At 66.2% G+C, this 186,366-nt stretch carries 186 protein-coding genes, 2 tRNA genes, 2 other RNA genes and 2 pseudogenes; 86 read left to right on the forward strand and 106 right to left on the reverse strand.

What is annotated here, in order from left to right; all coding sequences use genetic code 11:
- The 4 genes and pseudogenes from AC3WJI_RS00970 to AC3WJI_RS00985 form a co-directional block, all read left to right on the forward strand.
- A pseudogene (locus AC3WJI_RS00970) lies at positions 1-373 on the forward strand (tRNA (N(6)-L-threonylcarbamoyladenosine(37)-C(2))-methylthiotransferase MtaB); the annotation flags it as partial.
- Positions 370-1,308, forward strand: coding sequence for a signal recognition particle-docking protein FtsY (gene ftsY, locus AC3WJI_RS00975; RefSeq protein WP_492755362.1), 939 nt, complete (start codon positions 370-372; stop codon positions 1,306-1,308). The pseudogene AC3WJI_RS00970 and the gene ftsY, both read left to right, overlap by 4 nt.
- Before the next feature lie 31 nt (positions 1,309-1,339).
- On the forward strand, positions 1,340-1,918 hold the full coding sequence (ispZ, locus tag AC3WJI_RS00980; RefSeq protein WP_492755540.1) for a septation protein IspZ: 579 nt from the start codon (positions 1,340-1,342) through the stop codon (positions 1,916-1,918).
- Between the two features lie 79 nt (positions 1,919-1,997).
- Positions 1,998-2,606, forward strand: a complete 609-nt coding sequence (locus tag AC3WJI_RS00985) for a hypothetical protein (RefSeq protein ID WP_492755363.1) — start codon at positions 1,998-2,000, stop codon at positions 2,604-2,606.
- Between the two features lie 46 nt (positions 2,607-2,652).
- Here AC3WJI_RS00985 and AC3WJI_RS00990 read toward each other — a convergent pair whose 3' ends face one another.
- Both AC3WJI_RS00990 and pspF read right to left on the reverse strand, forming a co-directional pair.
- On the reverse strand, positions 2,653-3,273 hold the full coding sequence (locus tag AC3WJI_RS00990) for a superoxide dismutase (RefSeq protein WP_492755364.1): 621 nt from the start codon (positions 3,271-3,273) through the stop codon (positions 2,653-2,655).
- A gap of 142 nt (positions 3,274-3,415) precedes the next feature.
- A complete protein-coding gene (gene pspF, locus AC3WJI_RS00995) occupies positions 3,416-4,450 on the reverse strand; it encodes a phage shock protein operon transcriptional activator (protein WP_492755365.1) in 1,035 nt (344 codons plus the stop codon).
- Positions 4,451-4,524: 74 nt separating this feature from the next.
- Between pspF and AC3WJI_RS01000 the strand changes: the two genes are divergently transcribed.
- The 10 genes from AC3WJI_RS01000 to AC3WJI_RS01045 all read left to right on the forward strand — a co-directional run bounded on the left by AC3WJI_RS01000 (position 4,525) and on the right by AC3WJI_RS01045 (position 8,038).
- Positions 4,525-4,734: a hypothetical protein gene (locus AC3WJI_RS01000; protein WP_492755366.1), complete on the forward strand. Its 210-nt coding sequence runs from the start codon at positions 4,525-4,527 to the stop codon at positions 4,732-4,734.
- A gap of 107 nt (positions 4,735-4,841) precedes the next feature.
- Positions 4,842-5,510 (forward strand): phage shock protein PspA, encoded by a 669-nt coding sequence (gene pspA / locus AC3WJI_RS01005; protein WP_492755367.1) that lies wholly within the window; start codon positions 4,842-4,844, stop codon positions 5,508-5,510.
- Between the two features lie 3 nt (positions 5,511-5,513).
- Positions 5,514-5,786 carry an envelope stress response membrane protein PspB gene (gene pspB / locus AC3WJI_RS01010; protein WP_492755368.1) on the forward strand — a complete coding sequence of 91 codons (273 nt, stop codon included), beginning with the start codon at positions 5,514-5,516 and terminating at the stop codon, positions 5,784-5,786.
- 1 nt (position 5,787) lies between these two features.
- Positions 5,788-6,162, forward strand: coding sequence for an envelope stress response membrane protein PspC (pspC, locus tag AC3WJI_RS01015; RefSeq protein WP_492755369.1), 375 nt, complete (start codon positions 5,788-5,790; stop codon positions 6,160-6,162).
- A 26-nt stretch (positions 6,163-6,188) separates the two neighbouring features.
- Positions 6,189-6,485, forward strand: coding sequence for a hypothetical protein (locus AC3WJI_RS01020; RefSeq protein ID WP_492755370.1), 297 nt, complete (start codon positions 6,189-6,191; stop codon positions 6,483-6,485).
- 17 nt (positions 6,486-6,502) lie between these two features.
- Entirely contained in the window at positions 6,503-6,832 is a 330-nt protein-coding gene (locus AC3WJI_RS01025) for a hypothetical protein (protein WP_492755371.1), read from the forward strand.
- An 11-nt stretch (positions 6,833-6,843) separates the two neighbouring features.
- The gene (locus AC3WJI_RS01030) at positions 6,844-7,110 is read left to right on the forward strand and encodes a hypothetical protein (protein ID WP_492755372.1); all 267 of its coding nucleotides are present in this window, start codon (positions 6,844-6,846) and stop codon (positions 7,108-7,110) included.
- A 37-nt stretch (positions 7,111-7,147) separates the two neighbouring features.
- Positions 7,148-7,273 (forward strand): hypothetical protein, encoded by a 126-nt coding sequence (locus tag AC3WJI_RS01035; RefSeq protein WP_492755373.1) that lies wholly within the window; start codon positions 7,148-7,150, stop codon positions 7,271-7,273.
- 32 nt (positions 7,274-7,305) lie between these two features.
- Positions 7,306-7,557, forward strand: a complete 252-nt coding sequence (locus AC3WJI_RS01040; RefSeq protein ID WP_492755374.1) for a hypothetical protein — start codon at positions 7,306-7,308, stop codon at positions 7,555-7,557.
- A gap of 70 nt (positions 7,558-7,627) precedes the next feature.
- The gene (locus tag AC3WJI_RS01045; RefSeq protein ID WP_492755375.1) at positions 7,628-8,038 is read left to right on the forward strand and encodes a SufE family protein; all 411 of its coding nucleotides are present in this window, start codon (positions 7,628-7,630) and stop codon (positions 8,036-8,038) included.
- Positions 8,039-8,147: 109 nt separating this feature from the next.
- On the opposite strand, the gene AC3WJI_RS01050 is transcribed toward AC3WJI_RS01045, so the two are convergent.
- From AC3WJI_RS01050 to AC3WJI_RS01100, 11 genes are all read right to left on the reverse strand, one after another.
- Positions 8,148-8,450, reverse strand: a complete 303-nt coding sequence (locus AC3WJI_RS01050; protein WP_492755376.1) for a (2Fe-2S) ferredoxin domain-containing protein — start codon at positions 8,448-8,450, stop codon at positions 8,148-8,150.
- A complete protein-coding gene (locus AC3WJI_RS01055) occupies positions 8,447-8,983 on the reverse strand; it encodes a J domain-containing protein (protein WP_492755377.1) in 537 nt (178 codons plus the stop codon). Before AC3WJI_RS01055 ends, AC3WJI_RS01050 begins: the two co-directional genes overlap by 4 nt.
- Before the next feature lie 131 nt (positions 8,984-9,114).
- An RNA gene (rnpB, locus tag AC3WJI_RS01060) (RNase P RNA component class A) lies at positions 9,115-9,493 on the reverse strand.
- 38 nt (positions 9,494-9,531) lie between these two features.
- Positions 9,532-9,861, reverse strand: a complete 330-nt coding sequence (locus tag AC3WJI_RS01065) for a hypothetical protein (protein ID WP_492755378.1) — start codon at positions 9,859-9,861, stop codon at positions 9,532-9,534.
- A gap of 99 nt (positions 9,862-9,960) precedes the next feature.
- A complete protein-coding gene (locus AC3WJI_RS01070) occupies positions 9,961-10,662 on the reverse strand; it encodes an N-acetylmuramoyl-L-alanine amidase (RefSeq protein WP_492755379.1) in 702 nt (233 codons plus the stop codon).
- Between the two features lie 45 nt (positions 10,663-10,707).
- A complete protein-coding gene (locus AC3WJI_RS01075; RefSeq protein ID WP_492755541.1) occupies positions 10,708-11,571 on the reverse strand; it encodes a CheR family methyltransferase in 864 nt (287 codons plus the stop codon).
- Positions 11,571-12,638 (reverse strand): chemotaxis-specific protein-glutamate methyltransferase CheB, encoded by a 1,068-nt coding sequence (cheB, locus tag AC3WJI_RS01080; RefSeq protein ID WP_492755380.1) that lies wholly within the window; start codon positions 12,636-12,638, stop codon positions 11,571-11,573. Before cheB ends, AC3WJI_RS01075 begins: the two co-directional genes overlap by 1 nt.
- A 14-nt stretch (positions 12,639-12,652) precedes the next feature.
- Positions 12,653-13,018: a response regulator gene (locus AC3WJI_RS01085; protein WP_306093930.1), complete on the reverse strand. Its 366-nt coding sequence runs from the start codon at positions 13,016-13,018 to the stop codon at positions 12,653-12,655.
- Between the two features lie 80 nt (positions 13,019-13,098).
- A complete protein-coding gene (locus AC3WJI_RS01090) occupies positions 13,099-13,527 on the reverse strand; it encodes a chemotaxis protein CheW (RefSeq protein WP_492755381.1) in 429 nt (142 codons plus the stop codon).
- Positions 13,527-15,845: a chemotaxis protein CheA gene (locus tag AC3WJI_RS01095; RefSeq protein WP_492755382.1), complete on the reverse strand. Its 2,319-nt coding sequence runs from the start codon at positions 15,843-15,845 to the stop codon at positions 13,527-13,529. The genes AC3WJI_RS01090 and AC3WJI_RS01095 overlap by 1 nt, the downstream gene beginning before the upstream one ends.
- A gap of 57 nt (positions 15,846-15,902) precedes the next feature.
- Complete coding sequence (locus tag AC3WJI_RS01100) at positions 15,903-16,472, reverse strand: DUF308 domain-containing protein (RefSeq protein ID WP_492755383.1); 570 nt, start codon at positions 16,470-16,472, stop codon at positions 15,903-15,905.
- Between the two features lie 95 nt (positions 16,473-16,567).
- On the opposite strand from AC3WJI_RS01100, the gene AC3WJI_RS01105 reads away from it, so the two are divergent.
- Entirely contained in the window at positions 16,568-17,152 is a 585-nt protein-coding gene (locus tag AC3WJI_RS01105; RefSeq protein WP_492755384.1) for a TetR/AcrR family transcriptional regulator, read from the forward strand.
- On the opposite strand, the gene AC3WJI_RS01110 is transcribed toward AC3WJI_RS01105, so the two are convergent.
- Complete coding sequence (locus AC3WJI_RS01110; protein ID WP_492755385.1) at positions 17,149-17,793, reverse strand: histidine phosphotransferase family protein; 645 nt, start codon at positions 17,791-17,793, stop codon at positions 17,149-17,151. The two genes, AC3WJI_RS01105 and AC3WJI_RS01110, sit on opposite strands and share 4 nt — an antisense overlap.
- Positions 17,794-17,868: 75 nt before the next feature.
- Positions 17,869-18,015 (reverse strand): lmo0937 family membrane protein, encoded by a 147-nt coding sequence (locus AC3WJI_RS01115; RefSeq protein WP_492755386.1) that lies wholly within the window; start codon positions 18,013-18,015, stop codon positions 17,869-17,871.
- A 171-nt stretch (positions 18,016-18,186) separates the two neighbouring features.
- Between AC3WJI_RS01115 and AC3WJI_RS01120 the strand changes: the two genes are divergently transcribed.
- Positions 18,187-19,215 carry a substrate-binding domain-containing protein gene (locus AC3WJI_RS01120; RefSeq protein WP_492755387.1) on the forward strand — a complete coding sequence of 343 codons (1,029 nt, stop codon included), beginning with the start codon at positions 18,187-18,189 and terminating at the stop codon, positions 19,213-19,215.
- A gap of 3 nt (positions 19,216-19,218) precedes the next feature.
- On the opposite strand, the gene AC3WJI_RS01125 is transcribed toward AC3WJI_RS01120, so the two are convergent.
- The 3 genes from AC3WJI_RS01125 to AC3WJI_RS01135 form a co-directional block, all read right to left on the reverse strand.
- Entirely contained in the window at positions 19,219-20,754 is a 1,536-nt protein-coding gene (locus AC3WJI_RS01125) for a chemotaxis protein CheW (protein WP_492755388.1), read from the reverse strand.
- A complete protein-coding gene (locus AC3WJI_RS01130) occupies positions 20,751-23,213 on the reverse strand; it encodes a methyl-accepting chemotaxis protein (protein WP_492755389.1) in 2,463 nt (820 codons plus the stop codon). Before AC3WJI_RS01130 ends, AC3WJI_RS01125 begins: the two co-directional genes overlap by 4 nt.
- A 152-nt stretch (positions 23,214-23,365) precedes the next feature.
- On the reverse strand, positions 23,366-23,776 hold the full coding sequence (locus tag AC3WJI_RS01135) for a M67 family metallopeptidase (RefSeq protein ID WP_492755390.1): 411 nt from the start codon (positions 23,774-23,776) through the stop codon (positions 23,366-23,368).
- A 13-nt stretch (positions 23,777-23,789) separates the two neighbouring features.
- On the opposite strand from AC3WJI_RS01135, the gene AC3WJI_RS01140 reads away from it, so the two are divergent.
- From AC3WJI_RS01140 to mtgA, 3 genes are read left to right on the forward strand one after another with little or no spacing between them, the layout of a single operon-like run.
- Positions 23,790-24,776, forward strand: a complete 987-nt coding sequence (locus AC3WJI_RS01140; protein WP_492755391.1) for an RluA family pseudouridine synthase — start codon at positions 23,790-23,792, stop codon at positions 24,774-24,776.
- 51 nt (positions 24,777-24,827) lie between these two features.
- The gene (gene rpoH / locus AC3WJI_RS01145; protein ID WP_492755392.1) at positions 24,828-25,733 is read left to right on the forward strand and encodes an RNA polymerase sigma factor RpoH; all 906 of its coding nucleotides are present in this window, start codon (positions 24,828-24,830) and stop codon (positions 25,731-25,733) included.
- Positions 25,734-25,779: 46 nt separating this feature from the next.
- Positions 25,780-26,553, forward strand: coding sequence for a monofunctional biosynthetic peptidoglycan transglycosylase (gene mtgA, locus AC3WJI_RS01150; protein WP_492755393.1), 774 nt, complete (start codon positions 25,780-25,782; stop codon positions 26,551-26,553).
- Here the strand turns inward: mtgA and AC3WJI_RS01155 are convergent, their stop codons facing one another.
- From AC3WJI_RS01155 to AC3WJI_RS01195, 9 genes are all read right to left on the reverse strand, one after another.
- On the reverse strand, positions 26,554-26,844 hold the full coding sequence (locus AC3WJI_RS01155) for a hypothetical protein (RefSeq protein WP_492755394.1): 291 nt from the start codon (positions 26,842-26,844) through the stop codon (positions 26,554-26,556). It lies immediately after the preceding gene.
- A 74-nt stretch (positions 26,845-26,918) separates the two neighbouring features.
- On the reverse strand, positions 26,919-27,242 hold the full coding sequence (locus AC3WJI_RS01160) for a YbaB/EbfC family nucleoid-associated protein (RefSeq protein ID WP_492755395.1): 324 nt from the start codon (positions 27,240-27,242) through the stop codon (positions 26,919-26,921).
- The gene (locus AC3WJI_RS01165; RefSeq protein WP_492755396.1) at positions 27,239-28,864 is read right to left on the reverse strand and encodes a DNA polymerase III subunit gamma/tau; all 1,626 of its coding nucleotides are present in this window, start codon (positions 28,862-28,864) and stop codon (positions 27,239-27,241) included. Before AC3WJI_RS01165 ends, AC3WJI_RS01160 begins: the two co-directional genes overlap by 4 nt.
- Before the next feature lie 99 nt (positions 28,865-28,963).
- Positions 28,964-29,061, reverse strand: an RNA gene (gene ffs / locus AC3WJI_RS01170) — signal recognition particle sRNA small type.
- Positions 29,062-29,127: 66 nt separating this feature from the next.
- Positions 29,128-29,412, reverse strand: a complete 285-nt coding sequence (locus AC3WJI_RS01175; protein WP_492755397.1) for a hypothetical protein — start codon at positions 29,410-29,412, stop codon at positions 29,128-29,130.
- Positions 29,413-29,486: 74 nt separating this feature from the next.
- A complete protein-coding gene (locus AC3WJI_RS01180; protein ID WP_492755398.1) occupies positions 29,487-29,930 on the reverse strand; it encodes a low affinity iron permease family protein in 444 nt (147 codons plus the stop codon).
- 25 nt (positions 29,931-29,955) lie between these two features.
- Entirely contained in the window at positions 29,956-30,291 is a 336-nt protein-coding gene (locus AC3WJI_RS01185; RefSeq protein ID WP_492755399.1) for a 2Fe-2S iron-sulfur cluster-binding protein, read from the reverse strand.
- On the reverse strand, positions 30,288-31,379 hold the full coding sequence (locus tag AC3WJI_RS01190) for a cysteine desulfurase family protein (RefSeq protein WP_492755400.1): 1,092 nt from the start codon (positions 31,377-31,379) through the stop codon (positions 30,288-30,290). Before AC3WJI_RS01190 ends, AC3WJI_RS01185 begins: the two co-directional genes overlap by 4 nt.
- Positions 31,376-32,452 carry a cysteine desulfurase family protein gene (locus AC3WJI_RS01195; protein ID WP_492755401.1) on the reverse strand — a complete coding sequence of 359 codons (1,077 nt, stop codon included), beginning with the start codon at positions 32,450-32,452 and terminating at the stop codon, positions 31,376-31,378. Before AC3WJI_RS01195 ends, AC3WJI_RS01190 begins: the two co-directional genes overlap by 4 nt.
- A 92-nt stretch (positions 32,453-32,544) precedes the next feature.
- Between AC3WJI_RS01195 and AC3WJI_RS01200 the strand changes: the two genes are divergently transcribed.
- Positions 32,545-33,201 (forward strand): alpha/beta hydrolase, encoded by a 657-nt coding sequence (locus AC3WJI_RS01200; RefSeq protein ID WP_492755402.1) that lies wholly within the window; start codon positions 32,545-32,547, stop codon positions 33,199-33,201.
- 321 nt (positions 33,202-33,522) lie between these two features.
- Positions 33,523-36,546, forward strand: a complete 3,024-nt coding sequence (locus AC3WJI_RS01205; protein ID WP_492755403.1) for a TonB-dependent receptor plug domain-containing protein — start codon at positions 33,523-33,525, stop codon at positions 36,544-36,546.
- A 66-nt stretch (positions 36,547-36,612) separates the two neighbouring features.
- Here the strand turns inward: AC3WJI_RS01205 and AC3WJI_RS01210 are convergent, their stop codons facing one another.
- The 3 genes from AC3WJI_RS01210 to AC3WJI_RS01220 are packed head-to-tail and all read right to left on the reverse strand — an operon-like array spanning position 36,613 to position 37,927.
- A complete protein-coding gene (locus AC3WJI_RS01210; protein WP_492755404.1) occupies positions 36,613-36,783 on the reverse strand; it encodes a hypothetical protein in 171 nt (56 codons plus the stop codon).
- Positions 36,780-36,959 carry a hypothetical protein gene (locus AC3WJI_RS01215; protein ID WP_492755405.1) on the reverse strand — a complete coding sequence of 60 codons (180 nt, stop codon included), beginning with the start codon at positions 36,957-36,959 and terminating at the stop codon, positions 36,780-36,782. The genes AC3WJI_RS01210 and AC3WJI_RS01215 overlap by 4 nt, the downstream gene beginning before the upstream one ends.
- On the reverse strand, positions 36,956-37,927 hold the full coding sequence (locus AC3WJI_RS01220) for a threonine ammonia-lyase (RefSeq protein ID WP_492755406.1): 972 nt from the start codon (positions 37,925-37,927) through the stop codon (positions 36,956-36,958). Before AC3WJI_RS01220 ends, AC3WJI_RS01215 begins: the two co-directional genes overlap by 4 nt.
- A 152-nt stretch (positions 37,928-38,079) precedes the next feature.
- Here AC3WJI_RS01220 and AC3WJI_RS01225 point away from each other — a divergent pair, with 152 nt between their 5' ends.
- The 3 genes from AC3WJI_RS01225 (at position 38,080) to AC3WJI_RS01235 (ending at position 41,355) form a co-directional block, all read left to right on the forward strand.
- Complete coding sequence (locus tag AC3WJI_RS01225; protein ID WP_492755407.1) at positions 38,080-39,321, forward strand: type III PLP-dependent enzyme; 1,242 nt, start codon at positions 38,080-38,082, stop codon at positions 39,319-39,321.
- A gap of 181 nt (positions 39,322-39,502) precedes the next feature.
- Positions 39,503-40,582: a 1,9-bis(guanidino)-5-aza-nonane synthase gene (locus AC3WJI_RS01230; protein ID WP_492755408.1), complete on the forward strand. Its 1,080-nt coding sequence runs from the start codon at positions 39,503-39,505 to the stop codon at positions 40,580-40,582.
- 416 nt (positions 40,583-40,998) lie between these two features.
- Positions 40,999-41,355 carry an endonuclease domain-containing protein gene (locus AC3WJI_RS01235; protein WP_492755409.1) on the forward strand — a complete coding sequence of 119 codons (357 nt, stop codon included), beginning with the start codon at positions 40,999-41,001 and terminating at the stop codon, positions 41,353-41,355.
- 117 nt (positions 41,356-41,472) lie between these two features.
- Here the strand turns inward: AC3WJI_RS01235 and AC3WJI_RS01240 are convergent, their stop codons facing one another.
- Positions 41,473-41,685 (reverse strand): tautomerase family protein, encoded by a 213-nt coding sequence (locus AC3WJI_RS01240; RefSeq protein WP_492755410.1) that lies wholly within the window; start codon positions 41,683-41,685, stop codon positions 41,473-41,475.
- A gap of 14 nt (positions 41,686-41,699) precedes the next feature.
- Positions 41,700-42,464: an SDR family oxidoreductase gene (locus AC3WJI_RS01245; RefSeq protein WP_492755411.1), complete on the reverse strand. Its 765-nt coding sequence runs from the start codon at positions 42,462-42,464 to the stop codon at positions 41,700-41,702.
- Between the two features lie 95 nt (positions 42,465-42,559).
- Between AC3WJI_RS01245 and AC3WJI_RS01250 the strand changes: the two genes are divergently transcribed.
- The 3 genes from AC3WJI_RS01250 to AC3WJI_RS01260 all read left to right on the forward strand — a co-directional run bounded on the left by AC3WJI_RS01250 (position 42,560) and on the right by AC3WJI_RS01260 (position 44,645).
- Positions 42,560-42,961 (forward strand): winged helix-turn-helix transcriptional regulator, encoded by a 402-nt coding sequence (locus AC3WJI_RS01250; protein WP_492755412.1) that lies wholly within the window; start codon positions 42,560-42,562, stop codon positions 42,959-42,961.
- Positions 42,962-43,191: 230 nt separating this feature from the next.
- The gene (locus AC3WJI_RS01255) at positions 43,192-44,178 is read left to right on the forward strand and encodes an alpha/beta hydrolase (RefSeq protein ID WP_492755413.1); all 987 of its coding nucleotides are present in this window, start codon (positions 43,192-43,194) and stop codon (positions 44,176-44,178) included.
- Positions 44,179-44,216: 38 nt separating this feature from the next.
- The gene (locus AC3WJI_RS01260; RefSeq protein WP_492755414.1) at positions 44,217-44,645 is read left to right on the forward strand and encodes an MAPEG family protein; all 429 of its coding nucleotides are present in this window, start codon (positions 44,217-44,219) and stop codon (positions 44,643-44,645) included.
- Between the two features lie 7 nt (positions 44,646-44,652).
- Here AC3WJI_RS01260 and AC3WJI_RS01265 read toward each other — a convergent pair whose 3' ends face one another.
- From AC3WJI_RS01265 to AC3WJI_RS01330, 14 genes are all read right to left on the reverse strand, one after another.
- Complete coding sequence (locus AC3WJI_RS01265) at positions 44,653-45,051, reverse strand: hypothetical protein (protein ID WP_492755415.1); 399 nt, start codon at positions 45,049-45,051, stop codon at positions 44,653-44,655.
- 10 nt (positions 45,052-45,061) lie between these two features.
- Positions 45,062-45,895 carry a TIGR02587 family membrane protein gene (locus AC3WJI_RS01270; RefSeq protein WP_492755416.1) on the reverse strand — a complete coding sequence of 278 codons (834 nt, stop codon included), beginning with the start codon at positions 45,893-45,895 and terminating at the stop codon, positions 45,062-45,064.
- 166 nt (positions 45,896-46,061) lie between these two features.
- A complete protein-coding gene (locus tag AC3WJI_RS01275) occupies positions 46,062-47,954 on the reverse strand; it encodes an XrtA/PEP-CTERM system amidotransferase (protein WP_492755417.1) in 1,893 nt (630 codons plus the stop codon).
- Positions 47,954-49,486 carry an exosortase A gene (xrtA, locus tag AC3WJI_RS01280; RefSeq protein ID WP_492755418.1) on the reverse strand — a complete coding sequence of 511 codons (1,533 nt, stop codon included), beginning with the start codon at positions 49,484-49,486 and terminating at the stop codon, positions 47,954-47,956. Before xrtA ends, AC3WJI_RS01275 begins: the two co-directional genes overlap by 1 nt.
- Entirely contained in the window at positions 49,483-50,682 is a 1,200-nt protein-coding gene (locus tag AC3WJI_RS01285) for a TIGR03087 family PEP-CTERM/XrtA system glycosyltransferase (RefSeq protein WP_492755419.1), read from the reverse strand. Before AC3WJI_RS01285 ends, xrtA begins: the two co-directional genes overlap by 4 nt.
- On the reverse strand, positions 50,682-51,749 hold the full coding sequence (locus AC3WJI_RS01290; protein WP_492755420.1) for a FemAB family XrtA/PEP-CTERM system-associated protein: 1,068 nt from the start codon (positions 51,747-51,749) through the stop codon (positions 50,682-50,684). The genes AC3WJI_RS01285 and AC3WJI_RS01290 overlap by 1 nt, the downstream gene beginning before the upstream one ends.
- Positions 51,746-52,639 carry an XrtA system polysaccharide deacetylase gene (locus AC3WJI_RS01295; RefSeq protein WP_492755421.1) on the reverse strand — a complete coding sequence of 298 codons (894 nt, stop codon included), beginning with the start codon at positions 52,637-52,639 and terminating at the stop codon, positions 51,746-51,748. The genes AC3WJI_RS01290 and AC3WJI_RS01295 overlap by 4 nt, the downstream gene beginning before the upstream one ends.
- The gene (locus AC3WJI_RS01300) at positions 52,593-53,726 is read right to left on the reverse strand and encodes an AAA family ATPase (RefSeq protein WP_492755422.1); all 1,134 of its coding nucleotides are present in this window, start codon (positions 53,724-53,726) and stop codon (positions 52,593-52,595) included. The genes AC3WJI_RS01295 and AC3WJI_RS01300 overlap by 47 nt, the downstream gene beginning before the upstream one ends.
- Before the next feature lie 10 nt (positions 53,727-53,736).
- Entirely contained in the window at positions 53,737-55,338 is a 1,602-nt protein-coding gene (locus AC3WJI_RS01305) for a hypothetical protein (protein WP_492755423.1), read from the reverse strand.
- Entirely contained in the window at positions 55,335-56,315 is a 981-nt protein-coding gene (locus AC3WJI_RS01310; RefSeq protein WP_492755424.1) for an AAA family ATPase, read from the reverse strand. The genes AC3WJI_RS01305 and AC3WJI_RS01310 overlap by 4 nt, the downstream gene beginning before the upstream one ends.
- A gap of 1 nt (position 56,316) precedes the next feature.
- A complete protein-coding gene (locus AC3WJI_RS01315; protein WP_492755425.1) occupies positions 56,317-57,819 on the reverse strand; it encodes an XrtA system polysaccharide chain length determinant in 1,503 nt (500 codons plus the stop codon).
- Between the two features lie 12 nt (positions 57,820-57,831).
- Positions 57,832-58,473, reverse strand: coding sequence for an XrtA/PEP-CTERM system exopolysaccharide export protein (locus tag AC3WJI_RS01320; RefSeq protein ID WP_492755426.1), 642 nt, complete (start codon positions 58,471-58,473; stop codon positions 57,832-57,834).
- A gap of 100 nt (positions 58,474-58,573) precedes the next feature.
- A complete protein-coding gene (locus tag AC3WJI_RS01325; RefSeq protein ID WP_492755427.1) occupies positions 58,574-59,782 on the reverse strand; it encodes a pyridoxal-dependent decarboxylase, exosortase A system-associated in 1,209 nt (402 codons plus the stop codon).
- Entirely contained in the window at positions 59,779-61,380 is a 1,602-nt protein-coding gene (locus tag AC3WJI_RS01330; RefSeq protein ID WP_492755428.1) for an acyl-CoA ligase (AMP-forming), exosortase A system-associated, read from the reverse strand. Before AC3WJI_RS01330 ends, AC3WJI_RS01325 begins: the two co-directional genes overlap by 4 nt.
- 448 nt (positions 61,381-61,828) lie before the next feature.
- Here AC3WJI_RS01330 and AC3WJI_RS01335 point away from each other — a divergent pair, with 448 nt between their 5' ends.
- Genes AC3WJI_RS01335 through AC3WJI_RS01345 form a run of 3 tightly spaced genes read left to right on the forward strand, consistent with a single transcriptional unit; the run spans position 61,829 to position 63,464 of the window.
- Positions 61,829-62,056 (forward strand): phosphopantetheine-binding protein, encoded by a 228-nt coding sequence (locus AC3WJI_RS01335; protein WP_492755429.1) that lies wholly within the window; start codon positions 61,829-61,831, stop codon positions 62,054-62,056.
- Positions 62,053-62,688: a hypothetical protein gene (locus AC3WJI_RS01340; protein WP_492755430.1), complete on the forward strand. Its 636-nt coding sequence runs from the start codon at positions 62,053-62,055 to the stop codon at positions 62,686-62,688. The genes AC3WJI_RS01335 and AC3WJI_RS01340 overlap by 4 nt, the downstream gene beginning before the upstream one ends.
- On the forward strand, positions 62,676-63,464 hold the full coding sequence (locus AC3WJI_RS01345; RefSeq protein WP_492755431.1) for a hydrolase 1, exosortase A system-associated: 789 nt from the start codon (positions 62,676-62,678) through the stop codon (positions 63,462-63,464). Before AC3WJI_RS01340 ends, AC3WJI_RS01345 begins: the two co-directional genes overlap by 13 nt.
- Positions 63,465-63,487: 23 nt before the next feature.
- Here the strand turns inward: AC3WJI_RS01345 and trxB are convergent, their stop codons facing one another.
- The 7 genes from trxB to AC3WJI_RS01380 form a co-directional block, all read right to left on the reverse strand.
- Positions 63,488-64,459: a thioredoxin-disulfide reductase gene (trxB, locus tag AC3WJI_RS01350; RefSeq protein ID WP_492755432.1), complete on the reverse strand. Its 972-nt coding sequence runs from the start codon at positions 64,457-64,459 to the stop codon at positions 63,488-63,490.
- 122 nt (positions 64,460-64,581) lie between these two features.
- On the reverse strand, positions 64,582-65,829 hold the full coding sequence (locus tag AC3WJI_RS01355) for an adenosylmethionine--8-amino-7-oxononanoate transaminase (RefSeq protein WP_492755433.1): 1,248 nt from the start codon (positions 65,827-65,829) through the stop codon (positions 64,582-64,584).
- Positions 65,826-66,455, reverse strand: coding sequence for a dethiobiotin synthase (gene bioD, locus AC3WJI_RS01360; protein ID WP_492755434.1), 630 nt, complete (start codon positions 66,453-66,455; stop codon positions 65,826-65,828). Before bioD ends, AC3WJI_RS01355 begins: the two co-directional genes overlap by 4 nt.
- Complete coding sequence (locus AC3WJI_RS01365; protein ID WP_492755542.1) at positions 66,452-67,573, reverse strand: 8-amino-7-oxononanoate synthase; 1,122 nt, start codon at positions 67,571-67,573, stop codon at positions 66,452-66,454. Before AC3WJI_RS01365 ends, bioD begins: the two co-directional genes overlap by 4 nt.
- Complete coding sequence (locus AC3WJI_RS01370) at positions 67,570-69,351, reverse strand: DUF885 domain-containing protein (protein WP_492755435.1); 1,782 nt, start codon at positions 69,349-69,351, stop codon at positions 67,570-67,572. Before AC3WJI_RS01370 ends, AC3WJI_RS01365 begins: the two co-directional genes overlap by 4 nt.
- A 175-nt stretch (positions 69,352-69,526) precedes the next feature.
- Entirely contained in the window at positions 69,527-70,315 is a 789-nt protein-coding gene (locus tag AC3WJI_RS01375; RefSeq protein WP_492755436.1) for a 3-keto-disaccharide hydrolase, read from the reverse strand.
- The gene (locus AC3WJI_RS01380; RefSeq protein ID WP_492755437.1) at positions 70,303-71,718 is read right to left on the reverse strand and encodes a Gfo/Idh/MocA family oxidoreductase; all 1,416 of its coding nucleotides are present in this window, start codon (positions 71,716-71,718) and stop codon (positions 70,303-70,305) included. The genes AC3WJI_RS01375 and AC3WJI_RS01380 overlap by 13 nt, the downstream gene beginning before the upstream one ends.
- A gap of 244 nt (positions 71,719-71,962) precedes the next feature.
- Here AC3WJI_RS01380 and AC3WJI_RS01385 point away from each other — a divergent pair, with 244 nt between their 5' ends.
- On the forward strand, positions 71,963-74,695 hold the full coding sequence (locus AC3WJI_RS01385) for a TonB-dependent receptor (RefSeq protein ID WP_492755438.1): 2,733 nt from the start codon (positions 71,963-71,965) through the stop codon (positions 74,693-74,695).
- Positions 74,695-75,840: a glycoside hydrolase family 76 protein gene (locus AC3WJI_RS01390; RefSeq protein ID WP_492755439.1), complete on the forward strand. Its 1,146-nt coding sequence runs from the start codon at positions 74,695-74,697 to the stop codon at positions 75,838-75,840. Before AC3WJI_RS01385 ends, AC3WJI_RS01390 begins: the two co-directional genes overlap by 1 nt.
- 47 nt (positions 75,841-75,887) lie before the next feature.
- Here the strand turns inward: AC3WJI_RS01390 and AC3WJI_RS01395 are convergent, their stop codons facing one another.
- Positions 75,888-76,730: a helix-turn-helix transcriptional regulator gene (locus AC3WJI_RS01395; RefSeq protein ID WP_492755543.1), complete on the reverse strand. Its 843-nt coding sequence runs from the start codon at positions 76,728-76,730 to the stop codon at positions 75,888-75,890.
- 96 nt (positions 76,731-76,826) lie between these two features.
- On the opposite strand from AC3WJI_RS01395, the gene AC3WJI_RS01400 reads away from it, so the two are divergent.
- From AC3WJI_RS01400 to AC3WJI_RS01450, 11 genes are all read left to right on the forward strand, one after another.
- Positions 76,827-77,732: an SDR family oxidoreductase gene (locus AC3WJI_RS01400; RefSeq protein ID WP_492755440.1), complete on the forward strand. Its 906-nt coding sequence runs from the start codon at positions 76,827-76,829 to the stop codon at positions 77,730-77,732.
- A gap of 48 nt (positions 77,733-77,780) precedes the next feature.
- Positions 77,781-78,959: a winged helix-turn-helix domain-containing protein gene (locus AC3WJI_RS01405; protein ID WP_492755441.1), complete on the forward strand. Its 1,179-nt coding sequence runs from the start codon at positions 77,781-77,783 to the stop codon at positions 78,957-78,959.
- Between the two features lie 240 nt (positions 78,960-79,199).
- On the forward strand, positions 79,200-79,580 hold the full coding sequence (locus AC3WJI_RS01410; protein WP_492755442.1) for a hypothetical protein: 381 nt from the start codon (positions 79,200-79,202) through the stop codon (positions 79,578-79,580).
- A gap of 163 nt (positions 79,581-79,743) precedes the next feature.
- Positions 79,744-82,485: a TonB-dependent receptor gene (locus tag AC3WJI_RS01415; RefSeq protein ID WP_492755443.1), complete on the forward strand. Its 2,742-nt coding sequence runs from the start codon at positions 79,744-79,746 to the stop codon at positions 82,483-82,485.
- The gene (locus AC3WJI_RS01420) at positions 82,485-83,534 is read left to right on the forward strand and encodes a phytase (protein WP_492755444.1); all 1,050 of its coding nucleotides are present in this window, start codon (positions 82,485-82,487) and stop codon (positions 83,532-83,534) included. The genes AC3WJI_RS01415 and AC3WJI_RS01420 overlap by 1 nt, the downstream gene beginning before the upstream one ends.
- Positions 83,535-83,764: 230 nt before the next feature.
- Positions 83,765-86,092, forward strand: coding sequence for a TonB-dependent receptor (locus AC3WJI_RS01425; RefSeq protein WP_492755445.1), 2,328 nt, complete (start codon positions 83,765-83,767; stop codon positions 86,090-86,092).
- Positions 86,093-86,095: 3 nt separating this feature from the next.
- Positions 86,096-87,403, forward strand: a complete 1,308-nt coding sequence (locus tag AC3WJI_RS01430; protein WP_492755446.1) for a spinster family MFS transporter — start codon at positions 86,096-86,098, stop codon at positions 87,401-87,403.
- Complete coding sequence (locus AC3WJI_RS01435) at positions 87,400-89,022, forward strand: carboxylesterase/lipase family protein (RefSeq protein WP_492755447.1); 1,623 nt, start codon at positions 87,400-87,402, stop codon at positions 89,020-89,022. Before AC3WJI_RS01430 ends, AC3WJI_RS01435 begins: the two co-directional genes overlap by 4 nt.
- Positions 89,019-90,605, forward strand: a complete 1,587-nt coding sequence (locus tag AC3WJI_RS01440) for an AMP-binding protein (RefSeq protein ID WP_492755448.1) — start codon at positions 89,019-89,021, stop codon at positions 90,603-90,605. Before AC3WJI_RS01435 ends, AC3WJI_RS01440 begins: the two co-directional genes overlap by 4 nt.
- A 56-nt stretch (positions 90,606-90,661) precedes the next feature.
- Positions 90,662-91,336 carry a TetR/AcrR family transcriptional regulator gene (locus AC3WJI_RS01445; RefSeq protein ID WP_492755449.1) on the forward strand — a complete coding sequence of 225 codons (675 nt, stop codon included), beginning with the start codon at positions 90,662-90,664 and terminating at the stop codon, positions 91,334-91,336.
- A gap of 81 nt (positions 91,337-91,417) precedes the next feature.
- The gene (locus tag AC3WJI_RS01450; protein WP_492755450.1) at positions 91,418-92,311 is read left to right on the forward strand and encodes an SDR family NAD(P)-dependent oxidoreductase; all 894 of its coding nucleotides are present in this window, start codon (positions 91,418-91,420) and stop codon (positions 92,309-92,311) included.
- 61 nt (positions 92,312-92,372) lie between these two features.
- On the opposite strand, the gene mprF is transcribed toward AC3WJI_RS01450, so the two are convergent.
- Genes mprF through AC3WJI_RS01465 form a run of 3 tightly spaced genes read right to left on the reverse strand, consistent with a single transcriptional unit; the run spans position 92,373 to position 96,128 of the window.
- The gene (gene mprF, locus AC3WJI_RS01455) at positions 92,373-94,919 is read right to left on the reverse strand and encodes a bifunctional lysylphosphatidylglycerol flippase/synthetase MprF (RefSeq protein ID WP_492755451.1); all 2,547 of its coding nucleotides are present in this window, start codon (positions 94,917-94,919) and stop codon (positions 92,373-92,375) included.
- Positions 94,920-94,927: 8 nt separating this feature from the next.
- Positions 94,928-95,365 carry a DUF2147 domain-containing protein gene (locus AC3WJI_RS01460; protein WP_492755452.1) on the reverse strand — a complete coding sequence of 146 codons (438 nt, stop codon included), beginning with the start codon at positions 95,363-95,365 and terminating at the stop codon, positions 94,928-94,930.
- Positions 95,366-95,375: 10 nt separating this feature from the next.
- Entirely contained in the window at positions 95,376-96,128 is a 753-nt protein-coding gene (locus AC3WJI_RS01465) for an AcvB/VirJ family lysyl-phosphatidylglycerol hydrolase (RefSeq protein WP_492755453.1), read from the reverse strand.
- An 89-nt stretch (positions 96,129-96,217) separates the two neighbouring features.
- Here AC3WJI_RS01465 and AC3WJI_RS01470 point away from each other — a divergent pair, with 89 nt between their 5' ends.
- The 8 genes from AC3WJI_RS01470 (at position 96,218) to AC3WJI_RS01505 (ending at position 104,189) form a co-directional block, all read left to right on the forward strand.
- Positions 96,218-96,424 carry a TOBE domain-containing protein gene (locus tag AC3WJI_RS01470; RefSeq protein WP_492755454.1) on the forward strand — a complete coding sequence of 69 codons (207 nt, stop codon included), beginning with the start codon at positions 96,218-96,220 and terminating at the stop codon, positions 96,422-96,424.
- Positions 96,425-96,428: 4 nt separating this feature from the next.
- Positions 96,429-96,830 carry a winged helix-turn-helix domain-containing protein gene (locus AC3WJI_RS01475; protein ID WP_492755455.1) on the forward strand — a complete coding sequence of 134 codons (402 nt, stop codon included), beginning with the start codon at positions 96,429-96,431 and terminating at the stop codon, positions 96,828-96,830.
- A gap of 284 nt (positions 96,831-97,114) precedes the next feature.
- Positions 97,115-99,217: a TonB-dependent receptor plug domain-containing protein gene (locus AC3WJI_RS01480; protein WP_492755456.1), complete on the forward strand. Its 2,103-nt coding sequence runs from the start codon at positions 97,115-97,117 to the stop codon at positions 99,215-99,217.
- Between the two features lie 76 nt (positions 99,218-99,293).
- Positions 99,294-99,554 carry a catalase gene (locus AC3WJI_RS01485; RefSeq protein ID WP_492755457.1) on the forward strand — a complete coding sequence of 87 codons (261 nt, stop codon included), beginning with the start codon at positions 99,294-99,296 and terminating at the stop codon, positions 99,552-99,554.
- 81 nt (positions 99,555-99,635) lie between these two features.
- On the forward strand, positions 99,636-100,316 hold the full coding sequence (locus AC3WJI_RS01490; protein WP_492755458.1) for a catalase-related domain-containing protein: 681 nt from the start codon (positions 99,636-99,638) through the stop codon (positions 100,314-100,316).
- Positions 100,301-100,453 (forward strand): hypothetical protein, encoded by a 153-nt coding sequence (locus AC3WJI_RS01495; protein ID WP_492755459.1) that lies wholly within the window; start codon positions 100,301-100,303, stop codon positions 100,451-100,453. Before AC3WJI_RS01490 ends, AC3WJI_RS01495 begins: the two co-directional genes overlap by 16 nt.
- Positions 100,454-100,702: 249 nt before the next feature.
- Entirely contained in the window at positions 100,703-102,769 is a 2,067-nt protein-coding gene (locus AC3WJI_RS01500; protein WP_492755460.1) for a phosphocholine-specific phospholipase C, read from the forward strand.
- 103 nt (positions 102,770-102,872) lie between these two features.
- Positions 102,873-104,189: a POT-type proton-dependent oligopeptide transporter gene (locus tag AC3WJI_RS01505; protein WP_492755461.1), complete on the forward strand. Its 1,317-nt coding sequence runs from the start codon at positions 102,873-102,875 to the stop codon at positions 104,187-104,189.
- Here AC3WJI_RS01505 and AC3WJI_RS01510 read toward each other — a convergent pair.
- The 5 genes from AC3WJI_RS01510 to AC3WJI_RS01530 all read right to left on the reverse strand — a co-directional run bounded on the left by AC3WJI_RS01510 (position 104,165) and on the right by AC3WJI_RS01530 (position 113,311).
- A complete protein-coding gene (locus AC3WJI_RS01510; protein WP_492755462.1) occupies positions 104,165-104,932 on the reverse strand; it encodes a DeoR/GlpR family DNA-binding transcription regulator in 768 nt (255 codons plus the stop codon). The two genes, AC3WJI_RS01505 and AC3WJI_RS01510, sit on opposite strands and share 25 nt — an antisense overlap.
- Before the next feature lie 96 nt (positions 104,933-105,028).
- Positions 105,029-108,037, reverse strand: coding sequence for a TonB-dependent receptor (locus AC3WJI_RS01515; protein ID WP_492755463.1), 3,009 nt, complete (start codon positions 108,035-108,037; stop codon positions 105,029-105,031).
- Between the two features lie 290 nt (positions 108,038-108,327).
- The gene (locus AC3WJI_RS01520; RefSeq protein ID WP_492755464.1) at positions 108,328-111,021 is read right to left on the reverse strand and encodes a TonB-dependent receptor; all 2,694 of its coding nucleotides are present in this window, start codon (positions 111,019-111,021) and stop codon (positions 108,328-108,330) included.
- Between the two features lie 128 nt (positions 111,022-111,149).
- Positions 111,150-112,241, reverse strand: a complete 1,092-nt coding sequence (locus AC3WJI_RS01525) for an ABC transporter ATP-binding protein (protein WP_492755465.1) — start codon at positions 112,239-112,241, stop codon at positions 111,150-111,152.
- Entirely contained in the window at positions 112,238-113,311 is a 1,074-nt protein-coding gene (locus AC3WJI_RS01530; protein ID WP_492755466.1) for a LacI family DNA-binding transcriptional regulator, read from the reverse strand. The genes AC3WJI_RS01525 and AC3WJI_RS01530 overlap by 4 nt, the downstream gene beginning before the upstream one ends.
- 123 nt (positions 113,312-113,434) lie before the next feature.
- Between AC3WJI_RS01530 and AC3WJI_RS01535 the strand changes: the two genes are divergently transcribed.
- The 4 genes from AC3WJI_RS01535 to AC3WJI_RS01550 are packed head-to-tail and all read left to right on the forward strand — an operon-like array spanning position 113,435 to position 117,712.
- Positions 113,435-114,703, forward strand: coding sequence for a hypothetical protein (locus AC3WJI_RS01535; protein WP_492755467.1), 1,269 nt, complete (start codon positions 113,435-113,437; stop codon positions 114,701-114,703).
- Positions 114,700-115,986 carry an ABC transporter substrate-binding protein gene (locus tag AC3WJI_RS01540; RefSeq protein ID WP_492755468.1) on the forward strand — a complete coding sequence of 429 codons (1,287 nt, stop codon included), beginning with the start codon at positions 114,700-114,702 and terminating at the stop codon, positions 115,984-115,986. The genes AC3WJI_RS01535 and AC3WJI_RS01540 overlap by 4 nt, the downstream gene beginning before the upstream one ends.
- Positions 115,983-116,864, forward strand: a complete 882-nt coding sequence (locus AC3WJI_RS01545; RefSeq protein ID WP_492755469.1) for a carbohydrate ABC transporter permease — start codon at positions 115,983-115,985, stop codon at positions 116,862-116,864. Before AC3WJI_RS01540 ends, AC3WJI_RS01545 begins: the two co-directional genes overlap by 4 nt.
- Positions 116,861-117,712, forward strand: a complete 852-nt coding sequence (locus AC3WJI_RS01550) for a carbohydrate ABC transporter permease (RefSeq protein ID WP_492755470.1) — start codon at positions 116,861-116,863, stop codon at positions 117,710-117,712. Before AC3WJI_RS01545 ends, AC3WJI_RS01550 begins: the two co-directional genes overlap by 4 nt.
- A 34-nt stretch (positions 117,713-117,746) precedes the next feature.
- On the opposite strand, the gene AC3WJI_RS01555 is transcribed toward AC3WJI_RS01550, so the two are convergent.
- The 8 genes from AC3WJI_RS01555 to AC3WJI_RS01590 all read right to left on the reverse strand — a co-directional run bounded on the left by AC3WJI_RS01555 (position 117,747) and on the right by AC3WJI_RS01590 (position 126,938).
- Positions 117,747-118,043 carry a hypothetical protein gene (locus tag AC3WJI_RS01555; protein ID WP_492755471.1) on the reverse strand — a complete coding sequence of 99 codons (297 nt, stop codon included), beginning with the start codon at positions 118,041-118,043 and terminating at the stop codon, positions 117,747-117,749.
- Between the two features lie 112 nt (positions 118,044-118,155).
- Complete coding sequence (locus tag AC3WJI_RS01560; protein WP_492755472.1) at positions 118,156-118,851, reverse strand: response regulator; 696 nt, start codon at positions 118,849-118,851, stop codon at positions 118,156-118,158.
- Positions 118,848-121,526: a DUF4118 domain-containing protein gene (locus AC3WJI_RS01565; RefSeq protein WP_492755473.1), complete on the reverse strand. Its 2,679-nt coding sequence runs from the start codon at positions 121,524-121,526 to the stop codon at positions 118,848-118,850. Before AC3WJI_RS01565 ends, AC3WJI_RS01560 begins: the two co-directional genes overlap by 4 nt.
- Positions 121,523-122,110 carry a potassium-transporting ATPase subunit KdpC gene (kdpC, locus tag AC3WJI_RS01570; protein ID WP_492755474.1) on the reverse strand — a complete coding sequence of 196 codons (588 nt, stop codon included), beginning with the start codon at positions 122,108-122,110 and terminating at the stop codon, positions 121,523-121,525. Before kdpC ends, AC3WJI_RS01565 begins: the two co-directional genes overlap by 4 nt.
- An 11-nt stretch (positions 122,111-122,121) precedes the next feature.
- A complete protein-coding gene (kdpB, locus tag AC3WJI_RS01575; protein ID WP_492755475.1) occupies positions 122,122-124,152 on the reverse strand; it encodes a potassium-transporting ATPase subunit KdpB in 2,031 nt (676 codons plus the stop codon).
- Between the two features lie 13 nt (positions 124,153-124,165).
- A complete protein-coding gene (gene kdpA, locus AC3WJI_RS01580; protein ID WP_492755476.1) occupies positions 124,166-125,869 on the reverse strand; it encodes a potassium-transporting ATPase subunit KdpA in 1,704 nt (567 codons plus the stop codon).
- Between the two features lie 14 nt (positions 125,870-125,883).
- Positions 125,884-125,973, reverse strand: a complete 90-nt coding sequence (locus AC3WJI_RS01585) for a potassium-transporting ATPase subunit F (RefSeq protein ID WP_492755477.1) — start codon at positions 125,971-125,973, stop codon at positions 125,884-125,886.
- Between the two features lie 107 nt (positions 125,974-126,080).
- Complete coding sequence (locus AC3WJI_RS01590) at positions 126,081-126,938, reverse strand: TorF family putative porin (RefSeq protein WP_492755478.1); 858 nt, start codon at positions 126,936-126,938, stop codon at positions 126,081-126,083.
- Positions 126,939-127,033: 95 nt separating this feature from the next.
- Between AC3WJI_RS01590 and AC3WJI_RS01595 the strand changes: the two genes are divergently transcribed.
- Together AC3WJI_RS01595 and AC3WJI_RS01600 are read left to right on the forward strand one after the other, a co-directional pair.
- Positions 127,034-127,261 carry a hypothetical protein gene (locus AC3WJI_RS01595; RefSeq protein ID WP_492755479.1) on the forward strand — a complete coding sequence of 76 codons (228 nt, stop codon included), beginning with the start codon at positions 127,034-127,036 and terminating at the stop codon, positions 127,259-127,261.
- A gap of 53 nt (positions 127,262-127,314) precedes the next feature.
- On the forward strand, positions 127,315-127,740 hold the full coding sequence (locus tag AC3WJI_RS01600; RefSeq protein WP_492755480.1) for a MucR family transcriptional regulator: 426 nt from the start codon (positions 127,315-127,317) through the stop codon (positions 127,738-127,740).
- A 52-nt stretch (positions 127,741-127,792) separates the two neighbouring features.
- Here the strand turns inward: AC3WJI_RS01600 and AC3WJI_RS01605 are convergent, their stop codons facing one another.
- Positions 127,793-128,164 carry a response regulator gene (locus AC3WJI_RS01605; RefSeq protein ID WP_492755481.1) on the reverse strand — a complete coding sequence of 124 codons (372 nt, stop codon included), beginning with the start codon at positions 128,162-128,164 and terminating at the stop codon, positions 127,793-127,795.
- Complete coding sequence (locus AC3WJI_RS01610) at positions 128,157-129,935, reverse strand: sensor histidine kinase (RefSeq protein ID WP_492755482.1); 1,779 nt, start codon at positions 129,933-129,935, stop codon at positions 128,157-128,159. Before AC3WJI_RS01610 ends, AC3WJI_RS01605 begins: the two co-directional genes overlap by 8 nt.
- Before the next feature lie 120 nt (positions 129,936-130,055).
- On the opposite strand from AC3WJI_RS01610, the gene AC3WJI_RS01615 reads away from it, so the two are divergent.
- A complete protein-coding gene (locus tag AC3WJI_RS01615) occupies positions 130,056-131,063 on the forward strand; it encodes a chemotaxis protein CheB (protein WP_492755483.1) in 1,008 nt (335 codons plus the stop codon).
- Positions 131,064-131,074: 11 nt separating this feature from the next.
- Here AC3WJI_RS01615 and AC3WJI_RS01620 read toward each other — a convergent pair whose 3' ends face one another.
- Both AC3WJI_RS01620 and AC3WJI_RS01625 read right to left on the reverse strand, forming a co-directional pair.
- Complete coding sequence (locus AC3WJI_RS01620; protein WP_492755484.1) at positions 131,075-131,221, reverse strand: hypothetical protein; 147 nt, start codon at positions 131,219-131,221, stop codon at positions 131,075-131,077.
- Positions 131,222-131,453: 232 nt separating this feature from the next.
- Positions 131,454-133,298, reverse strand: a pseudogene (locus AC3WJI_RS01625) (CheR family methyltransferase); the annotation flags it as partial.
- 261 nt (positions 133,299-133,559) lie between these two features.
- Between AC3WJI_RS01625 and AC3WJI_RS01630 the strand changes: the two are divergent.
- Together AC3WJI_RS01630 and AC3WJI_RS01635 are read left to right on the forward strand one after the other, a co-directional pair.
- Entirely contained in the window at positions 133,560-134,276 is a 717-nt protein-coding gene (locus tag AC3WJI_RS01630) for a sensor histidine kinase (RefSeq protein ID WP_492755485.1), read from the forward strand.
- A 13-nt stretch (positions 134,277-134,289) separates the two neighbouring features.
- Complete coding sequence (locus AC3WJI_RS01635) at positions 134,290-135,009, forward strand: Crp/Fnr family transcriptional regulator (protein ID WP_492755486.1); 720 nt, start codon at positions 134,290-134,292, stop codon at positions 135,007-135,009.
- Positions 135,010-135,493: 484 nt separating this feature from the next.
- On the opposite strand, the gene AC3WJI_RS01640 is transcribed toward AC3WJI_RS01635, so the two are convergent.
- Complete coding sequence (locus AC3WJI_RS01640; RefSeq protein ID WP_492755487.1) at positions 135,494-136,399, reverse strand: LysR substrate-binding domain-containing protein; 906 nt, start codon at positions 136,397-136,399, stop codon at positions 135,494-135,496.
- Between the two features lie 87 nt (positions 136,400-136,486).
- On the opposite strand from AC3WJI_RS01640, the gene AC3WJI_RS01645 reads away from it, so the two are divergent.
- From AC3WJI_RS01645 to speD, 10 genes are all read left to right on the forward strand, one after another.
- Positions 136,487-137,521: an aldo/keto reductase gene (locus AC3WJI_RS01645; RefSeq protein WP_492755488.1), complete on the forward strand. Its 1,035-nt coding sequence runs from the start codon at positions 136,487-136,489 to the stop codon at positions 137,519-137,521.
- Between the two features lie 12 nt (positions 137,522-137,533).
- On the forward strand, positions 137,534-138,715 hold the full coding sequence (locus tag AC3WJI_RS01650; RefSeq protein WP_492755489.1) for an MFS transporter: 1,182 nt from the start codon (positions 137,534-137,536) through the stop codon (positions 138,713-138,715).
- Positions 138,716-139,117: 402 nt separating this feature from the next.
- On the forward strand, positions 139,118-140,110 hold the full coding sequence (locus AC3WJI_RS01655; RefSeq protein ID WP_492755490.1) for an SPFH domain-containing protein: 993 nt from the start codon (positions 139,118-139,120) through the stop codon (positions 140,108-140,110).
- Positions 140,111-140,114: 4 nt separating this feature from the next.
- Complete coding sequence (locus AC3WJI_RS01660) at positions 140,115-140,789, forward strand: DUF4178 domain-containing protein (protein ID WP_492755491.1); 675 nt, start codon at positions 140,115-140,117, stop codon at positions 140,787-140,789.
- A complete protein-coding gene (locus AC3WJI_RS01665) occupies positions 140,779-142,107 on the forward strand; it encodes a DUF4178 domain-containing protein (protein ID WP_492755492.1) in 1,329 nt (442 codons plus the stop codon). Before AC3WJI_RS01660 ends, AC3WJI_RS01665 begins: the two co-directional genes overlap by 11 nt.
- The gene (locus tag AC3WJI_RS01670) at positions 142,104-142,250 is read left to right on the forward strand and encodes a hypothetical protein (protein ID WP_492755493.1); all 147 of its coding nucleotides are present in this window, start codon (positions 142,104-142,106) and stop codon (positions 142,248-142,250) included. Before AC3WJI_RS01665 ends, AC3WJI_RS01670 begins: the two co-directional genes overlap by 4 nt.
- Positions 142,251-142,260: 10 nt before the next feature.
- A complete protein-coding gene (locus AC3WJI_RS01675; protein WP_492755494.1) occupies positions 142,261-142,473 on the forward strand; it encodes a DUF350 domain-containing protein in 213 nt (70 codons plus the stop codon).
- Positions 142,466-144,013, forward strand: a complete 1,548-nt coding sequence (locus tag AC3WJI_RS01680; RefSeq protein WP_492755495.1) for a polyamine aminopropyltransferase — start codon at positions 142,466-142,468, stop codon at positions 144,011-144,013. The genes AC3WJI_RS01675 and AC3WJI_RS01680 overlap by 8 nt, the downstream gene beginning before the upstream one ends.
- Positions 144,003-145,613 (forward strand): FAD-dependent oxidoreductase, encoded by a 1,611-nt coding sequence (locus AC3WJI_RS01685; protein WP_492755496.1) that lies wholly within the window; start codon positions 144,003-144,005, stop codon positions 145,611-145,613. The genes AC3WJI_RS01680 and AC3WJI_RS01685 overlap by 11 nt, the downstream gene beginning before the upstream one ends.
- Complete coding sequence (speD, locus tag AC3WJI_RS01690) at positions 145,610-145,978, forward strand: adenosylmethionine decarboxylase (protein ID WP_492755497.1); 369 nt, start codon at positions 145,610-145,612, stop codon at positions 145,976-145,978. The genes AC3WJI_RS01685 and speD overlap by 4 nt, the downstream gene beginning before the upstream one ends.
- Before the next feature lie 278 nt (positions 145,979-146,256).
- On the opposite strand, the gene AC3WJI_RS01695 is transcribed toward speD, so the two are convergent.
- The 10 genes from AC3WJI_RS01695 to AC3WJI_RS01740 all read right to left on the reverse strand — a co-directional run bounded on the left by AC3WJI_RS01695 (position 146,257) and on the right by AC3WJI_RS01740 (position 155,673).
- The gene (locus AC3WJI_RS01695; RefSeq protein WP_492755498.1) at positions 146,257-146,529 is read right to left on the reverse strand and encodes a hypothetical protein; all 273 of its coding nucleotides are present in this window, start codon (positions 146,527-146,529) and stop codon (positions 146,257-146,259) included.
- A gap of 10 nt (positions 146,530-146,539) precedes the next feature.
- Complete coding sequence (locus AC3WJI_RS01700) at positions 146,540-147,883, reverse strand: HlyD family type I secretion periplasmic adaptor subunit (RefSeq protein WP_492755499.1); 1,344 nt, start codon at positions 147,881-147,883, stop codon at positions 146,540-146,542.
- Positions 147,880-149,709, reverse strand: a complete 1,830-nt coding sequence (locus tag AC3WJI_RS01705) for a type I secretion system permease/ATPase (RefSeq protein WP_492755500.1) — start codon at positions 149,707-149,709, stop codon at positions 147,880-147,882. Before AC3WJI_RS01705 ends, AC3WJI_RS01700 begins: the two co-directional genes overlap by 4 nt.
- The gene (locus tag AC3WJI_RS01710; RefSeq protein ID WP_492755501.1) at positions 149,706-150,716 is read right to left on the reverse strand and encodes a hypothetical protein; all 1,011 of its coding nucleotides are present in this window, start codon (positions 150,714-150,716) and stop codon (positions 149,706-149,708) included. The genes AC3WJI_RS01705 and AC3WJI_RS01710 overlap by 4 nt, the downstream gene beginning before the upstream one ends.
- A gap of 62 nt (positions 150,717-150,778) precedes the next feature.
- Positions 150,779-151,048 carry a hypothetical protein gene (locus tag AC3WJI_RS01715; protein WP_492755502.1) on the reverse strand — a complete coding sequence of 90 codons (270 nt, stop codon included), beginning with the start codon at positions 151,046-151,048 and terminating at the stop codon, positions 150,779-150,781.
- A gap of 267 nt (positions 151,049-151,315) precedes the next feature.
- On the reverse strand, positions 151,316-152,203 hold the full coding sequence (locus AC3WJI_RS01720; RefSeq protein WP_492755503.1) for a helix-turn-helix domain-containing protein: 888 nt from the start codon (positions 152,201-152,203) through the stop codon (positions 151,316-151,318).
- 254 nt (positions 152,204-152,457) lie between these two features.
- Positions 152,458-152,534: transfer RNA gene (locus AC3WJI_RS01725), tRNA-Met, on the reverse strand.
- Positions 152,535-152,589: 55 nt separating this feature from the next.
- Positions 152,590-153,093, reverse strand: a complete 504-nt coding sequence (locus tag AC3WJI_RS01730) for a 2'-5' RNA ligase family protein (protein ID WP_492755544.1) — start codon at positions 153,091-153,093, stop codon at positions 152,590-152,592.
- 14 nt (positions 153,094-153,107) lie between these two features.
- The gene (locus AC3WJI_RS01735; RefSeq protein ID WP_492755504.1) at positions 153,108-155,039 is read right to left on the reverse strand and encodes a potassium transporter Kup; all 1,932 of its coding nucleotides are present in this window, start codon (positions 155,037-155,039) and stop codon (positions 153,108-153,110) included.
- A gap of 166 nt (positions 155,040-155,205) precedes the next feature.
- Complete coding sequence (locus AC3WJI_RS01740) at positions 155,206-155,673, reverse strand: Lrp/AsnC family transcriptional regulator (RefSeq protein ID WP_492755505.1); 468 nt, start codon at positions 155,671-155,673, stop codon at positions 155,206-155,208.
- A 138-nt stretch (positions 155,674-155,811) separates the two neighbouring features.
- On the opposite strand from AC3WJI_RS01740, the gene ald reads away from it, so the two are divergent.
- On the forward strand, positions 155,812-156,918 hold the full coding sequence (gene ald / locus AC3WJI_RS01745) for an alanine dehydrogenase (protein ID WP_492755506.1): 1,107 nt from the start codon (positions 155,812-155,814) through the stop codon (positions 156,916-156,918).
- A gap of 56 nt (positions 156,919-156,974) precedes the next feature.
- A complete protein-coding gene (locus AC3WJI_RS01750; protein WP_492755507.1) occupies positions 156,975-157,193 on the forward strand; it encodes a DUF3072 domain-containing protein in 219 nt (72 codons plus the stop codon).
- Positions 157,194-157,341: 148 nt separating this feature from the next.
- Here the strand turns inward: AC3WJI_RS01750 and AC3WJI_RS01755 are convergent, their stop codons facing one another.
- The 7 genes from AC3WJI_RS01755 to ccmC all read right to left on the reverse strand — a co-directional run bounded on the left by AC3WJI_RS01755 (position 157,342) and on the right by ccmC (position 162,234).
- Positions 157,342-157,977, reverse strand: coding sequence for a tetratricopeptide repeat protein (locus tag AC3WJI_RS01755; protein ID WP_492755508.1), 636 nt, complete (start codon positions 157,975-157,977; stop codon positions 157,342-157,344).
- On the reverse strand, positions 157,977-158,375 hold the full coding sequence (locus AC3WJI_RS01760) for a cytochrome c-type biogenesis protein (protein WP_492755545.1): 399 nt from the start codon (positions 158,373-158,375) through the stop codon (positions 157,977-157,979). Before AC3WJI_RS01760 ends, AC3WJI_RS01755 begins: the two co-directional genes overlap by 1 nt.
- 128 nt (positions 158,376-158,503) lie before the next feature.
- Positions 158,504-159,028, reverse strand: a complete 525-nt coding sequence (locus AC3WJI_RS01765) for a redoxin family protein (RefSeq protein WP_492755509.1) — start codon at positions 159,026-159,028, stop codon at positions 158,504-158,506.
- A complete protein-coding gene (locus tag AC3WJI_RS01770) occupies positions 159,025-160,959 on the reverse strand; it encodes a heme lyase CcmF/NrfE family subunit (RefSeq protein WP_492755510.1) in 1,935 nt (644 codons plus the stop codon). The genes AC3WJI_RS01765 and AC3WJI_RS01770 overlap by 4 nt, the downstream gene beginning before the upstream one ends.
- Positions 160,956-161,390: a cytochrome c maturation protein CcmE gene (gene ccmE, locus AC3WJI_RS01775; RefSeq protein ID WP_492755511.1), complete on the reverse strand. Its 435-nt coding sequence runs from the start codon at positions 161,388-161,390 to the stop codon at positions 160,956-160,958. The genes AC3WJI_RS01770 and ccmE overlap by 4 nt, the downstream gene beginning before the upstream one ends.
- Entirely contained in the window at positions 161,387-161,518 is a 132-nt protein-coding gene (ccmD, locus tag AC3WJI_RS01780) for a heme exporter protein CcmD (protein ID WP_492755512.1), read from the reverse strand. The genes ccmE and ccmD overlap by 4 nt, the downstream gene beginning before the upstream one ends.
- Entirely contained in the window at positions 161,515-162,234 is a 720-nt protein-coding gene (ccmC, locus tag AC3WJI_RS01785; RefSeq protein WP_492755513.1) for a heme ABC transporter permease CcmC, read from the reverse strand. The genes ccmD and ccmC overlap by 4 nt, the downstream gene beginning before the upstream one ends.
- A gap of 221 nt (positions 162,235-162,455) precedes the next feature.
- Here ccmC and AC3WJI_RS01790 point away from each other — a divergent pair, with 221 nt between their 5' ends.
- Positions 162,456-163,286, forward strand: coding sequence for an alpha/beta fold hydrolase (locus AC3WJI_RS01790; RefSeq protein ID WP_492755514.1), 831 nt, complete (start codon positions 162,456-162,458; stop codon positions 163,284-163,286).
- Positions 163,287-163,328: 42 nt separating this feature from the next.
- Here AC3WJI_RS01790 and AC3WJI_RS01795 read toward each other — a convergent pair whose 3' ends face one another.
- Genes AC3WJI_RS01795 through AC3WJI_RS01815 form a run of 5 tightly spaced genes read right to left on the reverse strand, consistent with a single transcriptional unit; the run spans position 163,329 to position 165,098 of the window.
- A complete protein-coding gene (locus AC3WJI_RS01795) occupies positions 163,329-163,706 on the reverse strand; it encodes a DUF1801 domain-containing protein (RefSeq protein ID WP_492755515.1) in 378 nt (125 codons plus the stop codon).
- Positions 163,707-163,720: 14 nt separating this feature from the next.
- Positions 163,721-164,137: a DUF1801 domain-containing protein gene (locus AC3WJI_RS01800; RefSeq protein ID WP_492755516.1), complete on the reverse strand. Its 417-nt coding sequence runs from the start codon at positions 164,135-164,137 to the stop codon at positions 163,721-163,723.
- Positions 164,134-164,340 carry a hypothetical protein gene (locus tag AC3WJI_RS01805; RefSeq protein ID WP_492755517.1) on the reverse strand — a complete coding sequence of 69 codons (207 nt, stop codon included), beginning with the start codon at positions 164,338-164,340 and terminating at the stop codon, positions 164,134-164,136. The genes AC3WJI_RS01800 and AC3WJI_RS01805 overlap by 4 nt, the downstream gene beginning before the upstream one ends.
- A 12-nt stretch (positions 164,341-164,352) precedes the next feature.
- Positions 164,353-164,775 carry an SRPBCC family protein gene (locus AC3WJI_RS01810; RefSeq protein ID WP_492755518.1) on the reverse strand — a complete coding sequence of 141 codons (423 nt, stop codon included), beginning with the start codon at positions 164,773-164,775 and terminating at the stop codon, positions 164,353-164,355.
- Positions 164,772-165,098, reverse strand: coding sequence for an ArsR/SmtB family transcription factor (locus tag AC3WJI_RS01815; protein WP_492755519.1), 327 nt, complete (start codon positions 165,096-165,098; stop codon positions 164,772-164,774). The genes AC3WJI_RS01810 and AC3WJI_RS01815 overlap by 4 nt, the downstream gene beginning before the upstream one ends.
- Before the next feature lie 162 nt (positions 165,099-165,260).
- On the opposite strand from AC3WJI_RS01815, the gene AC3WJI_RS01820 reads away from it, so the two are divergent.
- Positions 165,261-165,434 carry a hypothetical protein gene (locus AC3WJI_RS01820; RefSeq protein WP_492755520.1) on the forward strand — a complete coding sequence of 58 codons (174 nt, stop codon included), beginning with the start codon at positions 165,261-165,263 and terminating at the stop codon, positions 165,432-165,434.
- A gap of 50 nt (positions 165,435-165,484) precedes the next feature.
- Here AC3WJI_RS01820 and AC3WJI_RS01825 read toward each other — a convergent pair whose 3' ends face one another.
- From AC3WJI_RS01825 to AC3WJI_RS01845, 5 genes are all read right to left on the reverse strand, one after another.
- Complete coding sequence (locus AC3WJI_RS01825) at positions 165,485-166,342, reverse strand: sigma-70 family RNA polymerase sigma factor (protein WP_492755521.1); 858 nt, start codon at positions 166,340-166,342, stop codon at positions 165,485-165,487.
- Positions 166,339-166,797, reverse strand: a complete 459-nt coding sequence (locus AC3WJI_RS01830; protein WP_492755522.1) for a carboxymuconolactone decarboxylase family protein — start codon at positions 166,795-166,797, stop codon at positions 166,339-166,341. The genes AC3WJI_RS01825 and AC3WJI_RS01830 overlap by 4 nt, the downstream gene beginning before the upstream one ends.
- A 123-nt stretch (positions 166,798-166,920) precedes the next feature.
- The gene (locus AC3WJI_RS01835; protein ID WP_492755523.1) at positions 166,921-167,973 is read right to left on the reverse strand and encodes a Glu/Leu/Phe/Val family dehydrogenase; all 1,053 of its coding nucleotides are present in this window, start codon (positions 167,971-167,973) and stop codon (positions 166,921-166,923) included.
- Positions 167,974-167,997: 24 nt separating this feature from the next.
- Positions 167,998-168,074: transfer RNA gene (locus tag AC3WJI_RS01840), tRNA-His, on the reverse strand.
- 16 nt (positions 168,075-168,090) lie between these two features.
- Complete coding sequence (locus tag AC3WJI_RS01845; protein ID WP_492755524.1) at positions 168,091-168,822, reverse strand: ATPase, T2SS/T4P/T4SS family; 732 nt, start codon at positions 168,820-168,822, stop codon at positions 168,091-168,093.
- A 109-nt stretch (positions 168,823-168,931) separates the two neighbouring features.
- Between AC3WJI_RS01845 and AC3WJI_RS01850 the strand changes: the two genes are divergently transcribed.
- On the forward strand, positions 168,932-169,612 hold the full coding sequence (locus AC3WJI_RS01850) for a prolyl hydroxylase family protein (protein WP_492755525.1): 681 nt from the start codon (positions 168,932-168,934) through the stop codon (positions 169,610-169,612).
- A 58-nt stretch (positions 169,613-169,670) separates the two neighbouring features.
- On the opposite strand, the gene AC3WJI_RS01855 is transcribed toward AC3WJI_RS01850, so the two are convergent.
- The 3 genes from AC3WJI_RS01855 to AC3WJI_RS01865 form a co-directional block, all read right to left on the reverse strand.
- Entirely contained in the window at positions 169,671-172,448 is a 2,778-nt protein-coding gene (locus tag AC3WJI_RS01855) for a TonB-dependent receptor domain-containing protein (protein ID WP_492755526.1), read from the reverse strand.
- Between the two features lie 88 nt (positions 172,449-172,536).
- Positions 172,537-174,138, reverse strand: a complete 1,602-nt coding sequence (locus tag AC3WJI_RS01860; protein WP_492755527.1) for a beta-helix domain-containing protein — start codon at positions 174,136-174,138, stop codon at positions 172,537-172,539.
- 273 nt (positions 174,139-174,411) lie between these two features.
- On the reverse strand, positions 174,412-175,362 hold the full coding sequence (locus tag AC3WJI_RS01865; protein WP_492755528.1) for a helix-turn-helix domain-containing protein: 951 nt from the start codon (positions 175,360-175,362) through the stop codon (positions 174,412-174,414).
- 251 nt (positions 175,363-175,613) lie between these two features.
- On the opposite strand from AC3WJI_RS01865, the gene AC3WJI_RS01870 reads away from it, so the two are divergent.
- The 9 genes from AC3WJI_RS01870 (at position 175,614) to mobA (ending at position 185,062) form a co-directional block, all read left to right on the forward strand.
- Positions 175,614-175,889, forward strand: coding sequence for a DUF4242 domain-containing protein (locus AC3WJI_RS01870; protein ID WP_492755529.1), 276 nt, complete (start codon positions 175,614-175,616; stop codon positions 175,887-175,889).
- Between the two features lie 2 nt (positions 175,890-175,891).
- On the forward strand, positions 175,892-176,965 hold the full coding sequence (locus AC3WJI_RS01875) for a GlxA family transcriptional regulator (protein WP_492755530.1): 1,074 nt from the start codon (positions 175,892-175,894) through the stop codon (positions 176,963-176,965).
- 91 nt (positions 176,966-177,056) lie between these two features.
- Positions 177,057-177,374 carry a UrcA family protein gene (locus tag AC3WJI_RS01880; RefSeq protein WP_492755531.1) on the forward strand — a complete coding sequence of 106 codons (318 nt, stop codon included), beginning with the start codon at positions 177,057-177,059 and terminating at the stop codon, positions 177,372-177,374.
- Between the two features lie 398 nt (positions 177,375-177,772).
- Positions 177,773-180,535, forward strand: a complete 2,763-nt coding sequence (locus AC3WJI_RS01885) for a TonB-dependent receptor (protein ID WP_492755546.1) — start codon at positions 177,773-177,775, stop codon at positions 180,533-180,535.
- A 51-nt stretch (positions 180,536-180,586) separates the two neighbouring features.
- Positions 180,587-181,042, forward strand: coding sequence for a hypothetical protein (locus AC3WJI_RS01890; protein WP_492755532.1), 456 nt, complete (start codon positions 180,587-180,589; stop codon positions 181,040-181,042).
- A gap of 11 nt (positions 181,043-181,053) precedes the next feature.
- The gene (locus AC3WJI_RS01895; protein ID WP_492755533.1) at positions 181,054-181,356 is read left to right on the forward strand and encodes a UBP-type zinc finger domain-containing protein; all 303 of its coding nucleotides are present in this window, start codon (positions 181,054-181,056) and stop codon (positions 181,354-181,356) included.
- Between the two features lie 114 nt (positions 181,357-181,470).
- On the forward strand, positions 181,471-183,759 hold the full coding sequence (locus AC3WJI_RS01900) for an FdhF/YdeP family oxidoreductase (protein ID WP_492755534.1): 2,289 nt from the start codon (positions 181,471-181,473) through the stop codon (positions 183,757-183,759).
- 56 nt (positions 183,760-183,815) lie between these two features.
- Positions 183,816-184,535 (forward strand): formate dehydrogenase accessory sulfurtransferase FdhD, encoded by a 720-nt coding sequence (gene fdhD, locus AC3WJI_RS01905; protein ID WP_492755535.1) that lies wholly within the window; start codon positions 183,816-183,818, stop codon positions 184,533-184,535.
- The gene (gene mobA, locus AC3WJI_RS01910) at positions 184,532-185,062 is read left to right on the forward strand and encodes a molybdenum cofactor guanylyltransferase (RefSeq protein WP_492755536.1); all 531 of its coding nucleotides are present in this window, start codon (positions 184,532-184,534) and stop codon (positions 185,060-185,062) included. The genes fdhD and mobA overlap by 4 nt, the downstream gene beginning before the upstream one ends.
- A gap of 7 nt (positions 185,063-185,069) precedes the next feature.
- Here mobA and AC3WJI_RS01915 read toward each other — a convergent pair whose 3' ends face one another.
- Positions 185,070-185,255 carry a hypothetical protein gene (locus AC3WJI_RS01915; RefSeq protein WP_492755537.1) on the reverse strand — a complete coding sequence of 62 codons (186 nt, stop codon included), beginning with the start codon at positions 185,253-185,255 and terminating at the stop codon, positions 185,070-185,072.
- A 240-nt stretch (positions 185,256-185,495) separates the two neighbouring features.
- Here AC3WJI_RS01915 and AC3WJI_RS01920 point away from each other — a divergent pair, with 240 nt between their 5' ends.
- Together AC3WJI_RS01920 and AC3WJI_RS01925 are read left to right on the forward strand one after the other, a co-directional pair.
- The gene (locus AC3WJI_RS01920; RefSeq protein ID WP_492755538.1) at positions 185,496-186,041 is read left to right on the forward strand and encodes an RNA polymerase sigma factor; all 546 of its coding nucleotides are present in this window, start codon (positions 185,496-185,498) and stop codon (positions 186,039-186,041) included.
- Positions 186,042-186,154: 113 nt separating this feature from the next.
- A partial coding sequence (locus AC3WJI_RS01925) for a hypothetical protein (RefSeq protein ID WP_492755539.1) occupies positions 186,155-186,366 on the forward strand: 212 nt, incomplete at its 3' end.

A 186,366-nucleotide genomic window follows, 5' to 3' on the forward strand; every position in this document is an offset into this window, starting at 1 on the left:
CTACAGCCCCCGCGCCGGCACCCCCGCCGCGCGGATGCCCCAGGTCGCCCCGGCGGTGATCAAGGCCCGCGCCGCCCGGCTGCGCGAGGCGGCGACAGCACGGCGTTCGCGTTGGCTAGAAACGCTGGTCGGAACCGAGCAAGCCATTCTCATCGAACGCCCCGGCGACCGTGGGCACGCGCCCGACTTCGCCGAAGTCAGGCTGTCCCCCGCCCCGTTCGCCCTGAGCTTGTTGAAGGGCTGTACTTCTTCCTCCCCCGGAGAGAAGGAGCAGGACGGCGCTTCGACGGGCTCAGCGCGAACGGTTGGAGAGATTGTGGCTGTTACGATTACCGGCGTGGAAGACGGCAAGCTCATCGGAGTCGCGGCATGAGCAGCAATCCCTCATGGCACAACAAGCTGCTCGGCGGCTTCAAGAAGACCTCCGATCGCCTGCTCGGTAACCTCGCCGGGCTTTCCGGCGCGCGGCTCGACGATGCGACCCTCGACGACATCGAGGAAGCGCTGATCGCCTCGGACCTCGGCCCCGGCACCGCCGCCAAGGTCCGCGCGCGCCTCGCAGAGGGCCAGTATGAGCGCAACATGGAAGAGCTCGGCATCCGCCTCGTCGTCGCCGAGGAGATCGAGAAGGCGCTGGCGCCCGTCGCCCGGCATCTCGAGATCGAGGCATTTCCGCGCCCGCAGGTGATCCTCGTCATCGGCGTCAACGGCAGCGGCAAGACCACCACCATCGCCAAGCTCGCCAATTTGCTGGTCGAGCAGGACTATGGCGTCATGCTCGCCGCGGGCGACACGTTCCGTGCTGCGGCGATCGGCCAGCTCAAGACCTGGGCCGAGCGCATCGGCGTCCCGATCGTCACCGGCCCCGAGGGCGGCGACGCCGCCGGCATCGTCTTCGAGGCGGTCAAGCAGGCCACCGCAACCGGGATCGACGTGCTGATCGTCGACACCGCCGGCCGGCTCCAGAACAAGCGCGAGCTGATGGACGAGCTCGCCAAGATCCGCCGCGTGCTCGGCCGGCTCAATCCCGCCGCACCGCACGACGTCGTCCTCGTGCTCGACGCGACCACCGGCCAGAACGCCTTGAGCCAGATCGAGGTGTTCAAGGAAGTCGCCGGCGTCACCGGCCTCGTCATGACCAAGCTCGACGGCACTGCGCGCGGCGGCGTCCTCGTCGCCGCGGCCGAGAAATACGGCCTTCCTATTCACGCGATCGGCGTTGGCGAGAAGGTCGACGACCTCCGCCCGTTCGACGCCAACGAAGTCGCCCGCATCATCGCCGGCGTGGAAAACCCGACCCATGGCTGAGCCTCGCAAACCCCTTGCCCCGGGCATGCGCATGCTGATCGATTTCGGTCCGCTCGCGATCTTCTTCCTCGTCAACAGCTACGCGCCGGGCCTGCAGATCCAACGCATCCTCGCCGCCACCGCAGCATTTATGGTCGCCATGGTCGCCGCGATGCTGCTGTCGTGGTGGAAGGCGCGGCACGTCTCGCCGATGCTGTGGATCACCGCCGCGCTCGTCCTGCCCTTCGGCGCGCTCACGCTCTATTATCACGACCAGACCTTCATCCAGATCAAGCCGACGATCGTCTATACGATGTTCGCGGTGATCCTAGGCTATGGCCTGGTCACCAAGAAGCCGCTGCTCCAGGCGCTGCTCGAGACCGCCTATCCAGGGCTGTCGGCCAAGGGCTGGCGGCTGCTGACGATCAATTGGACGGGCTTCTTCGTCGCGATGGCGGTGCTCAACGAGATCATGCGCCACGCGCTCAACTGGGACCAATGGGTCACCTTCAAGACCTGGGCGGTGATCCCGATGACCCTGGTGTTCGCGATGCTCAACATCCCGATGCTGCTCAAGCACGGTCTGCAGCTCGAAAAGCCCGAAGACGCCCCGCTTCCTCCCGAAGGCTGATTACCCGTCGCGCATTGGCGCGCGCGTTGATCGAGCATAGCTTCGCACCGTCGAATCGCGATGTGAAGGGGCAGCGGACGTGGGCAAGCTGGACGTACCGAAGGTGATCGAGGCAGCTGCGAGAAGCAATCTCGGCGTGCTTTCGCTGATCGTCCTCGTGCTCGCCTTCCTGGCTTGGCGATTCTTCCAGGCCTCTGGGGACAAGGTAAAGCTCGCCGCGTTCGGGCTGATGTTCCTCGGCGCGCTTGGCTTCGGCGCTTCGGTGATGATGGCTGGACCTGCTACGGCACCAGACCCCGTTGCGAGCCCCATAGCTGGTGCGACTAATAGTGCGCCGTTACCCACGCCAGAACCGGAAGCAGATCGGACGCGCGCAGCTGCGAGCACAAGCGATGTGGCGGGCGGCTGGCACGATTCAGAGGGTTATCGCTACACCTTCGAGCAGACCGGCACCGCGTTCCGCTACACGTCAACCCGCGATGGCGAGCGGATGAGCGTGGGCGAAGGCAGGATCACCGACACCCAGCTCGCATACAAATATCGCAATGAAGCTACTGCGGACGCCGGATCCTGCACGGGCCGTATCGTCGAGGATGGCAAGGCGATCGAGGGTAAATGCGGCAACGGCACCGACGAATGGGGCTTCCGCATCGAACGCGACGTGAAACAGGGCGGTGCCAAGGATTGATTGAGACGAACCCCTCTCCTCGGCCCGAGGAGAGGGGAAGAGCAGTTCAGCCCTGATCCGCCCGGCTGACGCCCTGGCCGTCGAGGTTCTGCGCGACAAAGTCCCAGTTGATCAGGTTCGCCGAGACGGCGTCGAGATAGGCCGGCCGCGCATTGCGGTAATCGACATAATAAGCGTGCTCCCAAACGTCGATCGTCAGCAGCGGCTGCATGCCTTCATAGACGACCGGCGTGTCGGCGTCGTGCAGCGACGTCACCTTGAGCTTGCCGCCGTCGAGCACCAGCCAGCCCCAGCCGCTGGCGAAGTGGTTGGTCGACTCGGTCACCAGCTGCTTGACCAGCGCATCGGCCGAACCGAAGCCCTCGGTAATCAGGTCGGCCAGCTTGCCGCTCGGAGTCTGCTTCTCGGGGCTCAGGCACTGCCAGAAGAAGCTGTGGTTCCACACCTGGGCCGAGTTGTTGAACAGGCCCTTGTCGCCGGTTTCCTTGGCCTTGGCGATGACCTCGGAGAGCTTGAGCCCGTCCAGGCCCTTTTCGACAACGAAGCCATTGGTCTTGTCGACATAGGCCTTGTGGTGCTTGCCATGATGGAATTCGAGCGTTTCCGCCGACATGTGCGGGGCGAGTGCGTCCTTGTCGTAAGGCAGCGCGGGAAGTTCGAAAGCCATGGGGAATCTCCGTCGGCGAAAAGGATTCGACCCGCCCAACGATCGGTAGCGGGTTGCGGTCCTTCCCTAGCCCCGAAAAACCCCCGCTGTCCCGCAAATTTCATTGCGCGCGACAAACGAAAAAAGCGATCTGGGACCCAGCCTAGCCCCCCGCCCCCAGCAGCTCGTGCCGCTTGAGCGCGTGGCGCAGCTGGTCGTAGGTCAGCCCCAGCGCCTCCGCGGTCGAGCGCTGGTTGTAGCGATGCTCGGCGAGCGCGCGCGACAGCACTTGCCGCTCGAACGCATTGACTCGCGACTTGAAGTCCGTCCCGCCGTCGAACGCCGCCAACGGCGCGGTCTCGCCCGCCGGCGCGGGCGCCGCCTCTACAGGCGCCGCAGCCGGCGCGGCGGCCGCGGTCCGCGGGCGGAACGGCGACTTGAACGGATCGATCTCGATCGAATCGACCGGCCCCTCGCGCTCCCAGCGATACACTGCGCGCTCTACGACGTTGCGCAGCTCGCGGACATTGCCCGGCCAGTCATAGGTCAGCAACGCGTCGAGCGCGTTCGGCCCCCAGCCCGGCCAGTCGGCGAGCCCGATCTCCGATGCCATCCGCCGCCCGAAGAATTCGGCGAGCACTTCGATGTCGCCCCGTCGCGCACGCAGCGGCGGCAGGGTAACCACCTCGAAGCTCAGCCGGTCGAGCAAGTCGGCGCGGAACGTGCCCTTCTCGACCTTGTCGGGCAGATGCTCGTTGGTCGCCGCGACGATGCGCACGTCGACGTTGAGCGGCCGCGATGCGCCGATCCGCGTCACCTCGCCATATTCGACCGCACGGAGCAGCCGCTCCTGCGCCGCCATCGACAGCGTTCCCAACTCGTCGAGAAATAGCGTCCCGCGATGCGCCTCCTCGAAGCGCCCTGCACGCGCTTTGGTAGCGCCGGTAAACGCGCCGGACTCATGCCCGAACAATTCGGCCTCGATCAGCGTCTCGGGCAGCGCCGCGCAATTCATTACGATCAGCGGCTGGTCCCAGCGCGGGCTCAGCCGGTGGAGGCGCTCGGCGACCAGCTCCTTGCCGGTGCCGCGCTCGCCGATGACCAGGACCGGGCGGTCGAGCGCAGCGGCGCGGCTGGCGCGCTCCAACGCGTCGAGAAAAGCTCCGGATTGTCCGATGACCTGGGTTGCGCGCTCCATGCCGAAGCTTTGGCGAATTTTCCTAAACCTTGGCAAGCCCTATCTAGCCGCCGAATGCGGGATGAAGGGAAAGAATGGCGGATTTCAGCCATTCTCGTGAATTGGCACGCCTCCTGCAAAGCTGTCGACAAGCCCGCAACGGGCGCATCGAAACACAGGTTCAGGGAAACGAGATCATGACGTACGAAGCCAAGAATGTCCGCAACGCCTTTTTCGCCATCACCGTCGCCTTCTTCGCCAGCGCCATCCTGATGGCCGGCGCCGTCGGCCCCGCGATCGTCTAAGGCAAACCAGGTCGCTCCGCTCGCCGCCCCGCGAGCGGAAACCCGCCGGGAGGGGCACCCCCTAGTCACTCCCGGCGGACCCCGAAAAAAACGAAGGAGCTGTTAGAATGGGTATCTTCTCGCGAACCCGCGATATCATCGCCGCCAACGTCACCGACCTTCTCGACAAGGCCGAGGATCCGGCCAAGATGATCCGCATGATCATCCTCGAGATGGAGGAGACCCTGGTCGAGGTTCGCGCCTCCGCTGCGCGCACGATCGCCGATCAGAAGGAAATGCGCCGCCACATCGCCAAGCTCGAAAAGCTCCAGGAGAGCTGGACCGAGAAGGCCGAGCTGGCGCTCTCCAAGGGCCGCGAGGATCTCGCCAAGGCCGCGCTGGTCGAAAAGCAGAAGGCCGCCGACATGTGCGAGCAGCTCTCGACCGAGATCAACGTGCTCGACGAAGCGCTCAAGGCTTCGGAAGAGGACATCAACAAGCTGCAGAACAAGCTGCGCGAGGCGCGGGTCCGTCAGAACTCGATCGTCGCTCGGCTGGAGAGCGCGAACAACCGCACCCGCCTGCGCGAGATGACCAACGGCTCGAAGATGCAGGATGCCTTTTCGCGCTTCGACGTCCTCGAACGCCGGGTCGATTTCGCCGAGGGGCGCGCCGATGCAGCCGGCCTAGGCGCCGCGCCCAAGACGCTCGAGGAAGAGATTGCCGAACTACGCTCGTCCGAGAAGGTCGATGCCGAGCTCGAAGCGCTCAAGGCACGTCTGAACAAGGGGGCGTAAGCGATGGAAGAGGTTTTCCTGCCCATCGTCATCGTCGGAATCCTGTTCGTCGGCCTTCCCTGGGTGATCATGCACTACATCACTCGGTGGAAGACCGCCGCAACGATCACCGGCGAGGACGAGAAGCTTCTCGATGAGCTCTATTACACCGCCAAGCAGCTCGAGGAGCGCCTGCTCACCGTCGAACGCATCATCGCCGCCGACAACCCCGATTTCCGGCCGCTCTCCGCCTCGCGCCAGGAGCCGAGCCCCTTCGACATCTCGAGGAGGAACTGAAATGTCCGTCCGCACCAAATTCTATCTCGACAAGCAGAATGCCAAGGTTCTCGGGGTCTGCTCGGGCCTCGCCGATTACACCGGGATCGAGGCGATCTGGCTCCGGGTAGGAATGGTTTTCCTCGCCTTCGCGACCAGCTTCACCTCGGTGTTCTTCTACTTCCTCGTCGCCTGGCTCGCGCCGAACAAGCCGGCCGGGCTCTACCAGGGCCCTGAGGAAGAGAAGTTCTGGCAGGGCGTCCGCTCGAACCCGAGCCGCTCGACCGCGCAGGTCCGCTCGACCTTCCGCGACATCGATCGCCGCCTCGCCGACATCGAGATGTACTATACGAGCCGCAACACGCGGCTCGCCGACGAGATCGACAGCCTGCGCTGAGCGCGGCCGTCAACAGGGAGGAAGAAATGAGGGAGTTGAGTTGGCTGGTACCGGTGCTGATCGTCGCGGCGGTCATGGCATCCAAGGCCTTCCAGACCTGGGTCCGTGCCAAGCACGGCTATCCGATGGAAGAGCGCCGCAGCCGCCGTCGTGGCGAGCCCGCCGGCGACCTGGAGGCCGACCGCAAGATCGCGCTGCTCTCCACCGAGAACGAGCGGCTGACCGGTCAGATCTCGCGGCTCGAGGAGCGGATCGCGGTGCTCGAACGGATCGCCACCGATCCCGCCGAGCGGGTCGCCCGCGAAATCGACAGCCTGCGTTGAACGAAGGAGCCCATCCGATGAACGACGCGGCGATCATGAACAACCTCCCCTGGATCCTCGGCGGCGGCATGCTGCTCGGCTTCTTCGGGATCATCGGGTGGATCTTCACCACCTGGCTCCGGATCAAGAACGGCTATCCGCTCGAGAACAGCTGGGGCAAGGCGATCTACCCGCAGAAGAATGACGAGGCGATCGAGCGCATCCGGCTGCTGAGCCAGGAAAATGCGCAGCTTCGCGCCGAGCTCGGCTCGGTCAAGGACCGCCTCGCCAATGTCGAACGCATCGTCACCGACAGCGCCCACAGCCTCGATCGCGAGATCGAGCAGCTGCGCGGCAAGACCAACTGAGGAGCCGAACGATGATCAACCCGCTGCTTATCCCGATCCTCGGCATCTCCTGCGGCCTGCTCGCCATCTTCGGCGGCGTGTTCGTCCGGCCCTGGTTCAAGCTCAAGGAGCGCCAGATGGAGATCGAATCCCAGATGGTCGCCGAAAAGGCCGCGCAATACGCCGCGCAGACCGAGCGTCTCGAGCAAAGGGTCCGGGTGCTCGAACGGATCGTCACCGACCGCGGCATCGCCGTCGCGGATGAAATCGAACAGCTGCGCGACGCGCCGCTCAACTGATCCCGCTGCCTGGCGCAGCAAACACAAGGAAATTCAAATGATCATCGTCGTGTTCGCAGTGCTTACGGCACTGTGCGGGGGAGCCATTGCCCTTGCCGAAAGCCGGGACCGCCCCGTTCGCCGCGCGGAAAAGCTCGCCCGGCAGCAGCAACTGGGCGCCTGAGGCGCCGAAACTCCGGATCAGGGAGGCATGCAATGACCATCGATCCCAATCTCTACATCACGCTTTCGGTCTCGGGCCTCGCCGGCCTCGCTATGGTCACCGCGGCGGGCCTCTCCGGCTGGCGCGGCTGGCTCGCATTCAAGCAGCAGGAGCTCGCCGAGCACCGCAATCCGGCATTCGACGCTGAGCCGGCAATGCCCTCCGCTGCATCGCGCATCGAGATCGCCGACCTCAAGGAACGCATCCGCAAATTAGAGGCGATCGCCGCCGGGGTGGATCTCTGACCCTTCTTAAGCCTCTCCCCTCCAGGGGGAGGGGCTATGCGAGCGGCAACCGCACGCTATAGCGCCCGGCATGACCAGCCTCGCCGACCTCCAGGACGAATATGAATTCCTCGACGCCGACGACCGCTATCGCCTGCTGATCGATCTCGGCCGCGGCCTCGAGCCGATGCCCGAGCCGCTCAAGACCGACGCCACGCTCGTCCGCGGCTGCTCGGCATCGGTATGGGTCTACCCTACGCGCAAGGATGACGGCGCGCTCCACTTCCTCGCCGATTCGAATGCGGCGATCACCAAGGGTATCATCGCGCTCGTGCTGCTCACCGTCCAGGACCGCAGCCCGGCCGAGATCCTCGCCACCGACATCGAGGCCGCGCTCGCTCCGTTCGACCTGCGCAATCAGCTCAGCTCGAACCGCACCCAGGGCATCCCCAACATGATCGCGTTGATCCGCGAGACTGCGACGCGGTACGCGGAGGCATAGAGCGACGCCGCTCCCCGTTCGTGCTGAGCTTGTCGAAGCACCGTTCTTCTCTTGCGAGCTGACGGCAGAAGAAGGCCCGCCCTTCGACAAGCTCAGGGTGAGCGGGACGTTAGGGAGCTAACCCCAGCTCCGCCGCCACCACATCCAGATCCGCCCCCTCGGGCACCAGCAGCCATTCGCGCGCCGCGACGCCGTTGACCACGGTCACCGCGCCGCGCGGGCACACCCCTAGGCATTTGACCTCGACGATTCCCGCCGCGCTCTTGCGGCCCTTGCCGAGCCCGAGGTGCTTCCGCAGCGCCTTGGCGAGCGGCGTCCTGCCCTTGGGCCCGAACCCGCCGTCGAGCTTCTTTGAGCATTTCGAACAGACCAGCACGGCATTGGACCAGTTCGATCGGACCGAAGGCTTCAATCGGGCTTCCAAGTCCGGCGCTCTTCGGCGGTCTTGAGCACTTCATACGCCGCCTGGATCGCCTGGAAGCGCTTCGACGCCTCGGCGTCGCCCGGCTTGACGTCGGGGTGATTCGACTTGGCGAGCCGCCGCCACGCCAGTCGCACCGTCTCGAAATCGGCATCGACTTCGAGGTCGAGCACTTCGAGCGCGCGCATCTCGTCGCGCGAGCGGCTGCCGTCGCCGGGGCCGGCCCAGCTATTGTGCTTCGATTCGGCAAAGCCCGACGCGTCGCGCCGCTCCTCGGCCTCGCGCTGCGCGGCCTCTTCGGCGGTCAGCCCTTCGAAATAGTTCCAGTTGCGGTTGTACTCGCCGGCGTGCGTCTCGCAGAAATACCAGCGATCGGGGCTGTTGGGCGATTTGGGCGCCGGGCGGTCGCCGGGCTCCTCGCAGCCGTGCCGGTCGCACAGCCGCACCTTCACGGCCTCGCGCTCGGCGCCATATTCGCGCCAGCGAGGGAAGCCCCAGTCGGAAGATCGTGTCGCACGTGGCATGGGGGCCAGATAGGGGCGCGAATGCCTGAACGCCACCCGTCAAAACACCGCAGTGCCCCTACGAAAGCGAGACCCCAGTACTATTGAGCACCTCGCTCGCGACCCTGGGCTCCTGCTTTCGCAGGAGCACGATTGCCAGAGGGTCTATAAGCCGGGTTCTGTCCTCGCGCCGAGACGCGATGTGCGACCATTCCTCTAGGCGGCGGATTGCTCCGCCGCTCCAGCAACCAACCCGGGCGACGGGCCGGAACCAGGCCCATGTGCCGCCCCTATTCGGTCTTGCTCCCGGTGGGGTTTGCCGTGCCGCTTCGGTTGCCCGTCGCGCGGTGCGCTCTTGCCGCACCCTTTCACCCTTGCCCTCAATCCCGAAGAATCAGCGGGCGGTCTGCTCTCTGTGGCACTTTCCCTAAGCCAGCAAGCTGGCCCGCCGGGCGTTACCCGGCACCGTGGTTCCGTGGAGCCCGGACTTTCCTCGCGTGCTTGCGCACCCGCGGCCGCCCAACCCTCTGGCCGAACCGCTCTAGCGCCGCGCGAGCGCCGCGCAAGGCCTATGCCGCGTCGGGGGTGTCCTGTTCGGGCGCTTCCTGCTTCTCGGCGATCTCGGCTTCCTTGACTGCCGTACCCCAGGCCTGCACCGCCACCAGGGTCTGCGTCGACAGCGGCCCGCGCCCGATCGCGATGCGGCGATAGTCCGAACCCACCTCGATCACGCCATCGGCGCCGTTCACGCGCGCGCTGCGGTCGAGCAACGCCGTCGCCTCGGCGACCGTCGGGGTGTTGACCGCGGGGACTTCCTTGTCGTCCGCATCGACCTTGATCACGCCGCTGAGCCGTACCTGCACCGGACCCATCCGAGTCATTCCGCTACCATTGAGCATTTTGCTGCCTCCAGCGGTCGACGGTAGGCGCCCCGGCGCTGCCACGGAATTGCCGAAAACGGTGAATCAGCCGCACACCTTCTTTTTCGTGCAGCTATCTCAATCGTCGCCCTGGGGCTTGGGCAGCAGCAAGGCGAGCAGGATGCAGCGGCATTCCATGTCGATCTCGCCGTCGATCAGTTCTGGGCGGAAGCGCCGCTGGAACGCCGTCACCGCGGCCTCGGGCTCGGTCACGTCGTAGCCGAACCGCTCGAGCGCAAGCATGAACCCTGCATCGGGCCAGCCCGGATCGACGAGATTCTTGGTCGGTCGCGGCAATGCCAGCCGCAGCCGCGCCAGCGCGTGCCAGTTGAACAATTCGCCTGGATCCTGCTTGCGCGCCGGCGCCACGTCCGAATGGCCGACGACGTTACCGCGGGTGATGCCGTGGCGTTCCTTGATCTCCGCGACCAAAGGGATCAGCGATCCCATCTGCGCATCGGGGAAAGGGCGATAGCCGAATTCGTGCCCGGGATTGACGATCTCGATCCCGATCGACGCCGAATTGACGTCGGTCACGCCGCGCCAGTGCGAGCGCCCGGCGTGCCAGGCGCGGTGCCGCTCGTCGACCAGCCGCAGGATGCTGCCGTCCTCGTCGACAAGATAATGCGCCGACACTTTGGCCTCGGGATCGCGCAGCCGGTCGATCGCCGCCTGCGCGCTTTCCATGCCGGTATAGTGCAGCACCAGCATCGAGATCGGCAGTTCGCGCGCGTCGAAATTGGGCGATGGCGCGTCTATGATCGGGAGGCCCTGGGTCATCGCGGCGACGTTACGAGCGCGAACCGGCCTCCGGCAAGAGCGCGATCAGCCGAAGACTGCGCGCTTCGCCGGTACGCCCTCGACGGCGCGATAGAAACCGCGATACTGGTCGCACGGCTTGAACTGGTCGGTCAGCCCGATGACCGTCTCGCCGGCGCCGAGGACGAGCAGCCCGCCCGGCCGGATCGATGCGGCTAGGATCGCGAACACGTCGCGGCGCACGTCCTGCGAAAAATAGAGCATGACATTGCGACAGAGTACCACGTCGAACTTGCCAGGCGGCGGCGCGTCGGCAGTGAGGTTGTGCTGGCGGAACGTGATGCGGCGCAGCAGATCGGGCTTGGCCGCCCAATCGCCCCCGGCGCTGTCGAACCACGTCATCATCCGCCGCACCGGAAGCCCGCGCTGGATCTCGAACTGCGAATAATGCCCGGCGCGCGCACGATTGAGCGCGGCGGGCGAGACATCGGTCGCGACGATCTCGGGCGCAGTCGCGCCCTGCCCCATGCCGCGCTCGTCGAACAGCATCGCGAGGCTGAGCGGTTCCTGACCGGTCGAGCAGCCCGACGACCAGATCCGCACCTTGCGCCCGCCGAGCTCGGCCTGCATCGCCTTGGTGGCGTCAGCGACCATGTCGAGCACCGCGGCGTCGCGGAAGAAGCTCGTTTCCTGGTTCAGCAGTGCATCCACGACCTGATCCCCCAAATCCCCCGTCCGCGTCGCGACGAGCTGAGCGACCAGCTGATCGAGCGAGGCAAGTCCCTTTTCGCGCAGCAGCGGCTTGAGCGCGGTCTCGATGCGCCACGCCCGGTTCGCGGCGATCTGCTGCCCGGTGCGCTGTTCGAGCAGCGCCGAGATGATGTTCATCGCGCCCGACGAGGTGGCGGGCGTAGTGACGGGAAAGTGCATCATGCCCTCCCCTGCCAGGCGATCAGCCGGCCGATCTCATCGGGGGGGAGCACCGCGCTGGCATGGCCGGCATTGGCCACTGCGCCGGGCATTCCCCAGATCGTCGAGCTATCGCGGTCCTGCACGAGGATGCGCCCGCCGGCCTCGACCAGGTGCCGCGCACCATCGGCGCCGTCGCGGCCCATGCCGCTCAGCACGACGCCGAGCGCACGCTTGCCGAACACTTCCGCGATCGATTCGAACATCGGATCGACCGAAGGCATGCATCCGCTCAACGAGCGTTCGTCGCTCAGCCGGATCGACCAGCCGTCGGACATCTTGACCACGCGCATGTGCGCATCGCCGGGGGCAACGATGATCCGGCCCGGCCGCACTCGCATGCGATCGGTGGCGACTTCGCACGGCCGCCCGCCGAGCACGGCAAGCTGTGCCGCGAAATAGCTCATGAACGAGATCGGCAGGTGCTGCGTGACGAAAATCGGGATCTGGAAGCTGGCGGGGATCGCCCGCAACAACTGGCTCAGCGCATGAATGCCCCCGGTCGATGCGCCGATCGCGACCACATCGAAGTCGTGCAGCGCCGTCTCCGGGCTCTGGCGCGAAGCCGCCTGATGGTGGTGCTCGGAAGCTTCGACCAGCCGCGAAAGGCGTTCTTCGAGCACCTCGGCGAAGCGTCCGCCGAACGTGCCGATCCCCGGCTTGACCAAAGTGTCGGCGGCGCCGAGCGCGAGCGCCTGCACCGTCACCGCGGCGCCTTCGTCGGCGGAAGAGGAAACGATCAGCACCTTGGCGCCCTTGCCCGCGGCAAGCACGTCGGGCAGCGCGGTCAGTCCGTCGATCCCGGGCATGTCGATATCGAGCAGCACCACGTCGACGTGATGGCTCTGGAGATAGTCGAGCGCGCCGCGCACATCGCTCAACGCTGCGGCGACGCGGAACCGCCGCGTGCCGTCGACCATCCGGCCGAGCACCGATCGCGCGACGACCGAATCGTCGACGATCAGGACCTGCGCCGGCGGCAGGGCGCCGCGCGACTCCGGAAGAACAGAGGAAAGTGCGACGGCCATGCGGCGTTCGGCGCTCAGGCGACGCCGACGATCTGCAGCTTGCTCTCGAGCGTCTCGCGATCGAACGGCTTCATGACATATTCGTCGGCCCCGGCTTCGATCGCGGCGCGGATATAGGCCATGCCATTCTCGGTGGTGCAGAACACCACTTTGGGGCGCTGCGGAAGACCCGAATCCTTGAGCGCGCGCAGAAAATCCATTCCGCTCATTACCGGCATGTTCCAGTCGAGCAGGATAACGTCCGGCGCCGCTGCCATGCACGAATCGAGCGCCTCGCGGCCGTCGCCGGCCTCGCGCACTTCAAAGTCGAGCGTCTCGAGGATGTGCCGCGCGACTTTGCGGATCACCTTGGAGTCGTCGACGACGAGACAAGTCTTCATGTTTCCCTGTTCCCCGATAGTCAGGCGTCTGTTCCATCATAGTGCGGCAGAGATGTGAGGACCGGGTTAACCGGCCAAAATCAGTTCAGCGTCGCGGAATAGCCGGGCACCAAGGCCGCGAGGTCGATGGCCAGGATCGGCTCGCCGTCGCGCTCGACGATGCCGCGCCCAGCGCGCTGCCACGCGCTGCCCAGCGCGACGCCCCCGGCGAGCGGCAGCAGCTCGAACGGCGCGACGTCGTCCAGCGCATCGACCAGCAATGCGTAATGATGCCCGTCGACATGCGTGATCACGGCGCGGCGCGCATCACGCGAGCTGTCGAGCCCGAGTGCGCTGTGCGTGTCGACCACGGTCACTACGCGACTGCGCAGCGCGGCGAGCCCGCGGACATGCTGCGAGGCGAGCGGCACCTGCGTAACCTCGCCTATATCGACCACCGATTCGACCTGGTTCGAGTCGATCGCTACGGCGCGCCCGGCCAATTGGGCGATGAGATAGAGGTGCGTCATCAGCGGCCCTCCCCGGCCATGCGGGCCTGGAGCGCGGAGAGCAGCCCCGCGCGGTCATAGCGGTAGACGCTGTCATCGCCCACACCCGCCGCCGCCCGGCGGCTGCGCAGGCGGACCACGGGCGCCTTAGGCGCCAGCGCGACCGGCGCCTCGTCGGCCGAGAGCACCACGGCCGGCGCTTCGCCGGGCGAAAGCTGCGTCGCGACGCGGTAGCCTGCGGTCTCGAGCAAGGGCCGCACGAACGAGGCCATCCAGCCGTCCTTGTCGCCCGCGATCAGGCAGAGCGGCGCATGCGCCTCGCTCTCGCGGTCGGCATGCTCGTCGAACACCCACAGGATATCGAGCAGTTCGACCTGCTCGCCGTCGATCAATGCCACGCCCGCGATCGGTCCCGGCTCGCGCGCTGGCACTATCTCCTCGGGCAGGCTGATGATGTCGAGCGCCTCGTCGATGGCATAGCTGACTTCGTTGGCGCCGTCCTTCAGACGCAACACGCTGATCTGCGCGCGGCCTTCGATCTCGCCCTGCGCCGCGAGCGGCAGGATGCGCCCGTCGATCGTCACGCGGTGACGGCCCGCGGCGAAGCGCACGCTGTCGCCGTCGACTTGCTCGACGCGGTCGACCGCCGCCAGCGGCACCGCGCGGCGCGCACCATCGAGATCGATGAACAGCAAGGCCGGAATGCCGGCATCGGCCTCGGCGATCGCGACATCGTCCTCGACCTGGTCGTCGTCGCGATTGAAGTCGAGCCCAGCGACATGCGCGATCCCGGCGCAGTCGAGCAGCAGCATCGGCAGTCCGGAATCGGGCAAGGTCTGCCCGGCATAGACCCCGGTCGACATCACCGCGGGCGATGCCGGCTTGATCACCAGTTCCTCATTGTCGAGCACCATATCGGCAGCGAGCGCGTAGCTGCCTTCGCCGATATTGACGATCGAGATCATCCGCGGGCCATTATGAACGGCGCGCGGGATACCGAGCACTTCGCATAGGTTGAGCAAGGGCATCCGTCGGCCGCGCACGCTGAGAACGCGCGCGCCGCCGATCGTGTCGATCCGGATCGCCTCGCCCTGATCGGTAACGATCTCCTCGATCGCCTGGCGCGAGATCGCGAAGCGCTGTCCGCCCGCGCCGACGACGATCGCCGAAATGATCGACAGAGTCAGCGGAACGTGGATCGCGAGCCTGAGCCCCTTGCCCGGCGTGCTGTCGAGGTCGACGCGACCGCCGATCTGCTCGATCGACGCGCGGACGATGTCCATTCCCACGCCGCGGCCCGAGACCTCGCTGACTTCGTCCTTGCTCGACAGGCCGGGCTCGAACACCAGGTCGAGCTTCGCCCGCTCTGGCAAGGCGCGGAGCTTGGCCTCGTCCCTGCCATTGGCGACGAGCTTGCGGATCAGCTTCTCGGTATCGATTCCGCGGCCGTCATCGGCGATCTCAATGATGATCTGGTTGCCGGACTGGCGCGCCGAAACGGTGAGCCGGCCATTTTCACGCTTGCCCGCGGCGCGGCGCTCGATCGGGGACTCAATCCCGTGATCGATGGAATTGCGGACGATGTGGACCAGAGGATCGCGCATCATCTCGATCATCTCGCGGTCGAGCTCGACGTCCGATCCCTCGACCTGGAGCAACACCGACTTGCCCAGTCCGGCCGCCGTATCGCGCACCATCCGCGGCAATGCCGAGAACAAGGCGTCGATCTTCTGCATCCGCGTGCGCGTCACCGTGTCGCGCATCTCACCGACGGTGAGCGAAAGCCGTTCGAGGGCAGCCTCAATCGTAGGATCGATATCCCCGCCGCGCAGCCGACGCGCCAGTTCGTTGCGCGCCAGCACCATGTCGGACATCCCCGACATCATCCGGTCGAGCAGGTCGACATTCAGCCGCACGCTGCGCGCCGGCGCCCGGTGCAGCCCGGGAAGATTGGCCTGCGCCACTTCCTCGGCGCCTTCCGCCAGCGCAGTGATCAGCAACTCATCGCCCTGATCGGGCAGGCTCGTCCCCGAATCGATCGCCTCGACCAGCTCGCCGATCCGGTCGACGATCGCCAGCACGGCGTTGACCAGCGGCCGATCTGGGGCGCGGACGCCTTCGCGGACCTGCGCGAGCACGTCCTCGGCGGCGTGGCTCAGCCGTCCGAGGCGCGGCAGGTCCAGAAAGCCGCAGCTTCCCTTCACGGTGTGCACGAAGCGGAAGATCGCATCCAGCCGTGCGCGATCCGCGGGCTGCGCCTCCCAAGCGACGATCTCGCCCGAGAGCGCTTCAAGCGTCTCGCGCGTCTCGGCGATGAATTCCTGAATCAGGTCGTCCATGGGGCCCCGGAGCAAATTTGCGAGGCCGTTGTGGCGCAGCGGTGGTTAAGAGCGGGTTTAGCGATTGCGCCGAAACCGCAGCCACAGCGCCGAAACGAGGAAATAGAACGCGCCGAACCCGGCATAGCCGATGACGTCGCCAATGCCGGGCATCGCCGCCCCAGTCGATCGGCTGATGAAGAATCCGCCTGCCAGTGCCGACTGCGCGCCGCTCAGGATCATCGCCCATTGCGCCCCATAGGTCTTCCAGCGCCGCACCCCGGTCGCGAGTTGCAACAGCCCGGCGAGGGTCGCCCACAGGCCGAAAATCCCGATTACGGTCCGGATGTCGCCGCTTGCCGCCGCGATCGCGATCGCCGTCGCGCCGCTCACCACGGCATTGAGTGCCTGGGTCCGATTGGCGCGCAGCCCGCCATTGCGTTCGCCGTCGACCAAATTGGCGAGCGCGTCCCAAGCCGGATAGGCGATCAGCAGCGCAATGGCAGCAACCGGCTCGGCCCTGCCGAGCGTGGCCGCCGTGCCGACCCACGCGGCTGCGACCCCGGCGCGGAGGAAATAATAGTTCCGCAACTTCGCGGATGCAGCGGCGGGCGTCGTCGCGGTGCTCGGTTCTGCAAAATCACGCACGGCATTTCTCCGAATCTATCTACCAGTAGGTAGATGCCGCTATGCGATTGCCGGCCACTGCGCAACGACCTATCTACCAATTGGAAGGTAGAAATATGCAAGTCACGCGACCCACTGCTCAGCAGATTCTCGACGAAGCCCGGCGGCTGATCATGAGCCGCGGCTATAACGGGTTCAGCTATGCCGACATCGCCGCCGCCGTCGGCATCCGCAAGGCGAGCATCCATCACCATTTCGCCGGCAAGAGCGATCTCGCCATCGCCGTGGTCGAAGGATCGCGCGCGATCATCGAGGAACAGGTGCGCATGCTGGCCGAAGCGGAACCCGAGGCAAGCACGCAGCTCCGCGCCTATGCGTCCTATTGGGAGCGCTGCATCGCCGACGACAGCGCCCCGTTCTGCGTCGCCGCGATGCTGGCGGCGGAACTGCCCAGCCTGCCCGAGGACCTCGCTCTATCGGTGAGGGGGCATTTCGCCGCGCTGACGGATTGGCTTGCACGGCTCCTCGCGCTTGGCGTCCGTCAGGGGAGCGTGAAGCTGGTCGGCTCGCCTGCCGAAGAGGCCGACGCCTTCATGTCGGCAATCTACGGCGCGATGCTGTCGGCGCGCGCCTTTGGCGAGCCCGCGCGGTTCGCGACGATTGCCGAGACTTTGCTGTCGCGGGTCGTGCGCCTGCGTTAGGCGACGCGGAAGCTCGCGCCGAACAGCAGTACCGCCGAATCCGGCGGCGAGACCTGCAACGTCCCCCCACCCTGCGCCACCAGCGCATGCGCTAGGAACGCCGCCGCCGCGCGCGGCGTGACCGGCATGTCGTCCTGCCCGCCCGCCAGCGCGCCGCGCAGCTCGGAATCGAGCACGATCCGCGGACCGTCGGCGCGCACGACGATCTCGATCGATCCGTCGACGATCTCGGCGCCGATATCGAGCTGGCCGCCGCGGATCAGCGCGTCGCCGCCGATCAGGGCGAGGTTGAGCAGGACCTTGATCGCATGCTTGGGCAGCACCGGATCCTCGACCATCCAGCCGATCTTGACGCGATGATTGTCGCCGAACAGTCCCTCGAGCGCGGCCTGCGCCTCGCGGGTGTCGACGGTCTCGCCGAACCCCCCCGCCGCGCCGAAGGCGAGACGGAAGAACTTGAGCTTGTTGGCGCTCGCCTTGGCGCTTTCGCTGAGCAGTTCGAGGACGCGCACGCGCATCTCCGGATCATGCTCGTCGGCGAGCAGCTCCAGTCCGTTGTTGAGCGCGCCAACCGGGCTCAACAGATCGTGGCACAGCCTTGAACACAAAAGGCTCGCGAAGTCGGTCGGGCTGATGTTCAAGAAGTTGGCTCCGGTTTCCCCAGCGCCTCTTTGGCGCAGCTACGAACTTGCCGCAAGCTGCGCCCTGCGCCGCGGCTAGACGACGCGCCGGCCCGAGAACAGCTGGATCAGTCCGACGATCAGCGCGACGACCAGCAGGATATGGATCAGGCCCGCGCCGACATGGAAGGTGAACCCGAGCAGCCACAGGATGACGAGGATGACGACGATGGTCCAAAGCATGGGGACTCTCCCTTTCGTTGTGGAGGTGCAACGTAGCGAAGGCGCCAACGTTCCCGACCGCTCGTCGCAGGCGCCGGCTGTCATACGCGGGTAACCGAGCAGGCGGACAAGGCCGTCCGACGGACGCGTGTGCTCTGCGCCCCAACAGTACGCACTGGGGGAGGAACGGCGATGACGGGTCGGCTTGCTATCCTGATGGTCGCGGCGCTGGCACTTGCGTCGTGCGACGGCGGCGGGCGCCCGATCCAGGCGGTCGGATCGTCGACCGTCTATCCCTTCACCAAGGCGGTTGCCGACGCCTTCGTCCAGGCCAAGGCCGGCCGCAAGCCGCCGGCGATCGAATCGACCGGCACCACTGCCGGGATTCGCCGCTTCTGCGAAGGCGCGGGCTACGACCATGCCGATATCCTCAACGCCTCGCGCCGGCTGCATCGCGCCGAATTCGACAAATGCCAGGCCAACGGAACCGGCGACATTATCGAGATCCCGATCGGGCTCGACGGCATCGCGCTCGCCGAATCGAATGCCGGGCCCAAGCTACAGCTGACCCGCAAGGACCTCTATCTTGCGCTCGCCGCCACTCCGCTCGGCAAGCCCAATGCCGCAAAGACTTGGAAAGACGTCAACCCGAAGCTCCCCGCGATCCCCATCCAGGTGCTCGGTCCGCCTTCGACCAGTGGGACGCGCGACGCCTTTGTCGAGCTGATCGTCGAGCCCGGCTGTCTCGAGGCGATGCCGGCGGCTAAGCAGCTCAAGGCCGCGGCGGACCCGGCGCTGTTCGACAATGCCTGCCGCCGCCTGCGCGCCGACGGCGCGTTCGTGGAAAAGGGCGAGGACGACAATCGCATCGTGGACGGGCTCAAGGCGAACCCCGACGCCCTCGGCGTCTTCGGCTATTCATGGCTCGAGGAGAATCTCGACCGGCTCCACGGCGTGCCGATCGACGGCGTCACGCCGGCCTATGACGCAATCGCCAGCGGCAAATATCCGGGCGTCCGCACCCTCTATCTCTACGTCAAGAAGCGCCACTTGAAGGCGGTGTCGGGCCTGACCGACTTCCTCACGCTCTATACGACGATGTGGTCGCCCCAGGGCCCGCTCGCCAAGCACGGGCTGATCGCGCTGCCGCAAAAGGTCCGCGACCGCTCGGCCGAGGCGATCCAGCTCGCGCTGCCGCTCGACAAGTCTGCGCTGCCCTAACCGTCAGGCCAGGCGGATCGCCTCTTCGGCGAGATCGCACAAGGTCACCGCCTCCAGCTTGCCGCCGAGCGTCGCGTCGATGAAGAAACACGCCGCATTGTCGCCATTCATCCCCGGCCGGCGATGGACCACCGAGCGCGCCAGCGTCTCGAGCCGGTCGACGACGAGGCCGTTGAACCCGCCGTCCTTCTCGACCACTAGCACCACCGCGTCGTCGCGCTGGTCGGGCGCATCGGCATTCGAGCCGGCGAGATCGAGCAGCGGCAGCGGCGCGCCATTATAGCTGGCGATGCCCTGCAGCCCCGAGCCTTCGCGGTTGAGCCCGGTGCGCGCCTCAGGAAACGGAATGATCTGCTTGACCGAGGCCAGCGCAGTCGCGCGGCGGCGGTCGCCCGCGGCGAAGACGAGGAACGGCTGGCGCTCTTCCTTGGACGCAGGTCCGACGGTGGCGCTCCGCGACGTCTCGCCCTTTTCGCGGCTGAGCGCGCCGATCATCCGCAGCGCGTCGCTCCGGACCAAGGCCGCGCCGTCGAGCAGCAAATTCTGCCGCCCTTCGTGATCGACGATCGCGCCGCGGAACAGCGTCAATTGCTCGGCCAGCGCCTGGGGCAGCGGCCGGATCGACTGCTCGGTAATCGGCAGGATGCGCTGGATCCGGTCGATCTTGAGGCCGAGCAGGCGCTTCTCGTGGAGGCGCAGCAAGATCACCGCCCCGCCCGGCCCGTCCGACGCGCGGCCCGACAGGCCGAACAGGGCAAGGTCGTCGACCACCGGCACTTCGTTACCGAGATACTGGACGACGCTCACCCATTTGCTCGACGGCGCCGGGCTCGGGCGGAGCTGGTTGCTCGGCACCGTGGCGACGACGAGCCCGGCATCGAGCGCGATATTGGCGCCCGCGACGGTGACCAGCACCACCGCGCTGCGATCGCCGCCATGGCTCGCCTCGGCGGTGCCGCGCTGCTCGCGCGCATGCGGCACCCCCGGCAAGGCCAGCACCGCTGCGGGATCGAGCAACCCGACCAGCGAATCGCCGTGCGGGAAACTGCTCGAGACGATGCGCCGATCCTCGGCAATGTTGACCGAGAAGGGCTGGATCGAGTCGCGCGCGACCCGGGCGAGCCCCGAGACCGAATCCATGATGATGCCGATCAGCGCGCCTTCGTGGCGCAGGATCAGCACGACCCCGCCGGTGTCGTCGCGCGTGCAGCCGAGCTGCCCGGCGATGTCGAGCACAGGGATCACGCGCCCGCGGATCACGATCGACCCGGCCGAAATGTCGACGCCCGAGAAGCTCGGCTGCAATGTCGCGGGCAGCGGCACCACTTCGCGGACGCTGTCGGCGGGGACCGCGAGGTCGCGCCCGCACAGCCGCATCAGCCCGACGTCGATCTGGCCCGCGCACCTCTCGCCTGCCGTCGTGACGGCATCCGCCGCATCGAGCGCCGTCATCGTCGCTTCGACCCCGAAGCCGGGCATTGCATCCGCATCGAACGCAAGAATGGCATCGGCCGCGCTGAGCGCGGCGGGCGCGTTCATCCGTGCGCCTGCGTCGAGGAGGCGAGTTCGCCGATCATGTCGACGACTTTGAGCGTGACGTCTTCCTGGGTGTTGGCCGATTCGGCGATCTGGTTGATCGAGCGCGCCGTCTTCTCGACGCTCTGGACGATGCCTTCGAACGCATTGCGCGCCGCCTGCGAGCGCTCGGTGCCGTGCGCGACGCGCTCGCTCGATTCCTCGATCAGGCGCGAGATTTCGGTCGCGGCCTCGGCGCTGCGCTCGGCGAGCTTGCGCACTTCCTCGGCGACCACCGAGAAGCCGACGCCGTGCTCGCCGGCACGCGCAGCTTCGATCGCGGCGTTGAACGCGAGCAGGTTGGTCTGACTGGCGAGCTCGCCGATCACGCCGACGATCTTGGCGATCTGGCTCGACGACTTGCTGATCAGCTCGATCGATTCGATTGCGTTGTTGATCGCGGCGCTGCCCTGGGTCGCGGCACTGTCGGTCTCGCCGGCGAGCGCCGATGCCCCCTGCGCGCCTTCGGTGATGCTCGAGATCGACTTGGTCAGCTGGTTGACCATGCCATGCATTTCCTGGCTCTTGGTTGCGATCTTGCGCTCGAGCTCAACCTGCGCCGAGATGTCATAGGCGTGCTTGATCACGCGGACGACCTTGCCCGACAGATCATAGACGGGGCTGTAGCTCGCCTGGATATGGACGTCGCGGCCATATTTGCCGAGGCGGTGGAAGCGCCCGGTATGCGTCTCGCCGGCGTTGAGGCGGCGCCAGAAGTCGCCATATTCCTTCGACTTCAGATATTCCGGCATGCAGAACATGCTGTGATGCTGGCCGATGATCTCGCGCAGCGAATAGCCCATCACCGCGAGGAAGTTGCCGTTGGCGGTGAGCACGTTGCCGTCCAGGTCGAACTCGATCGTCGCCTGGCTGCGCTCGATCGCATCGAGGCGGTTCTCCACTTCGATCGAGCGGAGCTTGTCCTCGGTGACGTCCATTGCGTAGGTGACGAGCTTGTAGGGCTTGCCGCAGGTGTCGAAGATCGGATTCACCGTCGCGCGGGTCCACACTTCGCGCCCGCCCTTGGCGATGCGCTTGAATTCGCCGGACAGGAACTCGCCCTGCGACAGCCCCTCGGCGCGCTGGCGATAGGCCTCGCTCTGCGCGACCTCGGGCACGACCAACATGCGCTGGTCCTTGCCGCGAAGCTCCTCGATCGAGTAGCCGACCATCTTCAGGTAGTTTTCGTTGGCATAGAGGATCGTGCCGTCGAGCGCGGTCTCGAGCACGCATTCGGCGCGGCTGATCGCGTCCACCTTGCCCTGGAACTCGAGGTTCTTGAGCTTCGCCTCGGTCATGTCGGTGGTATATTCGACGACCTTCCACGGCTTGCCGTCGAGGTCGAAGATCGGGTTGAAGCTCGAATAGACCCAGAGCTCGCGGCCGTCCTTGGTCACGCGGCGGAAATCGGCGACTTCCGCCTCGCCGCGGCCCATCTTGTACCAGAATTGGCGATAGTCCTGGTGGATGTGGCAGCCGGGATGCGTGGTCTCTTCGTGGTGAAGACCTTCCAACTCCTCGCGGCGATAGCCGAACATCGTGCAGAACAATTCGTTGCCGCCGAGCAGCTTTCCCGACAGGTCATATTCGGCGACGCCGTGCTGGCGGCCGACCGCCTCTACCTTGCCCTCGGCCTCGGCGGCGGCGAGCCGCTGCGCGGTAACGTCCATCGCATATTTGACGATCTTCATCGGACGGCCGCGCAGGTCGAGGATCGGATTGTAGGTCGCCTGGATCCAGATCTCCTTGCCGCCCTTGGCGAGCCGCTTGAACGCGCCGCTATGATATTCGCCGCGGCCGAGCTTCTCCCAGAACCGGGCATATTCGGCCGAACGGGCATGTTCAGCGGTGCAGAACATCCGGTGATGCTGTCCCTCGATCTCGTTCAGCTTATACCCGGTGACGGCGAGGAAGTTGTCGTTGGCGGTCAATACATTGCCGTCCAAGTCAAATTCGATCACCGCCTGTGCGCGGCTGATCGCCGAGAGCAGGCCCTCGTGGAGAATGCTTTCCTGCTTGGTCTCGGTGACGTCCATCGCGATCTTGATGATGCGGACAACTGTTTCGTCTTCGAGCACCGGATAATATTTGGCGCGGATCCAGACGTCGCGCCCGCCCTTGGCGACGCGCTTGAACTCGCCGTCCTTGGCCTTGCCGCTACGCAGGCCGAGCCAGAACAGCTCATATTCGGAACTGCCGGCGAACGCCGCATCGCAGAACAGGCTGTGATGCTGGCCGATCACTTCCTCGGGCGCATAGCCCATGAAGCTGAGGAACAGGTCATTGGCGCGCAGCACCGTGCCGTCGGGCGAGAACTCGATCACCGCCTGGGACTGGTCGAGCATCAGCCCGAGCTGGCGAAGCATCGCCTCGGAGGTCTGGGCGGTAGACTTCTCGGCTGCCTTGGGCGTGTGCGCGGTCATTGCGGGCCTATCCTGTGGATCGTCGGTCCGCATTCACGCGAACAACCCGAGGGTTCGCAGGCATTTGGACCATTCCTGCCATTATAGGCGGCAAGCGGTAGTCGCATTGACGCATAGGTAGAGCTACGGAGAGAGGGACGCGCGGCTGCCCCTCAGATCGCCTCGATCGCCACTGGATCGAAGCGCCCGTGCACCGCCCCGCACTCTCCGGCTCGCCACAGGGTCGCGACCTTCCCGGCGACGATCAGCCAGAGCTTGCCATCGGGCGCCGCCATCGCCGCGTCGGTCGTCGAAGGCGTCGCGCCGCCGCTCGGATGCGAGTGCCAATAACCGACGAGCCGGAGCCCCCCCGCCCGCTCCGCGCGCAGCGCCGCGAACAACGCCGCCGGGTCGATCTCGAACCGCCGCTCGGGATGTTCGGCCACATTTTCAACCGCTTGCATCGAAGTGACCGCATCATGCGTTCCGAACAGCAATCCGCACGCCTCATGCGGCGCGCAATCGGCGGAAATCTGCCGCGTACCGATCAGTACAGATCTTGAAACCCGTATCGCCATCCCCATCTAGGACTACAGAATGGACCGGGGGGTTACTACACTCGAAGCGCGGATTGCTGAGGCCGCGGACGGATGGCGGCTCGATCGCGCGCTTGCCGACGCCTTTCCCACGCTCTCGCGCGAACGCGTAAAATCGCTGATTTCGAGCGGCGCGGTCACCGGCCCCGCCGGCCTGATCCGGGATCCGGCCAAGAAAGCCCCCGGCGGCGCGCTGTTCAGCATCGCGGTGCCCGTCCCTGCGCCGGCGCACAACGAGGCGCAGGACATCGCGCTCAACGTGGTGTTCGAAGATGAGCATCTGATCGTGATCGACAAGCAGGCGGGGCTCGTCGTCCATCCTGCCGCCGGCAACCTCGACGGCACCCTGGTCAATGCGCTGCTCCACCATTGCGGCGGCAGCCTGTCGGGGATCGGCGGCGTCGCGCGGCCCGGGATCGTCCACCGGATCGACAAGGACACGTCCGGATTGATGGTCGCCGCCAAGACCGATCGCGCGCATGTCGGACTGGCCAAGCAGTTCAAGGACCATTCGATCGACCGGCGGTACAAGGCGATCGTCAACGGGCATCTGCGTACCTTGCAGGGCACCGTCGACGCCCCGCTCGCGCGCTCGCCGGCGAACCGCAAGAAGATGGCGATCCAGCCGCACGGCAAGCGCGCCGTCACGCATTGGCGGCAGCTGGCGACATCGTCTCAAGCGAACGAAAAAAGCCGCGATCCGTGTCAACTAGTCGACGCTTCGTTCGTTGAATGCCGGCTGGAAACGGGGCGTACCCACCAGGTGCGCGTACATATGGCCTCGATCGGGCATCCGCTCGTCGGCGACCCGGTCTATGGCAGCGCCAAGAAGGCGCACCGAGAGATTTTGGCAACGCTGGATTTCCGGCGACAGGCCTTGCATGCGGCCCATCTGGGGTTCATTCACCCCGTGAAAAGCCACGCTTTGGCATTCGATAGCGAAATGCCTGCGGATATGCAGGAACTGTTCAATAAGCTCATCGTATGAAGTTCGTGGCGCAACCCAAGCGGTGCCGCGCCCAGTGAAGGGAGATTGATCATGGCAAATGGCAGCAACGTCCCCGCGACGATTCCTGCGCTTGGCGGCGAGGCGAGCCTCAACCGCTATCTGTCGGAGATCAAGAAGTTTCCGATCCTCGCGCCCGAGCAGGAATATATGCTCGCGAAGCGCTTTGAGGAGCATGGCGACGCAGATGCGGCGGCGCAGCTGGTCACGTCGCATTTGCGGCTCGTCGCCAAGATCGCGATGGGCTATCGCGGTTATGGCCTGCCCGTCTCCGAGCTGATCTCGGAGGGCAATATCGGCCTAATGCAGGGCGTGAAGAAGTTCGAGGCCGATCGTGGCTTCCGCCTCGCGACCTATGCGATGTGGTGGATCCGCGCGTCGATCCAGGAATTCATCCTGCGCTCGTGGAGCCTCGTGAAGATGGGCACCACCGCGGCGCAGAAGAAGCTGTTCTTCAATCTGCGCCGGATGAAAGCCAAGCTCGACGCGTTCGAGGATGGCGACCTCAGCCCCGAGCATCTCGCCAAGATCGCCACCGATCTCGGCGTGACCGAGGAAGAAGTCACTTCGATGAACCGCCGCATGGCGATGGGCGGGGACACTTCGCTCAACGTGCCGATGCGCGAGGATGGCGACGGCCAGTGGCAGGATTGGCTCCAGGACGACAGCCAGCTCCAGGACGAGGTGGTCGCCGAGGCCCAGGAGGCCGATGTCCGTCACGAGATGCTCGTCGACGCGATGGAAGACCTGAACGAGCGTGAGAAGCACATCCTCACCGAGCGTCGTCTGACCGACGATCCCAAGACGCTCGAGGAGCTTTCGCAGGTCTATGGCGTGTCGCGCGAGCGCGTCCGCCAGATCGAGGTCCGCGCCTTCGAGAAGCTCCAAAAGGCGATGATGCGTCTCGCGGGCGAGAGGCGGCTGCTCGCGGCCTATTGAGACGAAGCGGTTGCGTTGACGGACAAGCGCCGCCAAGCGTCGCTCTATGGGCGATGATCGTCATGTTCCGACGGGTGAACCGGCACCGCAGCTGACGCCGCGCGTCGACGCGGCGGAGCCGGCGCGCCCGCGCAAGTCGCTCAAGCGCCGCATCTTCGGCTGGATCGCCATGGCGATCCTGGTCGTCTTCCTCGGCTCGCTGCTCTGGGTTGCGGCGCTCCGCTTCATCAATCCGCCGATCACCTTCACGATGATCGGCGACGTGGTCGGCGGTCACGGCGTCACCAAGCATTGGATGGCGCTGGACCGCATCGACCCCAGCATGGCCCGCGCCGCGATCGCCGCCGAGGACAGCCGCTTCTGCGAGCATAACGGCTTCGACTACAAGGCGATCGCTGCCGCCGCCGCCCGCAACGCCGCCGGTAAGGGCCACATCCGCGGCGGCTCGACGATCAGCCAGCAGACCGCGAAGAACGTCTTCCTGTGGCAAGGCGGTGGCTTCTTTCGCAAAGGGCTAGAAGCCTATTTCACGCTGCTCATCGAGAATATCTGGGGCAAGCGGCGGATCATGGAAGTCTATCTGAACGTCGCCGAGACTGGGATCGGCACCTACGGCGTCAATGCCGGCGCGATGCGCTATTTCAAGCACGACGCCTCTCGCCTGTCGCAGCGTGAGGCGGCGTTGATCGCCGCAGTGCTACCGCTGCCCAAGAAGCGCGCCGCGATCGACCCCAGGGGCTTCACGCGGCGCTATGGAAATTCGATCAATCGACGGATCACCGTCGTGCGCGGCAACGGGCTCGATGCCTGCCTGCGCTGATTAGTCGGCCTTTTTCGCCGCATCCTTCGCCGCACCGCCGACATCCTTAGCGGCATCGCCGACGTCCTTCGCGACGCTGGTGATCGCGTCGGTCTTGGCATTCTCGCGGCTGTTCTGATTGACCAGATAGAGCGCGCCGACCACGACGAGGATCAACACCGCCAGCCCGATCAGCAGGCCCGCGCCGCTGCCGCGCCGTTCGATGACGGTGGTGCCGGCGGGCGCGCTCGACGTCTCGGTAACGCGCTCGGACGTCACGCCGTCGGTGCGTTCAACAACTCGATCGACCATGGATCAACTCCTCCTGTAGACCCGGCAGCAACCGGCAAGAGCGCGAGATTGTTCCGCGTTAACCCTGATGCAGATTAGAACGGCAGCTTGAACCCCGGCGGGAGCGGCAGGCCGCTGCTCATCTTCGACATTTCTGCCTGCGAAGCCGCATCCGCCTTGGCGCGGGCATCGTTGAACGCCGCGGCGACGAGGTCCTCGACCATGCCCTTCTCCGACGGCGCGAGCAGCGATTCGTCGATGTCGACGCTGATGATCCGGCCCTTGGCGCTCGCCTTGACCTTGACCAGCCCGCCGCCCGACGCACCCTCGACTTCGATCGTGTCGAGGCTGGCCTGCGCCTTGGTGAGCTCGGCCTGGACGTTCTGCGCCATTGCCATGATGTCTTCGAGGCTCTTCATGCCTGGTTACTCCGTGAATGAGTCCAGCCGATCAATTCGGCTTCGGGAAAGGCTTGGATCGCAGCGGCGACCACCGGCGACGCAAGCACTGCCTCGCGCTCAGCGGCCACGTTCGCGGCGGCCACCTCGCGCAACGTCGGCGTCGCTGCAGCTTCAACGTATTTGAGGCGCCAATTGACCCCGGTCGATTCGCGCAGCGCCGCACCGAGGTCGCGAATAAAGTCCTGCGGCAATTCGCGCGCGGCGCCGAACTCGAACTCCGAGCCGTCGAACCGCACCGGGCGCAAATAGTCGCGCACCTGCTGCGCGAGCTGGAAGCGCTTATTGTGTTCGAGATGGGCGACCAATGCGCCCATGTCGCTCGGCATTCCCGGCTCGGCCGGCTTGCTCGCCGGTGCAGGTGCGGGTCCCGAAACGCTGAGGCTGCCGCTCGCCAACTGCCTTGCAAGCTCTCCCGGATCGGGAAGCTGAGACGCGTGGATCACGCGCAGCAGCGCCATCTCGCACGCCTCGATCGGCAGCGCTGCCTTGGCGACCTCGTCATGCCCGCGCAGCAGCAACTGCCAGAGCCGATGCAGCGCCGAGAAGGACAGCCCCGCCGCCCAATCCGCCAGCGCCTTGGCTTCCTCGGCCGATTGGCCCGCCGTCGTGTCGGTCCCGAGCTTGGCGAGCGTCACCCCATGCACGGTCTCGAGCAGAGTGCGCAGCACCGCCTGCGGATCGACCCCCAGGTCATATTGCCCCCGGAGCGCCGCCAGCGCCGCCAGCGCGTCACCGGTGAGGAGCAGCCCGAACAGCGCACGGATCGCGCCCCGGTCCGACAGCCCGAGCATTTGGCGCACCGCCTCGGCGCGCACCCCGCCGCCTTCGAGCCCGGCATGCGCGATCGCCTGGTCGAGGATCGACAGCCCGTCGCGCGCCGACCCTTCCGCCGCGCGCGCGATCAGCGCCAGCGCCTCGGGCTCCGCCTCGACATGCTCGGCCTCCGCCACCCGCGCGAAATGCCCGGCGAGCAGCTCCGCCGGGATCCGCCGCAGGTCGAAGCGCTGACAGCGCGACAGCACCGTCACCGGCACCTTGTTGACCTCGGTGGTGGCGAACAGGAACTTCACATGCGCCGGCGGCTCTTCGAGCGTCTTGAGCAGGCCGTTGAACGCGGCCTTGGACAGCATGTGGACTTCGTCGATGATGTAGATCTTGTAGCGCGCCGACACCGCCGAATAGCGCGACGCCTCGATGATCTCGCGGATATCGTCGATGCCGGTATGGCTCGCCGCGTCCATTTCGATCACGTCGATATGGCGCCCCTCGGCGATCGCGCGGCACGGCTCGCACACCCCGCACGGATCGATCGTCGGACCGCCCTGCCCGTCCGGCCCGACACAGTTGAGCGCCTTGGCGATCAGCCGCGCGGTCGAGGTCTTGCCGACGCCGCGCACCCCGGTGAGCAAAAACGCATGCGCCAGCCGGTCGCGCTTGATCGCATTGCCCAGCGTCTGGACCATCGCATCCTGCCCGATCAGCTCGGAAAAGGTCTGCGGCCGATATTTGCGCGCGAGGACGCGATACGCCTCGCTCTTGGGCTGGGGCGGTTCGTCGAGGCCAAGGAGGGAATCGGACATTATGGGGATATCTAGGCGCGCCGGCGGCCTTTGTCGAAGCCGCAGGTAACGGTTCGCCGCTGGATCAATGCGGCGGCTTCGGCGCACTTCGAAATGAGAAGAGGTGGGAGCCGGAACGACCCGATACGAAATCGTTGCGGCTGCTTCCTTCCGGATCTGACCGGGTTGGCGACGGCATCGTCCGCCCGACTCCCGCGGCGCATATGGGCGAAGTGCCGCGGCTAGGCAAGGGGAGCGCCGGATTTGGCGCTCCCCTCTCGATATCAGCGGTAGTAGCGCACCTTGCGGCAGGTGCGGACGCGGTGGCCGTGGCGCACCTTGCGCGTGCACACCGTGCGCCAATAGCTGCGGCGATGCCCGCGCCGATAATGGCGCTCGGTGCGGCGCTCGGTGCGCTCCCACCGGCGCCCGTCCTGCGGAAGCGCCGTGGCGCTCGCGGCGAAGGCTGCGGCAGTGATGGCAGTCGGCGCAGCGACTGTCGCTGCAGACGCGGCCGGCACCGCCAGCATCGTCGCTGCGGCGGCTGCTACAAGCGTGAGAATCTTCATAGCTCTGAACTCCGATTTCAGGATGACCCCTGCGTCCGTTGCAATCCCGAAACGGCAGCATTGTTCCCGAGGACTCAGACTGACTCGTTGGTCTGACCAGCGGTGAGCGCCGGCTTGGCCCGACGCTTCGCAAGTACTTCCTCAGCCTTGTCGCCGGTGATGCGCAACGCCTCGAGCTCGGCCTCGCTCTTGCTCTCGATCCCCATCACTTCGTCGCGCGCGCCCTTGATCGCGTGGATCAGTTCGTCGATCTTGAAGTGCAGTGCCGCCTCATGCCGCTTCTGCTGGTTGAGCACCATTTGGGTCAGCGTGATCGCCAGCACCGAAAGGACCAGCGTCAGATCTTCGGTTGCGCTGTTGCCCAGCGGCAGCAGGAACCAGGCGAGACAGAACAGCACCAGCGCGATCTGTGCCAGCGGATGTCCGGCGACGTTGGCGCCGGCATCGGAGACACGGCAGCCAACCCCATAGAGTCGCTGATAGATTGTCGGCTTCGGCACGGCGCTGAAACGGCCCATCGCCACGCACGTTCCACCAGGCGGATCAGCGCCCCTGCATATCGCGATGCTCCGGGGGCATGCGCACCGTCAACCCGTCGAGCCCTGCGTCTAGGACGATTTGGCAAGCCAGCCGGCTGGTGCGCACCGCGCCGACTGCGAGATCGAGCATGTCCTCCTCTTCTTCGCTTGCGCGCGGCAACCGGGCGAAGTCCGCCGCATCGACGATCACGTGGCAGGTCGAGCAGGACATCTGTCCTTCGCAGGTGCCTTCGAGCGGCTGGCCGGCATTCTGCGCCACGTCGAGAAGGAGCGTCCCTTCGGCGGTCTCGACCTCGCGCGTCTCGCTCTGGTCCGCACTGACGAAGCGGACGCGGATCACGCCGCCACCTTCTGCGTGCGCGCCGCGGCGGTGATCCGGTCGAGCGCCTCGATAAGCTCCTCTTCGCTGGTGTAGCGCCCGAACCCGATGCGGAGGCTCGACCGCGCGTCCGCGTCGCTCAGGCCGATCCCACGCAGGACATGGCTTGGCCGCCCCGATCCGCTCGCGCAGGCCGATCCGGCCGAAAAGGCGATGTCGCGCAGGTCCGAGATCAGCCGCGCGACGTCGAGCCCGGCGCGGCGGATGTTGAAATTGCCGTGATAGCGCTCGTCCTGCGAGCCGTTGAGCGTCCAGTCCGAGCCGATATGCGCCACTGCCGCACGGAACAGCTGCTCGACATGGGCGTGATCGGCACCGAAGCGCTGCTTGGCCAGCTTCGCCGCCGCGCCGAACCCGGCGCACAATGCTGGCGACAGGGTCCCCGACCGGCCCCCAGGCTCCTGCCCGCCCCCATGCAGCAGCGGTTCGAGCGCCACGCCGTCGCGAATCCACAGGGCGCCGACGCCCTTCGGCCCATGGATCTTGTGCGCCGACACCGCGACCAGGTCGCAGCCGTCCGGGATGAGCACGCGTCCGAAACCCTGCACCGCGTCGCATAGGAACAGCGCGCCGGCCGCTTTTGCCAATGCGGCCAGTTGCTCGATCGGCTGGATCACGCCGATCTCGTTATTGACCAGCATCGCCGCGACGAGACCAGTCCCGGGTTTGATTGCTGCGCGCGCCGCGGCGAGATCGACCAGGCCATCGTTGCCCACCGGCAACACAGTCACGTCGCGCCCTTTGCGCGCCTCGGCTTCGACCGTATCGAGCACCGCGGCATGCTCGGTCGCCAGGGTGACGATGCCGCCGCGCGTTCCCTTGATCGCCCAGTTGAGCGCCTCGGTCGCGCCGCTGGTGAAGCTCACCATCCCGCCCTCGGGCATCAGCCCTGCGACGGCGTCGCGCGCCACTTCCACCGCCGCTTTCGCCGCGCGCCCCGGCGCATGCGCCGAATGCGGATTGGCATGCTGGCTTTCCAGCCAGGGCAGCATCGCGGCGAGCGCCTCGGGCGCCAGCGGCGTCGTTGCCTGATAATCGAGATAGGTCATGCCGCGCGCGCCCGGGCTTCGTCGGCGACGCCTCGCCAGACCTCGACAAAGCGTGCCACGTCGGCCTGCGTCGTCGTCCGTCCGAAACTCACGCGCACCACTTCACGCAAGGCGGGCTCCTGCCAGCCCATCGCGCCCAGCACATGGCTCGGCCGCATGCTCCCGGATGAACAGGCGCTGCCCGCCGATACCGAAATTCCACCCAGATCGAAGCGGATCAGTTGTGCCGCCGCCGATACGCCCGGCATGCGATAGGCGCCGATCAGCGGACTGCGCGGGCTGGACTCACCGACCACCTCGCCGCCTGCCGCGCGGATCTCCGCTTCCAGGCCCACGCGCAACTGCATCATCCGCCCCAGATCCTCGGGTTCGCCGATCGCGGCGGCATAGCCGAGCGCGCCCGGCAAATTCTCGGTGCCTGCGCGGTAGCCCTTTTCTTGCCCGCCCATCGGCAGCAGCGCGCCGAAGTCGCGCACCAGCAGCGCGCCGATCCCCGGCGGACCGCCGCGCTTGTGCGCCGAGACCGCGACCAGATCGGCGTGCCGCAGCACCCCCTCGTCCGCTCGCGCCGGCATCTGCGCCGCGTCGATCAGCAGGACCCCGCTCGCCGCGCGGACGATCGCAGCGATCTCCGCGATCGGCTGGCGCACGCCAGTCTCGCTGTTCGCCCATTGCACGCAGAGCAGGGTTCGTGGCCGCCCGTCGAGCGCAACGCGCAGCGCCTCGAGATCGAGGATCCCGTTGGCATCGACCCGCAACACGGTCGCGCCTTCGGAATGCCGCAGCACCGAATCATGCTCGACCGCGGTGATCAGCCGCCGCTCGGCCATCGACCGCGTCAGCGCGAGGTGCAGCGACTCGCTCGCGCCCGAGGTCAGCACCAGCTCGTGCGCCCAGCCATAAGCCGCCGCGATTCGCGCCCGCGCGCCCTCCAGCGCCGCCCGCGCCCCGCGCCCTTCGGCATGCGGCGAAGAAGGGTTGGCCCAAGTTGCCATCCCTTCGATCACCGCGGCCCTGGCGCCCTCGGTCATGGTCGTTGTCGCGGCATGGTCCAGATAGATACGGTCGGCCAAGTGGGTTCCAATTGCGTGAAGGGCGGCGCTGCCTATATAGCGCCCAACTCCCCGCGCTCCACAGCGCGCTCCATTTTCAAGGCAGGCTTACATTGCCCGAAGTCATTTTCCCCGGTCCCGAAGGCCGCCTCGAAGGGCGTTTCGCCCCCGCTCCCAAGCCGCGCGCGCCGGTGGCGATGATCCTGCATCCGCATCCCAATGCCGGCGGCACGATGAACAACCGCATCGTTCAGGAGCTCTACAAGACCTTCCAGCGTCGCGGCTTCGCGACTCTGCGCTTCAATTTCCGCGGCGTCGGCAAGAGTCAGGGCACTTTCGACAACGGCATCGGCGAGCTTAGCGATGCCGCCTCGGCGCTCGATTGGGTGCAGAGCTTCCATCCCGAAGCCTCGACAACGTGGATCGCCGGGGTCAGCTTCGGCGCGTGGATCGGCATGCAGTTGCTGATGCGCCGCCCCGAGATCCGCGGCTTCATCTCGGTCGCGCCGCCGGCCAACATGTACGATTTCAGCTTCCTGGCGCCCTGCCCCAGCTCGGGCATCATCATCCAGGGCGAGGGTGACGAAGTCGCCACGCCAGCGGCGACGCAGAAACTGGTCGACAAGCTGCGCACCCAGAAGCACATCACGATCCATCACGACACGATCCCGGGCGCCAACCATTTCTTCCAGGACGAGATGGAGCAGCTGATGGGCTCGGTGGACCGCTATCTCGACATGCGGTTGGATCCCAACTCGCCGATCCGTTGAAAATCTCGGAGCGGGACAGTCCCCGCGCGCGATCAGTAGATATCTTCAGCGGGCGCCGGCCATTTGCCCCCTCCGTTGAGACGGCGACCATTGGCATTGGCCTGAGCGGCATCCTTACGAATCAGCGATTCATTAAGGCGAGATCGTCACAGTTGTGACTTTCTGGTTACGCCTATCGTGCAATCGTGCGGGAGGATGGGTAAGTCCGAAACGGGCACTTTCCTAAAAAATGTTTCCCTTCTATTTCCGTGTAACCGAGCAGCAACAAAGCGCTCGGCGGGGATGCCGCGCTCCGCGGCAGAGAATGGGGATGAAAAAATAATGAGGTTGATTCGCTCGACGCCGAAGCTGCGTCTGCTCGCGACGGTCGCGCCGCTGGGGATGATATTCTGGGCACCGGCCGCATTGGCGCAAGATGTGTCCGCCGAAACCGCGGCCCAGACCTCGGCACAGTCTGGCCAACCGGCCGACGACTCGCAGGACATCGTCGTGACCGGCACGATCTTCCGCCAGTCCGATACCCACACCGCCTTGCCGGTGACCGTCGTGACTGCCGAGAACCTGGAACGTGCCGGCATCACCAACGTCACCGATGCGATCCGTTCGGTCTCCGCCGATGGCGCGGGCTCGATCGGCAATGGCTTCACCAGCGGTTTCTCGGCCGGCGGCGCTGCCGTTTCGCTGCGCAACCTCGGCGTGTCATCGACCCTTGTGCTGGTCGACGGGCTGCGCTCTACGAATTTCCCGCTGAACGACGATGGCCACAACGCCTATGTCGATCTGAACAGCATTCCGCTGGTCAACGTCCAGCAAGTACAGGTGCTCAAGGACGGCGCATCGTCGCTGTACGGCGCGGACGCGATCGGCGGCGTCGTCAACATCATCACCCGCAAGCAGATGACCGGTCTCGAAGCCGGCGTCGAAGGCGGCGCATCGGAAAAGGGCGACGGCTCCAAGTATCGCGCCAAGCTGCTCGTCGGCTTCGGCGATTATGACAGCCAGGGCTTCAACTTCTATGTGGGCGGCGACTATGAGCATGACGGCCGCATTTCCGCAGCCTCGCGCGGCTTCCCGTTCAACACGCTCGACCTGCGGGGGATCGGCGGCAATGACAACAATCGCGCCGACGACACGCTGACCACGGCGACGACCGACGCGATCGTCACCCGGGTCACGCAGACCGATCTCAACAACCCGCTCGCCGGCTCCGTGACCAACGCGACTTCGCCGGCGGTTTTCACTTCGCTCACGCCGCTCGCCAATTGCCGGTTCGGCACCTATTCAGAGAATACGAGCGCGCGCGTCGGCACGGCCTGCAAGCATGATCTTACGCAGGAATATGCCCAGGTACTGCCGCTGCAGGAGCGCTACGACGCTGTCGCCCGTGCCAGCTTCCGCCTCGGCGACAATGTCGAGGGCTATATCGCCGGCAGCTACGCCCATGACCGTGTCGACATCATCTCGACGCCGCGTGCGATCCGCCAGACCCAGGCATTCGGTGGCGCGCCGTCGACTGCCACCAGCAATCCCGGCATCGTGCTGCCGGTCTATATCTGCTCGGCGGGCGTCAACTGCGCCACTGCGGCAGATCGCCGGCTCAACCCGAACAATCCCTACGCGGCCGCCTTCGCGGGCAACCCGGCGGCCGGCGCTGCACGCATCTACTATCTGTTCGGCGACGTGAGGTCCGGCACCACGCGCACCAACGAAGTGTTCCGAGTATCCGGCGGCCTGAACGGCCATTTCGGCGACAGCTGGCACTGGAATGTCGAAGCCGCCTATTCGCGCGACAATCTGGACAACACGATCTACGGCTACGCCAATCTCGGCGCGCTTACCCGGGCGATCAACACCGGTTCGTACAATTTCGTGAATCCCGGCGCCAACACGGCCGAAGTGCGCAATACCGTGCTTCCGCCGATCACCGCGCTGTCGAATTCGAGCGAATTGACGGTCGATGCGTCGCTCAGCCGGAGCCTGTTCGCCCTTCCGGGCGGCGACGTGATGTTCGCCGTCGGCGGGCAATACCGCAAGGAGAAGCTGACCAACAACAGCGCGAACCCGAACCTGGACGTGCCCGGCCTCTCGACCGCGCAGGCCTATGGAGACCGTTCGGTTTGGGCGGCCTATTTCGAAGCGGACATCCCGATCGTCGACGAGTTGAATGTCGACGTGTCCGGCCGTTACGATCACTACTCGACCGGGATCGGGCATTTCTCGCCCAAGGTGACTGCAAAGTTCCAGCCAATCCCGCAGGTCGCCCTGCGCGGCACCTATTCGGAAGGGTTCCGTGCACCGACCTTCGCCGAGTCCGACGCGCGCAGCTCTTATTCGGGCTTCGTCGGCTACACGCCCGACGCTGCGTTCCGCGCCGCGCACCCGAGCAACGCATCGTACACCGTCGCATACAGCCTTGGCCGCGGCTATGTCGGCAATGAGGATATCGAGCCGGAGACGTCGCGCAGCTTCACCCTGGGCGGCATTTTCGAGCCGACGCCCTGGCTGAGCTTCACGGCGGACTATTTCAACGTCAAGAAGTCGAATTTGATCGTCACCGGGCCGCAGACCTCGGACGCGATCAACGCCTATTACTCGGTCGCAAACCAGACCTTCGCTTCCGCTGCGGCCGCTGCTGCCGCGGGCTGCGCCAAGGTCGCGGCCGTCGGCACCGGCTATTCGTGCAACGTGGTCGATGGGGCAGATCCCTTCTCGCCCAACGCACTGCCGCGCCTGCTGGTGGTCAACGCGCCCTATGTGAACACTGCCTATGAAGTAATCGCCGGCCTGGAATTCACGGCTGACGCGCGGATCAAGTTCAGCGAGGACTTCCGGTGGGAGAGCCGGCTCGATGTGCAGGAAACGCTGAAGTACGACCTGCATCCCGGGACCGGCGCAGTGCAGCGTTACGCCGGGACAGTGGGTCCGGAGGATCTCTCCTCGGGCGGCGGCACGCCGCGCTGGCGCGGCAATTGGCAGAACACCTTCACGCTGGGGCAGTTCTCGCTCACGGGCACGACCTATCTCGTCGGCGCCATCCGGGCGGTCGCCGCGGACCAGGCGACTTCGGTGAACGGCGATATCTCGTGTGCTTCCGCCATCTACAAGCCGACGACGGGCAATGCGAGTTTCTGCCGCATCAACAGCTTCGTCTACACCGACCTGAACCTGTCGGTGCGCGTGAACGACCAGTTCACTTTCTTCGGCCTGGTCGGCAACGTGACGAATGCACATGCGCCGCTATTCGCCAATACGGCCTATCCGAGCCAGGTGAACACGCTGACCTCGTGGCACGCGGCGGGCTTGATCGGCCGGACCTTCCGGGCAGGCGCGAACTTCAAGTTCTGATCCGCGTCTGACAGAGACTCTTCGGGGCGGCACCTTCGGGTGCCGCCCTTTCTTTCGTCCCTACCGCTAGATCGACCAGATCAGCAGATTGCCCAGCAGCACCAGCGCGCAGATCAGCATCAGCACGCCCTTGAAGCGATCGCCGCCGCGCCAGGTCCGCACACCGCCCCAGACGAGTGCGAACATCGCCAACACCGCAATGCTCAGCATGATGGGATTGAGCGCCGGATCCATCATCGCACGATCAGCCAGACCAGCAGCGCGACCGCCAGCCCTACGCCGACAAAGCCCGCGATCACTTTGGGTTCGCCGCGATAGATCAGCCGCAGGAAATACCAGAGGAAGAGCCCGAGCCCGCGCGTCGCGACGCTGAGCACGTTGGCGAGCACCGCGCCAAACTGCGTTTCCTTCATCCGTCCCTCGATCCGAGCACCGCCGCATAGGCTTCTGGATCGGCATTGCCGCCCGAGAGGAGGATGAGCAATCCCGGCGTCACATCGACTTTGCCCGCGAGCAACGCCGCGAGCGCGACCGCGCCGCCGGGCTCGAGCACCAGCCGCAGCTTCGCCGCTGCCCAGCGCTGGGCAGCGCGGATCTCGCGCTCGCTCACCGCGAGCCCCTTGGCGTCGCGCCGGCTGAGCACGTCGAAGGTCAGCGGTGACACTTCCCTGGTCTGCAGCGCGTCGCATGCCGTCGGCGGCGGATTGTCGCCCACCGACTCGATCCAGCCGGCCTCGAGGCTGCGGCGCATATCGTCCCATCCTTCGGGCTCGACCACCGTGATTTCGGTCTCGGGCAGCGCCAGCGCCAGCCCCGCCGCCAGCCCGCCGCCGCCGCACGGCACCACGACGTTCGAGGGATCGGGGAGCTTCGCCTCGATCATCTGGGTCATCGCCTCGATCCCGGCGCTGCCCTGCCCCTCGATGATCCAGGGATCGTCGAAGCTCGGCACCAGGGCCGCGCCGCGGGCATGCGCGAGATGGGCGGCGATCTTTTCGCGGCTCTCGGTCGCGCGGTCGTACTTCACGATCTCCGCGCCCATCGCCAGAGTGGCATCCAGTTTCACCTTCGGCGCGTCGGCCGGCATGACGATCACTGCCGGAATGCCGAGTCGCTTCGCCGCCCAGGCGATTCCCTGCGCATGGTTCCCCGAAGAGAAAGCGACGACCCCGCGTTCGCGCGCTTCGGCGTCCAATGCGGTGAGCCGATGCCAGGCTCCCCGGATCTTGAAGGCCCCGATCGGCTGCAGTGATTCTGCCTTGAACGATACCGGCACACCGCGAATTTCCACTGTGAAAAGAGGCGTTTGCGGCAGGATGGCTGCGATCTTCGCGGCAGCGTCGCGGACCCCCGCGCGGGTCGGTTGTCGCACAATTGTCACACTTCACCCCGCCGTAAAAATCCCTAGCCCCGAATCACTTTACAGGGGGGGACCACATCCCTAAATGCCGCCTTCCGCTGCCCCATGGGACTTCCAACCGCAAGGCAGCTTTTCGTCAATGATTGCCGCAAGGCATTTGGAGGTCCCTTGAATTGCACAAGCATCCTCGCGCGCTGGGGTTAGCGCCCCTCTCGACCGCCCAGTCCACCGTTTCCGGTGCGGGCATCGACATCGCCAAGCGACGTCCGGTGGATCCGGTCACGATCGTTCGTCCCCACGCCGCGGCGCGGGCCGCCCGCTTCTTTGTCGAGAAGTTTCCGGGCCGCTCGATGTATGCGGTGAAGGCGAACCCGTCGCCTGACCTGCTCCGCGTCCTCTGGGACATCGGCATCACGCATTACGACACCGCCTCGATCGCCGAGGTGCGGCTCGTCAAGGCGACTCTGCCCGAGGCGACCTGTTGCTTCATGCACCCGGTCAAGTCGGTAGAAGCGATCGCCGAGGCCTATTTCCAGCACGGCGTGCGGACCTTCTCGCTAGACAGCCTGGAAGAGCTCGACAAGATCGTGCGCGCCACCGACGGCGCGACCGACCTGACCTTGTGCGTGCGCCTGCGCGTCTCGTCCGAGTTCGCCAAGCTCAGCCTGGGCTCGAAGTTCGGCGTGGGGCACACCGAGGCCAAGGAACTGCTGGTCGCGACGCGCCAGGTCGCCGATGCGCTCGGCATCTGCTTCCATGTCGGCAGCCAGACCATGTCGCCGGACGCCTATGCCAATGCGATGGAGCGTGTCCGCGCGGCGATCGTCGACGCGGCGGTCACCGTCGACGTGATCGACGTCGGCGGCGGTTTCCCCTCGGCGTATCCGGGCATGACCCCGCCGCCGCTGGAGCGGTTCTTCGAGACGATCCATCGTGCGTTCGAGAGCCTGCCGATCAGCTATTCGGCCGAGCTCTGGGCCGAGCCGGGCCGGTCGCTGTGCGCCGAATATTCGTCGGTCGTGGTGCGCGTCGAGCGCCGCCGCGGCAACGAGCTGTACATCAACGACGGCGCCTATGGCACGCTGTTCGATGCCGCGCATATCGGCTGGAAGTACCCGGTGCAGCTGCTGCGCGAGCCGGATTCCGAAGCGCGCGACATGGACTTCAGCTTCTGGGGTCCGACCTGCGACGACCTCGACTTCATGAAGGGTCCGTTCCCGCTTCCCGCGGATACGAACACCGGCGACTATTTCGAGATCGGCATGCTCGGCGCCTATGGTGTGGCGATGCGCACCGGCTTCAACGGCTTCGGCACGGGTGAAACCGTAGTCGCGGACGACGAGCCGATGCTGTCGGTGTACCGCGACCAGGAAGACCTGCACGAGCGCCGCTCGGGCAACGTCGTAAAGCTGTAATAACGGCCACTTACCGCTCTTTCGCTCCCCTCCCGCTTGCGGGAGGGGCCGGGGGAGGGCATGGCGTTCGCTCGCTAGGTTGGGGCCAGGCCCCTCCCCTAACCCCTCCCGCATGCGAGAGGGAAACAGAACGGGTTTCCGCGTCCCCTAATGACGGCGGCCATGAAGAATGGGAGTTCCCATGACCGACACCCTCAACAAGACCGCCGCGGCGAACGCGCCGATCAACGACACCCGCAAGCAGGAACTGCTCTCGAAGCAGGTCAAGCATATCGATATCACGTCGTTCGACGCGCGTCCGATCGTCGACGCGATGGCCGATATGAGCTTCACCAGCCGTGATCTCGGCCGTGCGACCAACATCTACAACCAGATGCTGGCCGACAAGGACTGCACGATCTTCCTCGTGATCGCGGGCTCGACCAGCGCCGGCGGCTGCATGGACCTCTATGCCGAGTTGGTGCGCAACAACATGGTCGACGGCATCGTCGCTACCGGCGCGACCATCGTCGACATGGATTTCTTCGAGGGCCTCGGCCATAAGCACTATCAGGCGCTCGAGATCCCCGACGACGACACGCTGCGCTCGCTCTACATCGACCGTATCTATGACACGTACATCGACGAGGAAGCGCTCCAGAACGTCGACCACACGATCTTCGAGATTGCCGAGAGCCTCGAGCCCAAGGCGTACAGCAGCCGTGCGTTCATCCGCGAGATGGGCAAGTATCTCGTCGAGCATGGCAAAAAGGAGAACAGCCTCGTCAAGCTCGCCTACGAGCATGACGTGCCGATCTTCTGCCCGGCGTTCGTCGACTCGTCGGCCGGCTTCGGCCTCGTCAAGCATCAGGTCGATGCGGCCAAGGAAGGCCGTCCGTACCTGATGATCGACGCGGTCGCCGACTTCCGCGAGCTTACTCAGATCAAGATCGAGGCCGGCACCACTGGCCTGCTCATGATCGGCGGCGGCGTGCCCAAGAACTTCATCCAGGACACCGTGGTGTGCGCGGAAATCCTCGGCCATGACGATGTCGCCGTGCACAAGTACGCGGTCCAGATCACCGTCGCCGACGTGCGCGACGGCGCCTGCTCGTCCTCGACGCTGCAGGAGGCCGCGTCGTGGGGCAAGGTCAACACCGGCATCGAGCAGATGGTGTTCGCCGAAGCGGGCTCGGTCATGCCGCTGCTGGCCTCGGACGCCTATCACCGCGGCCATTGGAAGGAGCGCGCCAAGCGCGGCTGGGCGAAGCTGTTCGCCTGATTCTCCAGCATTGATAACGAAGCGGCCGGGGAGCGATCCCCGGCCGTTTCCTTTTGCTTGTTCGCGGTCGGACCTCTCGCGGCCGCCCTTCGTTATCGGTGCGAGGAGAATGTCATGACCCACGATCCCGAGGACCAGCCGGAAGCGCAGACCGAGGCCGATGCGCTCGAAGAAGCACAGGAAGAAGCTGCCGAGGAACGCGAAGAAGGCGGCTATCAATAGGCTTATCCTCTCGTCATCCCCGCCTCCGCGGGGGATGACGAAGCCCTGGGACGCTAGGTCGTGAACCCATAAACGGCCGCTTTCAGCGCGAGGACCGAACGTTCGAGATCGGGGTGGTTGGCTGCCTTCCAGCCCTCTCCCGCTTTCGCGGGAGAGGGTTGGGTGAGGGTCTTCTTTCTTTTACTTCATGTAACATGCGCACTCCCGTCCGCAGGCAGACGAGTCGTCATGCGTCGCAGCTCCGCAAGGACGCGAGCGATGCGGAGCGCCTGCTCTGGGGCTCGCTGCGCAACCGGCGACTCCTCGGATACAAGTTCCGCTTCCAAGCCACGATCGAGCCTTTCGTCGTCGACTTCCTATGTGTGGAGGCGCAGCTCATCGTTGAGGTGGACGGCAGCCAGCATGATGTCGATGTCGATGCCCGACGTACCCAGTTTCTGGAGAGCCGAGGCTATCGGGTCCTGCGCTTCTGGAACAATGAGGTTCTGGAGAATCTCGACGGCGTGCTGGAAGCGGTCATGGCAGCGCTAAACGCGGATCGGCTAGGCTGACGAGGCAAAAGAAGAAGACCCTCACCCAACCCTCTCCCGCGAAAGCGGGAGAGGGCTTGAAGAAGGCGTCGGCAATCGGGGCGATTCCTGCCGGTCTGCAATTTATGAGTCTACGGCCTAGTCCTTCGCGCGCCATTCCGCGGGCACGACGAACACCTCGTCCGCCCGCGCATAGCCGCCGTCGGGCACGTCTTCGATCAGCACCATCGTGTGCGCCCGCGCGCCCTCGCCGAAATAGTCGACGAGCATGGCGGTGGTGCGGTGGGCCAGCTCTTCTTTCTGCGCGCGCGAGAGCGCGGCTTGCGGAAGTTTGAAATTGGCGAATGGCATAATCCGGTCCTCCGTTAGCCGTGACGCGCCTGGCGCGCGAAGTCGTTGAGCTGTTTGACCGTGGCATCGAAGCGGCCTTCCGCCTCGGCATTGCGCAGGAACTTCACGCGCTCGACCAGGATCTCAGGCGGCGTCGGCTGCTGGTTGAACAAGGCGAGCACTTCATCGGCGAATTCGTCGAGCGGCTGGTAGCCCGGACGGTTCTCCTGCCCCGGGGTCAGCCCGGTCTGGACCGCAGGCGGCGCCAGCTCGATCACTTCGACCCTGCCCTTCAGCACCTCGCGCAGCGACACGGTGTAGCTGTGGATCGCCGCCTTGGTCGCATTGTAGGTCGGCGTGGTGAGCAGCGGCACGAAGGCAAGTCCCGACGTCACCGTGACGATCGCCGCGCCGTCCTGCTGCACCAAATGGTCGATCAGCGCGTCGGTAAGCCGGATCGGGCCGAGCAGGTTGGTCGCGATCGTCGCCTCGGCGTCGGTCAGGTCGCGCTCGCGATCGATTTCCTCGAAGCGCATGATGCCGGCGCTGTGGATCACGACGTTGAGGGCGGGATATGCCGCGATCGCGCGCGCGGCGAAGTCCTTCACGTCTTCGGCGCTGTCGATGTCGAGCGTCAGGCCATGCAGGTTCGCGCGACCCGCGCACGCCTTGTCGAGCGCGTCCTGCCGCCGTCCGGCGACGATCACTGTATTGCCCTGGTCGTGGAAGCGGTGCGCGAGCGCCTCGCCGATCCCCGATCCGCCGCCGGTGATCAAGATCGTGTTGCCGCTGGTCTTCATCGGATGCTCCTTGATTGCTTCGGTTGATTTACATCGACACTCTCAAATCGTAAGAAGGCACCGAAAAGATTTATACGCACCTTTTGGAGAGTGACTTGGCCAAGCCCGCGCCGCTCGCGCCCACGCGGAAGAAACCCTGGCCCGACACAGTCGATCCCCGCGTCGACGCGCTGGTCACCGACGTGATCGGCCGGGTCGCCGACAAATGGACGATGCTAATCCTCGAAGTGCTCGCCGAGCATGAGCACCTGCGCTTCACCCAGGTCGGCAAATTGGTACCGGGGATCAGCCAGAAGATGCTCACCCAGACGCTGCGCCAGATGGAGCGCGACGGATTGGTCGATCGCACGGTGCATCCGGTGATCCCCCCGCGCGTCGACTATCGCCTCACCGATCTCGGCGAGAGCCTCGGCGCGGCGTTCTGCAGCGTATGGCTATGGGCGGAAGCCAATATCGAGCGGATCGAAGCTGCGCGCGGCGCCTTTGACGAACGCTAGCTGCCTGACCGCGCTGGCGCCGCTTCAAGCCGGCTGTCCTACACGACCGTAATTCGCTAGGCTCGGTCGGCATTTTGAGAGGATTGTTGGAAGCTGTTCGGCCTCATGACGACATAAAGTTTCCGAAACCGGAAACGGAATTTCACGATTCACGTGCAAAATGCGAAGTTAGCGGAAGCGAATCCTATCGAGTTGTAGGTCAATCGCGCGGGGAATGAGGAGGGGATTAGATGCCGATGCCGATCGACCGCCGGACGCTGATCGGAGGCGCGGCTGCAAGCCTCGCGCTCGTGCCCGCCGCACGCGCGCAAGACGCTCGCCCCTATGTTCTCGGCACCGGCACTGCCGCCTGGCCGCCAAAGGAGCATTTCAAGCTGTGGCCTGGTTCGCCCCCCGGCGCGCCCTCCCCACTTCCCGCCAACAACTTCACCGTCAACGGCAGCTTCCAGGAGCTCTGGCTGCGCGGCGTGTCCGAGCCGATGGTCGGGGTCTATCGGCCTGCCAAGCCCGATGGCCGCGCCGTGCTCTCGATCCCCGGCGGCGGCTACGGCTTCGTGTCGGTCGAGAATGAGGGCGTCGACGTCGCCAAGGCGCTGACTCCGCAGGGCATCACCGTCTTCGTCCTCGCCTATCGCCTGCCCGGCGAGGGCTGGGCCAACCGCGCCGACGTGCCGCTCCAGGACGCCCAGCGCGCGATGCGCCTGATCCGCGCCAATGCGGCAAAATACCGCATCGATCCCGCGAAGCTCGGACTGGTCGGCTTCTCCGCCGGCGGCCATCTCGGCGGATCGCTCGCCGTGGGTCACGACGACAAGGTCTACGCCCCGCTCGACGCCGCCGACGCGCTGCCGGCGCGGCCGAGCTATGCCGGGCTCGTCTATCCCGCCGTCTCGTTCCACTCGGCGGGGTTCGAGGCTCGCAAGAGCAACGGGCTGTGGGGCGAATCTGCCGATGCCGAGACCATTGCACGCTATACGCCGCTGACGCGCGTCACCCCGCAGACGCCGCCGATTTTTCTCGTCCACGCGATCGACGATGGCACCGTCCCGATCCAGCAGAGCCTCGCGATGATCGACGCGTGCCGCACGCACAACGTACCGGTCGAGGCGCATCTTTTCGAAAAGGGCGGGCACGGCTTCGGCGCGCTGCATCTGCCCAAGGATTCGCCCGGCCGTCTGTGGCCCGACGTCTTCGCGCGCTGGACGGCAAAACATTGAGAGCATAGCCTTCGCGGAACATTCGGAGGGGAGCCGAAATGCACAGCCAGATCCTCGCGCCCGTCGTCGCGCTCGTCGCCTGGTCGCTGGTCATGCTGTTATGGGTGCTGGTGACTCGCTTGCCTGCGATGCGAGCGGCGGACGTCGATCTTTCCAAGCTGGTCGGGACCAAGGCCAGCGACGCCGACAAGGTGCTGCCGCCGCAGGTGCAGTGGAAAGCGCACAACTATATGCACCTGATGGAACAGCCGACGCTGTTCTATGCGATCTGCCTTGCGCTCGCACTGCTCGGCCAGGGCAACGGGATCAACGCGTGGATCGCCTGGGTCTATGTCGGCCTTCGCATCCTCCACAGCCTGGTCCAGGCGACGTTCAACAGGGTCGCGGTGCGCTTCGGCCTGTTCGTGCTGTCGACCTTCGCGTTGGTCGCGCTGACGCTCCACGCCGGAATCGCGCTGCTGCACTGAGGGTTGCTCAGGGCGTCTGGAACCCCAGCGCCCTGAGTTCGAGAGTGGCGCCGCGCGGGTCGTGGCGGAAGAACAGGCCGCCTTTGGTGCGCGCATTGCCGGCGACATAATCGAGCGTCGCATTGCTCGTCTCGCTGGGGCTCGCCCCGGCGCGGAGCGTGCCCTCGATCTCGACCGCGGCGGCGGTGCCGCTTGCGTGGTTGACCACTTCGAACTCGACGACGAACCCCGCGGCATTGGGGACGACGCGCGTCGCATGGACTTCGAGCGACGGCAATTGCTTGGTCTCGCCGGCCAGCCCCTCGCGCCCGATCACCGCCGCAACGAACAGCATCGCGGCCAGTCCCAGCCCGGCCGCGATCCATTCGAGCGCCGGCATCTCGGCGCGCTTCTTGTCCGATGCCATGGCCCCTCCCCTACACCACCAGCCGCGCGATCGCGGCGCCGATCGCCGCGGGAAAGCCCAGCACCACCAGGGTCTCCGCCACGGCCGAGATCGAATTCCCGTCGGTCCGGCCGAAGGTCCACAGCACGTAGAAGCTCACAGCCAGCGCGATGGCGTAGCCGGGCACGGTGAAGACCAGGAAGCGCCGTACAAGGCCATAGCCTTCGGGCTCCTCCTGTCCCGCAAATCCGACCTGGAACACCAGCACGTGAAGCAGAAGCAGCGATGCGAGCATCAGCGCGAGACTGTGCCACGCGCTCATCTTGTAGCCGATCAGCACCATCTCCTCGGTCGGCGCGACGTTGAAGGCGAGGAACAGCGCGCCGGCCAGCATCAGGAAGAGCTGCCCGACATAGCCCGCCGAGCGGGCCGCCTTCTCCTCGTCATCGTCTTCCTCGGGATCGCCTCCGGTTAGCTGCTTGCGTGCGATCATCGCGCCGAAGCTAGCCGGGACCGCCTGGATCGCCACCATCCCCGTCAATTCGTCGAGCGGCATGTCCGCCGGGAGCAGGCCGAACAGCGCGAGGATCGCCGTCGACGCGGCCATGCCGACGGCATAAGCGGCGAGCGCGTCGAAAAAGTCCTCGCGCACGGTCGCGGTCCGTTCGAACCCGCCGAAGCGCGACAGAATGACCAGCACCACGAAATTCGCCGCTATGAACAGCAGCAGCCGAAGCGGATCGACATAGAGCCCGATCGACCACATCTCCATCGTCATCAGCAGCGGCAAGGCGAAGATGATCGCCCCGCCGAACGCACGCGCGAGACCAAAGGCATAGTCGCGATTGGGGCTGGCGGCAGGCATGGCCTCATCCATCCCATGCCCAACTCTTACCCGCAACACTTCCGTTACCCCGGCCTCGTTCCGGGGGTCCACCGCGCCGTTCGGGCAGCAACGGTTCGAGCTGCTCGCCAGCCGCCTGTGGACCCCGCCACGAGGTCGAGGTGACGACTGGGGCGCGATCGCAGCCCTAGCCGAACAGCCGCTCCAGGCTGCGCTCGAGCATCAGCAATTGCCACAACGTCCGGCCATGCTCGCCCCGCCTGGATTTGTGTTCGGCGGCGAGCGTCTCGATCGCTGACGGCTCGAACCAGCCGGTCCCGGCCAGCACACGCGAGCGCGCCAGTGCCGCGGCCTCGTCGGCGAGCGCAGCGCGGAACCAGGCGCTGATGGGCGTGACGAATCCCATCTTCGGCCGGTACAGGATCTCCTTCGGCAGATAAGGCTCGAGCGCCTTCTTCATCAGCCATTTGCCCTGCCCCGCCTTGATCCTGAGCGCCGGAGGCAAGGTCGCGGCGAATTCGACGAGCTTGTAGTCGAGCAGAGGCTCGCGCGCCTCGAGGCTCACCGCCATGCTGGTCCGGTCGACCTTGGTGAGGATATCTCCGGGCAGCCAGTGCTGGATATCGGCATATTGGGCACGGTCGAGCCCGTCGCGCGCCGGCGCCCGCCGCATCGCCTCGACATAGCGCTGCTCGGCGCTGTGCCCGGCGAGCGTATGTTTCGCCGCGCTGGTGTACAGCCGGTCGCGCAGTTCGGGCGGCGTCACGCCCACCGCCTTGGGATAGGCGAACTCGCCATTCTCGGCGAGCGCGAGCAGGGTCGTCTTGGCGCGGAACGCCCGCGGCGCCCAATCGGCCTTCGGGTAGATCCGCCCGAGCGTGCCGAACAGATTGGCGCGGGCCTTTTCGGGCAGCAGCCCGCGCACCCGCTCTTCGGCCGCAAAGAACTTGTAGCGCCGATATCCCGCCAGCGTCTCGTCCGCGCCATCGCCCGACAAAGCGACGGTCACGCTCTCCCGCGCCAGCTCGCATACCCGGTAGGTGGGAAGCGCCGACGCGTCGGCGAACGGCTCGTCGAAGGCGGCCACCAGCGTATCGATCAACACGAAATCGTCGGCGCTCACCCGCCGCGTGCTGTGCGCCGTCGCGAAGCGCTCGGCAACCAAGGCCGCATGGCCGGTCTCGTCATGCCCTGCTTCGTCGAAGCCAATCGTGCAGGTCTTGACCGCGGCCTTGCTTGCCTCGGCCATCAGGGCGACCACCGCGCTGCTGTCGACTCCGCCCGAGAGGAACGCCCCCAGCGGCACATCGGCGATCATCCGCGCGCGCACCGCCCCGCGCATCCGCTCGATCAGCTCCGCCTCGAGGTCGCGGGTCTTGCCGCTCGCCCGGTTCGAGAAGTCGAGGTCCCACCAGCGCACCGGCTGCGGCATGCGCTTGCCGCGCTGGAGCAGAAGATAATGTCCGGCAGGGAGCTTCTTGACCCCCACCAGCAGCGAGGCATCGTCGGGGACGTAGCCGAGTCCCATATAATCCTCGACCGCGCGGAAATCGGGCCGCCGCCGGAACATCGGATGCGCGAGCAGGCCCTTTAGCTCGGAAGCGAACGCCACGCCGCCATCGGCAAGCTTGGTATAGACCAGGGGCTTCACTCCGAAACGGTCGCGCGCGAGAAACAGGCTCTGCTTCTCGGCGTCGTAAAGCGCGAATGCGAACATGCCGTTGAGCTTGGCGAGCATCGCCGGCCCCCAGGCGCGCCAGCCGTGGAGCAACACTTCGGTGTCGCTCTCGGTCCGGAATCGCGCGCCCTTTAGTTCCAGCTCGGCACGCACCTCGCGGAAATTGTAGATCTCGCCGTTGAAGGTGACCACAACACTCTGGTCTGACGTCGCCATCGGCTGGACGCCGCCTTCGAGATCGATGATCGACAGCCGGCGATGGCCGAGCCCGACCCCCGGCGCGGTCCACACGCCTGCTCCGTCCGGCCCGCGATGCGCCAGCGCGTCGCGCATCTGGACGATACGTGCCGGATCGACGGGTTTCGCGATGGCGGGATAATAGAGCCCCGCAATGCCGCACATTAGCGGCCGGCCAGGCGGTCGGCGAACGTGTCCACGGGACCGAGCGCGCCGAGGAAGTCCGTGATCGCCACCTCGGCGGCCTGGTCCTGCCCCTGCTCGGCCGACAGCAGCACCGCGACGGCGGCCTGGTTCCCACCCAGCAGCTTGGTCTTCAACGTCTCGAACTTCACGCGTCTGTCGCTCCCGGTCAGCGTATCGCCGACCCGGTACCAACTAACCGTCACACGTTCCACCCGCCCGGGACCGGTCATGCGCAGCGCGTGCCCGCCCGATAGATCGGGAAGGTCGGCGATGCGCACCCAGCGGTCGTTCTCGCGAACCGCGCCAATCCCAAAGCCGACCAGCTCCTTTCCCTCGCGCTGGCTGGCATAGACCGCCACGGCAAGGTCGACACGCCTGCCTTGCGCGTCGGCATAATGCTCGATCGCGAGATGGTCGGCCCCCGGGAAATTGGGCGACCAGGCGATCCGGCTCGCGCCGATGCGATGCCAGCCGGGAACCTCCGGCAGCGCGACTTCGGCCGGAAGTACCTCCGCGAGCGCCGCGACATGATTCGCCCAGCCGAGGAACAGGCTCGCGATCGTCAGGGCGAGCAAGGCGATGACTCCCGCCGCGCCGCCCGCGCGCACCGGCGCTCGCAGCTGCAGCGGGTCGAACCAAGCGGCATCGGGATCGCGGTCGAACCATTTCCAGCCGATCGCCAGCACCGCCGCCATCACCAGTGCGAAGAACACCCAGCCATAGACGATATGGTCCATGCCGGTGGCGGCCTCGACCGAGGTCCACCACGCCGCATAGATCGTCCCGAACGCGCGCACACCGTTGGCGAACACGGGGACGATCGCTGCCATCGCGAGGAATGCCGCACGGCGTGTCCACGAGACGTAACACACGTTGGCAACGAGCACCCCGAACGCGATCATCGCAATCACGAACTTGGCGCCCGAACATGCCTCGGCGACTTCGAAATACCCGTTCGATGTGGTGATCAGCACCCCGTCGACCCAGGCGGGCACGCCGAACAGATGGAGCAGGGGCATCACCATCGCGACGGTGATCGTCTGCAGCGGCCCTTCGAGGAAGTCGCCGAACGGCACGAGGAACGCCATATAGGCGATCGGGAACAGCAAGGCCCGGCTCACATTCGGGCCGAGCACGCTCACCGTCATGCCCTGGAGCATCAGCACCAGCCCGGCGTGGCGGAACAACGCCACTCCCGCCGCATCGCCGAGCAGCCAGCCGAGCCCGCCCGCCGCAACCAAGGCGAGCCCCGGCCACCAGCCCTGCGGCCGCACCAGCGCCAGTCCCTGCCGCCGCTGCCAGACCAGCCAGCCGATCACCGGCGCGATGAACAGGCAATGCCCGAAAGTGGTGTTGGTCCAGTAGATTGCCGCGAGGTCGAGCGCATCTCTACGAAACAGCACCAGCAATGCCGCCCAGCCCGCCGCGAGGATCGCCGCATGCTGCTGCCAGCGTGCATCGATGCCCGTTCTGGCCGGAGCGAAATCGTCGTGCGGCACCGCGACGGTCATGCCGCCTGCCCCAGCATCGCCGGCTGCCCCAGCAGCGCACCGAGCGGCGCGAGCCGGGCATCCCAGCCATAACGCGCGAGCACCTGCGCACGCGCGAGACGGCCAAGCTCCGCGGCATGTGCGCGGTCGGCTAGCATCCGCGTCACAGCCTCTACCATGTCCGCCGCGGTCGCCCCGATTGCGATCGTCTTATTATGCTCGACGCCCTCCGCCGCGGCGCTCGACGCGACCACAGGCCGGGCCATCGCCATTGCTTCGAGCACCTTGTTCTGCACCCCCCGCGCGAGCTTGAGCGGCGCCACCACCACCGCCGCCGCCGCCAGCCAGCCGCGGACATCGGCGACCTCGCCGGTGACGGTCACCCCCGGTTGCCGCGCGAGCGCCCTTACCGCCTCGCCCGGATTGCGCCCGACGATCGCGAAACGCGCCTCGGGATGTGCCGCGCGCACCCGCGGCAGGATATCCTCGGCGAACCAAGTCACCGCGTCCACATTTGGTCGATAGTCCATCTGCCCGGTGAACACGATCGCGGTAGGCCCGGCGTCGACCGATGCGAACGCCGCCGCCGGATCGAAGAGCGTCGTGTCGATGCCGTTCTCGATCGCGTGGACACGCGCGGCGCCAGTCCTGGTGCGAAAAAGCCCTGCCTCGGCCTCGCTGACGAATAGGCTGGCGTCGACGCGCGCTGCGACCTCACGTTCAAACGCTTCGAGCAACCGCGCCTCGCGCCGCATCACCCAGCGCATCGGCGCGCTCGCCGTCTCGGCATAGGCAGTGAACTTGGCCGAATCCATGTCGACAAAGTCCATGATCACCCGGGCGCGGGGCGCAGCCGGCAGATATTGCGCCATCTGGCCGGAGAAGACGAAGATCGTGTCGATATCCTCGCGCGCCAGCACGTCCTCGACCGCGCGGCGCATTCGGGCGTCGTCGAAGGCGGCCAGCGAAAGCGGCCTGCCTGAAGCCAGCGCCTGCAATCCGGCGACAGCCTGCGATTTGGAGCGCCGGACGATCGCGCAGCTGCCGGTCAGCGCGGCCAGCTCGGGCCGGTCCAAGTCGCGCGGATCGTCGGCAAACGCCGCCAAATGCACGCGTCCCCGCGCCGCGAGATGCCGCAGCAGATGATAGCTGCGGATCTTGTCGCCGCGGTCGGGCGGATAGGGCACGCGGTGTGCGAGGAAGAGAAGGTCGCCCATCAGCCCAGTCCGCGCGCAATCCACGGGCCGAGCCGGTTCGCCGCCCATAAAGGCATGCGCTTCCAGGCGCGTACCTGCAGGCTGAATTTGGGATCGAGCGGATTGATCTTGCGCGCCGCCACGCCCTCGGGTGCGCGCGTGAAATAGCGGAGCGGCCGCGGCTCGAATCCCCAATTCTTCTTGAACGCCGCCGCACCGGTCCCCGCCTTGGACCGACCGAAATCAAACCGCGTGCAGCCGCGCGCGCGCGCATGCCGCATCAGCGCAAAGTACATCGCGTCATTGGCGCGCAGCCCGCGCGCAACCTCGGTCCCGCCGCCCCAATAGGGATAGACGGTGCCGCGCCAGTACAGGCTGAGCACGCTCGCCACGGCGTCTGCGCGGTGCCGCACGGTGAGGAGGTCCGCCGCGTCGCCGAACTCGCGCGACACCTCAGCGAACAAGGCGCGCGGAAACACCGGCGTGCCGAGATTGCGCACCGATTCGGCATAAACGGCGTAGTGCGCCGCCGCGTCGGCGCTGCCCGCATCGATCTCCAGATCGTTACCGAGCGCGCGCCGCACCTCGGCGCGCTGCTTGCGTGGGATCGCGAGCAATTCGGCCTCGTCATCAGCCGCCAGGTCGCGCGCGAAGCCCAGATACGTCGTATCGTCGGTTTGCCACCCTGCCCCCGGATCGGCCCCGCCGCGCAGCTCGACCGTCGGGCAGCTCAGCCGTCCCGCCAGCGTCCACGCCGCCTCGCCCAGAACCGCGGCGGCGCCTGCAGTCTCGGCGAGGATCCCGCCGCCGACGCCGAACCCGGCGGAGACCAGCGCCCGCCCGAACAGCGGCGAATGCACCTCGGTCAGCGGCAGCACGCCGGCAATGTCACCGGTGCCGCGCTCGGCGAGCAGATAATGGCTCTTCTGTCGACACCCGCGCGCCACCGCCAAGCTCCACGCGGGCAGGTGGAACGGCGTTCCTTCAGGGTGGGCATCGACCCAGCCGGCGATCCGCGCCCGCTCATTCGCATCGCCGAGATCGGCGACGCGCAAGGCCAAGGGCCGCGCAAGCAGCGGCGCGTTCACTGCAGCCGCTCCGCCTCGCGCGCGGCGATCGCGTCGACCCGCCCCCAGGCATGGCGCGCGATCAGCCGTTCTAGTTTGCCCGCCATCGCGCCCAATCGGGTATAATGGCGAAGCTTCGACTTGAGCGGCGCGCCTACAACCCGCGGCTGGCCGGGATCGACTTCCCAGGGGTGGAAATAGAACATCGCCGGCGTTCCCGCGGCATTGGCACCCTGCACCGCGCGATCGGTCACCCCGTTTGGCAGCAGCCGGAAGAACCCGCCCCCTGCGGTGATCTCGCGCCCCGCCACCCTAGCGATCGTGATCGGCAGTTCGATCAGTGCGGAATCGGCGATCGGCCGGAACGGCGCGCGCGGCGCGTCGGGCCAGCCATAATGGTCGTGCCGGATCGGTGCGATGCTCGACGAGTAGGTATATCCTGCCTCAGCCAATTCGGCATGCGCCCAGGGCGTGCGGGCGTCGATCGAGAAGCTCGGTGCGCGATAGCCGGTCACGGGCGCGCCACAGGCGTCTTCCAGCGCCGCACGCGCGTTGGCGAGATCGGCGCGGAATGCCTTGGCGTCCATCGTGAATACGCGCTGGTGTGCCCAGCCGTGACTGGCGACTTCGTGCCCCGCCGCGGCGATCCGGCGGATCAGCGCGGGATAGCGCTTCGCTACCCAGCCGAGCGTGAAGAAGGTCGCGTGGACCCCAGCGCCGGCGAACAGCGCCAGCACGCGATCGGTATTGGCCTCGACGCGGTGCTCGAGCCGGTCCCAATCGTCGCGCGCTATCGTGTTCTCGAACGCGCCGACCTGGAACCAGTCTTCGACATCTACCGAAAGGCCATTGACGAGCATCGCCTCAGGCCGCGTGCCCGCGCAGGCTCGAAAGGTCTGGCCGGCGGTCATTGTCGCCGCTCTCGACCCAGTCGACGAGCAGGGTCAGCACTCGGCGCAGCGCCGCATCCTGCTCCTGGATCTGCTGCTCGAGCGCGGCGATGCGAATGTCGATCGCCGCATCCGTGACAGGCGCAGCCGCCTCGGCCACATTCTCCGAACGAAGCGGCAGTGCCTCGATCGGCGCAGACGGCGTCGGCGTGCCCATCGACATCGGCGCGATGTCGCGCAACTCCAGCGGCTCGATCGTCTCGACCGGCGTGAGGCTGCGCTTGGCCGGGATCGGCCCCGAATCGTTTTCGAGATCGGCGATCACCGTCGCGAGCTCGGGCGCGCCGAACGTATCGAGATGCTCGATCGAACCGTACAGCAGCACGCGCCCCGCAAGCTGGTTGACCCGGCGCGGGATCCCGCCCGACCAGCGGTGCATCGCGGTCAGCGCATCGTTGGTGAAGCGCGGCTTGCCGCGCCAGCCGACCAGCGACAGGCGGTGGAGCAGATAGGGTTCGAGCTCATTGGCATCCATCGGTGCGAGATGGTGCATCGCGATCACGCGTTGGCGCAATTGCTCGAGCTTGCCGTCCTGCAAGGTCAGCCGGAACTCGGGCTGGCCGAGCAGGAAGATCTGGAGCAGCGGATAGCCGCCCGCCTGGAAATTGGAGAGCATGCGCAACTCTTCCAGGCTCTCCGCCGGCAGCGCCTGCGCCTCGTCGATGATCAGCAGCGTGCGGCGCCCGTCGCGCGCGACCGCGTGCAGGCCGTGCTCGATCGCGGCGAGCATCGCCGACTTGCTCGCCCCGGTCGCGTCGATCTCGAGCCCGGCGCAGACGGTCTGGAGCAGGTCCTCGGGCCGCAGCTGAGTCGAGACGATCTTGATGACGTTGAGCCGCTGCTCGTCGATCTCGCCGAGCAAATGCCCCATCAGCGTGGTCTTGCCGACGCCGGGATCGCCGGTGATCACCACGAAGCCCTCGCCCTGGCTCAGGCCATAGCCGAGATAGGCCATTGCCTTGCGATGCGTCGCCGTGTCGAACCAGAAGCGCGGGTCCGGCGTGAGCTGGAACGGCCGGCCGGTCAGGCCGTAATGATCGTCGTGCATTGTCTCGGTCCTAGAAGCCGTAACGGAGGCCCACCAATGCCTGCGCCTGCGCGGAAGCATTGTTGTCGCCTTCCCTGTCGAAACCGAACAGCCCGAGCGACGCAGTCGCGCTGAGCGGTCCGAACATATGCGTGTATGCGGTGTTGGCGCCATAGCCGAAGACGCCCTGCCCCTCGGCGAGGTCGCTGTCGCTATAGCTGCCGAACACGCTGGTGCTGATCGATCCGTTGCGGCCGACGCCGCTCGCCGCGAACATTTGCGCATAGACGCTCTCGTCCGACGTGCCGTCGATGCTCACCCCGCCGACGCTCTGCGGCGTCAGGAAAGTGCGGCGCGCATAGCCGCCGCCCACGCCGATCTGCGTGCCGTTGCGATTGAGCACCGCCACGCCGGCGACGCCGCGCGCACGATAGGCCGAGGTGACGGTCGACGAGAACACCTGATTGAGGCAGCCGCCCGCCGCGGCGCCGGTGGTGCCGTAGATGCAGCCGCCGAACTGGTTCCCGAACGGATCGGTGGTAGTGAGGAACGCCGTCGGCAGCTTGGTGAGCTGGCCGTTGAGTTCCTGCCCGAAGGTCTCGACGCTGTCATATACACCGATCTGCACGCCGCTGCCCGGGCCGATCTGATAGCTCGCCGAACCGGTATAGCTCATCGAGCCGTAGCGGCGTCCAGCGCGTGCCTCGAGGAAGGTGCGGCGGCTCGGGCGCCAGATCACGCCTGCATCCCAGAAAGTGCCGTCGAAATTATATGCGATCCGGCGCGGCGAGGCGGGATCGGTGACGAAGCGGCCATTGCGGTCGATCACCGGCACGCCGTTGCTCAGCAGCGCGTCGCGCTGGCTGATCTCGATCTTCTCGTAACCGACGCCGGCAGTCAACGCGACGGTGCGGCCGACGGGGAGCACAACGTCGCCGCGGCCGAACTTGCCTTCGAAGCTCTGGTCGAGTTGGCCGGCGTCCTCTCGGGTGAACGATCCGCTCGCGGTGACGCCGACCGGCAGCCCCTGGCCCGATTTCACCCCGACGCTGGCAGTCGCAACATGCACGGTCGAATCGTCATAGCGGTCGAGCGGCGGCTGGCCGGGAGCGACGCCGGTGCCAGCGTTCGGCGCCTCGACCTTGGTATAGCCGAAGCGATAGGCGGCGTTGGCGAACACCGCGCCGACATGGGTCGCGAGATTGGGACCGGCATAGGCCGAGAAGACCTGGCTGCTGTTGCGGACGTTGCCCTGCGACGTCGCGAGCGAATCGCCGCGAATGTCCGAACGGCTGCGCGCGGCGATCGCCCCGCCCTCGAGCGTCAGCTCCGGGGTGATCCGGGCGCGGACCTGGGCGAGGCCGCTATGCGTCGAATCGTCGGCAAGGTCGCGGTCGTAGGAGAAGCGACGCTCGTAGCGGTAGCTGACCTGCACCTCGACACGGCGGCTGGTTGCCTGCGCGTCGATCCCGGCGCCGAGCGTCGAATAGGTGAGCAGGTCGCCGCCATTGTTGAGGTCGGAGATGAGCACCTGGCTCGCTTCGATATAGGGCGACACCCGCGTGCGTTGGGCATGCGCCGGCAGCGCCGTGCACACCAGAGCAGCCGTCGCGATCAGAACAAGCCGGGTCATTCACCCGCCTCCCCATAATAGTTCCCGAACCGGCGTCCGCCGGGCTGGAACGAAACCGAGTTGAGCAGCAACTGGATGTGCTCGCAGCCGTCGAGCGTGTTGACCGCTTCGCGCAGGTCGCTCTCGCTGGTGCGGTCAGCGCGGACGACGAGCATCGCCTGCCCGGCATGCGTGGCGAGCACCGAGGCGGGCGAGGCGGCAAGCGCGGGCGGCGAATCGAAGATCACGATGCGGCGCGGATTGGCCTTGGCCAGCCCGTCAAGGAGCCGGCGGGCGCGTTCGCTCGCCAGCAATTCGGTATCGCCGTTGGTGCGCGTGCCCGCGGGCAACACCGAAAGCTGCGGCACGTCGGTCTCGATGATGCAGTCCTCGACGTCGACCGCGCCAGCAAGCGCGTCGAGCAGGCCGGGCCCGTCGGGCAGGCCGAGGCGGTCGAGGACGTCGGGTTTGCCGAAATCGGCATCGACGAGGAGGATCTCGACGTCCTTCTCGGCGGCCATCGAAAGCGCGAGGTTGATCGCGCAGAAGGTCTTGCCCTCGTCGGGCTGCGCCGAACAGACCAGGATCATCCGCGCGCGGTCGGCTGCCTTGGCGCCGTCCTGCGCGGCCACGGTCCGTGCGGTGAGCAGCAGCTGGCGCTTCACCATGCGGAATTCCTCCGCCATCGCGGTGACGCGGTCGCCGGGAACGAGCATCCCGCCTTCGCGCAGCGCGATACGGTCGATCGCTGCCTGCTGGCGACCGGCGCCCGCGGGCTGTGGCTCGGGACGGCGCACCGGCTCCGGCGCAGGCGCCTCGACAGCGATCGGCTCGGGCGCCGGCTCGGCGGGCGCGAGTTCGCTGAGCGTCAGCGGCTCTTCGTCTTCGACCGTGGTGAGCGGCGCGGCCGGCGGCGTGAGCGGACGCAGATAGCCATATTGCTCGGCTGCCCGTTCGAGCAGCGAGCCGCGCAGGCGCCGGGGAGTCTCGTCGTTCATCTCAGGCCCCCATGCCGCGCTGCGCGAACTCGAGCCCGAGCAGCCCGACGAAAGCCACCGCCAAGGCCGCCGAGGCGCCCGCGAACAGCAACAGCTTGCGACGGCGGATTTCGATCTGCGCCGCGCTCAGCACCTCGGAGATCGAGCCGATCACCGGCATACCGCTGACCTTTTCGAGCCGGGACGCGGTCGGGAAGGTCGTGGTCAATTTGTCGAGCCCGAACGCAGTGGCGACACCGGCGCCGAGACCGGCGATCAGCACCGCCGCAAGCAGCAACGGCCGATTGGGCTTGGTCGGCGCGCGCGGCAGCGTCGGCGGGTCGACGACATTGAACTTGACCGCATCCATCTCGCTCTGCGCCTGGCTGCTGATGCGTATCTGCTCGCGATCCGAGAGCAGTTTGTCATATTGGTCCTTGAGGACCTGATATTCGCGGTCGATCTCGCCCTGCTCGGCGGCGACGCCGGGCGCCTGGGCCATCTTGCCCTCGAACTGGGCGATGTCGCTTTCGATCTGATCCTTGCGCTGGGTGAGCGCGGCGACGGTCGCCGCCTTGTCGGCGCGCATCGACTGGAGGCTCAGATAGAGCGGGTTCGAAGCGCCCGCGGCCCCGCTGACCACCGGCTCGGCCCGCGCGGCGGCCTGTGCCTGGGCGAGCTGGCTGCGCAGCGCGATCATGTCGGGATGGCTGTCGGTCCAGCCGCGGCTGCGGCCCTCGGCCAGCTGGCCCTGAATCGCCGCGAGCCGCGCGCGCGCGGGGCCGGTGACCGCGCCCTGCCCTGCGGTGTTCATCGGCGTCCCGGCCATCTGACCGCTAACGGCGTTCAATCCGCCCTGTGCCGCGGCGAGGTCCGACTGGACCTGCGCCAGCTGGGTGCGCGCCGCGCTCATCCGGTCGTTGAGCGAACCGGTGCCGGGCAGCGACCCCAGATAGCGCGCCTGGAAATCGGCTTTCTTGGCCTCGGCCTCCTGCAGCGCCTTCTGGCGCACTTCGAGCTGCTGGTCGAGGAAGCGCAGCGACTGCCCGTTCGCGTCGCGGCCATCGGCGAGGTTCTCCTCGACGAAGATGTCGATCACTTTCTGGGCGATCTGCTGCGCGAGCTTGCCGCTCGAGGCGGTCACGACGATCTCGAACAAATTGTCCTGCTGCGCGGTCAGCTTGATCGCGGTGCGCAGCCCTGCCGCGCGCTCCGAGATCTCACGGTCGCTCGACGCGGTCTTCGAGAGATCGGTGCCGCGCACCACCTTTTCCAAGTTGACCGTCGAGGTCAGCGTCTGGCGGATGCGATCGATGTCGCGCTGCTGCTGTGCCGCCGCGCTGCCATCGGGCAGGATCTGGCGGAGCTGGACGAAGACCCGCGCATGCGATTCGTAGCTGTTCGGCATGCGCGACACGACGAACCAGCCTGCGAGACACAATGCCCAAGCGACGGCGAGCGCGATCCAACGCCGCATCCAGATCGCGTGGAGCGCCGCGCGCACTTCGTCGAAAAGGCTATTCATCTGCCGTCGACCTCAGAACATGCTCTCGGGGACGATCAGCACATCGCCGGGCTCGAGCCGGACGTTCGCCGAAATGTCGCCATTCTTGAGCAGGTCGCCGAGGCGCACCTTGTACTCGCGCTGCTTGCCGGTCGCCTTGTCGTAGCGGACCAGCCGCGCGCGATTGCCCGAGGCGAATTCGCCGAGCCCGCCGACCGCGATCATCGCGTCGAGCGCGGTCATGTTGGCGCGGTACGGGATCGACGCCGGCTTGCCGGTGGCGCCGACCACGCGGATCTGCTGGCTGTAGGTGCCCGAGAAATTCTCGACGATCACCGAGACGATCGGATCCTTGATATATTCGCCGAGCGCGTATTTCAGATCGTCCGCGAGCATCGCCGGGGTCTTGCCGACCGCGGGCATGTCACTGATCAGCGGCGTGGTGATCCGGCCGTCTGGGCGCACCTGCACCTTCGCCGACAGCTCGGGATTGCGCCACACGAAGATGTTGAGCTGGTCCATCGGGCCGATGACATATTCGTCGCTCGGCAACTCGCGCGTCGCGACGCTGCCTGCGGGCGGCAGTTCGGGGCGGCTCCCCCCGGAGCATCCCGAAAGCGCGGCGGCAATGACGCCAACTCCCGCCAAAACCCTGCCAAACGACTTGAAAACCATGTTCGAGCTCCCTCCCCGGCGGGGTCGGGCGCGGCCAACGTCTCGGCCGCTCCCCCGCCTGGATCAGGGCCAGCTATGGTCTTGAGAGGTAAAGATAGCGTTAGGCGTTGCCCGAACCGGCCGGCGTGCCGACCAGCAGCTCGCGCGCCGGCGGGTGGCCGAGGAACGCCGCCGGGCTCGCGCTGGCGCCGTACGCGCCGGAAGCGAAAATCGCGATGACGTCACCCACATCGGCTCGGGGCAGCGACACGCGGTCGGCGAGCCGGTCTAGCGGCGTGCAGAGCGGTCCGACGATCGTCACAACCTCCTCCGCGGGATCCTGCATCCGGTGCGCGACCGCAAGTGGATAGTTGCGGCGAACCACCGTCCCGAAATTGCCGGTAGCGGCAAGATGATGGTTGAGCCCCCCGTCGACGACCAGGAAAGTCTCCCCCTGGCTTACCTTGCGATCGACGACCCGGGCGAGATACACGCCCGCCTCGCCTACCAGCCAACGCCCAAGCTCGATCGCATATTGGGTGTCGAACTTGTCGAGCTCCCCCGCCAAAGCCGCGCCGATCGCCTCGACGTCGAGCGGCGTATCTCCGGGAAAATAGGGAATCCCGAACCCGCCGCCGAGATTGACGAGCGGCGGCGCGCGGCGCGCTTCCTCGGCGATCCGCGCCGCGAGCATCACTGTCGCCGCCTGAGTCTCGATCACCGCCTGGGTGTCGAGCGACTGCGAGCCGGCATAGATATGCAGCCCGCGCCACTCCGCACCGCCGAGGATCAGCCGCTTGACCAAGCCAGCGACATGCGCCGCCTCGACACCGAAGGGCGAGGCGCGCCCGCCCATCTTCATCCCTGATCCGCGCAGCTCGAAATCCGGGTTGACCCGCACCGCTAGCCGCGGCAGCATCCCCAGCATCCCGCCGATCGCCAGTGCGCGCTGCCCCTCCGCTTCGGACTCGATATTGAGGGTGACCCCGGCGCGTATCGCGAGTTCGATCTCTGCGTCGCGCTTGCCCGGCCCGGCGAAGCTGATCGCGTCTGCCGCCATGACGTCGAGCGCCTTGTCCATCTCACCTGCCGAGGCGACGTCAAGGCCGTCGACCAAAGGCGCGATCGCCGTGAGCAAGGCCGGCAAGGGGTTAGCCTTGATTGCATAATGCACCGCCACCTGGCGTGGCAGCGCCGCCCGCAACCGCGCGATCCGCGCTGCCACGATGCTGAGATCATAGACGTAAGCAGGCGTGGCCTCGTTTCGCCAGGGCAGCGCATCGAGGTCGCGAAATTCAGGCGGGATAGGGCCAAAAGGCTTGGGGGTCACAACCCGCCTCCGCCCGTTCGGCCTGAGCCTGTCGAAGGCCCGCTCGTCTCTTGTCCACCGCTCACGGGGAAGGGCGGCGCTTCGACAGGCTCAGCGCGAACGGATGTTAGGGAAGCCTTCAAAGCCGCTCGATCCAGCTTGCCGTTCGCATTTCGCGGCAACGCCCCTCGCCACTCATAGCACGCCGGCTGCATGAAGCTCGGCAGCTCGCGCCGAAGCCGCGCGCGCAGATCTTCCTCGCGGCTGCCGTCGCCGCGCGCCACCACCACGATGGCCTGCCCTAGCCGCTCGTCCGTCACCCCGAATGCGGCCGCCTCGACCACTTCGCCGCCGCTCAGCACCGCATCCTCGATTTCGGTCGGGCTGATCCGGTTGCCAGCGCTCTTGATCATCTCGTCGTCGCGCCCGACGAAACGCAGTAGGCCATCGGCATCCTCGACCACCGTATCTCCCGACCACACCGCCATGCTGCCGCTTGTGGCGAATTCGGGCGCCGGACGAAAGCGCTGCGCGGTGCGCTCGGCATCGTGCCAATAGCCCTGCGCCACCAGCGGCCCCGCATGGACCAGTTCGCCCGCCTCGCCCGCCGCCGCACGGCTGCCGTCCGGCCGCACCACGAGGATCTCGGCAAACGGTATCGCCCGTCCAATCGATTCGGGATGCGCATCGACCAGCGCGGGTTCGAGGAAGGTCGAGCGAAATGCCTCGGTAAGTCCGTACATCGGATAGAGATCGGCCTGCGGAAACTGCACACGGAGCCCACGCACCATCCGGGGCGTCAGCGCCCCACCCGAGTTGGTCAGCCGCTTCAGCCGTGCCGCGGTCTCCGCCGGCCAATCGGCTTCGAGAAGCTGTACCCAGAGCGGCGGCACGCCGGCCAGGCTGGTGACGTCATGACGCTCGACCGCCTTCACCACGTCGCGTGCGGTGAGGTAATCGAGCGGGACCACGCGCCCCCCCGCAGCCCAGGTCGAGAACAATTGATTCTGCCCGTAGTCGAAACTGAGCGGTAACACGCCGAGCACGCCATCTTCAGAACCAATATGAAGGTAATGCGCTACGCTGATGGCACCCAGCCACAAATTGGCGTGGCTGAGCATCACGCCTTTCGGCCGCCCGGTCGAGCCTGAGGTATAGAGGATCGCCGCAAGCATATCCGGATCGACGGCCGAAGGCTGCAGCGCATCGCCCGAGACCAGCTCTTCTTCGACGACGATCCGGCAATCCGCGGGCACGTCCCCGGGTTCGAGCGCCGCGATCCGGGCGACCTGGGTTACCAGCACGCGCGCACCACTATCGGCCAGGATGTGCGCGACCTGCGCACGCTTGAGCACAGGGTTGATCGGCACATGCACCACTCCTGCGCGCGGCGCCGCCAGCGGCATCAGGCACGCCGTGCGCGTTTTGGGTAGCCAGGTCGCGACGCGATCGCCTGGGGCCAGCTCCTGCCTGGTCAGCCAGTGTGCGATCGTGCCGACGCGCACCTCCAACTCGGCGTAGGTCAGCGTTCCCGCACGATCTTCGAGCGCCACCGCATCGGCTGCGCCTCGCGCGGGCAGGGTGTCGATGGGTCTAGGAACGGGATCGAGCGCAATCATCGCGGTTGACCTTAGGGTCCGTGCTGAATGCCCACAACGGCCGTGATCGCCCGGAGACGGGCGCTGGCAAGGAAGCTCGCGCAGCGCGGGCTGATGGCCCGTGCAAGTGAGCTGACGCAGTCCAGCGTTCGTCTCCGGGCGACCGCGAAGCGGCGGGATGAGCAGGTCGTCGTGCCTCCCAGGCACGACTGAAACTGCCGGGGGCAGTTTCACCTGCTCATTTTGGCGCACAGCCACGTTACTCGTCGGTCACGATGACATCGCATCGCTCCCTCCTCGTTCCTCCCTGTGCACCAAAATCGGCTCCGTCCCGGCCATTGCGGGTATTCAGCACGGACCCTGGCCTTGGCAGCGCACCCGCCAAGCCTTAGGGCAACGAAAAATCGCTGGCAGGGGATAGGCATTGCAGCGCGAAGGGTTCGCAGAGGTTGAAGCAGCAGTTCGCGGCGTGCTCCGCGACGTGCTGGGATTGAGCGAGGAACGCGCCACAGCGTTTCACGAGGATACGCCGCTGTTCGGTGCATTGCCCGAACTGGATTCGCTTGCGGTGGCGGGCGTGCTCACCGAGATCGAGGACCGGCTTGGCATCCTGATCGAAGACGACGAAGTCGATGGCGAAATGCTCGAAAGCTTCGGCGCGCTCACCCGCTTCGCGGCCGACAAGGCGCTCGGTTGATCGATCGATATGATTGGGCCGGCGGGCGCGAGGCGATGCTTCGCTTCGGTCCCGCCACCGGTTCGGTCGTCGTCGCGGCGCTTCCCTTGTTCGAGGAGGCCAATCGCACCCGCGCCTTCGTGGTGGCCATCTTGCGTGCGCTGGCCGAGCGGGGGATCGCAGGCGCGCTTCCCGATCTACCCGGCCAGGGCGAAAGCCTCGTCCCCACCGATGCGGTCCGCCTTGCCACGCTGCGCGATGCCTTTGCCGCCGCAGTGCGCCATATCGGCAGACCCGCCACCGCCATCGGCATCCGCAGCGGTGCGCTGCTCGACGCTACCGCAATGCTGGTTGGCCGCTGGCATCTGGCGCCGAGCACCGGCCCCGAACTGCTCCGCGAACTCGAACGGCTGCGCCGGGCGAGCGGCGACTATGCCGGCAATCCGGTCTCGCCGGTCCTGCTCGGCGAGTTGCAGACCGCCGGTATCGCCGCGCAACGCCGCACCGTCCGCCTCGAAAGCGACACCCGCCCCGCCGACCGCCATGTGCCCGGCGCTCCACTCTGGCGGCGCTCGGAGCCCGCCAATGATCGCCTCCTCGCAAAGCGCCTCGCCGACGACATCGCCGCCTGGGTCCGCACATGCGAAGGCTGATCGAATTCCCCTGTGCCGACGAAACCTTGCTCGGTACGCTCGACGAAGCACCGGGTACCACCGGCCTGCTGATCGTCTCGGGCGGCAACGAGATCCGCGTCGGCGCGCATCGCGGTATGGCCTTGCTCGCTCAGCGCGTCGCCGAAGCCGGCCGCCCCGTATTCCGCTTCGATCGCCGCGGCATCGGCGATTCGACCGGTGACAATCGCGGGTTCGAGAGCAGCGCCGAAGACATCGCCGCCGCCGCCGCAATCTTCCGCGCTGAAACCGGCGTCACTCGGATCACAGCCTACGGCAATTGCGACGCCGCCACCGCGCTCGCTTTCTTCCACGCCCCGGCCGACATCGACGCCCTGGTCCTCGCCAACCCCTGGCTGATCGAGCCGACCGACGATCTGCCTCCCGCCGCCGCCATCCGCGCGCACTATGCCGAGCGCCTGCGCGACCCCGCAGTATGGTTGCGCCTCGCGCGCGGCGGCGTGGATATTCGTAAGTTATTCAGTGGTTTGATGAAAGTCTTTCGCACAAAATATGAACGACCGACAGACCTCCCCGCCCGCCTCTCCGCGGCATTAGGCCAGGCGCAGATCCCGATCACGATCCTGCTCGCGAAGCGCGACAACACCGCGATCACCTTCGCCCATGCTTATGCCGGCCAATCGTTCGCCGAGGCCCGCGCCCGGGCCAGCCTCGTCGAGCGCGACAGCGCCAGCCACAGCTTCGCGTCGCAGTCGGACAAGGACTGGCTGTTCGAGGAAGTCTGCGCCCGCCTGTAGGCGATGTTCGCCACGTTCCGGCGCTACTCCGCCGCTTCGGCGACCTGCTCGAAATCCGCCTCGGCGAGGAAGCGCTCGGCGTCCAGCGCGGCCATGCAGCCGGTGCCCGCCGCGGTGATCGCCTGGCGATAATGCTTGTCCATCACGTCGCCGCAGGCGAACACGCCGGGCACGTTGGTGCGCGTGGTGCCTTTCTCGACGGCGATATAGCCGTCTTCGTCGAGGGCGATGTGCCCGCGGAACAATTCGGTCGCGGGATGATGGCCGATTGCGACGAATCCGCCATCGACGTCGATCGTCGAAAGCTCGCCGGTCACGGTGTCCTTGAGTTCGATCCCGACCAGCCCGGTCACGCCGCCGCCGTCGATGAAGCGCTCGACCTTCTTGTTCCACAAAGTCGAGATCCGCTCATTGGCGAACAGCCGCTGCTGAAGGATCTTTTCGGCGCGCAGCCCGTCGCGGCGGTGGATCAGGGTCACGTCGTGGCTGTGATTGGTGAGGTACAAGGCCTCCTCGACCGCGGTATTGCCGCCGCCGATCACCGCGACCTTCTTGCCGCGGAAGAAGAAGCCGTCGCAGGTCGCGCAGGCGCTGACGCCCTTGCCCTTGAGCAGTTCCTCCGAATCGAGCCCGAGCCAGCGCGCCTGCGCACCCGTCGCGATCACCAGCGTGTCGCCGACATAGACGGTGCCGCTATCGCCGACCATGCGGAATGGCCGCTGGCTGACATCGACCTCGACGATCGTGTCCCACAGCATCTGCGCGCCGACATGCTCGGCCTGCGCCTGCATCTCCTGCATCAGCCACGGACCCTGGATCACCTCGCGGAAGCCGGGATAATTCTCGACATCGGTGGTGGTCATCAGCTGCCCGCCGGGCTGGATGCCCTGCACTACGATCGGCGCGAGCCCGGCTCGCGCGCCATAGATGGCGGCCGAGAGCCCGGCCGGCCCCGAACCGAGGATCAGCATGCGGGTTGAGTGGGTGGCGGTCATTCGTATCTTCCGGTTGCGAGCGGCCATCTAGTGGGTCGCGCGTCTCGGAGGCAACATGGGTAGTGGCCGAGGCACCGCAATGGCTGTGGAAAACAGCAAGGCTTCGCCGCGCCCAAGACCGGTTATCCGTCGCTCTCCAGATAGGCGTGGAGGACCGCATAGACAGTGTCGAGGTCATCGCCGATGCAATAAGGCGGCATGACGTAGACGGTGTTGCCCAATGGGCGGATCAGCACGCCGCGCTCGCGGCTGAACGCGGTCAGCCGCGGCGCGACCGAGGAGAGATAGCCGCCCGTCGGCGCCTCGACCTCGAAGGCGGTGATCGTCCCCAATTGCCGCGCATCGGCAACCTTGGGATGCTCCGCGATCGCACCGAGCAGTTGCCGCTGACGCGCCGCCAGCGCGGCGATCCGCTCCGCCACCGGCTCGTCGCGCCAGATCGCGAGGTTGCCGTTCGCCGCAGCGCAGGCGATCGGATTGGCGGTGTAGCTCGACGAATGGAAGAACATCCGCGCGCGGTCGCTCGAAACATGCGCGTCGAAGATCTCGCCGGTGGCCAGCGTCACCGCGAGCGGCACCGCGCCGCCGGTCAGGCCCTTCGACAGGCACAGGATATCGGGCACAATCCCCGCCTGCTCGCAGGCCAGCAGGGTGCCGGTCCGTCCCCAGCCGGTCATCACTTCGTCGGCGATGAATAGCACATTGTGCCGGGCGCAGATCGCGCGCATCTCGGCGAGCACGGCAGGCGCATAGATCTTCATGCCGCCCGCCCCCAGGATCAGCGGCTCGACGATCAGCGCCGCCGGTGCCGCGCGACACTGCGCCTCGAGCGCGTCGAGCGTCGCCTGTTCGGCGCCGGCTGCGGGGAACGGAATGGTCGCGACGTCGAACAGCAGCGGCGCATAAGGCTGGTTGAACACGCCGCGCGCGCCGACCGACATCGCACCGATCGTGTCGCCGTGATAGCTATGCTCCATCACGACGATGCCGTGCCGCGCCGCGCCGCGATTGGCCCAGAGGCCGAGCGCCATCTTGAGCGCCACCTCGACGCTGGTCGAGCCGCTGTCGGAGAAGAACACATGCGCCAGCGGATCGGGCATCATCGCGACCAGCGCAGCGGCGAGCGTCTCGGCGGGCGCGTGGGTGTAGCCGGCGAAGATGATCTGATCGAGCGTGGCGGCCTGTTCGGCGATCGCCGCCGCGATGCGCGGATGGGCGTGACCGTGCGTCGTCACCCACCAGGACGAGATCGCATCGATGATGCGCGCGCCGTCCTGCGTATAGAGCGCCGCACCCTCGGTCCGCGCGATCAGCGGGATCGGCTCGCTTAGTCCATGCTGAGTGAACGGATGCCAGACCGGGGAACTCACGCGGCGAAATCCGCGATCCGGAGCCCCGCGGCGAATGCCTGTGCCAGGCTCGCGTGGTCGAGCGGGTCGAGCCGCGGCAGACGCCCGAGACGGCGCACCCCGCCGATCTGGGCGATCACCGACTCGCTGTCCTCGTTCGCGTCGCCGACAAAGGCGATGCCGAGGATCGCGATGCCGCGCGCGCGCAACGCCTCGATCGACATCAGGCTGTGGTTGATCGTGCCGAGCGCGGTTCGCGCGACGAGCACCACCGGCAATTGCCAGCGCGCGAACAGGTCGGCGTAAAGCAGCTCGCGCGTGATGGGAACGAGCACGCCCCCTGCCCCTTCGATCACCAGCGGCCGGTCGCACGCTGGCGGCATCAGCTTCGCCGCGTCGATCGCCACGCCATCGATCTCGGCAGCGCGGTGCGGCGAGCAGGGCGTACGTAGCCGATAGGCCTCGGGCAGGATGCGATCGAAGGGAAGCCCCGACAGGGCCGCGACAGTCCCACTGTCCGAGCCGTCGTCCAGCCCCGCCTGGATCGGCTTCCAATAGGCGCCGTCCAATGCTCCGGCGAGGCCCGCGGCGAACACGGTCTTGCCAATATCGGTATCGGTGCCGGTCACGACGATCGCGCGGCTCATGCCAGCGCCTCGGCAAGCGCGTGGATGTCACGGGCCTCGATATTGAGGGTCAGCGATATCCGCAGCCGCGCCGTCCCCGCCGGGACGGTCGGCGGCCGGATCCCCCGCACGTCGAACCCCGCGGCCTGGAGCGCGGCGGCGCGGCGCATCGTCGCGGAGTCGTCGCCGATCACCAGGGGCAGGATCTGCGAACCCGTCGCCGCCACGCCATGCGGCGCCAGCACCTCCTCTGCCGTCCGGATCAGCGCGTGCAGCCGCGCGCGGCGCTCGGGCTCGTCAGCGAGGATGCGTAGCGCCTCGCGCACTGCCGCAGCGATCAGCGGCGATGGCGCAGTGGAGAAGATGAACGCTCGCCCCCGGTTGACGAGGAAGTCGCGCATCACCTGCGGTCCGCACAGTAATGCGCCTTCGCAGCCGAGCGCCTTGCCACAGGTGTGAAGCGTGATCACCGCCTCGCGCTCCGCGAGCGCCGCTGCCAGCCCGCGGCCATCGGGTCCGAATACCCCGGTAGCGTGCGCTTCGTCGATCAGCAGGACGGCGTCATACTGCTCGGCGAGCGCCGCTAGGGCGTCCAGCGGCGCCTGGTCTCCGTCCATGCTGTACAGGCTCTCGACCGCAATCCAGACCCGGCCCGTGCCCCCTGCGCGCCGCCACGCGGCGATGGCCTCGGCAAAGGCAGCGACGTCATTGTGCCGGGCCATGCGTACTTCGGCGCGGCCGAGCCGCATCCCCTCATGCGCGCTTGCATGGATCAGCGCGTCGTGGACGACGAGGTCGCCACGCTGGGGCAGGGTCGACAGCAATGCCGCGTTCGCGGCGTAGCCGCTCGAGAAGAACAATGCCGCCTCGCTGCCGAAGAAGTGCGCCGCCTCGGCCTCGAGCGCTTCGTGCTCGGCATGGTTGCCGCGCAGCAGGCGCGATCCACCCGACCCGATCGGCACGCCCCGCGCGATCGCCTCGGTGATCGAAGCAGCCAGGCGCGGCGACCCGGTGAGCGCGAGATAATCGTTAGAGGCAAAGTCGCGCCCCGCGCGTGCGACCAGCCCGCGCGCGCGTCCCTGCGCGACGAGGCTCGACAGATCCTGGTGATGCGCGGCGAAGCGGGCGGACAAGGTCAGGTTCGCTTGGAGGCTATCCAGCGATCGATCTTCTGCTCGAGGATGTTCATCGGCAGCGAACCCGTCATCAGCACCTGCGCGTGGAATTCCTTGAGGTCGAACTTGCTGCCCAGTGCCTTCTCCGCCTTGGCGCGCAGTTCGAGGATCTTGAGCTGGCCGATCTTGTAGGCGAGCGCCTGCCCGGGCATCGCGATATAGCGCTCGACTTCGCTGGTCGCGTCGGTCTTTCCCATCGAGCTGTTGTCGAGCATGTATTTGATCGCCTGGTCGCGGGTCCAGCCCTTGGCGTGGATTCCCGAATCGACCACCAGCCGCATCGCGCGCAGCATCTCGTCGTTGAGCCCGCCGAAGCGCTGGTACGGATCGGTCTCCATGCCGAGCTCGTCCCACAAGGTCTCGGCGTAGAGCGCCCAGCCCTCGACATAAGCGGTGTTGCCGCCGAAGCGCATGAAGTTGGGCAGCGCCTCGTTTTCCTGCGCGAGGCTGATCTGGAAATGGTGTCCCGGCGCGGCCTCGTGTAAATACAGCGTCTCCGCGCCCCAGGTCGATCGCGACGGCAGGTCGTAGGTGTTGTAATAGAACACCCCGGGGCGCGAGCCGTCCGGCGCGCCCGGGTTGTACGAGCCTGCCGCATCGGTCTTCTCGCGATAATCGGGTACCGGACGGATCTCGAGCGGGGTCTTGGGCAGGGTGGAGAAGATCTCCCCGACCCGCGCGTCGACGCGCTTGCCGATCGCATAATATTCGTCGCGCAGCGCTTCCTTGCTCGCCGGGCGGAACTTGGCGTCGGTGCGCAGATATTCGAAGAATTCGGGAAGCGTGCCCTTGAACCCGGCCTGGTCCTTGACCGTCTCCATCTCGCGGTGGATCCGCGCGACTTCGCTGAGGCCGAGGCGGTGGACATCGTCGGCGGAGAGCGGCAGAGTCGTGTTCTGCTCGATCAGATAGCTATAGAGCTTGGCCCCGCCCTTCATATGGACCAGGCCGACTCCGTCGCGCGCCGCGGGCAGATATTCCTTGGCGAGGAAGTCGCGAAGCCGCTGATAGGCCGGGCGGATCTCGTCACGGATGACCGCGGCGGTCTCGGAGCGCAACTTCGCCTGCTCGGCCGCGGGGACATCGGCCGGAAACGCCTTGAGCGGCGCATAGAAGGTCGATCCCTCGACACCCTGCGCCAGCTGAAGGTCGAGCTGGTCGATCACGTTGCGGACGACGAGCTTGGGCTGGACGATGCCTGCTGCCATTCCCTGGCGGAATCGCAGGATCGCCTGGTCGATATACCATGCATAACGATGATGACGGCTAATGCTGTCGCGATAATCCTTCGCCGTCTTGAATGGCGCCACGCCTTGGCCCGATGCGAGATCGGGATAGAAAGTGTGAATGCCGGTGAAATGGTCGATCGGCCGCACCGCCGTCAGCGACAGCAACTCGGGCTTCAGGGCGCGAAGCGCGAGTTGGGTCTGCCACTTGAAGATATCATAGGCGAGCTGATCGGTGGTCGAGAGCGCGGCGCGATCGATCCGCGCGAGCGCCGCCAGATCCTTTTTGCCCGCCGCACGCTCGCCATTGAAATAGGCGTCGGTGATATTGTCGCCGAGCTGGTCGGCATAGCGCATGTCGCCTCGGAACAGCGCGTTGATCGGATTGCGGCGAAGATTGTCCTCGTCGCTTTGCTTGAATAGCGCCTGCAGCGCCGCCGAGGCCTTGGCCTGTGCATCGGCGGAAGGAGCGGTCGTGGGACGCGCGGCCGGCGAAACCGGGCTCGCGACGGCCATGCCGCCGGAAAGAAGCGCCGCTACCGCGGCAAGCAGAAATGGAGCGCGCAAGACGATACCTCGCAAGACAACAGTGCGCACCGATGCGACGCCCGGCGACCGCTGGCAAGCCCTGCGCGGATAGCTTTTCTCCCGCCACAGGATTTGCCAACTTCAACCGTGGATGCGGATCAACTCACTTCAGTTCGCGCAACCAGATCGAGCGGAAGCTGATCGCCGGGCTGGGATCGCCATGGTCCTGGAGCTTGATCGGCGCCGGGCCGTGCGCGGTGTAGCGCGGCGTGCCGATATAGACGGTCTCGCCCTTGAGCGCGACATGGTCCTGGACGAGCACGCCGTTCACCAGCACGGTCGCATAAGCCGGGCTGGTCAGCGAGCCGTCGGCGGCGAAGACCGGCGCGGTCCACAGCACGTCGTAGCTCTGCCACTCGCCGGGCGCGCGAACCGGGTTCGCCAGCGGCGCGAACTGCTTGTAGATCGCGCCCGCCTGGCCGTTGACATAGGTCTTGTTGCGAAAGCTATCCATGATCTGCAGCTCGTAACCGGCGTCGCCGTCGCCGGTCGATGCGAGGAACAGCCCGCTATTGCCGCGCGCCTGGCCCTCGCCGGTGATGTTGGCCGGGACCCGCCATTCGAGGTGCAGCTGATAGTTGCGGAACTTGCGCCGCGTCTCGATGTTGCCAGTGCCCTTGCGCACCGTCAGCACGCCGTCGGCCACCGTCCAGCGCGCCTGAGACTTGTCCTTGGTCGAGACCCATTCGCTAAGGTTCTTGCCGTCGAACAGCACCACGGCATCGGACGGCGGCGCGACCGTAACGGCCGGCCCCGGAGTGACGACGGGAACTTCGGGCGCCCAGACTTCGGTGTCCTGCGGACGGGCCTGGGGCGTGGTCTGGACGACGGAGGCACCATTGGTGCCGAGCAGAGCCACGGCGGCGGCGGCGGCGAAGATCATATTGCCCATCCCTTGCGATACTCCCGGTCCAGAAAGCGGTTGGCGTCAGGCACGTTGGTGACTCGCCCCGCATTGCCGTCATACTCTATCGGCTGATCCGCACGCATCGCAACCATGCCGAGGATCATCGTCTCGTTGAGAGGCACCGCGGTGGCAAAGGGCGACGAAATCCTCTCCTCGCCGCGGATCGCCCGGATCCAGTTCATCTCGTGCCCCTCGCGTCCGCCCTGGATCCGCGGCAGCGACACCGGCAGCGCCGCGGCACGCGCCTCGGTACCGGCGCCGATCAGCACCGGCTTCTCGCCATAGGTGTCGTGCATCAGCATGCCGCGCTCGCCGATATAGAGCACGCCGCCATCGGGGTTCATTCGCGCGGTAGCCGGCATCGCCACCGGCGTCGGCGGCATCAGCCCACCGTCATACCAGGTCATCGTGATCGGTCCGCCCTTGGCATGGCCGAACTGATAGGTGGTGATGTTGGCGAGCGGATAGCTGCCGAGATCGGCGGGCGGCTTGCCGTCCCAGATGTCGTCATCGCCGCCCCAGCGGCTGTGCCGCGTCTCGATCCGCGTCGGCAGGCCAGGCTCGAGCGCCCAGACCGGGAAGTCGATCAGGTGCGCGCCCATGTCGCCCAGCGAGCCGATCCCGAACGGCACCCAGCCCCGCCAGTTGAAATGGGCATAATCGGGATGATAGCCCCAATCCACCGCCGCCGGCCCGCGCCACAGATCCCAATCGAGGGTCGCCGGCTTCGCCACCGCGGCGGGACGCGCCTCGCCCTGCGGCCAGACAGGCCGGTTGGTCCAGGCATGGACCTCGCGCACCCGGCCGATGACGCCGCCGCGGATCAGCTCGACCACCCGCCGGCCGTCGTCGCCCGAATGGCCCTGATTGCCCATCTGGGTGACCAGCTTGGGATTGCGGCGCGCGAGATCGAGCAGCACCCGGCCTTCGCGTACCGTATAGGTCAGCGGCTTCTGCACATAGACGTGGAGCCCGCGCTCCATCGCGGTCTTGGCGGCGATCGCGTGGTGGTGGTCGGGAGTCGCGATCAGGACCGCGTCGATGTCCTTGCGGCTGTCGAGCATGCGGCGATAGTCGGCGAACCTGGCGGCGCGATCATAAGCCTGCTTGAGCGGCAGCCGGTCGGCGCGCGCCGCGCCCTTGCCGTCAACGAACGCCTTGGCGACATGCGCGAAGTCGACATCGGCGAGCGCGACGATGTTCTGGCTGGTGAGCTTGGTCATGTTCTGCGCGCCCATGCCGCCCGCGCCGATCACCGCGAGGTTGACCCGGTCGCTCGGCGCGATGCGGCGTGCCGAGGCCTGGCCCGGCAGTGCGAGAACGCCGACAGTAGCCGCCGCGCCGCGCATCCAATCGCGCCGGGTGAGGTCGAGTCGCTTGTCCGTCATCTAATCATCCTCCCTATTCGGGTCGCCTGAGGCGACCGTTGGACCTTGCTTTTTCCCGGCGATGTCGGACTTCCAAGAAGCCTCGAACGATCACCTTTGCCAGCGATAGTTTTCGATCCATGGCCGACTTCAAACGGTCCGCCGCAAATAATAAACGAAGTTGTTTTACTTTTCCATCGTCCAGCTAGACCTCTGCACAACGCGCCTGCCGAAACGAGCAAGGCGCGAGGCGAGGAGAGAGAGTATGCGTACCCCGAGGGGCATCTGGCTGTCGGCTGCGTCGAGCCTGACGATCGTCTTCGCGCCACCCGCGCTGAGTCAGACAACACCACCCGACCCGCAGCCCGCCGAAGCCGCCCCAGCGAATCAAGATGACATCGTCGTCACCGGTTTTCGCCGCAGCCTGCAGAGCGCGCAGGCGCTCAAGCGCGATTCGGACCAGATCGTCGATGCGGTGGTGGCGGAGGACATCGGCAAACTGCCCGACAACAATGCCTCGGAAGCGCTGGCGCGCATCACCGGCGTCCAGGTCAATCGCAGCAGCGACGAGGCCGGCGGCGTCCAGGTGCGCGGCCTGCCCAACCTGACCACCACCTATAATGGCCGCGAGGTATTCACCGCCGAGTTACGCAACGTCGCGCTCCAGGACTTCCCCGCCGGTGCGCTGGCCGGGTTGGAGGTCTACAAGTCGACCACTGCCGATCTGATCGAGGGCGGCATCGCCGGTCTGATCAACGTCCGCTCGCGCCGCCCGTTCGATTTCCAGGGTTTCCAGATCGCCGGCGCCGTCCGCGCCACTTATGCGGACCAGGCGCAGACGGTGGATCCCAACGTCAACCTGCTGGTTACCGATCGCTGGGAAACCGGGATCGGCGATATCGGCGCTTTGATCAATTTCTCCTACACCCAGATCCACTATCTGACCTCGTCGCGCTTTATCAACGGCAACATAGTCGCGCCGCGCGCCGAGCAAGCGGTGGCCGGCGCGCGTGACTTCGTCTTGCCCGAATCGGCGGGGGTCTATTACGATCGCGGCAAGCGCTGGCGCCCCTCGATCAACGGCGCGCTGCAGTGGCGCCCGGCCCCCAACCTCGAATTCTACGTCGAGGGGCTGTGGCAGGCAGCGCGCACCAATGTCGAGAACGACTTTGTCGGCGTCGACACGGTCAACGGCAATCCCGCGCTCAGCAACATCGTCCGCGATCCCGATGCGCCGGGCCAGCTCGCCAGCCTGACCGTCACGCCCAATTTCGCCGCCGGCGAGGATATCGACTTCTCGCGCAGCACCCGCGCCGGGCGCACCAACACCTATCAGGCGGCCATCGGCGGGCGTTGGGAGATCGACGATCGCGCCACCCTGACCACCGACCTCGCCTATACGGATACCAACGCGGTCTATACCGATCATAATATCGACTTCGCGCCGGCGACCGGCCAGTCGGCGGACATCGTGTTCGACGTCCCCGGCGGCGATGGCGGACCGCAGCTCTCGATCCCCGGCTTCGACGCGCTCAAACCCGACAATTTCATCCTGCGGGGCCTCTGGGACCGCCGCTCTTACGCCGGCGGCAGGGGCGTACAGTGGCGCACCGATCTCAAGCTCAAGACCGAGCTGCCGGTCATCACCCAATTCGACTTCGGCTTCCGCTTCACCGATCGTGATGCGCGGCTGCGCAGCGGCGGCCGCTATGCGACGCTTCGCCCGCTCGGCATTCCGCTCTCGGCCATCCCAGGTGACGGCGGGCCGATCGATCCGGGCTTCCGCGGCAGCGGCGATGCGCAGCCTTTCCGTCAATGGTATGCGCCGACGCGCGACGCGATCTTCGACAATATCAACGCGATCCGCGACTTGGCGCGCGCCGGTTTGGCGCAAATCGGTACGCCGGACGCGCTGTCGCAGCTCGCCGCTTATGGTACAGAGATCCCGGCCTATATCGCCAACGAGCAATTCGACGCGACCGAGCGCTCCTATGCCGTCTACGGCCAGGTCCATTACGACACGCGGATCGGATCGCTGCCGATCGACGGCGTGATTGGGGCACGCATCGTCAACACCGCAACCGAGGCGACGGGCACCGGGCTGGTCAATGGCGTGCCGACCCCGGCGACGTCGCACCAGAATTACGTAGACATATTGCCTAGCGCCACCTTCCGCGCACATCTTACCGACAAGCTTCAGCTGCGCCTGTCGGCCACCGAGACGCGCACCCGGCCCGAGTTCAACCAGCTCAGCCCGGCGCTGACGATCAATCTCAATTCGACGCCGCTGACCGGCAGCAGCGGCAATATCGGGCTGCAGCCGATCCAGTCGTCCAACTACGATCTGTCGCTCGAATGGTATTTCACGCGAACCGGTTCACTAACCGGCGCGCTCTTCCGCCGCGACGTGCGGGGCTTCATCACCAACCTCAACGTGCCGGTGAACGATCCGGTCTATGGGCAGGTGCTGGTCAACCGGCCCGAGAATGGCGGGCGCGGGAGGTTGCAGGGCGCCGAGGTGGCATTCCAGACCTTCTTCGACTTCCTGCCCGGCTGGCTCAGCGGCTTCGGCACCCAGCTCAACGCCACCTATATCGACGCATCGCAGTCGCTGCCGGCGGCGTTCGGCGAGGCCGGCCAGGACACCGACATCCCGGGCGTCTCCAAATGGAGCTTCAACGCGGTCGGCATCTACGAGAAGGGACCGGTATCGGCACGCCTGGCGTATAACTGGCGGTCGAAGGTCACCAATTTCTTCGCTACCGACTCGCAAGGCCAGCTGATCGGGGCCGAGTTCAACCGGCCGATCGAGCGGCTCGATTTCTCGTTGGCGGTCACGCCGATCGAGGCAGTGACGCTGACCTTCGATGTAAGCAACATCACCGGCTCGCCGTTCCGCGCGCTGCGTGAATCGCCCGACCAGGCCGGGCCGGGCTATCCCCGCGACGTCCGCTACGACAGCCGAGTCTTCGCGCTCGGCGCGCGGTTCCGCTTCTGATGCACGCGCTGTCGCGGCGCAGCTTCGCCACGGGAGCGGCGCTTGCCACTTTGCTCCCCGCCGCCTGCCGCGCCGCGGCGCCCGTCTCCCGCGCCGAAAGCTGGCGCGCGGCGATGGAGCGCGGCTTCGCGCTGGGTGACGGTACCGGCCTCTATCGCGAATATGCGCCAGCCCGCGCGGAAGACGCCAAATACGCGACCGAATGGCCGTTCTCGCAAGCGCATATCGCCTATCTCGACCTGGTCATGGCCGACGCCGCGGGTGCGCGCCGTTACGCCGCGGCGCTCGCCAAGGTCCGCGCGGCGCAGCAGCTTTACTGGGCGAACACGAGCACCACCGGGCGGCCAGGCTATCTGGCTCGGGTCGTCCCGCCGCTCGGCAAGGGCGACGATCTTTATTATGACGACAATCTCTGGGTCGCGCTCGCTGACGTGCAGCACCACCGTTTCCGCGGCGACCTGGCCTCGCTCGAACGCGCCAAGGCGGTGTTTGAACTGATCCGCTCGGGCTGGTCGACCGATGCCGCCCTGCCCTCTCCCGGCGGCGTGCGCTGGACGCAAAAGGCGGACAATGGCGACCGCAACACCGTCTCCAACATGCCTGCCGCGCAATTGGGCCTGCGGCTGCATCAGATCACCGGCGAACGCGCCTATCTCGACGACGCGCTCCGCTTTTACCGCTGGACCAACGCCGTGCTCCAGCGGCCCGACGGGCTCTATCACGATCATCTCAAGACCGACGGCACCGTTGAGAAGACCGTCTGGACCTATAATCAGGGCGTGCCGATCGGCGTGAATGTCTTACTCTGGCGCGCGACACGCGAGGCGGGCTACCTTGGCGAGGCCAAGAGGATCGCCGCGGCGAGCAGCGCGCGCTTCAGGGTCGAGCAGCTGGACGGACAGCCGCCCCCGTTCAACGCGATCTATTTCAAGAACCTGTTGCTGCTCGACGACGCAACCGGCGAGCGGCGCCATCTCGCGGCGATGCGGGCCTATGCCGATCATATGTGGCAGCACCGTCGCGACGCATCGAGCGGGCTGTGCATGCCCCGCGAAGGCAGGGCCGAACTGATCGACACCGCAGCGATGGTGCAGATCGAGGCCGTCCTGAACTGGGCTCCATCGCAATGGGGAACGCTCTACTAGAGCAAGAAATCTTCTTCGCCTCAAGTGAGCCTACAAGCGGCGGTAGCCTATTCCGCGAGACCCGTATCCCTCGACGCCACGAGCAGTTCGATCCGGCGCGCCGTTTCCGTCGAGGCCGGGTTGTAGACGATCATGCCCAGATCAGGCCGGCCTTCGACCGCGAAGGACGAGAATTCGAGTTCGATCAGGCCATGCTCCGGATGCTGGAGCCGCTTGAGTCCGTCCGCCTTGCCGGCGACGTCGTTATCGCGCCACAAGGCCTCGAACTCCGGGCTCAGCCGCGACAATTCCTCGACCAGCCGCGTGATTTCCGCCGCGGCGCCGGCGCGTACCGCATCGGCCCGGAATGCGCCCACGACATAGCGCGCGACGTTCAGCCAATCCGCCTGCGCCGCCTTGACCCGCGAGTTGGTGAACATCAGGCGCAGGATGTTGCGCTGCGCGCGCGGGAGCTTGCCATAGTCGGTCAGCACCGCCGCCGCCGCGGCATTCCAGGCAATTACGTCCCAGGTCGCCGTCTTGATGATCGCCGGACTGATCGGCAGCGCATCCAGCACCCGCTGGAGCCGCGGCGTGACTTCGTCTGAGCCGCGATATTTGGCTTGCGGCGGTCGCCCGAGACCGAGCACGAAGAGATGCTCGCGCTCCGGTTCGGTCAGCATCAATCCGGTGGCGATGCGATCGAGAACGTCGGAGGACGGCGCGCCGCCCCTGCCCTGCTCCAGCCAGGTATACCAAGTGGGCGAGATATTGGCGCGCTGGGCGACCTCCTCGCGGCGCAAGCCCGGGGTGCGGCGGCGGCCGGCGCTCAGGCCGAGCGCAGACGGATCCAGGCGCGACCGCCGATCGCGCAGGAAGGTCCCAAGTGCATTCGCCTGCGTGTCCACCAGCGCGGTCCTGTTGATGATTATACCATGATAAAGTCACTACTTTAACAGGATCACATCTAGGCCGTAATGCGCTTGCGGACAATCTCGGAGACACCCATGCGCGTATTCCTGACAGGTGCGACCGGCTTTATCGGCTCGCGCATCCTTCCCGAGCTTCTGGCGGCCGGCCATCAAGTAGTGGGGCTGACCCGTTCCGACTCCGGTGCGCGTGCCCTGGCGGCGGCAGGTGCCGCACCGCATCGCGGAACGCTGGAGGATCTCGACAGCCTGCGCGCCGGCGCCGAACGCGCCGATGCCGTGATCCACACTGCCTTCGATCACGACTTCACCAATTTCGTCGCGAATTGCGAGAAGGACCGGCGCGTCGTCACCGCTTTGGGATCGGTGCTGCGAGGCTCTCACCGGCCACTTCTGATCACCTCCGGCGTGGCGATCGGCGACCCGGGCGATGGCGGGCCGGCGCTCGAATCGGTGTTCAACACCGATCACCCGATCCCACGCATCGCCTCCGAACAGGCCGGCAATGCGCTGCTCGACGCGGGCGTCGACGTGCGCGTGGTGCGCCTGCCGCAGGTGCACGACCCGGTCAAGCAGGGCCTCATCTCGCCCCTCATCGAGAATGCCCGCGCGAAGGGATCGGTGGCCTATATTGGTGACGGCGCCAACCGCTGGTCGGCGGGGCATGTGCGCGACGTCGCCAAGTTCTACGTCCTGGCGTTAGACCGCGGAAGCAAGGGCGCACGCTATCATGCCGTTGCCGAACCGGGGGTACCTACGCGCGAGATCGCCGAGGTGGTTGCCGCCGGCCTGGGACTGCCGGCCATATCGTTGTCCGCGGCCGAGGCGCCTGCTTATTTCGGATGGCTGGCGATCTTCGCCGGTCTCGACATGATCGCCTCCAGCGATTGGACCCGGGCGCAGCTCGGCTGGGAGCCGACCGGCCCCGGACTGATCGCCGACCTGCAGGCGATGGACTATTCGGCGGCTGCCACCGCTGGTTAGGGCGTCCAGGGTTGACGCTCCCCTCCCGCAACCGCCAAGCAGCAGCCGGTGTCGACGTCCCTGTCCCTCAAAGACGCGCGAAAGATCGCGCTCGCAGCCCAGGGCTTTGGCGTCCGCCACCCCCAACGGCCGACCAGCGCGCATCTGCGGAAGACGCTCGATCGCCTGGGGCTCTTTCAGATCGACAGCGTCAACGTCCTGACGCGCGCGCACTATCTGCCCGCTTTCTCGCGGCTGGGCGCCTATGATCGCGGCTTGCTCGAGCGCGACGCCTGGGGCCCGGCGCGCCAGCGGCGAATGTTCGAATATTGGGCGCACGAAGCATCGTTGCTGCCGCTCGACGCCCATCCGTTGCTGCGTTGGCGGATGGCCCGCGCCGAACGCGGCGAGATCGGATATCAGGCCCTGCGGCGATTTGCCGGGGAAGGCCGGGCCGAAGCGCAGGCGATACTCGATCGGATCACGGCGGAGGGTCCGATGGCGGCCGCGGATTTCGAGAACGGGTCGAGCAAGAGCGGCTGGTGGGATTGGAGTCAGGCCAAGCACGCGCTCGAATGGCTGTTCTGGTCGGGCAAGATCACCACCGCTACCCGCCGCAACAGCTTCGCGCGGGTCTATGACCTGCCCGAGCGGGTGCTGCCCGGCGCCATCCTCGACCTGCCGACGCCCGATCCGTCGAGCGCGCAACGCGGGTTGATCGAACGGAGCGCCCAAGCGCTCGGGGTGGCGACCGCCAGTGACTTGCGCGACTATTATCGGCTGAAGCCGGACGAAGCGGATCACGCGATCACTGCCGAGGCGGAATCGGGCACCCTGGTCCCCGTCCGCGTCGAAGGCTGGAGCATGAAGGCCTGGATGCATCGCGACGCGCACCTGCCGCGCCGCATCCACGGCGCGGCACTGCTCGCCCCGTTCGATCCGCTCGTCTGGGAGCGCAGCCGCACCGAACGCCTGTTCGGGTTCCGCTACCGCATCGAGATCTATGTACCGCAGGAGAAGCGCGCCCACGGCTATTACGTCCTCCCCTTCCTGATGGACGGCGCGCTGGTCGCCCGGGTTGATCTCAAGGCCGACCGCCAGGCGGGTCTTCTCCTCGCGCACCGCGTAACGCTCGAGCGCGGCGCCCCCACTGAGACCGTGGAGCGTCTGACGATCGAGCTCGACCGAATGGCGGCTTGGCTGGGGCTGGACGGCGTTCGGGTCGGCGAGATCGTCGCGCCCTCCTGACGGCGCGTTCTGGCAGGGCGCGGAACGTAAATCGGCGCACCGAGGTTCAGGTCCCAGCTGCAGTACGCTGGAGACGATCATGCAAACGGGACCCGCTTTTCCTTCCCTGTCGAAACGGAACGAGCGCCGTCGATTGGCCGCGCAAGCCAAGCGGCTGGAAGCCCGGTCCTGCCCGTGCTGCCAAGCAAAGGCAGGCGGCGAGAACGATGCCGAAGCGGAGCCCGGTCACCGCGCCCGACAATGACGGCACGCGTAGCTGAGCCGCGCCGTGTCGGCGGTCATCCCGCCACACCCGACGGACGCTATTTCGTCGTGCGCGGCCGCCTGTGGCGCCTGGCGAACCCGGCGCTGCCGCCCGCCGAGCGCGAAAGACTCACCAAGGAGTTGATGGCGGCGCGGCGGGCGGTCGGGGACGCCTCGCGCCGCCAGGACCGAGGCGCGGAAGCGCTCGCCAGGGCAGCCGTGGACCAGACGAAGCGTGCGTTGGGGGAACGCGGGCCGGTGTGGTGGGACGACGGCACGCCGGATCTCAATCGGCATATGGTCCGCAACACGCCTTATGCCGATTGGTTCGCCCTGCTGGAACCTGCCCGAGACGCGCCGGCGGCCGACAAGGGCTAATCGTTTCCTCCACGCAATAAAATCGACGCATATCTGAAGGCGGAGTGTCGCAAATCCCGACTAGCGGGACCCCCAACAGCATCCGCTGCCAAGGGGGATTTCAAAAATGCCAATTCGTTCCGGACGGCCGCGCGCGGCCCTGTCTTCGCACAAGCGCGCCATTTTGACGGGCATTGCCCTCACTGCGCTCACGATCGGCCAGGCGGCGGCCCAGGACGCGCCTGCCGAAGCTCCCGGCGAGGACGTCGTGGTCACCGGTTCGCGTCCGATCGCCGAGTCCGAAGCTTCCGCGCTCACCGTGCAGAAGAATTCGGATTCGCTGGTGACCGTCGCCGCGGCGGACGGCGTCGGCCGCCTGCCCGACCAGAACATCGCCCAGGCGACCGGCCGCCTGCCCGGCGTCGCAGTCGAGCGCGACCAGGGCCAGGCGCGCTACATCTCGTTGCGCGGCGCGCCGAATTATTGGACTACCCTGTCGTTCGACGGGATCAACGTCGTCAGTCCCGAAGGCCGCGACGCGCGCTTCGATTCGATACCCTCGGCGATCGCGTCGCAGATCATCGTATCGAAGGCAGTGACTCCGGAAATGCCGGGCGAGACCGTCGCCGGCAACGTCAACGTCATCACGCGCTCGGCGTTCGACTATAGCGGGCTTCATTTCGCCGGTAAGGCCGGTATCGGCGTGGCCGAGCTCGGCGACCGCAAGCAATATGAAGCTTCGGCGGTGCTGTCCAACCGCTTCAATGTCGGCGGCGGCGAGATCGGCGTGCTCGTCTCGGGCAGCTATTATCAGCGCGCGATGGTCACCGACAATTTCGAGACCGATTACGAGCGCGTCGCGCAGGACCAGCGCCCCGGCAACGCCACGCGCTTCTGGGCGCACGAGGCCGAGAACAAGCTCTATCGCCTGACCCGCCGCAACTGGTCGGTCTCGGGCCGGCTCGATTGGAAGCCCGACGCCGACAACACGATCTCGCTGCGCTCGATCTACACGATCTTCACCGACGACGAGGCGCGCGACAATTACCGCTTCGACCTGGACGACCGCCAGAGCGACCTGTCGAACAGCAGCGCCGCCTGCGCGACGACGGTGAACCCGACGCCGACGACCAGCGGCTATGCCGATGTCTGCATCGGCAACACGCCGCAGGTCGGCACCATCTACGGCATCGACATCCGCCAGCGCTCGACCCTGCGCGCCTTCCGCCAGTCGATCTTCACCAACACGCTGGCCGGCGATCATGACTTCGCCGACGGCTGGAACCTCAACTGGGTCGCCAATTACACCGAATCGAAGGACGATCGCTCGGTGGTCGGCGAGGTATCGTGGGACAGCCCGAGCACCCGCACGCTGCGCCCGACGGTCCATTACGATTTCAGCGACCCCAATTATTCGCGGCTGCAGCTGTTCACCACGACGCAGCTCAGCGGCCCGACGCGCTACCAGGCCGGCACGGCAGTGACCGCGATCGACACCTTCACCAAGCCGCCTTCGTCCTTCACCGTGCTTGACGCCGTCGACACCACCAAAGCCTATACCGGCAAGCTCGTCCTCGCCCGCGAGACTGGCTTTGCTGGTGGCGATGCGGTGTTCAAGCTTGGCTTCCAGTTCGACCAGCGCACCAAGATCGCCGACGAGGACCAAATCAGCCTCAGCACAGCAGCGCAGTTCGCCACGATCGGCCTGCCCACCGACTTCAACCAATTCGCGCTGAACGACTCGTTCCTCGGCAAGATCCCGATGGGCTATACCTTCCGCTATTTCGACACCGACAAGATGCGCGCGATCTCCGACGCGGCGCGGGCCAATTTCGCTTTCGCGCCAGTCGCCAAAGGCGATAACGACTACAACGTGCGCGAGCAGGTCCTTGCCGGGTTCGTGATGGGTACGGTGAAGTATGACTGGGGTTCGATTCTCGGTGGAGTCCGCGTCGAGCATCTCAAGAATCGCGGGACTGGCAGCGCCTCCGGCATTCGGAGCACAGCCGAAGCGAGTCAGACGCTCTTCTTCCCCAGCGCGCACATCAACTATAATGTCGACGATACCAAGAAGCTACGCCTGTCATTCAATTCGGGCGCAGCCCGCGCCGACTACGACCAACTTCGTCCGAATGTCCTAATCAGCGACACCGACGGGTCGATCTCCGGCGGCAATCCCGCGGTCAAGCCTGAGCGCGCCTACGGCGTCGATGGCTATTTCGAATGGTATGTGCGTCCGCAGGGCTATCTGATGGCGGGGCTGTTCTACAAGAAGGTCAAGGACGTGCTGTACCGCCAGACGCGCATCTTCGGCTCGGACGCGCTCGACAGCGACGGCTTCGACCGCTCGGGCTATAAATTCACCGGGATCACCAATGGCGGCGACGGGCGCGTGTTCGGCGCCGAGGCGGCGGCACAGTTTCAGCTCGAGCCATGGACCGGCGATCTCGGCCTGCCCGGCTGGATGGGCGGCTTCGGCGTCTCGGCCAATATCACGCTCAACGACAGCGAAGTGACCAAGCCGGCGGTCGGCACGGTCCCCGCGCGCAAGGTGCGGCTGCCGGGCACGTCGGACGTGGTCTACAATCTCGGCGGCTATTACGAGAAATACGGCCTGTCGCTGCGCGTCCAGTATCAGCGCCGCAGCACCTGGCTCGACGGCATCGCCGACGACCTGACCGATGCCGGCGACACCTATTGGGCCGCGGACGACGAGATGGACGTTTCGGGCCGCTACGCGATCACGCCCAATTTCGAAGTCTATGTCGATGTGTCGAACGTGCTCGACAAGCCGGGCCGCCGCTATTCGGAGCCGGGCAATCTGCTGACCGCGACCGGCGTGCCGAGCCCGACCAGCACCGGCCAGACGATCGAATGGGAGCGCTTCGGCCGCCGCTATTCGGGCGGAATCCGGGTGAACTTCTGATGCGGCGTTCGCCCCTCATCGCCCTGTGCGGCCTGCTGTCCTTCGGGGGGGCAGGCTGCACCGCCACCGCGAGGCGCCCCGCCGTGTCGTCGGCAACGACGGTCTCGGTCCAGGCGCGCGGCGAGACCGAGGCGGTCGGCACCGCCAATGCCGACGCCGCCGACGATCCCGCGATCTGGCGCAATCCCGCCAATCCTGCGGCGAGCCTGATCGTCGGGACCGACAAGAAAGCCGGGCTCTATGTCTACGATCTCGCCGGCAAACAGAAGTCGTTCCTCGATGCGGGCCGCGTCAACAATGTCGACCTGCGCGACATGGGGGCCGCCGGCATCATCGTCGCAGCGAGCGACCGCAACGATCCGCGCAACGCCAAGCTCGCGCTGTTCCGCCTTGATCCGGTCCGCGCCACGCTCATCCCTCTCGCGGCGCTGCCCGCCGGCGCGGGCGAGGCCTATGGTGTTTGTCTCTACCGCGAGGGCAAGGCGCTCTACGCGTTCAACGTGATCAAGGACGGCACGATCCGCCAGCTCGCGCTCGATCTGGGTCCCGTCCCTGCCGCGCGATTGGTCCGCACGATGAAGCTCGGCACGCAGTCCGAGGGCTGCGCCACCGACGAGCGCACCCACCGGCTGTACGTCGCCGAGGAAGATGTCGGCCTCTGGCGCTTCGACGCGCGTCCCGGCGGCGACGTCGCCCCCGTCCGGCTGGCTTCGGCCGACGGCACCACCCTCGTGGCCGATGCCGAGGGCGTCGCGGTGGCGGCCGAGGGGCGGGGCAAAGGCGGCTATCTGCTCGTCTCGAGCCAGGGCGACAGCGCCTATGCGGTCTACCGGCTATCCGACGAACGCTATGTCGGCCGCTTCCGCGTCGCCGCAGGCGCATTGGGCGCGACCGAGGAAACCGACGGCATCGACATCGTCACGGGCGATTTCGGCGCAGCCTATCCCGGCGGCCTCTTCATCGCCCAGGACGGTGCCAACGCCCCGCGCGCGCAGAATTTCAAGCTCGTCGCCTGGCGCGACATCAAGCGCTCGCTCGGCTTGCGATAGCGTCGCAGCCGGGCGGTTGGCGCCCAAGCCCAACGATCGTTATCCACAGATGCCATGATAGTCGGAGACGCTCCTCACAGGGGCGCCTCCGACTTCGTTTTCCCGCGCACAAGCTTGCATCCACTCGACATTCACAAGCATGATAGTGAACGTTGACAAGTGCGGTCCGGCGCTGCACTCTCCCCTGCAATGCCGGCGGTCCGACGATCGGCAAATATGGGAGAGAGAGCATGCGGGCATTTCTTCGCGCGTCGGCCTGCGCCGTCGCAATCGCCGCCGGGAGCGCGCAGGCGCAGACCGCCCCCGAGGCGGCGCCCTCGGCAGAACAGCGCGGCCCGGGCGACCAGGATCAGGCTCGGCCGGCCGGGGAAAACGACATCGTCGTCACCGCCACACGCCGCGCGGAGCGCGTCCAGGACGTGCCGCTCAGCGTCACCGCCTTCTCTCAGGAGCAATTGACCGAGAAGGGCATCGTCGGCTTCGAAGGCATCGCACGCGAGACGCCGGGCGTGGTGCTCAACCGCCCCACCCAGAATTTCAACAATTTCACCGCGCGTGGCATCGCCACCAACGGCTACAATGCCAATCTGCAGAGCTCGGTCGCGGTCTATATCGACGAGCTGCCGGTCTCGACGATCGGCAACACCACCGTGGTCGATCCCAATCTGTTCGACGTCGAGCGCGTCGAGTTCCTGCGGGGGCCGCAGGGCACGTTGTTTGGTTCGGGTTCGCTGTCGGGAGCGATGCGCATCCTCACCAAGGCGCCGGACCTCAACGATTTCGACGTCTCGGCGCTCGCCGATATCGGGCTCACCGGATCGGACAGTCTGCGCCAGCGCTACAATCTGATGGTCAATGTGCCGCTGGCGACCGACAAGCTCGCGTTGCGCGGCGTCGGCTTCTACCGCAACGAAGACGGTTACCTCGACAATGTCGGCACCGGCGTCCACAATTCCAACAAGCTGGTAGATTGGGGCGGACGCCTCGTCGCTTTGTGGCGACCGAGCGACCGGCTGTCGATCAAGCTGCTCGGCTCCTATGAAGACAGCGATCCCAAGGATTCGTCGCTGACCAGCCCATCGCTGGGTCGCGAGAAACGCATCTCGGACCAGCCCGACCGCTTCACCGGCAAGCAGACCGTGCTCAACGCCACGCTCGACTATGAATTCGACTTCGCCAAACTGACGAGCTCGTCGACCTATTCGGATTTCGACCAGCGCTTCTGGGTCGATCTCGCCGGCACCTTCCCCGCCCAGCCAGGCTTTCCGGGCGCGCCGATCGCATTCGGCCTCGACGCCAACGCCTATGACAAGGTGTTCGTCCAGGAGACGCGGCTGGTCTCCTCGCTGGACGGCCCGCTCCAGTTCGTCCTTGGCGGCTTCTATCTCCACCGCCGCCGCGACGTCGACTATTTCTATCGCTCGAGCCTTGCGTTTCTGCAGGCGCGTGGCCTGACTGGGCTGCCGGATCAATATTATCAGAAGCAATATACCCATCAGATCAGCGAGGAGCTCGCGGGCTTCGGCGAGCTGACCTATCGCTTCTCGAACAAGTTTTGGGTGACCGGCGGCATGCGCTACGGACGCACCACCGCGCAGGGCTTCACCGAGGCGGGCGGGTATCTCGCCAGCGCGTTCGGCCAGAACTACTTCACCTATGCGCTGCTGCGCATCCCGGTGAACTTCAACACGCTCACGCCCTATGCTGCCGTAGAGGGCGTCAAGGCGAGCGGCTCCAAGCCGTCCTGGAAGGCAAGCGCGAGCTTCAAGCCGAGCGAGGCGCTGACCACCTATGCGACCTTCTCGACCGGCTTCCGCGCACCGATCGTCAATGCGTTCGCGGGGCGCCCGAGCCTGGTCAATCCGAACGACATCGTCATTCCCAACGGTGCGTCGTCGGACGATCTGAAGAGTTACGAAGTCGGCGCCAAGGCGCGGTTCCTGAACGGGTTGGTGATGATCAACGCCGCCGCTTATCTGATTGACTGGACCAACATCCAGGCCCAGGCCAATCGCGTGTCGGATTCGGTGCAGTTCGCAACCAATATCGGCGGCGCGCGCAGCAAGGGCTTCGAAGTCGAGATGGGCATCGTGCCCGCGCGCGAGGTGTTCATTGGCTTCAACGCAGCGTATAACGACGCCAAGATCACCAAGCTCAGCGCCACCGAGGCAGCAATCTCGGGCGCGGTGCTCGGCCACCGGCTATCGGCGCCGCGGCTCCAGGGGGCGCTGTTCACTTCCTACGGCTTCGACCTCGGCAACGACACCAAGGCGAACATCGCCGTGAATGCGCAATATGTCGGCTCGTACAACAGCTCGTTCCCGAATACCCCGGGGGCCCCTAACGTGCGTCTCGTGACGTTCGGCGAGACCGACGAATATGTGAACACCAACCTGACCTTCGGGCTGAAGCGCGGCGCCTATTCGGCGCAGCTCTATGTCGAGAATGTCTTCGACGATCACTCGGTAACCTATATCCACCCCGAGGCTTTCCTGGTCAGCCGGTTCGGCACGCTGCGGCCGCGCACGATCGGCATCCGCCTGGGTTACGGGCTCTAGGCGATGGCCGCCGCGCGCCCGATCGATGTCGCCAAGCGGACCGGCGGGGCGCCGCCGTGGGTGATGCTCGTCACCCTTACCTTCGTATACGTGCTCAATTTCCTCGATCGGCAGCTGATCGGCATTCTCGCCAAGCCGATCCAGGACTCGCTTCAGGTCTCGGACGGCCAACTCGGACTGATCGGCGGGTTGTACTTCGCGATGTTCTACTGCTTCATCGCAATTCCCGTCGGCTGGCTCGCCGACCGGACCAACCGCGTCAGCGTGCTCGCGCTCGCCTGCGCGATCTGGAGCGGCGCCACGATCGCGTGCGGCATGGCGGGAAACTACGCGCAGCTCGTGATCGCGCGGATGGTCGTCGGCTTCGGTGAGGCCGGCGGCGTGCCGCCGTCCTACGCGATCATCACCGACAGCTATCCGCCGGGCAAGCGCGCCGCGGCGCTCGGGATCTTCAACCTGGGGCCGGCGATCGGCGCGGCGATCGGAGTCGCGTTCGGGGCGGCGATCGCCGCGCGTTACGACTGGCGGATGCCGTTCCTCGTCATCGGGATTGTAGGCATCGTCACCGCGCTGCTGGTCAAGCTGCTGCTGCGCGAACCCGAGCGCGGCGCGACCGATGCAGTGCGCGCGGCAGGCGAAGGCGAAGCCAAAGCCGCCTTCTGGCCGACCTTGAGAATGTTCTTCTCGCGTCCGGTGTTGATGCTCGCGGCATTGGGAAGCGGCGCGACGCAGTTCGTCACCTACGGTCTCGGTAATTTCGCGGTGCTGTTCCTGATGCGCGACAAGGGCATGGCGCTGGGGGACGTCGCGGTCTGGTACGCGCTGGTGCTGGTCTTCGGCATGGGTGGCGGGATGGTGATCTCGGGGCGCGTGATCGATCGCATGACGCGCAAGTCGCGCGCGGGCTACGCCATCGCGCCCGCGCTTTCGTTGGCCGTCGCGATGCCCTTCTACCTCGCCTTCATCTGGGCGCCGAGCTGGCCTCTGGCGCTCGTGCTGCTCGCGATCGTGATGATGTTCAACTATTTTTACCTCTCGGCCTCGGTCGCTCTGGTGCAGGACGAAGTGCGGCCCGACCAGCGCGTGCTTTCGGGCGCGCTGCTGCTCTTGGTGATGAACTTCATCGGACTCGGGCTCGGGCCGACCTGGGTCGGCCAGGCCAGCGACTGGTTCAAGGCGCATGGCCACGCCCAGTATCTGCAATCGGCGCTGTACACGCTGGCGCCCTTCTACCTGATTGCGATCACGCTCTTCCTCTGGCTCGCGCGCATCCTGCGCCGCGAGACCCGCAACGCAGAGATTTCCGCATGAGAATGATATGCCGCGCGGCGCTGGCGGCCCTGCTGGTCTACGCCGGCCCCGCGCTCGCGCAGACAATAGCCGCTCCTGCCGGCAGCCTTCAGGGCAGCACGCAGGGCGATGTCCGGGTCTTCAAGGGCATTCCCTATGCCCAGCCGCCGGTCGGCCCGATGCGCTGGAGGGCGCCAGCCGCGCTCCCGGCCTGGCAAGGCGTGCGCAAGGCCATCGCGTTCGGACCGGCCTGCGTCCAGCCGCATGCGCGCGGCGCAGGCATCTACACCAACCCGCCCGATAGGATGAGTGAGGACTGCCTGACGCTCAACGTCTGGGCGCCCAGGGACGCGAAGAACCTGCCAGTGTTCGTCTGGATTCATGGCGGCGCGTTGGTCGGCGGCTACAGCCACGAAGCAACTTATGACGGCACGCGCATGGCGGAGAGGGGCGTCATCGTCGTCTCGATCAACTATCGGCTCGGCATCCTCGGCTATCTCGCGCATCCGGAACTGAGCGCGGGATCGGCTGAAGGTATTTCCGGCAATTACGGCCTGCTCGATCAGATTGCGGCGCTGCAATGGGTCAAGCGCAACATCGCCGCGTTCGGCGGCGATGCCGGCAACGTCACGGTGGCGGGCGAATCCGCGGGCGCGCTCAGCGTGATGTACCTGATGGCCTCGCCGCAAGCGCGCGGGCTGTTCCACAAGGCGATCGCCGAGAGCGCCTATATGATCTCGACCCCCGAGTTGAAGCGCGCGGCGCACGGCACGCCTTCGGCCGAGACCGCGGGGACCCAGATCATGACCGCGCTCGGCGCCGCCGACCTTCCCGCGCTCCGCGCGATGGATGCAGAAAAATTGACCGACGGTGCCGCAGCGAAAGGCTTCGGTCCCTGGGCGTCGATCGACGGCAAGGTATTGACCCGCCAGCTCGTCGACACCTGGGACCGCGGCGAGCAGGCGCGGGTGCCGATCCTCGCCGGCTTCAACAGCGGCGAGATCCGCTCGCTTCCGATCCTGTTGCCCCCCGCTCCTGCCAGTGCCGCCGCGTACGAGCAGGCGATCCGCAGCCGCTATGGCGATCTCGCGGACTATTATCTGGCGCTCTATCCCTCGAACGCGATCGGCGAGAGCATGCTCGCGAACACCCGCGATGCGCTCTATGGCTGGACCTCGACGCGCCTCGCGATCGGCCAGACCGCGATCGGCCAGCGCGGCTATCTCTATCTGTTCGATCACGGCTATCCCGCCGCCGACGAGAACGGCCTGCACGCCTTCCACGCCGCCGAGCTTCCCTATGTGTTCGGCACCGCCGGCAGCACCCCACCTTATTGGCCCAAGATCCCCGACACGCTCGCGGAGCGCCGGCTGGCTGAGGCGATGATCGGCTATTGGACGTCGTTCGCGAAGACCGGCACTCCGGTCGCGGCCGGCCAGCCGGCATGGGCGGCTTATGGCAAGGACGCCAATTACATGGCCTTCGTCCAAAAGCCGCAGCCTGGCAGGAAGCTCTTCCCCGGAATGTTCGCATTGCACGAGGCCGCAGTTTGCCGACGCCGCGCCGCGGGCGACCAACCGTGGAACTGGGACACCGGCATAATCTCGCCGACGCTAGCAAAGACCGCAGGGTGCCGATGATCGACGGAGACATGCAGTCGTTCGCGTTGACGCTTAACAAGTTCCTCGAACATGCGGCGAGATGGCATCCCGATGCAGAAGTGGTGACCGCGGGCGACGGGCGCATCGACCGGATCGGTTATCGCGACCTGCATGTACGCAGCCGCAAGATATCGGCAGTGCTGCAAGGCTTCGGCACGGAGCTTGGCGACCGCGTCGCCACGCTCGCGTGGAACAGCCAGGCGCATGTCGAGGCGTGGTATGCGATCATGGGGATGGGTGCGGTCTGCCACACCCTCAACCCGCGCCTAACCGCAGCGCAGCTCGGCGCGATGCTGGTCCAATCGGAGGCGGCGATCCTGATAGTCAGCGGCGACCTCTTGCCGCTGGCGCTCGACATCGCCCGCGTCGCTCCGGTGATAACGCGCATACTGGTGATCGACCCGGTCGCGGGGATGCGCCTGCCTGACGAGGGGCTGGCCGTCGCCGCGCTCGAACCGCTGATCGAGCCTGCAGCGACCGATATCGTCTGGGGCGCGTTCGACGAGACTGCGCCGTCGGGCCTGTGCTTCACCTCGGGAACCACGGGCGCGCCGAAGGGCGTCACCTACACTCACCGCTCGAGCTACCTCCACACGCTGCGGCTGCTGCAGACCGACGTGATGGCCATATCGGTCCGCGACACCGTCCTCGCGGTCGTCCCCATGTTCCATGCCAATGCCTGGGGTCTTCCCTTCGCGGTCCCCGCGGCGGGCGGCAAGCTCGTGCTGCCCGGCCGCCAGTCCGACGGCGCTAGCCTCGCCCGGCTCATCGCGAGCGAAGGGGTCACCGTCGGCGTCGGCGTGCCGACGGTCTGGCTTGGCCTGGTCGAGCATCTCGAGGCGACCGGCACCACCCTCCCCCCACTCGAGCGAGTCATCATGGGCGGCGCACCGCTGGCACCGGCGCTGATGGAACGCGTTGAGCGCGTCCTCGGCGTCACCGTCCAGACCAGTTGGGGCATGACCGAGCTTTCGCCGAGCGGCACGGTATCCCCCCCGCACGACACGGCGCGCGCCGCCGCGCTCTCGGGACGTCCGGCGATCGGCGTCGACCTGCTGCTTACCGACGCTGCCGGCCGCGCGCTACCCGAGCAACGCGGGGCGGAAGGACATTTGCGCGTGCGCGGCGCGGCGGTTGTCGCGCGTTATTTCGGCCATTCCGAGGATGCGACCGATGCCGATGGCTGGTTCCCGACCGGCGATCTCGCGCGGATCGACGGCCAGGGAAACCTGGCGATCACCGGCCGCGCCAAGGACCTGATCAAGTCCGGCGGCGAATGGATCAATCCCGCCGAGATCGAGGCCGTGATCGGCGCGATCCCCGAAGTATCGCTCGCCGCGGTTATCGGCCGATCCGACCCGCGCTGGGGAGAACGCCCGGTCCTGCTGGTCGAGATGCGGGAGCGCCAGTCGCTCAGCGACGAAGCGCTGCTCGCGCCGCTGAAGGGCCGCGTCGCCTCCTGGTGGGTGCCCGACACCGTGGTGCGCCTCGCCGCGATGCCGCTCGCCGCCACCGGCAAGATCGACAAGACGCGCCTCCGCGCCGAATATGGCGGACCCTGAGCAAGCAGCATGCGATCGACTTGACGCTCGATCTTGCAGGCGCGAAGGACATTCGCGTGCAAGAGAATGAAAAGCCCCGGCGGACCAAGAAGGCGGAGCAGCGCGCCGAGACGATCGAGCAGATTCTCGATACCGCCGAATATCTTTTTTCGAAGCACGGGCTGCATGGCGTCACGTTGATGCAGGTCGCCAAGCGCGCCGGCGTCCATCACACGCTGCTCAATTATTATTTCGAGGATAAGAGCAAGCTCTTCCACGCAGTCTTCGCGCGGCGCGCGGTCGTCTCGAGCGAGCGGCGGATGAAAGCGCTCGAGGCCTATGCCACGGCCTGCAACGGCGCCCCGACCGTCGAGGGCGCGCTGCGCGCTTTCCTCGATACCGACCTCGATCTGTACATCGAGGGCGGTGAGGCCTGGAAGAACTATGCCGCGCTCGGCGCGCAGGTGGCGAACACGCCCGAATGGGGCGCCGAGCTGATGGACGAGCATTTCGATCCGGTCGTGCTGCGCCTCATCGAGTTGCTGAAGCAGGCGCTGCCCGATTGTGCCGAGCAGGACATCTTTTGGGGATACCACTTCGTCACCGGCGCATTGATGCTCACGCTTGCCCGCACGGGGCGCATCGACAAGCTTTCGGGCGGACTTTGCCAGTCCGACGATTTTGTCGCCGTGAAGGACCGCATGGCGTCGTTCATGGCTGCGGGCTTCTTGGCGATCTGCGCGCGGCGCTGAAATCAGCCGATTTTTCATTCATTATCTTGTTAGTGAACGTACCTCGCGATAGACCCTCTTCAACAAAAACGGGAGGGACATATGGCATTGTCGGGACGCGTGGCGATCGTAACGGGTGCCGGTGCAGGATTGGGACGAGCGCACGCACTCTACCTCGCTGGCAAGGGCGCAAGGGTCCTCGTCAACGACGTGTCGGAAGCCGATGCCCTGCAGATCGCCGCCGAGATCGACGCGGCTGGTGGCGAGGCCATGGCATTCGCCGCCTCTGTGACCGACGAGGCTGCAGTCGAGGCGATGGTTGCGGCAGTGATGGCGCGCTGGGGCCGGGTCGACATCCTGATAAACAACGCCGGTATCCTGCGCGACAAGAGCTTCGCGAAGATGACGATGGACGATTTCCGTCTGGTGCTGGATGTCCATGTCATGGGCGCCGCGATCTGCTCGAAGGCGGTGTGGGAAATCATGCGCGTACAGCGTCACGGCCGCATCGTGATGACGACCTCGTCCTCGGGCCTGTACGGCAATTTCGGCCAGGCCAATTACAGCGCGGCCAAGATGGCGGTCGTCGGGCTGATGCAGACTCTCGCGATCGAGGGAGAGAAATACGGCATCCGCGTCAACGCGCTTGCTCCCACGGCCGCGACCCAGATGACGCAGGAGGTGCTTTCCGAAACGAGCTTGGCGCTGCTCGGCCCGGCGGCGGTGAGCCCGGGGCTATTGGCGCTGGTGGGAGACGAGGCGCCGAACCGCGCGATCCTTTGCGCCGGCGCCGGCCATTTCGCGCGTGCCAACGTGACCCTCACCCATGGGGTCCAAATCGGCGCTGCCGAGGACGCCGGCGAGCAACTTATCGCGGCCTGGTCCGAAGTGTCCGACCGCGATGGCGAGATGGTACCGGGCTACGGCTTTTTTCAGGCCGAGCGCGAGCTTGCCGCGGCCGGCCTCGTCAACGAGCAGGTCGCGCTACACGGCTGATCGCAGCAGTCGGATCGTGCTTCTCGAACGGTTGTGATCGTTAAAGCAAGGAACGATCGCATCAACCGCCGACGAGTTGCGCGAGGTCGATCAACGCGCGCGGCACCGAGATGCCGGGCGAAAGGCCGATGTAGCGCGGCACCCAATCGGGCTGGAACTTGTCCTTGAACGCGCGCAGCCCCGAAAAGCCGTAGAGGCGCTCGCCATGGCCGTAGATCGCGGCGCCGAGCCGCGACCAGATGGGCGCGAGCGGTCCGCCCCGTAGCCCCGAAAGCGGCGCCATGCCCAGGTTGAAGCGCTCGAATCCGCGCTCCGCTCCTAGCTGCATCAACCGGACGAACAGCAGGTCCATTGTGCCATAGGGTGTGTCGGGCAGATGCCGCATCAGATCGACCGACATCTCCTCGCGGTTCGACGTCTCCCAGAGATTGGCGAAGGCGACGATCTCCCCGCCAAGCCGCAGCACGGCGCAGTCGAACCGGGCGAGATAGTCGAGGTCGAAGCGCCCTAGGCTGAAGCGCTTCTCCGCCCCCGCCTTCCCCGCCAGCCAGGCGTCCGAGACGCGGCGGAGCGCCGTGCCATTGGCGAGGACCTGGTGGCGCGGCAGGAGATCGAACTCCAGCCCCGCCGCCACCGCCTTGTTGGTCGAATGGCGCAGTGACTTGTAGGCCCCGCCGGCCAGCGCGAAGCCTTGCGTCAGGTCGATCCGTGCCTCTTCGCCATATTTCATCGGCTGGAGCCCCAGTTCGACCATCAGCGGCAGCAACTCGGCGCTCGCCTGGAACAGGCAGAGCCGCCCGCGCATCGCATCGCAGCGGCGCCGGAGTGCCCATAACAGCTCCGGCCATGCCGCCGCTGGGCCGACCGGATCCCCCATCATCACCCAGGTGCGCCCCTGGATGCAGTACATTAGGAACGCATCGCCGGCCGCGGAGACGAGGAACTGCTTGTCGCCAGTGAAGGCGAGCATCGCGTCGGTCCGGCGCGCGCGGCGCAACGCGGTCTCCCCGACCTCGGGCGGCAGCGCGGTGGGCGGGCTGGATACCGGCGCTGCGGCGAGAATGCGCCAGAATGCCCAGCCGGCGACGAGCACGCTCGCACCCAGCGTCGCGCGCAGGAACCGGGGGGCGTTGCCACGCCAGGCGAAATCCCACCACAGCTCGTCCGAATAGGGAACATGCTTGTACGCGAAGAAGCCCGCCCAGGCGCTCAGCGCCACCGCGATCAGCGCGGCGGCCCACCACCAGCGCTCGATCGGCGCGGCGCCGACCCCCGCGCGGCGATAGAAGCCCGACCGACCATATTGGAGCAGCAATGCGAGCGCGAGCAGCACGCCCGCCTCTTCATAGTCGATGCCCTTCATCAGCGAGAATAGCGCGCCGGCGATCAGCAGCATCCGCGCCATGTGGAACCCGCTCCGCAGGCGTGCCTGGACCGCCGGCGCGACCAGCAGCAGCGCGGTCCCGACCAGGCTCGCGGCGAAGTGCGTCGCCTCCACGAAGGGCAGCGGCACCAAGTCCCGCAGCGCCGACATCCGCCCGTGGAGCCCGGGCAAGGCCCCCGACACGAGCAGCACCAACCCACCCGCGAACACCAGCAGCGCGAGCAGCGGCGGCGCGAGCGATTGGCCGATCCGGTCGAGCACGTTCAGCCCCGCGCTGATCGGCCCATGGAACCGTCGCCCCTCAAACCAGACCAATATCGCCCCGGATAGTGCGAGCGGGAGCAGATAATAGACGAGGCGGTAGAGCAACAGCGCCGCGAACAGCTCGGCATGGTCGATGGGCACGAGCGCGAGGATCGTCGCCTCGAACACGCCGAGGCCGCCGGGCACGTGGCTGACCAGCCCGAGTAGGATCGCCAGCAGATAGGCGAGGAAGAAGGTCCCGAACAATGCGGGCGGCGCATCGGGCACGAGCAGGTAGAGCGCGCCCGACGCGCAGGCCAGGTCGAAGGCCGAGATGCCAACCTGCCCCAGCAGCAGCGCCAAAGGGGGGATCGGCACGGTCGCGCCGCCCAGCCGCCATTCGCGCGCGCCGCGGCCGCGGAGCAAAAGTGCCGCCCCCGCCACTAGCAGCACGGCGAGGCCGAGCGCATGCTGCACGCCCAGGCCGAACACGAACGCGCCGAACGACAGCGGCCGGGTCGCGGCTACCAGCGCCACGGCCGCCATCACGACCACCCCGCTCCAGAAGGTGGCCGACGCTATCACCGTGATCCGCGCCACCTCGGCGAAGTCGAGCCCGGCGGCACCATAAGCGCGCAGCCGCGCCGACCCGCCGGTGAGCAGCGCGAAGCCCAGGCTGTTGCTCAGCGTGTAGCTGGTAAACGATGCGAGCGCGGCGGTCCGCCAGGGCAGGCGTCGACCGATCGTGCGCACCGCGAACCAGTCGTAGAACGTGAGCGCGACATAGCTCGCCGCAGTCAGTGCCAGAGCAAGCAGGATGCGACCCGCCCCGACCGACGCGATCGCGGTGCGAACGTCGTGATAGTGCACTTCGGCAAGGATGCCGCGCATCGCTTCGAAGCCGAGCAGCCCGATCGCCAGGACCGCGACCAGCAGGAGCGGCCGCCGCAACGCCTCGAGGCGTGTCCGCGCAGCCGCCATGCGGCGGTTCAGAGCCGGGTCCAGTCCTGCGATTTGCAAATCATGCCCCCCAGGATGCAGCCGCTGATCCGCAGCACGTTCGGCGACAATTGGACGATGTGCGACGAGAAGCTGCGCCCCATATCAGGGACGAACACCGTGCCTGACCAGCGATCGCTGCCGGTCTTGCGATACTGCCGCAGCAATTGCGTGCCGATCAGCTGGGAGACGCCGGCGTCGCGGGCGTCCTGTTGCGCCTTGGCGGTGGCTTCGACGATCGATCCGCAAAGCTCCTTGCCGCACGGCGCGGTCCTGACGGCGATCGTCCGCTTGGGATTGGCCCAGATGCCAAGCACCGGCTGCACTGCCGCAAGCGCCGCGGGCGTGGCGGCGGCGCCCTGCCCATGCGCGGCGGCAGGCGTCGCCATCAGCGCGAGATTGATGATCAGGAGAGGGAGAAGTCGCATCCTGGTTCCTTCAGTGCGGAAGTGCGGGGCCGAGCGATTGCAGGATCGTGCGGACGAGCAGCGCGTGGTCGTTGCGCAGGTAATGACCGCCGGGCAGCGTCAGTCGCCGGACATTGGGCATATTGAGCGCAGGGCACAGGCTGTCGGTCTCCGCCTGGCCGCGGATGCAAGTGAGCGGCAGCCAGCTGACCTGCACGGCTTCGGCCGGGCCGGCATCGGGCGTGCCGTGATAACTGAGCCCCGAAGGATCGGCGCGGAAATAGGCGGTCTCGCCGGGCACGACGAGCACCGCGGCCTTGACCTTGCCGCGCAAATCCTCGGGAAGATGCGCCAGTCCGACGCGAACGATGTCCGCGCCGAAGGATTGCCCGAGCACGACGACCCGGCTCGCGCCGGTGCGCCACAGCGTGTCGCGGATCGCGGCCGCAACGATCGCGTCGGTCTCCGCGCGGCTATGGTGCGTGGCGAACGCCGTCGAAGACGACACGCCGAGCACCGGCACGTCAATTCCGGCGAGGCCGTTCGCGACGTATGGCCCCATGCCGAATCGCAGCCCCATGTCGCCGGAGAAGAACACTGCGGCCACTTTCTTCTGACCGCCGTCGGTCCCGAAGAGCCGGATCGGGTCGCGATCGAAGAACCCCGCCGCCGCGGCGACGCCGAGCAATGCGAGCGCGGCGGCCAGGCCCAGCCATGCGGCAATCCCGCGCCAGCTGCGCGGCAGCAACGGCAATCTTGAGCGAGTGGCGGATCCAAACGTCATTGACGCAGATTGCCATATCGCTCCTGTCACCCCGATGGCGCACCGATGAAGCTTATGTCATCTTCGTGAGCATGGGACGGGAGCCGAACATGAAGATAAGTGCACGCAACCAGATCCGGGGAACCATCGTCTCGATCACACCCGGCGCAGTGAACGGAACCGTCAAGGTCGATATCGGCGGGGGCAACGTCGTGACCTCGAGCATCACCGAGGAGGCGATCGCGGATCTGGCGTTGGCGCCGGGCGATCAAGTTACCGTGATCGTCAAGTCGAGCGACGTGCTGATCGGTAAGTGAACGCATGCAGGTCGGCCCCCTGAAGCTGAAAGCGCAGATCTATTGCGGCGACGAGATCGCGATGGGACCCGGCAAGGCGGACCTGCTCGAAGCGATCGCCCGCGAAGGGTCGATCTCGGCGGCGGGGCGCGCGTTGCGGATGAGTTACCGACGCACGTGGATGCTCGTCGATGCGATGAATCGCTGCTGGGCGGACCGGTTGGTTGAAGCCGTCCCGGGCGGCGCCAGCAACCGCGGTGCGCGGCTCACCGATACCGGCGTCCGGGTGCTGCGGCTCTATCGCGCGATCGAGGCGGAGCTCGACGGCGCGCTCGTGAACGGATCGCTTACGGAACTTGAGACGCTTCTACGCGCCCTTCCCATCGCTCAGGGTGCAACCGAGCACGCACTTTCCGACAGCACATAGCGGGCGGCTGTCTCGACCCGCGCAGCCTTTATGGGCTTGCAGTGTAACATTTCGCCTGCTTGGCTACCTTGGGCCGTAAAGCCCGTATCCATTTGAAATACCAAGAACTTCCTAGTATTGGAGAACTTGCGGATAGTGTGACCTCCCACGCTCGATCCTAGCCGACCGCGCGCGTGCAGCTGTCCCTACCCCCCATCCGGTTTCGACACTGTACAGTGCGCTATATCCGATCATATACAGCATGCATGCCGGTCGGTGACGGCGGGTGATCAGAGGGGGTTCCGATGCGTTCTGTGCTTCTCGCCACGGCCTGTGCCGCGGCGCTTTCCGCCTTGCCCGCCTGGGCGCAGGATACGGCCGCGCCGTCAACGGACATCGAGGATACTAGCTTCCAACTCGGGCAGATCATCGTCACCGGACAGCGCCGCAAGGGTGTCGCGATCGGCAGCGACTCGGTCGGCCAGGAGGCCATTGCGACCTTCAACCGCAACACGCTCGACGATGCCGCGAGCCTGATCCCCGGAGTCGTCGCCGGCAATAGCGGCGGCTCGCGCAACGAGCGCCTGCTGTTCGTGCGCGGATTCGACCGGTTTCAGGTGCCACTGTCGATCGACGGTATCCGAGTCTATCTCCCCGCCGACAATCGGCTCGATTACGGCCGCTTCCTCACTCCCGACGTGGCCGAGATCCAGGTCGCCAAGGGCTATGCCTCGGTGCTCGACGGGCCCGGTGCAATGGGCGGCGCGGTCAACCTCGTCACGCGCAAGCCGACCAAGGAACTCGAGGTCGAGGCACGCGGCGTGGTCAACCTAGGCCGCGAGGCCGACTATAACGGCTACACCGCCTTCGGCCTGATCGGGACGCGGCAGGACAAATGGTATGCGCAGGCGAGCTACGCCCGCAATTTCCAGGACCATTGGGACTTGCCAGGCGGCTTCGCGCCGACGGCCAATGAGGATGGCGGCGAACGCGATTTCAGCCGCACGCAGGACTGGCGAGTCAATCTCAAGGCCGGCTTCACTCCAAACGCCACCGACGAATATTCGCTCAGCTACACGCGGCAGGAAGGCTCGAAGAACGCACCGCTCCACGTCAGCGACACTAGCAACGTGTCCCTGCGCAATTGGGCATGGCCCTATTGGAACATCGAGAGCGTCTATTTCCTGTCGACTACCGCGCTGGGCGATCAGGCAACCTTCAAGACCCGCGCGTACTACAACAAGCTCGACAACCTGCTTCGCTCGTTCGACAACCGCAGCCAGACGACGCAGACGCTGCCGCGCGCGTTCGACAGTCCTTATGACGACAATGCCTATGGCGGCTCCGCGGAGCTGGCGGTGGCCCTTGCCCCCGCCGACACGCTAAGCATCGCGTTCCACTATCGCCGCGACGAGCACCATGAATCGCAGACCAGCCGTCCCGGGCTCGCCACCAGCGTGCCCGAGCCGACGCAGACCAGCGTCGAACGGACTTGGAGCGGCGCCATCGAAAACCGCTTTGCCCTTTCCGAGACGCTCAGCCTGACCCTGGGCGCGAGCTATGACTGGCGCGACCTAGACGCCGCGCAGGAATATGGCGTGCCGCCGGGCGGCAGCGGCGCGGCGCGGCTGTTCAGCTTCCCGCTCAAGAACGCCGATGCGTGGAACGCGCAGGGGCGGCTCGACTGGACGGGCACCGACGGCACGGCGGCGCATGCCAGCGTCTCGTCGCGCGCGCGCTTCCCGACCCTGTTCGAACGGTTCAGCAGCCAGTTCGGCACCGCCGAACCCAATCCCGGGCTCGATCCCGAGCGTGCGACCAATTTCGAGATCGGCGTCAGCCACGGCTTCGGCGCGATCAAGCTGGGCGGCGCGCTGTTCTACAGCCACCTCACCGATGCGCTGGTCTCGGTGCGGACCCCGACCAACCTCAACCGTCGCGAGAATTACGGCTCGGCGGACTATTATGGCGGCGAACTTTCGATCGACGCCGATCTCGGCCCGACGCTCCAGATCGGGGCCAATTACAGTTATATCCACCGGAGCTTCGACGTCGGTGCACCGCCGGCGGGCGGTCTGATCCGCCCCTTCGCGCTCACCGACGTGCCCGATCACAAGGGCTTCGTGTTCGTCTCATGGCGTCCGGTTCCCGCGCTCGAGATCGTCCCCAATGTCGAGTTCGCGTCCGATCGCACGACGGTTACACCGGCATCGGCGACGGGGCTGGTCCCGGCCTATTACGGGACCGGCAGCTATGTGACCGCGGGTTTGCGGATCGACTATGCTGTCCTGCCGCAGGTCACGTTGGGCATCGGCGGCCGCAACTTGTTCGACGCCGATTACGTGCTGACGGACGGCTTCCCAGAACCGGGCAGAACCGTGTTCGCCAGCATCCGCGCGCGATACTGACGATCTGGCGCGCGACGTGCCTGGCTTTGCGTGTCATCCCCGAGAAAGAGGTTCGGAAAAGATCATCGGCAGCTTCGTGCTCGACGGTCTGGTGGACAATTTCTTCGCCGAGACCGAGCAGGTGGCCTTCTGCACGCAGAATGTCGGGCCGGGCATCGGCTTCTCCAACGATCCGCTGCTCCAGGACCGCAATTTCTTCTATCTCGACACGAGCCCAAGCGGCTGGGTTCGCTCAATTTCACTCACGTCCCGATCAACCAGCCGCGGCTGCCCGATCCATAATTTCCAGCAGGACGGCCATATGGCGATGCGCAATCCCAAGGGACGCGCGAACTAAGAGCCGCCCAGCTGCAGCGGGCCGCGCGAGAATCCGGCGACCGGCTATCGCCATCTCTCGGCGGAAGAGGCGGGGACCGAGGTGCAGCTCCGCCCCGAAAGCTTCGCCGATCATTATAGCCAGACACGCCAATTCTTCGTCAGCCAGACACCGATCGAGCAAAAGCATATCGGCGACGCATTGGTGTTCGAGCTCTCCAAATGTGCGCGGGTCGACATTTGTGAAAGGATGGTCGGGCACCTCCGCAACATCGACGCCAAGCTCGCGAGCCTCGTAGCGACTGGGCTGGGCCTGGCGGAAATGCCGCCCGCGGCAGAGCCCGCCGTGCCGCCCGTCACTGACCTGCCGCCCTCCGATGCGCTCAGCATCGTCAAGCGCGGCCCCGACAGCTTCGGGGGGCGCAAGCTGGGCATCCTGCTCAGCGACGGAGCCCCCGCAGCGGTCGTCAATGCCCTAATTGCCGCGGTCGAGGCGCTTCCCGCGACCTACGAGTTTGTCACCCCCAAAATCGGCGGCGTTACGCTCGATGACGGAACGCTCGCCGAAGGCAAACAGAAGATCGATGGCGGGCCGTCTGTGCTCTACGATGCGGTGGCGCTGGTCGTCTCAAAAGAGGGCGCGTCGTTGCTCTCGCGCGATGCCGCAACCCGCGATTTCGTTGCCGACGCGTTCGGGCACTGCAAGTTTATCGGCTACACTGCCGACGCTCCCCACTGTTGCGCAAGGCGGGTATTGAGGAAGCAGATGTGGACGGCGACATGATGTCGCTGAAGATCGAAGCCGATGGCGCGGCCTTCCTCGAACGGTGCGCGCCGCAGCGCTACTGGGACCGCGAATTGGAGGTCGATCTCGACGCAGCGGCGGCGCGAAACGCCCTTAACGAGGACCACAGCTTATAGGGCCGCCATTGGCTCGATGCGGTAGATCCGTGTCTTGACCTTAGAGCACGCGGGCATTGAGCGATACGATCGAGGGCCGACGTCCCGACTTTGCGCGCCGCTTGGCCGAGGCTCATTGTTGATATGATGCGGCTACACATCAAAAATCGAACAATGATCGCGCACCGTCACACCATGTGCATAATCCGCCCCTACCGCGCCCGCTATTCTAGGCGTTAGGACGAGAGTCCGGTTGGACTGGGAAACGGGATGACGATCGATCGCAGGACCTTCCTGGCAAGCACCGCGGGTGTCGCAGCTGTCAACGGTGGGGCGGCAAAAGCGCTGGGCCACCCTGGAGGGAAGGGCTCGATCATGGACATCGAGCATGTCGTCATCCTGATGCAGGAGAACCGGTCGTTCGATCACTATTTCGGCATGCTGCGCGGCGTACGCGGGTTCGGCGATCCGCGCCCGGTCACGCTGCCCAGCGGCAAGCCGGTCTGGGCGCAGCGCCGCGCCGATCGCGACGGCGGACAGATCGCCTGGCCATTCCGGCTCGACTATAACAGCAGCAATGCCCGCTGCTTCACCGGCCTCGATCACAGCTGGAAGGACAGCCAGGCGCGGTGGCGCAATTGGGACGCCTGGGCAGAGCAGAAAGGCCCGCTCGCCATGGCGCACCTGACCCGCGCCGACATCCCCTATTACTACGCGCTCGCCGACCAGTTCACGATCTGCGACAGCTACCACTGCTCGCTGCAAGGCCCCACCGGCCCCAACCGGCTCTACCATTTCACCGGGACCAACGGCCTCAGCGTCGGTCAGGAAGGCGTGTACTGCGTCACCAACGGCGGCAGCGACCCCAATCCCGGCGCCGACATGGCCAAGGACGACGACACCTCCGGCCTCCCCTGGCGCACCTATGCGGGTCGGCTCGAGGAAGCCGGCATATCCTGGCGCGTCTATCAGGAGGTCGCCAATTATTCGGACAACCCGCTCGGCTATTTCAGCGAATTCCGAAAGCTCGACCGGGCATCGTCGCACTATCGGCGCGGACGCGCATATGTCGATTGGATCGACGGCACGCCGCCCGAGGATCCGGAGAAGACCCAGGCGCGACACCTGATCGCCGCGTTCGCCGCCGATGTCGCCGCCGATCGACTGCCGGCGGTCTCGTGGATCGTCCCTATGATGCAGATGAGCGAGCATCCCGATGCGCCGGTGCCGTTCGGCGAGGTGCTGATCGGCAGCCTGATTGCCGCGCTCGCCGCCAACCCGAAGGTCTGGGCCAAGACCGCATTCATCCTCAATTATGACGAGAATGATGGTTTCTTCGATCACGTCCCCGCCCCGATCCCGGCGATCGCGCCGCGCTACGGCGCGAGCAACGTCGACGTCCGAAGCGAAACCTATCAGGGAGAGCCGGTCGGGCTTGGGCCGCGCGTGCCGATGTTGGTCATTTCCCCCTGGACGCGCGGCGGATGGGTCAATTCGCAGCTGTTCGACCATACCTCCGTGCTGCGTTTCCTCGAGAAGCGGTTCGGCGTCGCCGAGCCGAACATCTCGCCCTGGCGGCGTGCGGTGTGCGGCGATCTCACCTCGATCTTCGACTTCGACGTGCCGTACCGCGCGCGCCTCGACACGAAGTGGCTCGGCGCGCTGCCCTCCGTTGCGACGTACGTGGAGGAAACCGAGCAGCTGTGCCGCAACGCGCCTGCGCCCGCGATCGCCGCGGGCATCGGGGTTCCCGTACAGGAGGCGGGGACCCGTCCGGCCCGCGCGCTGCCCTATCGCTTCGCAGTCGAGCCGGTCTGGTCCGACTCCGAGTTTACGCTACGCTTCACCAACGAAGGGCCCACCGGCGTGGTGTTCGGCGTTCAGGATGCAGTCGATTTCACCGGCTGGCGCTACTTCACCGTAGCGGCCAATTCGCGGCTCGAGGAACAATGGCCGCTACCGAAGGACAGGCAGTACGCCTTGGTGGTGCGAGGGCCCAACGGCTTCCAGCGTGAATTCCATGGCGCGGGCGGCACGGCACGGATCGAAGCGACAATTGCGTGGCGCGAAGACGGAAAGGCGGGGGTGCTGCGAATGCGCAATCCGAGCGCAACGGCGGTCGAGGCGACCACCCACTGCGCCCATTCCGGCGTGCAGGAAGCGATCACGCTCGCACCCGGCGGCGACGCACAGCTGCCAATCGCGCTGGGCGACCATCGCTGGTACGATCTGCTGCTGCGCGAGCCCGGAGGCGCGCGCCTGCGCCTCGCCGGGCATGTCGAAACCGGAGAAGCCGGTGTCAGCGAGCCCGCCCCGACCTGGCCGCACCCCGCTTAAACTCCGCCCGCGTTGTCATCGTCCTGTTGCGAACCCTGCCTAGGTGCCGCGTTCGGCAAGGGCGGGCGAGATGGAACGGGACGTCGCAACGGCAGGAAACCCTTTGCTTCGCCGGCCCTTCCTGGCGCTGGCGGCGATGGAGTTCTGGGAGCGATTCGCGCTGTCGGGCATCAAGTCGCTGCTCATCCTGATCCTCGTCGACCGCGTGTTGGCGGGCGACACCTCCCGCATCCTCGGCGCGGATGCCGTGCGCGCGGCGAGCACGGCGCTGTTCGGCCCCGTCTCCACGACCGGCCTCGCATCCCAGCTCTATGGCTATGCCAATGCATTGGTTTATCTCGCCATTCCGTTGGGCGGATTGGCGGGGGACCTGATCGGAAGCCGACGCAAGATGGTTGCAGGCGGCGCGGCCGGCATGCTGCTCGGGCTGGCGCTGATGCTGGGCGACCGCTGCTTTCTGCTCGGTCTCGTTCCCTTCGCCGTCGGCGCCGGCCTGCTCAAGGGCAATCTGTCGGCACAGGTCGGGATACTGTTCACTGACGAGGCGCAGCGACGGCGTGGGTACGCCCTCTACCTCGGTTTTCTCAACGCCGGGATGATCTGCGGTCCGCTCGTCTGCGGCACGCTCGCCGCCTTTTTCGGACCCGTATACGCGATCGGTGCAGCCGGTGCGGCCGTCCTGCTGGGGCTCGCATTTTACGCACCGGCGGGCCGCCCGTCCGTCGATGCGCCTGCTCCCGCGCCGATCGCGCGGCCGCTTCCAGTGCCGGGCAATGCGACCGCATTGCTCCTGACCGCCCTGACGGCGGTCTATCTCTGCTATGCGGCGTACGATCAGCTGGGAAATATCTTCCTCTTATGGGCGCGGACCCGCGTCGATCTCCACATCGCCGGCCACGCGATCCCGGTGGCCTGGTTCCTTTCGCTCGATGGCGCCTTCACCCTGGCGCTGATCGCCATTTCGCAGACCGCCTTCGCTGCGCTCGAAAGGCGCGGCATTCGAATTACCGCGATGACCCAGATCCTGCTCGGCGGGCTGAGCTGCGCGGCCGGCTATCTTGTCCTGGCCGTCGCCGACGCAACCGGCAGCGGCGCCCCGCTCGCTTTGCCCTGGACGATCCTGTATCTGCTCCTGATCGACGCCGCCGTCGTTCTGATCTGGCCCTCGGCCTTGAGCCTGATCGTCGGCATTGCCCCGCCGCGGCGAACCGGCTTCTGGATGGGCCTCTTCTACCTGCACGGCTTCTTTTCCAGCCTGTGGGTGGGGTTCGGCGGCGTGCTTTACGAACGAATCGGGAGCACGCAATTCTGGTTGTTGCACGCGGCGATATCCTGCGCCGGGGCGTTGCTCGTTCTGCTGATCGGCCTCCCTCTTCTGCACGCCCTCCGCGCCCGTCAGGCGACGATCACCTCGGCGTGAGCGAATGCGCGCGCAAAGTCTTTCCCGAGCGGCTTGTCGGTCACCAGGAGGTCGACATCGGTGAGCGCAGCGGTCTGAATCAGGGCATGCCGTCCGAACTTGGATGAATCGGCGCAGAGCAGCACGCGCTTGGACGTGGCATAAGCGATCCGGCTCATCGCCGCCTCGCCGGGATGAAAGTCCATCAGTCCCTGCTCGATACTGATCCCGCCGACCGACAGGATGGCAAGGTGCGGCGTGAAACCGCGAACATAGTCCTGCGCAACATGGTCGGAAAAGGCGCGATAATCATAGTCCATCTGCCCGCCGGCAAGGAACAGCCGGTTGTTGTTGATCCCGCCGAGATCGTTCGCGACGCGCAGCGAATTGGTGATCACGGTCAGCGACCGCCGCTCCGAGAGCTGATGCGCGATGAAGCAGCTCGTCGTGCCCGAATCGATGAACAGGATGGCGCCGTCTTCGACCAGCTCCGCGGCGGCGCGGGCAATGCGCAGCTTGGCGTCGGCATTCTCTTCCATCCGCTGGTGCAGCGGCCCCTCATGCACCGGCGCCGTCATGCGTGCGCCGCCATGCTCGCGGACGAGGACGCCATGGTCCTCGAGCGCGCGCAATTCGCGGCGGATCGTCTCGTCGGACACGCCGAGGTCGGCGGCGAGCGCCATCACCGACACGGCCCGGCCGCCGCGCAGCCGCGACATGATCTCGCGCTGCCGCTGTGATCGTTTTTCTATCGCCCCCTCCATCGCTTGTTTCACCGCCGCGATCGCTCGTCGTGCGGCAGCTATCAAAGCCGCTTGTGCCGGAGCCGGTCCTAGGGAGCCGGCTCCGGCGTGCAAGCCTTAGAAGCCGATGCGCGCGGTCAGGCGCACGAAACGCGGCGTCTGATAGTTCACCGGCAAGCGGTAATCCGGATTGGCGGAGCCGTCGCCCAGTTCACCGAAATTATTGTACGAAGTCACGGCCGAGCTGTTGAAGACGTTGAACACGTCGAGCCGGATCGACGCGTCGACATAAGGCAGCGGCAGGTGCGCCGCGGCGCTGAGGTCGACCTGGGTCAGCCAGTCGCCGTTGAACGCGGTACCACGCGGCACCAGTTCCCCCCGGCAATAATAGCCATAGCCGTGATAGGTGTTGGCATAGGCGTCGACGCTCACCGGCACCGCGCCGATACAGCTATAATGCGGGGCCGACTGGACGAGAAGGTTCGCGCCCAGGTCGAGTTCTTTGAACAGGCGGTAGCTGCCATAAGCCTTGAAGCTGTGGCGGCGATCGTTGGGCAGATAGCCATAGGCGCCGTTCACGAATCCCGGCGAGTCGAAGTCGGCAGTGCGATTGATCGCCAGCTGTCCGTTCTCGGAGCGGACGCCGCCCTCGTAATTGCCCTTGTCGAACGCAAGTGTGTAGGCGGCGGCCAGGCTCCATTTCTGGTCGAAGCTGCGGTCGAAGGTAAGAGTCAGCGCGTTGTAGTTCCGGCTGGGTGCGGGATAGCCGAGGTCGGATGCTTTGAGCGTCACAGTCGGCGTCGAACCGTCGGGCAGCTTGTTGATCTGCACCGTCACGTCCCGGCCCGGGTTCGCGATGACGAACTGGCTGCCGCCCGGATAGGCGGTCTGGCATGCGGCCGCACTGAAGCCCTTGCCCACGCAATAGGCACGCGCCCCCGCGTCGATCGAAATGTCCTCGATCACGTCCTTGAGCTCGCGGTGCGTGAAATAGGCGCCGATCCGGATTCGGTCGCTGAACTGATGTTCCGCGCCGAAGATGAATTCGTTGTCCGATTGCGGCTTGATGTTGGTGGCGATCGCGCCGGCCGGGTTGAATGCCGATCCGTCGGCCGAGACCTCGCAGTTGCGCACGCCGGTGTCGGGGCAGGCAGTGGTGTTCACGACGCTGAGGATCGGTGCGCCCTCGGTCGGGATGCTGCCCGCGCCGCTCACGCCGTTGAACAGATTGTAGCGCGTGTACGTCACCAGGCTGCCCGCGACGTTCAGGTTGATGTCGCCGGCCATCGGCAGATAATATTTCGAATAGGAGCCGAAGATGCGGGTGCGGCCGTCGCCGACCGGATCGAACGAAGCGCCGAGCCGTGGCGCCCATTGGTTGCCCGATTCGAAGAACGAGTCGCCGTTCACGCCCTGGTTGCTGAAGCGGTCGTTGCGCACGCCGAGGTCGAGGCGCAGGCGATTGTCCAGCATCAACCATTGATCCTGCAGATAAAAGGCCTCGTTGCGCACGTGCGCGACGCCGTTCTGCGCATAGACCCGCGTCGTATAATATTGCGTGCCGACCGGCAGGCCGATCCGCGCGGCCGAATCCGCGGTCACGTTGAAAATCTTGTACGCGCCGCCGCCGATCGTCTCGAAGGTCTGCGACTGGGTGTTCTTCTCGTGATCGTAGCCGCCGCGCACATGGTGCGCGCCGAGCAGATGGAACTGCACGTCGGCATCCACGCGGTAGAATTCGCGCTTGTCGTCGGTGCTGCTATAGGCGTCCGTCACCTTGTTCAGGCCGATCTGGATGCCGGCCGGATCGGTGCGATAGTCGGTCACCTGCGGATTGGTGATGTCGAGCGGGACGTTCCCCGAGCGCAGCTTGTTGACGCCGTAGGCGCCGGAGAGGGTGAGCCAGGGCGTGAAGGTGCCGGTATAGCGCCCGACATAGTTCACGCCGCCCGCGCGGGCGTTAGTGCCGCCGGTCTTGTCGCCGAGCGTATGGCTCGTGCGATCCCAATTGTAGCTGCGGTTACGCGTTTCGTTGGTCGTGTCGAAATAAGTGAATTCAAAATGATGGTCGCCGGTGATGTAGCCATCGACCTTGCCGCCCCAGAACGGGCTGGTGTTCGCGACGCCGGTGGCGTTGTTCTGGTTGGCCTGCGGCGTCAGCGAGCGGATCTCGCGCAGATTGTAAAGGCCGTAGACGAACAGATGGTCCTTGATGACCGGCCCGCTCGCCTGGAGCACGAGCTCTTTCCGGCTCGCGGTTGCGTGGTCGTAATCGACCGTGCGCGTCGAGGGCGCGCTGCCGCGCAGATCGTCGGGCTCCCAGATGCCGGTGACGCTGGCGTGATAGTCGTTCGAGCCCGACTTGGTGGTCGCGACCACATAGCCGCCCGTCGCCCGGCCGAACTCGGCCGGGGCGCCGCCGGTCTTCACTTCTACGCTCTGGTAGAAGTCGAAGGGTACTTCGGTCGGCTGCCCGCCCGAGACGAAATCGGTGACGTTCAGTCCGTTGATGTAGAAGGCGTTCTCGGTGAACGCCGCGCCCGCGATCGAGACTTGGTTGGCGAAGCCGCCATTCGAGGGCGACGAACCCTGCACCGTCCCCGGCGTCAGCAGCATGACGTCGCGCAGGGTGCGGCCGATCGGCACACGCTGGTTCAGCGATCCGACGTCGATCGTGCTGCCCACGGTCGTATCCTGGAAGTCCGCGACACGCTGGCGCGAGCCAGTGATGACGATCTCGCCGCCTTGGGCTGCCGGGACGAGCCGGAAGCTGTTGGCACCGCCGGTCTCGCGGGTCAGCGGGATGCCGCGCTCTTCATAAGGGGCAAAGTCGTCGGCCGTGACGGTGAAGTCGTAATTGCCGGGGGTAAGCTGCGGAATGGTGTAGCCGCCGCTCTGATCGGTGACGACCGTGCGGCTGACGCCCTTGTCGGACGACGTGATCTTCACCTCGGCGCCGGCGACGGGCGTCCCGTCCTGCGCCGTCACGCGGCCCGAGCCAGCGATGTTAGTGTAATCCTGCGCATGAGCGAGGCTGGCCCCCGCCAGTACGGCCAAGGGCGTGGAGCCGAGCAGGAACAGCACGCGCAAGGCTGCGCGCGACGAACGTCGCGTTGAGCGGAACATGGGAAACCCCCTTTAGAGCCAGAAACGCGGCGGACCCCGCGTCTCGAGGGCGCGCCTAATCGGCTCGTGTGGAAATTCTGTGACAGCTCGCCAAAAATAACACAGACCAGCGGCAGCAGCATTGCGCTTTGACCGCGAGCGCCAGCCTGCCCGCCCGTGCGCAGCGCGTACGCAGCAATGCACTACGTCGGAAAGATGCCCGTCGCATACGGTCGGCCCGCCCGCGGGGAAGATGTCGCCGCGCCCGGCCGACGGCGGCGCGGCACCTCTCAGAGCGCGTTATTCTATGCTCAGAAGTTCACCCGCACGCCGAGTGCGTAGCGCGGGCCGTAGGTTTCGTACGAGATCACCCGCTCCTTGAAGACCGAATAGAGGAAGGTCTTCTCATTGAACAAATTGAGGCCCTGCGCGAACAGGGTGACCCGATCGTTCAGCGCGAAATTGATGCTGGCGTCCCAGATCCCGTAGGCCGCGACGTCGACCGGCTGGCCGCGATTGCCCTGCGCGGTCTGCTCGTACGATTCGCGGTGGTTATAGGCGAGCCTCATCTGCAGCGGGCCTTTTTCGTAGAAGCCGACGACATTGTACGTATTGCCCTCGTCGCCGACGAAGCTGACATTCCCCTGGACGCCCAAGCCGTCGAACGGCGCCGGCAGGCCGCTGAAGGTATATTGGCCGGAGAGTTCGAGGCCGCGGATCCGGTCATCGCCGACATTTTCCGGGCGGGTGCGGCGAAAATCGAGGCCGAGAACCTGAATCGTGGTGGTGACCGATTCGCTGAGGTTCTTCAGGTCCTTCTGGAACACCGCAACGCTCAGATAGCTCGACCGGTCGATGTACCAGGTCAGCGCCGCATCGTAGTTCCACCCTACCATCGGCTGGAGATCGGGATTGCCGTCGGTGATCGCGCGCTCGCGCGGCCGCGGGTTGATGTTGCGGATGAGCAGCAGGTCGCTCAGCGTCGCGCGCGTAAGCGTCTTGGCGACCGCCGCCTGGAATACCAAGTCCTTGACCACGTCGACCTTGAAATTGGCGCTCGGCAGCCACTCGCTGTACCGGCCCTTCTCGGTCAGCGCCTGCGGTGCGGACAGGTTGACGATCGGGTCCAATCCCGGCGGCGTTGTGATGCTGAGGATTTCCTGTCCGAACCCGCGCGAGGTGACGTTAGTCCGCGTGTAGCGCAGGCCGATATTGCCCGACCATTTGCGCGAGCCGAAGTCGCCACCGAACGACGCCTGGACGAAGCCGCCGATCGTGCGTTCCTGCGCCGAGCCGCTGTTGCTGGGGAGCAGCACGACGTCCAGGCTGTTGCCGTTCGCCGCCAGCGCCGCGCGGGTGGCAGCGGGGTTGGCCGTCGCGGCGATCGCGGCATCGGTCAGCAGATAGGCCGCGATCTCCCGCGCATCATATGTCGGGAAACCGCTGGGGAACATGTCGATGCCAAGGAAATCGCTCGCATCCGCCGGCTCGCCGAACACGCTCTGCGGCACCGGAATGCCTCCGAAGACGCTCTGCAGCGCATCGGGCGTCTTGTAGGAAAAGCGCTGCTTCTTGCGGTCGGAATAGTTGAATCCCGCCGTAATCCGCCGCAGCGGCCCGGCCTCGGCCTCATATTTGAGCTCGGAGTTGATCTGGTAGATCTCGTCCGAGATGCTGACCCCCTCGAACGTGATGTAGCCGAGCCGCGCGTTCGAGGTGTCGAGGAAATTGCCGAGCCCGGAATAGACGGGCAGCCCGTTCTGGAGCTGCATCTGCACGCCGGCTGCCGAATAGCCCGGCGCGGCCAGGTTGCTTTCGAACCACGCCTGGTTGCCGCCGGTGTCGTCGGTTGCCTTGGACCAGGACACGTCGAGGAACCCCGACAGCGGACCATCGGGCTTCCATTCCAGATTGCCGCCGACCTGATAGGTCTTGGCGAGACGCGGGCGGATCTGGTTGGTGATCATCGGCCCGGAGGCGATGCCGGTATAGCTGGTCAGCGTGTTGTTCGCATCGACCGTGCCGGCGCGGACGTCGCCGGGCCCGCCATAAACGAAGAACACCTTGTTATCGTCGTTGACGTCCAGCTTCGAATAGAGCCCGTCGACCGTGAACGTCAGCGCATCGGACAGCTTGGCCTGCGCCGTCAGGAGCCCCGAGATGCGTTTGCGGTTGGTCGCGTTGACGCCGTATTCGACATAGGTCGGAAGCGAGATGCCGGTATATTCGGGGGTGCCGTCGCGATTGAAGTCGAGGCTCTGATTGGCTTCCCAGCCATCGGTGAAGATGCGGCGGCCCTCGATCTTGCGATCGATATACGAGACCGCGGCGAGGATGCCGAGATTGCCGTCCGCGAAGGTGGTGCTGAACAGCCCCGACGCCTGGGGCGAGACCTTGCCGCGCAGCTTGTCGTAATTGCCCTGCGCCGAAAGCACGAGCTTGGTTCCGAGGTCGAACGGGCGCGCGGTGTACATGTCGACCGTGGAGGCGATGCCGCCCTCGACCTGCGCCGCGGTCGGCGTCTTGGACACATCGACGCGGTTGATCAGCTCGGCAGGCAGGATGTCGAAGCTGAACTCGCGGCCCTGATTCTCGGTCGCGAGGATGCGGCCGTTGTAGAGCGCAGTGCTGAACGCGGGGCCGAGGCCGCGCACGGTGATGAACTGGCCCTCGCCATTGTCGCGCGAGATGGTGACGCCCGGGATGCGCTGGATCGCCTCGGCGATGTTCTGGTCGGGCAGCTTGCCGATATCGTCGGCGACGATCGAATCGACGATATTGTCCGCCGAGCGCTTGATGTCGGTCGCGCGGCGCAGGCTCTCGCGCAGCCCGGTGACGATGACTTCGCTCTCCGCCGCGTCCTGACTCGCCATATCGCCGGTCTGGGCAGTCGTGTCGCTGCTCTGGCTGTCCTGCAGCGCCTGGGCGCCGGCAGGTGCCGCGGCGACGAGGATCGTCACCATTGCAGTCATGCCGATCAGGCGGAATGGTTCCGTGGCCTTCATGGGGCGCATCCTCCTCTGCTCCAGTGGCGATGCCCATCTGTGCGAGCATTCGAGCCACGGAATACGTTACGTTTAACGATCAACCTAGATCGCGCAAGTTGCGAAATCCGGCAGTTGGCGGCTCTCGATCAGGTGTCGCGCGCTGCGATAGCCCGGCCGTCCGCGTCGAACAGCAGCAGCCGCGCGGGATCGGCGTGGAGCGTCAGCCGGCCCGGCGCGCGGACGACCTGATGGCCCTCGAGCCGCGCGCGGAACTCGCCGCCGTGATCGAGATGACCGTACACGAAGGTCGAGTGGCCGAGCGCCTCGATTGCCTCCACCGAGAGTTCGAGCGCGAAGCCGCCCGCGACGGGCTCGCTGCGGACATGTTCGGGCCGCAGCCCGACCGTCACGCGGTCGCCCGCGCGCAGCCCGCCGCACGGCTTTGTGAACCGTGCGCCGCCGGCCAGCTCGAACACCCCTTCCCCGCCCCGCTGCTCGATCAATGTCGCATCGAGCAAGTTGATGCGCGGGCTGCCGATAAAGCCTGCGGTGAATAAATTCGCCGGCCGCTCGTAGATTTCGAGCGGCGTGCCGACCTGCGAGATGCGGCCTTTGTCGAGCACGACCAGCCGGTCGGCCAGGGTCATCGCCTCGACCTGGTCGTGGGTGACGTAGATCATCGTGCTGCCCAGCCGCTTGTGCAGCCGCGCGAGCTCGTGGCGCATCCGCACCCGCAGGTCGGCGTCGAGGTTCGACAGCGGCTCGTCGAACAGGAACAGCGTGGGGTCGCGGACGATCGCGCGGCCGATCGCCACCCGCTGCCGCTGCCCGCCCGAAAGCTGGTGCGGCAGCCGGTCGAGCAGGTCGTCGAGCTCGAGGATCGCCGCCCCGCGCGCGACCTGCGCTGCGATCGCGGCGCGCGGCGCCTTCATGTTGCGCAGGCCGAAGCTCAGATTCTCGCGGACGGTCATATGCGGGTAGAGCGCATAGGACTGGAACACCATCGCCACGCCACGCGCCGCGGCCGGCGCGTGCGTGACGTCGCGGTCGCCGATCCGGATCGTGCCCGCCGACACGTCCTCCAGCCCCGCGATCATCCGCAGCACCGTCGACTTGCCGCAGCCCGACGAGCCGACGAGCACGACGAACTCGCCCGCCGCGACTTCCAGGTCGATCCCGCGGATCGTCTCGACGCCGTCATAGCTCTTGCCGAGCCCGGCCAGTACCAATGCCGTCATTCGCCGCGCGGCTCCCAGGCCCGGGCGCTGCTCTCGCCGATCACGAACTCGGCGCGGATGCAGGCCTTCACCGCCCCTGCCCCGCCTTCGCGCATCAGCAGCTCGGCGGCCTTGCGGCCCTTCTCATAGGCGTTCTGCCGCACCGTGGTGAGGCGGAGCGCCTCGGGCTGATGCCCGGGCGGATCGAGGCCGTCGAACCCGGTCACCGAGATGCGCTGCGGGACGGCAAGGCCCGCCGCCTGGCTATGCGCGATGGCGCCGCGCGCCAGCCGGTCAGAGAAGCAGATCAATGCAGTCAGGTCCGGGCGGCGGCGCAGCAGCCGGGCCGCCGCCTGCTTGCCGCCCTCCTCGCTGTTCGGCATCTCGCAGACCAATATCCCGTCCAGCGGCACCTGCTCGGCGTCGAAAGCCTCGCGGCAGCCGGCGATGCGTTCGTGCACGACATAATTCTCCTGCGAGAAATCGTGGTCGAGCGAGACGATCTCGCCATCGCCTTCCGAATGGGGAAAGGTGATCACGGCAACCCGGCGGTGGCCGAGTGCGAGCAGATGGGCGGTCACCGCGCGCGTCATCTCGCGATCGTTGGTCTGCACGCTGGCGAATTCGGGCGCGTCGAAGTCGACGACCACGGTCGGCAGCCCGCGCACCAGCGCCGCACGGATCGTCGGATGGCTCTTGTACGGCGCGTTGAGGATATAGCCGTCGACCATCGCGGTCAGCGTGTCGCGCTGGTCGGGACGCCGGTTCTTGAGCGGGATGAGAACGATGTTCGCGCCCTTCTCCTCGCATACCGAGGAAATGCCGCGCAGGAAGGTGATGTCGTGCGCGTCGGTGAAGGCGTAGCTCAGGGAATCGTTGAACAGCACGCCGATCGCGCCGCAGCGCCCGGTGCGCAGCGAGCGCGCGGTCGGATGGGGACCGTCATAATTGACCGAGCGCGCATGCGCGATGATGCGCTCGCGCAGCTCCTTGGAGACCTTGGCGGGATTGTTATAGGCGTTGGACACCGAAGTGGGCGTCACGCCGAGCGCCGAGGCGATCGACTTGAGGGTAGCCCGCTTCGCCCGCACCTTTCTCTCCCATATCCCTTGCTTTCGCCGAGCCTAGCCCGCCCGATTGACACGCACAACCGCGGCTGTTTATCGTTTAACAGTCACGCGTTAGTCGGGGGTTGGAGGGGCTATCTGCACCTGATGGTCGGCACGTCCCGCGCCCTTTCCGCGATGCTCTTGCTGCTCGGCGCAATTCCCGCGCCTCAGGCCGCAGCGCAGGCCGCCCGCGCGACCGAGCGCGCCGACGCGCGGATCACCCTCGACCATTTCGACCATCTCTTCGCCGAGGCCGAGGTCGGCGGCGAGCGCGTGGGCGTACTCAACATTTACAGCGTCGCGCCCGACTATCGCTTCGCGATCGAGCCCAGGGAAGGCTATGCCTGCGTCGACGACGTAGCGCGCGCTATGGTGCTGCTGGCCGCTGCGCCGCCCGGCGAGCCGCTTCGCCTGGACCAGCTCGATCTGATGGCCCGGTTCGTGCTGCAGATGCAGGCCGGCAACGGCTATTTCCACAACTTCATCTGGGCGGACGGGCGGATCAACCGCGAATATCGGACCTCGCGGGCCGAACTCAATTGGTGGTCGCTGCGCGCACTCTGGGGGCTCGAAGCCGCGCTCCAGCGCTTGCCTGCCGGTGCGCCGACGGCCGAGCGGGCCCGACGCGCCGCGAACCGGCTGGTCGCCAATCTCAAACGCGACTTGCCCGTGGATACCCACGCGCTGGTTGACGCCGAGGGCATCGCCATCCCGACCTGGCTGCCCTTCGGTGCGGGCGCCGATGCCGCCTCGACTGCCCTGCTCGGCCTGGTTCCGCATTACCGGCGCACGCGCGACACGGGCACCCGCGCGCTGATCGAACGGCTCGGCGAGGGACTGGTGGCAATGCAGGCCGGCGACGCCCGGACCTTCCCCTATGGCGCGCATCTCAGCTGGCGCAACCAATGGCACGGCTGGGGCAATGCCCAGGCCTATGCGCTGCTTCGCGCCGGGGAACTGATCGGCCGGCCCGACTTCACCGCGAGCGCGCTCCGCGAAATCGATGCTTTCTATCCGTTCCTGCTCGAGCACGGAATGCTGGCCAGCTTCTCGTTGCGCAGGGTGAAGGGTCGTGCCGAAGCCTTCGACATCCAGCGCTTCCCGCAGATCGCCTACGGCATCAGCCCGATGGTGCTCGCCGCCATGGAGGCGTATCGCCAGACCGGCCGCACCCGCTACCGCGACACCGCGCGCCGCCTGGGGACGTGGCTGTCGGGCAACAACGACGCGCGCCGCGCGATGGTCGATCCGGCGACCGGCCGCGTGCTCGACGGGATCAATGGCCCCCTCTCCGCCAATCTTGATTCAGGCGCGGAGTCGACGGTCGAGGGACTGCTCGCGCTGCGTGCGCTTCAGGGAACCCGATTGCCATGACCGCCCGGCGCGACCTGCTGCGGCTGGCGCTCGGCGGCGGCGCGGCTTTGCTCGCCGGCTGTTCGCCGCAGCATGCCGAGAAGCGGACCGACAGGATCCGCTTCTGGGTGGCGCCGAACGACGCGGAAGAAGGGTTCTGGAAGCTTGCCGTCGCGCGGTGGAACGCGTCGGGGCTGGGCCTGCCGGTGCACTTCACCACGATCCCCACCGCCGGCAGCTCGGAGGATACGGTGCTGTCCGCGCTGGTCGCCGGTACCGAGCCCGATTTGTCGACCAACATCTTCTCGGGCTTCGCGGTCCAGCTTGCCGCACTCGGCCAGGTCGAGGATCTCGCGGCGATGCCGGGCTATGGCGAGTTGATCGCCAGGCGCCACATGCAGGCGATCACCCCAGGCTGGACCCAGGACGCCAAGGTCTGCGCGCTGCCGATCTATTCGAGCCCGACCCTGCTCTGGTGGCGCGCGGACCTGCTCGAGGCGCACGGTTTCGGCGCCCCGCCGCGTACCTATGACGAGGTGTATCGCTTCTGCCAGAGCTATGCCCGCTCGCGATCGCGCTACGGTATGCAGGTCGTTGCCGGGCGGACCTGGGCGGATCGCTGGTTCGACTTCATTTCTTTCTATTATGCCGCCTCGGGCGGGCGCCCCTATCTGGAGGGCGCGCACGCGCTGTACGACAACCCGCCAGGGCTCGAGGCGGCGACGTTCATCGACACCATGTACCGCCGCGGCTGGACGGCCCTGGACTTCGACGCGGAGGAGCCGCTGGTCTCCGGTCTCGCCGCCGGCGCGGTGCGCGGCCCCTGGGACGTCGAGCGTTTCGCCAAGCTCTATCCGCAGACGCTGGCACGCATCCAGGTCGGGCCGATGGTGGCGCGCGCCGCGGCGAACGGGCCGGGCTCGACCTTCTCCGACAGCAAGGGCGTGGTGATCTTCAAGAGCAGCCGGGTGGCGCGCGAAGCGTTTGCCTTTCTCGCCTGGGTGTTGGGCGAGGAGGATCTCAACCTGCTCTGGCTGCGGCGGACCGGCCTGTCGCCGGCGCGCGGCGACCTGCTGGAGAACCCGCGCTTCGCCGATTACTACCGCACCAGCCCGATCGCACGTGCCTATGCCGAACATGTGGCGAGCGCGCGGCCGCCTGCCCTGTCGGAGCACACCATCGACATCCAGAAGATCATGACCGCCAAGCTTGTCGAACCGCTGATGACCGGGCAGCAGCGCCCCGCCGCCGCGCTGGCCCAGGCGGTCGCGCAGACCGACCAGATGCTCGCGGTGCGAATGTGAGCGGGCGGCCGCGCTTCCGGCGCGAGGCCGCGGTGGGGCTGGCGCTCGCGGGCATCTACCTCGCATTCGCAGCGATCTTCTGGGCCTATCCGTTCTTCTGGCTGGCCAAGCTGTCGGTCACGCAGTGGCGTTTCTTCGACGAGCCGGTGTTCACCGGCGCGCACAATCTCGTGACGAGCGTCCAGGATCCGCAATTCCTCCAGGCGCTGTGGAACGTGCTGCGATTCCTGGCGATGTACGTGCCGATCGCGCTCGGCGGCGCGCTGCTCGTCGCCTTCGGCCTCCAGCATGTCGGCCGCGGCAAGGCGTTCATCGCTTTGTGCTTCCTGCTCTCGAACGTCTCGTCGGGCGTCGCGCTCTCGCTGGTCTTCACCAAGATCTTCAGCTCCACCGGCCCGCTCAACAGCCTGATCTTCGATTGGACCGGCGTGCGCATTCCCTGGACCAATCACCCGACCTTGGCGATGCTCGCCATAGCGCTGGTCGTCGCGTGGAAGTTCGTCGGCTATTACGGGCTGATCCTCTATTCGGGGCTGCTCGCGGTGCCGAAGGAAATCTACGACGCGGCGCGGCTCGATCATGCCTCGCCGCTCACCCGGCTGGTGCGCATCACCCTGCCGATGATCAACCCGCAGTTGATGATGGTGCTGGTCTTCGCGATCCTGGTCTCGTTCGGGTTGTTCACCGAGCCTTTCCTGATCACCGGCGGCGGCCCTGCCGACAGCACCGTCACGCCGCAGATGATGATCTACGAGACGGCGTTCCGGCGGCTCCAGCCCAGCCACGCCGCGATGATGAGCATCCTCGTGTCGCTGATCAGCTATCTGCTCGTCGTGCTCGCCCGGCGGCTGTTCGAGAGAAAGGTGGTGCTCGCATGATCGAACGGTTGCAGACGATCGCCGCCAAGCGAAGCATCGGCGGCTGGGCCATGACGCTCGCCATCTATGCGCTGGCGCTGACCTGGCTCTACCCCTTCGCCTGGATGGTCGCGGCATCGCTCAAGCCCACCGCGCAGATCTACACGACCGGCCTGTTCGAGGGCGACTTCACGCTGGAGAATTTCCGGTTCCTCTTCGCGACAGCCGACAAGCTCGATCGGCCGTTCCTGCAGGCACTCGCGATCTCGGCGGTCGTCACGCTCAGCGTCACGGCTTCTGTGCTGCTCTCCTCGGCATTCATCGCCTTCGCGCTCGCCCGGCTGCGCTTCCCAGGCCGCGGGCTGTTCGGCAGCTTCCTGCTGCTCCAGATGGTCGTCCCCACGACGATGTTCATCCTGCCGCTGTTCGTGCTCGTCAAGCAACTGGGCCTGCTCAACTCGCTGGCCGCGCTGATCCTGCCTTCGGCGATGTCGGGCTGGGGCATCTACATGATGTCGCAATCGTTCAAGTCGATGCCCGAGGATTATTTCGACGCCGCCCGGCTCGACCGAGCGAGCCTGTGGCAAACGGTGATGAAGGTCGTGGTGCCGCTCAACAAATCGATCATCGCGATCGTCGCGTTGTTCACCTTCACCGGCACCTGGGACAATTTCCTCTGGCCGCTGATCGTCATTTCGGACGTCGAGCGCATGCCGCTGTCGGTGCTGCTCGCGACCTTCAGCAAGCAATATGGCGGCTATCCCGGCCCGGTGATGGCCGGCGCCGTCCTGCAGACGCTGCCGCTGATACTGCTCTTCGTGCTGTTCCGCCGCCACTTCCTGCAGGGCATGTCGCTGACGCTGAAGTGAACCTTGCGATAATGGGTATCGGGCATGCTCAGAGCTATTGGATTCGCTGCCAGCGCTCCCCCTCCATCGGATCGTAGCGGGGCACCCAGCGCATGGACACCACCACGTGGTCGAGAAGGTGTCCGCCGTGTGCAAGCAGCGCCGAACCAAGGCTGAGGCTGAGAAAGCCCGCGATCGCCAGGGCTCCCTCGATCGCCGTCGCTTCATGCGGCCCGCCCGTATGCGCCAGTTGAAACAGCGAGTGGATGGCAAGCACTCCGGCGGTAACAAGCAACAAGCCTCCCAACCGAATCTGGAGGTCCTGCATTCGGGGAGAAAATTGAACGAACACGCCGCACTCCGTGGATTGCGGCCATTCATTTATCTTTCAGCACATATGGAAACGAGCACTGGGGGCGCGTCTCCTCATAGTATTTGCGTAGTATTTGCGTCCCTATGGCCGTCTACCGGTCGCCGTCAGACATCAGCCGGTACCCAACCCCCAGCTCGTTGACGATGATCGACGGCCGTGAGGGATCGACTTCGAGCTTCTGTCGCATGTTGCGCACCACGATCCGCAGATAGTCGATCCGTCGATCATGATCGTAGGGCCAAGCGGCTTCGAGAATGCGCTGGTGCGTGACGACGCGTCCGGGAGCGAGGGCAAGCTGGCGCAGCACTTCGAACTCCTTGCGGGTCAGGTGGATCTCCGCCCCGTCGCGCGACACCAGCCGGTGGGTAAGGTCGATGATCAGGCCCTGCGCCTGTACGATCGGGGATGCGGTCTGCGCGGCAAGCTGGTGCCGCAGCGATGCGCGCAGGCGCGCGAGCACTTCCTCGCTGTCGAAGGGCTTGGTGACGTAATCGTCGGCGCCGAGGTCGAGCGCCGCAACCTTCTGGTCGGTTGCGTCGCGCGCCGACACGACGAGGATCGGCGCCTGGCTGTGCTGCTTGAGCAACGGCACGATTTCGAGCCCGTCGCGGTCGGGCAGCCCGAGGTCGAGCAGGATCGCGTCCGGATTTGCCGACCGCGCCTGTTCGAGGGCCTCGGCCGCGGTCGTCGCTTCGATCGGCCGATAGCCGCTGCGCTCGAGCGTACTCTGCAAGAGCCGGCGGATATGAAGGTCGTCGTCGACCACGAGGATGCGCAACCCGGTCATATCGACAGTTCCTGTTCGGAGCCGAGCACCAGTAGACGCTCGGGAAAGTGAATGCTGAATCGCGCGCCGGCGCCATCGTCGCGATTTGCCGCTTCTACGGTCATGCCCATCGCCTCCGCGAACGCCTTGATGATCGCCAGCCCCAGCCCTGTGCCGCTGACCGAGCGGTCCGAGCCTTCGAGCCGCTTGAACGTCTCGAACACTTCGGCTTCGCGCCCGGTCGGCAATCCCGACCCCTGGTCGATCACCGAAAGAATCAAGGACCCTGGGCGACGCTCTGCCCGGACGATGATTGGCGTTCCCGGATCGCCGTAGCGCCCGGCATTGTCGAGCAGATTGAGCAGGCAATGGTGGAAGAGCTGCGGATCGACTCTGACCAGCGGTAGGTCGGGCAGCACCTGAAGGTCGATCGCATGGCCTTCAAGGGCATTTCGGGCATCGTGCACCGCGGCGGCCACGGCATCGGTTAGATCGACCGGTTCGAGGTTGAGGCGGAGGGCGCCGGCCTCCACCCGCGCCATGTCGAGCAGGTTGGCGACGAACCGATTGAGCCGCATCGCCTCGCTTTCGATGGTGGCGAGCAGCGGGTTGTCGTCACTGCGGCGCAGCTCGCTCGCAGCGGCGAGCACCGAGGTCAAAGGCGTACGCAGATCGTGGCTGACGGACGAGAGCAGGGCCGCGCGAAGCCGATCGCGCTCGCGCACCGCGTCGAGGTCGCGCATCTCGGCTTCCAGCTGAAGCCGCTGAAGCGCGAGCGACGTCTGGTCGAGCAGGCTGGTGAGCAACGCGAGCTGATCGGAGCGCACCGGATCGCTGCCATCGTCGCGCGCGATCCCGAGTATCGCCAACACGCGTTCGCCGGCCTGCAGCGGCTGGAACTGCCAGTCCGATGCGGCCAATGTGCCGGTTCCCCGCCCGGCGGGCTGGCCGGTGTCCCACACCCATTGCGCCGCGGCGAGCTCCATCGTCTCGAGCCGCGTGCCCGGCTCGCTGGCGGCAAGCGCGGATAGGCCGGTGTCGGTCTTGTCTAGCAGCAGGACGCGGACTTTGAGAAGGTCTGCGATCTCGCTGCAGGCCGCGCGCGCCACTTCGATCGGATCGCTGAGCCGGGTGAGCTGTCGCAGGTAGCCGGCGAGCGCGGCGTTGGTCCGCGCGCTGATTGCGGCAAGATCGGCCTGGGCACGAACCCGCGCGGTCAACTGGCTCGTCGCTGCCGCCACGCCGAGCAGGACGAAGATCGACAGAACATTCTCCGGATTGCTCACGGTAAGCGTGCCGGTGGGCGGCAGGAAGAAGAAATTGTAGCAGAGGCTGGACAGGATCCCGGCGAATATGCCGGTGCGCAGGCCGAAGAAGCTCGCCGCAGTCATCACCGGCAGCAGATAAAGCAGCGCCACGTTGCCGAGATTGAGTACATGCGACAAGGTGAGGCCGATACCGGTCACGACAGCCGCCATCAGCGTGCTCAGGGCATAGCCGAGCGGCGATCCCCAACCACCCTCCCGGACCGAACGGCGGCGCGTCGCGGCAGGGGCAGCCCCGAGCGGCAGGACATGAACCGCCACCCCGGGGGTCTCGCGCACCAGGCGATCGACGATAGATCCATGGCGAAACTCGAACCAGCGCGAGCGCGCCGACTTGCCCACCACGATCTGGGTCGTTCGCGCATCGGCAGCGTAGCTCTTGAGGCCTTCGAGAACCGTCGCGGCGGGAAGCGAAGCCACCGCGCCGCCTAGGCGAGCGGCAAGGTTAAGCGCCGCAGCGATCCGGCGAAGCGCCGCCTCGTCGAGGGTGCGGCTTCGCGCGGTCTCGACATGGATGGCCGTCCAGCTCGCGCGGGAGGCATCGGCGATACGCTTGGCGGCCCGCACGAGTTCTTCCGAGCCGGGCAGCTCACTGACGGCAACGAGAATGCGCTCCCCCCCTGCCCAGGTCCCTCCAAGCGCGTGAGCCCGAAGATGATCGAGCATCTGCACATCGACCGCCTGGGCGGCGCGGCGCAACGCCAATTCGCGCAGCGCGGACAGGTTCGACTTGGAGAAGAAGTGCGAAAGCGCGCGGGTCGCCTCCTGCGGCAGATAGACCTTGCCCTCCTTCAGGCGTTCGATCAGCTCGTCGGGCGGGATGTCGACCACCTCGACTTCGGCACTTTCGAGAATGCTGTCGGGCACGGTCTCGCGCACCCGCACCCGGGTGAACGACGCGACGACATCATTGAGGCTTTCGACATGCTGGATGTTGATCGTCGAATAAACATGGATGCCTGCATCGAGCAGTTCCTCGACATCCTGATAGCGTTTCGGATGCCGGCTCCCCGGCGCATTGGTGTGCGCAAGCTCATCGACCAGGGCCAGAGCGGGACGGCGTTCGAGCAGGCCGTCCAGATCCATCTCCGTGAGTTGGCGTCCCTCATAATCGATCGCGCGCCGCGGCAAGATTTCCAGCCCCTGCGTGAGCGCCTCTGTCTCCGCACGCCCGTGCGTCTCGACCACGCCGACCACCACGTCGATGCCAGCGCGCTGGCGCGCCGCCCCCTCGGTGAGCATCTCGAAGGTCTTGCCGACGCCCGGCGCGGCGCCGAGGAATATTTTGAGGCGCCCGCGGCCTTCCTGCGCCGCTGCGCGCAGAAAGGCCTCGGGCGCCGGTCGTCCGTCGCTGGCGGGACGTTCGGTCAACGTGCCCCGCCGCTCCTATCCAGCGCTTGGTTGAGCGCGAGCACGTTGATGCGCGGCTCTCCCAGAATCCCGAGCAGCGGGCGCTCGATGCTCCGATCAACCAGCGCCGCGACCCGCTCCGGCGCGAGGCCGCGCGCGCGTGCGACACGGGCAATCTGTGCCCGTGCGGCTGCCGGCGAGAGGTCGGGATCGAGCCCGGAGCCGCTGGCCGTGACGAGATCCGCGGGCACCGGACCGCTGACCCCTTCGGCACGGCGTTTTGCGACGTCGGGGGTGACGCGATCGACCAGCGCCTGCGATGCGGGGCCGAGGTTCGAACCGGACGAAGCGAGACCGTCATAGCCCTTGCCCGCCGCGGAGGGACGGGTCTGGAAATACCGCTCGTTCGTAAACGCCTGGCCGACCACCGTCGAGCCGATCACTCGGCCGGCGGCGTCGCGGACGAGACTGCCATTGGCCTGGGAGGGAAAGATCGCCTGTCCGATGCCGGTCATCGCGAACGGGTATACCAGCCCCAGCAGGATTGCGAACAGGATCGTGAACGCGGCTGCCGGCCGCAGTGACGTGATAAAGTCCTTGCCCATCGGGAGTCTCCTCAGGCGAGACCGAGGCCGTTGACGGCCAGGTCGATCAGTTTGATGCCGATGAACGGCGCGACGAGACCACCGAGCCCATAGACCGCGAGGTTGCGCGCGAGCAGCGGCCCCGCCGCCATCGGCTTGTAGGTGACGCCCTTGAGCGCCAGCGGCACCAGCAGCGGGATGATCAGCGCGTTGAAGATGATCGCCGAGAGGATCGCGCTTTCGGGTGTTCCCAGCCCCATCACGTTCAGCACGCCGAGCCCCGGATAGAGCGCAACGAACATCGCCGGGATGATCGCGAAATACTTTGCCACGTCGTTGGCGACCGAAAAGGTGGTCAGCGCCCCGCGCGTCATCAGCAGTTGCTTGCCGAGCCCCACCACTTCGATGAGCTTGGTCGGATCGCTGTCGAGGTCGACCATGTTGCCCGCCTCGCGCGCTGCCTGGGTGCCGGTGTTCATCGCCACCCCGACATCGGCCTGCGCCAGCGCCGGCGCGTCGTTGGTGCCGTCGCCGCACATCGCCACCAGCCGGCCGCCCTGCTGTTCCTTGCGGATCAGCGCGAGCTTATCCTCCGGAGTCGCCTGGGCGAGGAAGTCGTCGACGCCGGCCTCTGCCGCGATCGCCGCGGCAGTAAGCGGATTGTCGCCGGTGATCATCACCGTGCGAATGCCCATCGCGCGCAGCTCGCCGAAACGCTCGCGGATGCCCGCCTTGACCACGTCCTTGAGGAAGATAGCGCCGAGCAGCTTGCCGTCCTGCGCCACTGCCAGCGGCGTGCCGCCGGCGCGGGCGATCTCATCGGTGATCCGGCGAAGCTCGGTAGCTGCCGCCGTCTGTCCGAGGCCGGGATTGGCTTTCAGGATCGAATCGACGGCCCCCTTCTGGATTGTGCTGCCCTGGATGATCACGCCGGAAATGCGGGTTTGCGCAGTGAACGGGATCACTTCCGCCCCTTGGGGAAGGCTGGCGAGCGCCAGGCCATGCTTTTCGCGACCGAGCACCACGATCGATCGCCCCTCGGGCGTCTCGTCGGCCAGGCTGGCGAGCACCGCAGCCTCGGCAAGCTGCGCGTCCGGGGTGCCCCCCACGGCGCGAAACTCGCTAGCCTGCCGGTCGCCGATCGTGATCGTGCCGGTCTTGTCGAGCAGTAGCACGTCGACGTCGCCCGCGGCCTCGACCGCGCGGCCCGACTTGGCGAGCACGTTGAAGCGCACCAGCCGGTCCATCCCCGCAATACCGATCGCCGAGAGCAAAGCCGCGATCGTCGTCGGGATCAGGGTGATCAGCAGCGCGGCGAGTATCGCGACCGGGATGCTGCCGCCGGCGTAACTGGCGAAGCCCGGGATCGTCGCGACGGCGATCAAGAAGATGATCGTCAGTCCGACCAGCAACAGGGTCAGGGCGATCTCATTGGGTGTCTTCTGACGCTCGGCGCCTTCGACCAAGGCGATCATGCGATCGAGGAAGCCCTGGCCCGGGTCGGCGGTCACCTGCACCTTGACCCAGTCGGAAATCACGCGGGTCCCTGCGGTCACCGCCGAGCGGTCGCCGCCCGCCTCGCGGATCACGGGGGCGCTCTCACCGGTGATCGCCGCTTCGTTGACCGAGGCGACGCCCTCGATCACCTCGCCATCGGCGGGGATGAGGTCGCCGGTCTCGACGAGGACGATGTCGCCGGCGCGGAGCTGGCTGGCAGCGACATTCTGGATGCCACCGTTATTGAGCTTCTTGGCGGTCAACTCGGCCTTGGTGGCGCGCAGGCTCGCCGCCTGCGCCTTGCCGCGGCCTTCCGCCAGCGCCTCGGCGAAGGTGCCGAAGAGCACCGTCAGCCACAGCCAGACGATGAGCTGGGCCTTGAAGAGAAGCGACAGTCCGTCGCCGCCCACGTTGATCAGAACGGTGAGGAGCAGCGCCACGCAGGCGGTGACGAACATCACCGGGTTGCGGACGAGTTCCCTCGGGTTGAGCTTTCGAAAGGCGTCCTTGATCGCGGGAAGGATCAGGTCTGCCGTAAACAGCGATTTGGTTGCGGTGCGAGCCATAGTGGCGCTCCCGTCAAAACAGTTGGCCGCGGATCATCGCGAGATGATCGGCGATGGGACCGAGCGCGAGGCTCGGCAGGAAAGTGAGACCGCCCAGGATCAGGATGATCCCGACGAGCAGGCCGACCCAGAGGCCCCCCGTGGTCGGGAACGAGCCTGCGCTCTCGGGCGTGTATTTCTTCGCTGCGAGACTACCGGCAATCGCCAGCATCGGCACGATGATGAAGAAGCGGCCGAGCCACATCGCCACCCCGAGCAGGCCGTTGTACCAGGGCGTGTTGGCGGTCAGCCCGGCAAAGGCCGAACCGTTGTTCGCGACGCCGCTGGTGAAGGCGTAGAGGATCTCCGAAAAGCCGTGCGGCCCCTTATTGAGCGGCCCGGCCAGCCCGGCTTGGGCCACCGAGGACAGCGCCGTGAAGCCGAGGATGATCAGCGGAAGGATGGCGATCGCGAGCACTGCCAGCTTGACCTCGCGGCTCTCGATCTTCTTGCCGACATATTCGGGGGTGCGCCCGACCATCAGCCCAGCGACGAACACCGCAAGGATCGCGAAGAGCAGGAAGCCGTAGATGCCCGCGCCGACCCCGCCGATCACCACTTCGCCGAGCTGCATGTTGAACAACGGGATCATGCCGCCAAGCGCGGTGAAGCTGTCATGCATCGCGTTGACCGCGCCGCACGAGGCCGCGGTGGTGACCACGGAGAACAGCGCGCTCGCCGCAATGCCGAAGCGGACTTCCTTGCCCTCCATATTGCCTCCGGCAACGCCCAGATCGTGGAGCACCGGATTGCCCGCCGCTTCCTGCCAATAGGTCACGCTGGTGCCGGCAAGGAAGAGGATCATCATCGCGGCGAGGATCGCCCAGCCCTGTCGGGTGTTGCCCACCGCCTTGCCGAAGCACCAAGTCAGGCCGACGCCGATCATAAAGATCGACAGCATCTGGATCAGGTTGGTCAGCGCCGTAGGGTTCTCGAAAGGGTGCGCCGAATTGGCATTGAAGAAGCCGCCGCCGTTGGTGCCGAGCATCTTGATCGCTTCCTGCGACGCCACCGGACCGAGCAGGATCGACTGCTTGGCGCCCTCTAGCGTGCTGACTTCGACCGCGCCCGACATAGTCTGGGGTACGCCGCTGGCGATGTAGAAAAGCGTAACCACAACGCAGAGCGGGAGCAGCAGGTATAGGGTGACGCGCGTGCAATCCGCCCAGAAATTTCCGATCGTCGCCGCGCCGCGCCGGGCGAAGCCGCGGAACAATGCGAAGGCTAGCGCGATGCCGGTCGCGGCCGACAGGAAATTGTGGATGGTCAGGCCGAGCATCTGGCTGAGGTTCGACATCGTCGATTCGCCACCATAACTCTGCCAGTTGGTATTGGCGGTGAAGCTGATCGCGGTGTTGAACGACAGATGCTCGCCGACTCCGGCCAGTCCCTGCGGGTTGCCGGGTAGCGCGCCTTGCAGGCGCAGCACCGCGTATGTGAACAGCATCAGCGCGGCATTGAAGATCAGCATGTCGACCGCGTAACGGCGCCAGCTCTGCTCGGCGTCGGGATCGATGCCCGCGACCTTGTAGAAACCGCGCTCGACCGGGCCGAGCACCAGGTGCAGCGGCGTGCGTCGCCCTTCGTAAAGCGCGAAGAGCCAGGCGCCCATTGGTTTGGCGAGCGCCAGCAATATGCCGGTAAAGGCAAGGATGAGAATCCAGCCCTGGATGGTCATGATGTCCGCTCCCTTCAGAAGCGTTCGGGGCGGAGCAGCACCGCCACCAGATAGAAAAGGAGGCCGAGCGCGGCGAACGCCGCTAGCCAGAGGTCGAGGGTCATCCTGGCCTCCTATGCCTTGTCACACAGGCGAACATAGGCCAGCGTCAGCGCCAGCAGCCCTCCCATGATCGCGATCCACAACAGGTCCTGCATGGTGCGCTCCCTCGTCAGAATGATGCGGTCAGCGAGACCAGGCCGGTGCCCTTGGCGATGCTGCCGGTGCCGTCCTGTCCGTTGCTGAAGCTGGGTTGGAGATAAGCGGCGTCGCGGTCGCTGATGTCGGTGCCGACATAGGCAAGGCCGAGCGTCAGATTGCGCCAGCTCGTGTCGACGCCGAGCGACCAGTCCCAATATTTCCCGGTGGGTGCGACGCTGGTCGCGTTGGGGCCGAGCCCCGGATTGCCGTCCGAATGGCCGATATGCGCCTTGGCGGTAAAAGGCGTGCCGCTGATGCCGACCGCGGCATCGCCCCAGAGATAGAGATTGTCGTCCTTCGCCCCGGGATTGTTGTAGATGCCCGCCGCGGCATCGGCTCCCGTATTGTACCAGCGGCCGAGCGCTTGCTGCTTAGGCGCATAGGCGACGCCCGCGGTGAGCGTGGCCGGCCCCGCCGTGCCGGTCAGCTTGACATAGGGCTCGACGAAGTCGGTCTTGTCCGCGCCGCCGGGATAAACGTACCAAGTGAGACCGACGTCCAGCGTCGCGCTGTCCGAGAGCTTAGCCTTGTAGCCCGCGATCAGGTCGAGCTCCATATTGGCGCCGCCGAAGGTGCCCCAGCCTGCAAGGTTCGAGGCCCACATGCCGGCGTAGAGGCCGCTTTCGTGCGAAACGGTGATCCCGCCCTGCACCGCCATCTCGTTGTTGGTCTGCGAGACGCCGCGAAAGCGGTAATCCGAGACGATCGCGGCCGAACCGTTCACGGTCACGGCGCGAGTGGGCTCGGTATCCGCGCCGTCTTGCGCCAAAGCCGGCGCGGCGGTTGCGGACACGAGCAACGCGGCCACGAGGGCCGTTACGGACTTCATCTTGACTATCCCCCATGATGATTGGGCCGAGCAGAAGGGCCAGGCCGGGATCGTGAGGGATGCCTATTAGGGACAGGCCGCATTTATTATCGAGATTGGAAGCGGGCGATTCCCATAGTATTTGCATAGTGTTTGGCCGTCGGCAGATCGCCGCAGCGATCGCAAGCGACATCCGCTCGTGCCACCACACCGGCGAATTGATCCACTATGATGTTTCGTCGCTGCACGGCGGTGCGCGGACTTTTTCGGGACATCGAGTTGCCATGTCGGACGACAACAAGCTGAATGCGGTCGAACTCGCTACGGAGATCACGGTCGCCTAGCTTGGGAATCAAAGCAACCGCGCGTACCGAAGGGGTACCCGCGTTCCTGCGCCATGTACGCGACGCTGACTGAACTCGCGCAAGAAATCTCGGCACCGAGCGAAGTAAGTGCCGCAACGGAGACTGCGGATCTCACTCCGGCGGTCTCCGTTCGTAAATCTCTCGGCTCGAATGATCACATCCTTTCGATGATCGACGGCAAGCCCTATCGTACCGTGCGCAGACTAGCGGCTATCGGAGCGATAAGTGCGATAGCTGCTGTTGGTAGCCACGTGCGGATGGGCGCTCCTGCATCCCTGACGATCGTTTGTGAGCATGACAGCGACCTGGGATGCCGCTCCGACGGTGGCGCGTTTGAGGTCGACGCGATCCTCAATCATAGCGTGATGATTCCGCGTCGGGGTGCCGTCGTCACCGCATCGATGCGGTCAATTACGTCGTGCTTTGCGAAAATGCTGCGCAAGGGGGCTTCACCGTAGCGGCGTTTAAGCCTTGGTCAGCCGCCTCGACACGCCAACGACGCGACCGGCCTCAGCACCCGACCAGGGGCAGCAAGGTGCTGGCCAGCTGCTGAACTTTGAACGGCTTTTCGAAGCGGGGCAGCTTTGCGAAGCGCTCGGGAAGCGCCCATTGATCGTATCCGGTAGTGAAGGCGAACGGGATCCCCCGATCGAGAAGCGCGTCGGCTACCGGGAAGACCATTTCTCCGCGCAAATTGACATCGAGCACTGCCGCATCGATTTCCGCCTCTGAAGCGATCAGCGTCATCGCATCCTCGATGCTGCCTGCCGGCCCGATGACATCGGCACCTGCGTCGGTCAGCGCGAAGCACAGATCGCTGGCGAGGAGATATTCGTCCTCGACAATGAGAATCCGCCGGCCGCGCAATATTTGTTCAGGCATGAGACTTCTCCAGGGGGGCATCGTCCTTCGGTACTTTGACGTCGATGGTGCAATGGACGCCGTCGGGCTCGATCGCGAAGCTGGTCTTGGCGCCGAGCTGATAGGGCAACGCGCGTTCGATCAGTTCGCGGCCGTAACCACCGCCGCGCGGTTGCGCGTCGGCGGCGGGCAAGTCGGTCACGCCGGTCTCGCGCCAATCGATATGGAGCAATTGTTCGGCGGTATCGAGTTCGGCGACGTCCCACTGAACACGGAGATGTCCCGCAGGCGACGAAAGCGCACCATATTTGACCGCGTTGGTGACCAGCTCGTGCAGCGCCAGCGCCAAGGTCTGCACCAGCGCCGAGCGCAGCGGGACCCCCGCCGGTCCCTGCACGCTCACCTGCGCGGCGCGCCCCTCGGAACAAAGCTCGACATGCGCGCCCAGTTCCTCGCGGATCAGTGTGTCAAAAGTCACGCGCTGGCCGGCTTCGCGACGCGAGAGCAGCCCCTGCACCCGGGCGAGCGCCGATAGGCGATCGTCGATGCATTCGCGGAACTGTTCGAGCGAGCTGCTGCCCCGGATCGTCCGGACGGTGATCGACTGGACCACCGCCATCAGATTGCGCGTGCGGTGCTGAAGCTCGGCGACGAGCACTTCCTGCTGCTGCTGGAGCCGCAGGATATCGTCGACATCGGTCGAGGTGCCGAGCCATTCGAGCACCCTGCCCGCATCGTCGCGTACCGGAAGCGCGCGCGAGCGAAAGTGCCGATAGCGCTGCTCGCCGACGTGCATAACGCGACCTTCCAGCGCGAGAGACCCGGTCTCCTGCGCCATCGCCCAGGCCATGCGCGCCGCCTCGCGATCGTCGGCATGGAAGGCATCGAGCCAGCCGAGCGCATGCGCGTCCTCCGCGCTTTGCCCCGTATAAGCGCGCCATTGCGGGCTGGACCAGGTCCATTGCCCGCCGTCGATCGCCCGCCAGACCAATTGGGGCATGCCTTCGATCAGGGTTCGGAAGCGCAGCTCGCTCTGTTGCAGCGCCTCGAGCGCGCAGCGTTGATCGTGAATGTCGGTGCCCGCCGCGAACCAGCGCTCGACCAGGCCGTGCCGCCCCTGAAGCGGCTCGGCGCGAACGAGGAACCAACGATATTCGCCCGCCTCGCCGCGAATGCGGATCTCCTGCTGATAGGCCCGGCGCTCGGCGATCGCCTCGCCCCAGCTCTCGCGCGCCGCCTCTCGGTCGACCGGGTGCACCGCGTCGAGCCAGCCGCGCCCGAGCGGTTCGCGCGAATCGTGCCCGGTATATTCGAACCAGCGCTGATTGAACCAATCGGCCGCGCCATCGGAACTGGTGCGCCACAATAGGTCCGGGACGAGATCGGCGATCGTTCGCAACGAAGTCTCGGCCGCGTGCAGCGCGGCGTTGATCTCGCGAATCTGGCGGGTCCGCTCCTCGACGCGCGCATCGAGTTCCAAATTGGTCTGGTGCAGGCTGGTATTGGCGACTTCGAGCTCTTCGGTGAGCACCTGCAGCTCCTCGAAAGCGACGCGCAGTTCCTCTTCGGCCTGGCTCGGCTGGACTGGCGGCGGCGGAGGTGCAGGCGGAACCGGCGGCGAGACCCGCACCGCGCGCAGCTCGGCGGCGAGCAGCTTGAGCCGCCGTTCCAGGCGATCGCGATCGTCGGCGAGCCGGGCATTGTCGTCGAGCGCGGATTCGAGCGCGGTCCGCAATTGCTCGTTCTCGTCGAGCAACTTGCGCCAATCCTCTCTTTTTGTCGCGCTTTCCATCATTGGCGTCCCTGTCCGACCCGAGACTAACGCGCGAAACGGACGAGCGCCGCCTAATTAAATTAGTTCGATGCACCCGAACCCGCCACGCTTCGTTACACCGGAGGAAGGAAACGGCGAATGCCGACCAAGGACATCATCGTGATCGGATCTTCGGCAGGCGGAGTCGAAGCGCTCCAGCGGCTTTGCGCCGCGCTGCCCGCCGATCTGCCGGCCGCCATTTTCGTGGCGCAGCATCTCTCGCCCTCGGCACGCAGCGTGCTCCCGCAGCTGCTCGACAAGGTCGGGCCGCTCCATGCGATGTCGCCGGTGGACGGGCAGGAGATCGAGCACGGCCATATCTATGTGGCCACGCCCGACCACCATATCCTGCTGCGGCCGGGCCGGATCCTGATGCGGCGCGGTCCCTATGAGAACCGGACGCGGCCGGCGGTGAATGCGCTGTTCCGCTCCGCCGCGATCCACTGCGCCGCCCGCGTGATCGGCGTGGTGCTCACCGGGCTGCTCGACGACGGCACCGACGGCCTGATCGCGATCAAGGCGACCGGTGGTACCTCGCTGGTTCAGCACCCCGACGACGCCGAATGGCCGTCGATGCCGCGCAATGCACTCAAGCGCGACCATGTCGATCATGCCCTTGCGCTCGACGCCATTCCCGCGATGCTCACCCGGCTGGTGACCGAAGAGGTCGGCCCGAGCATCCCCTTACCCCAGGAATATCTCATCGAGGACCAGATCGCCGCGCAGGAATTCGCCGTCATGGAACCTGACATCATCACGCCGGGCCAGCCCAGCCACCTGTCGTGCCCCGATTGCGGGGGCGTGCTCAACCATATCGAGACGCAGGACGAGATCCGCTTCCGCTGTCAGGTAGGCCACGCCTTCACGCCGCTGGGGCTCGCCGAAGCGCAGAACAGCGAGCTCGAGCGTGCCCTCGGCGTGGCGGTGCGCACGCACCGCGACCGGCTCCGCCTCTTTGGCCAGATGAAGGACAATGCCGTCGCGCGCGGGCTCGGGATGGCGGAAAAGCGCTGGACCGAGGCCGAGAGCGAGTCCGAGCAACTGATCGAAGTGCTCGAAGAGGCGATGGCCAACTTGCGCGGGTCGCTGAGCTACGAGGAGGGATAAGCCCTCAAGGCTCAACCTCCGTCGAGTTGCTGGCGCTCGCTGATGTCATGCACCATCGCCAGCAAGACGGGCGGCGCCTCGTCGCCGAGATATTGCAGGCACAGCTCGGCGGGATAATCGCCGCCATCGGCCGAGCGGATCCGCGTCTCGAACACCACTTCGCGATCCGTGCCGGCGACCAGCCGTGCGACCAGCGCGCGGAGATCGTCCGGGCAGCACGTCGGGCAGCGTCATCTGCGCGAGTTGCTGGGCGGCATAGCCGAGCTTCTGTTGCGCCCCTTCGTTGGTTAGCGTGAACCGAAGGCTCTCGGGATCGAGGACATAGATCTCGTTGAGCGCTCGCCCGACCAGCCGGCCGAGATAGCGCGTATAATCCTCGCGCGCACGCTCCTCGGTGATGTCCTGGAAGAGCAGGACAAGGCCGTGGCGGCTGCCATCCTCGTCGAGCAGGCTCGAAATGCGGACGCGGCAGACGATGCGGCGGCCACGGCGATCGACGCCCTCCAGCTGCCGCTCGACCTGCTCGAGCTGATCATGCTGCACCTGCGCCATGCTGTCGCGCAGCTGGTGGACGGGAAGCCCGATGTCGAGCGTCTCGAAGGTGGCGCCGGCGACTTCCTCGGCGCGCAGGCCCCAGGTATTCTCGCTCCAGCGGTTCCAGGTCTGGATCGCATGCGCCAGATCGACCACGACGATCCCCGCGTTCATCGCGCGCAGGACCGATTCCAGATAGAAGCGGTAGTTGGTGGCCTGCTCCGCCTGGAGGCGCAGCTCCTCGTTGACCGATTCCATCTCCTCGTTCGACGAGCGCGCTTCCTCGTTGAGCGTTTCGAGCTCTTCGTTGGTCGACTGGAGCTCCTCGTTGGTGGTCTCCAGCTCCTCGTTGGTCGACTGGAGCTCTTCGTTGGTGGTCTCCAGCTCCTCGTTCGCCGATTGCAGCTCCTCGATCGACTGTTCGAGATTCTCCTGCGCAGCCTCGAGCTCGCGCTGCAGCGAGTGCATCCGGGTGTGGTCGTGGAAGGCGAGGAGCACCGAATGGACCTGGCCATCGCCGCGCAGCAGCGGCCGCAGGTCGATCGTCAGCCGCAACACCTCGCTCTGGGTCAGTCGGAATTCCTGGTCCTCGAGGCGCAGCGCCCGGTTCTCGCGGAACACCTGGTCGATCGGCCCGCGCAGCTCCATCGGGCGATAGGAGATCGGCAGGTCCTGGAACGGGCGCCCCAGATCGCCCTCGCCGACGCCGAGCAGATGGCGCGCGGGCGTGTTGGTCAGCACCACTGTGCCGGTCTGGTCGACCACGAGCATCGCCGTCTGCGATTCATTGACCACCGCCTCGAGCAGTCGCGCATCGGCCATCGGTGGATCGAACCGCGTGCCCCGCGCCGTGCTGAACCCGGTGATCGGCCGGCGCCACTCCTGCGGCACCTTGGCGAAGATGCGGTGCTTCATCTCGATCGGGCGGAACAGCGCCGATCGGGCGAGCTGGGTCTCGGCCTTGCCGAGGAACAGGAAGCCGTCCGAATTGAGCGCGTAATGGAGCCGCGGCAGCACCACGCTCTGCGTCTCGGCCTCGAGATAGATCAGCAAATTGCGGCAAGTCAGCAAGTCGATCCGCGAGATCGGCGCGTCATGGACGACGTTGTGCCGGCCGAAGATCACGCATTTGCGCAACTCGCGCTCGAAGACATAATGGTTGTTGGTCCGCTCGAAGTATTTCTCGAGGAATTCGGGCGGGACGCTGTCGACGTCTCGCGGCGAATAGGTCGCGAGCCGGGCGACCTTGAGCGCCTCCTCGTCGAGATCGGTCGCGTAGATCTTCACGCGGCGGCAAAAGTCGCCGACGCCCATCGCATCGGCGAGCAGCATCGCGATCGAATAGGGCTCCTCTCCCGAGGCGCAGCCGACGCTCCATACTCGAACCGGCCGATCGTCCGCGGCATTTTCGACGATCGTCGGGATCACCTGCTTGCGCAGCACCTCCCATGCTTCCTCGTCGCGGAAAAAGGACGTGACGTTGATCAGCACCGTGTTGAGCAGATCCTCGAATTCGCTCGGCTGCGCTTCGAGGTTCGCCCGATAAGCCGTGAAGCTCTCCGCGCCGAGCGCTTCCATGCGCAGGCTGATCCGTCGGCGGAGGCTGGTGCGCTTGTAGCCGCGGAAATCAAGTCCGCGGCTTTCCTGGATGTAGCGCAGCAGCGCTTCGAATTCGGGATCGGGAGCAGCTTTTTCGACCATGGGCTTCGCTTCGGGAAAGGATCGGAATCTTCCCCTTGCTAGGCCGCCCCGCGGGCGCCGTCCACCGCGCCGAAAGGACTGGCTTTCGCAAAGCCTCGGCCTAGACTCTCCCTGCTTTGCAACCAAGGCTGCCGAAATGCCTCAAGCCGGCGGACACCCCGTCGCGCCGATGCGTTTAAGCGGTGCTTCCTCTCCGGACACACCCGCATGATCGACGCGCGCCGAGATACAGAATCCGACCCTCGAAGCGCATCGGCGACCATGCGAGAGCTGAACGCCGCCAATGCCGAACTCGCCGGCTTGCGCGCGCAACTGAGCGAAGCCGCCCGACAGCGCGAAGCGGATCGCGAGCGCGCGGCAATGTTGCGCGGCGAATTGCAGCACCGGGTGCGCAACGTCCTCGCGCTCGTCCGCTCGATCTTCCAACGCTCGGCCGCCTCGAGCGCGACCATGGACGATCTCGCGGCCCATTTCGAAGGCCGGATCGGCGTGCTGGCCCGCTACCAGCTCGCGCCGTCGCTCGGCTCGAAAGGTGCGGCCGATCTCGAGATGATGGTGCACGACGCACTGCACGACTATGGCGCCGGCGCTGATCCGCGTGTGACGGTCGGAGGGCCCGAGGTGCGCGTGCGCCATGACGCGGCGCAGATGGTCGGGCTCGCGCTGCACGAACTGGTGACCAATTCGATCAAGTTCGGCCTGCTATCCACGCCCGGCAACAATGGCGCGATCGCAATCGACTGGACGCTCGACGGCGACCGACTGGCATTCGCCTGGGTCGAAACCGGCATTTCATTGGTCGGTGTCGCACCGCGCAAGAGTGGTTTCGGGCACGGCTTCATCCTGCAGGCACTGCCCTATCAGCTCGGCGCCGCCGCGGACATCGCGCTTGGCCCCGGCAAGCTCGTCTGCACGATCGCGCTGCCGCTCTCGGCCGATGTCGCGCCGGGTCATGTGGGAGGCGGAGATTTGTTGTGACGGGTATTTTGAAATGACCAAGATCGCCGAATCATCCGACGCGCTGCCGGGCTCCATCGTGCGGCTGGCCGGATTGGCGCAGCTTCAGGAAGCCGAGATCGCTGCGCTTGCGGGCGCCGCGCGCGAATGGCGCCGGATCGGCGCGTCTCGGGAAGTGATTCGCGAGGGCGAACCAGTCGAGCAAACCCCGAGCATTCTCTTATCGGGCTGGGCGTGCCGCGTGCGCGATTTCAGTGACGGGCGCCGGCAGATTCTCGGCTTCCTGCTGCCAGGCGACCTGATCGGACAGTGTCAGCAGCCGCGCCCGGTCGCGGCGACCACCGTGGTGGCCGGCGCGGAGGTCCAATTGTGCACGGCGCCCAGAGCGGATGCGGGGACGCCCTTGGCCCAAGCCTATGCGGTGAGCGCCGCGCTCGAGGAATTCTATCTGTTTCGCCAGATTGCGCGGCTCGGCCGGCTCAACGCCTATGAGCGGATCGTCGACTGGCTGCTCGAGATGCGCGACCGGCTCGCTGCCGCGCTATTGACCCAAGGCGCGTATTTCCCCGTTCCGATGACGCAGGAAATGCTCGCAGACGCGCTCGGGCTGACCAGCGTCCACGTCAACCGCACCCTGCAGACGCTGCGCCGCGAGGGCGTGCTCGAATTGCGCGGAGGACTGGCGAGGCTCCACGATCCCGAGGCGCTCGGCGATCTGGTCGGATATCGCCCCGCAGTGGTTTCCTTGCGCTGACGTGCTGCACTCGGTTGCGCGGGATTGAAAGCGGGGGCTTCCGAGGGCATCGGCACTGCGCCTGTTGTAGCCGCCTGATGCCGGGCCCTGTTCTTTGGCGAGGCTGAGCGCTCGAGATTCCGATAAATGGGTCGCTGTCGTCGCCAGATAACACGCCGCAGTCCGGCATGCGTTTGCTGGGCCTCACGCTAGTGGCACCCTCGCACGGCCCAATTCCTGCTCGGCGCGCCGAGACAATTAGTCTCGATCGACGCGATTCATTGGCGATCTCGATTCGCCGGATATCCCGCTCGCGTCGAGATGCTGCGCGACTGCGCAGGCTAGTCTGCGGCAATCAGGCGGCGGCGGCGCAATTGCCCGGCGAGTTCTGAATGCGATTTCGGCCAACCACCCGACAGCTTACGGCGGGCTCTGTGGCGCAATGGAGGTTTCAGGTTGATAATTAAGCCGGCTGAACGGCTGCTATTGTGGCGCTTTGCTGCCATCAGCGCAGATGCCCGGCGAGGAAATCAACGAACGCCCGAACACGAGCGGGTGTACCGTTTCCGCCGACGAACACGGCATGAATCATTTCGACATCCCCCGGATTGAACGCTTCGAGAAGCGGGACGAGGCCGCCCGATGCAATTTCCTGCGCCACACTAAATGCACCGACGCGCGCGATGCCGGCGCCCAATGCGGCAAGCTGACCCAGTGTCTCGCCGTTATTCGCCTCTATTCCCCCCTTCACCGAAAGCGCGAAGTCCTGTCCCGCGCGGCGGAACGGCCAAACCGGCTCTGCTCGGCGAAAGCTGAAGTTCAGGCAATTGTGGTTGTGAAGATCCTCAGGCCTTTTCGGGGTTCCGCATCTGCCAAGATAGTCTGGCGAAGCGACGATCACGCGGCGAGTCTCACCCAGCTTGCGGGCAGTGAGCATGCTGTCCGCCAACGGGCCGAAGCGAATTGCGACGTCGGCCTGTCCGCCTGCGATATCAACCAGGGTGTCGGTAAGGGCCAGATCGATCAGGATATGCGGGTAGAGCGTGGCAAACTCCTGAAGCAGCGGCACCACGCAGAGTCGCCCATGCGAAAGCGCCGCGCTGATGCGCAGTCTTCCGCGGGGCGCTCCCTGATCGGCGATCTGTTGCTCGGCATCGTCCAGATCAGCGAGGATGCGGCGGGCCGCGAGGAGATAGGCCTGGCCCTCCGCTGTAGGCGACACGGCTCGCGTGGTCCGCAGCAGCAACCTGACGCCAAGCCGCGCTTCGATCCGATCGATCCCGCGGCTCACCGCAGAGGGGCTCAGACCAAGCGCGCGGCCCGCGGCTGAAAAGCTGCCATGCTCAATTACCGCTGCAAACAGCGCGAGCGCACGTGACCGATCGGCTCCGTTCGTCAGCTTTGCGTCCACCGCACAAATCCCTTGCGTTTTAAACGGCTACCCGCCGCCTCGCCCTACGGCCATCTACCGCCGATATTCATAACGCAAAGGTGAATCATGGAATATCGACAACTTGGATCGTCGGGACTTCGCGTTCCCGCGCTGAGCTTCGGCACCGGCACCTTTGGTGGCAACGGGCCGTTGTTCAGCGCTTGGGGGCAGAGCGATTCTGCTGAGGCGCGACGGCTGGTCGACATTTGCCTCGATGCCGGCGTTACACTGTTCGACACCGCTGACATTTATTCGGGCGGTGCGTCCGAGGAAATATTGGGCGAGGCGATCCGCGGCCGCCGTGATGCTGTCCTGATCTCGACCAAGACCGGGCTGCCTATCGGAGACGGTCCGCAGGACTGGGGCGCCTCGCGCGCCCGGTTGGTTCGCGCGGTCGAGGAGGCGCTGCGCCGGCTAGACACAGACCATATCGACCTGCTTCAGCTCCACGCGTACGACGCCACGACCCCTGCTGAAGAGCTTATGGGCACGCTCGACCGGCTGATCGCCGCCGGCAAGATCCGTTATGCCGGGGTGTCGAACTATCCAGGGTGGCAGCTGATGAAGGCACAGGCGATCGCGGATCGCCATGGCTGGCCGCGGCTCGTCGCACACCAGGTCTATTACTCGTTGATCGGCCGCGCCTACGAAGCCGATCTGATGCCGCTCGCGGCCGATCAGGGGGTCGGCGCTCTAGTGTGGAGCCCATTGGGCTGGGGCCGCCTGACCGGCAAGATCGGCCGTGGCCGCCCATTGCCCGAAGGCAGCCGGCTGCACGAAACCGAGCAGTTCGCGCCACCGGTCGAGGCCGAATTGCTGTACACAGTCATCGAGGCACTCGAGGCGGTCGCGCAAGAGACCGGCAAGACTGTTCCTCAGGTCGCGATCAACTGGCTGCTGCGCCGACCCACCGTCTCGTCGGTCATCATCGGCGCGCGCAACGAGGATCAGCTTCGCCAGAATCTCGGCGCAGTCGGCTGGGCGCTGACACCCGAGCAAGTCGCGGCGCTCGATCGGGCGAGCACGGTCCTGCCGCCTTATCCGCACACCCCCTATCGCCAGCAAGAAGGCTTCGCCCGGCTCGCGCCGGCGCTCGTCTGAGGACCCGTCACCATGAGGCTCAATCCAGGGCTGCTCGCCCTTTCCGCCGGCGCGTTCGGCATCGGCGTGACCGAGTTCGCGCCAATGGGACTGCTGCCGGTGATTGCCAAGGATCTCGGCGTGTCGATTCCGTCCGCCGGCCTGCTGATCAGCGCCTACGCACTCGGCGTGATGATCGGTGCTCCGCTGATGACGCTGACCACCGGACGCGTACCGCGGCGGACGCTGCTAATCGGTCTGGCGGCGATCTTCACGCTCGGTAATCTGCTGGCAGCCATCTCAAGCAGCTATTGGATGCTCCTGGCGGCCCGGGTGCTCACCTCCTTCAATCACGGTGCGTTTTTCGGAGTCGGCTCGATCGTCGCGGCCAGCCTAGTGCCGCAAGAGCGCAAGGCCGGGGCGGTCGCAGCGATGTTCATGGGACTGACGATTGCGAACGTCCTCGGCGTACCGCTGGCGACCTGGGCGGGTGAACATCTCGGCTGGCGTGCATCCTTCTGGGGCATTTCGGCGCTGGGCGTACTCACCATGGCCGCGCTGCGTCTCACGCTCCCCGTGATGCGCGCTCCCCAGGGCGCCAACGCACTTGCAGAACTGCGCGTGCTGACCCGTGGCCCGGTGCTGGGCGCTTTAGCGGTTACCGTGATCGGATCGAGCGCCATGTTCACCGTTTTCACGTACATTGCGCCCATTCTGCGCGAGACAACGCATGCCTCGCTGGGATTCGTGACGGCCATGCTCGTCACCTATGGCGTTGGGCTGACCGTAGGTAATTGGCTCGGCGGCAAGTTCGCCGACCGGTCGGTCGACCGCACGTTGATCGTCACTTTGACCGTGCTCGCCGTGGTGCTCGTCGGCTTTGCCGGGGCGATGTCCCATGCGGCCCCCAGCGCCGTCCTGATCTTCCTATGGGGCGTGGCCAGCTTCGCGCTGGTGCCGCCGCTCCAGGTACGCGTCATGACCGCAGCCGCCGAAGCGCCCAACCTCGCTTCGGCAGTGAATATCGGGGCGTTCAACCTTGGCAATGCTTTCGGCGCTGCGCTGGGCGGCGGCGTGATCGCCGCGGGTCTCGGCTATCCCGTAGTCGCATTGGCCGGAGCGGCGACCTCGGTATTAGGGCTTGGCGCTGTGCTGCTCGGAAATCAAACGACGCGCGGCACAGCGCAGCGCCGGCTTGTCCGTGCAGAAAATTGAAGGATGCGGCTGCGCCAGGGTCCAGGGGCTACTCTATCCTAGGAATTCGCGCCGCACCTGGGGTCGGAGGATTGCGCCTTCGCAATAGCAGATCTTACGAGAGCGGAGTGAGACATCCACCAATCTTCACTCGTGGGTGACGATGCGGGATGGCGGCTCGCAGCCATATGCCGCACAAGCGCGCCTGTTGCGTCCGGAAGCTGGAATAGCTGGCTGGATTGACGATCCCATGATCTGCTAAATGTAGTTCGACTGGATGCGAGGTCACTAAGATACTCCGAGGTGCGCACGGGTTTGCGCATCGCTAGGGTATGCGGCGGCTATAAGAATCTGGCCCTGCGGTCGCTTTACTGTTTCGAACGGCCAATAAAGACTCTACCCTTGTCGTCCAAAGGGGGGATTATGGGCATTTTCGATTTCCTTTCGAAGCAGTTCGTCGACGTAATCGATTGGGTCGACGAACCCGGAACCCTGGCGATCCGCTATCCGATGGACGACCGCGAGATCCAGAACGGCGCGCAGCTCACCGTGCGCGCAGGCCAGACCGCGCTCTTCTACAACGAGGGGCAGCTCGCCGATGCATTCCTGCCAGGCCTCTATACGCTCGAGACGGGCAACCTGCCGGTGCTCACGTCGCTGCTCAACTGGGACAAGGGCTTCGCGTCGCCATTCAAGGCCGATGTCTATTATTTCAGCCAAAAAGAGCAGACCGGGCTCAAATGGGGCACGCAGCAGCCGATCACGGTGCGTGACAAGGAATTCGGGCCGCTCCGGGTGCGCGCGTTCGGCTCCTATTCATTCCGCATCGAGAGCGTGGCGACCTTCGCGACGAAGATGATGGGCTCGCTCGACCGGCTGAGCCTAGCCGACATCGAGCCGCAGCTGCGCGGCGCAATCGCCACCGCGATCGCGTCGGCGCTCGGCACCGGCGAGATCGCGTTTCTCGACCTTGCCGCCAATCAAGGCGCGCTGTCGGAGAAGCTCAAGGCCGCGGTGGAACCTGCCTTCGCGCAATGGGGCCTCAGCTGTACCAGCTTCTTCATCGAGAGCCTGTCGCTGCCCGAGGAGGTCCAGGCGCATCTCGACAAGGCCAGCTCGATGCGCGTGGTGGGCGATCTCGACCGCTTCGTCCGATTCCAGAGCGCGCAGGCGATCGAGACTGCCGCGGGCCAATCGGGCGGCGTCGCGGGCGCTGGGGCGGGTATGGCGGCGGGAATGGCGATCGGCCAGAGCATGGCAGGGGGCTTCGGCAATGCCGCCGGTGCGCCCGCCGCGGCGCCCGGCGAGGACGCCTATGCGCAGATCGAAAAGCTCCACAAACTGGTGACGATCGGCGCGATCACGCAGGCGGAGTTCGACGCCAAAAAGGCGGAGTTGCTCGGGCGTATCCGCTGAGCGTATGAGCCTGCACCTCCCCTGCCCCAATTGCGGCGCCGACGTGGTGTTCCGCTCGCCGGCCTTGCCCAGCCGCGTTTGCGACTATTGCCGCTCGATGCTGGTGCGCAGCGATAGCGGCATCGCCAAGGTCGGCGAAGTCGCGGCGCTGCCGTTCGACGTGAGCCCGGTACAGATCGGCATGCGCGGACAGGCCGACGGCAAGGCCTTCGAAGTGATCGGGCGGGTCCGCTGGGCGTGGACCGACGGCGCGTGGAACGAGTGGCTGCTGCTGTTCGAGGACGGCGGCAATGCCTGGCTGGGCGAGGCGATGGGGCAGTTCACGCTGCTGTGGGAGTACCCGTTCGAAAAGGTGCGCACCCGGGCGTTGCGTGAGATCGCGAATGGCGGCGACGCGATACCGGGCACCGAAGTGCAGCTCGACAGTGAGAAATTGGTGATCGCGGATGCGCGCGAAGTCGTCTGCGTCGCGGCCGAGGGCGAACTGCCGTTCACCGCGCCGAGCGGCTGGAAGCTCTACAGCGTCGATCTGCGCGGGCGCCGCGGCGAATGCGCGACGCTGCAGCGCGATCGCCAGGAGACGACCTTCTATCAAGGGCGCTACGTGACGCTGGCCAAGCTCGCGCCGCGCGGATTGCGCGCGATCGAAGGATGGGCGCTTCCTTCCTATGCAGCCTGAGGTGATTGCCCCCCAACCCGCCCCCGCAGCGCGCGCGCTGACCTGCCCCTCGTGCGGCGGCGCCGTCGAACTGCGCGCGGCGGGCTACACCGTCCATGTCGCCTGCCAATATTGCAGCTCGATCCTCGACGTCACCGACCCCCAGGTGAAACTGGTGACGGAATACAATCTCCAGGCGACCGGGCTCGAAATCCCCCTGGGCACGCGCGGCGTGTTGCGCGGGGTCGAATGGGAAGCGATCGGCTATCTCCAGCGCTCCGAGAACGGTGCTTATGGCTGGGAAGAATATCTGCTGTTCAATCCCTATCACGGCTATCGCTGGCTGGTGAACATCCGCCACGGCTGGAGCCTTGGGGAAGCGGTGACGGCGACGCCCGACTGGCTGTCCTACGACCAGATGGGCCTGGGACCCGAGAGTTTCACGCATTTCTACACGAACGGCACTGCGCGCGTCGATTATGTGCTCGGCGAATTCTACTGGCGCGTCGCCGTCGGCGAGCAGGTCGCCACCGCCGACTGGGTCCGGCCGGGCGTCATGCTGTCGCGCGAAGAGAATGCCAGCGAAGTCAGCTGGACGCGCAGCGAATGGGTGCCGCAAAAGGAGATGCAGCGAGCCTTCGGCATCCAGCCGGCGTCGCGGATCTGGCCGCCGCTGCCGCATCAGCCCTCGCCCAACGGCGAATGGCTCAAGACCGGGCTCAAGCTCGCCGCGGTGGCGTTCGCCTTCCTTTTGCTGTTCGCGCTCCAGTTCGGCGGGACGACCTGGTCGGCGGCGGGCACTTTTCCCATCACCGCGGACGAGCGCGAGCAGAGCGTCACGCTCGGCCCGGTCACGCTGCCGCGCCGCTACCAGAGCGTTCGCCTGCGCGCCGACGTGCCGCGGCTCGAAAACGGCTGGGTCGATCTCGACTACAGTCTGGTGAACCGCGCCACGCAAGAGGTCTACGAAGCCTATGGCGCCGCCGAGCGCTATTCGGGGAGCGATTCCGACGGACCCTGGACCGAGGGCAGCCGCGGCGCCGAAGTGTCGATCGCTAGCGTGCCCGCTGGCACGTACGACCTGGTCGTCGACTATAAGGGCAATCGCTGGAACGGCGCGGCAAGCTATTATTCCGACGGCAGCGGATGGATGGATCCGGCGAACGCTCCCCAGGTGCGGGTCGAAGTGCGCCAGGGGGCGATTTACGGATCGAACCTGGTGCTCGCGCTGCTGCTGCTCGCTGCACCCTTGGTGTTCGCGTTCGCGCGGCATGTGGCGTTCGAAAAGGCCCGCAAGGACGAAAGCGACTTCGCTCCGACGGGGGATGACGACGAATGAGCACGCGCACCTTTCTCTACGCGCTCTGGTGCCTCGGCGTAGCGGGGCTGTTCGTCGTGTGCGCCGGCTATGCCTGGTCCCCCTTCGCCGAGGGAAGCCGGGCGCGCACCCATGCCGGCTTCTACGGCCCAACCCACAAATAGGAGATCCGTCATGGTCACCAGCCTGCCCGCCGTGCTCAGCACCCTGCTCTATTCCGCGATCGGGATGGTCGTATTCGTCATCGGCTTCGTCATTCTTGACCTGCTCACCCCGGGCAAATTGTGGCAGGAGATCGAGCAGAAGCAGAATGTAGCCGTGGCGATCTTCGCCGGCGCGGTCGCGATCGGACTCGCGATCATCGTCGCTGCCGCCATCCATGGCTGAAGCCGACCCTTCGATACCCAAGACACGCGCGTCCGGATCCACCGCGGCGCTGCTCGCCTCCGCATTCGTCGTCTCTACCTGCGGGCTGATCTACGAGCTGCTGGCCAGCACACTGGCAAGCTATCTGCTCGGCGACAGCGTCACCCAGTTCTCGACCGTGATCGGCAGTTATCTGTTCGCGATGGGCATGGGCAGCTGGTGCTCGCGCTATGTCAAGCGGGACGAGCTTCGGCTGTTCGTTCGAATCGAGCTGCTGATCGCCCTGCTTGGCGGATGCTCGGCCGGCGCCTTGTTCATGCTGTTCCCGTTGGTCGAGCATTTCCGGGTGGCACTTTACGGGCTGGTGCTTGCGATCGGCTTTCTCGTCGGGCTCGAAATACCGCTGCTCATCCGCATCCTGCGCGGCTTCGATTTCCGAGAAACCGTGTCGAACGTGCTGACCTTCGATTATGTCGGCGCGCTGGTCGCCAGTTTGCTCTTTCCGCTGCTGCTGATGCCGCATCTGGGCATGATCCGCACCGGCTTCATGTTCGGGATCTTCAACGCCGGGGTCGCGCTGGCGCTGCTCATAACCCTGCCCCGCGCCTCGAAATACCACGTCGAGATGATTGCTTCGGTGTTCGTGCTGCTGGCGTTGGCGGCAGGTTTCGTCGCCTCGGACCGGCTTCAGCGCTGGGCTGAAGTGGCGAGTTATGGCGAGCCGGTAATCTATGCGCAGAGCACCAAATATCAGCGAATCGTGCTCACGCGCCGCGCCGACGATGTCCGACTGTACCTAAACGGCAACCTGCAATTCTCGTCGCGCGACGAATATCGCTACCACGAGGCGCTGGTGCATCCGGCGTTAGGCCGCGTCGCTGAGCTGCGCAACGTGCTGATCCTCGGTGGCGGCGACGGCTTGGCAGCACGCGAAGTATTCAAGCATCCCGAGGTGCAGCACCTGACCCTGGTCGATCTCGACGGAGAGATGACCAGCCTGTTTTCGCGCACCGCGATGCTGTCGCGGCTGAACGGCGGATCCCTCACCAATCCCCGGATGACCGTGATCAACGCCGACGGCTTCCGCTGGGCGCGCGAGGCAGGCCAAACGGGCAAGGCGGGCGGGTACGATGCGATCATCGTCGATTTCCCGGATCCGGTCGATTACTCGGTCGGCAAGCTCTATACCGACACCTTCTATCGTGCGGTGCGCAAGCTGCTCGCCCCAGGCGGAATGATGGTGGTGCAGAGCACCTCGCCGCTAGTCGCACCCAACGCTTTCTGGACCGTCGCCTCGACGCTGGAGGCTGCCGGGTTTCAGACGCGCGGTTATCATGTCTATGTGCCAAGCTTTGGCGAATGGGGGTTCGTTCTCGCCGCTGCAGGCACGATCCCAGCGCAGGGCAGGATTCCCATCGGACGCTTCCTCACGCCGGTCATCGACCAGCGGCTGTTCGACTTTCCGCCCGACATGGCACGGCGACCGACTCCGGTAAATCGGCTCGACAACCAAGTCCTCGTCCGCGAATTCGCCGATGCGTGGGGCAAGTATGAAGGCTGATCGCCGCGCGGTGCTCGGCCTGGGTGCGGCGGCGGTAGCCGCGGCTGGCGGTGGGCTGGCGTACGCGCTTGAGCGCGAGGCGCCGCTTCCCGGCGGCACGCTCGCGGGAGCAGACATGGCGCGCGGGCATCGACTGAGGACCGGCGACTTTCCAGAGCCAAGCCGTTTCGAGGAAGTCGATCTCGTCATTGCGGGGGGTGGCGTCGCGGGGCTTTCGGCGGGCTGGCGGCTGACCGATGCCGGCTTCGACCGGTTCAGGCTGCTCGAGCTCGAGGACAGTGTCGGTGGCAACGCACGAGCCGGCCGCAATGCCGTCTCGGCCTATCCGCTCGGCGCGCATTATCTGCCCGTCCCAAATCGCGAAGCGAAAGCGCTCCAGCATCTGCTCCGCCAGCTCGGCGTGATCACCGGGGACCGCGACGGGGTGCCGGTCTATGACCCCGAGCAGCTTTGCGCCGACATGCAGGAGCGGCTGTTCTGGCAGGGCAGCTGGCAGGAGGGGTTGATCCCGCGCACGGGCATCTCCGCGCGGGACCGCGAGGATCTCGCTGCATTCGCGGCGACGATGGCCGCCTTTTCGGCGCGTGTCGGAGCCGACGGCAAGCCGGCCTTCACGGTGCCGATGGCTTATGGTTCGCGCGATCCCGATCTGACTGCGCTCGACGCGCTCAGCTTCACCGCCTGGCTCGATGCTCAGGGATGGCATTCGACGGTGCTACGCGCGCATGTCCGCTATGCGATGCGCGACGATTATGGCACCGAGCCCGATCAGGTCTCGGCTTGGGCAGGCGTGCACTATTTCGCCGCACGGCGCGGCTGGGCGGCCGACGGCGTGCGCGACAACGAACTCACTTGGCCCGAAGGCAATGGCCGGCTCACGCGCCGCCTCTCTGAATTCTTTCCGCAAAGGATCGCCGCGGGGCAGATCGTCCATCGCGTCGCCCGCGAGGAATCGGCTGTGCTCGTCGACAGCTTCGACGTAACGGCGAACCGCACGGTCCGCACGCGCGCCCGGACCGCGATCCTCGCCATGCCGCACTTCGTCGCGAAGCGCGTTTGTAGCGCGGTCGCCGACGTGGCCGGCTTCAGCTACGCGCCGTGGCTAGTCGCCAATGTTACTGTCGATCGTCTGCCAGTCGGACGCGGCGTGCCGCTGGCTTGGGACAATGTGTCGAGCACGAGCAATTCGCTCGGCTATGTTGTGGCGACGCATCAGGGTCCTGACGCAGTCATGCCCGCGACGGTCCTCACATGGTATCTTCCTTTGTCGGACATGTCGCCCGAACAGGCGCGCCGTTTGCTCGTCCAGCGCCCGGCCGAGGATTGGAAGCGGATCGTTCGCGACGACCTGCTCGAAACACACCCGGACCTCGAAGGTGCAATCGCGCGCATCGAGCTATGGCGGTGGGGACATGCGATGATCCGTCCGACACCGGGCTTTCTGCAGCGCGGCGAAGCAGTCAGACTTGAGCCCCCGCTCTTCCTCGCGCATTCCGACCTCAGCGGCCTATCGCTATTCGAAGAGGCCCATTATCGCGGCGTCCGCGCAGCCGAGCAGGCGATGGCGCTGCTCGATCATCCGCATGAGAGCTTATTGTGACACGCGCCTATCAAGGTCATCACCTGATCGCGGACTTGCACGATGCGGAGCACCTTAGCGATATCAACCACATCGAACGCGCCCTGGTCGCGGCGGCGACCGCGGCACGCGCGACCTTGATCGAGGTCAGGCTACACAGCTTTGGGCCGGGACAGGGCGTCACCGGTGTGGTGATGCTGGCGGAATCACACATCTCGATACACACTTGGCCGGAATACGGCTCCGCATGCGTGGACCTGTTTATGTGTGGAGCGAGCCATGACCTAGAGGCGGCGCTCGCAGCGATCATCGCTAACCTTGGTGGTCGCGTGGCGCATCGCGCGATGATTGTACGGAATATAGCGGCAAACGCTGTGCGGGGGTAGTGTGCTTAAACTGGGTGCTCACGATCGCCGATCGGAATAGCAAGGTTTTCGCAACGAAGCGTCCGCTTTCGAGAAGCTTCGCGACCGCGCTAAACGACGAAATCAGGGCGCATTTCCCCCGGCCGCTTTTTTTTTGCAGGAGCTTCGAGTCCGATCCCGGCTGATTGCAGAATGGAGGCTAAGGTCTGATGCATCTGAAAACCCGACCTTCCTAAAGCCAGGTATGCCATGCGTAGCGTCGTCGCCGCGAGCGACACCCGGAGCATCGGATCGGCGGCTCAATTCTCGGTGATAGTCGTCTGATCGGCGAGGCCAGCGACATCGAGCACTGCACTCACATCCACCGTGACCGCGACATTGCTATCGCTGCTCCAATCGGTGGTCGAACCGTCGAGATTTTGATAGCTGCCCTCAACGTGATGGCTGATTTCGACTGAAGGCGACAGGTCGATCCCTGCATCGCCGGACGAGCCATATTCCTGCGCCTGCTGGCTGGTCTGGTCCTCGCCTCCGGACTCATCTCCGAAAACGCTACTGAGCAATCCAGGCATCCTATTCTCCTTATTCCTCGCGCATGCTGCGGCTGATCGCGTCGCCGAGCGGGGCGATGAGATAGTCGAACAGCGTGCGTTCCTGGGTCTTGATATTGACCGAAGCGGGGATGCCCGGCTGCAGCGCCAAGCCCTCGCGCTGCGCCTCGGCCGGGTCCGCGAGCACGACCTGCGCCTTGTAATAGGGCGCGCCGCCCTGCTCGATCCGCGCCGGCGACAGCGTCATCACGCGGCCCTTGAACGAGGTCCGGCCATGCGGGTTGACGCTCGAGAAGCGGATCGTCGCTTCCTGGCCGACGCGGACATCGTCGATGTCCTGCGGCTTGACCCGTGCCTCGACGATCAGCGCCCGCCCGCTGGGGACGATCTCCATCAGCGTCTTGCCCCCGCCGACGACCATCCCCTGCCCCATCGACGCAACGCCCGAGACGCGGCCGGCGACCGGCGCGCGGATGACGTCCTGGTCGGCGGCATAACGCGACACGTCGAGCTGCGGCTCGACCTGGGCGAGCTGGTCCTGGACCTGGCCGAGCTGCGACGCGAGGTCGAGCCCCTGCGCGTCACGGACCCGCGTGGCGGCAATCTCGGCCTGCTTGAGCGACGCCTCGCCGGTCAACATGTCGGCCTGCAACTGCGCCTGGGTGCGCTCGAGCGAGCGAACCGTGGTCTTGCGCGCGAAACCACGGCGATAGAGCATCTGATAGTCTTCGAGCTCCTCGCTGATCAAAGCGAGCTGCTTCCTGGACGCCGCGAGCTTGGCGCGCGCCGCGTCGAGCGACTCATCCGAGGTCGCGCGGTCCGCGCCCAGCACCGAGCGATGCTGCGCGAAAACCTGCCGCTGCGTCGCCAGCGCCTTGGCCACCTGCGGTTCGCCCGCGCGGCGGCTGAGGTCGGCCGGGAAGGTCAGAACCGCAAGCCCGTCGCGCTCGGCGAGCAGCCGCGACTCCAACGCCTTCAATGAGTCGCGCCGTGCCTGCGCCTGGGTCAGCTGCGCGCCCGAGCGCACGCCGTTCAGCCGCACGAGCGGCTGCCCCGCCTGCACCGCCTGGCCCTCGCGCACCAGCACCTGCGTGACGATCCCGCCGGTCACCGGCTGGACGACGATCTTGTCGCCGCTCACGGTCACTTCACCCGGCGCGATCGCCGCTGCCGAGATCGGCGCGAGCGTGGCGTAGAGGCCGAACAGCAGGAGGAACACCCCCGCCGCAATCAGCCCGAAGCGGATGGAGCGGCCGGCATGGTCGATCGGCTTGATATCGAGCTGGCGCATCCGCGCCTCGATCGCGTGGCGCGGCAACGGCGCATCGGGAGTCGCGCTGGCGCCGCCGCCGAGCGAGAAGAAGTCGAGCTTCATAGGGCCTCCACCGGCTCGCGGGCGATCGAGCGGACCAGCTCGGTCTTGACCTTGCGGAACACGCGCGCCCGCGGGCCGTCGAGCTGGAGCTCGCCCTTGCACAGCACCAACACCCGATCGACATGCGCGATCGGATTGAGCCGGTGCGCGATCAGCACGATCGTCGATCCTTCCGCCTTCAAGGTCGCGAGCGCCGCGCCGAGTGCTTCCTCGCCGTCGCTGTCGAGATGCGCGTTGGGTTCGTCGAGGACGAGCAGCCGCGGCGACCCGAACATCGCGCGGGCGAGCCCGATCCGCTGGCGCTGACCGCCCGACAGGCTTGATCCGCCCTCGTCGACCTGGGTCTCATAGCCTTCGGGAAGGTTGAGGATCATGTCGTGGACGTTGGCGCGCATCGCCGCCTGGACGACCTGGTCGTCGCTCGCCTTGGTGAAGCGCGCGATATTCTCGCGGATCGTTCCCGGGAACAGTCCGACGCTCTGCGGGAGATAGCCGACGGTCTTGGCGAGGTTCTCAGGGGTCCAATGCTTGCCCTCGATCCCACCGATCGTGCAGATGCCCTGGCTCGGGCTGCTCGCCGCGACGAGCAGCCGGGCGAGGCAGGTCTTGCCCGCGCCGCTCGGGCCGACAACGCCGATGACTTCGCCGGCACCGATGTCGAGGTTGATCGAGCGCAGTGCCGGCTGGCGCGCGCCGGGCGGCGTGAAGCTGACATTCTCCAGATGGATCGCGACGTCGCGCTTGGGCAGCTCGATCTTGGTGTCGCGCGTCGGCGCCTGGCTCAGCGCCTTCTGCACCCGCCGGCCCGCAGAGACTGCGCTGCCGATCGCGCGCCACCCGGTGACCGCGAGCTCGAGCGGCGCGAGCGCGCGGCCGAGCAGCACGTTGGCCGCGAAGATGCTCGCCGGCAGGATCGCATTCTCGATCACCAGATAGCCGCCGATGCCGATCATCGCGCTTTGCAGGCAAAGGCGCAGGAACTTGATCGACGCGCCCATGTCGGCGCCGCGATCGCTGCCCTCGGCCTGGCGGCGCATCATCGTCTCGCGGTCGATGTGCCAATGCACCGCGAGCGCGTCTTCCATGCCCATCGCGCGCACCGGCCCGGCGAAGCGGGCAACCGCATCGGTGAAGCGGTAGCTGCGCGTCGCGGCGGCCTGGGCGATCTCGGCGGATTCGCGCGTCACGCGATTGTTGAACACCGCCATCGCCAGCAGGGTGAGCGCGCCGCCCAGCCCGACCAGCCCCAGCACCGGACTGATCAGGAACAGCACGATCAGGAACAGCGGCATCCACGGCACGTCGAAGAAGAATTGCGCGCCCTGCCCCGCCAACGCGCTGCGGAACTGGTCGAGATCGCGCAGCATGTTGGCGTTGCGCGCGACCGCGCCGTGGTGCGACGAGAGTTCGATGATCGCCTGGAACACGCGGTGCGCGAGGATCCGGTCGAGCCGGGCAGCGGCGCGGATCAGAATCCGCCCGCGAACGGCATCGAATGCCGCCATCGTCGCGAGCGCGATCACCAGCCCGATGCTGAGCGAGATCAGGGTCGGGATGCTCCCCGAGGGGATCACGCGGTTATAGACTTCGGTGAGGTAGATCGGCGAGGCGAGGAACAGCAGGTTGACCCCGCCGCTGAACGCCGCGGCGGTCCAGATCAGCCGCTTGCACTGGCGCAGCGCCGAGGCGAATTCGTCGCCTTGCTCGAGCTCGGTGGCACGCTGGGCGCTGTCGAGCGCAATGACCTGCGCGGTCGCGGCATCGGCGCGATCCTGCGCTTCGCGGACATCGGACGGGGCAGTGTCGCGGGGTGTCTCGCTCGTCACAGACCTAACACTCCGTCGTGATGATGGTCGGGCAGGATTGTGTCGACGTTGTGCTCGACGTCGCCGAGCAGCGCGCCGGCGACTGCTTCGTCGGCAAGCGTGTCGAGGATCGAGCCGGTCGCCGCCACCTCGGGCGCGTCGAGCCCGGCATGCGAGAGGTCAAATGCGTCGGCCGAATCGACCATCGACACCAAGGTCGCGACGCCGCCCACGGGATCGCTGCCGAGAAAGCCGTCGGCCGCGACGATGTCCGAGAGCGGCGGCAGCCCGTCGACCGCCTGCTGGGCTCCGTCGAGTAGCGTGTCGGTGGCCGCTACGACGGTCGACAGCGTATGATCCACCGCCGATAGCGTATCGTCGACGGTGGGAAGCTCCTCCCCAACGGCCGAGAGGCTGTCCCCGACGCTCGCGATCGTCTGGTCGACCGTCGAGAGTGCGCCCTCCACGGCCGGGGTCAGGATGTGATCGACGCTCGACAGCGTATGGTCGATCGCCTGGCCCAGCCCGAGCACCGGCGCGGCGAGACCGCCCAGGGCCGCCAGCGCGGGCGCGGCATCGGCTTCGGGCTGCGCAATCGCGAGAGTCGGTGCGGCAAGCCCGACGGGGGGCGCGGCGGGCAGGAACGCGGCCGAGTGGATCCCGTCAATCGCGGGCGCGCCGCTGCCCATAGCGGTCGGCACCTGCGCCTCGAGTGCCTGGGCGTGCGCCGCGTCGCCGAACTGGATCGGCGCGGGGACGAAGGGCATGAAATGATAGGGGCTGGGCGCTGGGTCGTGGGTCTCGGCGACGGTGTCGCCGACCGCTTCACGAAAACCCGCCGCCTCGGGCTGTGGGGTTTGCGACGCGGAGGAAATTGCGGGATCGGGAACACTCAGGCCATCCGAGCCGCGGGGCGGCGCCGCCGGCGCGCCGATCGTGACGGCCGCTTGTCCGCCGTACAGGCTGAAGTCGCTGGTCGACCAGCCGAGCAGGCGGTTGGAGGTATCGATCAGGGCGCTGCCGGCCATGTTCTCACCTACCTTGAGAAAGGAAGTGGGTGGTACGCAGAGGCACCACCCACGTCGCTGGATTACGAGTCGTGGCTCTCATCGCTCGAGCCCATGACGTTGCCGACTGCGCCCAGCAGGCCGTCGGTGCCGGTATCGAGGCTCAGACCGTTTTCGTTGGTCGACGATTCCGAATTGCCGTCCTCGTCGGTCGACGAATAGGTCTGCGAAGAATTGGCATCGAGGCCGAGCGTGCTCTCGACATCGCCCATGATGCCGCCATCGGCATTCGAATCGCTGCTGCTGGTGCCGCTGTTGTCGTCGCCGCCGAAAATGTTGGAAAGACCGGGCATGATTACGTCTCCTATCGCTGCTTTGTTGTCCTAACGACCGCGCTGGATCGTGAAGCAATAACCGCCGGGAAGATCGTGACGTTCCGCAGGCAAACGACGGAAAACCCTAGCAAAATCCCTTAACATTTAAGAATACGCGGCGTAACGATCCGCAGAAACCTGTGCGTTCGATGCCTTGTGATCGAACGACACAAACGCATTTCTGAACATCGTGGGCACCCATTCTGAAACGCTCGGGCACCTGCCCCCCCCGATCCGTCGCTGAAATCAGACGCCGTCTTGCCGAAAACTGCTCGGATCCTTGCCAAAGGCGGCACGGAATGCGCGCGAGAAATGGCTGCGGCTCTGGAAGCCGCTTCGTGCCGCGATCGTCTTGATCGGCAGATTGGTCGCCATCAGCATCGCCCGCGCCTCCTCCAGCCGGACCTTTTGAACATATTCGGCCGGGCCGATCCGCATGATCCGCTTGAAATGGCGGATGAAGCTCGACCGGCTCATCCCCGCGCGAAGCGCCAGCCGCTCGATCGTGTGCTGCTCGCCCGGATGTGCGCGGATCGCCGCGATCGCGCCCGACAGAAGGCTCCGTCCGCCCGAAATGGGGGCATCATCGGGCGCGCGGTCGATCGCCCGGCGCAACCCCTGGACGACGCAGGCATGCATCAGCGCATTCGCCAGCGCCGCCTCGCCGTCGCCCTGGCACTCGGCGCGGAGCAACCCGAACAGCCGCTTGCCGATCGCGCATTTGACCACTGCTGCCACGGTCGGTTCGGTCAGTGCTTCTCGGCCGCTTCCCGCGATACGCCCGGCCCCGACCACCAGCGCGGCTTCGCGGCCTCGGGTGCCGTCGGCGACCATCCAGCCGTTGCGCTGGGTCAGGCAGTCATGGCTCTGTACGGTAGCGCCGCTCTGCTCACCAGGTGCGAGATTGGCAAGGCTGCCCGCCGGCACCAGCACCAGCCGGCCAGACTTAACCGTGCAGGCGTGTTCGCCATCGATCTCGAGGCGCATCGTGCCGGCAAGGACCATCAGCGCCATCACGCCATCGACTTGCGGCGTCGCCATCTGCACCCCGGCGGGCACACGCAACAGCGTGAACGGCGGGGTCGCCGAGCCGAACGTGGTCAGCAGCGCCGACAGGCTCTCGCCAGCTTTCATGCACAGGAAACACTATGAAGAGGCGGGCGCATTTCACCCCTAAAGCTGCTTCGTGATATGGAGAAAGCGGTTCGTCCGAGCGCTAACGCGCCATTGCCTGCTTGGATGCAAGCAATTGTTTTTCCTTAGGAGAAACGCGGACCAGGCGGTCGCCTACGCGCGTGCTTGCCAATTCGGCCGCGATCCCTGTCACCTCAATCGCGGGGGATTGGCGAGGACCGGGTGATATCGGACCGGTCGCCATCAAGGCCGAATGGTAGCGGAGGAGGGACTTGAACCCCCGACCCCAGGATTATGATTCCCGTGCTCTAACCAACTGAGCTACTCCGCCCTACCGGGCCTCGCGATGAAGCGAGGGCGCGACATAGGTCGGGCTTTTCGTCCGGTCAAGCGAACATATGCCGCGAGTGCGGCTCCCATGGTCCACCGCGATACCACCAGCTCGCCAGCCCTGCGATCTCGACCTCGCGCGGCTGGAAATCGCGCGACAATGCGGCCTGAACCACCTTGGCGAGCGACGGCGTTACCTTGTTCTGCACGGTGACATGCGGACGCCAACGCCCTGCATCCTGCGGCATCAGCATGCCCGCAAAAGCCTCGGACAACCGCGCGCGAATCGCAGTGAGTTCGGGCACCTCGATCCGGTACGCCACCCCACCGCCCAGCGACATCAGCCCGGTCACCTTCGCGCGCGGCGCGCGCACCCCGCGGGTCTCGCCAGACAGGCGCTGCTTGAGCTCCTCGCCCGCACTGGGCGGCAAATGGTGGAAAAGCGTCAGGTGCGCGTCGAGCAGGTTGCGCTCGGGCGGATAATGCTCCCGCCGGAGCACGTCGAACCATGCCTGGTCCTGCCGCCCGAACAATGCCGTGACGATCAGGGGCGCTGGCAGGGGCGTCGGCGCGCTCAGATCTCGACCTGGCTTCCCAGCTCGACGACGCGATTGGTCGGCAGGCGGAAAAATTCCATCGCGCTTTCGGCGTTGCGCAGCATCCAGGCGAACAGCTTTTCGCGCCAGATCATCATCCCCGGCCGCGACGACGGCAGCAAGGTCTGGCGCGCAAGGAAGAAGCTGGTGTCCATCATCTTGAACTCGGCGCCGCATGCGCTGACCTGTTTGAGCGCGGCGGGCACGTCGGCCTCCTGCATGAAGCCGTAGAACAGGATCATGCGGTGGAAACCCTTGCCGAGATCATCGATCTTCATGCGCTTCTCGTCGGGGACGTAGGGCACGTCGGCGATCTTCACCGTCAGCAGGATCACCCGCTCGTGGAGCACCTTGTTGTGCTTGAGGTTGTGGAGCAGCGCGTGCGGCACCCCGTCGGGGGTCGACGTCATGAACACCGCGGTGCCGGGCACCCGCGCCGCCGCGATCGCCGCCGATTCGATGAAGATCTTGATTGGCATCGCGCTCTCGCGCAGCCGCTCGATCATCAGCTTGCGTCCCTTCGACCAAGTGGTGAGCAGCGTGAACACGATGAAGCCAACCAGCAGCGGGAACCAGCCGCCGTCGGGCACCTTGGTCAGGTTGGCGGCGAAATAGGCCAGGTCGACGGTGAAGAATAGCGCGAGCAGCGGCAGCGCGTAGCGCTTCTTCCACTGCCACAATGCAAACAGTACCACCGCGAGCAGGCAATTGTCGATCAGCATCGCACCGGTGACCGCAATGCCATAGGCCGCGGTAAGGTTAGACGAGGTTTGGAACGACAGGACCAGCAGGATCACCATCGACATCAGCGCCCAGTTGATCGTCGGGATGTAGATCTGTCCCGCGGTCGAGGCGCTGGTGTGCTCGATGCGCAGCCGCGGCACGAAGCCGAGCTGGATCGCCTGCTGGGTCACAGAAAAGGCGCCGGAGATCACCGCCTGCGACGCAATGATCGCCGCCAGCGTCGCCAGCACCACCAGCGGAAGCTGGAGGCTTTCAGGCGCAAGCATGTAGAACGGGCTCTTGAGCGCCACCGTGCCTTCGCGCATCAGCAGCGCGCCCTGACCCATATAATTGAGGATCAGCGCCGGCAGCACGAACCACAGCCACGACACGCGGATCGGCTTGCGCCCGAAATGCCCCATATCGGCGTAGAGCGCCTCGGCGCCGGTCACGGCGAGCACCACCGAGCCGAGCGCGAGGAAGGCAGCCAGCGGGTCCGCCATGAAGAACTGGACCGCGTGCGTCGGCAGCAGCGCCCAGAGGATCTCGGGCGTCCGCACGAAACTTAATACCCCGAGCGTCGCGATGACGAGGAAATAGAGCATCATGATCGGGCCGAAAAAGGTCCCCACCCGCGCCGTTCCGGTCCGCTGGATCGAGAAAAGCAGCACCAGGATCACCACCGCGATCGGAATCACCAACGCGGCAAAGCCCGGCGCGGCGATCGCGATGCCCTCGACTGCCGACAGCACCGACACCGCCGGGGTGATCATCGAGTCGCCGTAAAACAACGCGGTCGCGAAGACGCCGAGCAGCACGATTCCCTGCGTCCAGCGCTTCTGGTTGGCGCTGCGAGAAATCAGGGCGAGCAGCGCCAGGCTGCCGCCCTCGCCCTTATTGTCGGCGCGCATGATGATCGTGACGTATTTGAGCGTCACCACCACCATCATCGACCAGAACATCAGGCTGATCACGCCCATGATGTGGAGCGTGTCGAGCGTCAGCTTGTGGTGCCCGGCAAAGGTCTCGCGGAACGCGTAGAGCGGGCTGGTGCCGATGTCGCCAAAGACGATGCCGATCGCGCCGAGCGCGAGCTTCCACGTCGCATCGGCGGCATGGCCGTGCGCGTCGTGCGGCTCGTCTGGCTGCGGGAGCGTTTCGGCCTGCCCGCTTGCGGAGATGTTCACTGGCGCGGAAACCGCGCAATTGGGGAAACAGACCTGGTCATGCGACCTGCGTTCTCGTCTGAAAAAGTGCGCGGGCCGTTAGCACGTGCAACATAGACTGGCAACGGCCCGACCCGCACAGATGGTTACGCCAAGGGAGACGCGCAAGGGCGCGAGCGGTTCCCGCTCAGTTTTCTGCGAACAGCGCGTCGGCCTCGCTGCGAGTCGGCACCGCGCGCAGCACGAAGCTCGAGTTGATCGTCACCACTCCGGGCAGCCGGCCGAGATGCTCGCGGTGAAGTCGTTCATAATCATCGAGATCCTGCGCGAGGATCTTCAGCCGGTAATCCTGCCCGCCGGATACGAGCGCGCATTCGACCACCCCGTCGATCTGCGACACCGCCTGCTCGAACCGCGCCAGATCCTCCTCCACCTGCGTGCCGAGCGTGATGTCGACCAAAGCGGTGATCCGGAAACCGAGCCGTCTATGTCCCAGTCTGGCACCATAGCCCATGATGTGCCCCGAAGATTCGAGCGCCTGGATCCGCCGCGTGCATGCCGATTGCGAGAGCCCTACCCAATTGGCGATCTGGCTCACCGGCGCTCGCGCATCGAACGCGAGCATCTTGAGAATGGCGCCGTCAATCTTATCCATCGCGCATAAATCTCCGGATTATCGGCGCATTCTAGCGAATCCATGCGGTGATGCCATACTTGGCGCTGAAATTTGCAGGGATTTGCACCTGTATCTTGCGATACTATCGCGCCACAAAAGACTCGCTGGAGAGATGTCATGCGCGTTGGCGTGCCTAAGGAAATCAAGAACCACGAATATCGTGTCGGCCTGACCCCCGCATCGGTTGCCGAGCTCGTCCATGCCGGGCATCAGGTACTGGTCGAGACCCGGGCCGGCACCGGCATCGATTTCGACGACTCTGCCTATACCGATGTCGGTGCGACGATTGCTCCGGACGCCGCCGCGGTGTTCGCCGGCTCGGACATGATCGTGAAGGTCAAGGAGCCTCAGCCGCAGGAAATCGCGCTGCTCGAGCCGCGCCACATCCTGTTCACCTATCTTCACCTCGCCGCCGACAAGCCGCAGGCCGAGGGTCTGATGCGGTCCGGCGCGACCTGCATCGCCTATGAGACGGTGACGTCGAACTCGGGCGCCCTCCCCCTCCTCAAGCCGATGAGCGAAGTCGCCGGCCGCATGTCGGTCCAGGTCGCGTCGCACTATCTCGAGAAGGAACAGGGCGGCCGCGGCGAACTGCTCGGCGGCGTGCCCGGAGTCGCGCCGTGCAGGGTTGCGATCCTCGGCGGCGGCGTCTCGGGGATTAACGCCGCGCAGATGGCCACCGGCCAGCGCGCCGACGTGACGATCTACGACATCAACAACGAGCGCCTGGCTGAACTCGACATGCATTTCGGCAGCCAGATCAAGACCGCCTACGCCTCGAAGGCGGCGATTGCCGAGGCGGTCGCCCGCTCGCAGGTGGTGATCGGCGCGGTGCTCGTCCCCGGCGCGGCGGCCCCCAAGCTCGTCACCCGCGACATGCTCAAGACGATGATGCGTGGCTCTGTGCTCGTCGACATCGCGATCGACCAGGGCGGCTGCTTCGAAACCTCGAAGGCGACCACGCATGACGACCCGGTCTACGAGGTCGACGGCGTCATCCATTATTGCGTCGCCAACATGCCCGGCGCGGTCGCCCGCACCTCGGCCTTCGCACTCAACAACGCGACCCTGCCGTTCGTGCTCAAGCTCGCCAATCTCGGCGCGGAAGCCGCAATGCAGGCCGACAGGCACCTCGCCAACGGCCTCAACGTCTACAAGGGCAAGATCGCGTTCAAGGCCGTCGCCGACGATCTCGATCTGCCCTACGAGGCTTGGGCGGCCTGACGGAACGAATTGAGAACATATCGGTTGGTCGTGGCGAAACCTGAAAAGGAAAAGCCATGACCGACCATCCCAATCCCAAGTCCGAGCCTGTCGGCAACGCCGAGAAGGATCCCGACGACTGGACTACCGGCGACGAACCCATGACCGGCGCGCAGGCGAGCTATCTCAAGACTTTGTCCGAGGAAGCGCACGCCGAATTCGAGGACGACCTAACCAAGGCGGAGGCCTCGAAGCGCATCGACGCGCTGCAGGAGGAGACCGGCCGAGGGCAGTGAGACGGAGTGCCTCGGCTTTTGGCGAAGAGCGGCATCTGGCAGCCAGGTCATCCCGCATACTGAATGAGTGCTCCTGCGAAAGCAGAAGCCCCGGGCGATCGAGCACTTATACCCTGGGCTCCTGCTTTCGCAGGAGCACTAGGCTCGCTCAGCGCGCCTCTGCGGGCTGCGCTTCGAGGAACCGATCGAGCAGGAACAGCCGCACCACCAATTGTGCGTGATAGCCCGCGGCGGGCGGCGCTACTTCGACTGCCTTGGCCCAGAGCGGCCGTGCCTCGGCGAAGCGGTTCTGCCGGACCAGTGCGAGCCCGTAGAAGAAGGGCGGGCCGGGATGCTTCGGCGCCAGCGCCATGGCATGCTCGAAGGCGAATTTGGACGCCGGTGACACCTGGCCGCCGTCATTCTCGGCAAGCTTGATCCCGAGCCATGTCCAGGCGCCCGCGTCGAGCGGCGCCTGCCGCACGGTCAGGATCATCGCGCGCGCTGCGGTATCGGGTGCCCCGGCCCGTGTCATCGCGTCGGCGCGCATGAACGACGCCCAGGTGAAGTTGAACCGGCCGTACATCGCATCGCGCAGCTCGACGACGTCGGGGTCGATCTCGCCCTTCGCCTGCACCGCCGAGACCGGACGCCCGGCCAGCCCGGGATTGCCCTGCCAGGCATAGCCTGCCGCGCCCAGCATCAGCCCCGTCGCCGCGACGGTCCACAATTTCCGCGGGAAGCCGGTCACCCACAGCAACAGCGCCGCGCCAAGCGCGAACGCGGCGAAGATCGCCCACCCCATCACGGCTTGCGCCTTGCGAAATTCCGCCGCGCGATCAGCGCGCCGATCCCGAGCAGCACCAGCGGCGCGAGCCACAGCGGCGCGGTCACCCAGCTCAGCGGCGGATCATAGGTGACATAGTCGCCGTAGCGCTGAACCAGCCATTTGCGGATGTCGCCGGGGGCCTCGCCTGCGGCGACGCGCTGGCGCACCAGGGCACGCATGTCGCCCGCCATTTCGGCGTCGCTATCGGCGATCGACTGGCCCTGGCAGACCAGGCAGCGCAGCGTGTCCATCAGCGCCTTGGCCTTCGCCTCCTGCGCAGGATCGGGAAGCTGGTTGTAGGCGAGTTCGGCGGGCGGCAGTTTCGAGTCCGCCAGCGCGAGCGTTGGGAACACCAATGCCAGCCCCATCACCATCGTCACCCCGGCCTTTCGCCGGGGTCCACCGCGCGGATGGGGAAAGGACAAGAGGCGAGAAGCCGTCACGCGCGGCTCGGTGGATCCCGGAACAAGTCCGGGATGACGATGGCGAGAGCTGCGGCCTCTCACTTCGCCTTCTCCAACTCGGCAAGCAGCTTGGGCACGTCATCCTCGCGCACGTCGCCGATATGCTGGTAGGCAATCCGCCCCTCGGCATCGATCACGAAGGTCTCGGGAACGCCTGACGACCCCAAAGCCAGCTGCGCACGACTGGCCTTGTCGTCGCCGATCCGCGCATAGGGATCGCCATTACGCGCGAGGAACGCCTGCACTGCCTCGGGCGTGTCGCGGATCGCAATCGCGTCGATCTCCACGCCCGCCGCCTTGAGCCTCATCAATTGCGGCGCCTCGGCGATGCATGGGATGCACCAGCTGGCGAAGACGTTGAGCAGCCGCGGCTTGCCCTTCAGCTCCCCGCTCGCGATCCCCGGTTTGCCGGGCAGCAGTGCAGGCAGCGCCAGCGCGGGCAGCGGCTTGCCGACCATCGCAGAATGCACCATCCGGTCGGAGGGCTTGAACAACCCGCTCGCGACCAAGGCGAACACCAAGGCGAACAGCATCAGCGGCGCCCAGATCAGCACGCGCCTCATGCCCAAGACTCCGCCTCCGCAGCCCGCCGTTCGCGCAACACCCGGCCGATCAGTGCCAGCAGCCCGCCGAGCGCAATCAGTCCGCCGCCCAGCCAGATCAACGTCACGAACGGCTTCCACCACAAGCGCAATTGCCAGCGTCCTTGCGCGTCACCCTGACCGAGCACCGTGTAGAGCTGCCCGTCGAGCAAGGTAGTGATCGCCGCTTCGTTGGTGTTGGTCGGCGGAGTGCTGAAGAAGCGCTGCTGCGGGAACAACTCGAACATCGCGCCGTCACCGCGCCGGATCTGCAGCCGCGCTTCGAGTGCGGACCAGTTCGGACCTACCGTGGGATGCACATCGGCCAGCGTTACGCGGAACGGCCCGACGGCGACGTTCTGCCCCACTGCGATCGCCGCAAGCCGCTCGGTCTTGAACGCGCTGTCCGCCGCCATGCCAGCTATGCTCACCGCGACGCCGAGATGCGCGATCGCCATTCCCCAGACGTGCAACGGCGTCCGGCGCAGATTGCGCCGCACCAGCGGCGCCACGCTCGCCACGCCGAGACCGACCGCAAAGGCGATGCCGAGCACTGAGACGAAATGCGCGCCACCCGAAAGCACGAAGATCAATGCGAATGCTACGCCCGCCGCTGCGGTCGGTGCGAGGACCCGCTTGGCTAGCGCATTCCAATTGTCGCGCCGCCAGCGCAGCAAGGGGCCAGCCGCGGTCGCCGCGACCAGCGCGAGGGCGACGGGAACCAGCGCTTTGTTGAAGAACGGCGCGCCGATCGAGAGCTGGACCCCCGCCGCCTGCGCCGCGAGCGGATAGAGCGTGCCGATGAACACCACCCCGAGGATCACCGAGAGCAGCAGGTTGTTGAGCACCAAAGCGCCCTCGCGGCTGACCAGCTGAAAGGTCGAGCCTTGCGCGACGGTGCCGACGCGTGCGCCGAACAGCGCCAGCGCGCCGCCGATATAGATGCCCAGCAATGCGAGGATGAAGGTCCCGCGCGTCGGATCGACTGCGAAGGCGTGGACGCTGACGAGGATGCCCGACCGGACGAGGAAGGTGCCGATCATCGACATCGCGAACGCGACCAGGGCCAGCATCAAGGTCCAGGCGCGGAGGCCGTCGCGCGTCGCGAGCACGGTGACCGAGTGGAGCAACGCCGTCGCCGCGAGCCACGGCATCAGCGAGGCATTCTCGACCGGGTCCCAGAACCACCAGCCGCCCCAGCCGAGCTCGTAATAGGCCCAATAGCTGCCAGCGGTGATCCCGATCGTCAGGAAGATCCACGCAGCGAGCACCCAGGGTCGCATCGCCCGCGCGAAGGCGGGACCGACGTCGCGCATGATCAGCGCGCCCACTGCGAAGCTGAACGCCACCGACAGCCCGACATAGCCGAGATAGAGCGTCGGCGGATGAAACGCCAAGCCGGGGTCCTGGAGCAGCGGATTGAGCCCCTGCCCGTCGGGCGCTGGCGGGTTGAGCCGCAGGAACGGGTTCGAGGCGAAGGCGAGAAAGGCATAGAAGCCCAGCCCGATCGCCGCCTGCGCGCCCAGCGTCGCCGCCAATGTCCCGCTTGCCAGTCGCCGCTCAAGCATCGCCACCCCCGCCCCGGCGGTCGCCAGCACGGTGACCCAGAGCAGCATCGAGCCCTCATGGTTGCCCCAGGCGCCCGCGACCTTGTAGATCAGCGGCTTCATCGAATGGCTGTTCGCGGCCACCAGCGCGACCGACATATCGCTGCGCACGAACAGCGCGATCAACAGCGCGAATGCCAGTGCGGCGAGCAGCCCCTGCACCAGGGCGGTGCGGCGCAGCGCCGTCATCAACATGCCGACGTTCGGATTGGCGCCATGGTTTGCCGCCCCCCAGGCGAGCATCAGCTGGACGAGCGCGAACGCCGCCGCCAGCCACAAGGCTGCAAGCCCGGCCTCGGCGATCATTTTTCCAGCGTCTCGGTCTTGTGCATCTTTCCGGCGACCTGGGGCGGCATATAGCGCTCGTCATGCTTGGCGAGCAGATTGTCCGCGGTGAAGCTGCCGTCGGGGTTGAACCTGCCCTCGGCGACCACTCCCGAGCCTTCCTTGAACAGGTCGGGCGCGACGCCGCGGAACGCCACCGGGACCTTCGCCTTGCCGTCGGTCACGACGAATTTCATCGATACGCCATCGGGCTGGTGGACCAGCGAGCCCGTGGCGACCATTCCGCCCAACCGCACCGACTTGCCGAGCGGCAGCGCTTTCCCCGCGACATCGCCCGGTGCGTAGAAGAACGCCGCCTGGTCCTGCAGCGCCGACAGCGCCAGCCCCGCCGCTCCGGCGACCGCTCCGAGCGCGAGCAACCCCAATACGAGCCGTTGATGCTTGGGCTTCATCGCTCGCGCCGCAGCGAGTCCGCCGCGGCCTCGGCGCGGCGCATCGAAAGCCACGCCCACGATGCCAGCCCGCCGGTACCGAGCAAGGTCACCGCATAGGCGGCGGTCACATAGGCCCAATGGTTCACTGCGCCGCCATCCGCCGCATCCGCGCCTCGACCTTCTGCGTGGCGAGCATCGCCCGCATCCGCATCAGCACCACGCCGGCGAACAGCAGGGTGAACCCGCCGATCGTGAAGAAAAGCGGCCACAGCATCGACGAATCGATCGACGAGCTGGTCAGCCCGATGCTCTGCCCCTGGTGCAGCGTGTTCCACCATGCCACCGAATAGCGCACGATCGGCAGCAGCACCGATCCCGCAACGCCGAACAGGGCCGGCACGCGCCCGTCGCCGCCGCGCTCGCTGTCGGCGCGGGCGAGCGCGATATAGGCGATGTAGACGAAGAACAGCAGCAGCATGCTGGTCAGCCGCCCGTCCCATTCCCACCAGGTGCCCCAGGTCGGTCGCCCCCAGATCGAGCCGGTGATCAGGCAGAGCGCGGCGAACACCGCCCCCGCCGGCGCGATCGCGCGCGCGGCGATATGGGCGAGCGGATGCCGCCAGATCAGATAGCCGAGGCTCGCCCCCGCCACCCCGGTCCATCCGCCCATGCCCAGCCACGCGGCAGGGACATGGATGTAGAGGATCCGCACGCTCTCCTTCTGGAGATAGTCGCCGGGCGTCTGGGTCAGCCCGCCCCAGGCGCCGAACAGCGCGAGCGCAACCCCGGCCCAGAACAGGGCCGGCGTCAGCGGGCGCGCGAGCTTGAGAAAGCGCGTGGGGTTGGCGAGAGCGTGGATCACGATGCTGGACCGACCATTAGCTGGCTTCTCTACCGGAATCTACGCCGGGATGTTCGCCGCGGACGACCGATTGCAAGTTCTGCGCTTGCGTACCGTCACCGCTGTCATCATGCTTTCGTCACGGGATCGTAAGGACATGGCGCGACCGCATTCTTAGGAGGGTGCGCACGCGGACAGACGCCGGCCTTTCCCCGGCTTCACCACGAACAAGGACCAGGCCCATGCCTACGATCACCACCAAGGACGGCACCGAGATTTTCTACAAGGATTGGGGTCCCAAGGACGCCCAGCCGATCGTCTTCCACCACGGCTGGCCGCTCTCGTCCGACGATTGGGACGCGCAGATGATGTTCTTCCTCGGCGAAGGCTATCGGGTGATCGCGCATGACCGCCGCGGGCACGGCCGCTCGACCCAGACCGACACCGGCAACGAGATGGACACCTATGCCGCCGACCTGATCGAGCTCGCCGCGGCGCTCGACCTCAAGGACGCGATCCATGTCGGCCATTCGACCGGCGGCGGCGAAGTTGCGCATTATGTCGCGCGTGCCGAAGCCGGCCGCGTCGCCAAGGCAGTGCTGATCGGCGCGGTCCCGCCGATCATGGTCAAGTCCGACGCTAATCCCGGCGGCCTGCCGATCGAAGTGTTCGACAGCTTCCGCAGCCAGACGGCCTCCAACCGCGCGCAATTTTTCCTCGATGTCGCGAGCGGCCCCTTTTACGGCTTCAACCGCGAGGGCGCCGAAGTGAAGCAGGGCGTGATCGACAATTGGGTCCGCCAGGGCATGACCGGCGGCGCCAAGGCGCATTATGACTGCATCAAGGCGTTTTCCGAGACGGACTTCACCGACGATCTGAAGAACATCGACGTCCCCGTCCTCATCCTCCACGGCGAAGACGACCAGATCGTCCCGATCGATGATTCGGCGCATCTCGCGATCAAGCTCGTCAAGAACGGCACGATCAAGACCTATCCCGGCTTCCCGCACGGCATGGCGACCACCCACCCCGACGTGATCAACGCCGACCTGCTCGCCTTCATCCGCGGCTGAGCAATCCGCCCCTCCCGGTCCGCCGGGAGGGGCTTGTCTTTTCTAACGGCCGCTAGAGACGTTGTGCGCCACTGCCGCGCGGATCAGCGTCTTTAGCGCATCCTCGTCGATTGCCTGGCCTTCGGCGAAATCGATCGCGCGCCGGACGTTCCCATCCAGGCTCGCATTGAACAGCCCCGCCGGATCGTCGAGCGCAGCCCCCTTGGCGAAGGTCATCTTGACCGTCTTCTTGTAGGTCTCACCGGTGAACAGCATGCCGTCGTGATACCAGGTCGGCACCCCGCGCCACTTCCATTCCTCGGTGACGTCCGGATCGGCCTCCTTGATCAGCGCGCGCAGCTTCGCGAGCGTCTCGCCCCGCCAGTCGCCCAGCTCCTCGATCCGCGCGTCGATCAGTTCGGACGGCGATTTGTCGCTCATGCCCTTCTCCTCGCTCAGGGGATCCAGCCGGGCAGCGCCGCCGCCTGCCGGATCCAGTCGGCGAGTTGCGCCTCGTCGAGCGCCTCGCCTTCATGGATGTGAAAATAGCGGACGTTTGCGTCTTTGGCGGGAATCGGCGGCATCGGCACCAGTCCCGCACCGTTGAAGAAGGACAGCTTGATGTACTTGGTGAAGCAATGCGCTCCGAGGAACCAGCTCCTGCCATCCACGCCATAGAGCGGCGAGTTCCATTTCACTGCCTTGCGCACCTCCGGAAGCGCATGGACGATCAGCGCGTCGAGCCGCTCGCCCACCGCGCGCTTCCACCCGGGCATCGCGGCGATATAGGCCTGTACCGGCGTATCGCCGTCGCCCTTCGGGATCTGCGGATTGCCCCCTGCGAGCAATACCGGCTTGTCAGTGCTGCTCACGCGCGTGCAAGCCGGCCGAGATGGGGCAAGGCGAAGAGGTACAGGCCGGTGACCAGCAGAAGGATCAGCGGCACCAGCGCGAATAGCCCGAGCCACGTCGGCTGCCCTCCCGCGGTCATCGCGACGATATAGGCAATCACGCCCAGCGTGAAGGCGATCGCCAGCCAGCGATGCACTTGCCGTATCCAACCACTCGCGCCCATTTCCGCCTCCCCTCAGATCCGCTCGATCACCTGTTCGAGCTTGTCGAAGAACTGCTTCCACCCGGCATGCGCGCCGCCAAAGGCCTGCTTCTGGTCCGGCCTGAACCCGGCCTGCTCCATTCGCAGATGCGTGCCCGCAGCGGTCGGCGTCAGCGTGAAGGTCACCACGCTCTCCAGCGCGAATGCGGGATTGTCGCTCGCGAAATCCCAGCGGTACGACAGCTTCCGCAGCGGTTCGATCTCGAGCACCTCGCAGTCGAGCACCCCGCCCCATTCGCCGGTCAGCTTGAAGCGATGCCCGATCACCGGCGCGAAATCGTTCGCCATCAGCCATTCCGCGATCAGATGCGGCTGCGTGAGCGCGCGCCACAGCCGCTCGGGCGGGTGCGCGATCTCGCGCTCTACGACGACGCTGCGTTTCTCAGCCTGGGTCACTGGTCCATCCTCTTGAGCAGATCCTCGAGATCGTCGAACCGCCGCTCCCAGAAGCCGGCCATCTGGCTGGTCCAGTCGAGCAGCGGCGCCAGCGCACCCGGCAGCGCGCGATAATGCGTCAGCCGCCCCGCGGGTCTATCCGCCACCAGCCCGGCATCGCGCAGCACGCCGAGATGCTTCGATACCGCCGGCTGAGACACGCCCGCCTGCGCGGTCAACGCCCGCACCGTCTGCTCGCCGTCGCGGCAAAGCCGCTCGAACAGCGCCCGCCGCGTCGGATCGGCGAGCGTCTTGAACAAATGATCGGGGCTCTGTGGCGTCAAAATACATAACTCACTGGCTATGCATTTTCCATAACCGCGGAGTTATGAATGAGTCAAGCGCGGGAAGAGAGTTAACCCGGCGAACGTCGCTGGACAGCGCGATCGCATGCATCCAGCCTGGCACCAGGGCGTTGTATTTGCCTGGTGAAGGAGCATTGCGAGATGACCGAGGGCCATGACCCACGCGCAGCAGCGGCGATGACGGCGATGTCTCTCGATCTGGCCGAAATCCTCGCCACGATCGAACAAGTGCGTGCGCGGCTCCAGCGCGTTCAGGCCGGCCTGATCTGCGCCGAGCTCGACGCCGCCGAATCGGCGCTGACCACTCGGCAATAGGCTGCCCTATCAGTACTTGTTGGGCGGCTGCTCCAGTCGCCCGCTTTCAATCACTGTAGCGCACTGAGATGCCGCAGCTTGTCCGGATTGCGCATGACGTAGATGGCGACGATCTTGCCGTCGTCGATCGCCAGCGCCGTTGTCTGCAGCACCCCGCCCGGCTCACGCGTCACGAATCCGGGCAATCCGTTGATCATCCCCCAGCGCTCGACCCGTGACATCTCCTTGGCGAAGAACCGCGCCAGCGAACCGTGGAGCTTGAGCACGTCCTCGACGCCGAGGATCGGCCGCAGCCCGGCATGGACCTTGCCGCCACCGTCCGAATAGACCGAGACATCGTCGGCGAGCAGCCCGCGCAACGCGCCCATTTCGCCGCTCCGCGACGCGTGGAAAAAGGCTTCGGCAATTTCGAGCCCGCGCTCCTTGGGCATAGCGAAACGTGGTCGCGCCGCGCGCACGTGGGTACGCGCGCGGCTGGCGAGCTGGCGCGCAGCAGCGGTGTCGCGTCCGATCGTCTCGGCGATCTCGTCGAACGGCGCCCCGAAAACGTCGTGGAGCAGGAACGCCGCGCGCTCGAGCGGGGACAATCGCTCCAGCGCCAGCATCAATGGCAGGGTGACGTCGTCCGCCTCGCCGTCCTCCTCGACCACCGGCTCGGGCAGCCAAGGCCCGACATAGGTCTCGCGCCGCGCGCGTGCCGATTTGAGCTGGTCGAGGCACAATCGTGTCACTACGCGGCGCAGGAATGCCTCGGGCACGTGGATCGCGTCGCGGTCGGTGCCCATCCAGCGCAGAAACGCATCCTGGACCACATCCTCGGCATCGGCGACCGAGCCGAGCATGCGATAGGCGATTCGGATCAGCCGCGGCCGCAGCGGATCGAACGATGCGGCCGCGTCGCCGGTCACGCCGCTTTCACCGCAGGCTTGCCGGCGTAGAACAGGTCGAAGCCGACCGCGATGCGATTCCACCCGTTGATCGCGTTGATCATCAGGGTAAGCTGCACCTGCTCCTCCGCAGTGAATTCGGCCGCGAGCGCATCATACACCGGTCGCGGCGCCCGAGCGGTGGATACCAGAGTCAGCGCATCGGTCCATGCCAGCGCCGCACGCTCGCGCGCCGAATAAACCGGCGCCTCGTGCCAGGCGCTGAGCAGATAGATTCGCTGCTCGGTCTCGCCGGCCTTGCGCGCGTCGGCGGTGTGCATGTTGAGGCAATTGGCGCAGCCGTTGATTTGCGAGGAGCGGATCTTGACCAGCTCGAGCAGGTCGGGCTCGATCGCCGGAGCGATCTTGAGCGACATGTCGAGCCAGGCCTGCATCTGGGCGGGGGCGGCAGCGAACGGGTCGAGGCGTTGAGTCATCGTCGGTCTCCTTGGGTTACGGAGACATGACGAGATGGCATCGGCCGATGTGACATGGCCGACGATTTTTTCCGGATTCCGCGAAAAGACCGCCTTGGAACGGAAGCTATCGCGGTATTCGGATCAGCCGCGCCCGATCAGCCGCTGGGCGATGCGATCGGCGACTTCGCTCTCGGGATCGCCAGTGCGGTCGCTCTCGTCCCAGACTTCGATGAGCCGCTCGGGGATCTTGTCCACGCGCGATTGGACCTCGGCCATGTTGCCCTGGCCGAGATATTCGAGCCCGACGTTGATGATCCCGCCCGCGTTGATCACATAATCGGGCGCGTAGAGGATGCCGCGGTCGTGCAGCCGCGCCCCGTCTTCGCGTGTCGCGAGCTGGTTGTTCGCGCCGCCGGCGACGACCTTCGCCTTGATCTGCGGGATCGACTGCTCGGTGAGAATGGCACCTAAAGCATTCGGGCTGAACAGATCGGACTCGAGCGCCAGGATGTTGGCAGCGTCGACCGCCTCGGCACCCAGTTCGGCCGCCAATGCCTTGGCGCGCCCTGCATTGACGTCAGCAAGCGTCAGCTTCGCCCCGTCTTTAGCCAGCAGTCGGGCGAGTCCGCCGCCGACCGAGCCCACGCCTTGGATCGCGACGCGAACGCCTGCCATCGACTCGGCACCCAGCCCACGCTTCGCCGCTGCCTTGACGCCGAGATAGACGCCACGCGCAGTCACCGGCCCGGGATCGCCGCCCGCGCTGCCTGCCGCGACGGGGAGCCCCGAGACGTGCTTGGTCTGCGTGGCGACGGTCTTCATCCGCGCCTCGGACATGCCGACGTCCTCGGCAGTGACATACTTCCCCTGGAGCGATTCGACCGCGCGGCCGAACGCTTCTAGCTGCGCGTCGGTCACCGTCGCGCCGGGCTCGGCGGCGAGGATCACGCCCTTGCCCCCACCCATCGGCAGGTTCGCCATCGCGTTCTTGTAGCTCATCCCACGCGACAGCCGCAGCGCGTCGGTGATCGCGGCGCGGTGGTCGGCATAATGCCAGAAGCGCACCCCGCCCGCTGCCGGCCCGAGTGCGGTCGAGTGAATCGCGATGATCGCGCTCAGCCCGCTGGCATGGTCGGTGAAGAGGTGGAGGCCCTCATGCTCGTCGAAATCGGGGAAGCCCCAGTCGGTTTTCAAAGGAAAATCCCGCGCTAAGGAGAGTGGGGCGACCGACGGGACTTGAACCCGCAACTTCCGGCATCACAAGCCGGCGCTCTAACCAATTGAACTACGGTCGCCGTGAAGGTTGGCCGCTTAGCGGGGGCTTTCGCGAAGCGCAAGATCATTGCGCGATGCGCCGACCGCGGCTTCCGGCGCAATCATCCCGTCGCGCGCCAAAGCCCTGGCCGCAGAGGCAAAATTCGCCGCTGCCAGAAAGGCGTGCCGCGCGAGCAACGGCGCGTCCGCACCGTCATAGATCAGACGGCGCATCGCCGGATCGATCTCGAACCCTTCGAAGATTCGCACCGGCGCGCCCTGCCCGCTCCCGCCGCACCGCTCGCAGCCGGGCGCCGACCACAGGATCGCGCCCGGATCGAGCCCGAGCAATGCGGCGCGCGATCCGAAGGCCTGGACCGGCTCGCGGCAGGTTCGGCACAGCCCCGGCGCAAGGCGCTGCGCGATCACCAGCCGCAACGCCGCGGCGAGCGCGAAGCGGTCGTCGGCGAGCCGGCGCAGGTTGAGGATGGTGCCGACGGCGTCGCCATTGTCGAACCACACCGCAACCAGGCCGCGATCGGCGGCCTCCACCGCCCGGTTGGCCGCGATCCGGTCGGCGATCACGCCGCCCAATGCCAGGCCGTAGTGGCGATGCAGCGCGATTGCGGTCTCCTCCGCGCCTGGTCCGGCGATCGCGATCAAGCCGGTGAGGCGCCTCGCCGCATCCTCGAGCGCCGCCCCGAGCCGCGCCGGCAAGCCCAGTGCCTCCACGCCGGTGCAGTCCGGTGCGTAGGATGATCCGGCTTCGAGCTGGGTGTCGACGGCCATTCGGCTCGACTGCCCGCACAATGTGACGACTTGCTTGCGCTTTTGTTACGCCGACATGTTCGGGCAGTGCATGCTGGCGAAAAGCCGCGGGATTTGGCAGAATCGCACGATGCAGACCCTCACCGCTTCCCAGAACGCAGTGCCCAATCTCGGTGCCGGCCACCCGTCCGAGCCCGTGATCGAACACATGCTCCGCCAGCCGGGCATCCAGCGTGTACCCAGCGTCAAAGTGGCTATGTTCATCGGCAAGAAGTTTCTCGAGCCCGAACTCTGCCAGCTACTGATGCTTCAGATCGATGCAAAGCGCCGCCCGTCGACGATCGCCGACGCCAATGGCGACTATGCCTTCCGCACCAGCGAAACCTGCGATCTCGATCCCAATGACGCAATAACGACCGAACTGAAGCGGCGGATCATCGCGCTCACCGGCCTCGATCCCGCACACGCCGAACCGATGCAGGGTCAGCGCTACGAGGTCGGCCAGGAGTTCAAGGCGCACACCGACTATTTCGAGCCGACCGGCGCGGATTACGAAAAATATTGCAGCGTCTCGGGTCAGCGCACCTGGACAGTGATGCTCTATCTCAACGAGGTTGAGGCCGGGGGCGTCACGCGCTTCAAGGCGATCGACAAGATGGTCGAGCCCGAGGTCGGCAAGGTGCTCGCCTGGAACAATCTGCGCGCCAACGGCACGCCCAACCCGTCGACGATCCACCACGCGATGAAGGTGCGCGCAGGCACCAAGTACGTCATTACCCAGTGGTTCCGCGAACGCCCCTGGGGCTGGTGACGCAGAAAGGGCCCCGGCAGGCTTTTGCCCGGCCGGAGCCCTCTCCCCCTTTATCGCGTCAGAACGTGGTGCTGAGGCCCAGCGAGAACACGCGGCCGACATCGTAGCGGTTGATGTACACGACGTTGCCGTTGGAGAAAGTCTGGCTCTCCTGGAAGCGCGTGCCGAGCAGGTTGCGGGCCTCGAGCTTGAGCTCGAACTTGCCGCCGCCGACATCGAAGCCCTGGCGGCCGACGATGTCGAGGCGGATGCCCGGGCGCTCGATGATGTCGGGCTGGAAGCCCTGGCCCGACAGGTTGGACGGCCCGCGATTGGTCACGCGGTCGCTCGCATAGTTGAACAGGAAAGTCAGCTGCGAGAGATTGTCCGTGTCCTCAATGCCGAGCTGCAGGTTGACCAGGTGATCCGACTGGCCGGTAAGCGGCGCGCCGTCGCGGAACTGCAGGCTCGCCGGGCCGAAGCCAGTGCCGCAGCCACCGATCGTCTGGTTGAGCACGTTCGGAACGCAGCTGTCGTCCGCGGTGATCGACGAGTGGGTGTAGGTATAGTTCGCGATCAGAACTGCGCGGCGTGACGCGAAGAAATCGCCGCCCAGCGAAGCCAACGGGAAATACTTCTGCACTTCGACTTCAGCGCCGTACAGCTTGGCCTGGGGCAGGTTGGTAAAGCCGGTCTGCAGACGGTCGTCGGCGCCGGTGTAGAAGCCGACCTGCTCGATGGGGTTGTCGATCCGCTTGTAGAAACCGGCGAGGGTGAAGCGCTGGTCACGCGCGTAGAACCACTCGTAGCGCGCCTCGAAATTATAGAGCTGCGAGTCCTGGAGCAGCGGATTGCCGAAGAACAGGCGATCCGAGTCCGGATCGCGGAACTGCTGCGGCGCCAGTTCGCGGAACTGCGGACGCGAGACCGTCTTGGCGAAGCTGCCGCGAAGCTGCATGTCCTCAGCGAAGTTCCAGGTCAGCGTGACCGCCGGGAGCCAATAGTCGTTCTTGAGCTTAGTCTCGGTCGCGCCGATCGGCGTGACGAACTGGTCGGCCTTCTCGTAGCGGACGCCGGCGACCGCACGCAGACTGTCGACAGGCGTGACCTCGGCCTGGAGATAGCCGGCATGGATGCGCAGGCCAGCGTCATAGGCATAGGCGCCGAGCGGCGTGCTGAACTGCAGTTCGACCGTGCAGGCGCCCTGCCCCTGCTGCGGGCACGCGTTGTTGACAACGTCGGGGCTCAACAGAAGGTCGGGACGATAGAGGTTATACGGATAGCCGATCGCCGTGCCGCCGCCGGCGCTCGTCTGATAATTGAACTGCAGGCGACGCGAGAAGCGCGACGTGTCCGAGTAATAATAGCCCGCCGAGAGCGTGGCGATGTCGGGCAGCTTGTACGAAAGGTCGGCCTGGCCGGTCCACAGATCCTCGTTCAGATCCGAAAAGATGATCGAGGCGAAGGGCGAGAAGCGCTGCGTGACCTGATAGGCGCCGTTGCACTGGAAGCCCTCGGCGCCATTGACGCCGTCGACGCTGATCGGCGCGCCGGTGGTGGTCCTGTTCGAGCAGAGATAGTCGAACTGGCGCTCATAGGGCGCGTCGCGCTTCGAATTGGCATAGGCGCCGCGCACGTCGAGATGGAGGTCGCCGAAGCGGAACTCGCCGACGCCCTGGCTCTCGAACAGCTGGCGTTCGAACCAGTTGGTGTTCTGCTGGAAGCGCAGGCCACTGGCGTTGTTGTACACCTCGGCCGCCGAGCCGCGCGCCTGCTTGAGCACGTCGCGGATATAGACGTTGGTCCAGCGGATGGTGTTCTCGCCGAACTCGTAGCCCAGGCCGATCAGCGCGTTGCCGACGATGCGGTTGTCGGTGAGCAGCGTGCGGAAATCGTTGCGGATCGATCCCGTCTCGGTGACGCTGTCCTGCTGGATGCTCGAGCGGGTGCGGAAGGTGTTGCTGTAACCGACGCTGGTGATCAGGCCGAGGCGGCTGCCGCCCAGGTCGAAAGTCGTGCCGGTGCTGAGCTCGGCCGACCAATTCGCCGGGAGCTGCTGATTGCGCTGCATCAGCGTGGTCGAGGCATTCGACAGCTGGAGCACCTGGCTCGCCGGAATGATGCCCGAGCCGTTCGGCGCGTTACGGATGAAATCGGGCACCGAGCGCGTGCCGTTGTCGAAGCCCAGCCAGTCAGTCTTGCTGCCGTAATAGGTGTAGCCAAGCTCGCTGGTGGTCACGTCGTCGGCCGAGATCGAACCGCCGAGCGTCACGAAATTCTTGGTCGGGATCGCCTTGGTGGTGAGGTTGATCACGCCGCCGCCGAATTCGGCGGGATAATTGACCGAATAGGTCTTCTGGACGAGCGCCGAGCCGACGATCGTCGTCGGGAAGATGTCGAGCGGCACCGAGCGGCGCAGCGGCTCGGGGCTGGGCAGCGGCGAGCCGTTGAGCAGCGCCGAGGAATAGCGATCGCCGAGGCCGCGGACATAAACGAAGCCGCCGCCGACGACGCTGAGGCCGGTGACGCGGGTGAGCGCGCCGGCGATGTCGCCCTCACCGGTGCGCGCGATGTCTTCGGTCGAAAGCACCGAGACGATCTGCGGCGTGGCGCGGACGGTGTTGGGGATGTGGCGACCCACGACGACGATGTCCTCGACGTCCTGGGTGTCGACGCCCGGCGCCGAGACCTCGACCTCCTGCTCGGTCGTGGCAGCCGGATCCTGCGCAGGATCGGCCTGCGGAGCCGTGGCGGGCGCGGGGGCCGCCGTTCCGCCGGCGGTCTGCGCGAGCGCAGCCGGAGAAACGAGCTGCGAGGTCAGGAGAAGGAGCGTGGCGTAGGCTAGGCGTCGCTGCATGGCCGGGTATCCAGTCAGTTATCTATGAGCGATGTCGGGGTGGCGGATTCCACCACCCCGACATGGTTGTATTCTTACTCGGCGAGCCTCAGCGGCCCTGGCAGCTGAAGTAGACCGAGTTGAACACCGGCGGGCCCTGATCCTGGAGCGCGGCATTCGCCGGACGGATCGTCGAGCGGTCGGCAGCGCTGGTTTCGCCGGCGATGAAGTTGGTGCAGGCAACGCCCGCCGGGCTCTTCACGACGCCGTTGATGAAGGTCATGTCCGCACCGCCGCGCAGACGGATCGCCGCGGGAGCATTGGCCGTCTGGATGAAGGTGAAGTTGGCGTAGCGGCCCCAGGTGCGCGGCAGCAGGTCTTCGGCACCGTTCGAGTCGATCTCGGTCGAGAAAGAGTCGGCGGTAGCGCCCGAGACCTTCTGGGCGGCGATCATGAACTGGATGAAGCCGCGCCAGCCATTGTCGACGTCGAAGCCGTCGTCGTCGGCGCCGGTGACCGCGATGTACTTGATGTTGGTGGTGCCGCCGAAGATCTCGATGCCGTCATCCGCCGAGTTGTGGCTCTGGATGTGGTCGAGCACGGTGCCCGAGCCGGTTGCGCCGAGGGTCAGGCCCTGGAGCTCGTTGCCGTCCGAGATGGCGATGCCGCTGTAGCGGATCTGGACGTACGACATCTGGCCGCTGCTGTCGGCTTCGTTGGTGCCGCCGTAGAAGCGGCCGGTGACGCCTTCGATCGCCTGCTGGCAGGGGGTACCCGTCGCACCACCGGTGCCCGCCGCGCAGACCGCGGTGGTCGAGCGGCCGAGCAGGATGATGCCGCCCCAGTGACCCTGGCTCACGTCGCTCTCGCCGTTGGCGACGAGGTTCTGCTGCGAAGTGAAGATGATCGGCGCGGCGAGCGTGCCGACGGCCTGGATCTTCGAACCGCGGTTGACGAGGAGCAGGTCGTTGGTGGCCTCGGTCGAGTCGGCGGCGACGACAACGCCCGGCTCGATCGTCAGCGTGACGCCGGCGCCGCCGGTGGCGCCCTGGTCGGTGCCGACTTCGGTCTGGCCGCGCAGGCGGTAGAACACGCCGGCGACCTTCGGCAGGGTCAGGTCGGTGGTGACGGCGGCCGGAATGCGGCAGGCGCGGAAGGTGGCGACGACGCCGTCATCGATCGTGCCGGTCGGGCACACCGCGGTCGCGCCGCCGGTGCCGATCGCGGGGATCGCGTTGCACGCAGCGCCGGTACCGCCGAACTGTGCGCTGCTCGAGTTGCAGGTCCAGCCCTGGAAGGCAGTGTCGGTCGGGCCGTTGAGGGCGCCGACATAGTTGGTGCTGGTGAAGAAGGCGTTCAGCGTCGCCGGGTTGCCCGCGGTGGTCAGCGAGGTCGCCGTCGTCGGATAGACGCCGTTGATCTGCGCGCCGGTGCCGCTGACATTGTTGTTGGTGCCCGTGTTGACGATGGCGAGCTGCTCGTCAGCAGTGATGCTGAGACCGCCCTGCGTAGTGACCGCGGCGAACTGCGCGGCCGTGATCGGCGCGGTCGGCGTCGGGGTCGGCGCGGGTGCCGGCGTGGGGGTCGGGGTGACGATCACGACGCTGCCAGCGCCCGGCGAAGCGACGTTGTCCGCGCCGTTGCAGGCGGACAGAGCCGCAGAGGCTGCCGTCGTCATAAGAATGAGGCTGAGGCGTTGGAAGCTGGCCATAAGGTCTCCGTTCCGGCGGAAATGCCGGGGTGCGCGTGGGCGAATTGACGGGATCGACTCGGTTCCCCCTGCCGATCACGAACGCTGCGCTAGGAGGCTTAAGTGACTTCTCGGCGAGATTTCGAAGACAGTTGAAAGACAATTGAATTACACTGCGGTGACAATGTTGCGCGAGGGCAACAATCGGCGGGGTTGCTGGCAAAATGGCCTGCCACACTCCCTATCTCGAAGGCAGGGACGGGCTGGACACGCGTCAAGCGCCGGAGTGGCCGGTCAACCGGCAGCCATTGCAGCTGCGCGCAAGTCCGAGGGCGTGGCCTCGAACCGCGCGCGAAAGCAGCGGTTGAAATAGGAGATGTCGCCAAAGCCGCATTCCAGTGCGACCGCAGCGATCGTGTGACCGTGCCAGCGCGGATCGCGAAGACGGTCCCGCGCCAGATCCAGCCGCGCCGCGAGCAGGGCCGCCGCAAAACTGGTACCCTGCCGCGCGAACAGCTTGCGCAGATAGACCGGGGAAATGCCCTGGCGCGCCGCGAGCATGCCGATCGAGAGGCGCGGCTGCCAGGCGAGACGGCGCAGGTCGGCAATTGCGAGCGAGAGCCGCGCCGCGCCGGCAGCGTTGCGAACCGATCCGTCCGGAGGCCCGCCCAGCGCGAGCGCGGCGAGCTCGCAGACATGGTCCGCCGCGGCAGCCGCCACCACCGGCGCGACGCGCTGCGACATCTGCTCGAGCAGCGCGATATAGCGCACTAGCAACGCAAGCGCGGGATCGGCGGCAGGGATCGCGCGGGCGAGCCGATCGAGCAGCCGGGGCACGCGGTCCGCCAGCAGCTTGGCTGGAAGGCGCAAGTTGAGGAAGTCGACTCCGTGCGGATGCACGCTGCGGCCCACTTCGCCGGCATGCAGCAAGGCGGCGTCGCCGGGCCGTAGCTGCGCCTCGCGCCCGCATTGCTCGACGGCGCCGTGCGCTCCGCCATGCACGATGAGGAGCAGGTCTTCGCCGCCGGCCAATGCGCTGGTCTTGGTGAAGATCGCACCCGTCGTCGCGCCGCGCACGAACGCGACGGGCCCCAGCGCCTGCGCTGTGAAGGTGCAATCGAAGGGCGCGTCGCCGACCGTATCGAGCGCAACTTCTAGCACCGATCGCCCATAGGTTTCTCGCCAGGCCTCGACACGATCGCGGACAGGAAGGTCGTCCGTCGAGAAGCGCAAGGGGGCGTGCATGCACGAACCATAATATGGGCTGCGTCCCGTGCCTAGCTATCACCGAGTAGCGCTGAGTCCGGCCCTGAGTAGCGCCTCGTCCAAGCACGATAGCACGATAGCTGCTAAATCATTGTCGTCACTATTGTTACTTTCTATCTAAATTCCTCATGCCTCGACGCTTTCGCCCCGCAAACTTGTCTGGATCGTCATCTTTTCGGTTACCGACAAAACCCGCAAAAAGCCCCCAACATCAAGGGGAGTTACACTGAATGAAACGTTATTTAATCCAGAGATATATTCCGGGTCTTGGCGAGTTTTCTAAATCAGGACTGGCGGAAGCTGCGCGCACTTCGAATGCCGCGCTGGCGGAATTGGGCGGGCGGGTCGTCTGGGAGCGTTCCTTCGTCACCCGGGACGGCACCTGGTGCGACTATCGTGCCGAGAGCATCGCGGCGATTGAAGAGCATGCGCGGCTGAGCGGCTTTCCCGCCACGCGGATCATCGAAGTGCTCGACATCATCGGCCCCGAAACGGCGAGCGGATGATCGTGGCGCGAGAGAATCCGAAGATGGGGCGCGTGCTCGACGTGACCATCGTCATGTTCGACGACGGCCTTTCGTCGACCGCAGTGATGCCGACCGAGATATTCCACTCGGCCGGCAGCCTGTGGAACGCGCTGATCGGCGAAGTCGCCCGTCCGGCGTTCCGCGTGCATACGGTGTCTATCGCCGGGGCGCCCGTGCGCACGCCCTATGGCTTCGAAATGACGCCCGACGGCGCGATCGAGGCGGTCGAGCATAGCGACATCGTGATCGTCCCCACTTCGGGGCTCGATCTCGACCTCAAGCTGGTGGAGCACAGCGCGCTGCTCCCCTGGCTGCGCGCCATGCACGCCCGCGGCGCCTATGTCGTCGGCGTGTGCATGGGCGCTGCCTATCTCGCCGCGGCGGGACTGCTCGACGGACGGCTGGCCACCACGCACTGGGCCGCCTGCGCCGACATTGCTGCGCGCTTTCCCAAGGTGCGCTGGCATCCCGAGCTGTTCATGACCGAAGACCAGCGCTTGCTGTGCAGCGGGGGGGTCGGCGCGTCGATCGACATCAGCCTCTATCTGGTCGAGAAATTCTGCGGCCATGACATCGCGGTGCAGACCGCCAAGGCGCTGCTGTTGCCAATGCCGCGGGTGATGCAGTCGGGATATGCCGTGCTGCCGGTGTCGCGAGCGCATGACGATCCCCGGATTCGCAGCGTCGAAGCCTATCTGCAGGAAAATTTCCGCGACGACGTTCCGGTGCAGATGCTCGCCGGCCTCGTGCACATGGGCGAGCGGACCTTCGTCCGCCGGTTCAAGGCCGCGACCGGGCGGCTTCCCGCCGGCTATGTCCAGGCGCTCCGAGTAGAAGCCGCGAAGACGATGCTCGAGCATGAAGGCGCGTCGGTGAGCATGGTCAGCGAGGCGATCGGCTATTCGGACATCGCCTTCTTCCGCACGATCTTCAAGCGGCTGACCGGCATGACGCCGGGACAGTATCGCGCCCAATTCGCGCCGATCGCAGTGCGGGGGCACGCACCGCCCGCCCTGCCCGCGCCGCGGTCCGAGCCGGCGCTCGGGGCCTGCTGAAGGATCCCGCACGGGTCGCCAAGACCTACAAGCATGGTTCCCGCCGCGAAGAGACCTTCGCGCGCCATCCCACGACATTGAGGAGTTCATCATGATATCATTGATCGCCACAGCCGCGTTCGCGCTCGCCCTCGCGGGCCCCGTCGAGAGCGACACGCGCTCGCGCACCGTCCATCACGCCGACCTCGACCTGCGCACGCCCGCCGACGTGCTTCGCCTCCAGCGCCGCGTCGAACGCGCGGCGCATTGGGTCTGCCGCGCGCCGACGCCGTCGAACCCGATCCTGTGGCGGCTCGAGCGCGAATGCGTGGCGGCGGCTTTGCTCGAGGTCCAGCCGCAGGTCGCCAGCGTCGTGCGATCGGCGCGCCGGGTGCAGGTCGCAGACATGGGTCCGCCTCGCGCACGCTAGTCCGAGAGCTTGATTTCACACTCCGGCATCGCCGCTTTCGCGGATGCCGACCAGGAAGGAGGTCCTCGCTTTAACCTATGCTTCCAAACTTCGGGCCGGGCCCGATCCCGGCCCGCATTTTGGTGCGAAGGCGGTTCGTAGCGACCAAATTGGTATCATACCATTTTGCGCCGCAGATCGATCCGCCTCGGCGTGTGACCAAATGGCCACGAGGCGCAAATCAACGACGGAAGCACCAATTCGTGCGACGTGCCGAGAGCGGCGCCGGTCGCCCGAAAGGTCTGCTTTGGTTATGCCGATGGCAGGCATTGGCCTCATCGACGGAAAAGATCGGTGAAGACGATGCCGGAGCAGGTGTCTGCGGCCGCCGGGCCGCGTGTTGTAAAGGGTATTCGATGATGCGTTTGCGCCAGGCGATTCTTCTGACTTCGGCTCTGACCTGCTTCGCCGCCAGCGCGCACGCCCAACAGGCTCCGGCCACGCCGCCCGATCCGGCGCCGAGCCAGGCCGAGGCCGATGCCGCGAGCGAAGACGTGGTCGTCACCGGCTATGCCGGCAGCCTCCGCCAGGCGATCCAGGTCAAGCGCAACGCCAACGCCGTGGTCGACGCGATCTCGTCCGAGGACATCGGCAAATTCCCCGACCGCAACGTCGCCGAATCGCTGTCGCACATTCCGGGCGTGTCGATCGACCGCCGCTTCGGCGAAGGCGAGAAGGTCGCGATCCTCGGCACCGACCCCGCGCTAAACCGCATGCTGCTCGACGGGCATGGGCTCGCCTCGGCCGATTGGGGCGGCAACGACAATGATCCGAGCAGCCGCACCTTCAACTATTCGCTGCTCGCGCCCGAATTGGTCGACCGGCTCGAAGTGTACAAGTCGCCCGAGGCGCGGATCGAGGAGGGCAGCCTCGGCGGCACGGTGATCGTCCGCACGCGCCGCCCGCTCGAGCTCAAGGCCAATTCCGCGTTCGCCTCGGCCGGCTATTCGTACAACGACCGCGCCGACAAGGGGAATATCCGCGCCTCCGGGCTGTACAGCTGGAAGAACGACGCGGAGACGTTCGGCGTCCTCCTCGCCGGAACCTATGACAAGCAGAACCTGGTGCGCTCGGGCGTCGAGTTCTTTGGTTATGAAAAAGCGGATACGCGCTTCTTCCAGACGGTCCGCGATGCTGGTGGCCAGCCGCTCTTCAAAAATCCCGCCGCGACGGTGACCGGCGGCACGCGCCAGGATCTAGCCGATGCCGTGCTGCCCTTCGGGATCAACTACGCCTATTTCCAGCAGCAGCGCCAGCGCATCAGCGTCGCTGGCACTGCCCAGCTGCGTCCGACGAGCGACCTGACGCTGACGCTCAACGGCACGCATATCGAGGGCAATTACAACAATTACAGCCAGTCGATGTACACGATCCCCGGCGCCTGGACCGGCGACGTGCTCCAGTCGGCGACGATCTCGAACGGGGTGGTCACCGACGCCAGTTTCGGCGCCGCGACCGGCCAGAGCGCGCAGCTCGACACGCTCGTCCGCCGCACCAAGCTCAAGACCGACAATCTCAACTTCTTCGCCGATTGGGAAGGCGATGACGGCGCCAAGCTGTCCTTCTCGGGCGGGTGGAGCAAGGCGACCGGCGGGCGCAATCCCGAATATCTGTTCAACGTCCAGACCAGGCTGCCGTTCAGCTACTCGATCACCCCGACCTCGGCCGACGTCAACTTCACCGGTGACCTGACCAACCCGGCCAATTACTTTACCAACCCCAACAACAATCCCGCGACGATCGAGGGCAGCCCGGTGCTGGTCAACGGCGCGCCACTCATCGCCGCGCAGATCGGCGGTCTCGACTATAGCGTCACCACCGACAGCGACGTCTTCGCCGGCTTCGACGCGACCGTGCCGGTCGGCGGGTTCTTCACGCGCTTCCTCGTCGGCGGGCGGTTCAACCACCATGTCAACCGCGTCGATGCGCGCGGGGTGAACTCCTATCTGCAGACCTCGCTGCTCGGTTCGCAGCTCGGCGTCGACACGTCGGTCACGCCCGACGGCATCTTCGACGGCACCGGCGGCAGCGGCAGCGCGACCCAATATATCAACCTGTCTCAGCAGGCAGTTATCGACATCCTCGCCAATGCGATCAACTCGCCGCTGGTCGACAAGGTGGGCGCCTCGACGCGGGTCAAGGAGACCGTCGTCGCCAGCTATGCCCAGCTCGACTTCGAACATGGCGGCCTGCGCGGCAATATCGGCGGCCGGCTCGTCTACACCCGCGACCTCTCTCAATATGCGCTGACCTTGCCGACGCCCGGCAACCCCAATCCACGCCCGCTGCCAACCAGCACCGCGACCGACTATCTGAAGTTCCTGCCGGCATTCAACATTGCCTATGAGGTCAACCCCAAGCTGATCTTCCGCGGCGCGGTGGCCAAGGTGATCTCGCGCCCGCGCTACCAGGACCTCGCCGCGTCGATCACGCAGAACGACGTCACCTTCGATGCGGGCGGCGGCAATCCCAATCTGAAGCCGTACGAATCGACCAATTACGAAGTCACCGCCGAATTCTATCCGGCGCCCGGCGCGCTGCTGTCGCTCGAGCTCTATCGCCGCGAGATCTCGAACTACATCGTCAACACGCGCCAGGAAGGCGTGTCGCTCTACAACTCGCTCACCGGCCGGGTCGAGAACCACTACAGCGTGTCGCAGCCGGTCAATGGCGGCAAGGCCAAGGTCAACGGCGTGCTCGTCCACGGCCAGGCCGAGATCTGGGGCGGGTTCGGCATCCAAGCGAACTACGCCTATCAGGACAGCAGCACCTCGACGACGCTCGACACCAGCGAGACGCTCAACCTGCCCTATCTCTCGAAGCACACCGTCAACATCATCCCCTATTTCGAGAGCGGCCCCTTCCAGGCGCGGCTGAGCTACAATTACCGCTCGTCCTATTTCCGCACGATCGGCCGGCTCGGCTCGCAGGAGATGGTCGCGCCCTACAACCAGCTCGACGCCTCGGCGGCGTTCAAGCTCAACGACAATGTCACCTTCTCGGTCCAGGCGCAGAACCTGCTCGACGAGACCTATCTCCAGTATAGCGGCACGCCGGATCGGCCCTCGGCATTCTACAAGAACGGCCGCACCTTCGTAGGCAGCGTCTCGTTCCGCATGTAATAGCTGCTGCATGCGGGGCGCGCCCCAGCCTTGACGGGGCGACCGAGACCGATGCTGAGCGTGGCGGAACAGGCCGCATTGAATCTGGAAGAGGCGCGCAGGCTGCGCGCCTCCGGGCATAGCTATCGCCAGATCCGGCGCCAGCTCGGCCTCAGCGCCGGCCAGCTCGGCCATATCCGCAAGGCGCTTTCGCGCGAGAAGGCCGGCGGCACACGGCTGCGGCGCAACGCACCCGGCGCGCCCGACCGCGACTTGCCGGTGGGCCAATCGGTGCTGCCGCCGGGGCTTCGCAGGCAATTGTCGGCCTCGGGATATCGGACGCTCGGCGATCTAGCCGACAGGTTGTCCGACCCTGACCTGCCCAGCCTGGAGGCGATGCCGGGAATCGGCCCGCACAAGGCGGCATTGGTGAAGCGCCTGCTCGATCATTATGGCTTGCTTTCCGGCGACGAGAACCTGCGACATACCATAGAGAAGCTCTTCCCCGAATTCGCCGATCCGGACTGACAGGAGATCGCATGACGTCGTGTATGCACAGCAGCACCATCAACCAGGTGACCCCCAGCGCGCGCGGCTGCGAGGAGTGTTTGAAGATCGGCAGCCCGTGGCTGCACCTCCGCATCTGCCGCTCGTGCGGGCATGTCGGCTGCTGCGACCAGTCGCCACATCGCCACGCCACCGCGCATTTCCACGCCACGCGCCATCCGATCATCGAGGGCTATGACCCGCCGGAGGGCTGGGGCTGGTGCTATGTCGACGAGGCCGAGATCGATTTGCCCGACCAGACTCCGCAGAACGGCCCGATCCCGCGATATTATTGAGCGCCGGCATGCGACAGGAGCGTGCGGGCTTCTCGCGGGTTTTCTGGTAGTTGCCAGGGGGCCGCGTCCTGTCCTTATCGACTTGGCGTGGACGGACGAAGAGAAAGTAACGTGATGACGAAGCAGCGCGCGGACAAGCCCGAGATCAAGCCGTTCAAGGGCCCGGCAGGCGGCTGGGGTTCGGTGCGCTCGCTCGCCGAGATCCTGCCGCGCGAGCGGGTCACGCCCGATACGCTCCACCAGCTCGCCCGGCAGAACAAGCCCCATGGCTTCATGTGCGTGAGCTGCGCCTGGCCCAAGCCCGCCGACCATCACCCGGCCGAATTCTGCGAGGAAGGCGCCAAGGCGACCGCCTGGGAGCTCACCACCTTGCGCACCACCCCGGAATTCTTCGCACAGCACACGCTGAGCGAATTGCGCGGCTGGACCGATTATGAACTCGAGCAGCATGGCCGGCTGACGCACCCGCTGCGCTACGACGCCGCGACCGACAAATATGTCGCCTGCGACTGGGAGGAGGCGTTCGACGCGATCGGCGACGCGGTTCGCCCGCTAGACCCCAAATCGGTCGCTTTTTATTCGTCGGGGCGCACTAGTCTCGAAGCATCGTATATGTACGGGCTGATGGCGCGGATGTTCGGCAACCAGAACCTGCCCGACAGCTCGAACATGTGCCACGAATCGACATCGGTGGGACTGAAGGCGGCGATCGGGGTGCCGGTCGGCACGACCCAGCTCAAGGATTTCGAGGAATGCGACTGCATCCTCTTCTTCGGACACAATGTCGGGTCGAACGCGCCGCGGATGCTCCATGACCTGCGCAGCGCCCGCAAGCGCGGGGTCGAGATCATCACCTTCAACCCGCTCAAAGAACGCGGGCTCGAACGCTTCACCGATCCGCAGAACCCGATCGAGATGACCACGCTCGGCGAGACGCAGATCTCGACGCAATATCACCAGGTCAGAGCGGGCGGCGACATCGCCGCGATGCTCGGCATCGCCAAGTTCCTGGTCGAATGGGACGACGCTGCGCTGGCGGTGGGCGATCCGCCCGTGCTCGACCACGATTTCATCGCACAGCACACGCACGATTTCTCCGCATTCGCCGATGCCGCGCGCACGGCCGAATGGGCCGCGATCGAGCGCGAGTCCGGCCTGGCGCAGTCGGCGATCGAGGAAGCCGCGCGCGTCTATGCCAAGGCCGAGGCAACCTTGCTCATCTACGGCATGGGGCTGACCCAGCATGTAAAGGGCGTCGAGAATGTCCGCATGGCGGTCAACCTGCTGCTTCTCCGCGGCAATATCGGCAAGCCCGGCGCCGGCCCGACGCCGGTGCGCGGCCATTCGAACGTCCAGGGCCAGCGCACCGTCGGCATCACCGAGAAGACCGAGCTCGTCCCCGTCGACAAGTTGAAGGAACTCTACGGCTTCGATCCGCCGACCGAGAAGGGCCTCGACACCGTCGAGACCTGCCGCGGAGTGATCGACGGATCGGTCAGGGCCGTGATCGGACTGGGCGGCAATTTCCTCCGCGCAGTGCCCGAGACCGGGCCGATGGAGGAGGCATGGCCCCGGCTCGATGTGTCGGTCCAGATCGCCACCAAGCTCAACCGCAACCACCTCTTCGCCGGCAAGCTGACCTACCTCCTCCCCTGTCTCGGCCGGATCGAGACCGACATGCAGGAAAGTGGTCCCCAGGCCGTGTCGATGGAGGATTCGACCAGCTGCATTCACGGCTCGCGCGGCAAGGCGCCGCCCGCCAGCCCGCATCTGCTTTCCGAGCCGCGCATCGTCGCCGAGATCGCCAAGCGCATCCTGCGGCCCAACCCGCGCATCGACTGGGACAGCTGGGTCGCCGACTACAGCCGCATCCGCGACGCGATCGAGGCGACCTATCCGGCGATCTTCAAGAATTTCAACGCGCGGCTGTTCACCCCAGGCGGCTTTTGGAAGGGCAACAAGGCGGCCGAGCGGATCTGGCAGACGCCGAGCGGCAAGGCCGAATTCCTCGTGCCGAGCGGGCTGAGCGCCACCGGGTTCGACGATGCCGAGGGGCGCTTCCGGCTGATGACCCTGCGCTCGAACGATCAGTTCAATACGACGGTCTATGGCTATCACGATCGCTTCCGCGGGGTGAAGGGCACGCGCGACGTGCTGTTCATCAACCGTGAGGACATGGCGGCGGCGGGCGTGACCGAGGGCCAGATCGTGGCGCTCGAAAGCGATGCCGGCGACGGCCAGTCACGCCGCCGCGACGGCCTGATCGTCACGCCCTATGACATTCCGCGCGGTTGCCTGGGCGCTTATTATCCCGAGGCGAACGTGCTGATGCCGGTCGAGCACCATGCCGAAGAGAGTCACGTCCCCGCGGCCAAATCGGTGCCGGTTCGGATCTGCGTCTGACCGGCGCGCGCGTCCTCGACTTCGAGCAGATCGGCGCCGATGGGCAGCGCTGCGCGTTGACGCGTGCGGTTGCCGAGGAAGTGCCGGTCGCGATCGAGTGCAACGGGCTGGGCTATGCCGTGCTGATGGCCAGCCCGGGCGATTTGCTCGACCTCGGCTACGGCTTCGCGCTGACCGAGCGGCTGATCGACCGCGCCGACGACGTGGCCGACGTTGAGGTCCATCCGGTGGCGCGCGGCATGCTGCTGCGCCTGACGCTGGCGCAGCGCGTCGGCGGCCGCGTGTCCGACCGGGTCCGCCACCGCACCGCGGACTCGTCCTGCGGGCTATGCGGGGTCGAGAGCCTGGAACAGGCGCTGCGTCCCCTGCCCGCCCGACACGCGCAATGGGCGGGCGACGACAAAGCGATATTCGCCGCGCTCGACGCGCTCGACCAGGCACAGCCGCTGGGTGCCGCGACGCGCGCGGTGCATGCCGCCGCGGCCTGCTCGGCGCAGGGCAGCATCCGGCTGGTCCGCGAGGATGTCGGCCGCCACAATGCTTTCGATAAATTGATCGGGGCGATGCTGCGCGACGGAATGGCCTGGGAGGGCGGCTTCGCGCTGCTCACTTCGCGCTGCTCCTACGAACTGGTCGAGAAGGCAGCGCTCGCCGACTGCCCGATGCTGGCGACGATTTCGGCCCCAACCGCACTGGCTTTGTCGCGCGCGCGGGAAGCGGGGCTCGCATTGCGCGTGCTCGCTCGCCCCGATTCCTTGCTGCGACCGCTCTCATGAAGCTGCTCGGCGCGATCCTCGCCGGGGGCGCGTCGCGGCGCTTTGGTAGCGACAAGGCCGATGCGGTGCTGAACGGCCGCACGCTGGTCGATCATGTCGCCGAGGCGCTGCGCCGCGACTGCGATGCGCTGGTGATCTGCGGACGGTCGCACCCCCAAATCGCCCGGATCGACGATCGCCCCCAGGCGGGGCTCGGCCCGTTGGGCGGGCTGTGTGCGGCATTGGCCCATGGAAAGGAGCACGGCTTCGACGCGGTGCTGAGCGCGCCTTGCGATGTCCCCGACCTGCCGGCGGACCTGCTTGCGCGGCTCTCGGGCGGCGGCGTGCCCAGCTATGTCGCGGATCAGCCCGTGATCGGCCTATGGCCGGTGGTGCTGGCGGACCCTCTGCTGCGTCATCTGGAGCAGCAAGCCGACCGGTCGATGCGCGCCTGGGCGCGGATAGCGGAAGCCTCGCCGGTCGAGCTCGGGTTCGCGCTCCGCAATATCAATACGCCCGACGACCTGGCGGCCGCGAGCGGAACCTGAAATCGTCTCAGTTGACCGGCAGCGGCGCGTGGCCGACCAGCAGATGGTGCATCACCGCATAGATATCGCGCCGGTCGACCGCCTGGCTGCACATCGGGCACACTTCGAAATGCTTCAGTTCGTCCGCCTGGAAGGCGGGTTTGCTGGGCCGCTGGCCGGGCTTGACCATATCGAACAGGATCGCTTCCATCACCGCAACGTCTCCGCGTTAGCATCTTCTTCACCATTATAGGGGAAAGTGCGGAGGCGTGGTCGAATGCTGCGATTCTTTTGCGCGAAATTCGACGAAGCCGCGATTTGGCGCCGATGGCGTCGCCCGCGCGAATGATGCACATAGCGACGCATGTCGGGGGAAAAGGCGCCTGAGTGGTCGATCGCGCTGCGCCGCGCCGTTTCGTCACGGCCGGCGGCGCGCCGGTTCCGATTCTGACGCATGGCCCCCCGCGCCGACGATCCCGATGCGGACCTTCTTCCCCGGGCGATAGCCGGCGAGCGCGATGCGTTCGAACGGCTGTTGCAGCGCCATTATGCGCGGATCCACGGACTGGCGTGGCAGCTGACCGGATCGCGCGCCGATGCCGAGGATGTCGCGCAGGACGTTTGCTGTACGCTCGTCGAGCGCCTGCACGGCTTTCGCGGCGAGGCGAAGTTCAGCACCTGGCTGTGCGGCATCACCTTCAATGCCTGCCGCGATCTCCGCCGCCGGCGGCGCTCGTTCAGTGGGTTCGCCGATCGTCTCGCGGTGCTGACGGGGCTCGCGCGCGGACCCGACGGGCGCGACCTGCACGACGCGATGTGGGTGAAGAGCGCGGTCGCGCGGCTCCAGCCCGTCTATCGCGACACGGTGGTGCTGGTGGCGGGGCAGCAACTCACCCATGCCGAGGCGGCGGCGATCCTCGGGGTCGCCGAGGCGACGATATCGTGGCGGATGCACGAGGCGCGCCGCCTGCTCGCCGGAAGCACGAACGAGGCGAATTGAGCCGGCGCGCCGCGCCCCGAAATTTTTTTCGAGAGGCTCCCAAGGATCTCCCCGCGACGCGCGTCGAAGGGACATGCGGGTGATCACGCCCGCTGCCATCAAGGGAGAAGTGCATGCCTCGCCTTTCACAGCGGATCGCCACCGGAATGGTGCTGGTGCTGCTCGCGTCCTGCGCCGATACGAGCGCCGACAAGAAGGCCGTCACCGCCGCCGACGCCGCCGCGCCGCCCGTGCTCGCCGAGCCGTCGTCCGACATCGTGGTGACCGGCACGCGCGCCGAGACGCGCGCGTTTCCGGTCGCCGAAGCCTATGCCCCCGCCCCGCC

This window comes from Sphingomonas sp. FW306-1B-B10E (genome assembly GCF_058782005.1).

Bases quoted from the DNA above. Each gene is read 5' to 3' on its own strand.
- kdpC (WP_492755474.1), bottom strand. From the start codon at position 122,110: ATGGGCAAGGACTTTATCACGTCACTGCGGCCGGCAGCCGCGTTCACG.
- AC3WJI_RS01135 (WP_492755390.1), bottom strand. From the start codon at position 23,776: ATGGGGATGGCGATACGGGTTTCAAGATCTGTACTGATCGGTACGCGG.
- AC3WJI_RS01030 (WP_492755372.1), top strand. From the start codon at position 6,844: ATGATCAACCCGCTGCTTATCCCGATCCTCGGCATCTCCTGCGGCCTG.
- AC3WJI_RS01715 (WP_492755502.1), bottom strand. From the start codon at position 151,048: ATGCCCGGTCTTTCCAACATTTTCGGCGGCGACGACAACAGCGGCACC.
- AC3WJI_RS01435 (WP_492755447.1), top strand. From the start codon at position 87,400: ATGAGAATGATATGCCGCGCGGCGCTGGCGGCCCTGCTGGTCTACGCC.
- xrtA (WP_492755418.1), bottom strand. From the start codon at position 49,486: ATGACCGTCGCGGTGCCGCACGACGATTTCGCTCCGGCCAGAACGGGC.
- AC3WJI_RS01400 (WP_492755440.1), top strand. From the start codon at position 76,827: ATGCGCGTATTCCTGACAGGTGCGACCGGCTTTATCGGCTCGCGCATC.
- AC3WJI_RS01750 (WP_492755507.1), top strand. From the start codon at position 156,975: ATGACCGACCATCCCAATCCCAAGTCCGAGCCTGTCGGCAACGCCGAG.
- AC3WJI_RS01740 (WP_492755505.1), bottom strand. From the start codon at position 155,673: ATGGATAAGATTGACGGCGCCATTCTCAAGATGCTCGCGTTCGATGCG.
- rpoH (WP_492755392.1), top strand. From the start codon at position 24,828: ATGGCAAATGGCAGCAACGTCCCCGCGACGATTCCTGCGCTTGGCGGC.
- AC3WJI_RS01850 (WP_492755525.1), top strand. From the start codon at position 168,932: ATGCAGACCCTCACCGCTTCCCAGAACGCAGTGCCCAATCTCGGTGCC.
- ald (WP_492755506.1), top strand. From the start codon at position 155,812: ATGCGCGTTGGCGTGCCTAAGGAAATCAAGAACCACGAATATCGTGTC.
- kdpB (WP_492755475.1), bottom strand. From the start codon at position 124,152: ATGGCTCGCACCGCAACCAAATCGCTGTTTACGGCAGACCTGATCCTT.
- AC3WJI_RS01295 (WP_492755421.1), bottom strand. From the start codon at position 52,639: ATGACCGCCGGCCAGACCTTTCGAGCCTGCGCGGGCACGCGGCCTGAG.
- AC3WJI_RS01330 (WP_492755428.1), bottom strand. From the start codon at position 61,380: ATGATTGCGCTCGATCCCGTTCCTAGACCCATCGACACCCTGCCCGCG.
- AC3WJI_RS01535 (WP_492755467.1), top strand. From the start codon at position 113,435: ATGGTCGGCACGTCCCGCGCCCTTTCCGCGATGCTCTTGCTGCTCGGC.
- mobA (WP_492755536.1), top strand. From the start codon at position 184,532: ATGAAGCTGCTCGGCGCGATCCTCGCCGGGGGCGCGTCGCGGCGCTTT.
- AC3WJI_RS01285 (WP_492755419.1), bottom strand. From the start codon at position 50,682: ATGGGCGACCTTCTCTTCCTCGCACACCGCGTGCCCTATCCGCCCGAC.
- AC3WJI_RS01515 (WP_492755463.1), bottom strand. From the start codon at position 108,037: ATGTTCCGCTCAACGCGACGTTCGTCGCGCGCAGCCTTGCGCGTGCTG.
- AC3WJI_RS01175 (WP_492755397.1), bottom strand. From the start codon at position 29,412: ATGAAGATTCTCACGCTTGTAGCAGCCGCCGCAGCGACGATGCTGGCG.
- AC3WJI_RS01260 (WP_492755414.1), top strand. From the start codon at position 44,217: ATGCACAGCCAGATCCTCGCGCCCGTCGTCGCGCTCGTCGCCTGGTCG.
- AC3WJI_RS01410 (WP_492755442.1), top strand. From the start codon at position 79,200: ATGACGGCACGCGTAGCTGAGCCGCGCCGTGTCGGCGGTCATCCCGCC.
- AC3WJI_RS01510 (WP_492755462.1), bottom strand. From the start codon at position 104,932: ATGGAGGGGGCGATAGAAAAACGATCACAGCGGCAGCGCGAGATCATG.
- AC3WJI_RS01475 (WP_492755455.1), top strand. From the start codon at position 96,429: ATGCAGGTCGGCCCCCTGAAGCTGAAAGCGCAGATCTATTGCGGCGAC.
- AC3WJI_RS01245 (WP_492755411.1), bottom strand. From the start codon at position 42,464: ATGAAGACCAGCGGCAACACGATCTTGATCACCGGCGGCGGATCGGGG.
- AC3WJI_RS01420 (WP_492755444.1), top strand. From the start codon at position 82,485: ATGCGGCGTTCGCCCCTCATCGCCCTGTGCGGCCTGCTGTCCTTCGGG.
- AC3WJI_RS01805 (WP_492755517.1), bottom strand. From the start codon at position 164,340: ATGGGCGCGAGTGGTTGGATACGGCAAGTGCATCGCTGGCTGGCGATC.
- AC3WJI_RS01215 (WP_492755405.1), bottom strand. From the start codon at position 36,959: ATGAAGGAAACGCAGTTTGGCGCGGTGCTCGCCAACGTGCTCAGCGTC.
- AC3WJI_RS01870 (WP_492755529.1), top strand. From the start codon at position 175,614: ATGAAACGTTATTTAATCCAGAGATATATTCCGGGTCTTGGCGAGTTT.
- AC3WJI_RS01525 (WP_492755465.1), bottom strand. From the start codon at position 112,241: ATGACGGCATTGGTACTGGCCGGGCTCGGCAAGAGCTATGACGGCGTC.
- AC3WJI_RS01155 (WP_492755394.1), bottom strand. From the start codon at position 26,844: ATGGTCGATCGAGTTGTTGAACGCACCGACGGCGTGACGTCCGAGCGC.
- AC3WJI_RS01520 (WP_492755464.1), bottom strand. From the start codon at position 111,021: ATGAAGGCCACGGAACCATTCCGCCTGATCGGCATGACTGCAATGGTG.
- ftsY (WP_492755362.1), top strand. From the start codon at position 370: ATGAGCAGCAATCCCTCATGGCACAACAAGCTGCTCGGCGGCTTCAAG.
- AC3WJI_RS01845 (WP_492755524.1), bottom strand. From the start codon at position 168,822: ATGGCCGTCGACACCCAGCTCGAAGCCGGATCATCCTACGCACCGGAC.
- AC3WJI_RS01865 (WP_492755528.1), bottom strand. From the start codon at position 175,362: ATGCACGCCCCCTTGCGCTTCTCGACGGACGACCTTCCTGTCCGCGAT.
- AC3WJI_RS01240 (WP_492755410.1), bottom strand. From the start codon at position 41,685: ATGCCATTCGCCAATTTCAAACTTCCGCAAGCCGCGCTCTCGCGCGCG.
- AC3WJI_RS01315 (WP_492755425.1), bottom strand. From the start codon at position 57,819: ATGAATAGCCTTTTCGACGAAGTGCGCGCGGCGCTCCACGCGATCTGG.
- AC3WJI_RS01430 (WP_492755446.1), top strand. From the start codon at position 86,096: ATGGCCGCCGCGCGCCCGATCGATGTCGCCAAGCGGACCGGCGGGGCG.
- pspA (WP_492755367.1), top strand. From the start codon at position 4,842: ATGGGTATCTTCTCGCGAACCCGCGATATCATCGCCGCCAACGTCACC.
- ispZ (WP_492755540.1), top strand. From the start codon at position 1,340: ATGCTGATCGATTTCGGTCCGCTCGCGATCTTCTTCCTCGTCAACAGC.
- AC3WJI_RS01425 (WP_492755445.1), top strand. From the start codon at position 83,765: ATGCGGGCATTTCTTCGCGCGTCGGCCTGCGCCGTCGCAATCGCCGCC.
- AC3WJI_RS01140 (WP_492755391.1), top strand. From the start codon at position 23,790: ATGGACCGGGGGGTTACTACACTCGAAGCGCGGATTGCTGAGGCCGCG.
- AC3WJI_RS01855 (WP_492755526.1), bottom strand. From the start codon at position 172,448: ATGCAGCGACGCCTAGCCTACGCCACGCTCCTTCTCCTGACCTCGCAG.
- mtgA (WP_492755393.1), top strand. From the start codon at position 25,780: ATGGGCGATGATCGTCATGTTCCGACGGGTGAACCGGCACCGCAGCTG.
- AC3WJI_RS01500 (WP_492755460.1), top strand. From the start codon at position 100,703: ATGACGATCGATCGCAGGACCTTCCTGGCAAGCACCGCGGGTGTCGCA.
- AC3WJI_RS01660 (WP_492755491.1), top strand. From the start codon at position 140,115: ATGAGCCTGCACCTCCCCTGCCCCAATTGCGGCGCCGACGTGGTGTTC.
- AC3WJI_RS01790 (WP_492755514.1), top strand. From the start codon at position 162,456: ATGCCTACGATCACCACCAAGGACGGCACCGAGATTTTCTACAAGGAT.
- AC3WJI_RS01235 (WP_492755409.1), top strand. From the start codon at position 40,999: ATGCGCACTCCCGTCCGCAGGCAGACGAGTCGTCATGCGTCGCAGCTC.
- trxB (WP_492755432.1), bottom strand. From the start codon at position 64,459: ATGACCGCCACCCACTCAACCCGCATGCTGATCCTCGGTTCGGGGCCG.
- AC3WJI_RS01000 (WP_492755366.1), top strand. From the start codon at position 4,525: ATGGCGGATTTCAGCCATTCTCGTGAATTGGCACGCCTCCTGCAAAGC.
- AC3WJI_RS01465 (WP_492755453.1), bottom strand. From the start codon at position 96,128: ATGACGTTTGGATCCGCCACTCGCTCAAGATTGCCGTTGCTGCCGCGC.
- AC3WJI_RS01590 (WP_492755478.1), bottom strand. From the start codon at position 126,938: ATGAAGTCCGTAACGGCCCTCGTGGCCGCGTTGCTCGTGTCCGCAACC.
- AC3WJI_RS01665 (WP_492755492.1), top strand. From the start codon at position 140,779: ATGCAGCCTGAGGTGATTGCCCCCCAACCCGCCCCCGCAGCGCGCGCG.
- AC3WJI_RS01020 (WP_492755370.1), top strand. From the start codon at position 6,189: ATGAGGGAGTTGAGTTGGCTGGTACCGGTGCTGATCGTCGCGGCGGTC.
- AC3WJI_RS01275 (WP_492755417.1), bottom strand. From the start codon at position 47,954: ATGTGCGGCATTGCGGGGCTCTATTATCCCGCCATCGCGAAACCCGTC.
- AC3WJI_RS01190 (WP_492755400.1), bottom strand. From the start codon at position 31,379: ATGACCTATCTCGATTATCAGGCAACGACGCCGCTGGCGCCCGAGGCG.
- pspC (WP_492755369.1), top strand. From the start codon at position 5,788: ATGTCCGTCCGCACCAAATTCTATCTCGACAAGCAGAATGCCAAGGTT.
- ccmE (WP_492755511.1), bottom strand. From the start codon at position 161,390: ATGAAGCCCAAGCATCAACGGCTCGTATTGGGGTTGCTCGCGCTCGGA.
- AC3WJI_RS01205 (WP_492755403.1), top strand. From the start codon at position 33,523: ATGAGGTTGATTCGCTCGACGCCGAAGCTGCGTCTGCTCGCGACGGTC.
- AC3WJI_RS01125 (WP_492755388.1), bottom strand. From the start codon at position 20,754: ATGAACGCGCCCGCCGCGCTCAGCGCGGCCGATGCCATTCTTGCGTTC.
- AC3WJI_RS01255 (WP_492755413.1), top strand. From the start codon at position 43,192: ATGCCGATGCCGATCGACCGCCGGACGCTGATCGGAGGCGCGGCTGCA.
- AC3WJI_RS01550 (WP_492755470.1), top strand. From the start codon at position 116,861: ATGATCGAACGGTTGCAGACGATCGCCGCCAAGCGAAGCATCGGCGGC.
- AC3WJI_RS01615 (WP_492755483.1), top strand. From the start codon at position 130,056: ATGCCGACCAAGGACATCATCGTGATCGGATCTTCGGCAGGCGGAGTC.
- AC3WJI_RS01210 (WP_492755404.1), bottom strand. From the start codon at position 36,783: ATGATGGATCCGGCGCTCAATCCCATCATGCTGAGCATTGCGGTGTTG.
- AC3WJI_RS01300 (WP_492755422.1), bottom strand. From the start codon at position 53,726: ATGCACGACGATCATTACGGCCTGACCGGCCGGCCGTTCCAGCTCACG.
- AC3WJI_RS01755 (WP_492755508.1), bottom strand. From the start codon at position 157,977: ATGGGGTGGGCGATCTTCGCCGCGTTCGCGCTTGGCGCGGCGCTGTTG.
- AC3WJI_RS01035 (WP_492755373.1), top strand. From the start codon at position 7,148: ATGATCATCGTCGTGTTCGCAGTGCTTACGGCACTGTGCGGGGGAGCC.
- AC3WJI_RS01230 (WP_492755408.1), top strand. From the start codon at position 39,503: ATGACCGACACCCTCAACAAGACCGCCGCGGCGAACGCGCCGATCAAC.
- cheB (WP_492755380.1), bottom strand. From the start codon at position 12,638: ATGGCCGTCGCACTTTCCTCTGTTCTTCCGGAGTCGCGCGGCGCCCTG.
- AC3WJI_RS01045 (WP_492755375.1), top strand. From the start codon at position 7,628: ATGACCAGCCTCGCCGACCTCCAGGACGAATATGAATTCCTCGACGCC.
- AC3WJI_RS01040 (WP_492755374.1), top strand. From the start codon at position 7,306: ATGACCATCGATCCCAATCTCTACATCACGCTTTCGGTCTCGGGCCTC.
- AC3WJI_RS01070 (WP_492755379.1), bottom strand. From the start codon at position 10,662: ATGACCCAGGGCCTCCCGATCATAGACGCGCCATCGCCCAATTTCGAC.
- AC3WJI_RS00990 (WP_492755364.1), bottom strand. From the start codon at position 3,273: ATGGCTTTCGAACTTCCCGCGCTGCCTTACGACAAGGACGCACTCGCC.
- AC3WJI_RS01645 (WP_492755488.1), top strand. From the start codon at position 136,487: ATGGAATATCGACAACTTGGATCGTCGGGACTTCGCGTTCCCGCGCTG.
- AC3WJI_RS01830 (WP_492755522.1), bottom strand. From the start codon at position 166,797: ATGACTCAACGCCTCGACCCGTTCGCTGCCGCCCCCGCCCAGATGCAG.
- AC3WJI_RS01120 (WP_492755387.1), top strand. From the start codon at position 18,187: ATGACGGGTCGGCTTGCTATCCTGATGGTCGCGGCGCTGGCACTTGCG.
- AC3WJI_RS01305 (WP_492755423.1), bottom strand. From the start codon at position 55,338: ATGACCCGGCTTGTTCTGATCGCGACGGCTGCTCTGGTGTGCACGGCG.
- AC3WJI_RS01600 (WP_492755480.1), top strand. From the start codon at position 127,315: ATGTACGCGACGCTGACTGAACTCGCGCAAGAAATCTCGGCACCGAGC.
- AC3WJI_RS01685 (WP_492755496.1), top strand. From the start codon at position 144,003: ATGAAGGCTGATCGCCGCGCGGTGCTCGGCCTGGGTGCGGCGGCGGTA.
- AC3WJI_RS01675 (WP_492755494.1), top strand. From the start codon at position 142,261: ATGGTCACCAGCCTGCCCGCCGTGCTCAGCACCCTGCTCTATTCCGCG.
- AC3WJI_RS01075 (WP_492755541.1), bottom strand. From the start codon at position 11,571: ATGCACTTTCCCGTCACTACGCCCGCCACCTCGTCGGGCGCGATGAAC.
- AC3WJI_RS01540 (WP_492755468.1), top strand. From the start codon at position 114,700: ATGACCGCCCGGCGCGACCTGCTGCGGCTGGCGCTCGGCGGCGGCGCG.
- AC3WJI_RS01695 (WP_492755498.1), bottom strand. From the start codon at position 146,529: ATGCCTGGATTGCTCAGTAGCGTTTTCGGAGATGAGTCCGGAGGCGAG.
- AC3WJI_RS01700 (WP_492755499.1), bottom strand. From the start codon at position 147,883: ATGAAGCTCGACTTCTTCTCGCTCGGCGGCGGCGCCAGCGCGACTCCC.
- AC3WJI_RS01270 (WP_492755416.1), bottom strand. From the start codon at position 45,895: ATGCCTGCCGCCAGCCCCAATCGCGACTATGCCTTTGGTCTCGCGCGT.
- AC3WJI_RS01380 (WP_492755437.1), bottom strand. From the start codon at position 71,718: ATGACGGACAAGCGACTCGACCTCACCCGGCGCGATTGGATGCGCGGC.
- AC3WJI_RS01095 (WP_492755382.1), bottom strand. From the start codon at position 15,845: ATGGACGACCTGATTCAGGAATTCATCGCCGAGACGCGCGAGACGCTT.
- AC3WJI_RS01160 (WP_492755395.1), bottom strand. From the start codon at position 27,242: ATGAAGAGCCTCGAAGACATCATGGCAATGGCGCAGAACGTCCAGGCC.
- AC3WJI_RS01760 (WP_492755545.1), bottom strand. From the start codon at position 158,375: ATGGTGATGGGGCTGGCATTGGTGTTCCCAACGCTCGCGCTGGCGGAC.
- AC3WJI_RS01860 (WP_492755527.1), bottom strand. From the start codon at position 174,138: ATGGCCAGCTTCCAACGCCTCAGCCTCATTCTTATGACGACGGCAGCC.
- AC3WJI_RS01470 (WP_492755454.1), top strand. From the start codon at position 96,218: ATGAAGATAAGTGCACGCAACCAGATCCGGGGAACCATCGTCTCGATC.
- AC3WJI_RS01090 (WP_492755381.1), bottom strand. From the start codon at position 13,527: ATGACGCACCTCTATCTCATCGCCCAATTGGCCGGGCGCGCCGTAGCG.
- AC3WJI_RS01720 (WP_492755503.1), bottom strand. From the start codon at position 152,203: ATGAAAGCTGGCGAGAGCCTGTCGGCGCTGCTGACCACGTTCGGCTCG.
- AC3WJI_RS01635 (WP_492755486.1), top strand. From the start codon at position 134,290: ATGACCAAGATCGCCGAATCATCCGACGCGCTGCCGGGCTCCATCGTG.
- AC3WJI_RS01630 (WP_492755485.1), top strand. From the start codon at position 133,560: ATGCGAGAGCTGAACGCCGCCAATGCCGAACTCGCCGGCTTGCGCGCG.
- AC3WJI_RS01770 (WP_492755510.1), bottom strand. From the start codon at position 160,959: ATGATCGCCGAGGCCGGGCTTGCAGCCTTGTGGCTGGCGGCGGCGTTC.
- AC3WJI_RS01105 (WP_492755384.1), top strand. From the start codon at position 16,568: ATGCAAGTCACGCGACCCACTGCTCAGCAGATTCTCGACGAAGCCCGG.
- AC3WJI_RS01585 (WP_492755477.1), bottom strand. From the start codon at position 125,973: ATGACCCTCGACCTCTGGCTAGCGGCGTTCGCCGCGCTCGGCCTCCTT.
- AC3WJI_RS01345 (WP_492755431.1), top strand. From the start codon at position 62,676: ATGCGAAGGCTGATCGAATTCCCCTGTGCCGACGAAACCTTGCTCGGT.
- AC3WJI_RS01115 (WP_492755386.1), bottom strand. From the start codon at position 18,015: ATGCTTTGGACCATCGTCGTCATCCTCGTCATCCTGTGGCTGCTCGGG.
- mprF (WP_492755451.1), bottom strand. From the start codon at position 94,919: ATGGCGGCTGCGCGGACACGCCTCGAGGCGTTGCGGCGGCCGCTCCTG.
- AC3WJI_RS01610 (WP_492755482.1), bottom strand. From the start codon at position 129,935: ATGGAAAGCGCGACAAAAAGAGAGGATTGGCGCAAGTTGCTCGACGAG.
- AC3WJI_RS01450 (WP_492755450.1), top strand. From the start codon at position 91,418: ATGGCATTGTCGGGACGCGTGGCGATCGTAACGGGTGCCGGTGCAGGA.
- AC3WJI_RS01920 (WP_492755538.1), top strand. From the start codon at position 185,496: ATGGCCCCCCGCGCCGACGATCCCGATGCGGACCTTCTTCCCCGGGCG.
- AC3WJI_RS01320 (WP_492755426.1), bottom strand. From the start codon at position 58,473: ATGGTTTTCAAGTCGTTTGGCAGGGTTTTGGCGGGAGTTGGCGTCATT.
- AC3WJI_RS01890 (WP_492755532.1), top strand. From the start codon at position 180,587: ATGCTGAGCGTGGCGGAACAGGCCGCATTGAATCTGGAAGAGGCGCGC.
- AC3WJI_RS01680 (WP_492755495.1), top strand. From the start codon at position 142,466: ATGGCTGAAGCCGACCCTTCGATACCCAAGACACGCGCGTCCGGATCC.
- AC3WJI_RS01795 (WP_492755515.1), bottom strand. From the start codon at position 163,706: ATGAGCGACAAATCGCCGTCCGAACTGATCGACGCGCGGATCGAGGAG.
- AC3WJI_RS01880 (WP_492755531.1), top strand. From the start codon at position 177,057: ATGATATCATTGATCGCCACAGCCGCGTTCGCGCTCGCCCTCGCGGGC.
- AC3WJI_RS01065 (WP_492755378.1), bottom strand. From the start codon at position 9,861: ATGCTCAATGGTAGCGGAATGACTCGGATGGGTCCGGTGCAGGTACGG.
- AC3WJI_RS01165 (WP_492755396.1), bottom strand. From the start codon at position 28,864: ATGTCCGATTCCCTCCTTGGCCTCGACGAACCGCCCCAGCCCAAGAGC.
- AC3WJI_RS01025 (WP_492755371.1), top strand. From the start codon at position 6,503: ATGAACGACGCGGCGATCATGAACAACCTCCCCTGGATCCTCGGCGGC.
- bioD (WP_492755434.1), bottom strand. From the start codon at position 66,455: ATGAGCCGCGCGATCGTCGTGACCGGCACCGATACCGATATTGGCAAG.
- AC3WJI_RS01900 (WP_492755534.1), top strand. From the start codon at position 181,471: ATGACGAAGCAGCGCGCGGACAAGCCCGAGATCAAGCCGTTCAAGGGC.
- AC3WJI_RS01650 (WP_492755489.1), top strand. From the start codon at position 137,534: ATGAGGCTCAATCCAGGGCTGCTCGCCCTTTCCGCCGGCGCGTTCGGC.
- AC3WJI_RS01670 (WP_492755493.1), top strand. From the start codon at position 142,104: ATGAGCACGCGCACCTTTCTCTACGCGCTCTGGTGCCTCGGCGTAGCG.
- AC3WJI_RS01265 (WP_492755415.1), bottom strand. From the start codon at position 45,051: ATGGCATCGGACAAGAAGCGCGCCGAGATGCCGGCGCTCGAATGGATC.
- AC3WJI_RS01130 (WP_492755389.1), bottom strand. From the start codon at position 23,213: ATGACCGCGCACACGCCCAAGGCAGCCGAGAAGTCTACCGCCCAGACC.
- AC3WJI_RS01765 (WP_492755509.1), bottom strand. From the start codon at position 159,028: ATGAGGCGCGTGCTGATCTGGGCGCCGCTGATGCTGTTCGCCTTGGTG.
- AC3WJI_RS01460 (WP_492755452.1), bottom strand. From the start codon at position 95,365: ATGCGACTTCTCCCTCTCCTGATCATCAATCTCGCGCTGATGGCGACG.
- AC3WJI_RS01390 (WP_492755439.1), top strand. From the start codon at position 74,695: ATGCACGCGCTGTCGCGGCGCAGCTTCGCCACGGGAGCGGCGCTTGCC.
- AC3WJI_RS01180 (WP_492755398.1), bottom strand. From the start codon at position 29,930: ATGGGCCGTTTCAGCGCCGTGCCGAAGCCGACAATCTATCAGCGACTC.
- AC3WJI_RS01480 (WP_492755456.1), top strand. From the start codon at position 97,115: ATGCGTTCTGTGCTTCTCGCCACGGCCTGTGCCGCGGCGCTTTCCGCC.
- AC3WJI_RS01560 (WP_492755472.1), bottom strand. From the start codon at position 118,851: ATGACCGGGTTGCGCATCCTCGTGGTCGACGACGACCTTCATATCCGC.
- AC3WJI_RS01710 (WP_492755501.1), bottom strand. From the start codon at position 150,716: ATGGCCGGCAGCGCCCTGATCGATACCTCCAACCGCCTGCTCGGCTGG.
- AC3WJI_RS01055 (WP_492755377.1), bottom strand. From the start codon at position 8,983: ATGCCACGTGCGACACGATCTTCCGACTGGGGCTTCCCTCGCTGGCGC.
- AC3WJI_RS01655 (WP_492755490.1), top strand. From the start codon at position 139,118: ATGGGCATTTTCGATTTCCTTTCGAAGCAGTTCGTCGACGTAATCGAT.
- AC3WJI_RS01895 (WP_492755533.1), top strand. From the start codon at position 181,054: ATGACGTCGTGTATGCACAGCAGCACCATCAACCAGGTGACCCCCAGC.
- AC3WJI_RS01310 (WP_492755424.1), bottom strand. From the start codon at position 56,315: ATGAACGACGAGACTCCCCGGCGCCTGCGCGGCTCGCTGCTCGAACGG.
- AC3WJI_RS01440 (WP_492755448.1), top strand. From the start codon at position 89,019: ATGATCGACGGAGACATGCAGTCGTTCGCGTTGACGCTTAACAAGTTC.
- AC3WJI_RS01385 (WP_492755438.1), top strand. From the start codon at position 71,963: ATGCGTACCCCGAGGGGCATCTGGCTGTCGGCTGCGTCGAGCCTGACG.
- AC3WJI_RS01375 (WP_492755436.1), bottom strand. From the start codon at position 70,315: ATGGGCAATATGATCTTCGCCGCCGCCGCCGCCGTGGCTCTGCTCGGC.
- pspB (WP_492755368.1), top strand. From the start codon at position 5,514: ATGGAAGAGGTTTTCCTGCCCATCGTCATCGTCGGAATCCTGTTCGTC.
- AC3WJI_RS01820 (WP_492755520.1), top strand. From the start codon at position 165,261: ATGACCGAGGGCCATGACCCACGCGCAGCAGCGGCGATGACGGCGATG.
- pspF (WP_492755365.1), bottom strand. From the start codon at position 4,450: ATGGAGCGCGCAACCCAGGTCATCGGACAATCCGGAGCTTTTCTCGAC.
- AC3WJI_RS01370 (WP_492755435.1), bottom strand. From the start codon at position 69,351: ATGGCCGTCGCGAGCCCGGTTTCGCCGGCCGCGCGTCCCACGACCGCT.
- AC3WJI_RS01885 (WP_492755546.1), top strand. From the start codon at position 177,773: ATGCGTTTGCGCCAGGCGATTCTTCTGACTTCGGCTCTGACCTGCTTC.
- AC3WJI_RS01605 (WP_492755481.1), bottom strand. From the start codon at position 128,164: ATGCCTGAACAAATATTGCGCGGCCGGCGGATTCTCATTGTCGAGGAC.
- AC3WJI_RS01085 (WP_306093930.1), bottom strand. From the start codon at position 13,018: ATGAAGACTTGTCTCGTCGTCGACGACTCCAAGGTGATCCGCAAAGTC.
- kdpA (WP_492755476.1), bottom strand. From the start codon at position 125,869: ATGACCATCCAGGGCTGGATTCTCATCCTTGCCTTTACCGGCATATTG.